Origin of the sequence: Orrella dioscoreae, assembly GCF_900089455.2 — a bacterium.
GTDB lineage: Bacteria > Pseudomonadota > Gammaproteobacteria > Burkholderiales > Burkholderiaceae_B > Orrella > Orrella dioscoreae.
Genome location: NZ_LT907988.1, coordinates 1,982,545 through 2,207,079, shown reverse-complemented (window position 1 = coordinate 2,207,079; position 224,535 = coordinate 1,982,545). Strand labels below are relative to the sequence as shown.

The following is a 224,535-nucleotide window of genomic DNA, read 5'->3' as shown; positions in this document are numbered from 1 at the left end:
GCATGTCGACCCTGCAGGTCAACAATATGGTGGACCGCTACATCACGGACACGCTGCAGGCCCGGCCGGCCAGCAAGGGGCAGTACGGCTATGCCCATGCGCTCAATTCCTCGCGCAACCAGGTCGTCTGCCACGGCGTGCCATCGGCCACCGAGATCCTGCGCGACGGCGACATCGTCAACTTCGACATTACGCTGGAGAAGCACGGCTACATCGCCGATTCCAGCAAGACCTACCTGGTCGGCGAGGTCTCGCCCGCCGCCCGGCGGCTGGTGCAGATCACCTACGAAGCCATGTGGAAAGGCATCCAGGCGGTGCGCCCCGGCGCGCGCCTGGGCGACATCGGCCACGCCATCGAGCAGCATGCCAGGCGCAACGGTTATTCCGTCGTGCAGGAATACTGCGGGCACGGCATCGGCCGCGAGATGCACGAGTCGCCTCAGATCCTGCACTGGGGCAAGCCGCGCACCGGCCAGGCCTTGCGCGAAGGCATGACCTTCACCATCGAGCCCATGATCAACCAGGGCCGCCGCGAGGTCGAGACCGAGGACGATGGCTGGACGGTGGTCACCCGCGACGGCAAACTCTCGGCCCAGTTCGAGCACACGGTGGCCGTCACGGCGGACGGGGTCCGGGTGCTGACGCTGCGGCCGGGGGAAAAGCCCTTGCGCTGAAGGGCGGCGCGGACGCGCGCCGGCGCATGGAACATTGGCGGGCATGACGCGTCTGAACCAGAACACCGTCACAGAGCGACCCGCCATGCCCGTCCCAGCCCTCCTCCGCCCGTGCCGTGCCCGCGCACCGCTGATGCGCAAGGCCCTGGCGCTCGTTGCCACGGCCACCCTGCTGACATCGGGCGCATCCTCCGCGCGTGCCGCCGACGCCGTATCCGCCACGCCCCTGGGCACCGTGCTGGCGCAGGCCTGCGCGCTGGCGCCGCTGGAAACGGTCATCGTCGCCCGCGAGGGGCAGGTGCTTGCGGAACGCGGCTGCCGCAAGCATCGCACCACCGAACCCACCAACATCAAGTCTGCCTCCAAGTTGGTCATGTCCGCGCTGGTGGGCATCGCCATCGACAAGGGCGTGCTGACGGGCACCGAGCAGCGCGTGGCGCCGCTGCTGGCTTCCGCGCTGCCACCCGACCCCGACCCGCGCCTGCAGGCGCTGACGATCGGCCACCTGCTGTCCATGCAGGCCGGGCTGGGCTCGACATCCGGCGCGAACTATGGCGCCTGGGTCGCCAGCCGCAACTGGGTGCGCGCGGCGCTGGCGCGTCCCTTCGAGGGCGAGCCGGGCGGCCGGATGATCTACTCCACCGGTTCGACGCACCTGCTGTCGGCCATCCTGACGCGCCAGAGCGGGCGCTCGTCCTTGCAACTGGCGCGCGACTGGCTGGGACCGCTGGAGGGCTTCGAGATCACCAGTTGGACCCGCGATCCGCAAGGCATTCCGCTGGGCGGCAATGAAATGGCCATGAGCCCGCGCTCGCTGCTGGCCTTCGGCGAACTGTATCGCCGCGGCGGGGTCAACGCCTCCGGCGAGCGCCTGCTCTCGCAGGCCTGGATCGACGCCTCGTGGCAACCACGCACGCAATCGCCCTGGACCGGCGACGGCCATGGCTATGCCTGGTTCCTGACGCGTATCGCGGGCGAAGACGTGCGCTACGGCTGGGGCTATGGCGGGCAGATGCTCTATGTCGTGCCCAGGCTGGGCATGACCGCCGTCATGACCTCGGACGCGCGCAGCGCCTCGGCCCGCAACGGCCACCGCGGCGACCTGCACCGGTTGCTGGGCCAGATCATCGCGTCGGTCGACGACGCGCCGCCGACGCGATCGACGCATCGTCGGCCTTGAACGAAAAAAAACGCCAGCGGCGCAACGCGCCGAGGCGGCCAGGCGGGAGCATGAGCCTTCCCCCCAATCCCGCGCCCGCCATCGGACGGGCACGGTCCATGCCAGGCAATGCTCAGAAGCGGTAGCCGACGGCGATCGTGGGCACCCACGGATCGATCTTGGCGGTGCCGATCTTCTGGCCGTTGAGCTTCACGTCGGTCGAGATGTCGATGTAGCGCAGGCTGGCGTTGAAGAACCAGTTCTTGTCGATCATCACGTCGGCGCCGATCTGGGCGGCGAAGCCCCAGGAATCGGACAGGCTGACCTTGCTGCCTTGCAGCGCGCCCACGGCCTTGGTGTCGAAGAAGTTCGTGTAGTTCAGGCCGATGCCCACGTAAGGCTGCACGCGCGACTCAGGCAGGAAGTGCCACTGCACCGTCAGGGTGGGCGGCAGTTGCTTGCTTTCGACGATCTTGCCGTTCACGGCGCCCGAGCCGTGCACATCGTGCTTGAAGGGAACGGCGGCCAGCAATTCGATCCCGACGTTGCGCGTGGCCATGTAGGTCAGGCTCAGGCTGGGACGCGTGGAGCTGTCCGCATCCAGATTGATCGCGCCGTTCAGCGCGCTGCCGTTGTCCGACTTCGGACGCACCTGCGTGACGCCAGCCTTGAGCAGCCAATCGCCTGCCTCGTGCGCCTGAACGGGCGCCATGGTCAGGCCGGTGGCCAGCAGACTGGCGGCAATCAGGCCAGCGCGTACGGAGGAATTCATGGTCTTCTCCAAAGGGAATATGTCGAAGCCATACTGTCTCAGCCGCCCCGCGGTCCCGCCTTGCGGCATATCAAGCCGCGCCGGTTTGCCCCGCCGGGCGCACGCCGCCTAGAATGCCGGGTTGCGCCAGCACCACAGCGCCCCTGTTTTGCGCGGCATTCATCATCCCCCGCAGTCCTGCCTTGCGCGCCCCCGCGCCGGAGATCACCGTGTCCAAAGACGTCGACGCCATGAAGAACTTCCTTGCCAGCCTGGGCCTGCCCTGGACGCCCGGCAAGACGCAACGCGCCGAGCTGAAGGCCAGCTATCGCATCGGCAACACGCGCCCGCTGACGGTGGAACGCACCACCGTCGAATTCAACTGCGACGAGAACCGTCCCCGCATCTGGGTGCCCGAGTTCGCGCGCACCAGCTTCCACGTCTGGTTCGAAGCGCCGCAGCAGTCGTTCGACTTCGCCCCGAACGGCACCATGCTGAAGATCCGCAACACCGCCCACGGCAATGCCGGCGCGTACACCGTGGGCCTGAAGCCGCTGTAACGCACGCACGCGGTCACGCCGCACGCCGGGCGCGGCGGGAAAAGCGCCCAGCGCCGTGGCCCTGCCCCACAAAGCAAAACCCCCGGCGGTTTCCCGTCGGGGGTCTGGCGCCGTCAACGAGGACGGCGATCATCCGGCGAGGCGGCAGAGCCGCCTGGGGTTCTTACAGAACCTGGATGTTGGTCGCGGTCGGGCCCTTGGCGCCTTGACCCACTTCGTAGCTGACGCGCTGGTTTTCTTCCAGGGTCTTGAAGCCGTTGGTCTGGATTTCCGAGAAGTGCGCGAACAGGTCCTTGCCGCCTTCATCGGGGGTGATGAAACCATAACCCTTTTCGGCGTTGAACCACTTGACGATACCGTTAGCCATCTTAATTCCTTAAATGTTGTGAAAAACCGGGCTGAATGCCCAATACGCCAGACGATCAAGGAAGAGATTGGCCACAGCAATTACACCAGTGACGGCGACAACCTGAACTAACCGCGTCGCTTGAAAGATCTTTGCAGCGCGCAGTGTATGCGCGGCTTGGGGCACTGGTCAAACACCCCCAGCCAGGGTGGTCTAAAATCCCGTGACCGAAGGGCCGAAACTCGCACCGCCCCCTTCTTTTTATCCCCGGACATTCCCCTACTACACACCCCAATGGCCGTATTCACCGCTGTTTCCGACGACGACGCCCGCGCACTGCTAAACCGTTACAACCTGGGAGAATTGGTTTCTCTTCGCGGCATCACGGCCGGCATCGAAAACACCAACTTCTTCCTGCACACCACGCGCGGCGAATACGTCCTGACCCTGTTCGAGGTGCTGACAGCGGAACAACTGCCGTTCTATATCGAGCTGATGCACCACCTGGCCGAGCGTGGCATTCCCGTGCCGCAGCCCCAGACGCTGAAGGACGGCACCCGCCTGACCAGCCTGAACGGCAAGCCCGCGGCCATCGTCACGCGCCTGCCCGGCGGCTATGAGCCCGCGCCCGGCCCCGACCACTGCGCGCTGGCTGGCGCCACGCTGGCCCGAGCCCACCTGGCCGGCCAGGACTTCGGCATTCGCCAGCCCAACCTGCGCGGCCTTTCCTGGTGGGAAAGCACCACCCCGCAAGTCTTGCCTTTCCTTGATGCTGGTCAAGCCGAGCTGCTCCAGGCCACGCTGGCCGAACAGCGCACGCTGGCGGCCACGCCGGCCTGGCAGGGCCTGCCCCAAGGCCCGGGCCACTGCGACCTGTTCCGCGACAACGTGCTCTTTGCCGGCACCTTCGAATCGCCCCGCATGGGTGGCTTCATCGACTTCTACTTCGCGGGCTGGGACACCTGGCTCTTCGACGTGGCCGTGTCGGTGAACGACTGGTGCATCGTGCGCGAGACCGGCGCCTTCGACCTGCCCTGCCTGCACGCCTGGCTGAAGGCCTATGCCGGGATCCGCCCCTTCACCGACGCCGAGCGCCAGGCCTGGCCCGCGATGCTGCGCGGCGCGGCCCTGCGCTTCTGGCTGTCACGGCTGTTTGACTACCATCGTCCCCGCCCCGCGCAAACGCTCAAGCCGCACGATCCGCGCCACTTCGAGCGCGTGCTGCGCGCGCGCCAGGGCCAGGACCTGCCGCAGCTGCCCTGAGCCTCCAACGCCTCAAAGACGCCTCACCCTGACGACGCCACCACACATGCAAGCACTTTCCCTTCCCGTCTCCGCAGGCTGGTACTGGGTGCGCGCCGGCTACGCGCTCTTCGCCAGCCAGCCCATGCCCTGGTTCACCTGGGCCATGTGCATCAGCCTCTTCCTGATGCTGGCCAGCTTCACGCCGCCCATCGGCCCCATCTTCTTCGTCGGCCTCATGCCCACCGTCACGGTCATGACGCTGTCGGCCGCGCGCTTCGCCGAATCCGGCCAGAAGCTCGTGCCCGCCATGTGGACGCATCCGCTCAAGCGGCCGGGCGTCTTCAAGCGCCTGAGCGGCATCGGTGCGCTGTACGTGGGCCTGAGCCTGCTGGCTGGCCTCATCGCCTTCGTCCCCTTCCTGGGCGAGCTGACGACCGCCATGGAAGCAGTGGTGGCAGCCGACGGCAACGCCGTCGCCGAAGTCACCCTGCTGCTGGATGCGATGCGCACGCCGCTCATCATCTTCGCGGTGCTCTACGTGCTGGTGGCCACGCTCTTCTGGTTCACGCCGCCCCTGGTGGCGCTGAACGACGTGCCGCTGCGCCAGGCCCTGTTCTTCTCCCTCCTGGCCTGCTGGCGCAACAAGTGGGCCTTTGCCATCTATGGCATCGTCTGGGGCGGCGTCTTCCTGGCCATCGACCTGCTGGGCACGCTGCTGGCCGGCATCGGCCTGTCCTCGCAACTGGTGGGCATGCTGCAGGTACCGCTGAACATCATCCTGGGCGCCGTGCTGTATTGCAGCTTCTATGCCAACTACACCACGGTGTTCGGCATCGAACGCGCGCAGGCGCAGGACCCGCTATAGCAGGTCCTCGGCGCGCATCGGGAGCGTCCGCAGCCGGCGCCCCGTGGCGTGGAAGATCGCGTTGGCGATCGCCGCTGCCACGCCCACCATCGCCACCTCGCCGATACCCTTCACGCCGGCCTCGTTCAGCAGCGGGTCCGGCCGGTCGATGAAACCGACGTCGATCTCCCCGATATCGGCATTCACCGGCAGGACATACTCGGCCAGGTCGTTGTTCAGCACACCGCCATGGCGCGGATCGACCTCGGCGGCCTCGCGCAGCGCGGCGCCTATCCCCCACACCACCCCGCCCCGCACCTGGCTGGCGGCCGTGCGAGGACTGACCACCCGGCCACAATCGACCACGCTGACCACCCTGGGCACGCGGATGCGGCGCGTGCCCGGCTCGATACGCACTTCCACGAAGTGCGCGACATGGCTGAAACTCACGAACGCCGGATAGTCCGGGCCGCCCGCGGCGGGCAGCCCCCGCTGCAGGCGCTGGAACACCGCGTCCGGCTGGCCAGGCGCCTGCAGGCGCACTTCGACTTCGATATGCGGACGCCGCCAACGCGCCAGCATCTGGTGCAGATTGCCGTGGACAGGCCGGCCGTCGCGCAGGGCGTCGAAGCGGGCCTGCAAGGCCTGGGCCGCCTGCCTCACCACCGGCACGGTGCTTGCCGTGCCCCACGACCCCGCCGTCAGGTGTTGCGGCACGGCGCCCGGGTCGCCGATGACGATCTCGACCCGGTCCGGGTCGATGGCCAGCCCTTCCGTCAGGGCGGCAAAGATGGCGGTGCGTATGCCTTGCCCCATTTCGTGGCCGCTGACCGACAGGCGTGTGCTGCCGTCGGCGCGCACCCGCAGGCGGGCAATCGACGGCGACATGGCCGCCTTGTAGGCGCCCACCGCGACGCCCCAGCCGATGCGCGTGCCGTCGGCGGCACGCATCGACGCAGGGGCCGTGCCGCGCCGTTCCCAGCCAAAACGCCGCGCGCCCTCTTCCAGGCAGGCCTTCAGGAACCGCGAGGAAAAGGGATGCCCCGTGACCGGGTCACGCACGGCATCGTTCGCCAACCGGAACGCCAAGGGGTCTCGCCCCGCGGCATGGGCCAGTTCATCCATCGCGCTTTCGAAGGCGAACGCCGCCGGCTGCTCGAATGGCGCGCGCATGAAGCCCGGCGTCTGCACATCCGTGCGCACCAGCCTGACGCTGCTTTCATAATTGGGCGTGTCGTAGAGGCGCGCGGTCAGCTCGCTGAAGTTCGCGGCGAAGGTATCCTCGCGGCCGTTCTGCATGTCGGCCTCGTGGCTGGCGGCCACCAGTCGCCCCTCTGCATCCGCGCCCAGGCGGACCCTGTGGCGGCTGGCCGGACGAAAGCTCGAGGTGTGGAAAAGCTGGGCGCGGGGCATGACCAGCTTCACCGGGCGGTCCAGCAACATGGCGGCGCGCGCGACCAGGACCGTCTGGCCCTGCAGGGAATTCTTCTGGCCGAAACCGCCACCAAGATAGGGACTCTTGACCTCGACCCGGGCCGGGTCCAGGCCCAGCGCCGCCGCCACGCCAAATTTCAGCGCGCCGGAGTTCTGCGTGCCCTCGTGCAGGGTCAGCGTGCCATCCTGCCACGCGGCGGTGGTCGAGATGAGCTCCATCGGGTTCTGGCATTGCAGTGGCGACAGGTACTCACCTTCGACACGGAACGCGGCCGTCGCCAGCGCGGCCCTGGTATCGCCACGCGTGTGCGTGGGTGTCGCCTCGAGCGTCTGCGCCAGGGGGGATTCCATCACGGCGCCGAAAGGCATTTCCTCGTACTCGACCCGGACCCGCGCCGCGGCGTCGCTCGCAATGGCGAGACTTTCCGCGACCACCAGCGCTATCGGTTCTCCGCGGTGCACCAGCCTGTCGGACAGCATCGGCTGGTGGCCCTGGAACGCATAACCGCCCCGCATCAAGAAGCCCGGCGATTTGACGCCCTCGAAGTCGTGCCAGGTGAGGACGGCCAGCACGCCCTTGACGGCCCGGGCGGCCGCGAGATCGAACGACACGATGCGCCCGCGCACGATGCGCGAGGGCACCGTCATGGCATGGGCCATGCGCGCCAACGGCACATCCGCGGCAAACCGGGTCTTGCCCAGCACCTTGTCGCGCGCATCGACCCGGGCGCGGTCGGGATACGTGGCCGTCGTCATGCCTGCTCTCCTGCCTGGCTGCCGCGTTCGGCAGCGATCATCAATGCATCGGCGACAACCTCTGCGCCAAGCGCGATCTTGAATCCGTTGTGGCGGCCCGGGCGGGCCTGGGCAAAGGCGATGACGCCAGCCTGCCGCGCCGCCGCGCGATCCAGCGGTTTTCCCGCCAGCGCACGCTCGGCGGCGGGCACGCGCCAGGGACGGGTCGCGACGCCGCCCAGCGCGATACGCGCCTGCGTCACGACGCCGCCGTCCAGTTCCAGCGCCACCGCGGCGGATACCGTCGCAAAGGCATAGGACTCGCGATCACGGATCTTGTGATACGTGGAGGCCCTGCCCAACTGCCCGCGCTGCCCCAGCGGCACCCGGATGCGCAGGATCATCTCGTCAGGCGCCAGCACGGTTTCCAGTTGCGGCGTCTGTTGCGGCAAGCGGTGCAGCCCGGCAACCGGCACGCGACGCACGCCGCCGGGGCCCGCCACGTCCAGGCTGGCATCCAGCGCCACCAGCGCCACGGCCCAGTCGCCCGGATAGACCGCGATGCAGGACGGGCTGCCGCCGAACAGCGCGTGGCCACGATCCAGCCCCTCTTGTGCCGCGCAGCCGCTGCCCGGCGCACGCTTGTTGCAGGGATAGGCCGGCCCATTGCGGAAATAGGCGCAACGGGTACGTTGCAGGAGATTGCCCCCCAGCGTCGCCATGTTGCGCAGTTGCTGGGAAGCCGCCTTCGACAGGGACTCGGCCAACACCGGCGCCCGCTGTTGCACGAGGGGATGCGCGGCCGCGTCGCCCATGGTCGCCAGGGCGTCGAAGACCAGTTCGCCGCCTGCTTCGCCGATCTCGGCCAGGCCTGCCACGCCGGTCACGTCGATCACGTGCGCCGGCGTTTCGAGGCCGAGCTTCATCAGGTCATACAGCGTGGTGCCGCCGGCCAGGATGCGCGCGCCCGTGCGCGCCTGCTCGGCCAGGACATCCTCGTGGGTGGCGGCCCGGGTATAGGCGAATGGCTGCATCAGGTCGCCTCCATGTTGGCCGCGGCATCCTGGATGGCCGTCACGATGCCGGCGTAGGCGCCGCAACGGCACAGGTTGCCGCTCATGGACTCCCGGATGTCCGCCGCACAGCTGGCATGCCCTTCGCGCACGCAGGCGACCGCCGCCATGATCTGCCCCGGCGTGCAATAACCGCACTGAAGCGCGTCATGATCGATGAAGGCCTGCTGCATGGGATGCAACGTGCCAGCCTCGGGCGCGAGCCCTTCTATGGTCAGCACCGAGCGCCCCTGCATCTTGGCCGCCAGCGTCAGGCAAGCCACCACGCGCCGGCCATCGACGTGCACCGTACAGGCGCCGCACTGGCCGTGGTCGCAGCCCTTCTTGGCGCCGGTCAGCCCGAGCTGCTCGCGCAGCACATCCAGCAGCGAACTGCGCGTATCGATCAGCACGTCCACCGGCAGTCCGTTGACCTGCAGCCGCAGGGGAACGTCCTGTCCCGGCCTTGCTTCCGCCTGCGGCGACGCGGCGGCGCCTGATGTGCCGGAGAGGCCGATGCCGGTGACGGATACCCCCGTGACGGCCACGCCGCCCCGCAGGATGTCCCGCCGCGTGAACGACAGTGTCTCGCCTGGGTCCCTGGATGCGCATGCAAGTCTGGTCATGGTTTTCCTTTGTTCGAGTCTTCGCCCCAGCCCTGGATCCGAGTACCGGGAAGCGTCTTGAAAATCTTAGCCAAGGCATCCCTTGTGCAGCCGTCGGATGCGCTAAATTAGGGCCGATCAGCGTGTTAAGCAGAGCTTTGCAATGCCCCCTCCCCTACGCCTGGACAGCCTGGAAATCTTCGGTGACGTCGTACGGCACGGCGGCTTTCGCGCTGCCGCCGCCAGCCGGGGCGTCTCGTCATCGGCCATCAGCCAGTCCATCAACGCGCTGGAAGAAGCGCTGGGCATCCGCCTGCTGCACCGGACCACGCGCAGCGTCGCGCCCACGGAGGCCGGCGAGCACCTGCTGCATTTGCTGACGCCCGCGCTGCAGGACATCCGGGTGGCCGTGGACGGCCTGAACCAATTCCGCGAAAACCCCTCGGGCACGCTGCGCATCAATGCCCCCGGCCCCGCCGTCGATCACGTCCTGTGCCCCCTGGCCTTCCAGTTCATGCAGACGCATCCCGACGTCAACATCGAACTGATCAGCGATGCCGCCATCGTGGACATCGTCGAGCAAGGCTTCGACGCGGGCGTGCGCTTCGGCAACCAGCTGGCGCAGGACATGATCGCCATGCCGCTGGGGCCGCGCCTGCACTACGCCATCGTGGCCTCGCCGGCATACCTGCAAGCGCACGGCACGCCCGAACAGCCCGGCGACCTGCTGGCGCATGAATGCATCCGGCGGCGCTTTCCTGGCGGCACGCTCGTCACCTGGAAATTCGCCAAGGACGGCGAGACGCTGGAAATCGTGCCCAAGGGGCGCCTGACGCTGAGTTCGGCCCAGCAGGAACTGCAGGCCGCGCTGGCGGGTGCCGGCATCGCGCACACCCTCGATGACTACGTCCACGCGCACGTGGCGGCAGGCAGCCTGGTCGAAGTCCTGCTCGACTGGAGGCAGACCCTGCCCAGCTGGTATCTGTATTACCCCAGCCGGCGGCACACCAGCGCCGCCATGCGCGCCTTCCTGGGTTTCATCCGCGACTACCCGTGGCCATGAGCCGTCAGCCCTGGATCCTCAACACCTCGTGCACCGTGCTGGCGTGGTCGCCGCCGACACGCGTGCCGCCGCCGAACACGTGGATGCGATTGCCCAGCGTGGCCGCCCCCAGGCCGTGCCGCGGCGTGGGCAGCGCAGGCAGCGCGGCCCAACTGTCGCGCTTGGGCTCGTAGACCCAGGCCTCGGCGAACACCTTCTGCTCGGGCACCCATTGCTCACCACCGAACGCATACAGACGGCCATCCAGGGCCGCCGCCGCCAGGCCGCCTTGCGCCTGCGGCATGGGTGCGCGCGAGGTCCAGCGGTCCCGGGCCGGGTCATAGACCTCCAGCGCAGGCACATTCACCTGCCGCAGCGAGCCATCGGCCTGCTTGATGGCCTGGCGTCCGCCCACCACATACAGGCGCCCATCGATCACCGCCGCCGCCGCGCTGTTGCGGGCGGTGGGCGCGGGGGCAATGGCGGACCAGCGGCCCTGGGCCGGGTCGAACACCACGCCTTGCGTCGTATCCGCGTGTGCGTTGAAGTGGCGCGCGCCGTCATGCTCGCGGATGCGTCCGCCCACCAGATACACCCGGCTGCCGATGGCGGCGCACACGCCCTCGGCCGACGGATACGGCAGCGGCACACCGTCGGTCCAACGGTCGGCGTCCGGCTCGTAGACATAGGTCGAGGCCTCGGCGCGCCAATTGGGAAAGCCGCCGCTGAAGCCCCCCACGCCGTAGATCAGCCCACCGGCGGTGGCCAGCGCGATGTGGTGGCGGGCCGCTGGCAAGGTGGCCAGGCGGGTCCAGCGGTCCGCGGCGGGGTCATAGGACTCGAAATGCGCCGAGTAGCCCGTGTTGGGGTTCAGCAAGCCCCCGGCCACGTAGATGCGGCTGTTCAGCACCGTGGGGTAAAGCTCCTGGCGGGCCAGGGAGGCCGCGGCGGCGGTGGTCCATTGCGGCGCGCTGGCCTGGGCCTGGGCGTGGCGGGCGAAAGGCAGCGCGGCCAGGGCGGCGGTGATCCGCAGGATGTCGCGTCGTTGCATGGGGGTCTCTCTGACAGTTGCTTGAACGAATGTTAGGGAGCGCCTGGGGCGGCGACTAGCCAGGCAGGGCTGATCAGGCTGGTTAGCCTGCTTAAGCAATGGGTGGGATGGCACGCCGGATGGCAGCCTGCAGGCGGGCGATGCCGCCCTGCGCGTGGTCGAGCGCCCCCACCCGCAGCTCGACCACGCTGGCGGCGCGCAGGCACGCGGCGAACCGCCAGGGTTTCAAAGCGGGAATGACACGCAGCACCCGCCCTTCCCGATCCACGAACGCCACGCAGATGGCATCACGCAGCCCCAGCGTGTGGATGGCACGGCAGGGGCGGATCCACAGCCCATGATGCTGGTCGGGCGGCGGCTGGCCGAACCAGCCCGCCAGCCGCTGGGGGAAGGAGACGGCCCGGATGAGGCGCAAGGGGGGTGGCGCACGCATCAGAACGATGCCTGCAGCAGGCGATAGCCGATCGGAAACCCCAACACCAGGAAGGTGCAGGGGAAGATGCACAGGATGAGCGGCGCCAGCATTTTCACTGGCGCCTCCAGCGCCTGCTGCTCCGCCCGCAGCAGACGCTCGGCGCGCAGCCGCTCGGCCTGTGCCCGCAACACCGGCCCCAGGTTCATGCCCAGGCTGTCGGCTTGCGCGATGGCGGAGGCCAAGGCATGCAGCGACGGCAAGCCGCTGCGCTGTGCCAGGGCCCGCAAGGCGGCCACGCGCGACATGCCCGCACGGACGTCTGCCAGCACGTCGCCCAGGCCATCACGCAAGGGGCCCGCCGCGCCACGCTCCACCGCTTGCTGCAAGGCGCCTTGCACGTTGAGCCCGGCCTCCATGCACAAGGTCATCATGTCCAGCAGGAACGGCAACTCCCGCCCCATGCGTCGCGCGCGTTCCCGCCGGCGAGCGCCCAGCCAGACGCCCGGCACAAGCGCCGCCACGATGCCCAGTCCCAGCGCCAGCCAGGCCATGCGCGACGACACGGCGTCCAGCCAGATCGCGATCAGCGACACGACGCCTGCGCCGACACAGGCTGACAACACCTGCGCCGCCGCCACGTGGCCAGGACGCAGCGCGCCGCCGTAGCCTGCACGCGCGATCGCCTCGGCCAGGATGGCACGGCGGCGCCAGCCCACCAGGCCGTGCAGCGCCGGCTCGGCAGCCTGCAACCAGGGCCAGGCCCAGCGCCATGGCCAGGGCAGCCGCGCTTCGCCCGCAGGCAGCGACAGGCTGCGCGTCCAGGGCCGCAAGACCAGCAGCACCACGCAGCCCACGGCGCACGCCGCCGCTCCCATGCTCAGCCACGTCAGCATCCCGCGCCCTCGATCGCAACATCTGGCGCCATGTCATACCTCGATGCGCATCACGCGCCGGATCATCCACACGCCCACCACTTCGAGCAGCACGATCAGCGCCAGGACACCCCAGCCTGCCGGTGTTTGCCACATGGCCTGCATCGCCTCGGGCTCCAGGCGCTGCAAGGCCAGGCCGATGACCAGCGGCAAGGCCCCCACCACCCAGGCCTGCAGGCGTCCCTGTGCCGTCAATGCATGGATGCGGCGGTGGATGAGCAGGCGGGCACGCAGGTTGGCGGCAATGCGTTCCAGCGCATCGGCCAGGTTGCCGCCCGTGCGCGTCGCGATGCGCAAGGCGGCGCACATGAGCCCCGCCGACTCGGTCGGCATGCGGCTGTGCAGGTTGCTCAGGCAGGCGTCCAGCGACACGCCCATGCGCTGCTCGCGCATCAGCAAGGCGAACTCCTGGGAAAGCGGCGCCTGGCTCTCTTCCATGAGCGAGCGCAAGGCCACCGGCAGGCTGGCGCCCGCGCGCAAGGACCAGGCAAGCGCCAGCAGGGCATCGGGCAACTGCGTGTCGAAACGCGCCAGGCGCTGATGGCGCGCACGCCCGGCCAGCCAGCGCGGCAACAGCAAGCCCAGCCCGCCGCACGACAAGGCCACCGTCACACTGCCGCTCAGCAGATACGCCGCTGCCACCGCCGCCGCGCAAAGCGCAACGGTCAATAGCCAAAGCTGGCCCGGGTCGACGAACACGAAGAACTCATCCAGCCGCCAGCGGGCCTCTTCGGTGAACGCGTCGCGATACCCCTCCCATCCGTGCTTGAGCCAGCGCGAGGCCCACCAGGCCAGCAGTCCCGCCGCCAGCCCGGCGCTGAGCAGGGCGAGGGTCAGCATGCCGCAGCCTCCACATGCCCCGGACCCGCATACGCAAGGGAGCCGCCGTCCATCGCCGCGGTCTCGGCCGAGAACAGGCGAGCGTCGCAGGCCAGGCCTTGTTCGCGCCATTCGTCGAAGAACGACGGCACCAGGCCGCAAGCCTGGAAGGCCTGCGACCTGCGGTCATAACGGAACAGTTCCTGCAGCTGGATGCGGCCGCTTTCGATGCCGGTGACCTCGACGATGGCACTGACCAGGCGCCTGCCCGACGGCAGGCGCGTCTGCTGCACCACGACGTCGATGCTGGCCGCGATGTGCTCGCGCACCGCCTGCAAGGGCAAGGCCATGCCCGCCATCAGGATCATGGTCTCCAGCCGGGCCAGCGCGTCACGCGGGCTGTTGGCGTGCAGGGTCGTCAACGAGCCTTCATGGCCGGTGTTCATGGCTGCCAGCATGTCGAAGGCCTCGGCGCCACGGCACTCGCCCACGATGATGCGGTCGGGGCGCATGCGCAGCGCGTTGCGCACCAGGTCCCGGATCGTGACCGCGCCCTTGCCCTCGAGGTTGGGAGGCCGGGCTTCCAGGGAAACCAGGTGCCCGTGCAGCAACTTCAGCTCCGCGGCATCCTCGATGGTGACGATCCGCTCGCCTTCCGGCACGCAATGCGACAGTACGTTCAGCAACGTGGTCTTGCCCGACCCCGTGCCGCCCGCCACGACCAGGTTCTTGCGGCGGGCCACGCACAAGGACAGGAAGCTCGCCATCCGGGCATCGAGCGCGCCACCGGCCAGCAGGTCCTGCAAGCCCGGCCGGCGGACGGGAAACTTGCGCAGCGTCAGCGCGGCGCCTTTCAGCGCGACCGGCGGGATCACCGCATGCACGCGGGAGCCATCCGGCAGCCGGGCATCGACCAGCGGGGAGCTCTCATCGATCCGGCGTCCCAAGGGAGCCACGATTTTCTCTATGACGCCCAGCAAGGACTGCTCGCTGCTGAAGAAAGCCTCGTGCGGCTGCAAGGTGCCCGCGCGCTCGACGAAGATCTCGTCGTAGCGGTTCACCATGACTTCCGTGATGGCGGGATCGCCCAGCAGGGGCTCCAGCGGCCCCAGGCCTATGGTTTCATCCAGCACCTCGCCAGGCACGCCCGGCGCAATCAGGGCGCCCGCCGCCACCCGCTGGGCGACGATCTGCGCCAGCAGCTGGCTGGCCTCGGTGCGCAGCATGGCATCGGACATGTTTGCGACGTCCCGCCGCCGCAGGTCGAGCGCGTGCAGCAGCGCCGCGCGCAACTCCTGCCTCAAGGCCGCGTGCAAGGCGCGAGTGCCGGCCGCGGCATCGGCCATGCTGGCGCTTCCTTGAGGCAACTCGGGGGCTTGCGGCAGGATACCCGGCACGACGGCGTCAGTCCCCCACACAGCGCCCCCATCCACGTCCCCGTTCTGCTCGGTCGCCGCCAGCCCCCCCTCGTTTCCCTGCGGCATCACCGACAACGCGTGCGGCACGGTTTCCCTGGCCGGGGCAGCGGACTCCCCCTGCTCCACGACCTCCACCTCGAACAGGCAGGATCCGATCAGTACCTGATCGCGGCGCGCAATCGGCGCGAACTGGGCCACCCGGCGTCCATTGACGTGGGTGCCCGCCAGCGACCCGAGGTCCTCCAGCACGACGCCCGCCTCGCTTCGGCTCAGCCGGGCGTGCAGGCGCGCCACGCGCCAGTGACGCAGGCGGATCGCGCAGGAGGGATCGCGCCCGATCGTGGCGGGAGACGCGACGCACAGGGTGTGCCGGCTACCGTCCTGGAAGTGCTGGTGAATCCTCAACATGGCATGACTCCTAGCGCAAGCGCGCGTCCTGGCCGGACCATTGGGTCCCCGGCCCTGTATAGGGATTCCAGCCTGGACGGTCTTCGGCCGGGCGCAGCTCGGTATTGAGCCTGGCGGGCCCGGGAAACGCGTCTTGCAGCGCCTCCCGTCCCAACCTGACGCGTTCGGCGAGATCCGGATGCGAGGCCGACACGACGATCGGCGTGACGAAGATCGCCAGTTCGGTTTCGCGGCGCTGGAAGCGCTCTGAACGAAAGAGCGCGCCCAGGATGGGCAGGCTGCCCAGCCCCGGCACGGCATGCCGCTCGCGGGACTGCTCCCGCGAAAGGAAACCTCCCAGCACCAGCGTCTGCCCCGATCGCACGTTGAATTCCGTGGCCGCGCGGCGCGTGGTCAAGGCGGGACCGGAAGGCGTCGTCATGGCGGCATCGACCGCGCTGACCTCGACATCGATGCGCGAGCGGACCGTGCCGCTGCGATCCACCTGCGGCGTGATCTGCAAGGACACGCCATAAGGCTTGAAAACGGTATTGCTGCGCCCGTCCTGGTCGGTGCTGACATAAGGCACCTCGCCACCCGCCAGGAAGCTGGCCGTGGCGCCGCTGCGCGCCAGCAACTGGGGCTGCGCCAGGATGACCGCTTCGCCGCTTTGGGCAAGCGCGTGCAGACGCGCCGGCAACATGGCATCGACCCCGAAGTAGCCCCGCGCCGATGACGCGGGGAAAGGCGCGGGCAACACGACCTCTCCGGGCCGTTCGAGCAAGCGCGATCCGCCCGCCTCCCAGGCCACGCCCGCCTGGATGCCGCCCAGGCTGGCCGCATCCCAACGCAGGCCCAGCTCCTGCAGGCGCGCGGTGGGGATCTCGATGACCTGCACGTCCAGCATCACCATGCGATCCCAGCCGACCCGGCTGGTGAAGTCGACGATCTCGGGATAACGCTGCGCCAGCGCGGCGATGCGTGCCTGATCGGAATCGGAAAGATCCTCGCCCTCGATGACGATCTTTTCCCCCACCGTCTTGCTGCGCGCGCCGGGCACGCGGGCCAGCAGGGCATCGAGCTCACGCTGCACGCGCCGCATGCCGGCGGGCGCGACCTCCACCGTATAGGCCTGCCTGCTGCCCTGGCCGCTCCAGATGTGCAGGGACGTCGTGCCTGACTGGCGCCCGAACACCACCACTTCGCGGCCGTCGGCGGTGACCGCGCTCAGCACGTCGCCTTGTCCGACCGTCACGCGGCGCACGCCAGGCACATCCAGCACGCGGGTTTCACCCACCTGCAGCGACAGGGCCTGCGTGTCCGCGGCGGGCCCACCCTGGGCGGCCGCTCCCTGCATGCTCCACAGCGCAAGCAGGCTCGCCACGCATCCCTGCCACGCATGCCTGGGCAATCGGCGCATCATGGCCTGCCCGTCCCGGACGACGGCATTTCCCCGGGCCAGTCCGCAAGCGGCAAGGCCGCGTCCAGCGCCCCCATGGCGTCGCCATAGATCACCACGGGCACGGGCGGCGGCGCGGGCGGCCGGGGCATCCCCAGCACGCGGGCCAGGCCGCCCCGCGCGCCCGCCGCGGCGGGCGCGGCGTCCCTGGCATGCCGCAACAGGGCGGTCAGCTCACCTTCCTGGCGGGCCGCCAGCACACGGACGGCGTCGTCCGGGCTCAGGTCCAGTGTCAGCGTGCCGCTCTCGCTGCCAGGACCTGGCATATCGGAAAGCAGCCAATCCCCCACCGCCAGCACGCGCGCGGCCTGCAGCAGGGGCATGGTGACGCGCCGGTCATCGTGGTCGAAGGCCACGTAGATATCGAGCGCATCGCCCGGCGCCAGCAAGCCGCCCGGCAGCCGAAGATCGTCACGCGTCAGCGTCAGGGCGCGGCGGCCCGGTGCCAGCATCGCAGACAGGGCATTGGGCGTTTCATCCGCCAGATGCGCCCACAGCACGGCATCGCCACCCGGCACGCCGTGTGCCAGGGTCCGTCCTTCCAAGGCACCCAGGGCTTGCGCCGGCAACGCCGCCGCCGGCACCGCGTCCGCGGGAAAATCCCGCAATGCCAGATGCGAGGCATCCAGCCGCAAGCCTGGCATCAGGTCCTGGTCTGCCACGATGCGCGCGACCCACTCGCGCCGGTTCTGCGCCTCGATCCGGGCAACCGTGCCCTGGATGTGGGCACGAGCCGCCCAGGCTGCCACGCCCGCGGCAGCGATCGCCAGCAACAACAGGACGACGCTGCGCGCATGCCGCGGGGCGGTGACTGGCCAGCGCATCATGGCGCCCCCTCCGCCGGGGCCATGACCGCCACATAGCCGCTGCCCCCCTCATGGGCCACGGCCACGACGGTCAGGGCCATGCCGGACCGCCGCCAATGATCGACCTCGGCGGAAGACACGCCCGTGCCCCCCTGCAGCGGCATCCATCCCGCGCCTGCCATCGATTCGCGCACGTCGGCCAGGCTGCCTGGCAAGGGCCGGGGGTCGCGATACACGAATGCCACGCGTTCGCCTTCCTCTTGCCGCTGCAACAGGGCCAACCGTCCCGGCATGCCTGCTATCCCCAGGCTGCTGTCGCACTGGCCCGTCAGGCTCATGCCGGACACCTGTCCGACGGCGTGCTTGCCCCGCCCCGACAACTGGACCATCCAGTGCATGGGCGCGGCATACCAGGCCAGCGTGGCCAGGCCAGGCGTGATGAAGAGGTCGGCCCCCGCCGGCGCCTGCGCCCGCCACGCGGAAAGCAAGCCATCCACGGAGCGGCGTGCCAGGAAGGCTTGGCGCCACAGGGACTTTCCCTGCCAACATTGCGTCATGGCTGGCTGGACCTCGCTATCCGCCGGCAAGGCCAGGCGCGTCGCCCCCGCTTGCAGCACCGGCGCGGCGGCAGCGATGCCGGGAAGCGCCGCCGCCAGGCAAAGCAGCCCTGTCGAAGCCAGCCCTTTCCGGCCCGATGCGCGTGCATGACGGCTGGACGTTTTCCTGCTCAGGCCCCTCATCCTCCGCTCCCTCCGCCGCGTCGCAGCACCGCCTGTGGCACCGCGCCACGCCAAGGTTGCAGCCAATCGAAATCGGGTTGCGGCCGCCCCCACGGACGATCCACGCGCCGCATGACGTCGGCCACGCGCCGACCCTGCTGCGCCGTCAGATTGGCGGCAAAGCCCCACCCCAGCGCGGAATCCGCGATTCTTGCCTGCGCCAAGGCATCGGAGCCGCTGTGCGCGGCGCCCGTCAGCAGCCAGGTCTCTCGCCGCAAGGTCGTGGCAGCCTGGGGCAGGAATCCGCCTCGCGCGCCCAGCAAGGGCTGGAATGTCGCGGTGGCAGCGCTGCGCAGCAGCCCGGCGTCCGCGGCCTGCCATTCCTCACGCAAGCGGCGAGCATGCGGATGGTCCCCGCCAGCCTGGGCGCCATTGCCGAGCGGCGCGAGGCGTGACGCCGCTGCCTGGGTCACGAGCGCCGCTCCCTGCCAGGAGGACGCATCGACGGCGACGGCAGCGGGACGCTGGGTGTCCTGCCTGGCTGCCGCCAGGAAAGCCAGATGCCGCGACGCATCCTGCGCCACGCTGCCGGCCCGCAAGCCCTGGCCTGTCCACGTGACACCCACCCACAGGAGCGCCAGCAGTGGCAGCATGGCCAGGCCCTCTGCAAGGGCTTGCCCTTCCTGGCGCAATGCATGGCCGCTCATGTCGGCTCCCCGCTTTCACGCAGCCTGGCCTGCCAATAAGGGTGAAACAGGTTGGGCAATTCATGACGGCCGTCCGCACGCCGGCCGGGACGCAGGAAGTCGGTCTGGGCCGCGCTGTGAACCGTCACGGCAGACACGCCGCCCGCGCCTTTGCCCGGCACGGACAACACCACCCGCAAGCCGAAGGACAGGCTTTGCGCGCCATCGCCCTGGCGCCGCAGGTCCGTGAAACCCGGCAGCCCCCGCGCCGCCCAGCGGCTGCCGCGCAAGACCGCATAGGAATTCGCCAGGCGGTTGTCGCGGCCATCCAGCAGGCCCCAATCGGTTGCCGCCCTGACCCAGCGCCAGAAATCCTGTTCGGAGAAATCCTGCGGAGGATCATCATGGAACACGAAGCCGGGCGGCTCGCCATCGCGCACCGATACACGCCCCCAGCCCATGGCGTATTCGCGGAAATAGCAACCGATGCGGCGGTTGCTGCGCAAGGCGTGGAACGACAGCGTGTCGTGCGCCTGCCAGCGGCCGTCCAGCCCGAACCGGGTGTCTCCGCGGCGGCGCAACTCATGGCGCAGCCACGGACATTGCCTGGACACCGGCCAGGGGTTGCGGGCGGTGTCATTCCTGGCTTTCAGGAAGCCATAGGGTGACACCGCGAGCTCGACCATCGCCCGCAGGTCGCCACGCGGCGACGCGCCATGGTGCACCAGCTTGCCTGGCAAGGTGTCGTCGTTGACGGTGAATGAAGGCTCGCCTGCCGTCGCGGCATAGTTCGCCGCGAGCACGGCCGCGATGGCGGCGTCTCGCGCGCGCCCCAGGTCATTGGCGACAGCATGGCGTGCCTGCTCCAGGATGACATGCACGGTTTCCTCGTGTCGCGCCTGGGCCTGGGCAAAGCCGCCCCCGGGCTGGCTCAGGCTGCCGAAGGAACGCGCCGCGCGCGCGGCGGAATACCCGGTTGCATGGGACGGCCCGAACAGCATGCCGATCAGCACCGACGGCGGGTTTCCCCTGCCGCCACGTTCCGCCTGCGCCGCGCCGAACTGCGCCCAGCTTGCCAGGGTCGCGAGATGCGCCATGGCGACCTGGTGGGCCACCTGCGCGCGATTCATCGTGGCCAGCAGGTTCAGGCCGCGGGCCTGCACCACCGCGCCGCTGTAGGCCGCCGCATCCGCGGCGTGCGTGAGCTGCGTGCGCGCCGCGGCGGTCGTGCCCACCTCGTGCAGATGACGCCACATGACGGCAATGGCAGCCGCCAGCAACAAGGCCAGCGGCAGGGCCTGGCCAGCCATGCGGTCCATGCGCGCGCGCATGGCGATCACTTGCCGTTGCCGGTGAAGGACTTGAGCGTGCGCTCGCTGGTCTGGCGTGCGGCCGAGCCAGCCGCCTGGGCAGCGGCACGCGATTGGGCCGTGCCGTCTTCCCCCGCCAGTTCACGGGCCATGGCCGCGGTCTGCGAGCGCACGACCTGGCCGAAGAGTTGATAGACCGCGATGGCCGCCACCGCGATGAGGGCGACGACGATGATGTACTCGGTCATCCCCTGGCCGGACTGGCGGCGGCGGGCATGAACAAAAGGATGCAGCTGGACTGAGGTCATGATGGGCTCCCGTTGCACGGTATGTGCAGGAGCCAGTCTGGCCGTGCCAAGCCCGGCGCGCCATGCGCGAAAGCCGTGATGGGTGGGAACGTCCGGCCTTCGCGCCTACCTCGTCCCCCTCGTGCCCGGCGGCATCAATACATCGTCGCCTTCACCCGCCCGGGCAAGGCCGCGTCGTACGCCTTCCCGTCGATCTCCGCCTGGCTCAAGTCCTGCAGGATCGTCCCGGTGCTCGGCAGCGCCGTCCGCGCAATCTGCACTGCCGGATCCCAGAGCCTGGCGCGCAGCACCGCGCGCGAGCACTGGAAGAACACCTTTTCCACGTGCACGACCAGGACCGACAAGGGCAGCTTGCCCGCCACCGCGAAGCGCGCCAGCAAGCCGGGATCCGTGGTAATCACCGCCCGCCCATTCACCCGCAGCGTTTCGCCCACACCGGGAATCAGGAACAGCAGGGCCACGCGCGGGTCGTGCACGATGTTGCGCAGGCTGTCGATGCGGCTGTTGCCGCGGCGGTCGGGCAGCAGCAGCGTCCTGTCGTCGTGGAGGTGCACGAAGCCCGCGGGGTCGCCCCGGGGCGAGACATCCAGGCCGTCAGGGCCCTGGGTCGCCAGGGCCACGAAGGGCGCGGCCTTCACGAAGGCCTGGTAATGCGGATGCAGATAGTCGATCTCTTTCCTGATCGATGCGGCGGCGGGGGTGCCGTACAAGGCCTCCAATGCGGCCAGGTCCGTGACTGGGTGGGCGCTGCCCGGTGGCGGTGGTGTTTCACTCACGATGGCTCATCCTTCCTGAATCCGTCCTGCCTGACGGTGAGCCATCATATCCGGCAGGCACGCCTCCTGGCCCGCGTGGCAGCTTGAGCGAAAAGCCCCGGGCAGGACATACGGGCTATCCTCCCTGCCTGAAGCCAAGCACGCAAAGGAGCCCCATGACACTCGGATTCATCGGCACCGGCACCATCGCCGAAGCCATCATCGACGGGTTGGCCGGCACGGCGCACCCGGTCTCCGCCATCCTCGTCTCGCCGCGCAATGCGGACATCGCGGCGCGGCTGGCCGAACGCCACGCGCACGTGCGCATCGCCGACGGCAATCAGGCCGTCATCGATGGCGCCGACACGGTGTTCCTGGCCGTTCGCCCCCAGATCGCCGCCGAGGTGCTGGGTGCGCTGCGCTTTCGCGCTGGGCAGCAGGTCGTGAGCCTGATCGCGGCGACGTCCGCCGAGACCCTGCGCGGCTGGGTAGGACCGGACGTGACGCTGACGCAGGCCATTCCCCTGCCCTTCGTCGCCCAGCAGCAGGGCGTGACGGCGGTGTTTCCGCCCACGCCGCAGGTCATGGCCCTGTTCGACGCGCTGGGCACGGCGGTCCCCATTTCGACCCAGGCGGAGTACGAACTGGCGGGCGTGGGCAGCGCCTTGATGGGTACGTTCTTCGGCTTGCTGGAGACGGCCTCGGGCTGGCTGGCCGGGCAAGGCATGGCGCCCGAGGCCGCCCGCAGCTATGTCGAATCCCTGGTGGGCAGCGTGACGGACGTGGCGCGCCGGCACCCGGACCGCGAGCTGTCGGTGCTGCGCGCCGACCATTCGACGGCGGGCGGCATCAACGAACAGCTGCACGCGCAGTTCACGGCGCAAGGCGGATCGACAGCGCTGGCACATGCCATGCAATCGGTCCTGGCCCGCATCAGCGGACAGGGGACGAGCCCGGAACGCTAAACGGGATCTACACAACCGCGATGGCGCGGCCCATCAGGCAGGCTGCGACAAACCATCGCCAGCAGGCCTGGCGAACCGGAGGCGACTGCTCCCTGGTCTGCTCGGCAGCAACACGGTTCGCCAACGCAAACGCCGCCCGAAGGCGGCGTTTCCACGAACGAAGAGACCGTGCCGCTCAGACGATCTGCACGCGCAGTTCGCCCAGGCCATCGACCTTGCCGACCAGCACGTCGCCCTGCACCACGGCGCCCACGCCTTCCGGCGTGCCCGTGAAGATCAGGTCGCCAGGCGCCAGTTCGAACAGGCCCGACAGATAGGCGATGGTCTCGGGAATGTTCCAGATCAGCTGGTCGATATCGCTGACCTGGCGGCGCGTGCCGTTGACGTCCAGCGTGATGGCCGCCTTGTCGATGACACCGGTGGCCGAGACCGGATGGATGGGGCCGATGGGGCCGCTCAGGTCGAAACCCTTGGCGGTTTCCCACGGACGGCCCTGCTTCTTGGCATCGGCCTGCAGGTCGCGACGGGTCATGTCCAGGCCCAGTGCGTAGCCCCAGACGTGCGCTTGCGCCTGGTCGACGGGAATGTCCTTGCCGCCCTTGCCGATCGCGACCACCAGCTCCATTTCGTAGTGCAGGTTGGACGTCTTGGGGGGGTAAGGCATCTTGCCCGTCTCGCCTTGCGGCACGGCCAGGATCGCATCGGCCGGCTTCGAGAAGAAGAACGGGTCTTCACGGCCGGTGAAGCCCATTTCCTTCGCGTGCTCGGCATAGTTGCGGCCCACGCAGTACACGCGGCGCACCGGGAAACGCTTGTCGCTGCCCGCGACGGGCACCGACACCTGCTGAACTGAATCAATGACGAAAGCCATGCTGCCTGTCTCCTCCGGGTCTTCTATCGCTGGATGCTGTCGATTACTTGTTGGCGGCCTGGTAGGCCGCGACGCTTTTCTGGACTTCGGCACGGGCTTCATCGAGGCCGCCCCAGCCCTTGACCTTCACCCACTTGCCCTTCTCGAGATCCTTGTAGTGCTCGAAGAAGTGCTGGATGCGGGCCAGGTCTTCGGCCGGCAGGTCTTCCGGACGCTTGATGTCGCGGTACACCGGGTAGAGCTTGTCGACCGGCAGGGCGATCAGCTTGGCGTCGCCGCCGCCTTCGTCGTCCATGTGCAGGATGCCCAGCGGACGGCAGCGGATGACCGCGCCGATGGCGACCGGGAACGGGGTGATGACCAGCACGTCGGCGGGGTCGCCATCGTCGGACAGGGTCTGCGGGATGTAGCCGTAGTTGCACGGATAGTGCATGGCGGTCAGCATGAAGCGGTCAACGAAAACGGCGCCCGTTTCCTTGTCCACTTCGTATTTCACCGGATTCGCATTGGCGGGAATTTCGATGATGACGTTGAATTCGTCGGGCAGGTTCTTGCCAGCGGCGACACGATCAAGACTCATTGTTCGACCTTGTATATATCAGGGTAAGGGGATTCAGTTCTTGGGCGAGGACCAGGACGCGCCGGACGCGCCACCCTGCCCCGGCTTGCCCTCCGCGGGCGCGTGGTCGTCGCCATCGTCGAAGTTCACACCCGGGATGGGCGCGCTGTCGAAGTACTCGTCCAGGTCGTCGTCCAGGCGGCGCACCGGCGCCGTGGCGGGCGCGGCCGCGCCGGCCTCGCCATGCGTGCGCGCATCGGGATCGAGCACGTAGTCGGCCGCGCTCGCGGCCTCCAGGGGCTCGGGCTCTGGCAGCGCTTCGGGCAACTCCGACGGCACGGGCTCGGCCAGGTAGTAGTCCATGCCTTCGGCGTCCAGGCCCAGCGGGTCGGCGCCCGTGTCGGCGGCCGGCAGCGAGCCGTCGGAAGCCAGCACCGGCAGCGGCATGCCGGCGACAGTCGCCAGGCGCCAGTGACGCGTGGCATCCGAGGGACGATCCAGGCGGTCGTACAGGATGCCCAGCAAGGCATGGCTGCGCGGATCGTTACGGTACTTCAGGCTGCGCAGCAGGTAGCGCTCGGCCGGACCCCAGATCTGGCCGGCCAGGCACAGCATGCCCAGCGCACACAGCAGGTCGGGATCATTCGGGTTGCGCGCCAGCCATTCCTCGGCCTTGGCCAGGCGGCGCTTGACCTGGGCGGGCTCGCAGCGCGCATAGGCCAGCACCAGGCGCGTGTCCTGCTTCTCGGCAATGGCGGCTTCCAGCGCGCGGGCGGCTTCGTCGGGCTGTTCATCGGCCTCGAAACGCACGGCGGCGGCCAGCGCCACTTCGGGCAATGCGCGCTCGTCGCTCTTCAGGTCCTTCCAGACGGCACGCCAGGCGTCGCCAGGGCCGGCGGCCCGCAAGCGCGCCGCGGCCGCGCCTTCGAGCAGCACGCGGCCCTCGGCGGCGGGCAGCACGCCACGGCGCAACAGGCTGCGCGACAGCGAGAAGGTCTGTTCGTCATGGCCCAGCGCACTGTGGGCGCGCAGCAGCAGGCGTTGCGTGTGCAGGTGGCGGGCGCCGCCGTCCTGCAGCGGCGTCAAGAGCTCCAGCGCCTCTTCGGCCTTGCCCTGCTCCAGCAGCATGTCGGCGGCGACGGTGGCCACGGCTTCGTTCAGGCCCGCATCGACATCGGCGTGGTCACGCGCCTGGGCCAGCAGTTCGTCGCGGCGGCTGAACTCGGCCAGCGCATGCGCGGCGCGCGCGGCCGACAACGCCGCCACCACCTTGCGGTTCTGCGCGCGCGTCTGGCCCAGCAGGCGGGTCAGGTCTTTCTCGGCATGGGCGTAACGGCCTTCCAGGAAACCGATCCAGCCGCGCTCCAGCAGCTCATGGTCGCGCACCTGGGCACGGCGGCCACGCCAGGCACGCACCCGGCTGGGAATGGACAGCAGCCAGGCCAGCAGCCGCAGGCCGATGTACAGCGCCAGGAAGACGCCGACGATCAGCAGGACGGCGAAGGTCAGCGACACCTGGATGCGCCAGGGCTGAACCAGGATGAGTACATTGCCTTCGTGTTCGCGCAGGAACACGGCCAGCGCGACGGCCACGGCGGCCAGCAACAGCGTCCAGAACCACGTACGCATGCTTATTCTCCGCGGGCCGCGCCGTTGCCGGCGGCTCGCACGGCTTCGAGTGCGCTCAGGCTGTCGGCGAGGTCAGGCACGCTGACCGCGATGCGGGTGGCCGCCAGTTCGCGCGCCAGGCGCTGTGCCTGCTGGGTATCGGCCGAATGGGTGTCGAACTGGCCAGCCAGCGCGCGCTCCACGGTGTCCAGTTCGCTCGTCCAGACATCGGACTGGCGCATCAGCAGCGACAGTTGCGCGGTCAGGAGACGCATGCGCAGGTTGCCGCGTAGTTGCGCGCCCTGGTCGGGCGACAGCAGCAGCGCATCGGGATTGCCCACGCGCTGGATGCTGATGAGATCGCCGAACTCGCCGCCCAGCGTGCGCAGGGCCTGGCCCCACCACAGGCCCATTTCGGCACGGGTGCGCTGCCACCACGGCGCATCGGCCGCGATGTCGGGCTCGCTGCGGCCCGCCACGGGCGGACCGGGCTCACGCGAGGAAATCGGCGCGCTGGTGACCTCGGGCGCGGCGGCGTCGGGCACCAGCAGCGGGGCCCGGCCAACCAGGTCGATCAGCCGGTCGATGCGGCCCGACACGGCGGGCACGTCGACCAGCGGCACGGCGCGCAGGCGATCGAGGTCGCCATTCACGGCCTGCTGCAGGGAAGCCAGGCGCGGACGGTCGGCACGCGCCAGGCGGGCCTGCACCGTTTCCATCGCGACGATGGCATTGCTGACGTTGCCGGCAAGACGCAGTTGCTGGCTGGCCAGCGCCAGCATGCGTTCCACGTCGTTCAGCAGCACGGCGTCGCCGGCGGAGCTGTCGCTGAAGCTTTGCCAGGTCTGCTCCAGCGAGTCGAACTGGGTCTGCGCGTCCTGCACGGCCGTTTCCAGGCCGGCCAGGCGCGAGCCTTGCGTCTGCGCCAGCGTGATGGCCTGGCGCGCATCGTTGCGGGCCTGGTTCAACTGGCTGGTGAGGGTATCGAGGCGCGCGGCGATTTCACGCGTGGTGCGCTCGGACTGCTGGCGTTGATACCAGAGCGCGGCGGCCATGGCGACCACCAGCACGCCCAGGATCAGCAGCATGAAGACCAGTCCGGACGAGGACTTGCGCACGGGCGCGGGCTTCTTGCCGGCAGGCGGTGAAGCAGGCGCGGCAGGCGGCGGGGGCGGCGGCACGGGGGCCGTGCTGGCTGGCGTAGGGCTCGGCACGGACGGCTTGGCGCCCGGAGTCGTATCTGGAGTCTTGTCAGTCATGTCGCGATTGTAGTCGTTGCGGCCATCCAACGGCGCACGGCCAGACGCCATGCGCCCCGCGCATCAGGCCCACCTTCAGTTCTGCTGGGGAAACGCCCGGGCAAGCGCTTCGTCGGCAGGCATGCTGATTTGTACCATCGCCCGCGAGGCCTCGTCATGTCCGATGGTATCAGCGGCGTATCGCCGCCACAGATCGGCCAGGCGCGGGTGCACGGTGACGCCGGGGCAGGCCGCGAACCAGGCCTGCAGGCCCGCCTGTTCGAGCTGCCGGGTGACGGCTTGCAGGCTCTCGGCACTGGTGATGAGCCAGTGCGCGGCCTGGCCGTCGCGGGCAGCCTCGTGCAGGCGCGCCAGGGCCCCGGGGGACCAGGTTTCCGGCTGTCGCGCATAGACGGCGCAGATGTCCACCTGCACGCCCTGCCCGGCCAACTGCTCGGCCAGCCAGTCCCGCCCTTCGGTGCCGCGCACGATCAGCACGCGGCGCGAGGCCGGGCGGGCGCGCAAGACCTCCCACAAGGCCTCGGAATCCTGGGAGGCGCCCTCGGCGGGCTGCAGCAGCACCGCGCCGGCCGGCCAGCGCGGCACGGCGCGCAGCGCGGCTGCGCTGGCCTCTCCCACGACGGCGGCCGCCGTGGCGGCAGGCCACACGGGTGTGCCGGGTGTCTGTGCAAGGGAAGAGAAGTAATGCCTTACGGCATTGCCGCTGACGAAAACGACCACGTCGTAATCGGCGGGCCGCGGCAAGGGCTGGGGCACCAGCGGCACGATGCGCAGCGCGGGCAGCGCCAGCGTCTCCCAGCCTTGCGCGCGCAGGCGCTCGGCCAGCGCCTCGTTGCGCCCTGCCGGACGGGTCAGCACGGCCAGGCGCGACGCCTGCATGCTCAGGCGTCCGGCGACGAGGGTTCGATCAGGCCGGCAAGCAGGCGGTCGGCGCCCTGCTCGACCAGGGTGCGGGCCGCCGCCTCGCCCAGGGCCTGCGCCTGGGCCACGGGGCCATTCCCCTCGGCGCGCAGGATGGCCCGGCCATCGGGCGATGCCACCAGGGCTCGCAGGTGCAACTGCCCGGCCTCGCATTCCGCGTAGGCCGCCAGCGGCACCTGGCAGGAACCGCCCAGGGCCCGAGACACCGCGCGCTCGGCAAGCGCGCAGGCGGTCGTCTCGGCGCAGGCCAGCGGCGCCAGCCAGGCGCGCAGGTCATCGCGGGTCTCCAGGACTTCGATGCCCAGCGCGCCCTGCCCCGCGGCCGGCAGGCTGTCTTCGGGAGAAAGACGGCCAGCGATGCGATGGCCCAGGCCCAGGCGCTCCAGGCCCGCTGCGGCCAGCACGATGGCGTCGTACTCGCCCGCGTCGAGCTTGCCCAGCCGGGTGTCGAGATTGCCGCGCAGCGGCCGCACGACCAGGCCAGGATGGCGGGCGCGCAGTTGCGCCTCGCGGCGCAGGCTGGACGTGCCGACAACGGCCCCATCGTGCAGCTCGGCCAGCGAGACATGGCGCGGGGACACCAGCGCGTCGCGCGGGTCGGCGCGCTGCAGCACGGCGGTCAGGGAGAAAGGAGAATGCAGATCGACCGGCACGTCCTTCAGGGAGTGCACGGCGAGATCCGCGCGGCCGTCCAGCAGGGCTGTTTCCAGCTCCTTGATGAAGAGGCCTTTGCCGCCCACCTTGGACAGGGTGCGGTCGAGAATCTGGTCACCACGGGTCGTGAGCTTGAGCAGCTCGACCTCGCAGTTCGGATACAGCTTCAGCAGGCGATCCCGCACGTGCTCGGCTTGCCACAGGGCAAGCCGGCTCGCGCGGGTCGCAATAACCAAGCGTGACGGGTCTGGCAATGCTGGCACGGACACGGCTTCTGTTCTGGCGATCAGATCAGGAACTGGGCCGCGACGGCGACGGCGATGCCGATCACCGCCAGCACGAGCAAGCCTCCCAACAGGCTAAGACCAGTTTCGGCTTGGTGGGGCTGGGAGGACTTGCGCAGACTCATGACTCAGGCTTCCGTGACGGCGGTTTTCTTGCGGCTAGCCAGGTAGCGGCCCAGGAGGACCACCAGCACGGCGCCGATGACTTCAGCCGTCAATTTGACCACAAGCGGCTGAACGCCGAAGTTGCGCTCGATCATGATATCGGTGATCAGCATGCCGCCGGCGATCCAGCCCAACAGTGCAGCGCCGAAAGTCACGACCAGCGGGAAGCGGTCGATCAGCTTCAGGACCAGCGTGCTGCCCCAGATGATGATGGGCACGCTCACGACCAGACCGAAGATCACCAGGCCCAGCTGGTGGTCGGCGTGGGCGTTCTGCGCCGCGCCGGCGATGGCGATGACGTTGTCCAGGCTCATCACGAAGTCGGCCACGATGATGGTCTTGATGGCCGCAAGGATGGAAGACCCGCCCTTGATGTTGTCGTGATGGTCATCTTCCGGAATCAGCAGCTTCACGCCGATCCACACCAGCAGCAATGCGCCGACGATCTTCAGGAACGGGATGGTCAGCAGCGTCAGCGCGAAGAAGATCAGGATGACGCGCAGGATGATGGCGCCCGCCGTCCCCCACAGAATGCCCTGCATGCGCTGCTTGGGCGCCAGGTTGCGGCACGCCAGCGCGATCACGACGGCGTTGTCGCCCCCCAGCAGGATGTCGATCAGGATGATCTGGAACACTGCTGCCCAGCTCAGGGTCTGGAAAAACTCTAGCACTTTGAACTCCCCCTACGGCTTTGAAAAAAAACGGCGGCGCCGGGAATTTGGCGCCTCTCGCTATGTCGAGGCCGAGGATTGTAGTTCAGCTTTCATTCAGCCTTCGACTTTCTGCTTATTTTTAAGGAAAACCCTAGCAAGCCCCAGCACCAATAGCGCACCCACCACACCCGAAGCCAGCGACAGCGTGTGATGCGAGATGCCCAGCATGGCATCGAAGCGATGCAGCGGCGCGTCCAGCGCGGGGTCGCCGACGAACATCTCGCCCGCCACGAAGCCCAGTAGCGCGGCGCCGACCCAGACGATGAGCGGGAAGCGATCGATGATCTTGAGCAGCAGCGAGCTGCCGAAGATGACCAGCGGGATGCTGATGGCCAGGCCCACCACCAGCAGTGTCGTGTCGCCCATGGCGGCGGCGGCCACGGCCACCACGTTGTCCAGGCTCATCACCAGGTCCGCCACCATGATGGTGCGGATCGCCGTCCACAGCGTGCCCTGCTTGGCGCCGCCGCCCTCTTCCTCGCCTTCGGGCATGAGCAGACTCACGCCGATATAGACCAGCAGGATGGCACCCACGACCTTCAGCCACGGCAGCAGCAGCAACTGGGCGGCCACCAGCGTCAGCACGATCCGCATGATGATGGCGGCGGCCGAGCCCGCCACGATGGCGGTGCGTTGCTGGTGTTGTGGCAATGCGCGCGCGGCCAACGCGATGACGACGGCGTTGTCGCCGGACAGCAGGATGTTGACCCAGATGATCTGGATCAGGGCGATCCAGAAAGCGGTGGAAGACAGTTCCATTTTCCCTCGGTTCCAATATATAGGTATGGGCAGACGCAAAGGCGCGTGGTTGCCGGACGTCCATCGCCTTGCGCGAGCCGAGGGTGGCGATTGTTGCGGACGGAATGATTGTGTCGTTCTTGTGTCGACTTTCCTGTCATTGTAGTTTCAGGCAGCTTTCCCCACCTGACGTTTGCTTGAATGCGGAAAACGTGAAAAGGCCCGTGGGGCCTGGGCGGCACGGCATCGGTACCCATGACGACAGGACGTGCGCTGAAAACAAAACACCCCGCCAGACAGGCATGCGCCTGCTTGGCGGGGTGGGGATCGTGCCTGGCGCCGTGACCCGACGCGCCTGCTGGCGCGCCGGTCACGGCAAGCCCGTGCCTGTTACAGCACCGACTTCAGCAGCTTGCCCATTTCGGACGGATCGCGCGTGGTGCGGATGCCGCAAGCTTCCATGGCGGACAGCTTGGCGTCGGCGGTGTCGGCACCACCCGAGATCAGCGCGCCGGCGTGGCCCATGCGCTTTCCGGGAGGCGCGGTGACGCCGGCGATGAAGCCGACCACCGGCTTCTTCATGTTGTCCTTCGCCCACTCGGCGGCGGCCACTTCGTCCGGGCCGCCGATTTCGCCGATCATGATGACGGCGTCGGTGTCGGGATCGTCATTGAAGAGCTTCAGGACGTCGACGTGCTTCAGGCCGTTGATGGGGTCGCCACCGATACCGACGGCGCTGGATTGGCCCAGGCCCAGGTTGGTGACTTGCGCCACGGCTTCGTACGTCAGGGTGCCCGAACGGCTGACGATGCCGATGCGGCCCTTGCGGTGGATGTGGCCGGGCATGATGCCGATCTTGATTTCGTCGGGCGTGATCAGGCCGGGGCAGTTCGGGCCCAGCAGCAGGGTCTTGCTGCCCTTGGCCTTCATGCGGTTCTTCACTTCCAGCATGTCACGGACGGGGATGCCTTCGGTGATGCAGATGACCAGGTCCAGTTCGGCCTCGACGGCTTCCCAGATGGCGGCGGCAGCGCCCGCGGGCGGCACGTAGATCACCGACACGGTGGCGCCGGTGTCGGCCTTGGCGTCCTTGACGGTGGCGAAAATGGGCACGCCTTCGAAGTCCTCGCCGGCCTTCTTGGGGTTCACGCCGGCCACGAACGCGTTCTTGCCGTTCGCGTATTCACGGCACATGCGAGTGTGGAACTGACCCGTCTTACCCGTGATGCCCTGGGTAATGACCTTGGTGTCCTTGTTGATGAGAATCGACATTTACAGTTTCCTTGGCTAATTCTTACTTGGCGGCGGCAACGACTTTGGTGGCGGCTTCGGCCATCGTGTCGGCGCTGATGATCGGCAGGCCGGACTCGGCCAGCATCTTCTTGCCCAGCTCTTCGTTCGTGCCCTTCATGCGCACGACCAGCGGCACGCTCAGGTTCACGGCCTTGCACGCGGTGATCACGCCTTCGGCGATCACGTCGCAGCGCATGATGCCGCCGAAGATGTTGACCAGGATCGCCTTCACGCTTTCGTTCTTCAGCATGATCTTGAAGGCTTCGGTGACCTTCTCGGCCGTGGCGCCACCGCCGACGTCCAGGAAGTTCGCGGGCTCGCCGCCGAACAGCTTGATGGTGTCCATCGTGGCCATGGCCAGGCCGGCGCCGTTCACCAGGCAGCCGATGTTGCCGTCGAGCTGGATGTAGGCCAGGTCGAACTTGCTGGCTTCGATTTCAGCCGGGTCTTCTTCGTCCAGGTCGCGGTAGGCCACGATTTCGGGATGGCGGAACAGCGCGTTCGAGTCGAAGTTGAACTTGGCGTCCAGGGCGATGATGTTGCCCTTGCCGTCACGGTTCAGCGGGTTGATTTCGACCAGCGAGGCGTCGGTGTCCATGTAGCACTTGTAGAGCTTCTGGAACACATCCACGGCCTGGGCGGTCGAGTCGGCGGGCAGGCCGATCGCGTCGGCGATCTTCTTGGCTTGCTCGGCCGACAGGCCGGTCAGCGGATCGACGAATTCGGTGATGATCTTCTCGGGGGTGGCGTGGGCCACTTCCTCGATGTCCATGCCGCCTTCGCTGGAGGCGATGAAGGCGACCTGCTGCGTGCCGCGGTCGGTGACCAGCGAGACGTAGTATTCCTTCTGGATGTCGGCGCCGTCTTCGATGTACAGGCGATTGACCTTCTGGCCTTGCGGGCCGGTCTGGTGCGTGATCAGCTGCATGCCCAGGATTTCCGAGGCCAGCTTGCGCACGTCGTCCAGCGAACGGGCCAGCTTCACGCCGCCGCCCTTGCCGCGGCCACCCGCGTGGATTTGCGCCTTGACGACCCAGACCGGTCCACCCAGCTTTTCAGCGGCAGCCACGGCTTCGTCGACGGAAAATGCGGGGATGCCGCGCGGCACGGGAACGCCGAACTGCTTTAGAAGTTCCTTGCCTTGGTACTCGTGGATTTTCATGTGTTACCTGTCTGTCAGAAGGAGAGTGAAAAGCAAAAGAGCGGCCCCCATCGCCTAGCCCGTGGGCTCGACGTACCAGCGGGGATAGTGTTCCTTGACCATGGGCCCATCCAGGCGCAAGGCATGGCAGCCGCCCAGCTGGAAGGGACGCACGTCCTCGGGTTGGGGTTCTGTCCGGCGCCGATTCGCCATGGTCTGCACCGCCACCGTGGGCAGCACGGCGGCAAGTTCGGTCATGTGCGTACAGCCTGCCTCGCGGCTGAAGCGCTCCTTGACCCGCTGGCGAAAGCCGCGCAGCAGGTTCAGGCCGACCAGGCCGTCATAGGAGGGTTCGATGGCGGAGCAGCCTGTGCCATAGGGCGCCGCATCGTAGGCGGCCTCGGCGGCAAGCACGTTGAAATCGGCGTCGATGGTGATCCGCAGGTGCATGTCGTGCACGGGATCGCCTGCCTTGTGCAGGCCTTTCCTGCCGGGGAAGTCGTACGACTTCACGTCTGTCATCTGGGCTTCCAGATCCCAGAGCCCATCGTCACGGCCAAATGCCTCGACGCGCACGCAACGCGTGTGCAGCGGCTGGCGACTGGCGGTGGAGGGCGAAAGCGGCATGACGAACGCGGGCGGCGGTGGGCGGACCTGTAAGCTGAAACGATGAGTGTTGCGGAGCAACAAAGCACAAAAGTATAGCTCAGCCTAATGAACACCCCATGTCCCGCCAACCCGCGCGCAGCAAGGATTCGGGTTTACCCGAACCCCTGCCCCTGCCGCCCTCAGGCCGCCTGGCGCAGTTGGCGCGCGGCCTCGACCATGCTGGCCAGCGCGGCCTCGGTCTCGGGCCAGGCGCGCGTCTTCAGCCCGCAGTCCGGATTCACCCACAGGCGTTCCTTGGGCAGGCGCGAGGCGGCCTTCTTCATGAGCCCCACCATCCAGTCCACCTCGGGCACGTTCGGCGAGTGGATGTCGTACACCCCGGGTCCGATGTCGTTCGGATAGCTGAAGTCCTCGAAGGCTTCCAGCAGCTCCATGTTCGAGCGCGACGTTTCGATGGTGATCACGTCGGCATCCATCGCCGCGATCGACGCGATGATGTCGTTGAACTCGGAATAGCACATATGGGTGTGGATCTGCGTGTCGTCCCGCACACCCGCCGTCGACAGGCGGAAGCAATCCACCGCCCAGTCGAGATACGCCCGCCAGTCGTCACGGCGCAACGGCAGGCCTTCGCGGAAGGCCGGCTCGTCGATCTGGATGACGCGGATGCCCGCCTGCTCCAGGTCCACCACTTCGTCGCGCAGCGCCAACGCCAGCTGGCGGCAGGTTTCCTGGCGCGGCTGGTCGTCCCGCACGAAGGACCACTGCAGGATGGTGACCGGGCCCGTCAGCATGCCCTTCATCGGCTTGCTGGTCAGCGACTGCGCATAGGCGGACCAGCCCACGGTCATCGGCGCCGGGCGGGCCACGTCGCCGAAGATGATGGGCGGCTTCACGCAACGCGAACCATAGCTCTGCACCCAGCCGTTCTGCGTGAAGGCGAAGCCCGCCAGGAGTTCGCCGAAATACTCGACCATGTCGTTGCGCTCGGGTTCGCCGTGCACCAGCACGTCCAGGCCCGCCTTTTCCTGGAAGCGCACCACGCGCTCGATCTCGGCGCGGATGGCCTCCTCATAGGCCGCGTCGCCCAGGGCGCCCGACTTCCAGTCACGGCGCAGGCCGCGGATCTCGGCCGTCTGCGGGAAGGAACCGATGGTGGTGGTGGGATAGGCCGGCAGCGACAGCGCTGCCTGCTGGGCGGCGATACGCTCGGCGAAGGGTGCCCGGTCACGCGAAACCGCCTGGATCTTTGCCAGCCGGGCCGCCACGGCCGGATTGTGGATGCGCGGCGACTGGCGGCGCGCGGCCAGGGCATCGCGCTGCGCCGCCAGCGCCCGCTGGGCAGCGGGATCCGGCGATCCGCCCAGCGCGCGGGCCAGCAGGCTCAGTTCGTCCAGCTTCTGCGTGGCAAAGGAAAGCCAGCCGCGCAGCTCGGCGTCCAGGCCGCTTTCCTTGGCCAAGTCCACCGGCACGTGCAGCAGCGAGCACGAGGGCGCGACCCACAGCCGCTCGCCCAGGGCTGCGGCGGCAGGCGCCAGCAGCGCTTGCGCCGCATCCAGGTCGGCGCGCCAGATGTTGCGGCCATTGATGACGCCCGCCGACAGGACCTTGTCCTTGCCCAGCGCAGCCAGCACGGGCTGGAGTTGGTCCGGCGCGCGCACCAGGTCCACGTGCAGGCCCGCCACCGGCAGCGCCGCCGCCCATTGCAGGTTGTCGCGCAGGCCGCCGAAATACGTCGCCAGCAGGAGCTTCACCGGGCTGGCGGCCAGGCGGGCATACACCGCCTGGAAAGCCTGCTTCCACGCCGGCGGCAGGTCCAGCACCAGGACGGGCTCGTCGACCTGCACCCAGGCCACGCCCAGCTTGGCCAGGCGGGCCAGCACGTCTTCATAGACAGGCAGCAGCGCCTCCAGCAGCGCCAACTTGCCTTCGTCGCCCGCGCCCGCGCCAAAGCTGTCGCCCTTGCCCAGCCACAGCCAGGTCAGCGGCCCGGGAATGACGGGCTTCACGTCATGGCCCAGGGCCTGCGCCTCGCGCACCTGGTCGAACAGGCTTTCCCGGGCAATGCGGAAGGTCTGGCCCGGCGTCAGTTCGGGGACGATGTAGTGGTAGTTCGTATCGAACCACTTGGTCATCTCGCAAGCCGCTGCCGGGGTGCCCGTGGGCGCGCGGCCCCGGCCCATGCGGAACAAGGTGTCCAGCGACACGGGCGCGCCCTCCGGCTGGCCGAAGCGGGCGGGCACGGCGCCCAGCGTGGTCGTCCACTCCAGGATCTGGTCGTACCAGGCGAAGTCGCCCACCGGCACGTGCGCCACGCCGGCGCTGGCCTGCACCTGCCAATGGCGGGCGCGCAATTCGCGGCCCACGTTTTCCAGCGCAGCAGCATCCTGCTTGCCTGCCCAATAGGCCTCCACCGCATGCTTCAGCTCACGCTGCACGCCGATGCGGGGGAAGCCCAGATTATGAATGGTCGTCATGGTGAGTCCGCCTTTTCGCAAAGAATTTTCAATCAGTGCGATATTGTCAGCGGACCATTCCATGAATCAAAATCAAATTTTGCATGAAATGATTGAGGAAATTTCATAACATATAGACTTCTGACCCCGGCGCATATCGCCAGGGCCCCTCTTCCCTGCCGCCGCGCCCGCCGCCCTTTCCCATGCTTGAAATTCGCCACCTGGAAACTCTGGCCGCCATCCGTGACGGCGGCAGCCTGCTCGAGGCCGCCGAGCGGCTGCACCTGACGCAATCGGCGCTGTCGCATCAATTGCGCGAACTGGAGTCACGCCTGGGCACGCCCTTGCTGAACCGCCGCACGCGTCCCGCGCGCCTGACCACCGCGGGCCTGCGCGTGCTGGCCCTGGCCGATGAGGTGCTGCCCCGCATCCGCGCCACGGAACGGGAACTGCAACGCCTGGCAGCCGGCCGCACGGGCAGGCTGCACCTGGCCATCGAATGCCACTCGTGCTTCCAGTGGCTGATGCCTGCGCTGGATACCTTCCGCGGCCAATGGCCCGAGGTCAGCATGGACCTCTCCGCCGCGTTCTCCTTCGCCCCCCTGCCCGCCCTGGTACGCGGCGATCTGGACCTCGTCATCACCTCCGACCCCCAGCCGCTGGAAGCCGTGGAGTACATCCCGCTTTTTCGCTATGAAGTAGTGCTGGCCGTGGCCCAGGCCAATCCGCTGGCGGGCAGCAAGTTCATTGATCCGGCGCAACTGGCCGACCAGGTGCTCATCACCTATCCGGTGGACAAGCAGCGCCTGGATGTCTTCACGCAGTTCCTGGACCCGGCGGACGTCGAGCCCGCCAGCATCCGCCGTGCGGAACTCACGCCCATCATTGCCCAACTGGTGGCCAGCAACCGCGGCGTTGCGGCGCTGCCCAATTGGGCGTTGACCGAGTATCTGGACCAAGGCTGGATGGACGTGGTGCACCTGGGTCCCCAAGGCGTCTGGTGCACGCTGCATGCCGCCGTGCGGACGGAAGATGCGCAGGCGTCCTATATCCAGGACTTCCTGAACATTGCCCGGGAGGGCTGCTTCAAGACCCTGGCGGGTATCAAGTCGGTGCGGGGATAGCGCTACAGCGCGTCGTCGTCCAGACCGCTGCCTTTCAGGATCTTGCTGATGATGCCCGCGCCAAACCCGCGCGCGGCCAGGAAGCGCGCCTGCCGCGCGTATTCCGTGGGGGTGGTGGCGGGCTTGTCGGCATAACGCTTGGCCCAGACCTGCCGGGCGCGTTCATATTCCGTGGATTGCAGTTCCGCCCGCAAGGTGTCGACCAACTGGGCATCCACGCCATTGCGGCGCAGCTCCTGCACGATGCGCGCGGTGCCCTGGCGCTCGCCGCGCCGCTGCACGATGCTTTGTGCATAACGGGTATCCGACAGCCAGCCTTCCTTGGCCAGGCTGTCGAGCACGCTTTCGATTTCTTCGGGGTCGTCGCTGTGGCGGGCCAGCTTGCGGCCCAGTTCCTGGCGGCCATGCTCACGGCGCGACAGGAAATCGACGGCCCGGGCCTTCAGGGAGGGCCCTCGGCGCGCGGACCCACGCGCCGAGGGATTTTCGCCACTGCCGGAATGCTCGGACTGTTCGTCCGCGATTCCCTGCACTGACGCTTCGTCCTGCGTGCCCGCTCGCCCGGATCGAGCGTGACGGGCACCAGGGCCTGAAGGCTTGCGGGTCCCCCAGGAGGACATCAGTCCTCTTCGGAGCCGGCCGTGGCCGCCACGACACCGGCGGCACGCTCGGCCACGCCCATCTGGGCACGGACCTTGTTCTCGATCTCGAAGGCCAGCGCCGGACGCTCACGCAGGTATTCGCGCACGTTGTCCTTGCCTTGGCCGATGCGGTCGCCGTTGTAGCTGTACCAGGCGCCCGACTTCTCGACCACGCCGGCTTGCACGCCCAGGTCGATGATCTCGCCTTCGCGCGAGATGCCCGCGCCGTACATGATGTCGAACTCGGCTTGCTTGAAAGGCGGTGCCACCTTGTTCTTGACGACCTTCACGCGCGTTTCGTTGCCGACCACTTCCTCGCCACGCTTGATGGAACCGGTGCGGCGGATGTCCAGGCGCACGGACGAGTAGAACTTCAGCGCGTTGCCGCCGGTGGTGGTTTCGGGGTTGCCGAACATGACGCCGATCTTCATGCGGATCTGGTTGATGAAGATGACCATGCAGTTCGTGCGCTTGATGGTGGCCGTGAGCTTGCGCAGCGCCTGGCTCATGAGGCGGGCTTGCAAGCCGGGCAGCGAGTCGCCCATTTCGCCTTCGATTTCAGCCTTGGGCACCAGGGCCGCCACCGAGTCGATGACGATCAGGTCGACCGAGCCCGAGCGCACCAGCGCGTCGGTGATTTCCAGCGCCTGTTCGCCCGTGTCCGGCTGCGAGATCAGCAGCTCGGTGAGCTTCACGCCCAGCTTGGAGGCGTACTGCACGTCGAGCGCGTGCTCGGCGTCGACGAAGGCGCAGGTGCCGCCCACTTTCTGCATTTCCGCGATGACCTGCAGGGTCAACGTGGTCTTGCCCGACGATTCCGGGCCGTAGATTTCGACCACGCGGCCGCGCGGCAGGCCGCCGACGCCCAGGGCGATGTCCAGGCCCAGCGAGCCGGTGGAGACGACCTGAATGTCGTGCTCGACCTCGTTGCCGCCGTACAGCATGATCGAGCCCTTGCCGAACTGCTTTTCGATCTGCGACAGCGCAGCGGCCAGCGCCTTGGATTTTTCCGCCGCGGCGGCCTTGCTCTGTTTGTCGTCCATGTACGAGTCCTTGATGGTGATCGGTCTGCCCGGCGCTGCGCGCTTCGAGCTGTCCCGGAGGGTTCCTGCGGCGGGCCCTGCCGGGCGCCACCGTCTTTCCTTGCGGGGCATTATGGCATCGGATTGTACTGGATAAAAGCACAGTGCGGAGGTTTTTTTCCACCCTCCCGGCCCTTGCCCCATCCCCGCGTTATCCCCTGTGTCCAAGCGGCCCGCCCCTGTGACAGAATCGGTTCCGAGAGACAAGACACTGGCGGTGAGCGGGCCCAGACCCGGCGCCGTCCGGTCCCGGGCGCGCCGCCGCCATGCCGGCCGCCCTCCTAACCGCGGCACTCCGGCCATGCGCATACTCATCGCAGAAGACGACAGCATCCTGGCCGACGGCCTGTCCCGCTCGCTGCGCCGCAACGGCTATGCCGTCGACAGCCTGCACGACGGCCTGGCCACCGACTCCGCGCTGGCCGCGCAAGCCTTCGACCTCCTCATCCTGGACCTCGGCCTGCCGCACCTGCCCGGCCTGGAAGTGCTGCGCCGCCTGCGCGCGCGCAACTCGCACCTGCCCGTCCTGATCCTGACCGCCGCCGACAGCGTCGAGCAGCGCGTCAAGGGCCTGGACCTGGGCGCCGACGACTACATGGCCAAGCCTTTCTCGCTGTCCGAGCTGGAAGCCCGCGTGCGTGCCCTGACCCGCCGTGGCGCGGGCGGCGGCGCCACGGTGCTGCGCCATGGGCGCCTCGTCTTCGACCAGACCGGGCGCGTGGCCCAGGTCGACGGCCACACGCTCGACCTCTCGGCGCGCGAGGTCAGCCTGCTCGAAATCCTGCTCACCCGCGCCGGGCGCATGGTCAGCAAGAACCAGATCGTCGATCACCTCTGCGAATGGGGCGAGGAAGTCAGCTCCAACGCCATCGAGGTCTACATCCATCGCCTGCGCAAGAAGCTCGAGCCCAGCGACGTGAAGATCGCCACCGTGCGCGGGCTGGGCTACTGCCTGGAACGCGACGCCGCCATCGATCGCAACAACGGCGGAGACCTCCGTGGCACGGATCAGCCAGCAACCGCCCACTGAGCCCGCAACCCCCTCCGAAGCCCTGAACCAGGAAGCGCTGGACATCATCCAGCGCGGCAGCGCCGGCCCGAACTTCGCGCCCGCCCACCGGTCGCTGCTGGGCGAGATCCTGGACTGGATGCTCGCCCCCCTCTTCCTGCTGTGGCCCATGAGCGTGGCGATCACCTACGTGGTGGCGCAGAACATCGCCAACGTGCCTTATGACCGCACGCTGGCCAACACCTTGCGCGTGCTGGCGGCGCAGGTCATCGTCGAAAACGGCGAGACACGCCTGGACATGACACCCGCGGCCCGGCGCCTGCTGCGCACCGACGAGGACGACAGCGTCTTCTGGCTGGTGCAGGACGACAGGGGACAGATACTGGGCGGCGACCGTGAACTGCCGCTGCCCGCCTTGGGCACGCCTTCGCGGCCCGGCGAGGTGCTGTACCGCGACGACACGCTGCGCGACTTCGGCATCCGCCAGGCCTACATCTGGATGGAACCCGCCTCGCCCGGGGCGCGGCCCGTGCTGCTGACCGTGGCCGAGACGCTGGAGAAGCGCGAACAGCTGGCCAACGACATCATCAAGGGCGTGATCATTCCGCAGTTCGTGGTCCTGCCGATCGCGGTGCTGCTGGTCTGGTTCGGCCTGTCGCGCGGCATCGCGCCGCTCAACGCGCTGCAGCAACGCCTGCGCGCGCGCCGTCCCGACGACCTGTCGCCCCTGGACGAAAACGCCGCCCCGTCGGAAATCGCGCCCCTGGTGGGCGCGGTCAATGACCTGCTGGCGCGCCTGTCGGCCACCATCCAGGCCCAGCGCCGCTTCGTCGCGGATGCCGCGCACCAGCTGAAGACCCCGCTGGCAGGCCTGCGCACGCAGGCCGAGCTGGCGCTGCGCGACGCCACGCCGGAGGAAATGCAGTTCAGCCTGCGGCAGCTCGTGACCGGCTCCGAACACGCCACGCGGCTGGTCAACCAGTTGCTGTTGCTGGCGAATGCCGAGAATGCCGACGCGCTGCCCATGGCGGAGGTCGACCTGAGCGCGCTGGCGCAGGAGCAGGCCCAGCACTGGGTGCCGCAGGCGATGCTGGCGGGCATCGACCTCGGCTTCGAAGGCCCCGACACGCGCGTGCCGGTCCTGGGCAACGCGCTGCTGCTGGCCGAATTGCTGAACAACCTGATCGACAACGCCTTGCGCTATACCCCGGCAGGCGGCCACGTCACGGTGCGCATCCGCGACGGCCGCAGCCAGGCCGTGCTGGAAGTGGATGACACCGGACCGGGCATCGCCCCCGGCGAGCGGGAACGCGTATTCGACCGCTTCTATCGCGTCCTGGGCACCGGTGTGAACGGCAGCGGCCTGGGCCTGGCCATCGTGCGCGAAATCGCCCAGCGCCACCAGGCCCACGTCGGCATCATCGACAACCCCTACCTGGACGCCGGCGCGACCGGCACCTGCGTGCGCCTGACGCTGGCACGCTTGCGGCCAGCCTCCGCCTATCTGTCCGGTGACGGCGGCCTCCCGGATCGGGACTATCCCTGAGCCCCGAGGGAAAAGACACAAATAATTACACAATTAAGATTCAAGTAAGGGTTCCGTCAGATAGACGTCAGTCTTCGCGCCTACCTTGTAACGGCCCCGATCCCCGGGGTTGCACAGCCCCCACCACAAGGGAACGCTGACCTGCTGCGCCTGAATGTGAGCCGTTCCGTCCCGGGAAGGGCTCACATCCGGAACACAGCAGAGCGGCGATAAAAGCCTCCACGCTGCGCCATCGGCCCGCCACCCCGCAAGGGGCCAAGCATGCCCAGGCCCAGTCAGGCGGCACACCATGCTGGCCAATAACGAGGAGACATCATGAACACTGCCGTTCCCGCAGCCGGCGCCAAGGCGCCAATGACCAGGGAGGAAAAGCGCGTCATTCTCGCGTCTTCCCTGGGCACCGTTTTCGAGTGGTACGACTTCTATCTCTACGGGTCGCTCGCCGCGATCATCGCGGTTCACTTCTTCTCCGGGGTCAACCCCACCGCGGGCTTCATCTTCGCCCTCCTCGCCTTTGCCGCCGGCTTCGCCGTGCGTCCCTTCGGCGCCCTCGTGTTCGGCCGCCTGGGTGACCTGGTCGGCCGCAAGTACACCTTCCTCGTCACCATCGTGCTGATGGGCGCCTCGACCTTCCTGGTCGGCATCCTGCCCACCTACGAATCCATCGGCATGATCGCCCCGATCATCCTCATCATCCTGCGCCTGCTGCAAGGCCTGGCGCTGGGCGGCGAGTACGGCGGCGCCGCCACCTACGTGGCCGAGCACGCGCCGCACGGCCGCCGCGGCTTCTTCACCAGCTGGATCCAGACCACCGCCACGATGGGCCTGTTCCTGTCGCTGCTGGTGATCCTGGGCGTGCGCACCGCGCTGGGCGAGGAAGCCTTCCGCGCCTGGGGCTGGCGCATTCCGTTCCTGATCTCGATCGTCCTGCTGGCGGTCTCGGTCTGGATCCGGATGCAGCTGCACGAGTCGCCCGCCTTCAAGAAGATGAAGGAAGAAGGCAAGGGGTCGAAGTCGCCGCTGAAGGAATCCTTCGGCCAATGGGCCAACCTGAAGCTCGTGCTGCTCGCCCTCTTCGGCCTCGCGGCCGGCCAGGCGGTCGTCTGGTACACGGGGCAGTTCTATGCGCTCTTCTTCCTGACCCAGACGCTCAAGGTGGAAGCCAATTCAGCCAACATCATGATCGCGATCGCGCTGCTGCTGGCGACCCCCTTCTTCGTGTTCTGGGGCTGGCTCTCGGACAAGATCGGCCGCAAGCCGATCATCCTGGCAGGCTGCCTGATCGCCGCGCTGACCTACTTCCCGATCTTCAAGGCCATCACGCACTACGCCAACCCGGCGCTGGAGCGTGCCCAGGCGGAAGCGCCGGTGACGGTGATCGCGGACCCGGCCGCGTGCTCGTTCCAGTTCAATCCGGTGGGCACCTCGTCGTTCACCAGCTCGTGCGACATCGTCAAGTCCTTCCTGGCGCGCAACTCGGTGAACTACGACAACCAGGCGGCGCCCGCGGGCACGGTGGCCAAGGTCCGCATCGGCAAGGACGAGTTCGAGTCGTTCGAAGGCGCCGGCATGGACAAGGCAGCCTTCACCGCCCGCTCGGCCGAGCTGAACAAGTCCCTGACCCAGTCCATCCGTGACCACGGCTATCCCGCTGGCGCGAATCCAGCCGAAGTCAACAAGCCCATGGTCGTATTCTTCCTCTTCATCCTGGTGTTGTACGTTACGATGGTCTACGGCCCCATCGCCGCCATGCTGGTGGAGATGTTCCCGACCCGGATCCGCTACACCTCGATGAGCCTGCCGTATCACATCGGTAATGGCTGGTTCGGCGGCTTCCTGCCTCCGGTGGCCTTTGCAGTCGTGGCGGCAACCGGTAACATCTACGATGGCTTGTGGTACCCGATCATCATCGCCTTGATGACCCTGGTGGTAGGCGCCCTCTTCGTGCGCGAAACCAAGGACAACGACATCAACGCGTAAATCGACGGTCCCCCGCCGGGTGGCACTGCTGCGCCCATCCGGCTTTCAGGCCCCCTTTTCCTGAAAAGGGGGCTTTTTTTGGCCCTGGCGTATTTTGCGGACAAGTTGCATCCAATAGGATTTTCGCCAGGCCGCATATTGGCCTGACCGCCGCGCCGCCGTTCAGGCGGAATTCAGACGCGCGGCAGTAGACTTCGTTCCAGAGACATGCACCGAAACCCCGGTTGCCACGAATGATCCCCAAGGTGGGAACCGGCAGCATCTGTTCTCTGGCACCTTTGTCGCGTCCCCGCGAGCCTTTATATGCGCGGCATCGTGTGTTCCCCCTGACGGCCTGGCTGGATTCAGCCGGGCCGCTTTTTTTTGGTGTGGGATAGGTCCCCCCCGAGGCGCTGCGCGCCCCCCCCCCAGGGGGGCGACGCTGGCGGACCGGCGAAGCCGGCTCCGCTGCGTCCCCGCTTCCTGAGGTACTTGCCTGCTCCTGCATGATCTCGGCTGACCGCTTTGGAGCACCGCTGTCAACGGCTGTTGCGGAAGTGTCCTGGGGTCGGGTTGCCGGCTCGTTATAGAATCTTCCCTTTTGCCCAGCGCCTGCCATGTGGTTCAAGAATCTCAAGACTTATCGCCTTACCTCCGCCTGGAAACTGTCCGCTGAAGAGTTGGAGGCCAAGCTTGCGCCTGCGGCCTTCGTGTCGGGCAACGCCCTGGAAATGCAGACGCTGGGCTGGGTGCCCGTGCGTGAGGACGGTCCCCTGGTGCATTCGGTAAGCGGCCAGATGCTGCTGTCGCTGCGCACGGAAAAGAAGCTGTTGCCCACGACCGTGGTCAACCAGGTTGCCAAGGCGCGCGCCCAGGAACTGGAAGCGCAGCAAGGCTTCAAACCGGGCCGCAAGCAGATGAAGGACCTGAAGGAACAGGTTTTCGATGAGCTGCTGCCGCGCGCCTTCAGCATCACGCGCGACACCCGCGTGTGGATCAATCCCACGGGCCGCTGGCTCGTCATCGATGCGGCGGCTTCGGCCAAGGCCGATGAAGTGCTGGGCCTGCTCGCCAAGTCCGTCGACCCCTTCCCGGTCGAGCCGCTCTACGTCGAGATCTCGCCCGCCGCGGCAATGACGGGCTGGCTGGCCAGCGACGAGGCGCCGTCGAACTTCACCATCGACCAGGACACCGAGCTGAGCGCCGGCGGCGACAGCCGCGCGGCCGTGCGCTACGTGAAGCACACGCCCGAACCCGACGACCTGCGCCGCCACATCGCCTCGGGTAAGCAGTGCACCAAGCTTGCCCTGACCTGGGCTGACCGCGTCTCCTTCGTGCTCACCGAAGGGCTGGACGTCAAGCGCGTCGCACCGCTCGACGTGCTGAAGGAAAACACCGACTCGGCGGGGCTTGCCGAAGACCAGCGCTTCGACACCGACATGGCGCTCATGACCGGGGAGCTCACCCAGATGCTGGACGATCTGGTCGAGGCCCTGGGCGGCGAAAAGAAAGTCTGACGCCGGGCGCCCGTGCACGACAAAAAAAACCGGCGTGAATCGCCGGTTTTTCCATGGGTGCCGGTCAGGCAGGGGGCGGTGAGCCCCCCCCTTTTTGCCTCAGAGCTTTTCCTCGCCCTCGGACTGCAGGCCCTGCCAGGCGCAGCCTTGCCAGCTGCGGCCATCCGCCTGCAGGCGCGCGGCCCACGCATAACGCGCGTCGGCCATCGTGCTCTGGCAACCTTCCTTGTTCAGCACCAACTCGAAATCGGCGCCGCGATACACCAGTTGCTGCCCCACGATCTCGGGCTTGACATAGGCATAGGTGCGCGAAGGCTCACCCTCGGGCTTGAAACGAATGCCGGACGTCGTCACGCCAAAAGCCCAGAACGGCTCCTGGCCGTGGGCCACCCAGACGAAGCCATCCAGGGGCTCTTCGCAACCCGGCCCTTCCGTATGTATGCGCTCGACGCTCACCAGCTCGACGCCCTGCGGGCCACGGCGGCCCCAGCCATCCAGGAAGTAGCTGTCGGTGCCCGGCGCGAATGCATCCAGCTCGCTGCGCAGAGGCGTCTGCAAGGCGGAAGGCGCCGTCTGTCCACACAGCGTCCAGCCCTGTGTCTTGCTGTAGGCGCCACGCAGGCGCTCCACGGGCTCCTGGCTTGCGCTGGGAACCTCTGGCGGCGGAGGCGGGGCCGTGCCCCCTGAAGGCGCCGAGCCGCCAGTGGTGGGCGCCGGCGCGGGCGCCTGGGTGGCGCAGCCAGCCAGCACGAGCACACTGGTGGCGATGAAACTGGCTCGCAGCATGAAGAACTCCCTCTTTCCCATATCTGTAACAGCCCCGATTCTAGCCGCCTCGTTTGACGCGGCAGGTATGGTGTCCTGTCAGCTTGTAACCGCATGCTGGGATGGGGGAAGGCCGCAAGCTACGACCAAGGGGGGCACACCAAAACAAAAACCCGGCCAGAAGCCGGGTTTTTCCTGCTGTGCGCGGCTTGCGCCGCAGCCCGAAGGCTTAGACCAGCTGGATGTTCTTGGCGCTGGGGCCCTTGGGGCCAGCACCGACTTCGTAGCTCACGCGCTGGTTTTCTTCCAGCGACTTGAAACCCTCGACGCGGATTTCCGAGTAGTGAGCGAACAGGTCCTTGCCGCCTTCATCGGGAACGATGAAGCCGAAACCCTTTTCGGGATTGAACCACTTGACGATACCGGTTGCCATGATGTTTTTGCTTCCTTGAATTATGTAGACGCGAGCCTGAAAAGTGCCAGAACGATCAAGGAAGGGAAGGAGAACAACCGACGTACCAACTAGGGCGACTGGTGCACCGAAAACCGCGTCGCTTGACGATCTGCCCGCGAACTATGACGGTGAAAAGCAACAACGTCAACCCCCCGGATAAGATAATTACCCCTGGGTATTGACACCAGCGACGCCCGATGGGTTGGCGGCTGGCAAGGCATCCACCACCTGGCAACCATATTCGACCGCCGCATGGATGGCCTCGCGCGGACTATGCCGACCCTGCCCGTCGGAAAACGCAGGCACTTCGCACTCGATACCAGGCTCATCAGACAAGTCGGCGCGCATGATGCGCAGGCTTGCACGGAACGTCACGCCATCCAGGCCCCCGTCCGACCCGGACAGGACTCGCTCGACGTTCGCCGACAGTCGGTACCCCTTGTAGACATAGTGGTTCGGAAGCATAGGGGCCCCTAGGGAAAAGGACAGCATACCTCCGGAACAAGACAACTGTACGTCCGCACTTCCCCTTGCTTGAGACTAGCGCCGAAAGCTGCTCATTGCTCCATCTGTCAGAACAAAAAGGCGGCAGCACGACGCAATTCGTCTATCTGACGCAACGCTGGCACTGCCAGACAGGCCTCATGCACGCGGCGAACGCCTGCTGTGCCACGGGAAGCGGTCCCCTCCCGCTGGTATAGTCTGCTGCGCAAGCGGACGGGGCGCAGGGCGCCGGACCGCAACTTCTTTCAGGCAGGACACGCATGGACATCGTCAGTACCAAGATCGCCGACGCCCGGGGCGGCGTTGCACTGGAAAGCACCGTGGAAGGCCACGTGATCAGCACCTACGTCGTCATCAGCGAAGCCGACCTCAACGCCCTCGCGGAAATCGTGCCGGCCGAACAATTCGAAAGCGATGCGCAGATCCATGCGGCCGCCGTCAACAACGTGGACCAGGCCTACGACCAGGTGGGCGAGGTGCTGGAGAACATGGATCCGGGCGACGTGGCCGTGTTCCTGTGCTCGGAAGTCGAGACCTACGATGCCGCGCTCGACGTGCTGGGCTACGACGGCGACCGCACGCCGGCCGGCCTGAACTGAGGCATGACAGGCGCGGGCTGCCCGTGGCCCGCCCTTTTCTGCTGCCGGAACCTCAACGCGCGGCGACCCGCGCCCTGAGGTCATCCAGCACGGGCACCATCGCCAATACGCACAGCAGCGCGGCCAGGGGCAGCGTGGCGATGAACCCCGCATGCTTGAACCCCCAGGCGCCGGCCAGCCCTCCCACGAAGAACAGGGCCACCAGCGCGCTCAGCACCCGCAGCTTGCCGCGGTTGGCGCGCACCATCGTCGCTTCGTCTCCTCGCGCAACGTTCCAGTAAAACAACTTGCCCAATTCGATGCCGATGTCCGTGACCATGCCGGTGATGTGCGTGGTGCGGATCTCGGACCGCGACACCTTGGTCACCATCGCGTTCTGCAAACCCATGATGAAGCACAGCAGCAGCACCGTCGCGGGCAGGAACAACTGACGGAAGGTATCCAGGTTGCCGCCCAGCAGGCCGAAGGTCAGCAGCAAGCCCGCCTCCAGCATCAGTGGCAAGGCATACTCACTGTGCAAGCCGGCGCGACGCGCCCAGTTGACGAGCAGGGCGCACACGGCGGCGCCAGCAATGAAGGAAGCCAGCGCCAGGCCCCCCGCCATGAATAGCGTCACCGCGCCCAGCGCCAGGTGATCGGCCATGGCGGACACGATGCCGGACATGTGAGAGGTGTAATGCTGGACCGCCAGGAAGCCGCCCGCGTTGGCCGCGCCGGCCACGAAGGTCAGGTAATAGGCCAGATGCCGATTGGCCTCGGGGCTGCGCTCACTCGCGGTGAGACTGCGCAGATAGGAAAGGGACATAGGGCGAGCCACCTCTTGCCCGGGCCTGACGGCTTGCCGGATGCGGGCATTCTACGCCCAAGGCTGCATGCTATCCTCGCACCACCTTCACGGGCCCGGAACCTGGCAAGCGGACCGCAACGATGAACGCTCCCACGCCCCCCTCCTTCCCTGCGCCTGCCGGCCGCCAGGTTCCTGTGCCACCAGGAAGACACCCGGCTCCATTTCCGGCGCGTGCGCATCGTCCACGCGGACCGCGCATGGCGCGTGCAGGGGTGAAATGACGACCGCCTGGCCACCGCTGGCCCATGCGCTCGTGGTGGCCGCCACCCTGCTGGCCGGCGCCTGCCCCACCCCCGCGCTGGCTGGCGACACCACGCCGCTGGAACGCGCGATCATGGCAAGCGATGTCGACGCCTTGCGGCAGGCGCTTGCCCAGGCCACGCCCTCGGACACCGACACGGCGCGGCCCCGGCCACTGCTGATGCGGGCCATCACCCGGCTGGACGCCGCGCCGCCTGCCGCGCGCGAGCCCGCCCGCGACATCATCCGTGTCTTCGTCGCGCAGGCCAGGGTGCCCCTGGCAGAGCCGTTCCAGAGCGTGTTCGGCGGCCCGATCGGAATGCCCACGACGTGGATCGCCCGCATCGCCGGCGAACGCGACTTCGCGCTTGAATTGGTGGGCATCGCGCCCGTCGAGTCCCGCTGCGCGCTCCTGGTCGACATGGCGAGGGACGGCCACGACGGACAATGGGAAAACGCCACGGCGGGCCTGGCCCTCGTGACTGCGCCGCAACGCGCCTCGCCGGCCTGCCGCGCGCTTTTCGATGTCGCCGTCCCGCACGCGCGGGGCGGCCGCATCGAGCGGCTCGACGTCTTGTTTTCCGCGGGCCTGCGGCCCGCGCCGGCGCAAGCCGTCGCGCTGCTGCAGGCCTTGCCGGCGCAAGACGCTGCCAAGCCCCTGCTCGCGCGGCTGGTGGCGCAAACCCCTCTCGATGCACCGCTGGATCACGCGGCGCATTGGACGCAAACGCCTCAGCCTCCCACACTGTTCGCCTTCCTGCTCAAGGTCTCCTTGCAGCGCATCGGCAGTCCGCTGCAGGCCATGCTGGCCGAGACGCCGGCGTGGCAGGCGGCGCTCTCTGCCCACGCGCCGCACCCACAGGCATGCACCCAGGAGAATGTCAGCGAGGCCGCCGGCGCCTGGCGCGCCACCGTGCCGCCGGACCTGTCCGCGGGCCCGGCAACGCCCGACCCCGTGCGCATCCAGCGGCAGGCAGCCACCCGCTGGCTGGTGACGCACTGCGATGCCACGCGCATCGCAGCACTGCCCTGGCCGCAGATCATCGGCCAGGGCGGCGGCGATCTCGCCACCGTGGCGCTGGCGCGCCACGCCCCGCTGGCCGATCCCGTCGCGGCATTCGAGGCGGCGGCTTGCGTGGGCGATGCCGAGTTGTCCTTGAGGCTGCTGGAACAGGTGGCGCCGGACCAGGCGCTGGCGCGCTACCTGGGCTGCCTGCCGCCCTTGGAGGACGAGGCAAGCCCGGCGGCGCCGCGCGCCGTGCTGTCCGCCGTGCTGGCGCGGGGCGCCGACCCCCAGGCGCCCCTGGCCGGCGCGACGCCACTGGCGATCGCCGCCGCCTTCGACCGAGACGACGTCGCGCGGGACCTGAGGCAAGCTGGCGCGACCGACCAGGCCATGTTCGGCGAGGCGGGCGAATTCTGGCTGGCCCGACGGCTGCTCATGGCCGCCGGACTCGCCACGCCCAGCCTGCCCTACCAGGAAGAGGCAGGCGCTGAGACGTGGCGCTCTCCCACGCAGGCCCTCCACCTGGATGGCAGCGACATGCCGCAATACGCAATCTGGGAATCGTGCGGCGGCGTGAACTGCGACATGGCCGTCCTGCGACGTGCCGGCAAGCGGTGGCAGGTCATCCTACGGGAGGCGGGCGGACTGGAAACGCTTGCCACGCGCCATGAAGGCTGGCTGGACCTGCGCGTTCACGTACGGGCGGCGGCTGGCCTGTACCGGCACACCCGCTATCGGCACGATGGCGCCCTTTACCGGGCAGCGGCTTGCGAGGAGACGGATTATTCGGCGGGCGACGGCGAACCCGTCATCCGCGAGGTGGCGTGCGAAGCGCCCCGGACGGAATGACCCTTCCTGCCATAGGTTGACACATACCTGACGGTATCCGTAGCGGCGCTACGGACTCAACACCCGATGAACCTCATCGGGTGTTTTGCATTGTAGAGACAGGTGCGGGCGTTCGGCGTTGTAGATATCGACAGACTGGCGGACCATCGTTCTGGCTTGTTCGAGATCTGCTGGCCGTTGCAGCAGGAACTCACCCTTGTGGATGCCATTGACCCGCTCGGCCAGCGCATTCTGGTGGCAGTCGTAGCCGTCGGTCATCGAGCATCGGATACCATGGCGCCGATGCAGGCGCTGGTAATGCTCCGAGCAGTATTGGATGCCCCGGTCCGAGTGGTGCACCAGCGGTTGCGTCGATCGGCGCGAGCTACAGCGCCATCTCCAGCGCACGCCGCACGCCCTCTGTCTGCAAGCTGTCGTGCACGTGATAGCCCACGATCTTGCGTGAGTAGGCATCGGTCACCAAGCCCAGATACGTGCAGCGATCCGCCGTGGGCAGATACGTGATGTCGGCCACCCAGACCTGCTCGGGCGCTGTCGGCACCACCGGGCCGGGGGCACAGCTTGCAGAGGCCGCGGCGATGCATTGATGCGCGCGAGGCAGTCCACAATAACCTGTCGCCATTTCCACCAACGAGGTGGCTTTGCTTTATGGCCATTGACGTATGACTCAAACACCCCCCTCCGAACGCACACTGCTAATCGACGGCGCCCGCATCGAGGGAATAGCGGACTTCTATGCTGAAATCAATCGCGTCTTCATGGCGCAGGAAGACTGGGAACTGGGCGCCAGCCTAGATGCCTTGGACGACATGCTCTATGGAGGGTATGGCGCCGCGAAAGGCAATGCGCCGGTAAGGCTGCGCTGGCTGAATGCCGAGCGCAGCCGTGCAAGGCTGGGGATCGGCGCCACACGTGCCCACTACCTCGATAAATTGGCCCGCCCTGACACCTTCAACCACCAGCACTGGCTGGGAGCGCTGCATGCCTTGGAGGCCGGCCACGGTCCCACGTACTTCGAGCAAATCTGTCGGGTCATGGCCAGCCATCCTCGCTTCACGCTTGAACTGGCTTGAGCAGTCGCCACGTGACTCAACAGCACATATAAGCGCTGGCGCTTACACCGCCGTCTCCGCCAACCACTGCCCATCGTCCGCACCAGCGGCCATGCGCAGCGCAGAATCATGGGCGCGTACGGTCATCAACAAGAACGGGACAGTCTGCGCCCGCCAGGCCCAAGGCGAAACCCGCCGCGACCAGCGCATCGCGCCACACCATCTCAGCTACGAGGCCGTCGCCCACTTCGTCGGTCCGAGGCTCGCGCCAATAGCGGCGCGAGGAATCGCCATCCAGTACTTGCCTCAGACCGCGGCGGTGACGATGATCTCGATGAGGATCGCCGGGTCGGCCATGTCGACCTGGCACGTCGCCCGGGCGGGCGCCGCGCCCTCGGGCAGCCAGGCCTCCCAGACGGCATTCATGTCCTTGAAGTCGCGGGAAAGATCCTTCAGCCAGATCTGCGCGCTCAGGATCCGAGATTTGTTCGACCCGACCGTCTGCAGCGTCTGTTCGATATCCGCAAGCGCCTCGGCGGCCTGTTGCCGAAGACCGCCGGCATAGTCTTTCGCCACCGAGCCGGCCAAGTAAGCCACGCCGTTGTGGACGACGACATGCGACATCCGGGCATTCGTATCGATTCGTTGGATATCGGTGTTCATGCTGTTTACCTTGTAAGAGTTGCCGATTCAACGGCGAATTCGTCCGGAACGGACACTGGAGATGGGTGCAGTGGGCTGCTGCGCAGGCTTTGCCTGGTGGCTTGGTCGTAGGCATGCCCCAATTGCAGCACGCCGAAGTCGGCATGATTGCGACCGATGATTTGCAGGCCGGCTGCCTGGCCACGTGCATTGAACCCCGCCGGCACGCTCAGTGCGGGCAACCCCGCCATGGTCGGCCCCACGACGACCTCCATCCATCGATGGTATGTGTCCATCTCGACACCGTCGATGGCGCGGGGCCAATGCGTCTCGGCGTCGAACGCATACACTTGCGTGCTCGGCAGCACGAGGTACTCGTACTGCTCGAACAAGCGAGCCAACGCATTGCACCAACGCGTTCTCGCGATCGACGCCCGCGCCACGTCCATCGCTGTCAAGGCCAAGCCCCGCTCGATCTCCCAGATGGCCTCCGGCTTCAATTGGGCACGTGTCTGCGCGTTTTCATAGAGAGCGCCGTAGGTGGCCGCCACACCGTAGCTGCGCAACACCAGCCAGGCCTGCCACAGGTCGTCCATGGAGAAGTCGATGGCGACGTCCTCGATCTCGCACCCCAGCGCCGTGAATCCGGCCAGCGCGCGGCGACTGTGGTCCATCAAGCCCGGCTCTGTGGCCAGATATCCCTCGTAGTCGCCCAACCAGGCGATTCTGCAACCCCGGAAGTCGCGCGCTAGACCGTCGATCGTTGCCTGCAAGGGCTCCTTGATCGACAGCGGCGCGCGAGCATCGTAGCCCGACTGCACCGCCAGCAACTGCAGCATGTCCGGGATATTGCGCGCCATCGGTCCCTCGGTGCTGAGCTGCTGCGAAAAGCAGTCAGCCGCCGGTCCGAAAGGCACCCGGCCATAGGATGGACGCAGGCCGAAGATGTTGTTGTAGGCGGCGGGAATGCGCAGCGATCCCATCTGGTCGCTGCCATCGGCCACCGGCAGCATGTGCAAGGCCACCGCCACGGCTGCCCCGCCACTGCTGCCCCCTGAGGTCAGGCGCGGATCCAGGGCATTCCTGGTGGCGCCGAACACCGTGTTGTAGGTTTGCGCGCCCAGTCCGAACTCCGGCACATTGCTGCGCCCGACAAAAATCGACCCGACGGCACGCATGCGGGCGTATACGATGGAATCGGCTGTGGGCGTGTGCGCGCGATAGATAGGAGACCCCTTGGTGCTGGCCATGCCTGCCACCGCCCCCAGGTCCTTGGGCGCTTGCGGAAAGCCATGCATCCAGCCGCGATCGATGCCCGCAGCCAGTTCAGCGTCCAAGGCCGCAGCTTCTCGCAGCAGTATTTCCTCGTCGCGCAGGCTGACCAGCGCATTTACCGTGCCGTTATGGCGTTCGATCTGCGCCAGGTAGGCGGACATGACTTCCACGCAAGACACTTTGCGCGCGTGTATCAGACGCGACAGCTCCGTCGCGTCCAGGTTGATGATGTGCGTCAAGACTTGCTCCGTCATTCGATCTTGATGTTCGCGCGCTCGATGACGTTCTTGAGCCGGGCCTGCTGGGCCTCGATCAGCGGGAGCACAGCCTCGCCTTTCATGTAAACGTCTTCGATGCCATTGGCGAGCAGGGCCTGCTTGATCTCGGGCAGCGCCATGACGGCCTCGACTTCCTTGCCCAATCGTTTGACGATTGCGTCCGGCGTGCCTTTGGGCGCTGCGATGGCAAACCAGGTATAGAAATCATAGTCAGCAAAGCCCGCGGACTCGACCGTCGGCGTGCCAGGCAATTGCGCCGACGGCTGGCTGCTGGTCACAGCCAGTGGAACGACCTTGTTCCCTTTGATCATGGGGAGCGCAGCCGTCAGGGTGTCGAAGCTCAGCGGGATTTGATTGCCGATCAGGTCACTCATGCCGGGGGCACTGCCCTTGTAGGGTACGTGTACCAGGGAAATCCCAGCCTGATAGGCCAACGCCTCGCCCGCCAAGTGAGGCATGGACCCGTTGCCGAAAGAGGCATATGCCAAAATGCCGGGTTTACTCTTCGCCTCGGCCACAACGTCCGACAACGTGCTAAAGCCGGTTTTCGGATTGGTCATCAACACCAGCGGCATTTGGCCCGTGTATGCAACGTACTCGAAGTCCTGAGCCTTGTAGGGGAGCGACCGGTAGAGCAGCGGATTGACGTTGAACGTCGAGGCGCCGCTGATGAGCAGCGTGTAGCCATCCGGTTTGGATCTTGCGACGAAAGCCGTGCCGATCGAGGTGTTGGCGCCGGGCTTGTTGTCGACGATCACGCTTTGGCCCAGGCGGCCTTGCAGTTTTTCCGCGATCAGCCGGGCAATCACGCTGTTCGAACCGCCGGCTGCGGCAGGCACGACCAGCGTAATGGGGCGTGCGGGGTAGGATGCCTCTTGCGCCTGTACGGATAGCGCGCAGCAAAGCAAGGGAACGGCCATTGCAAACGACGGGAAGATACGCATGGGATGCCCTTTGATGCGTGAGGTGGGATGGAAAACACGAATGGGCGGCGCGCCAGGGATCGCAGATCCATCACAGCAGGCCGAAACGACACATTTTCAATATCATTTACCGCAATGCAATTCATAATACCGAAAATAATTTGCCCACGCCAAGCCCCGATGCACCGGTGTTTTCCCGCTTGTCAGTTGCGGGGAAGTGGAGTAAATGATGATTGAAGATCACCGCGCGCGCGTCCAGGCTTTGGACAAAGCCCTGGACGTGCTGGAAGCCTTCGATGCACAGACACCAGATCTGCGTGCCAGCGAGATTTCGCGGATCACCGGCATGGGCAAGAGCGGCACGCAGCGCACGGTGCACACGCTGCAGCGTTGCGGCTACCTCAAGCGGGATCCCAAATCCAGCGCCCTCTCGCTGTCCCCTCGATGCGCGATTCTTGCGAACAGCTACCTTCGAGGCAGCCGCCTCATCGACCTCGCGATGGTGCATCTCGTTGCGCTCAGCGCAAAAACCGGCCTCCGGACCGACCTCTGGGCGCCGATCGACGACGACGTCATCAACATTGCGCGGGTGCCTGCGCAGGCCACCACCGCGGCGCTCGCCCCGATCGGGGAGCGCAGGAAAGCGGCCGGCTCCGCCATGGGGCGCGTCATCCAGGCAGGCCTGCAGGCCGAAGCGGCGCTGGACGAGGCGCCAGCGGATTCAAGGCCAGCGGCCGAATTGCATTGCCTGGATCTGGGCGAGACCACGCCCCGCGAGGCCACATTCGCAGCGGCAGTGACCGGTGCCGACGGACGATGCATCGCCGCGGTTTCCGTCTCTGGCCCCACCCGCGGCTTCGCCACGGAGGAACAACGCCAGCGCATCGTCGAGGCGGTCACGGACACGGCGCAGTTACTCTGCGACCTGCGCATCGACACCTGGGCGCGCACCTTTGTCCAGACCGTCCAGCCGCCCATGCCGGAGATGGTCGAAAGCACTGACGACGACCCGCTGTTCATCTCGTCCGTGGCGCGCGGCCTGCGCACGCTGGAAGCGTTTTGTGATGGCCCGATAGAACAGACGCTGACCAGTCTGCGCCGCGCCACCGGGTATCCCACTCCGACCCTGCAGCGATTGCTCGCAACCCTGGCGACACGCGGCTACGTGGACCGGAATACGCGCCACAAGACCTTCCGGCTTTCGGTGCGCACCCTGGACTTGGTCTTCAAGATGCAGATGGGCGATCACGCCCTCAAAAGCATCTGGCCCCGTCTCTTGCGCCTGCGAAACGAGAGCGGCCTGCGATGCACGTATTGCGTCCGGGATGGCGTCAACACCATCCATCTGCTGCACGTTCAGAGCAGTCCCCAGGCCGATTTCCGCACAGCCCACCTGGGCCGTCGATTGCCGGCGGTCAGCAACTCCGGCGGACTCGCCTTGCTCTCTAGCCTGGAGGAGGCGGCGCTCGATCGTTTGCTGGAAGGCTACGTCGTGCAGCCGATCACGGATCACACCACGACCGACATGCGTCTCATCCGGGAAGAGATCCGCAAGACACGCGTGCGCGGCTACGCGTATACCGACGAACAGTCGATCGCCCACGACACCAACATTGCCGCGCCGGTATTCCAGGGCCAACAGGCCGTCGGCGCCTTGGTGGTTTCAGCTCCCAAGGCCGACTGGAGCGTCGAGCGGCTGGAACGGGAGATGGTGCCGCTCCTGCTCAAGTACGCTCGCGACCCCGCGTAGACGGATGCGCCGGCTTTGCGGTCCGCATCGCCGCAAGATCCCGCTAGACGCCGCCTTGCGGGGAGGCAAGGTCGGCGAGCTCCGAACAGACCCAGAGCACCACGGCGTCCTCGTCTCCCGTGGACACCAGGGCATGTCCCATGCCGCTGTCGTAGTAGACGCTGTCGCCGGGCTCGAGCGCCAGCGGCTCATAGAACGCCGAATGAAGGGTCACGCACCCGCTCACGAGGTAGATGAACTCTTCGCCGCGGTGCGTCGGCAGGCCGGCAAACTCCTTGACACTGCGCGCCTTGACGACCGTGATCAGGGGCAGGAAGGCCTTGCCGGAAACGTCCGCGCACAGGGCTCGATAATCGTACTGGGGAGTCGTATGGCGCGGGCCCTCTCCCGCGCGGGTGATCCCTCGGCGGCCGATTGGCGTATCCGCCAGGGACGAAGAAAACAGCGCCGCAGGCTCTACGCCCAGTCCCGACGCCAGGGCGACAATCCGCTCATAGGTCGGGGAGAGCTGGCCGTTCTCGATTTTCGACAAGGCGGACTGGGATATTCCGGTCCGATCCGCCAACTGCTGCAGCGTGAGCGCGCCGCGCTTGCGCAAGGCGCGCACTTTTTGGGCAATCACGCTCAATGGCACTTGCGCGCCCCCCTCGACAGACACGCACGCCACGCGTGCAGCCCTTTGCCGGGGCCGGCCCCCATCTGACGCGGCGGCCAACGACCGGACGCCGCGCCAGCGCAGGCATCTTCGTCAAACTCATCCCGTCGTCGCATAAACCGGCTTTCCGCTCCCGTAGGCAAGGCATTGATTTTCTCATAGGCCGGCGCCGCTTCCCAGGCAGGCAGCGGTTCACGCGCAGGCGGCCTGCCCGGTCAGCCTGCCGGGTAAGCGAGCGAACCGATGGCGACCCGTGCGGCGGCCAGATCCCAGGCAGCCGTGCCCACGCTCTTGAGCACAACGGGCCCGGACTCGGCACCGTTGATCAACGCATCGGCCAGCGGGCGAACACGGCACCAGTCTATGTTCGCCCTAATGAGATCGCCTGCCTCATGGCGAGCGCCGTCCACATCGTCCGCGTAGAGGACGCTTTGCAGTATCGCGGGACCGAGTTCTGCCATGTCGGGTTTGAACGCGCCGACGCCGATCACGAGCCGCTCGCGGGAGGGAGCCTCGTCATACACCACTTCCTTGCTGGTCGTCACCGTGACGACGACTTCCACCGAAGCCGGGATGGCAGCCGGGCACGGAGCGATCCTTGCCTCACCTTGCCGATGGGCGTTGCAAAAATCTAGCTCTTCCTCGCGGCTACGACCCCGCACGAGTATCTCGCAGCCGGGATACAACGCCTGGAAACCCGCCACATGGTAGGACGCTTGCGTGCCTGTACCGATGATCAGAGTTTGGCCAGGGGTTCGTTGGAGGAATGTCTGAACGGCAAGCAGCGAGATCCCTGCCGTGCGTCTTCCGGTCACTTCCGGTCCGTCGAGAAACAGGATCGGTTTGCCGGTCTGGGCGTCGCAGACCGTGACAACGCCCTGGATCGTCGGCATGCCCCTCTGCAGGTTTGCCGGCTGCACGTTCACCAGCTTGTGGATGCTGATGTCCGGGGCGCTTGCCGGCATGCTCAGGGAGATGCCGTCGCCGTGCAGGGGCACCCCGATACGCTCAGGGCTGTGGACCAGGCCTTCGCCATTCTCCCGGACCGTTTTCCCCAGGGACCGGACGAGTTCATCGAAGGGAATCAGGGCTGCCGTTTCTTCGCGGGTAAAGAAACGCGCCGGCCCGTCCAGGATTCCCCGGGGAAGCGGTACAGTCAACATGAGAGATCCAATAGGAATGGAAAACAAGAAACTACAAAACTAGAATTCCATGCATTCTAAGATAAAAATATTCGTATAGGAATAAAAATATCGGGAAATGTTCCAAAAAAGGGCGGCGCATGGCCCTCGCTGCTGGAGCGTGACGGGGCCTGGCCGGTCGGCGACCTCCCTGTACGAGTCCCTCCTGCCCCAAGCAACCCGTCCACGGCATACCCGGCTGCCCGGCTGTTTCATCGGCGTGGACGTCTTCTGCGCGGGCCTGGCTAGCCGTCTTGCCGGCAAGTGGGCTGAGCCTGGCAGCCAAACATTGATGACGCAATGCGTGGATCGCAACCTTGATGAGCAGGAAACAAAAAAGCCGCTTTCAGGTTTCCCTTCGAGCGGCTTTCTTGCAAGGCAACTGGCGTTGCCGAATTTGGTTGCGGGGGCAGGATTTGAACCTACGACCTTCGGGTTATGAGCCCGACGAGCTGCCAGACTGCTCCACCCCGCGTCTGAGAAAAGAAGTATACATCAAATTGAAATACCTTGCTGGGCGACCGGGTGGAACACGCCATCGGCCGGCCCGACGGCTGCGGCATACATCAGGCGGCGCCTGCCAATGGCTGCCCCGCCGGCTGGCGCCAGACCCGCGCCATCCCCGCCACGATCAGCATGGTGAGCAGCACCCTGCCCACCAGCACGATCCAGAAATCGGCGCCCAGCGCGATCATGAGCAGCGTGTCCTCGATGAGCGAATGCGACAGTGACAGCCAGCTCAGGGCCAGCAGGCGCGTGCGCGGCGAATAGCCTTCGCGTGCCGCAGCTTCGATGATGAGTGCGCCGCCGTACGTGAGCCCGAGCAGCACGCCCACGGTCGTCACCGGGGCCACCCGCGCCTCCAGACCCGATACCCGCAGCACCGGCACCATCAGCGCGGTGATGCGCCGGGTCAGGCCGATGCGCTCGAACACGTCCAGCAACACCAGCAAGGCCACGATGATGAGATAGGTGGTGCCCAGCGACACCAGCGTGCCCTGCGCCCAGGCCAGGTGATCCTGGGCGGCGCGCTCGCCCGCCCCCGAGCCTTGCAACCAGGCCAGCGTGGCCGATTGCTGCAGGATATCCAGCGCGGCGCACAGCCAGGACACTGCCGCGCCATACAGGGCCGCCGTCCCGACACGCAGGGCACTGGTGAACCAGAAGCTGGCGCCGGCACGGCGCACGATGGCCTGCTCGACGGGAATCGCATGGGCGAACAGCATCATGGCCGCCAGCGCGCTCAGTTGCGCGACGGTCAGGTCCATGACGGCCGCCAGGCCGATCAGCGCGCCCAGGCCGGCGTAGATGCCCGCCACCAGGCACGCCATCCAGACCAGGCCTGCCTCGGGCGGCAGATTGAACACCTGCATGATGGGCGCCAGGGCCTGCCCCGCCAGTTGCACCAGCCCCAGCGCTTCCCCGACTCGGACCGCGATCAGCACCGGAAGCATGACCTTGAGCAGGGTCAGGAACAGGCGCAAGCTGCGGCGGCACAGGCCGGAGAGATAGGCGGGCATGAAGGGAAAAGGCGCAGGAAAGAGAGGCGGCGCAACAGCGGAAATGGGCGCGCCGGGCAATCGCACACTGTACTCCAGCCCAGCCGGGCTGGCATCCGTGTGCGAGGGATATGTCGCAAGCGTCCGACACAGGGCCTGCCGCAGTCGTATGATAGGAGGCTACGCGCGCCAGTCGACGCGCGTCCCCTTTTCCTAGCGGTGACTTGCGACCATGTTAGACGTATCCGGCAGCCTTTCCGTCCCTTCCGTTCTCGATGCGGACGCGCCCTCCCCGGCTGCCACCTCCCCCTACCTGAGCGCACCGGTGGTGCGCCCGCTGAGCGAGATACTGCCCGACGACCCCCTGCTCATGATGGGCGCCGGCCCCGTGCCCATCCCCGATGCCGTGGCGCGCGCCAACTCGGTGGTCATCAACCACCTGGGCACCACCATGTCCACCATCATCACCCAGGTCAAGGAGATGGCGCGCTACGTCTTCCAGACCCGTTCGAACTGGGTGCTGGGCGTCGCGGGCCCAGGCTCGGCAGCCATGGAAATGGCCATCAGCAACCTGGTGCGTCCGCAAAGCAAGGTGCTGTGCGTGGTCAACGGGTTCTTCAGCGCGCGCATGGCCGAAATGAGCCGGCGCCTGAACGCCGATGTCGCCATCCTGGAAATCGACGGCCACCGCGCCGCCACGCTGGACGAGGTCGAGGCCGCCCTCCTGGCCCACCGGCCCGAGTGCCTGACCATCGTGCAGGGCGAGACCTCCAACACCGTCTTCAACCGCGAGCTGCCCGCCATCGCCAGGCTCGCCAAGCGCCATGGCTGTCTCGTCATCGTCGACGCCGTCTGCACGCTGAGCACCATGCCGCTGGACATGGACACCTGGCAGATCGACGCCGTCATCACCGGCGGCCAGAAAGGCCTGTCCTCGATCCCCGGCGTCTCGCTGATCGCTTTCTCCGACGAAGCCTGGGAGCGCATCGCGCAACGCACCGACAGCAACAGCCACTGGTGCCTGGACGCGCGCCTGGCCACCAACTTCTGGCACAAGGGGTCGTACCACTACACCGCGCCGGTCTCGGGCGTGCTGGCCTTGCACGAGGCCCTGCGCCTGGTCTGCGCCGAAACCCTGCCTGCCCGCTTCGAACGCCATGCCCGCTGCTCGCTGGCCTTGCAGCAGAGCATCGAGGCCATGGGCCTGCAGCTGTTCGCCCCCACGGCTTCGCGCCTGAATTCGGTGGTGGGCATCGAGGTGCCCCGCGCGCTGGACAACGGCCAGGTGTGCGCGCACATCTCCGAGCGCTATCACGTCGAGATTTCTGGCTCTTTCGGCTTGCCCGTGGTGCGCATCGGCCAGATGGGTGAACAATGCCGCTCGCACAACCTCTTCCGCACGGTGCACGCGCTGGGGTCCACCATGCGCGACCTGGGTGTGAAGGTCGACCTGCCCACCAGCATGGCGGCACTGGAAAAAGGCCTGCAGATCCCGGCCCACCGCGGCATCGCGCCCGGCGCGATCTGAGGCACTGCCTGGCCCGGGTTCACCGGGCCGGCGCGCGCCCTGCCTGGACATGCATTCAGGCGGGCGCGCCCTCTTCTTCAGCATCCTCGGCGGGCGCCGCTCGCACCACGATGCGCGTGCCCTCGCAATCCACGATCTGCCCCGCGCGGATCTTAGCGGTCTTGCGCGACTCGATCTCGCCTCCCACCCGCACACGGCCCTCGGCAACCCACTGCTTGCCCTCGCCGCCGCTGGCACACAGGCCGGCCAGCTTGAGCAGTTGATTGACTTCGATGTAATCGCCTTGAAGCGTGAATTCGATGAGGGGCATGCGCAGGACAGGAAAAATGGGAAAGCGCGCGTCAGCGGCGCGCGTGGAGACGGCGCGCCATCAGGGATGCGCAGAAGGCAATGACGAGGGTGAACAGCAGCGCCGCACAGGCCAGCAGCGGCGCATAGGACGCGGCCCCTTGCGGGCCGCTGGCATGGGCCAATCCGTAGGCCCCGGCCGCCGAGACGACGGCCAGCACGGCACAGGCCCGCAGGCTGGCGCCCACCGTGCGTGCGCGCCCGGCCAGGGCGCCGCCAAGCATGGCAGCCACCACCACGGCCACCATGCCAAGAAAGAGGAATTCGAGCGTGTCGGTCGCCATGTGCGGGGAGCATCCGGAAAAGGTCCGGCTATTCTAGTCCGACCCGGCCCCGCCTCCCTTCCCGGCACGACGTCCCGCAAGCGCGGGCGCCGGACCGCGAGATCCGGCGCCCTGCCAGGACGGCTACTGGCTTAGCGCGTTTCGCGCGCGGTCAGCCACTCGGCCGGCGCCAGCGGCCGGGACACCACGCGGATTTCGCTGATGTCGCCCAGGAAGCCATTCGAGGGCGGGCCGGCATCCCAGAAACCCGCGCCCACGTACCAGGGCTCATCCAGCGTCGCCAGGCCGCTGCCATCCACGGCGTTGCGCAACACCGGCGCACCTTCCACGTACATCGTGGTGGCCCGCGTGACGGGGTCGTTGACGATGGCGATGTGCAGCCAGGTATCCAGCATGATCTCGCCAGACCAGTTGGTGCGCGAGGCCTTGTTGTCCTGGGTCGCCACTTCCCATTGCACTTCCCGCAGGTTGGAGATCGCGAACTGCAGGGGCGGCGACTGCGGTCCGCCACTGAAGCCGGGAATGTTCCCGCGCCGCCCGCCTCGGGTCATGATGTTCATCCAGGCATTGGTGTCCGCCGTCCAGCTCTTGTCCAGCTTGACGAAAGCCTCCACCGTATAGCCGTTGTCGAAGGTCTCGGCATTCAAGGGCGCGCCCGCGGCGGTATGGAAATAACTCAGGCGTGGCGCGCCGCTGGCATTGCGGAACGACACGCTGCCGGGGCTGGCGGACAGGAAATGCTTGTCGCCGACCCACTGCAGGTCGCCCAATTGCGCGGTGTTCGCCGGCGGCACGTTCAGCGCGCCGCGCGTCAGGTCGTTGCCGTTGCCGGACAAATCCGCCACCGTGGCGCCGTCGGCCACGGCATTGCCGGCCGCGCCCACGAAGCGCCAATGCGCCAGTGTCTCGGCGATCTTCGGATAGTCGTCGGCATCGGCTGCCGGCGTGCGCACCGGCGGCTCCAGGTCCTGGAAGTTGCCCAGCACCAGGGCCGTGGCCGCTTCGGCCAGCGGCAGGTTGCTGGGCTCGGCCGCGACGAATTCGGGATTGAAGCGCGCGAAACGCTGCGCAAAATTCATCTCGATCTCGAACTGCTCGTTGGGTCCCGTCAGCATCGCCTGGTCGAACTCGTTGAGCTTGTCCGCGGGCTTCTGCGGCACCCAGGGCGAGAAGGACAGCGCCTTGATGCGATTGCCCGTCAGGTCGAACTCATAGAAGCGCATCAGGCCGTTGCCGCCCTGGTACGCCATCTGGAAGTCGACCACCATCTGCTCGACCGCATTGCCGAAATCGTTCAGCTTCGTCAGGTGCGCCGTGCCATGGAAGTGGCCGTTCAGCGTCATGAAGATCTGGTCGTTGTCGCGGATCAGCTTGTCCCACAGCATCAGGCCGTAAGGCGTTTCCAGCGGGCTCACGCCATCGCGGTCGATGTTCAGCAGGTCGTGATTGACCAGGATGGCGGGCAGCGTCGGATGATCGCGCAGCACCTGGCGGGCCCAGGCCAGCGCCGCATCCGAGGCGCGCCACGACATGGACAGCACCAGGAAGCGCTGACCTTCGGCGGTGAAGATGTGGTATTCGTGGAAGCCGCTGCCGTCGCGTTGCCCGAAAGTTGGCTGGGCGGCGGCGCGCGCGGCGCTGAACCACTGCAGATAAGGCTCGGTGGCCAGGTTGCGATCCTCATCGGTGCCGTTGACGGGGTCATCGCCATAGCCGACAGGATGGCTCACGTCATGGTTGCCGGCCAGGATCGAATACGGCACGCCGCCGTCTTCCAGCACCTTCATCGCCGCATCGGCCACTTGCCATTCATCGGCCCTGTCCGCGCGGTCCACGATATCACCCACGTGGATCACGAACGGCACCTTCAGCGCCTGGGCGTTGTCCACGATCCATTGCGTCTGCGCGCGGAACGGTTCGCTGCCATACAGCGCATCGAACTGATTGCCCGTGGCCACCGTGGAATAACGGGAATAGAACTGCGTGTCCGGCAGCACCGCCAGACCGAAACTCGAGATGCGGCCATCCTCAACCGGCGTTTCCGGATCGGGCTGAGGCTCGCCCGGCGTTCCCGTTGGGGGATCGTCGTTATCGCTGCCGCCACACGCGCTCAGCAGCCCGGCCGCCCCCATCGACGGCAGCAGCCACGAACTGGCGCCCAGTTTCAACAGGGCACGGCGCAGGGGATTGACGGTAACGGCGAGCGTCGCAGAGGGCGACGCGGCAGGCGACATGCGTGCGTCTTGCGGGGCATCGGATGCCTGCGGTTCGACGCGAGCAGCTTCGTTTTGATTGACGGGACGGCGGGACACGGAACTCTCCAAACAGGAAAGTCCAGGATTCTGAACGCCGAAGAAGACGCCTTAATTACTGAAAATGCCGCGCTGAAATGAAAAGATCACAGATTATGCCGTTTCAAACAATGGCACGCCATTTGCCTGAAATACGATTGGGCATGAGGGCGACTCCAGCGCTTGTGCCCTCACGCCCACCAGGCTCAGTAGCCGGAACGGCTCCGGGCCGGCATCGGCCGCTGCGGGGTCTTGGACACCATCACGGGCGCAGGCTTGAGCCCACCCGCACGCTGGCGCAACCACTCGGCAACCTGACGGCCGCGGGTAAAGATGTACGCCACCAGCATCAACCAGCAAACCGCGAGCACCGCGAACTCAGTCAAGGGATCCATGATCGTCTCCGGGTCGTAGAGGGGAAAGTCTGACGAGGGAAGCGATCTGACCAAGCAGCTCGCTTGCTACGTAGACTACGGACAAACCCCGGCCAATCGTGGATTTCCGGGGCTTTGTTGCACAAATGGGGATTTTGTCGGGAGGCTGTTGCAGCACGGGATTTTTTCCCAAACCCGCATGAACAGGCGCTTCCCAAGCAGCGGGGCATGAACTTGCCCGGGTCACCGCTTACAGTCGCCGGTCCGGATTTTCTCCATCCGGCCTCGTCAATCCAGCTTGATCTTGTAGCCCAAATGGCTGCCCTCGAAGCCCAATCGCTCATAGAAGCGATGCGCATCCACACGGCGCTTGTCCGTCGTCAGCTGGACCAGCTTGCACCCTCGCGCACGGCAGGTCTCGATGGCCCAGCGCAGGAAGGCAGCCCCCACGCCGCTCCCGCGTCGCGCGGAAGACACATGGACCGCTTCGATCTGGCCACGCCAGGCCCCGCCGCGGGAGAGGCCCGGGATGAAGGTCAGTTGGAGCGTGCCCACGATCTCCCCCTCTTCCTCGGCAACCGCAAGAAGCTGGTTCGGATCCGCATCGATCGCCTGATAGGCCTGCACATAGGCTTCCGGGCCCACCTGGATGCCCGCCTGGCGGGCCGCACTAATCGGATCCTCGCCCAGCAGGGCGACGATGGCGGCCACATCGGCTTGGGCGGCCCGGCGAAAGAGGGTCGTAGGCATTGCAGATCCAGCATCGTCAGGGAACGGGCCCACATTCCACCATAAAAAGGATCGCTGTCGGGGCAGGACGGAAACGAGTTATGATACGTTATATCATCACAATATCTACCCACCCAGACACCCCATGCGCTCCTGTTGATCCCATTCCTGCTCAAGGAGCCTCGCATGAAAGTCCTTTCCTCCCTGAAAGATGCCAAGACACGCCATCGTGATTGCCAGGTGGTGCGCCGACGCGGCCGCATCTACGTGATCTGCAAGAGCAACCCGCGCTTCAAGGCGCGCCAGGGTGGCGCAAAGAACCGCCGCACCGGCTAGGCTGGTCCTCAACCGCTGCCCTCCGATTCCCGCTCGCGCCCATGGCGCCACAGCCGGATTGCCTCGTTCCGGCAGCCAGGCATTGCGGCGGGAGCGACCCAGAACGTCCGAATGCTCGACTTCACCTTACAATCCGCTTGCTGGATTGCAATGAATCGCAATGAATCGGCGACCCCGTATTTCGAGAAACCGCATAGGACAATAATGAACTCGACCAAAACTCTCCTGGCCGCAGGGCTGGCTCTTCTCATGGCTGGCTGCGGAACTGTCGGCAATGCCGTGGTATCCGATGACGAACTTGCACGCAAGGCCGCGTTTGCGTTGGACACCACCGCCGATAAGGTCACCGTGTCGGACCGTACGGCCGAAGTGTCGGGTGCCATCAACTACGTGGCCACGACGCGTGGCCGTAAGCATCAGTGCTACATCACATCGATGATGGGTGCGGTGAATTCGAGTGCCGTTTGTTCCGGTGCCAACTCGGTCAACACCTCAGGCAAGTGCAATGACCTGCAGCGGGCCGCGGGGCAGTGCCGCTGACCCTCGGGAACACCCTGCGCAATGTCCTCTCGCCAGCCCCGTCGCTGGCAGGGTCTGCTGAGGACGCGCAGGCAATCCCCCGAAAAAGCAAACAGCCGCCATTGCTGGCGGCTGTAGGGGCCTGACTTAACAGGCCTTTTTTGGTAGGCCCCCCGAGAGTCGAACTCGGCACCAACGGATTATGAGTCCGCTGCTCTAACCAGGCATGAGCTAGAGGCCCGATGTAGCGGTTTACTGGCCTTCCAGGAAGCTCTTGAGCTTGTCGGCGCGGCTGGGGTGACGCAGCTTGCGCAGTGCCTTGGCTTCTATTTGGCGAATGCGTTCACGCGTGACGTCGAACTGCTTGCCCACTTCTTCCAGGGTCTGGTCGGTGCTCATTTCGATGCCGAAACGCATGCGCAGGACCTTGGCTTCGCGCGGGGTCAGCGAGTCCAGCACTTCCTTGACGACGTCGCGCATGGAGCCGTGCAGCGCCGCATCCGAGGGCGCCAGCGTGGCGGTGTCCTCGATGAAGTCGCCCAGGTGCGAGTCGTCGTCGTCGCCGATGGGCGTTTCCATCGAGATCGGTTCCTTGGCGATCTTCAGGATCTTGCGGATCTTGTCTTCCGGCATGTCCATCTTGGCGGCCAGCGTCGCGGGATCCGGCTCGGCGCCGGTTTCCTGCAGGATCTGGCGGCTGATCCGGTTCATCTTGTTGATCGTTTCGATCATGTGGACCGGGATACGGATGGTGCGCGCCTGGTCGGCGATGGAGCGCGTGATAGCCTGGCGGATCCACCACGTGGCATAGGTCGAGAACTTGTAGCCGCGACGGTATTCGAACTTGTCCACGGCCTTCATCAGGCCGATGTTGCCTTCCTGGATCAGGTCAAGGAACTGCAGGCCGCGGTTGGTGTACTTCTTGGCGATCGAGATCACCAGGCGCAGGTTGGCCTCGGTCATTTCGCGCTTGGCCTTGCGAGCCTTGGCTTCGCCGGTGGCCATGCGCTTGTTGACTTCCTTCAGGTCCTTCAGCGGCAGCACGACGCGCGACTGCAGGTCGATCAGCTTCTGCTGCAGCTCGTGCACGGCAGGCACGTGACGCTCCAGCGTGGCCGAATAGTCGTGGCCGGCGGCAACTTCGCCGTCGACCCAGGCCAGGTCGGTTTCGTGGCCAGGGAAGACCTTGATGAAGTGGCTGCGCGGCATGCCGGCGCGATCCACGCAGGTGTGCAGCACGGCGCGCTCCAGCTGGCGGACTTCCTCCACCTGGCTGCGCAGCGTGTCGGCCAGGCGCTCCACCATCTTGGCGGTGAAGCGGATGCCCATCATTTCGTTCTGGATGGCTTCCTGCGCCTCGATGTAGGTGGCCGACTTGTAGCCATCGCGCTCGTAGGCCTTGCGCATGGTGTCGAACCACTTGCTGACGTCGTCGAACTTCTTCAGGCCCTTGACGCGCAGGTCTTCCAGCTGGCGGCTGCTCATGCCGCCGGCGGGACCGTCGTCATCGCTGTCGTCGCTGACACCGGCGCCGGCGTACTCTTCGCCATCTTCCGGATCCACCAGGCCGTCGACGACTTCGTCGATCTGGGCGGTGCCTTCACGCACGCGGCCGATATGGGTGATGATCTCGTTGATGGTGGTGGGACAAGCCGAAATGGCCATGACCATGTGCTTCAGGCCGTCTTCGATACGCTTGGCGATCTCGATTTCACCTTCGCGTGTCAGCAGCTCGACCGAGCCCATTTCACGCATGTACATGCGCACGGGATCGGTGGTGCGGCCGAAGTCGGAGTCCACGGTGGTCAGCGCGGCCTCGGCCTCGTCCTCGACGTCGTCGTCGGTGGCGGCCACGGGCGCGTTTTCGCTCATCAGCAGCGTTTCGGCATCGGGCGCCTGGTCGTAGACCGAGATGCCCATGTCGCTGAAGGTGCTGATGATGCCGTCGATGGCCTCGGCGTCGACCAGGTCATCGGGCAGGTGATCGTTGATTTCACCATAGGTGAGGTAGCCGCGGTCCTTGCCCAGCTTGATCAGCTGCTTCAGGCGGTTGCGGCGCGCCTCGTATTCCTCGGGCGACACCGGACCGCGCGCGATCAGGTCCTTCGGGTCGGCCTTGCCGCGCTTGCCGCGCTTGGCCGGCTTGAAATCCGGCACGACTTCGCCTTCGCCGTCGTTATCGCCGCCGTCATCGAAATCGCCATCGCCGTTGTTGTTGCCGGCCGAGGCATTCTTCGAGGGGCGGCCAGGGCGACGGCCCGTGCCGGTGGGACGTGCCACCATTTCGGTCAGCTTTTCCTCGGCGCGCGCGGCGTCGGCCGAACCGGCCTTGGCGCGCGTCGTCTTCGCGGCGGCCTTGGCGGGGGCGGCAGTCTTGGCGGCAGCCTTCTTGGCAGGCGCCGCGGTCTTGGCCGCGGCCTTCGCGGCGACCTTCACGGAAGCCTTGACGGCAGGCTTTTCCGCAGCACGCACGACCGGGCGCGCGGCCTTCTTGGGCGCGCCCTGGGACACGTCGGCGGCCACCTGTTCAGGCGCGTTGTTTGCGGGGGAGTTCTTGCCGTTGGACTGGATCATATTCGCTTCCGTGGCCAGGAATATCAGCCACATTACCTATGGAGTGCTGCCCGTGCAACACGGACAGACCTGAAGATGCTCACTGCGCGTTGTCATGCGCGTTGTCTGCGCTTTCCACTGCAGTTGTACTGATGGCTGCCGGGCAAACCGCGACCGGACAGCACTTTGGCTTGCTTCGGAGAAACAAGCGGACAGTTTCCCGTCCGCGAAACCCTTTATTTTACCGCATTTAGCGTGCGGAAGACTTATTTAGCACCGTAATACGCTGTGACAGCTCCAGGTAGTGCGCCTTGGCCGCCGGATCGGCCAGGCCACCGCGCACCAGCTCGGACTGCTCTATCCGCAGCGCATCCAGTTCGATGCGCCGCAACGCGTCTTCCCATTCGACCTGGGGCTCGGGCAGCTCCGCCTGGGCCATCACGTCGGCCAGGGCCTGCTGCAACACCAGCGCCAGGTCGGAATCGGGCTCCGCGGCCTGCAGGAGCGCCCCCAGATGACGCGCCCCGCTTGCCTGCGCCAGCACCACGAGATCCCGCACAAGGTGTAGATGGGGGCCCTTGTCCAGAACTTCAAGCTGCTGCTCCCCCATCTCGTCCACCAGCTCCGGATGCGAAAGCAGCAGGCGCAACAACCGCTTGGCCAGGCTGGTGACGGGCCGGCGTCCGGGGGGCGGCGCCAGGCTGGGCGGACCTTCGTCCCGCCCCCTGCCCTTCCACTCGCCGCGGTCCTTGCGATCGCCGAAATTCCTGCGGCCGCCGCCGCCCTTGCCGTAGCCCTGCCCTTGCTGGGCCTGGCCGCCTCCGTACCCTGAAGACGATCCCGCATCGGGATAGCCGCCGTAATACCCTTCGTCGCCTGCACTGTCGGCAGGCTGCCAGCCCATGTCGGGGTCGTCCGGCACCACCATGCCGCCCTCCCAGGGCGGCGGCAGTTCGCCGTGATCGCCAGCCCCCTGCCCCGCGGGCGGCGCAGGGGCAGCCGGCGCCGACGGCCGGCCGGGCGCAGGCTTGGCCCCAGGCCCCGGGCCGGCAGCAGCGAGAATCCCCGCCAGTTCATCCGACGTCAACAGCACCTGCCTGGCAAGCTCATGCTGCAACTGCAGGCGCAAGGTGCCTTCCGGCACCGCCAGCAGCAGCGGCTTGGCCTCATGCACGCATGCCGCACGGCCCTCCACCTCCGACAGGTCATGCCGCGACGCCAGCTCATCGAGCAGGAAACGCGACAGGGCAACCGCCTCGTCCAGGCAGGCCCGGAACGCTTCCGGCCCGAACGCCCTCACATAGGAATCGGGGTCGTGGTCGTCGGGCAGGAACAGGAAGCGGATCGAAATATCGTCCCGCAACAGCGGCAGGCAAGCCTGCAACGCCCGCCAGGCGGCGCGCCGCCCAGCCTTGTCGCCATCGAAGCTGAACACCACCTTGTCGCTGGCGCGCAGCAGCTTCTGCACGTGCGTGGGCGTGGTGGCCGTGCCCAGCGTGGCCACGGCATTGCCCACGCCCTGCTGGGCCAGGCCCACCACGTCCATGTAGCCCTCGACCACCACGACCTGGCCTTCGCTGCGCACCGCCAGCCGCCCTTCCCAGAGGCCATACAGCTCATTGCCCTTGGAAAAGATGGGCGTTTCGGGCGAATTCAGGTACTTGGGCTCGCCCTTGCCGATCACCCGGCCGCCAAAACCGATGAGGTGCCCCCGCGCATTGCGGATGGGGAACATCACCCGATCACGGAAGCGGTCGTAGCGGCGCCCGTCCTCGGACTCGATGACGAGACCCGCCTCGACCAGCAAGGGGTCGTCATAGCGCGGAAAGACCTTGGCCAGCCCCTGCCGGTCGGCGTCAGCCCACCCCAGCCCGAACTGGGCCGCGATGGTGCCGGTCAAGCCGCGCTCCTGCAGATACCGAATGGCCGCGGCCGACTGCTTGAGCGACTTGCGATAGTGGGCCAGCGCCATTTCCAGCATCTGGCTGTGGCGCGACACTTCCTCGCGCCGGCGCGCGTCTTCCGCCTGCTGGCGAGGGCTGCGGTTTTCCTCGGGAACGGACAGGCCGACCGTCGAGGCCAGCGAACGAACCGCTTCAGGGAAACTGGCCCCCGTGTGCTCCATCAGGAATGTGATGGCGCTACCATGCGCGCCGCAGCCAAAGCAGTGATAAAACTGTTTGACGGGACTGACGGTAAACGACGGGGATTTTTCGTTGTGGAAGGGGCAGAGGCCAAGCAGGTTGGCCCCGCCCTTGCGCAACTGGACGTAGCGCCCGACGACTTCAGCGATGTCGACCCGGGCGAGTAACTCCTGGATGAATGAATCAGGAATCAATCCTGATCACCCAGGAATCAATACAGGCGCGGAGGCAGCTGTTGGCTACGGATACGCTTGTAGTGGCGCTTCACCGCGGCAGCAGCCTTGCGCTTGCGCTCGGCGGTGGGCTTTTCGTAGAACTCGCGCGAACGCAGCTCGGTCAGCAGACCGGTCTTTTCGATCGTGCGCTTGAAGCGACGCAGGGCGGCCTCAAACGGCTCGTTTTCTTTCAGACGGACAATAGGCATGTAAGTGCTTTGCTCTGGGTTTGTGTTCTGAACAGTGTGCAGGGGCCTTCCAGCGGAACCTTGGAATCGCTTGGCTATTTGCTTGGCAAGTCAGCTTTGCAAATCAGTTTCGCAACAGGCGCCAGGCAAAAAACCCGCACACGGGAAAATGTCATGAATGCGGCCGGATGCGACATGCCTCCGACCTTTCCCTGACTAAGATTTCAGGCAATCATGGATTCTAGCACCAAAATGCCGAAAATCAAGCAAAATCAACCGCGAACGCCCTTGCGCATCCAGGCCTCGAGCTGATCCGGACGCAGGCTGTCGTAATCCTCGAAGGGCTGGTGGATCCAGGGATTGGAGTCCAGGCGATCCACGTAATAGTCGGGAATCGCCTGGGAATGGCCTTTCCACCACAGCACGGCGCTCTTCATCTCGGTAATGCCCGGGAATTGGCGGTGCAGGTGCTCACGCACCCGGTTGAAGGTCAGGCCCGTATCCACCATGTCGTCGACCAGCAACACGCGGCCGGACAGCGTGCCGCGCGTGATGGTGATGAACTGCGCAATGTCGAGCTCGCCCTGCTGCGTGCCGGCCGCCTCGCGGTAGCTGCTGGTGGCCAGAATGCCCAGCGGCACGTCGTAGATGCGGGACAGGACGTCCCCCACCCTTACCCCGCCACGCGCCAGGCAGACGATCTGGTCGAAGCGCCAGCCCGACTGGTAGACATTGAGCGCCAGGGTCTCGATGAGGCGGTGCTATTGCTCCCACGATACCCACAGGTCGCGGTCGGTGCTGGGCGGCAGGCTCAAGGGCGATCTCCGTTTGCGTCAGGAACGACTCAGGACTTGAAGGGGTGACGCAGCAGGATCGTTTCGTTGCGATCCGGGCCGGTGGACACCATGTCGATGCCGACACCGCTGACCTCGGCCATGCGCTCCAGATAGCGGCGCGCATTGGCGGGCAGCTTGTCGAACTCGGTGACGCCGACGGTGGACTCCGTCCAGCCGGGCAGCTCCTCGAACACGGGTTCGACGCGGCCGACGGCAGCGGCGCCATACGGCAGCGTGTCATGGAACTGGCCGTCCATGCGATAGCCCACGCCCAGTTGCAGCGTTTCCAGGCCATCGAGCACGTCCAGCTTGGTGATGCACAGGCCGGAGATGCCGTTCAGGCGCACCGAGCGCTTGAGCGCGGCGCCATCGAACCAGCCGCAACGGCGCGGACGGCCGGTGACCGACCCGAATTCCTTGCCCACGGAGGCCAGGTGCGCGCCCACGTCGTTCATCAGTTCGGTGGGGAACGGACCCGAGCCCACGCGCGTGGCATAGGCCTTGGTGATGCCCAGCACGTGGTGCAGGGTCTGCGGACCGACGCCAGCGCCGGCCGCGGCGGCGCCCGCCACGCAGTTGCTGCTGGTGACATAGGGATAGGTGCCGTGGTCGATGTCCAGCAGCGCGCCCTGCGCGCCTTCGAACAGCAGGTTCTGGCCGGCTTGCTGGGCGGCATACAGGTTGTTCGACACATCACGCACCATCGGGGCGATGGCAGGCGCCAGCGCCATGGCCTGGTCGCGCACCTCGTCGGCGGAGACTGCCTTGGCGCCCAGGTATTGGGTCAGCACGAAGTTGTGATAATCCAGCGCCTCGGCGAGCTTCTCATCGAAGGTGGCGGCGTCGAACAGGTCCTGCACGCGCAGCGCGCGGCGAGCCACCTTGTCTTCATAGGCCGGGCCGATGCCACGGCCGGTCGTGCCGATCTTGGCATCGCCACGACGCGACTCGCGCGCCTGGTCCACGGCCACGTGATACGGCAGGATCAGCGGGCAGGCTTCCGAGATCTGCAGGCGCGAACGCACGTCCAGGCCGGCAGCCTCGAGCTCGCCGATTTCCTTCAGCAGCGCCTCGGGCGACAGGACCACACCGTTGCCGATGTAGCAGGTCACGCCCGGGTGCATGATGCCCGAGGGGATCAGGCGCAGAATGGTCTTCTGGCCATTGATCCAGAGGGTGTGGCCGGCATTGTGGCCACCTTGGAAGCGGACCACGCCCTGGGCCGATTCGGCCAGCCAGTCCACGATTTTGCCCTTGCCTTCGTCACCCCACTGGGTGCCGATCACCACAACGTTCTTGCTCATTGTCGCCAACGATGAAAAAGTCCACGGAATTCCGTATTGACCGCCCAGCGCGCGCGCCCGAAGGCACGCCCCGAGGACGGAGCGAGAAACAGCTTGCTTGAAGCGCTACAGCGTCCGCAACGTCCAGGCGCCATCCTTCAGCGCCAATTCGCGATCGCAGACGAATTCGTCTTGATCATGCTCATGGCCGGGCAGGTTCTGCACGACCACTTCTCCCGCGGCCCGCAAGGACCGCAAGGCCTGCACCAAGGCAGGATCCTGTCCCCACGGCGCGCGGATGGCACGCGAAGGCGCCGCCGGCGGCAGGCCGGCTGCCAGCTTGCGCAGGTCCAGACTGAAGCCGGTGGCCGGCCGCGCACGCCCGAAGGCGCGGCTGACGTCGTCATAGCGGCCGCCGCGCACCAGCGCGTCGTGCCAACCTTCCGCGTAGATCGAGAACGTGACGCCGGAGTGGTAGCCATAGCCCCCCACATCGGCCAGGTCCACGCCCACGCTCACGCCATCCAGCGCGGCGATGAGCTGGCCCAGCGCATCCAGCGCGGCCGCCACGCCTGGCAGCAGGGGCAGCTCCTGGCGCGCACGGGCGAGCACGTCGGCGCCGCCATACAGGTCGGGCAGCTTGCGCAAGGCCTGCCAGGTCTCGGCACGCACCCCTTCCACGCGCCCGGACAACTCGACCAGGGCCGGGACATCCTTGTCGCGCAGAATGGCATAGATCGTTTCGGCATGCGCCGCGGCGCCCGCATCGGCATCCAGGATGGCGCGCACCAGGCCCGGATGACAGAGATCCAGGCGGGGCTCGCGCACCCCTGCCAGGCGGGTGCTTTCCAGGGCCAGCTGAAGCACCTCGATGTCGGCCTCGAAGCCGGCATGGCCATAGATTTCCGCGCCGATCTGCAGCAGCTCACGGCTGGACAGCAGGCCCGCCGGACGCGCGTGCAGCACGGTGCCGCAATAGCAAAGGCGCGTGACACCGGCACGGTTCAGCAAGTGGGCGTCGATGCGCGTGACCTGGGTGGTCATGTCCGCGCGCACGCCCAGCGTGCGGCCGGACAACTGGTCCACCAGCTTGCAGGTGCTGAGATTCAGGTCGCCGCCCGTGCCGGAGAGCAACGAATCGATGTATTCGACCAGCGGCGGCGCAACCATCTCGAAACCGTAGGTACGGTAGAGATCAAGCAGCTTGCGTCGCAGTTCCTCGATGCGCCGGGCCTCGGCGGGAAGCGTGTCCGCCAGACCTTCCGGCAGCAGCCAGTTGCCTATCATTGATTGCCTGGAATAAATCAAAAACGCAATAAAAAAGCGGCTTGGGGTGTAAGCCCCAAGCCGCCGCATATTCGGCAAGCCGTAGTGTTCTCTAGCTTACGGGATATTGTACCCGTTTTGACTCATCGCGCCACCCCGGGGCAATACCCTGGTGGCGGCGCGTGGGATCAGCGTTGCGCGCCCGCCTGCGCCGGCGTACCGGGCGCGCCCTGGGCGGACTTCATGAAGCGGAAGAACTCCGACGAGGGGTCCACGACCAGGATGTCGTCCGAGCCCGAGAATGCCGCACGATACCCTTCCAGGCTCTTGTAGAAGCTGTAGAACTGCGGGTCGCGGCCAAAGGCCTCGGCGTACAACTGGCTGGCGCGGGCATCGCCCTGGCCCATGGTGGCCTGTGCCTTGGCGTTGGCTTCGGCGATGATCTCCTCACGCTGGCGGTCGGCCTCGGCGCGGATCTTTTCGCTTTCCGCGGCACCGATGGAGCGCAGCTCGTTGGCCACGCGCGTACGCTCGGCCTCCATGCGGCGATAGACCGATTCGGAGATTTCCGGCGCGAACTCGATGCGCTTCAGGCGCACGTCCACGACCTCGACACCCAGCGGCTCGGCACGGCGAGCCACGTTGGTCAGGATCTCGGACATGATCTTGTCGCGCTCCTTGGACACCACGTCGCTGACGGTACGCACGTTGACCGAGGCGTTCAGCGCGTCGCGGATCTGGGCCTGCAGGCGTTCCTGGGTGGCACGCTCATTGCCGCCGAAGGTGACGTAATACAGGCGCGGATCGACGATACGCCACTTCACGTAGGAGTCGATGAGCAGGTTCTTCTTTTCGGAAGTCTGGATGCGCTCGGCATCGGGCGACTCGATGGTCTGGATGCGCTTGTCCAGCGTCACCACGTTCTGGAACGGGGGCGGCGCCTTGAAGTACAGGCCGGGTTCGCTGATGACCTGGCGGACTTCACCCAGTGCGAACACCAGGGCGTAGTCGCGCTCGCGCACGATGAACATGCAGGAAGACAGCGCTGCCAGGACGATCAGCAGGATGACGGCGATGGGAGTGAAACGTTGCATGGTCAGCCTCCCCTCAGCGTACCGCGCGATCGCGCGTCAAGGTGTTGGCGCCGGCGCCGGTCTGCCCGACGGTGGGGCGCGGCATGGCGGGGACGGCAGGCTGGCTGGCGCCAGGCAGGCTGGAAGGCGCGTTGGTGGTGGGCGCGTTCTTGCCTGCATCCTTGCCCGATTGCTGGACGATCTTGTCCAGAGGCAGGTAGATCATGTTGTTACCGTTCTGCGTGTCGACCATGACCTTGCTGGCATTCTGGAACACCTGCTGCATGGTCTCGAGATACATGCGCTCGCGCATGAGGGAAGGCGCCTTCTGGTATTCGGCCACGATGCTGGTGAAGCGCGCGGCGTCACCGGTTGCATCGCCGACGACCTTGGCGCGGTAACCCTCGGCCTGCTCGAGCATGCGCGAGGCCTGGCCTCGTGCCAGCGGCACGACCTGATTGGCGTAGGCCTGGCCTTCGTTGATCTGGCGCTCGCGATCCTGGCCGGCCTTGACCGCGTCGTCGAAGGCTGCCTGCACCTGCTCGGGCGGCTGCACGTTCTGGATGGCGACCGTGCTGACCTGGATGCCCGTGCGATAGCGGTCGAGGATCTGCTGCATGAGGTTCTGCACCTCGCCCGCGACCTGCGTACGGCCTTCGTACAGGACGAAGTCCATGCGCTGCTTGCCGACGATCTCACGCATGGCGGTTTCGGACGCCTGGCGCACCGACTCGTCGGGGTCGCGCATGTTGAACAGGTAGTCCGGCGCGCCGTCGGCGCGCAGGCGGTACTGCACCACGAACTGCATGTCGACGATGTTCTCGTCGTCGGTCAGCATCAGCGATTCGGGCATGACCTTGTTGCGCGAGCTGCCGCGGAAGCCCACTTCGAACGTGCGCAGTTGCGACACGTTGACGGCTTCATGGCTCTGGATGGGATACGGCAGGCGCCACTGGAAACCCGCGGGCGCCGTGGTCTTGTACTTGCCGAACTGGGTCACGACGGCGACCTGGCCTTCCTGCACGATGAAGAAGCCGCTGGCGAGCCAGACCGCCAGCGCGATGCCGGCGATGAGACCGACGCCGATGCGGGTGCCGCGCGGCGACGGCGAGAAACCGCCGCCACCGGGATTGTTGTTGCGCCCGCCGCCCTTGCGGCCGAACAGGCCGCTGATGCGCTGGTTGAAATCGCGCCAGACTTCGTCGAGGTCAGGCGGGCCGTCCCCTTTCTGGGGGCGGCGCGGCGGCTGCGAGCCGCCATTGTTGCCCCGGCCCCAGCCGGGATCATTCAGATTGAACAGTTTGGTGAATGGACGCATTGTTTCCTGCGGTTGTGCCGACCTGTGCAATTGCCCCGCGCAACGCCTCTAGGCCAGCGCGCTCAACGGCGCTTACGAATACTCGCGCAATCGTACCATGTGCGTCCCTGTCAACCCGGGGCTCCAATCCCGCCGCGTCTATCTTGTTATAGACCAGTATGCGGGGAATATCCGCGGCACCGATTTCGACCAGTACCTTGTCGACTTCGGCGATCTGCTCATCGCGCTGCGGGCTGGAGGCATCGACCACGTGCAGCAGCAGGTCGGCGTGCACGGTTTCCTCCAGCGTGGCGCGGAAGGCGGCGATCAGCGTCGTGGGCAGGTCGCGGATGAAGCCCACGGTGTCCGACAGCGTCACCTGCCCTGCCCCTTCGATCCAGATGCGCCGCGTGGTGGTGTCCAGCGTGGCGAAAAGCTGGTCGGCCGCATAGGCGCCGGCGCGCGTCAGCGCGTTGAAAAGCGTCGATTTTCCCGCGTTGGTGTAGCCCACCAGCGACACCGACAGGTGGCTGCCACGCTCGCGCGCGCGCCGCTGGGTCTGGCGCTGGCGCTGCACCTTGTCCAGGCGCTCGCGCAGGACGCGCACCTTGGCGCCGATCATGCGGCGGTCCATTTCCAGCTGGGACTCGCCGGGCCCGCGCATGCCGATGCCGCCGCGCTGCCGCTCCAAGTGGGACCACAGGCGCGTCAGGCGCGTGGACAAGTGCTGCAGCTGGGCGAGCTCGACCTGCAGCTTGCCTTCATGGCTCTTGGCGCGCAGCGCGAAGATGTCCAGGATCAGCGCCACGCGGTCGACCACGCGCAGGTTCAGCTTGCGTTCGAGGTTGCGCTGCTGCGCCGGCGACAAGGCCTGGTCGAACAGCACGATGTCGGCCTCCTCGGCCTGGCTGATGGCGATGGCCTCTTCCAGCTTGCCGGTGCCGATGAAATAGGCCGCATCGGGCCGGGACCGGCGCACGGTCAGCGTGGCGACGACCTCGGCCCCGGCGCCCTTGGCCAGCATGGCGAATTCCTCGGCGTGGGGCAGGAAGTCCGGATTCCCCAGGTCGACGCTGATAATCAATGCGCGCATGGCGCCCTCCTCATTGCGGCGTCCTTGTCGCGCAAGGCACGGCGCAGGACAGTCTTGTTATGCAAACAATCCCCCCAGAATACTGCGGCCCCATCCGGGTTGCGGTGGAGCCGGCTTTGCCGGTCCACCCGCAACGCCCCCCTTGAGGGGGGGAGGCGCGCAGCGCCTCGGGGGGTGAGAACAACAACGCCCGCCTGCACGAAAACGTGCGGCGGGCGCAAGGCACTGCGGTCAGGGCGGGAGACGGCCGGAACTTACTCAGCAGGCGTATCAACCTGGAAATTGACCGCGCGCGCAGGCACGACGGTGGAAATGGCGTGTTTATAGACCATCTGCGTCACGGTGTTGCGCAGCAGGACGACATATTGGTCGAACGATTCGATCTGGCCTTGCAGCTTGATGCCGTTGACCAGATAGATGGAAACCGGAACGTGTTCCTTACGCAGGGTGTTCAGAAACGGGTCTTGCAGTGTTTGCCCTTTATTGCTCATTGGCCAGGCTCCATGTGTTGTTTTTGGGGGTAAGGCACGGATACCTGCACTCTACAGGGTTTTCCCGCACATCGCCAGTTTGAGCGCGCCACGGGAAGACAGTTCCCGTGAGCCGTCGAACCGGCCGCAAAGCCGCGTCAGGAGAGGATCTGCGCCAGTGCGTCGAGGAGCGTCCGGCACTCGGCGTCGGTACCGACGGTGATCCTCAGGAATTGGTCTATACGGGGACGGGAGAAGTGGCGCACGATGATGCCGCGCTCGCGCAACGCCGCCGACAGGGCCGCGGCATCGCGCCCCGGGTGGCGGGCGAACACGAAATTGGCCGCCGAGGGCAGCACCTCGAAACCCGCCTGCCGCAAGCCGGCAACCAGCGTCTCGCGGCTGTCGATGACGGTCTGGCAGGTCCGTGCCAGATAATCCGTGTCCTCGATGGCCGCCATCGCGCCCGCCAGCGCCAGGCGGTCCAGCGGGTAGGAGTTGAAACTGTTCTTGACCCGGTCGAGCGCCTCGAGCAGCGCCGGCTGGCCAATGGCATAGCCGACCCGCAAGCCGGCCAGGCCGCGCGACTTGGAAAGCGTCTGGACCACGAGCAGGTTCGGGTACTGCGCCACCAGGGGCACGGCGGACTCCGCCCCGAAATCGACGTAGGCCTCGTCGATGACCACGACCGCGTCGGGATTGCCCGCCACGATGCGCTCGACCTCGGCGCGCGTCAGGGCGCGGCCCGTCGGGGCATTGGGATTGGGCAGAATGATGGCGCCGGCCGAGCCCGCCTCGCCCGGCAGGTAGTCCGCCGGGTCGATGCTGAAATCATCGGCCAGCGGCACGCTGCGCGACGTGATGCCGTACAGGCCGCAATACACCGGATAGAAGCTGTAGCTGATGTCCGGAAACCACAGCGGACGCTCGTGGCGCAGCAGGCCCATGAAGGCGTGCGCCAACACTTCGTCGGATCCGTTGCCCACGAAGACGTGGTCGGCCGGCACGCCATAGTGCCTGCCGAGGGTCTCGCGCAGCGCGCTGGCGCCCGGATCGGGATACAGACGCAGGCTGTCATCGGCCGCCGCCTGGATGGCGGCAATGGCGCGCGGCGAGGGGCCATAGGGCAGCTCGTTGGTGTTGAGCTTGACCAGGTTCTGCAGCTTGGGCTGCTCGCCCGGCACATAGGGCGACAGGCCGTGGACCACGGCGCTCCAAAAGCGACTCATGGATCAGTTGTCGACGTAGGGGTTGTGGGAGGACTTGAATTCGATGCGCAGGGGCGTGCCCGCCAGCTTGAAGGCTTCGCGGAAACGCGTTTCCAGGTAGCGGCGGTACGAGTCCGGAATGGCGTCCAGTGCGCTGCCGTGCACGATGATGCGCGGGGGGTTCTGGCCGCCCTGGTGCGCATAGCGCAGCTTTGGGCGGAAGATGCCCTTGCGGGGCGGCTGCTGCTGCTCGACGGCGGCCTGCAGCTCGCGCGTGAGCTTGGGCGTGGACAGTTTGGCGAAGGCCGCGGCGTGCGCGGCGTCGACGGACTTCAGCACGGCATTGACGCCCTGCCCCTTCAACGCCGAGATCGTGTGCATGCGCGCGAACGACAGGAAGCGCAGCTTGCGTTCGAATTCGCGCACGATGCGTTCGCGGCGCTCGTCGTCCAGGCCGTCCCACTTGTTGATGCCCACCACCAGCGCCCTGCCCGTCTCCAGGATGAAGCCGGCGATGTGGGCGTCCTGCTCGGAGACTTCCTGCTGGGCATCCAGCATCAGCAGCACGACGTTGCTGGCCTCGATGGCCTGCAGGGTCTTGATGACCGAGAATTTTTCGACCGCCTCGAAGACCTTGCCGCGCTTGCGCAGGCCCGCGGTATCGATGAGCGTGTAATCCCGTCCGCCACGCTGGAAGTCGATCTCGATGGCGTCGCGGGTGGTGCCGGGCATGTCGAAGGCGATGACACGCTCTTCGCCCAGCAGCGTATTGATGAGCGTGGACTTGCCCACGTTCGGACGTCCGACGATGGCCAGCTTGATGCGGTGCGCCACCGGCGCCTCGGGGACGTCCTCGGCCTGCGGATCCGCATCGGGGTCGAAGCCTGGATCGGCGTCGCCGAAATCATCGTCCTCGTCGGACACCAGCGCGGGCGCTTCGCCCAGGCCTTCCAGCGCCATCTCGATCAGTTCCACGATGCCGTCGCCGTGCGCGGCCGAGATGGCCAGCGGCTGGCCCAAGCCAAGCTCGTGGAATTCGGAGATGGCCGCGTTGTGCGCCATGCCTTCGGCCTTGTTCACCGCCAGCAGCACGCGCTGGCTGTTGCGGCGCAGTTGCCGGGCGATCTCGTGGTCATGGGCATTGACGCCCGCGCGGGCATCGACCAGGAAGATCACCGCGTCGGCCTCGGCAATGGCCTGCTGCGTCTGGCGGGCCATCTGGAGCAGGATGCCGGTTTTTGCCACCGGCTCGAAGCCGCCGGTGTCGATGGCGATGAAGGGCTTTTCGCCCACGCGCCCCTCGCCATAGTGACGATCGCGCGTCAGGCCGGAAAAATCGGCCACCAAGGCGGAGCGCGAGCGCGTCAGGCGGTTGAACAGTGTGGACTTGCCCACGTTGGGGCGGCCCACGAGGGCGACGACGGGTTTCAGGGACACAGCGGTATCGATCAGTTGACGGAAATCATGACCAGGTCGCCGTTGCCGGTTTGCACCAGCACACCTTGCGACGTGGCCTGCAGGGGCGCCTGGATGGCACCGCCGCCCACGGACACGCGGGCGAGCAGGTGGCCATCTTCACGGGCCAGGAAGTGGACGTAGCCATCATAGTCGCCCAGCGCGACGGCGCGGCCAAGGACGGCCGGCGAGCTCAGGCGGCGGTTGCGCAGGGCTTCCTGCTTCCAGATGTTGCCGCCGTTGTCCAGCGCGAAACCATGCACCACGCTGGTGTGGTCGGGCACGTACAGGAAGCGGTCATCCAGCGCCAGGCCGACGCTGCTGGAGAAGTCGCGCGCCCATTGCGGACGGCCGCCGGCGGAAACGTCGAAGCAGACGACACGGCCCTGGTAGGCGACGGCGCACAGCAGCCGGCCGGCCACGCGCGGCACGCCGACCACGTCGGTCACGCGCTCGAGGTCGCTCGAGCCCTTGGGCGTGGCGACCGTGCCTTCCCACTGGACATTGCCCGTGGAAGCCTGGACGGCGAACATCTTGCCGCCGGGCATGCCCGCGATGACCATGCCTTCGGCCAGGATCATCTGCGCGCTGCTGCGCAGGGCCAGCGCGGGGCCGGGACGCTGCACGTTCCAGAGACGCTCGCCGCTGTCGGCGTTGAAGGCCTGGATGCGATAGTCGCCGCTGCGCACGATGACCAGGCCATAGCCCACCACGGGCGGCACGGTCACTTCGCTGGTGGCACGGCTGCGCCACTTTTCCTTGCCGGTGTCGTCGAAGGCGACGACTTCGCCCTTGGGCGTGGCAACCGCGGTGGTGACACCGTCGCTGCCGGCGCCGGCGGTCAGGTCGCCGTCGACGCGGGTGCGCCAGACCTCGCGGCCCGTCAGCAGGTCGTACTTGCCGACATACCCATTGGCCGAGGCCGCGTACACCGCGCTGTCCACCACCGTGGGCGACAGGCCGATGCCGCCGCCGCTGCCGATGGAGGTGCGCCACGCCACCTGCGCGGACGCGCCGGGAGCGTAGTCGGTGAGGTCGGCCGGGTCGTAGCGGCCGTCATCGCTGGCGAACAGGCCGCAACCTGCCAGCGACAGCGCGGCGGTGACGCAGAAAGCGGCGCGCGCGGCGCGCAGGAAGTTCAGGTTCAGCATCTCAAGCTCCGCCCAGGGCGTCGATTTTCAGTTGCAGCGCGGCCGTGAGCGGGCTGCCCGGCTCGAGCGACTTCACGGCGCTGTCCCAGGCGGCGCGGGCTTCCTCGCGCTTGCCTTGCGCGGCCAGCACGTCGCCGCGGCGGTCGGCGTACAGCGCCGCGAAACCCGGGGGCACGTCATTCAGTTGCGCCAGGGCCGCATCGTATTCCTTCTGGTCCAGCAGCAGGCCGGCCAGGCGCAGGCGGGCCACGCCCTGCAGCGTGGTGTCCTTGGCCTGGGCCAGCCATTCCAGCTGCTCACGCGCGCCAGCCACGTCCTTGCGCTCGGCCAGCGCGTGGGCGGCCAGCAGCGCGCCGCGGCCGGCGTAAGGCGTGCCGGGGAAGTCGTCGCGCAGCGTGGCGCTGGCGGCCTTGATGCGCGCAGCGGCGTCATCGCCCTGCTGTCCGGCCGCTTCCTGCAGCGCCTCGAAATAGCCCATGGCCTGGGTGGCGCGGTGCGCCTCGTACCAGCGCCAGCCCTGCCAGCCGGCCAGGCTGGCCATCACCACCAGCAGGGCGGCCGAGACGGCCAGGCCGTAGCGGGCCCACCAGGCCTTGAGGGAGTCGAGTTTTTCCTGTTCGTCCAGATCGTATGCCATGCCACTACACCTTGAATTTCAAAAAAAGCCCCCACGCTGCGCCTTCGGCTTGCTGCCCCCTAGGGGGCGCTTTTTGCCTTGGGGCGGCCCGGCAGCAAAACATTGGCCAACTCCGCGAACGGAACCTGCTGCTGCCCGCTGCCTTCCTGCTGCGTGCTGCGCAACCACTTGACGCTGGCCACCTGGGCGGCCAGCTCGTCGGCGCCAAGAATAACCGCAACCTGGGCGCCGCTTGCGTCGGCGCGCTTGAACTGGGACTTGAAACCGCTGCTGCCGGCATGCACGACGACCCGCAGGCCGGCGTCGCGCAGCTGTTCGCCCAGCCTGGCAGCCTGGCGCTGGCCGGCCTCGTCCTGGTGGACGATGTAGACGTCGCACTCGGGCCGGGCCTCGGGCGCCTCGCCCTGGGACCAGAGGTCCAGCAGGCGTTCCACGCCGATGGCAAAGCCGACGGCAGGCGCGGGCTTGCCGCCCAGCAGTTCGATGAGGCCGTCGTAGCGGCCGCCGCCGCAGACGGTGCCCTGGGCGCCCAGCCTGTCGGTGACCCACTCGAACACGGTGAGGTTGTAGTAGTCCAGGCCGCGGACCAGGCGCGGGTTCATGCGATAGGCGATGCCGGCGTCGTCGAGGCGGTCGCAGACGCCCTGCAGGTGCGCGCGCGAGGCCTCGCCCAGGAAGTCGGACAGGCGCGGCGCGCTGTCGGCCATGGCCTGCATGGCCGGATTCTTGGTATCCAGCACGCGCAGGGGATTGGTGTACATGCGCCGCTGGCCGTCCTCGTCGAGGATGTCGCGGTGCTGCTCCAGGTGCGCGATGAGCGCTTCCCGGTGGCGGGCGCGCTCTTCGGGCTGGCCCAGGGAATTCAATTCCAGCCGGATGTCGGTCAGGCCCAGCTGGCGCCACAGGCGGGCCAGCATGACGATCATCTCGGCATCGACATCGGGACCGGCAAAGCCCAGGGCCTCGACGTCGATCTGGTGGAACTGGCGATAGCGGCCGCGCTGCGGGCGCTCGTGGCGGAACACCGGACCCATGGCATAGACGCGCTGCGGCCGGTCATAGAGCAGGTTGTGCTCGATGGCCGCGCGCACCATGCCGGCGGTGAACTCGGGACGCATGGTGAGCGATTCGCCATTCAGCGAGTCGGTGAAGGAGTACATCTCCTTCTCGACGATGTCGGTCACCTCGCCGATGCCGCGCGTGAAGAGGCGCGTGTGCTCGAGCACCGGCGCGCGCATGTTGCGGTAGCCGTAGGACTGGAGCCAGTCGCGCACGATGGCCTCGAACTGCTCCCAGCGGGCGCCCGCCTCGGGAAGAATGTCGTTCATGCCGCGGATGGCGGCGAGTTTCTGGAAAGCCTGGGTCATTATTTGTTGTCCGTGGCGCTGAGCGTGTCTCGCGCGCGCGGCGGCCAGTTTACTTGCTTCTGACAGATTGCTGCAGGGACGCAGGGGACGAACGCCTCCTGCGTCCAAGGGTCGGACCGGAAAGCCGCCCGCGGGTTCAGTCCTGGACCACGAGAGGGGCGCCATACCGGCGCGCCACGTAGTTCTCGACGATGGCCTGGAATTCCTGGGCGATGTGGTCGCCCTTGAGCGTGACCGTGCGCTCGCCGTCGACGAACACCGGCGCCGAGGGGATCTCGCCGGTGCCGGGCAGGCTGATGCCGATGTCGGCATGGCGGCTTTCGCCGGGACCGTTCACGACACAGCCCATGACCGCGACGTTCATGGACTCGACGCCCGGATACTGCTCGCGCCAGATGGGCATCTGGCGGCGCAGGAAGGACTGGATGTCGTCGGCCAGTTCCTGGAAGAAAGTGCTGCTGGTGCGTCCGCAACCCGGGCACGCCACGACCATGGGCGTGAACGCGCGCAGCCCCATGGTCTGCAGGATTTCCTGTCCGACCACGACTTCGCGGGTGCGGTCGCCGCCCGGCTCGGGGGTGAGCGAGATGCGGATGGTGTCGCCGATGCCTTCCTGCAGCAGCACGCCCAGGGCGGCGGTGGACGCCACGATGCCCTTGCTGCCCATGCCGGCTTCGGTCAGGCCCAGGTGCAGCGGGTAGTCGCAACGGGATGACAGGTCGCGATAGACCGCGATCAGGTCCTGGACATGGCTGACCTTGCAGGACAGCACGATCCTGTCGCCGCCCAGGCCCAGCGCCTCGGCGCGCCGGGCATTGGTGATGGCCGACACCACCAGCGCCTCGCGCATGACGGCCTGGGCCGGCCAGGGCTGCGCGCGGCGACTGTTCTCGTCCATCATGCGCGCCATCAGCTCGTGGTCCAGGCTGCCCCAGTTCACGCCGATACGCACCGGCTTGTCGTAGCGGGCAGCCACTTCGATCATCTGGGCGAAATTGTCGTCGCGCTTCTTGCCCCCGCCCATGTTGCCCGGGTTGATCCGGTACTTGGACAAGGCCTGCGCGCACTCGGGAAACTGCGTGAGCAGCTTGTGGCCGTTGTAGTGGAAATCGCCCACCAGCGGCACCGGCACGCCCATGCGGTCGAGCTGCTCGCGGATGGCCGGCACTTCCTTGGCGGCCTCGGGCGTGTTCACCGTGATGCGCACCAGCTCGGAGCCCGCCAGGGCAAGGTCCTTGACCTGGATGGCCGTATCGATGGCCAGCGCGGTGTCGGTGTTGGTCATCGACTGCACCACCACCGGCGAGGAACCGCCGATGGTGACGACGCGGTCACCCCAGGTGACTGCCACGGCGCGGGTGGCGTGACGGCCCAGCGGACCGACGGGCGCGGGCTGGGGCTCGGCGCAGGGAATCAGGGTGTCTTGCATGATGCGTGGTTCCGGACGAAGACCCGATGGCCGCGGCAAGTGTTCACGCGGCAATCCGGTCGTGGCGGGCTCAGTTGCCGCCGGCGGCGGGCGTCGTGCCCAGGCCGAACGACGACAGCCATTGCGTGGGCAGCCAGCCCTGCCAGAAAGCGTAACCCAGGCCAGCCAGGAGCAGCAGGACGATCAGGCCCAGCCAGAGGCCGGAGCCCGACCCCTGCCGCTCTTCGGCAGGCGTGGCGGTATGGACATGATTGATGGAACGCGCCAGGCCCGCCGCGGTGCCGCCCAGGTAGGGCTCGAGCGCCGCCGTGAGCGCATCGGGGTCGGCGCCCAGCAGGCGGGAATAGTTGCGCACCAGCCCGCGCAGCGACACGCCGCTGGGCAGGTCCTTCCAGCGCTCTTCCTCGAGGGCCGAGATCTGGCGGGCGGAGAATTTCAGGCGGCGGGACACTTCTTCCAGCGACAGGCCCTTGGCCTGGCGCAAGGCGCGCAGCGCGGGCCCCACCGACGCGGAGGCCGCCACGCTGGAAGCCGACGCCGCAGGCTGCCCACTGGCACCCACGGCCTGCGCGCGCGCAGGGGCGGGAACTGCGGCGGTATCCAGCTTCATGCGCGGAGCTCCACGATAGGAATGGCGTTCTTGCGGGTGGACAGGCGTTCGGTGATGCGGGTGCGATCCTTCACATCCCCGGCCAACTGGCCGCAGGCGGCGTCGATGTCGTCGCCGCGCGTCTTGCGCACGGTGGTCAGCACGTCGGCGTCCATCAGGCGCTGCGCGAACTGCTTCACGCGCGCCGCGGGCGAGCGCTTGAGCCCCGACTGCGGGAAGGGGTTGAAAGGGATCAGGTTGAGCTTGCAACGGACCTGGCGCGCGATGCGCACCAGTTCGCGGGCATGCGCGTCGGAGTCATTGACGCCGTCGAGCATGCAGTATTCGAAAGTGATGAAATCACGCGGCGCGTGTTCGAGGTAGCGCTCGCAGGCGGCCAGCAGCTCGGCCAGCGGGTACTTGCGGTTCAGCGGCACGAGATCGTCGCGCAGCGCGTCGTTGGGCGCGTGCAGCGAGACGGCCAGCGCCACCGGGCAATCGCGGCCCAGCTTGTCCATCATGGGCACCACGCCGGACGTGGACACCGTGACGCGGCGGCGCGACAGGCCATAGGCGTTGTCGTCGAGCATGAGGCGCAGCGCCGCCAGCACGGGCTCGTAGTTGAGCAGGGGTTCGCCCATGCCCATCATGACCACGTTGCTGATCAGCTTGGCGGGCGCATCGGCCTGGCCGGCGCCGGCCAGGCGCGCGGAGCCCGAGTCGTCGGACAGGGTCCGGCGGGCATGCCACAGCTGGCCGATGATTTCGGCGGTCGTCAGGTTCCGGTTGAACCCCTGATGGCCGGTGGAACAGAAGCGGCAGGCCACGGTACAGCCGGCCTGGCTGGAAATGCACAATGTGCCCCGGTCGTCCTCGGGGATGAAGACGGTCTCGATGGCATTGCCCTGCCCCACGTCGAACAACCACTTGCGGGTGCCGTCGGTGGAGCGTTGCTCGGTGAGCACGGGCGGGGTGGCGATCTCGGCCTGGCCGGCGAGCTGGGCGCGGAAATCGCGCGCCAAGTCGCTCATGGCGTCGAAGTCGCCCACGCCACGCTGGTGCACCCACCGCATCAACTGCTTGGCGCGAAACGGCTTCCCCCCCCACTGTCCGACGAGGTCGGCAAGCGCGGCGGAATCGAGTCCAAGCAGGTTGACGGAGGGGGCGGCAGTCATGGCGCGGGGGACCGGGTCCGGTGGCTTAGCGGCCGTGGACGTCGATCTGGGGGAAGAAGAAAGCGACTTCGACGGCGGCGGTTTCGGGGGCGTCCGAACCGTGCACGGCGTTGGCGTCGATGCTGTCGGCGAAGTCGGCGCGGATGGTGCCCTTCTCTGCCTTCTTGGGGTCCGTGGCGCCCATCAGGTCACGGTTCTTCAGGATGGCGTTCTCGCCTTCCAGGACTTGCACGAACACGGGGCCCGAGATCATGAAGTCGACCAGGTCCTTGAAGAAAGGACGGGCGCTGTGCACGGCGTAGAAGCGCTCGGCTTCGGCGCGCGACAGTTGGGTCAGGCGGGCAGCCACGACCTTCAGGCCGGCTTGTTCGAAGCGGGACACGATCTGGCCGATGACGTTCTTGGCGACGGCGTCGGGCTTGATGATCGAGAGGGTGCGCTCAATAGTGGACATGCTGGAAAACTCCGGTTTCTTCAATGGTTTGCTCAGCGGGCTGAGCAGCGAACTTGTCGGCGGGTCCGCCGAGTGATTTTTGCTGGACAAAGCTGGCGGGCAACACACGGACAACACCGCGGGCAGCACTTTTCCCGGCAACTTTGTTTGACCTGAATTTGTTGAATGAATTCAGACACTTCGCGAATATTTTCACTAACCCGGAATTCTAGCATGCCAAGGCTTCAATCCATATCTCTTAGAATTGCGGGTTCGCCTCATGGCGCGAGCACCGGGCGCGGCGGCTTTTGCCCCGCATTTCGCCCCGCCCGCCGCCACGCCGGCCCTTATTCGACAGCCCCATCACCCCGGAATTCCCGTTCATGACTGCCCCCGCCTCCGCCGATACGCCCGAACTGTCCAAGAGCTTCGAACCCGCCGAGCTCGAGTCGCGCTGGTACGCCGAGTGGGAGCGCCGGGGTTACTTCAAGGCCGGCCAGCACGTACAACCCGCCGATGGCGGCGTCGCCGCGCCCTACGCCATCCAGTTTCCCCCGCCCAACGTGACGGGCACCCTGCACATGGGCCACGCCTTCAACCAGACCATCATGGACGGGCTGGTGCGCTACCACCGCATGAAGGGTGACGACACGGTCTTCGTGCCCGGCACCGACCATGCCGGCATCGCCACGCAGATCGTGGTCGAGCGCCAGCTGGACGCCCAGAAGGTCTCGCGCCACGACCTGGGCCGCGAGGCCTTCGTCGAGAAGGTCTGGGCGTGGAAGGAACAGTCCGGCAGCACCATCACCAGCCAGGTGCGCCGCCTGGGCGCCTCGGCCGACTGGCCGCGCGAATACTTCACCATGGACGAGCGCATGTCGCGCGGCGTCGTGGAAACCTTCGTGCGCCTGTACCGCGAAGGCCTGATCTATCGCGGCAAGCGCCTGGTGAACTGGGATCCCAAGCTGCTCACCGCCGTGTCCGACCTGGAAGTGGTGTCGGAAGAGACCGACGGCTTCCTGTGGCACATCGAATACCCCTTTGTCGACGGACCGCAGACGATCACCGACAAGGACGGCAACACGGTCACGCTGCGCGGCATGACGATCGCCACCACGCGCCCGGAAACCATGCTGGCCGACGGCGCACTGTGCGTGCATCCCGACGACGAGCGCTATCGCCATCTGGTCGGCAAGCAGGTCGAGCTGCCGCTGTGCGACCGCAACATTCCGATCATTGCCGACGACTTCGTCGACCCGGCCTTCGGCACGGGCTGCGTCAAGATCACCGGCGCGCACGACTTCAACGACTATGCCTGCGCGCAGCGCCACAAGCTGCCGCTCATCGTGATCTTCACGCTGGACGCGCACGTCAACGAGAACGGCCCCGAGGCCTTCCGCGGCCTGGAACGCTACGAGGCCCGCAAGGCCGTGGTGGCGGCGCTGGAAGCCGGCGGCTACCTGGTCAAGATCGAGCCGCACAAGATGATGCAGCCCAAGGGCGACCGCACCGGCGTGGTGCTGGAACCCATGCTGACCGACCAGTGGTTCGTCGGCATGAGCCAGCCCGCGCCCACCGGCACGCGCCACGCCGGCCGCAGCATCACGGAAGTCGCGCTGGAAGTGGTCCGCAACGGCGACGTGACCTTCTATCCCGAGAACTGGACGACCATCTACAACCAGTGGCTGGAAAACATCCAGGACTGGTGCATTTCGCGCCAGCTGTGGTGGGGCCACCAGATCCCGGCCTGGCACGCGGCCGACGGCCAGGTGTTCGTGGCGCACGACGAGGCGGAAGCCATCGCACAGGCCCGCGCCGCCGGCGTGGACGGCCCGCTCACGCGCGATGCCGACGTGCTGGACACCTGGTTCTCGTCCGCGCTGGTGCCCTTCACCACGATGGGCTGGCCCGACGAAACGCCCGACCTGGCGCGCTACCTGCCCTCCAGCGTGCTGGTCACCGGCTTCGACATCATCTTCTTCTGGGTCGCGCGCATGGTCTTCATGAGCACGCACCTGACCGGCCAGGTGCCGTTCCGCCATGTCTACGTGCACGGCCTGATCCGCGACGCCGACGGCCAGAAGATGAGCAAGTCCAAGGGCAACACCCTGGACCCCGTGGACCTGATCGACGGCATCGACCTCGAAAGCCTGGTGGCCAAGCGCACCTACGGCCTGATGAACCCCAAGCAGGCCGGCGACATCGAGAAGAAGACGCGCCGCCAGTTCCCCGACGGCATTCCCGCCTTCGGCACCGACGCGCTGCGCTTCACGATGGCCGCCTATGCCACGCTGGGCCGCAACATCAACTTCGATCTCAAGCGCTGCGAGGGTTACCGCAACTTCTGCAACAAGCTGTGGAACGCCACGCGCTTCGTGCTGATGAACACCGAAGGCCACGCCGATGCGGCCCGGCAGCCGAATCCGGCGGATCTGTCCTTCGCCGACCGCTGGATCGTGAGCCAGCTGCAGCGCCTGGAAATGGAAGTGGCCAAGGGCTTTGACGACTACCGTTTCGACAACATCGCCAACGCCCTGTATCGCTTCGTGTGGGACGAGTATTGCGACTGGTACCTGGAGCTGGCCAAGGTGCAATTGCAGCGCGGCACGCCGGGCCAGCAGCAGGCCACGCGCCGCACGCTGATACGCGTGCTGGAAGTGGTGCTGCGCCTGGCGCACCCGGTCATTCCGTTCATCACGGAAGAACTGTGGCAGAAGGTCTCGGTGGTGGCAGGCGTGCGCGCCGCCGACGCCGCCGGCAGTGTCAGCGTGCAGCCCTATCCGGTGGCCAACCCGGCCGCGCTGGACGAGGTCGCCGAAGCCGACGTCGCGGCGCTCAAGCGCCAAGTCGACGCCGTGCGCGCGCTGCGCAGCGAGATGGGCCTGTCGCCCGCCGAGCGCGTGCCGCTGCTGGCGGAAGGCGATGCGGAAACGCTGACTCGCAACGCCCCTTACCTGGCCGCGCTCGCGCGCCTGGCCAAGGTGGACGTCGTGGCGACGCTGCCCGACCTGGGCGCGCCGGTGCAAGTCGTGGACCAGGCCCGCCTGATGCTGCACGTCGAAATCGACGTGGCGGCGGAAACCGCGCGCCTGGACAAGGAAATCGCACGCCTGGAAGGCGAGATCACCCGAGCCAACGCCAAGCTCTCGAACGCCAGTTTCGTCGAGCGCGCGCCGGCCGCGGTGGTCGAACAGGAAAAGGCGCGCCTGGCGCAGTTCAGCGAAACGCTGGGCATGGTGCGGGCGCAACGGGCCAAGCTGGCTGCCTAGACAGGCGCCTGCCGCGTGGCGCCCGGGCGGGCGCCACGCATGAATGAATGGGAGTGCGGCGTTGCGGATATTGCTGGTCGAGGATGACGCGCTATTGGGCGATGGCCTGCGCGCGGGATTGCTGCAAGGCGGCGCCAACCTGGTGGATTGGGCCAGCGATGCCGCGGCCGCGCGCCTGGCCCTGACCGATCATGCCTACACGGCGGTCCTGCTGGACCTGGGCCTGCCCGACCGCTCGGGCCACAGCGTGCTGGAGTCCATGCGTGCACGGCTGGACCCCACGCCCGTGCTCGTCATCAGCGCGCATGACCACCTGAGCGAGCGGCTGAAGGCCTTGGACGCCGGGGCGGACGACTACCTGGTCAAGCCCTTTCCGCTGGACGAGCTGTTGGCGCGGCTGCGTGCCGTCCTGCGGCGCAGCACCGGCACGGTCCTGCCGCTGCTCAGTTATCGCGACGTCGCCATCGAGACCGCCACGCGCAGCGTGACGCGCGAGGGCACGCCGGTGGCGCTGAGCCTGCACGAATACCTCACCCTGCAGGCCCTGATGCAACGCCAGGGCCACACGCTGACGCGCCACCAGCTGGAGGACGCCGTCTACGGCGATCACGGCACCATCGAAAGCAACACGATCGCCGTCTACATCCATCAGCTGCGGCGCAAGCTGGGCGACGACCTCATCGTCACCGTCCACGGCTACGGCTACCGGCTGGGCGAGGCCACCGCGTGAACTCCCTCGGCAAGCGGCTCTTCCTGACGTTCATGCTGATCCTGGTGGTCTTCAGCGTGATCAGCCGGATCGAGTGGATGCACGAGTACACCCGCGCCGAAACCGGCCTGTGGGACCAGTCGCTGAAGGATGTCGCCAGCCAGATCGTCATGTCCACGCCCAGACGCCTGACACAGACCGCCGCCAGTCCCGGCGGGCCCGAGAACTATCGCCTGGCCGCCGACCCGCCCTATCTCTTCAAGGGCGACGAACTCTCGTTCCAGATCTGGGATCTGCATCGCAATGTGCTGCTGATGCGCTCGCCCGGCTCGCCGCCGTCGGCCTTGCGGCCAGATTTCGGCCTGGGGTTCAGCGACATCCACCTGGGCGAGGAAAACTGGCGGGTCTATTCGATCTCGGATGCCGAAGGCCTGATCCAGGTGCAGGTCGCCAAGAGCCAGACCCAGTTGCGCGCCGAATTCCGCGACCTGCTGAAACGCAGCATGCGCATGACGCTGCTGTTCGTCGTGGCCATGACCGGCGCGGTGTGGTTCGTGCTGCGCCGCACGCTGCGTCCGCTGAACACGCTGCGCCAGGACATCCTGGCCCGGCCTGCGCTGGACCTGACGCCCCTGCCCCACGCCAACCTGCCCGAAGAGCTGCAGCCGCTCATCGATGCGATCAATCGCCTGCTGGCGCGGCTGGACGAAGCCGTGCAGAACGAAAAGCGCTTCGTCGCGGACGCCGCGCACGAGCTGCGCACGCCGCTGGCCGTCCTGGCCAGCCATGCCGAAGTGGCCCGCCAGGCGGACAACCCGGCCGCCACGCGCGAAGCGCTGGACAAGCTGCAGCAAGGCATTGCCCGCAGCGCCCGGCTGGCCGAGCAACTGCTGGACCAGGCGCGCCTGGACGCCCTGCACGATGCCCAGTTGACCGAGACCGTGGCGCTGGACCGCGTGATCCACGTCATGGCGCGGGAGTTCGAAAGCGAGGCACGCGCCAAGCAGTTGCAATTGAAGCTGGACGTGGCGCCCTGCCGCATCCGCGGCGACGTCGACGCGCTGGGGGTGCTGGTGGGCAACCTGCTGGATAACGCCATCCGCCACGGCCACGTGGGCGGGCGCATCGAAGTGCGCTGCCATCCCGCCCCGCTCGGCGGCGTGACGCTGTCGGTGGCCGACAACGGCCCCGGCGTGCCGACCGACGAACACGAGAAGATCTTCGACCGCTTCTATCGGGTGCCGGGCAACCGTGAGCGCGGCAGCGGCATCGGGCTGTCGCTGGTGGCCCGGGTGGCCGCCCTGCACGGCGCCACGCGCCTGTGCGGCAGCGGCCTGGATGGACGGGGCTTCCAGGTGACCATCACCTTCCCTGCCCTGGCCGGGCCCCAGCCCACCCAGGAGACCTGAATTGCGCCCCGTCGATCTCGCCAGACTGCTGTTCCTGGCCGCGCTCTGGGGCAGCAGCTTCATCTTCCTGCGTGCGGCAGCGCCCTACCTGGGCACCGTGCCGTCGGCCTTTTTCCGTGTTTCGCTGGGCATGCTGGGCCTGCTGGCCGTGGTGCTGTCGCTGCGCGTGCCCCTGCGCTTCCACGGCAAGCTGCGCCACGCCCTGCTGCTGGGCGTGCTCAGCTCGGCCGCGCCCTTCCTCATGTACGCCTTCGCCGCCCAGCGCCTGCCGGCAGGCTACAGCGCCATTTTCAATGCCATGACGCCACTCATGGGCGTGCTGATCGGCGCGCTGTGCTTCGGCGAGCGTGCCACGCTGGCGCGCCTGGCCGGGGTCTGCGTGGGATTGATGGGCGTGGCGGTGCTGACGCAGGCCGGCCCCGTGGCGGTGGAGGCCCGCATGCTGGCGGGCGTGGGCGCCTGCCTGGTGGCCACCCTGTGCTATGCGTTGGGCGGCTTCATGACCCGCCGCTGGATCACCGAGCGCGGCGGGCTCGACAACCGCCTGATGGCATTGGGCAGCCAGGTCGGCGCCGTGCTGGCGCTGCTGCCCTTCATGTTGCACGCCAGCCTGGGCGATGCGCCGCCGGGCTGGCTGGACGCGCCGCTGAATGCCTGGCTGGCCATGCTGGGACTCGGCCTGCTGTGCACGTCCTATGCCTACATCGTGTTCTTTCGCCTGCTGGCGGACATCGGGCCGCTGAAGGCCACCACGGTGACCTTCATCATCCCGATATTCGGCGTGCTGTGGGACTGGCTGATCTTCGACGAACCTGTGACGCTGGCCCATCTGGGCAGCACGGGCCTGATCGCCGTGGCCTTGTGGCTGGTCCTGCGAGGCAGCCCGCAAGTGGCCGCGGCGTCGGCCGCCGCGGAAAGGAAGGACTGAAAAGCGCGCGTCTGCGGTGAGCCGGGACGAACGCGCGCGCGTTCAGTGTTCAGGAAGCGGAGGTATCCGCCTGGGCAGACACGTCGCGCAACGCCGCCAGGACGCGCTCGTCTTCCTTGCTCAACTCCCCGCGCTGGCGCGCCTGTTCGATGAGCTCCGGGCGGCGCGCGGCAGTCAACGCCAGGGATTGATCGCGCCGCCAGCGCTGGATGCGAGCGTGATGCCCGGACATCAGGGGCGCCGGCACGGCCAGGGACGCATGGACTTCGGGACGCGTGTAATGCGGGCTGTCGAGCAGGCCCGACACATTGCGGTGGAAGGAATCCTGCAAGGCGGACTCCGCATCGTTCAGCACGCCGGGCAAAAGCCGCACCGTGGCGTCGATCATGGCCATGGCGGCCAGTTCGCCGCCAGACAGCACGAAATCGCCCAAGGACCATTCCTCATCGACGCAGCGGTCGATGAAGCGCTGGTCCACGCCTTCGTAGCGGCCGCAGACCAGGATCAGGCCGCCGCCTTGCGCCAGCTCGCCCGCGGCCGCCTGGTCGAAGCGGCGGCCGGTGGGAGACAGCAAGGCCACGCGGGCGGGCGGCGCGCCCGTGGCGGCACGGTCGGCGCGCACGGCGGCCAGGGTGTCTTCCAAGGGCTGGGCAAGCATGACCATGCCGGGTCCGCCGCCATAGGGACGGTCGTCCACGGTGCGGTGAACGTCATGCGTGTAGTCGCGTGGATTCCAGGCGCGCAAGGCCCAGCGGCCCTGCGCGTGCCCGCGCCCCGTCACGCCGAGGTCGCGGACGACCCCGAACATATCGGGAAACAGCGTAAGCACGTCGAAGCGCATGGCAAAGGCGCGGGCGAAGCCGCGCGTCAGGAGGCCCTAGTCGAGGTCGGCCGGCCAGTTCGTGTCGATGCGGCGTGCGCCGAGGTCGACATTGAGCACGTGAGCGTTCACGAACGGCACGAGAAGCGAGCGTTGGCGCCCCTTGGACGACAACACCGGGGACGGCTCGGCTTCACCCTGGGCTGCCTGCAGGCAGGCGATGTCCAGCAGCGCATGCGCGCCGTTTTCGGTTACCGCATCCACCCGGCCCAGCAGCACGGGCGCATCGGCGTCGTCGACGCCATAGACCATGCAGCCGACCAGGTCGACCCAGTAATACTCGTCATCATCCGGCGCCGGGAAAGCGGACCGCGGCACGAAGACACTGGTGCCGCGCAAGGCTTCGGCCTCATCGCGATCGACCAACCCTTCCAGCGCAGCCACGACCGTGGCGCCCTGGGGACGGGAGGTTTTCACGCCGACGAGCCGCAGATCGGCAGGCACGCTGCCTGGTGCGTCACGCGAGGCGGCAAGCGGAGACTGACGTCCCAGCCACCATTGCCTTGCGGCCAGCAGCACCTCGGCCTGGGCAGAGTGCGGCTGCACCTTGACCATGCCACGGACGCCATAGGCTGACGTAATGCGACCCAGCTCGACGAGATCGTCGGGCTTGGCGTTTTGCGTAGTGCTCATTCAGTCCCGCCCACGATCAGTGCGGCGGTAACCCCCGATCCAGGCCATCGCGGAGCCGGCTTTGCCGGCCCGCCAGTGGCGCCCCCTTGGCAGGGAAGCGCGACAGCGCCCCGGGGGTGGGCCATCACGCTGCAGCCGAAACCTTGGCCGAGTAGTCCTTGACCAGGCGAGCAACGGCCGGCGACAGCTGGGCGCCGGTGTCGGTCCAGTGCTTGACGCGGTCCAGCGCCAGGCGCAGACGTTCTTCGTTTTCGTTGGCGACGGGGTTGTAGAAACCCACGCGCTCGATGAAGCGGCCATCGCGACGGTTGCGCGAATCAGCTGCCACTACGTTGTAAAACGGTCGCTTCTTGGACCCACCGCGGGCCAGGCGAATCACCACCATAGGTAATTCCTTGAAAATGTTGAGAAAAGCCAGTTAGGATAGCACCCAACCAGAAGGATTGGCAACAAAAAGCCTTCGTTGCCGTAAAAATGTTGTAGCCGCAGTGTACTTCAGGGCCTTCCACGCGGGAAAACACCGGACGAAACCCGGAGGTCAGCGCCGCTCCAGGTAATGCAGGACGCGGGCGCCGACCGCCTGCTGCAACAGCAGCGTGTTGCCGGTCTGGCGGGAAAAGGCCTGGAAGTCCTTGACCGCGTTGCGATCCGTGGTCAGCACTTTCAGCACCTGCCCGCTCTCCAGCTGGGCCAGGGCTTTCTTGGCGCGCAGGATGGGCAAGGGGCAGGTCAGGCCGCAGGCATCCACCACCAGGTGGTGCATGGGGGGCTCTACGGCACCGTCAGGCGTTTCGTTTTCACTCATGGGTGTCTTGGGCGCCTCGGGCGCCGGCCCGCGACGGAACAGCCGACGCAGGCCAATGATCATAGCCGTTCCTGAACCCACTGGCGGACGCTGTCGACTGCCGCGGGCAAGGCCGCGAGATCGACGCCCCCTCCCATGGCCATGTCGGGGCGGCCGCCCCCCTTGCCGCCGATCTGGCCGGCGACGTGCCCGACCAGTTCACCGGCCTTGACGCGTCCGACCAGCTCGGGCGTGACGCCACCCACCACGCTGATCTTGCCATCGGGGCCACCGGCAGCCAGCAGCACCACGGCAGGCTTCAGGCGATCCTTGATCTGGTCGACCATGCCGCGCAGGGCCTTGGGATCGACGTCCTTGACCACCGCGGCCAACAGCTTGGCGCCCCCCAGGTCCACGGCGGCGCTGGCGGCCAGGTCGTTGCCGGCGCTGGCGGCGAGCTTGGCACGCGCCTGCTCCAGGTCCTTCTCCAAGGCGCGCACCTGCTCCTGCACCTGGGCGATGCGCTCGGGCAGCTCGGCAGGCTGGGTCTTCAAGGCGCCCGCGGCACGCACCAGCGTGGCGTTCAGGTTCTGGACCCACTTCAGGGCGTTGTCGCCCGTGATGGCCTCGACGCGCCGCACGCCGGCGGCCACGCCGCCTTCGCCCACGATCTTGAAGAGACCGATGTCACCGGTGCGGACCACGTGGGTGCCACCGCACAGTTCACGCGAGCTGCCGATGTCCAGCACGCGCACGCTGTCGCCATATTTTTCGCCGAAGAGCGCCATGGCGCCTTCCTGCACGGCGTCATCGAAGGCCATGACACGGGCCTGCACGGGGGCGTTGGCCAGCACCTCGGCGTTGACGATGCGCTCGACCTCGGCGATCTGATCGGCCGTCATGGGCGCATCGTGCGCGAAGTCGAACCGGGTCTTGTCAGGGTCGACCAGCGAACCGCGCTGCTGCACGTGGCCGCCCAGCACTTCGCGCAAGGCCTTGTGCATCAGGTGGGTGGCCGAGTGATTGCGTACCGTGCGCGCGCGGCGCTCGACGTCGACCTGTGCAGCCAGGCTGTCGCCCACGGACAGCGTGCCGGATTCCAGCACGCCGTGATGGCCGAAAACGCCCGCCTGGATCTTCTGGGTGTCGTTGACGACGAAGCGCACGCCATCGGCCTGCAGCACGCCCGCATCGCCCACCTGGCCGCCGGACTCGGCGTAGAAAGGCGTGGCGTCCAGCACCACGATGGCCTCCTGGCCGGCCTGCACGGTCTGCGCGGCGGTGCCGCCGACGTACAGCGCGACGACGCGCGCGTCGCCCGACAGCGTGTCGTAGCCGTCGAAGCGGGTTTGCACGCCGTCATAGGACAGGCCTTCGGCTGCCTTGAACTTGCCGGCGGCACGGGCCTGCTCGCGCTGGCGGTCCATGGCGGTCTCGAAACCGTCGAGGTCGACCTCCACGCCACGTTCGCGGCAGATGTCGGCCGTGAGGTCGACCGGGAAACCGTAGGTGTCGTAGAGCGTGAAGAGCGTCGTGCCTTCGACACGGCCGCCCTGCTCGACCTTGGAAAGCGCGGCTTCGAGGATCTTCATGCCGTGTTCCAGCGTTTCGCCGAAACGCTCCTCTTCCTGCTTGAGCACCTGCGCGACGCGGCTGGCGGCCTGCTCGAGTTCAGGGTAGGCCGCGCCCATTTCCTGCACTAGGTCGGGCACCAGCCGGTGGAAGAAGGGTTTGGATTGGCCCAGCTTGTAGCCGTGGCGAAGCGCCCGGCGCACGATGCGGCGCAGCACGTAGCCGCGGCCTTCGTTGCTGGGGATGACGCCGTCGACGATCAGGAACGCGCAGGCGCGGATGTGGTCGGCGATGACCTTCAGCGAATTCTCGTGCAGGTCCTGGCAGCCGGTTTCCCGCGAGGCGGCGGCGATGAGCTTCTGGAACAGGTCGATTTCGTAGTTGGAGTGCACGCCCTGCAGCACGGCGGCAATGCGCTCCAGGCCCATGCCGGTGTCGACACAGGGCTTGGGCAGCGGCGTGAGCGTGCCGGAAGCGTCGCGCTCGAACTGCATGAACACCAGGTTCCAGACCTCGATGTAGCGGTCGCCGTCTTCCTCGGGCGATCCGGGCGGGCCGCCCCAGACATCGGGACCGTGATCGAAGAAGATCTCGGTGCAGGGTCCGCAGGGGCCGGTCTCGGCCATCTGCCAGAAATTGTCGGAGGCGTAGCGGGCGCCCTTGTTGTCGCCGATGCGGATGATGCGCTCGGCCGGCACGCCCACTTCCTTGGCCCAGATGTCATAGGCCTCGTCGTCTTCCTGGTAGACGGTGACCCAGAGCTTCTCGGCCGGCAGCTGATAGACCTTGGTCAACAGTTCCCAGGCGTACCGGATGGCATCGTGCTTGAAATAGTCGCCGAAGCTGAAGTTGCCCAGCATCTCGAAGAACGTGTGATGCCGCGCGGTGTAGCCCACGTTTTCCAGGTCGTTGTGCTTGCCGCCGGCGCGCACGCTGCGCTGGGCCGACGTGGCGCGGCGATAGGGACGGCTCTCCTTGCCGGTGAACACGTCCTTGAACTGGACCATGCCGGAGTTGGTGAAGAGCAGCGTCGGGTCGTTGCCGGGCACCAGCGACGACGAGGGCACGATGGTGTGGCCCTGGGACTGGAAGAACTGCAGGAATTTCTGGCGGATTTCGGAAACTTTCATCGCGATGCGGGCCGGGTAGGGGCGAATCTTTGATTATAGAGCCAGTGCCCCCACAGGGGCCCGAACATCAAGGCATGCAGACATAGGTGTGATAGACCTGGAAGTCCTCGTCATGAAAACCGCCCCGGGTCTGGGCCACCGGATAAGGGAGAAAACCCACGGGGCACGAACAGGCGCCGGTCACGGGATTGGGTTTGAACCCGCCCCCTGTCACGCAATGGCCCGACGACGCCATCAGGAACATGCCGCCGAAACCTCCTCCCTGCAGGCGCCAAGTCCCTTGCTGGCACGCCAGCAGCGCGCCAGACACGTCGCGTGCCACCAGGCCCGCCGAAGAACAGGGGGAGCCCGGGACGGCCTGGGCCTCCAGCATCAGGTATTCACCGCTGGAAAGCCGCCCGTGGCTGCGTACCCCTGCACCGGAGATCGCGCCGAGCGCAACGATCTCCCCGCCTTGTACCTGGCCGGCGATCCGCAGGTCGCCCCGGCCGGTCATCCTTCCGTCGACGAGCAGGTCCGCCCCGCCATGGATCGCGCCGGCCACCGTCAGCGGCCCCTGCAGGTCAGGATCACGGGTGTCCCGCCGGCGAACGTAAGGATCGTCCACCAGGGGCGCTCCCCTGGCGTGCAATGCGACCGTGCCCACCGGCAGCGCCGCCAGGCCGGGGGCGGGTGGGTTGGGCAACGCGAAATTCGCACCGCGAAGCTGTCCGGGCGCCTGGGGATGGATGGCGCCAGCCAGCCCCCGCGCAGCCAGCAGGACGCCACCGATGCGCCCGACGTCTTCGGATGCCCGCCCCTCCGCACCCGACACCGGCGTATGCAGCAACAGGTCGATCCGGCACTGCGACCCGGGACAAGCCTGGCTGCGCAACAGCTCCAGCCTGGCAGGCGCCCCCCAGGCCGACCGCTCGGGAAATCCGGCTTCCAGATGGCCCAGGGCCTTGAGCGTGGCCACGGGCAGTTGGGCCAGCCCGGTCAGCGCCGGCGAGAGCGGCTGGCCGGCCTCGCCCCGTTCTGCGCGCTCGATCTCGCGCACGACGGGCGCCGCGGCCGCATGCAGCGCCACCAGCCAGGTGCCCACCGACTCGGCAGCCGCGTCGTCTAGCCTGGCCACCCAGGCGCTGGCCGCCCAGACGGCCACCAATGCCGACAGGGCGGCCGCCACCGCCAGCTCCAGCAAGGAAAAGCCCCGCTGGCGCGCAACCGGGGCAGGCCGCCGCCCGGCGAGCGGAAAGCTAGCGGAAGACAAAGGAAAACGCATTGCTGTCTCCGTCGCTGCAGGCTGCCTGGGCAAGCACCGCGCTGTAGGCGATCCGGGGATTGACGAGGTCGCTCTTGAGCAAGGTCGTGCCCTTGTCGCTGGACACCGAGACCTGCTCGGCCAGCCGTTGCAAAATGGATGCCAGCGCCGGACACGCCGCGTCATTGACCTCGCCCAGCCGAAGGACGAAGGCATCGCCCGCGCCGTTCTCGGGCGCCAGCGTGACGACGCCGTCTCCGCCCCGGCCGCTGCCGCCCAGGCCATGCGCCACCTGGGCGCCATCGCCCTCGCCTGCCACGGACAGCACGCCGGAACGCTGGAAGTTCTGGCCGAGCAGGCGGGTGCCCACGCCCGCGTATGGACCGCTACCGGCGCCCTGCGCGCCGACCTTCAGCCTCAACACGAAACGCTGCAGTTCCTCGGCCACGCGCGGGACGCGGTTCTCGATGACGTAGGCATTGACCGCAGGCACCCCCACCACTGCGATGAGCAGGATGATGGCCGTGACGATGGAGACCTCGATGAGGGAAAAACCGCCTTGGCTGGCTGCCCGGGCGCGCGCGTGGCCTCGGGCGAGAGGCAGGGATGGGTGCGGCAATCGGAAAATGGTGCAAGACATCGGGAAATCTCCAGAAGCACAGGAAAACCAGGGGCAGCGTCGCCGGTCCTCACCGACCGGCGTGGTGGATCATCATGGCGCGGCGCAGGTCGTCGATGACGGCGTAGTGCCACGCTGCCAGGGCCAGCAGGCCGGCCAGCGCGCCCAGCAGCAAGACCCAGCGCCACGCCTGCGCCTGGCCCGACAGGCGCCGCAACGCCTGCGTCCTGAGCCGCTCGGTGGCTCGACGCAGGCCCGTGTCCATGCCGTGCGCATCGATCATGTCCTGCAGGAAACCGCCCAACTGGGGATCGAAGAGTCCGGTATCGAAGACATCCGCGCCGGTCCAACCCGCATCCAGGCGATCGCCCACGCGCTGCGCCTGCCAGGCCGCCCACACCCCGGAACTGCCCGCGACCCGGGCCAGCGCGTCGCGCAAGGCCATGACCCGATGGCCCTGGGGGCGCAGCAGCAGCGCAAGCAGCAACAGGAAACGCATGCCCTGGAAGTCGCGATACAGCGACCACGGCGCGTGGCGGTCGAGCACGGTGCGCAGGTGGCCGGTGTGCCGTGGCAGGCTCAGCACGAAGCCGGCCAACACGACGCACAGGCCGGACAGGCACGCTGGCAGCCACGCTTGCAGCCAAACCGAGAACTGCTGGAACGCCTGCGCAGTGGGGCCGTGGAGGTCCTGCGGCACGCCCTGGAACGTGCGCCACAGGCGTGGCGCCGTGTAGTGCGGCACGGCCGCCAGCATGCCGGCCAGCACGCACAGCGCCACGACGCCTGCGGCCAGCGTCTGGCGCAAGGTGCGGCGGGCGCCCTCGACGAGCCGCGTGGCATCGGCCAGGTCGCGCAGCGCTTGCACCAGCGCCGCCGCCCCCGCTTGCTGGGCCGTGCGCAGCAGGAGCAGGTCTTCCTCGGGGAAGACGCCGGACCAGACCTCGAACAGGTCGCCGCCGCCAGTCTCGCAGCGCCGCGCCCACTCCGCGGAGAGCCGCGCACGCAGGGGATTGCCTCGCCGCGCGGCATCGCCACGGAACAGCGCAAGCAGCGTCTTGCCGCCCACGCCCGCGGCCATGCGTTCGGCCAGGTATTCGTAGTAATCCGCCCGCTCCCGGCGCAACCGCCGGCAGGCATGGAACCAGGCGGCGCGATGCGCCAGCGCCGCGATGGCATGCCGCCAACCCGCCGCGCTCATCGCCCGCGCTCCCAGGCCGGCACGTGATCGAAGGGCCGGAACCGGGCTTCGACGTCGCGCGGATCCACCCAACCTTGCAAGGCCTTGTACAAGCCGCAGGCCATCGCGCTTTTCCCGCTCATGTCGGGACTGTCGAAAGCCGCGCGCCGGCTGGCCGCGACATGCCTCGCCAAGCCCAGGTTGTCGCGGGCACGGATGAGTCGCAGGCACTCCGGATCCGCGTCGGGCTCGACGAACTCGGCAACCACCGTGCGCCCGCGCGTGCCAGCCAGCCCTGGCAGTTGCCCCGGCGCGCATTGGGGGCAGCCCGCGGGATTACGCACCCGCATTCCTGCGCAGTCCACGCCGTAGGCGGACTCGATGCCGCCCACCCAGCCACGCCAGTCCCGCGGGTCGCGCCGATCAGCGCCCAGGCTGTCGAGCGGCAGCGCGCACGCCTGGCACAAGGCGGGCAGGAGGGCCTGGTAGCCCAGCAGCTTGAGCACGCCCGGCGTGGCCAGGAAATCGCGTGCGATGCCGATGAAATCCGATGCCAGGCGTTCGGCGACCAGCACCGCCGAACCCGCGTGCGTGGTGGTGTAGACGCTGACGCCCGAGCCCGCCAGGTCCATGAAGGCGCGTCCGGTCTGCACATCCCGGATTTCCCCGATCATCAGGTCGTTCATGGCGCTGCGCTTCAAGGTGCGCAACTTGGCGTCGAAAACGGTGGCCTCGGTCGTCTCCAGGTCGCGGCCGACCGTGTTCTGCAGCGCGCCCGGGATCAGGTATTCCACCGGGTCTTCCAGGGTAATGACCTTGCGGGTCTCGGGGATGGTGCGCATCATGCCCGCGAGCGTGGTGGATTTGCCGGACCCGACCACGCCCGCCAGCACCACCGCGCCGCCTTCCACCCGGCACGCGCGGGCCAGGATGTCGACCTGGCCGGGCAGATAGCCCAGGCCTGCCAGGTCCGCCGTGGCGACGGTATCGTCCAGGCGCACGATGCGCAGGCACACGGACGGCCCGGCATCCGTGGCAAGAGAGGCCCAGCGCAGCATGACGTGCCGGCCCGCGGCCTGGTGCCAGATCCGGCCCTGCTGTTCGATGGCCGGGTCGAAGACCGAACCGTTGCCGCCCTGCACTTCCATCCACGCGACCGACAGGATTTCCCTGAGCGTCGCGGTTGGCATGCGGGCATAGCAATCGGGCGAGACGTAGCGGCCCGCGACCGTGTAGCGCACCTGCGACTCGGCGTGCCGCGTGCGCACGTTCAGGTGGATGTCGCTGGCATGCGCCCGGACACCCCAGGCCACGATTTCCGCGAACGCGTGCGACAGGGCCGAGCGCTGCGGGTCCGCCAGCACCTGCCGCCGGCTGTTCAGGGTGTCGCTGCGCACGCGGCGGCTGGCCAGCGCCAGCAGGAGCGTCGCGGGCAGGATGACACACACCGGGTCGGCCAGGCGATAGCCGCGCTGCTGCAACTGCCGCGCCAGCTCCCAGGCGGCATCCGAGCGCGCCTCGTCCTGCACCGCGAAGATCACCGCGCTGCCATCCTCGCGCCGCGCCGGACAGAGCTTGCCCGCCAGGCCGGCAAGATCGAAGTCGTCGCAGAGCACCCGGTCGAGCGGCGGCGTCATGCGCGCCAGATCGTCCTGCCCCGACAGCGCGATACAACGCGGGGGCGCCACGGCTGGCGGCACAGGCATCAGCATGCGCGCGCGGCTCATGAGGCCTCCGCACGTGCCAGGCACAGGGCATGGACCACGTCATCGCGTGCCCGCACACGCACGCACTCTCCGTCGATGGAGAGCAGGCGCAACCCTTGCGGCGCTGCGCCGCCACCGCCCGCTCGCAGGACGACCCGCCGCCCCTCGCTGAGCAGCTCTGCCTGCAATTGCCTGCCCACGCCGTAGATGGCAGCCAGGCGCAAGGCCGGCGTGTCGGGCTTTCCGCCGGCGGACGCCATGCCCCCACGGGGTGGCTCGCCTGACGCCTGCCACTGGCCGCGCCGTTGCGCCAGCGCGGCCTCCAGGTCCAGGCGAACCAGGTCCTGGACGGTTGGCGCCTGCGACCAGACCCGCTGGCCGTCCGGCGGCGCCGGCGCATCCTGGACGGCTGTGCCGGCCGGCATCGCCCTTGCGGCGCCGGCCGGCGGGGATGCCAGGGGCTCGTCCGCCCATGCCTGCGGCAAGGCCAGCACGCCTGCCAGCAATACGACCGGCCATGCCGGCGACGGTCCTCGCGGATCAATGCTTTTCATACAAGACTCCTTGCAAGCGCACGGTGGCGCGGCGCGCGGCCAGGGCCGCGTCGGAGGGGTGCTGCACCTGCAGTTGCAGGCTCTGCCAGGCGGCCGCCACCTCCCAGTCCTGCAGCAAGGCATAGGCGTACAGCGGCCCCTCGACCGTCAATTGACGCGTGCCGACGGCGGGCCAGTCCTCCGGCCAGGTCAACGCCGCCCCCTGCGCATCCGCGGGTGGCGCCAGCGGCAAGACCTGCCAGGCATCCAGGCGGATGGCGGAAAACAGCCTTGCGTGGCGCTGCAGGCGGCTGGCCAGCACCAGCTCGGTGTCGCGGGCGCTGCCCAGGCGCCGCCAGGGCACGCCGGCGCCGTCATGCGCCACGACCCAGGTGAGCCTTGCACCATCGAGCAGGTCGAAATGCACGGCCCAGCCTGGCGGCGCCACCGCCACCAGATCGAGATTGCGGCCCAGCGTCCCCCGCGCATAGCGCGCCTGGCAATGCCAGCCATCGTGCCTTGGCAGGCATTGCGCATCGCGCAGGAACCACCCCGTCACCGAGGCAGGCAAGGCGCGCAAGGCGCCCAGGGCTCGCGCCAACGCCGCAGGTCCATGCCAGGGCACGCCGGCCGCGTGCCTGTCCAGCGCATCGGCCCAGGCTTGCGCCGGCTCCACCGCCATCGTGCCGACCCGCGCTGGCTCGGCGGACCGCAAGGCGCGCCACCCGAACGCCAGGGCAAGCGACGTTCCCGCCAGCCCTGCCAGCGCGCGGCGCCGCGGCGACGCCACGGGCAGGAGACGCGCCCCGTCTCCTGCCGCGGCAAGCACCTGGGCGGCTTCCAGCGGTTGCCATCCCCCCTCCATCGGCACATTGCCGAAGCGCGCCAGCCCCGGATACCGGGCCTCCAGTGCGTCGAGCGCGGCATCCGCCGACGCGCGCGAGTCATGGACACGGTCACTGTCCGCCAGGACAGCGCCGGCATGCCACGCCGACAGCCAGACGCACCCTGCATCCAGCGCCAGCAGCACCATCCCGGACGGCGTTCCCGCTGCCAGGCGCGCGGCCACGGCCGCCGACAACCAGGCTTCCCGTCGGCGCGCACGCGGGCGCCGCAGCCGGGCGCAGCCCACGCTCGCGCCCTGCCCTGCCGACCAGACGTAATGACTGGCACGCAAGCCGCGGGCACGCGCCAGGGCCAGCCGGGGCACGTCCCGCCCCAGCAGCGGCTGCCAATCCAGCCCGAAGACCAGGACACGACCCTGGGCGCGAGCGGTCCGCAACGGACTGCCGGCCTCGGCCGATTCGAGTTGCCACGGCATGGCTAGAACCCCTCCTCGACCTCGGCGCTCACCATCACCAGCGTGGTGGCGCGCTGCCCCGACAGGCGATCACGCCCCCCTGCCAGCAGGGGCCAGCCCTCCAGGGGCCGGCTGCGCTGGGCATCGTCCTGGCTACGGTCAAAGCCTGCGATGATCATGGCCTGCCCGGGCCGCAGGGCCACCTGCTGCACGGTGCCCGAGCCATCGACGGTCAGTTGCTGGATGCGCACCTGGTTTTCCTCGGCGCCCAGGGTGACCGTCTGCAGCGGCTGCGCCACCGTGCTGTCGTAAGACACCGACAACAGGATCTGCCCGTCCGCCTGCGCGTCAGGCAGCAGGGTCAGGAACGTGCCGGTGGTCTCCTGTTTCTGCGTGACGGACACCGACGGCAAGGCGCTGCCCAGCGGCGCGCCGACGATGGCCCCGCCCGAGGCGGTCTGCGCCTGGTCGATATAGGAAAAGGTGGTGCGCACCGCGTGCGTGACCGGCCGGCGATTCAGCGTATAGACCGGCACCCTGGTATGGCGCAGCACCGTGCCCATCCTGGCCAGCGCGCTGACCAGGGCTTGCGAGCCTTCCGCGCCACCGCCCACCAGGGCGGCTCCCAGGCTCGCCCCCTCCGTGACCGAGCCGCTGGCGGCGCCCGCCAGCGAGGCCGCCGCGCGGCCGCTGCGATGCAGCACCTGCCAGTCGATGCCGCCTTCGTTCTGCCGATCCGCGATGAGCGTGACCTCTTCGAACACGAGCCGCACGCGGCGCGTCAGGTTGCGGTTCTCGGTTTCGAGAAACCGCGCGACCCGATCCAGCGCATCGCGGGTATCGGTGACGATGACGGACCCTGCGCCACCGGCAGGCGCGGCGATCACGCCGGCGCGCGACAGGAACGGTTCTATGCGACGCGTGAGCGCGGCCAGTCCGTCGGGCTCACCCGCGGTCAATGCGGTGCTGGATGCGCTTTCGAAACCGCCCGGCTCGTCCTGCCCCCGCCGTCCCAGCCGCGCGTCGGCCCGCGCATCCAGGCTCAACAAACGCACGTCGAACACTCGCGTTTCCACGCGAAAGAATTCGACTACGCCCTCGCGATAGCGCCAGTGCACGCCCAGCCGCCACGACAGGGCGTCCAGCACGTCGGGCAGCGGACGCGGTCCATCGCCGAAGCTGGCCTGTGTCGGCAAGGCCACCATGGGCGCCCCGGTTGCGCCTGCCGCCAGCCTTGGCAGGAACTGCTCCTGCGGCAGCAAGGCATCCGGCTGGACGCGCACCGGGAGGCCCGTTGCGCGTGAAATCCGCTCGGCCAGCACGAGCAGGTTGGCCTGTCCGTCGGCAAACAGCAGCGTGGTATTGACGTCACGGCGCAACGCGGCAGGCAGGGTCACCTCGCGCGCCAGCGGCTGGGCGCGGCCGGCCAGCCAGGCGCGCGCCACGTGCTGCCCGCCGCGCCGCAACGCGGTGTCGGTCACGCTGCGCGCGAAGGCATCGTGACCGGCGCGCAGCGTTTCCTGGCGCCGTTCGCCGTCGAGCAAACGTTCGTCCAGGCGCTGCACCAATGCGCACGCCGACAGGCCTTGCCATGCGCCCAGCAACAGCAGGCCGCGGCACACGCGCGACACGCTTGCCGTGCTCATGCCGCGCCCTCCCCGACAGGCGCCGTCCGGTCGCAGGCCTCGCGCAGGCTGACGACCCGCAACACGCGATTGGCATAAAAGCAGGGCTGCAAGGGCTGGTCGCCCAGCTCGGTGGCGCGCAGCAATTCGCTGACGGCGGCTTCGTAGCCCTCGGAAAACGAGGCCGTGCCCGCCAGCGGGATATCGACCGCCACCGTCCAGTGCTCGGGCTCGAACGTCCATCCCGCCTGGCGGGACCAGTCGCGCAACACCGCACGCATCGTGCCCTGCGCGGGAGAAGCGTCGTAGCGCAAGGAAGACGGCGCGATGGGAGGGGTTTGCGCGGGCAGGCCAGACGCGGCGGCAGGCGGCGCATCGACAGGCAACAGTTCAACAGGCACGGCCTGCGGCGCCTGCGCCACGGGCAAGACATCCCGCTCCACACCACGCGCCGGCGCCCGCCCGCCTTCCTGTCCCGCCCCCAGGTACTGCGCGCGCGCCACCGCCGAGCCGCCGCGCATCAGCAGCGCAGGCCACACCCCGCGCACCACCACATAGGGATCGCGGGACTGGTAGGGCAAGGCACGTTCACCCTGCGCGCTTTGCGCGAACAAGGCCGGCACGGCCTGCCCGGGCGCGAATTGCAGCCAGGTGTCCTGGCCATCGTGAAAGACCTGCTGCGGCGCCAGCGCGCGCTCGCCCGACAGGCGCCAGTTGAAGTCGTAGCGTGCCGCCGCGGGCGGTGTCCAGGCAGGCCCCGTGGGCGTGGCCAGGCACCCTGCCAGCAATGGCGGCAGACAGAGCAGGAAGACGGATCGCGTCATGGTTCACCTTGCAGCGGAAATCGAATCACGGCTGCATGGTGGCCCGGCGCACCGCCTCCGAAAAGCGTGGCTAGTCCCGACGGATCTCGCGAACACAGGGGCCGGGGCGGCCCGGCGGCAAAAAAGCCCCCACGCCGCGCCTTCGGCTTGCTGCCCCCCAAGGGGGCCGCTTTTTGCCTTGGGGCGGCCCGGCGGCAAAAAAAAACCGGCCCCGAAGGGCCGGCTGGATCAGGCGCGATACCTTGCAGGCATCAGCGGCGCATCGCCGCTTCCGCCTTTTCGGATGCCACGTTCAGCGCGCGCATCGGCGGCACGTCGCCGGACAGCGCGGTCTGCAGTTCGGCGTTGAAGATCTGCTCGACCTGCGGATAGTTGGCCAGGCGGAAGCCGCGCGCCGACGCCGCCGGCGTGGCACGGACCGATTCGACCACGGCTTGCGCTCCGGGAACGCGGTTGTAGAACGAGACGTCGGCCGCGCGGAAGGCAGCGTCGGTCAAGGGCAGGAAGCCCGTGTTCTGATGCCACTGCGCCGCCACGACCGGCTTGGCGAGGTAGGCCAGGAAGGCCATCGTGGCCTTGTCCTCGTCGCGGGGATGGCCTGCCACGGCCCACAGCGCCGACCCGCTGACGAAGGGTCGGCCGGGCTGCTTGGCGACTTGCGAGTAGTAAGGCAGAGGCGTCACGCCGAAAGGCACCTTGCCCGCCAGGATGCTGCCCAGCGCGCCCGAGCCCGCCGTCAGCACGCCGCACTGGCCCTTGGCGAACAGCGCATCGGCGCGGTCGTCGTCGGTGTGCTCGGTCAGCAGCAGCGAACGCTTCCAGCTCACCATCAGCGACAGGTGGCGCATGTACAGCGAGTCGAAGTTGAACTTGGGCGTGCCCTTGTCCAGGCCGTTGTTCGCGCTCGTGTACAGGCGGTTGTTCATGGGCGCCAGGTTTTCCAGGTGCACCGAGACTTGCTGGCTGGTCGCGTACGGGCAGTTGAGATCCGTGTTGTCGCGCAGTTTCAGCAGGTCGGCCTGCAGGTCGTTCCAGGTGCGCGAAGGCGCCTTCGGGTCCAGGCCCGCCTTCTTGTAGGCATCCAGGTTGTAGAACATGACCGGGATCTCGGCCATCCAGGGGAAGGCGAGCAGTCGGCCACGGTTGTCGCGCACGAAGCTCGAGGTCTGCGGCAGGAACCAACCCAGGTCCTTGATGGGATAGTCGTCCAGCAGGCGGTACAGCGGCAGGATGGACTTGTGCTCGGCGATGACGTCGGGCGAGTGGTTGTCCTCGATCTGCACCAGGTGCGGGCCCTTCTTGGCGGCGACGGCACGGGTGGCCGCGTCGCGCAGATTCGCCTGGCTGTCGAAGCCCTTCAGCACCACGCGCACATCCTTCTGGTCGCGGTTGAATTGCTTGACGATCTTTTCCAGCTGGTCCTTGTTGGCCGGACTCAGGGTGTGCCAGACCTGCACGTCGGTGGCGGCCATGGCCTGCGCCGACACACCGGCCAGGCCGAGGACCAGCGCGTGCCCGGCGGCGCGCACGATGCGGGGAACGCCCGCGCTTTGCATCATGTTCATAGCGTCTGTCTACAAGCCAATAAAGGGAAACTCGGGTTCGGGCCGGCGTCCATCCACGATGTCCGCCAAGGCCTTCCCCGAGCCGACGCCCATGGTCCAGCCTAGCGTCCCATGCCCGGTGTTCAGGTACAGGTTGGGAACGCGGGTGCGGCCGATCAGGGGCACGTTGGAAGGCGTGGCCGGGCGCAGGCCCGACCAGTAAGCGGCGCGCCCGATGTCGAGCGCGCCGGGAAACAGCTCGCCGGCCAGTTGCGCGAGCATCTGGCAGCGAGCGGGATTGAGGGCCCGGGAATAACCCGCGAACTCGGCCGTGCCGGCCATGCGCAAGCGGTCGCCCAGGCGGCTGATGACGACCTTGTTGCCGCTGTCGGTCAGGCTGACCGAGGGCGCCGCATCGGGGTCCAGCACCGGGAAGGTGGCGGAATAGCCCTTGGCCGGATAGACCGGGCAGGACACGCCCAGCGGGCGCACCAGGGCCGGCGTGAAGCTGCCCGCCGCGGCCACGTAGGCATCCGCCTTCAGCAGGCCGTAGCGGCCGTCGGCGCCGATGAACTCGACCCCGCTGACCCGGCCGCCTTCGGTATGCAGGCGGGTGGCCTGGGTGGAGAACAGGAACTCGACGCCTGCGTCGGCGGCACGTTCGGCCAGGGCCACGGTGAAGCGGTGCACGTCGCCGCTTTCGTCCTCGGGCGTGTAGTCCGCGCCGACCAGGCGATGGCGGTATGCCGCCAGCGCGGGCTCGATGCGCACGGCCTCGTCGGCGCTGATGGCGCGCCGGTCCACGCCGAATTCGCGCATCATGCCGGCGGCGCGTTGCGAGGCTTCGAACTGGGCAGGGTCGCGATAGATGTTCAGGATGCCGCGCGAGAGCTGGTCGTAGTCGATGTCCAGCGCGGCGCGCATCTGGCGCAGGATGCCGCGGCTGTATTCCGCCATGGACACCAGCGCACGGATATTGGGGGCCAGCCGCGAAGGCAGGCATTCACGCAGGAAGGCCAGGCCCCACTGCCATTGGCGCCAGTCCGCCTGGGGGCGGAACAGCAGCGGCGCGTCGTCGCGCAGCATCCAGCGCAGCAGCTTCAGGGGCGCCTGGGGATTGGCCCAGGGCTCGGCATAGGAAACGGAAATCTGGCCGCCGTTGGCCAGGCTGGTTTCCTGGGCAGGGCCGGCGGCCCGGTCGAGCACGACCACGTCGTGGCCAGCCTGCCGCAGCCACCAGGCACTGGATGTGCCGAGGATGCCGCTGCCCAAAACCGCGATTTTCATTCCAGATTGGCTCCAGGCCCGGGCCTGCCGGGGCGCGCCTGCCCGGCACGATGCCTGGCTTGGCGGCCGCGCGGGCGCGGGCGATCACGCAGTTTAACGCGGCCTGCGCACCCGCCCAAAGCACTCCGTGCGCGGCGGGCGCCGCCCGGGGGCGGCCGCGCAACAATCCACCGGCATCCCCCTGGAGGTCAGCCCTTCAGGGCAGCCACGTCGGCTTCGGAGGTAAAGGCATCGGCGAAGAACGCCTCTTCGGGCAACTGGCAGCGCGCGCCGAAATCGCGGCGGGCCGCATCGACCATGAGCGGCGTCCCGCAGGCATAAACCTGCCAGCCCGACAGGTCGGGCAGGTCCTGCATGACCGCTTCGTGCACGAAGCCCGTGCGGCCCGTCCAATTGTCCTCGGGCAGGGCCTGGGACACCACCGGGATGTACTGGAAGTCGGGGATCTGGGCGGCCCAGCCTTCGGCCAGCGCGTGCATGTAGAGATCCTGGGGACGGCGGCCGCCCCAGTACAGGCGCACCGGGCGGCGGATGCCGGCCAGCTGCATGTGCTCGACGATCGCCTTGACCGGCGCGAAGCCCGTGCCGCTGGCCAGCAGGACGATGGGCGCGTCGCTGTCCTCGCGCAGGAAGAACGAGCCCAGCGGCCCTTCCAGGCGCATGATCTCGCGCTCCTTCATCTGCGTGGCGCCGGCGCCGAACACGTGGTCGGTGAACACCCCCCCAGGCAGGTGGCGGATGTGCAGTTCCAGCGGGCCGCCCGTGCCCGGGGGGCTGGCCATGGAATAGCTGCGGCGGCGGCCATCCTTCAGGATGACCTCGATGTACTGGCCGGCGTAATAGCGGAACGGCTCGGTCGCGGGCAATTGCAGCGTCAGCACCGTCACGTCGGGCGCGGCGCGCTCGAGCGTCATGACGCGGGCGGGCAGCTTGCGGATCTGGATGTCGCTGGCGAGCCGCACTTCCTTGGATTCCAGCACCATGTCCGAACGCGCATGCGCCTGGCAGAAAAGCGTGTAGCCCTGCGCGATTTCCTCCGTCGAGAGGATCTGGGCGGGCGTGCCGCCGGCCTCGAAATCGCCCGACACCACCCTGCCCTTGCAGGTGGAACATGCGCCATTGCGGCAGCTGTAGGGCAGGACGATGCCCGCGGCAAGCGCGGCGTCCAGCAGCGTCTGGCCGGCGTCGGCGGTGAAGGTGTGCTGGCTGGGAAGGACGGTAACCTGGAAGCTCATGGCAGTGACGGGGGGCTGGTCAGTCGAAGTCCCCGCGCACCGCGCGGGGCATGAAGGGCGACAGCCAGGCGGGCCGCCACCCGAGCCGAGGTCAGTCCTCGAACTTGCGGATTTCCTTGATGCGGTTCTGCTCGTCCACCAGGATCACCCGGGGCTTGTGCGTGGCCACCTGCGCTTCGGACATGGGACCGTAGGTGCAGATGATCATCAGGTCGCCCACCTGGGCGCGCCGGGCGGCGGCGCCATTCAGCGAAATCTTGCCGCTGCCGCGTTCGGCCTTGATGATATAGGTGTCGAAGCGCTCGCCGTTGGTCACGTTATACAGCTCGATGCGCTCGAACTCGCGCATGTCGGCGGCGTCCAGCAGGTCGGGATCGATGCCGCAGGAACCTTCGTAGTGCAGGTCGGCTTCCGTGACGGTAACGCGGTGCAGCTTCGCACGCAGCATAATGCGTTGCATGATATGGAATTTCGCTCGTTTCAGGTGAGAAGGCCGACATTCTATAGTTTTTGGCTTGCGCCCATGGCCGCGATGCCTATGCGCGCCGCCGGGCCCAGGGGGCGGACGGCCCAGCCAGGCCGGCGCCAAAAACGAAACCGGCCCCACGAGGGGGCCGGCCGCGGCATCGCCCATGGGCGATGCCGGGTCATGCAGGCATCAGCGCACCGACTTCAGCGTGTCCAGCGGCGTCAGCGCCGAAAAGCTCGACCGCGTGGCGATGTGCTCGGGACGCGGCGCCAGCCCATACTTGGGTGAATTCAACGTGTTCTCCATGCTGTTGTAGACCATGAAGACGTTGGCGCGCGGCCACGGCGAAATGTTGCTGTTCGAGCCATGCATGGTGTTGCAGTCGAAAAACACCACCGAGCCCGCCTTGGCGGTCATGGGCTTGATGCCGCCCTGCTCCACCAGCAGTTGCAGGCTCACCGGATCCGGCACGCCATACTCCTGCTTCTTCAGCGAGTCCTTGTAGTGGTTCTCCGGCGTCTCGCCCACGCAGGAGATGAACTGGTGGTGCGAACCCGGCACCAGCATCAGCGGGCCGTTGCAGGCATTGTTGTCGGTCAGCAGCACCGAGCAACTCAGCGCGCGCATGTTGGGCATGCCGTCTTCCACGTGCCAGGTCTCGAAGTCCGAGTGCCAGTAGAACTCCTTGCCCTTGAACCCTGGCTTCAGGTTCACGCGGGACTGGTGCATGTACACCTCGGAGCCCAGGATCTGGCGCGCCACGTGGATGAGACGCGGGTCGCGCGCCAGCTTCAGGATGACGGGGCTGAGCACGTGCACCATGAAGATGGACCGCACCACGTCGCTGTTGCGCTCGGTGATCGACTCCTCGCGGCGGATGATGGCGGGGTCGCGCGTCATGCGCTCGGCCTCGGCCAGCAACGCCGCCACTTCCTTTTCCGAGAAGACGTCTTCCAGCAACAGGAAACCGTCACGCTCATAGGCATCCAGCTGGTCGCGCTTCAGGGCATCGGCATAGTCGCCGTTGCCATGCACCACCGGATCCTGCCGGGCGATGATGGCCGAACCGCGGTCGGTCCGTGACGCGTAGGGATCTTTCGCAGGACTAATCATGAATCCTCCTTCGAATCAGGCGGCCTGGTCTTCGACGATCGGGTACACACCCTTTTCGTCGTGCACCTCCAGGCCGGTAAGCGGGGGGTTGAACACGCAGATCACGCGCAAGGGTTCCTTGCCGCCGCGCAGCCAGTGCTCATCGTTCTTGTCCAGCGCGTAGACCACGCCAGGTTCCAGCTTGTATTTCTTGCCATCGGCAATCGTCTCGATCTCGCCGTCGCCCTCGACGACCCACACGGCTTCCAGGTGGTTCTGGTAGTGGATGTGGGTCTGGCCGCCCGGGAAGATCGTCGTCTCGTGGAAAGAGAAGCCCATGCCGTCCTTCTTCAACAGCACGCGGCGGCTCATCCACGTATCGGTCTTGACTTCGTTTTCCGTGCCGATCACATCTTTCACGTTACGTACGATCATCGTGCCTTACCTCCGAATTTCAGGACGCGGGCGCCTTGTTGCCCGCTCTCGGCCAGCGCCTCGCCGACGCTGCGCTCGATCACTTCCAGGCCGCGCGTGAGCAGCTCGTCCTCGATGGTGAGGGCCGGCAGCAGCTTCAGCACTTCGTCCTGCGCGCCCGAGGTCTCGATCACCAGGCCCTGCTCGAAAGCCTTGCTGGCGATGCGGCCGGCGAGCGAGGGATCGCCGTTGGTCACCAGGCCCTGGATCAGGCCGCGGCCACGCACGGCCAGGCCGGCGTTGGGATAGCTGTGCACCACGTTTTCCAGCCAGTCGCGCACCATGCGCTCCTTGCGCTGGATTTCGGTGGAGAACGCATCGCTGGTCCAGTAGGTGTCGAGCGCGGCGGTGGCCGTCACGAAGGCCAGGTTGTTGCCGCGGAAGGTGCCGCTGTGCGCGCCGGGCTTCCAGATGTCGAGCTCGGGCTTCATCAGCACCAGCGACATCGGCAGGCCATAGCCCGACAGCGACTTCGACAGCGTGATGATGTCGGGACGGATGCCGGCCGACTCGAAGCTGAAGAAGCTGCCGGTACGGCCGCAACCGACCTGGATGTCATCGACGATCAGCAGCATGTCGTGACGGCGGCAGAGCTTTTCCAGTTCCTTGATCCAGCGCAGCGTGGCGACGTTCACGCCACCTTCGCCCTGGACGGTCTCGACGATCACGGCAGCGGGCTTGTCCAACCCGCTGCTGGGATCCTCGAGCATGCGCTCGATGCACGCAATGCTGTCGACATCGGGACCGAAGTAGCCGTCATAGGGCATGAAGCTGGTGTTGGCCAGCGCCACGCCGGCGGCATTGCGGAACTTGGCGTTCGCGGTCACGGCCAGCGAACCGCCGCTCACGCCGTGGAAACCGTGCGTGAACGAAATGATGTTCTGGCGGCCCTTGACCTGGCGCGCGATCTTCAGCGCGGCTTCCACGGCGTTGGTGCCGGTGGGGCCGGTGAACTGCAGCGTGTATTGCCAGTTGCGCGGCTTGAGCAGCACGCGCTCGACCGTTTCCAGGAACTGCTTCTTGGCGCTGGTGGCCATGTCCAGGCCATGCACCACGCCATCGGACTCGACGTACTCGACCAGCTTTTCCTTGAAGACAGGATTGTTGTGGCCGTAATTCAGGGTGCCAGCCCCGCTGAAGAAGTCGATATATTCGTTGCGGTTCTCGTCGATCAGCACCGAGCCCCTGGCCTGGTTGAAGATCACCGGGAAGGATCGGATGTAGCCGCGCACTTCGGACTCCATGCGATCAAAAATTTTCAAATCCATATCTTTCTCCCTCTTAGAGTTTGGGTACCTGCGTACGTACTTCGAGGCATGGCGTCTCTGCCTGCCCCGGGGTGATGGCTAACCCCGATCTCTCCTCCCAGCCTCGCTGGAAACGTCGAACGGACCTATCCGCAACAGCTCTTCATCTTCATGCCCTTGCCCGCCGAAGAGGCTTGCGGGAAAGAGTGGCGATTCGGCGACCGAAGTGCCGAGACGCCGGGCCAGGCCCGCGAACATGCGCCGCGAAGCCTGGTTGTCGGGACCGACCGTGGTCTCGACATGACGGATACCGGCCAACGCGGGCCGGGCCAGCAGATGCGAGAGCATCTGGCCGCCCAGGCCGTGGCCGCGGGCCCGCTCGTGCACCGCCACCTGCCAGACGAACAAGGTGTCGTCGCGGCCGGGCGGCACATAGGCGGAAATGAACCCATCGAGCGCGCCATCGCGCTCGGCCATCACGCACGTGCCGGCATGGTGTTCACACAGCAGCAGGTAGGCGTAGACGGAATTCAGGTCCAGCGGCGGGCTGGCCTGGATCAATGCGTGGATAGCCGCGCCATCCTCACGCCGCGGCGGTCGCAGCGCGTGGGCCGCCACCGGCGCCAGCGTCATGGCTTCGCTCATACGACCAGCCCCGATTCGGGCGGCGCGCCATGCGTGGGCACGTCCAGGATGGGCGAGCCGTGGTCGGCCTGCGCCTCGCCCGCGGGCGACTCGGCTTCCATGAGGTCGACGATGCGCTCGAGCGACAGCGTGATCGTGGCCTGCTCCAGTTCCGGCAGCGCGTTGAGCGAATCCGCCAGACGCTTCTGCAACGGCGAAGGCGCCTCGCGAGCCAGGGCGTCGCCCGCGGCCGTGGCACGCACGAAGACGATGCGGCGGTCTTCGCGGCCCCGCTCGCGGGTGATCAGGCCCTTGTCCTCCAGGCGATCCAGGATGCCGACCACCGTGCTCGGGCTCAGGTGCATTTCGCGGCTGAGCGCCGTCGCGGTGAGCGGCCCCCCGGCGGCCAGGATGGCGCGCAGGCAGATGAGCTGCGGCGCCGTGATCTGGCTGCATGCGGCCAGCTGGCGCGAGTGCAGCGCAACAGAACGCGTGATGCGGCGCAGCGCGCGCAGGATCCGCAGGTCGTATTGCTGCGGCGACGGCGTGGGTGCCGACTGCTGTGTTGTGACAGAATCATTCATAACCAAACCAATTCAATAAGATTAATTAGTACACGAATAATTTGAGGCCCATGCTACCGGTGCCACTCTAGGCTGTCAACCTTCCACCCGGACGCAAATCCCTTGTAAATACAGTGGCCTGGCGGGTTTTCCCCTAAGCAGGAAAACGTATGTTTTTTTTATTTAGTTCCATGTACCATCTGTTTCAAAACATCAATGCAAGGGGAAAGCGCCATGGCCGCCATGTCGGCACAGGAGCGCCTGCAACAAGGCTACGCGGGCTATACGCCCGAGTTGCAACGTGCCGCTCGCTGGATCATTTCGCACCCGGCCGAAGCCGGGCTGTGGTCCATGCGCAGGCAGGCCGAGGCCGTCAATGTCTCGCCCGCGACCATGCTGCGGCTGGCGCGTGCCGCCGGCTACGACGGCTATGACGCACTGCGGCAAGCCTGCCAGCAGGCGCTGGCCCGCAAGGCGAACACCACCTTGCGCGAACGCGCGGCCGCCCTGCAGGCCGGACCTGAACTGGACGGCCACGCCGCCCTGACCGGCTTGCAGGTCGACGCCCTGCGCTCGGTGCAACAGGCCAATTCGCTGGCGCAACTGGACGCCGCCGCCCAGACGATGCTGCAGTCGCGGCTGGTGGGCTTCCTGGGCACGCGCTCCAGCTTCGGCATCGCCTTCCAGATGCGCTACGCCTATCAGCTCGTGCGCAGCAACGGCATTCTCATCGACGGGCTGGGCGCCATGCAGGCCGAGGCGGCCGACGTGCTGCAGGCCGGCGACGCGCTGGTCGTGATCTCGCAAGCCCCCTACCCCGCGCTGACGGTCCAGCTGGCCACCGAACTCAGCGCGCGCGGCGTGGCCCTCATCGCACTCACCGACAGTCCGCTTGCGCCCTACACCGCCCAGGCACGCCACACCCTGGTCTTCACGCCGCCCGACACCGGCCAGGCGCAAGGACGGCCCGGCTCCTTCTTCCACACCACGGCGGGCCTGCTGGGGCTGGCCGAACACCTGGTGGCGCGCCTGGCCGCGCGTGGCGGCCCCGAGGTGCTGACGCGCCTGTCCGCCGTCGAGACCCGCCTGCGCGCGCGCCGCGCCTACTGGCGCGCCACGCCGGAGGCCGGCGAACGCCAGCACACGAACGCGGCGCATGCCGCCTCCCCCTCCCTTTCCTCCGACGCGCCCTTTTCCGACACGCCATGACCGACACCCGAGTCTTCCACCGCTCCTTACGCCACACCCCGTCCACCGCCGTGCGCGGTGACGGCGTCTGGCTCTTCGACAGCAACGGCCGCGCCTATCTGGACGGCTCGGGCGGCGCCGCGGTGTCGTGCCTGGGCCACAATCATCCCGAAGTGCGCGCCGCGATGCATGCGCAGATCGATGCGCTGGCCTATGCGCACACGGGCTTCTTCACGACGGAAGTCGCGGAACGGCTGGCCGAGCGCCTGGTGGCCGAGGCGCCCGCGGGCACCAGCCACGCCTATTTCGTGTCGGGCGGCTCCGAAGCCATCGAGGCCGCGCTGAAAATGGCGCGCCAATACGCCGTCGAGACCGGCCAGCCCCAGCGCCAATACCTGGTCGCGCGGCGCCAGAGCTATCACGGCAACACGCTGGGCGCCCTGGCCGTGGGCGGCAATGCCTGGCGGCGCGCGCAATTCGCGCCGCTGCTGGTCGATGTGACGCATGTCTCGCCCTGCTATGAATATCGCGACCGCCACGAAGGCGAGTCCGTCGCGCAGTACGTGGACCGGCTGGGCCAGGAACTGGAGGACACCTTCCAGCGCCTGGGCTCGGACAAGGTGCTCGCCTTCGTCGCCGAGCCCGTGGTGGGCGCGACGCTGGGCGCGGTGCCTGCCGTGCAGGGCTATTTCCGCCGCATGCGGGAAATCTGCGACCGTCACGGCGTACTGCTCATCGCCGACGAGGTCATGTGCGGCATGGGCCGCAGCGGCACGCGCTATGCCATCGAGCAGGAGGGCATCACGCCCGATCTCATCACCATCGCCAAGGGCCTGGGCGGCGGCTACCAGCCCATCGGCGCGGTCATGGCGCAAGGACACATCGTCGACGCCATGGCCCGGGGCAGCGGTTTCTTCCAGCATGGCCACACTTATCTCGGCCACGCCACGGCCTGCGCCGCCGCGCTGGCGGTACAGGAAATCATTGCGCGCGACGACCTGCTGGCGCGCGTGCGCCGCCAGGGCGAAGGCCTGATGGCGCGCCTGCAGGCCAGGCTGGGCGAGCATCCGAACGTGGGCGACCTGCGCGGACGTGGCCTTTTCCAGGGCGTGGAGCTGGTGGCGGACCGCGCCACGCGCGCCCCCTTCGATCCGGCCCGCCAGCTGCATGCGCGCGTCAAGCGCGCGGCCATGGCGCGCGGCCTCATGTGCTACCCGATGGGCGGAACGATCGACGGACGACAGGGCGACCACATCCTGCTCGCGCCGCCTTTCATCATCAGCGACGATGAGCTGGATCAACTGGTGGATCGCCTCGCCGGCGCCATCGACGACGCCCTGCAGGCGCAATGACACCGACAGGTTTGCAGGCCAGCCGTTCATGCGTGCAAACGCGGGGTCGCGCGCGCACGCCGACACGGCTTATCATCTCGACCGCCGGCCCGGGGCCGGCACACAACGGGGAAAACCCATAAAAGGAGTTAGTCATGCGTCACTTCGCAACCAAACACCTGGGCAATAAAGGGCTCATGCTCGGCACCGCCGCCGCGCTCGCCGCGGCGCTGGCCGCACCGCTGCCGGCCGCCGCGCAGCAGAAATTCGTCAGCATCGGCACGGGCGGCGTCACCGGCGTCTACTACGCCGCGGGCGGCGCCATCTGCCGCCTGGTCAACAAGGACCGCGCGCAACATGGCCTGCGCTGCTCGGTGGAGTCCACCGGAGGCTCGGTGTTCAACGTGAACACGATCAAGGCGGGCGAGCTCGACCTGGGCGTGGTGCAATCCGACGTGGGCTACAACGCCTATGAAGGCCAGGGCCAGTTCAAGGACGGCGGCGCCTACAAGAAGCTGCGCTCCGTGTTCTCCATCCACCCCGAGCCCTTCACCGTGGTGGTGCGCAAGGAAGCGGGCGTGAAGACCTTCGACGACCTCAAGGGCAAGCGCTTCAACGTCGGCAACCCCGGTTCGGGCACCCGCGCCTCGCTGGAACAGCTGATCGCCGCCAAGGGCTGGACGCTGAAGGACTTCGCGCTGGCCGGTGAACTGCGCCCCGACGAGCACGGCGCCGCGCTGTGCGACGGCAAGATCGACGGCTTCTTCTATGGCGTGGGCCATCCCTCGGCCAACATCCAGGACCCGACCACCAGCTGCGGCGCGCAACTCGCGTCCATCACCGGTCCGGCCGTGGAAGAGCTGCTGAAGAAGTACAGCTACTACGCCAAGGCCATCATTCCGGGCGGCCTGTACCCGAACAATCCCAACGACGTCGAAACCTACGGCGTGACGGCTACCTTCGTGACCTCGGAAGACGTGCCCGCCGAGTCGGTCTACGTGATCGTGAAGGCCGTGTTCGAGAACTTCAACGACTTCAAGAAGCTGCACCCCGCCTTCGGCAACCTCAAGCCCGAAGACATGGTGAAGAACGGCCTGTCGGCGCCGCTGCATCCTGGCGCCGAGAAGTACTTCAAGGAAAAGGGCCTGCTGTAAGCCGGGCGGCCGGATCGCCGGCCCCTTGCTTACCCTGCCGCCGGCCCGCGCCGGCGGCGTCCTGCCCTGCTGCCTGTCACGACGGCGGCGCGACGTGCGCCGCCGCCAGGCGCGCACGTGTTCGCTGCACCCTTGCGGCCCCGTGCCCGTCCCCTGCTTTCCGGAAGTGTTCATCATGAGTCAACCCGTCACACCCAGCGCGGAACTCGAGCAACTGGTGGCCGATGTCGACCGCGGCGGCCGCAAGGCCGGCGGCCTGGCCGGCGCCGTGCTCGCCCTCGGCGCCCTGTTCTGGTCGTTGTTCCAGCTCTGGTACGCCTCGCCCCTGCCCTTCTCGCTGGGCCTGGGCATCTTCAACGACACCGAGGCGCGTGCCCTTCACCTGGGCATCGCGATGTTCCTGGGCTACCTGGCCTATCCCATCACGAAGTCCTCGCCGCGCGACCGCATGCCGCTCTATGACTGGCTGCTGGCCATCGCCGCCGGTTTCTGCGGCGCCTATCTTTTCCTCTTCTACAACGACCTCGCGCAACGTCCGGGCCAACCCACCGCCATGGACGTGGCGATGGCCGCCGTGGGCCTGACGCTGCTGCTGGAAGTCACGCGCCGCGCGCTGGGCCTGCCCATGACGATCCTGGGCGCCATCTTCATCCTGTACGTCTTCGCCGGCCCCTGGCTGCCCGACGTGCTGGCGCACCGCGGCGCCTCGCTGGAACGCCTCGTCTCGCACATGTGGCTGACCACGGAAGGCGTCTATGGCGTGGCCCTGGGCGTGTCGGTGTCCTACATCTTCATCTTCGTGCTGCTGGGCTCGCTGCTGGACAAGAGCGGCGCCGGCAACTACATGATGCAGGTGTCGTTCGCCCTGCTGGGCCACCTGCGCGGCGGTCCCGCCAAGGTGGCCGTGGTGTCCTCGGCCGTCAACGGGCTGGTCTCGGCCTCGTCGGTGGCCAACGTGGTCACGGGCGGCATCTTCACCATCCCCCTGATGAAGAAGGCGGGCTACGGCGGCATACGCGCCGGCGCCATCGAGACCGCCTCTTCGGTGAACGGCCAGATCATGCCGCCCGTCATGGGCGCGGCCGCCTTCCTGATGATCGAGTACGTCGGCATTCCCTACACCGACATCATCCGCCACGCCATCCTGCCGGCCAGCATCTCGTACATCGCGCTCTTCTACATCGTGCACCTGGAAGCGCTCAAGCTCGGCATCCAGCCGATGATGAGCGCGGGCAAGCCGCGCACCCTGCTGCAGAAGCTGGCAGGCTGGGGCATGGGCATCTCGGGCACGCTCATCGTCATGGGCGGGGTCTACTGGGTCGGCGTGGGCGTGCAGCAGATCGCGGGCCCCGCGGCCATGTGGATCCTGCTGGCCATGCTGGCGGCCTTGAACGTGTGGCTGCTGCGCATGGCGGCGCGCCATCCCGACCTGCCCACCGACATCAGCATCACCAATCCGCAACGGCCCGAGACCTGGCCGACGGTGCGGGCGGGCCTGCACTTCCTGATCCCCATCGGCGTGCTGGTGTGGTGCCTGAGCGTCGAAGAGCTGTCGGCCGGCCTGTCCGCCTTCTGGGCGGTCGTCGCCATGCTGGTGCAGATGGTCACGCAACGTCCCCTGATCGCCTGGTTCCGCAAGCAGGACTCGGCCCCGGCCTGGCGCCAGGGCGCGACCGACGCGATGCTGGGCCTGGAGGACGGCGCACGCAACATGATCGGCATCGCCATCGCCTGCGGCACTGCCGGCCTCATCGTGGGCGGCATCACGCTGACCGGCCTGGGCCTGCGCATGACGGCCTTCGTGGAACTGGTCTCCATGGGCAACGTCCTGCTCATGCTGATCTTCACGGCCGCGGTCTGCCTGGTCCTGGGCCTGGGCATGCCCACCACCGCGAACTACATCCTGATGGCCACGCTGATGGCGCCTGTCATCGTGGAGCTGGGCGCGCAGAGCGGGCTCATCATCCCGCTCATCGCCGTGCACATGTTCGTCTTCTACTACGGGATCATGGCGGACATCACGCCTCCCGTGGGCCTGGCGACCTTCGCCGCGGCGGCGATTTCGGGGGAGGACCCCATCAAGACCGGCATCCAGGGCGTGACCTACGCCATGCGCACGGCGGTGCTGCCCTTCATGTTCGTCTTCAACCCGCTGCTGCTGTTGATCGACGTGGAAGGCTGGTGGGAGCTGACCCTGGTGGTGACGGGCGCCACGCTGGCCTCGCTCGCCTTCTCGGCCGCCACCATGCGCTGGATGCGCATCCGCTGCACCCTCGTGGAAATGCTGCTGCTCTTCCTCGTGACGTTCATGCTGTTCCGCCCGGACTGGTTCATGAGCCACCTGGCGCCCAAGCACGCGCCGCGGCCCGCGGCGGAAATCCTCGCCACGGCGGCGGCCTTGCCTGAAAACGCGCGCCTGGTCGCCGTCATCGAAGGCATGAACCTGGAAGGCGACGACCTGCGCAAGACCGTCGCCTTGCGGTTGCCAGCCTTGCCCGAAGGCGACACCGCGCAAGGCGATGCCGCGGGCATGAAGCGGCTTGCCCTGGCAGGCGTCGGCGTCATGTCGTTGGGCGACATGGTCCAGGTGTCGAACGTGCGCTTCGGCAGCGCGGCCGCCAAGGCCAGTTGGGAACAGGGCTGGGACGTGGTGGAAGTGAAGATACCCAACCCCGACCGCCCGTCGGAGTTCTGGGTCTTCGTGCCCGCCCTGCTGATCCTGGCAGGCATCTGGGCGGCGCAAGGACGACGGATGAAAACCGTCTGAGCCGCCTTGCCTGATTGACCACGCTTGGGGCGCCTTCGGGCGCCCCACGTGCATGGCCAGGCCATCAGAACCGCGTGCGCAAGGTCAACGCGACGCTGCGCGGCTCTCCGTAGAAGTTGTAGTTGCTCAGGGTGCCCACCCGCGCGTAATAGCGCCGGTCCAGCAGGTTGTTCACCGACAGCGCCAGCATCGTGTCGGCGTCGACGCGATAGCCCAGTTGCGTGTTGACGATGGCATAGCCATGTCCTTCACGCACGCCGCTGACGCCCGTGCCCTGCACGGCGCTGCTCACCTGCAGGCCCAGGCTGGCCTGCCAGGGCGTGCCGGCGAAACGCTGCGTGCCATACAGCTTGACCGCATGGCGCGGCTCGAACAACGAGAACGTCGCGCCGGCCTGGTTCCGGTCCACCACATAGCTGCTGGTCAGATAGGCGTAGCCCGCCGTCAGTTGCAGACCGTCCAGCGGGCTGCCGCTGACCTCGACCTCCCCGCCCTTGACCTCGACCTCCCCCGCTTGCAGGAAGAACCCGGGATTGGCCGGATCGGCGAACGAGCGATTGACATCGCGCGTGCGGAAGACAGCCGCGCTGAACTGCAGACGTCCGCCGTTCAGATCGCCTTTCACGCCCAGCTCCACCTGCTTGCCCTCACGCGGATCCAGCGCCTTGCCGCTGAGGTCCCGCTGCGATTGCGGCATGAAGATTTCCGAATAGCTGGCATAGGCCGACAAGCGTGGGCTCAAGCGGTACACGATGCCTGCATGCGGCGTGACCTGGCCGCTTTCCCGTGTGTTCTCGACCCAGTCCGTGCGTACCGACGGCGCCACGGAACGGCTGCGCGTGGCATAGCGGCTGACGCGCGCGCCCAGCACGACGGTCATCGGGTCGGTGACGGACAGGCGCAATTGGCCATACATGCCACTTTGGCGGGTTTCGTACCCCGAGCCGCGCACATGGGGTTCGACGCTGCTCGCGGGTACGCTGCCCGGATCCCCGATGGGCACGTTGTAGATATCCGAGCTTGCGCCGTACAAAGTCTCGCCACGATAGCGCTCGCTGTTGTAGCCCAGCGTCGCCTCGTGGCGCCTGCCCAGCAAGGCGAACGGGCCGGTGGCATAGGCATCGACCGCCACGCGGCTGGATTCGTCGTCCCAACCTCGGCGGGAATACCGCGCGATAGTGCCGGTGGCTGGGTTCACGCCTGCCGAGGGAGTACCGTCCAGCAGACGCCAATCCCGTTCAGCACGGCTTGCCTGCAACACCATGCGCCAGCCGTTGGCCAGACGATGCTCGGCCTGCGCGCCCAGCATGCGGGTGCGCGTGTCGTATCGGCTCCAGGGCGCCATGGGATTGGTCGAGCGCCGTACGTCCAGCTGGCGCCCGTCCGTATAGGCCGGCAGCCCCAGGAACGGATCGGTCTTGTCGTCCTGGTCTGCCACATAGAGGGAGAAAGAGGTGGCCGGGCTCAGGTCGTAGTCCAGGGTGGCGTAGACGAAGCGCTTCCTGTTGTTCGCGCCCGCGTAATGGAAATTCCGCTCCTGCAAGGAAGCCGCGACGCGCCCGCGCAACGAACCGCTGGCGTTCAGCGGCGCGCCCAGGTCGACCTCGCCACGGCGGTTGGCCCACGAGCCGTAGCTGACGGCGGCCGACCCGCCGAACTCGGCGGGCGCGCGCTTGCGCACGAAGTTCACCGTGCCGCCCGGCTGACCCGACCCCAGGAACAGGCCGGCCGGCCCTCTCAGCACCTCGATGCGATCGAACATGGCCAGGTCGAACTGCTGGGTGGCGTTCAGGCTGCCGTTCGCCGGCACGCCATCCAGGCTCGGCTCCAGGAAGTAGCCGCGCGACCGGATCTGATACGTGGCGCCATCCCAGGGCGTCACCGTCACGCCCGTGACCTGGACCAACGCGTCTTCGGCGCGAACCAGGTTCTGGTCATCCATGCGCTGGCGCGTGATCACGCTGACGGAATTCGGTATCTCGCGCACGGGCACGGCCGCCTTGCCACCCACCGTTGCCAGCGGCGCGTCATACCTGCCCGTGCCTTCGCTCGTCGCATCGGCAGGCCGGGTCCCGGTGACGGTCACCGGCCGCAAGGTGGCCGCAGCGCCTTGCGTGGCGCGGTCCGCGACCTCCTCAGCCAGGGACACGGGGGCATACGGCGCGGTACTGGCCACCAGGCTGGCGGCAAGCCAGTGACGCAAGGAGCCTGGGGCGGCGCGGCGGTGCACGCGCCTTGTCGTGCCGGCGCGAAAAGTCGGGGGCATGGAAAGTCCGGAAAGAGAGGAAAAGCCCAGGACAGCGCGGCCTGGGAGCAGGAAAAAATCGTGCAAACTTCAATTTTTTATTATGTTATATCATTTCATTGTTGTTGATGCGCCACCCGGCAGCCCAAGCCCTGCTTGCCTCTTTTCCTTTTCCCAGGACTGCCATGATCCGCAAGAATCCCCGGGGCGACCTGCCTCGGATCCACCCCAGCGCCTTCGTCGACCCCACCGCCATCCTGTGCGGACTGGTCATCGTCGAGGAGAACGTCTTCATCGGCCCCTATGCCGTGATCCGGGCCGATGAAATGGACGCCGAAAACCGCATCGAGCCCATCGTCATCGGCGCGCATTCGAACATCCAGGACGGCGTCGTCATCCACTCGAAGTCCGGCGCCAGGGTCCTCATCGGCCAGCGCACCTCCATCGCCCACCGGGCGATCGTCCACGGCCCCTGCACGGTCGGCAGCGGCGTCTTCGTCGGCTTCAACAGCGTGCTGTTCAACTGCACCGTCGGCGACCGCTGCGTCGTGCGCTACAACGCCGTCGTCGACGGCGTGTGCCTGCCGCCGGGCTTCCATGTCCGCTCCACCGAACGCATCGGCCCCGACACCGACCTGCTGGCGCTGCCGCAGGTGTCGGCCGACGCCAGCGAGTTCTCCGAGGATGTCGCCCGCACCAACAACGAACTGGTGCTGGGCTACAAGCGCATCCAGAACGAGTTCTAGGCCGGCGTAAGGAGAGCATCGCCATGGCACGCAACACCCTGGACGCAGCCAGGCGCCTGGCCCTGCGCCACGCGGACCTGCTGGTGCAAGGCGGCACGGTCATCACGCCCAACGGGCCCGAACACATCGACATCGCCTGCGTGGGCGGCCGCATCGTCGCGCTGGGCCCACTGCGCGGCGCCTGGCGTGCGGACGACACGCTGGATGCCACGGGCCTGCACGTCCTGCCCGGCGTCATCGACAGCCAGGTGCATTTCCGCGAACCCGGCCTCACCCACAAGGAAACCCTGGAGGCCGGCACGCGTGGCGCGGTGCTGGGCGGCGTCACCGCCATCTTCGAAATGCCCAACACCCATCCGCTGACCTTGTCCGCGGAGGACCTGCAGGCCAAGCTGGCTATCGCCAGGGACCGCGCCTGGTGCGACCACGCCTTCTATATCGGCGGGTCGGCCGCGAACGCCGAACGGCTTGCCGACCTGGAGAACCTGCCGGGTTGCGCGGGCGTGAAGGTCTTCATGGGCAGCTCCTTCGGCGACCTGCTTGCCGATGACGTCACGGTCCTGCGCCGCATCCTGCGTCACGGCGGCAGGCGGCTGGCCGTGCACGCCGAGGACGAGGCCCGCCTGCGCGAACGCAGGCCCATCGTCGAACGCAGCCGCGATGTGCGTCAGCACCCCCACTGGCGCGACGAGATCAGCGCGCTGCGTGCAACCGAGCGCATCGTGGCATTGGCGGCCCAGGCGGGACGCCGCCTGCATGTGCTGCACGTGTCCACGGCAGAGGAAATGCGCTTCCTGGCCGCGCACAGGCAGCGCGTCACCGTCGAGGTGACGCCGCAGCACCTGACCTTGCGCGCGCCTGACTGCTATGAACGCCTGGGCACCCTCGCCCAGATGAATCCGCCGATCCGCGAGCCGCGACACCAGGAAGCGCTGTGGCGAGGCATCCGTGACGGCACGGTGGACGTCATCGGCAGCGACCATGCGCCGCACACGCGCGAGGAAAAAGCCAGGCCCTATCCGCAATCCCCCAGCGGCATGACCGGCGTGCAGACCCTGCTGCCCCTCATGCTGGATCACGTCCACTACGGCCGCCTGAGCCTGCAACGCCTGGTGGACCTGACCAGCGCCGGCCCCGCGCGCGTCTTCGGCATCGAAGGCAAGGGCCGTATCGCGCTGGGTTTCGATGCAGACCTGAGCATCGTCGACCTGGCCGCCCGCCGCGACATCCACGACGCCTGGATTGCCAGCGTCAGCGGCTGGACGCCGTATGACGGCATGGCCGTCATGGGCTGGCCCATCCATACCGTCGTGCGGGGCCGCGCGGTGGTGCGCGACGAGGCGCTGGCAAGCGCCCGGGCGACGGGCGAGCCGATCCGCTTCCTGGAAACCCGGCCCGCCGTGCCGGGCTGAGCGGGATCACGTCGGCCCGGTCAGCCCGCCCGCAAGGGCTTACTGCGCGGCCGGCAGCACCGGCGACAGCACCGCCTGCTTGACCCGCACATCCAGCTGCCTGCCCTTGCGCGCCCGCTTGCCCACATAGGTCTCCAGCGTGGCGCCCGCCAGCACGTCCTCGGTTTCCTTGTTGCGGTAGATGCCCGAGGCGCGCAGGCCGAGCGTGCCGATGGGCACGACCTGCGACAAGGTGTCCGGCGCATCCACGCCGATCAGCACGGTGCCGCGGCCGCCGCCCGACAGGCGCTTGACCTCGTCCAGACCGAACACCAGCAGGCGTCCCTTGGCGGTGAGCAGCGCCAGCTGCCGGGCGCCCTCGAAGCAGGGCGACGGACGCAGCAGCGCGTCGCCCTCTTCCAGCGACACGAACTGCTTGCCCGCGCGCTGGCGCGTGGCCATGTCCGACAGCTTCGCCGCAAAGCCATAACCGCCCTGCGTGGCCATGAGCCACAGGCTGTCCGGCGCCGCCGCGATCATGTGCACGATGCGCGCGCCCGCCTCCAGCTCGATCATGCTGGTGATCGGCGCGCCATCGCCGCGCGCGGACGGCAGCGTGGACACCGCCACCGAATACACGCGCCCACGGTCCGAGATGGCGATCAGCGTGTCGGTGGTGCGGCACGGGAAGGCGCCATACAGGTCGTCGCCCGACTTGAAGCCGAACTGCGAGGGATCATGGCCGTGGCCCTGGCGGGCGCGCAGCCAGCCCTTCTGCGACACGATGACCGTGACGGGCTCGTCGACCACCTTGGTTTCCATGACGGCGCGCTCGGCCGTCTCGATGAGCGTGCGGCGCTCGTCGCCGTATTGCTTGGCGTCGGCCTCGATCTCCTTGACCATCGTGCGCTTCAAGGCATTCGGATCGTCCAGCAGCACCTGCAGCTTCTCGCGCTCGGCGCGCTTGTCGGCCAGTTCCTGCTCGATCTTGAAGCCTTCCAGGCGCGCCAGCTGGCGCAGGCGCATTTCCAGGATGTCCTCGGCCTGGCGCTCGGTCAGCGAGAAACGCGTCATCAGCGCGGCGCGCGGCTCGTCCGACTCGCGGATGGTCTGGATGACCTCGTCCACGTTCAGGTAGACCACCATGCGGCCTTCCAGCACGTGGATGCGGTCCAGCACCTTGTCCAGGCGATGGCGCGTGCGGCGCACCACGGTTTCCGTGCGGAACGCCAGCCACTCGGTCAGGATCTCGCGCAGGCCCTTCTGGCGCGGGCGGCCATCGGTGCCGATGCACACCAGGTTGACCGGCGCGCTGCTTTCCATGCTGGTCTGCGCCAGCAGGGCATTGACGAATTCGTCGCGGTCCACGCGCGAGGTCTTGGGCTCGAACACCAGGCGCACGGCAGCGTCCTTGCCCGACTCGTCGCGCACGGCGTCCAGCAGGCCCAGCATCAAGGCCTTGGCCTGCTGCTGCTCGGGCGTCAGCACCTTCTTGCCGGTCTTGATCTTGGGGTTGGTGATTTCCTCGATCTCTTCCAGCACCTTCTGGCACGAGGCGCCAGGCGGCAACTCGTGCACCACCAGTTGCCACTGGCCGCGCGCCATTTCCTCGAACTGCCAGCGCGCGCGCGCCTTCAGCGACCCACGGCCGGAAGCATAGATCTGCGCGATATCCGCGGGCGCCGTGATGATCTGCCCGCCGCCCGCGAAATCGGGCCCCGGCACCAGCGCATGCAGCTCGCTGTCGGGCAGCTTGGGATTGCGCAGCAGCGCCACGCAGGCCTGGGCGACCTCGCGCAGGTTGTGCGCGGGAATCTCGGTGGCCATGCCGACCGCGATGCCCGAGGCGCCGTTCAGCAGCATGACCGGCAGGCGCGCGGGCAGCATGTGGGGCTCCTGCTGGCTGCCGTCGTAGTTCGGGCCGAAATCGACCGTGCCTTCGTCCAGCTCGTCCAGCAACAGGCGGGCGAACGGCGTCAGGCGCGCTTCCGTGTATCGCATGGCGGCGGCGTTGTCGCCGTCGCGCGAACCGAAGTTGCCGTGGCCGTCGATGAGCGGATAGCGCAGGCTGAAGTCCTGCGCCATGCGCACCAACGCGTCATAGGCGGCCTGGTCGCCGTGCGGATGGTACTTGCCCAGCACGTCACCGACCACGCGCGCGGCCTTCACCGGCTTGGCGCCCGAGGCCAGCCCCATGGACTGCATGGCGTACAGGATGCGGCGCTGCACCGGCTTCTGGCCGTCGCCCACGTCCGGCAGCGCGCGTCCGCGCACCACCGATACGGCGTAATCCAGGTAGGCCTGTTCGGCGTACCGGCCCAGCGTGATGGCCGCTTCGCCGCCGTCGGCGTCGAAGAGACCGGCTTGGTTGTCTTCACTCATATGCGTCAGATATCCAGTTCAGCGAGGTTGCCTTTCTCTTCGATCCAGCTGCGGCGCTGGGCCGACTCGCCCTTGCCCATCAGCATGTCGAACATGCGCGTCGTTTCCAGCGCGTCCATCTCGCCATAGCCCACCGGCAGCAGGCGCCGGGTGTCGGGATTCATGGTGGTTTCCCACAGCTGCACGGGGCTCATTTCCCCCAGGCCCTTGAAGCGGCTGATGCTCCAGGCGCCTTCGCGCACGCCTTCCTTGCGCAGCTTGTCCTGCACGGCCTCGAGCTCGCCCTGGTCCAGGCAGTAGAGCTTGCGCGCCGGACGCTTGCCCTGCGCCGGCACGTCCACGCGGAACAGCGGCGGACGCGCCACATAGACATGGCCGCGTTCGACCAGGCGCGGGAAATGGCGGTAGAACAGCGTGAGCAACAGCACCTGGATGTGCGAGCCGTCGACGTCCGCGTCCGACAGGATGCAGATGCGGCCATAGCGCAGGCCCGAGAGATCCACCTCCTGGTCGGGACCGTGCGGATCGACGCCGATGGCCACCGAGATGTCGTGGATCTCGTTGTTGGCGAAGAGCCGGTCGCGGTCGACTTCCCAGGCATTGAGCACCTTGCCGCGCAGCGGCAGGATGGCCTGGAATTCCTTGTCGCGGCCCATCTTGGCGGAACCGCCTGCCGAGTCGCCCTCCACCAGGAACACTTCGGTGCGCGTGGCGTCGCTGGACTCGCAATCGGTCAGCTTGCCCGGCAGCACGGCCACGCCCGAACTCTTCTTCTTTTCCACCTTCTGGGCAGAGCGCGCGCGCGCCTGGGCCTGGCGGATGGCGAGCTCGGCCAGCTTGCGGCCGTACTCCACGTTCGAGTTCAGCCACAGGTCCAGGGCCGTCTTGGCAAAGCCGCTGACCAGGCGCACCGCGTCGCGGCTGTTCAGCTTTTCCTTGATCTGGCCCTGGAACTGCGGATCCAGCACCTTGGCCGACAGCACGAAGCTGGCGCGGGCGAACACGTCCTCGGGCAGCAGCTTCACGCCCTTGGGCAGCAGGCTGTGCAGCTCGGCGAAGCCTTTCACGGCGGCGAACAGCCCTTCGCGCAAGCCCGCCTCGTGGGTGCCGCCAGCAGGCGTCGGGATGAGGTTCACGTAGGACTCGCGCACGGCGTTGCCGTCCTCGGTCCAGGCCACCACCCACTGCGCGCCCTCGCCCTCGGCGAAGGTCTCGTGGTCGCGTCCGGCATATTCACCGCCCTCGAAGAACGGCACCATCAACTCGGCGCCGGCCAGGGCTTCGGCGAGGTAGCCGTGCAGGCCCTTTTCGTAGAACCAGGTCTTGGTGTCCTGGGTCTTCTCGTTGCGCAGCACCACCTTCACGCCCGGCAACAGCACGGCCTTGCTGCGCAGCAGGTGGGTGAGCTCGGCCAGCGGGATGGCAGGGCTGTCGAAATACTTGGCGTCGGGCCAGACCCGCACGCGGGTGCCCGATTTCTTGCGGCCGCCCTCGGGGAACGGCGCGATGGGCTCGATGACGTCGCCATTGGCGAAGACCAGGCGGTGCACGCCCCCGTCGCGCCAGACGACGACTTCCAGGCGCGTGGCCAGGGCGTTGGTCACCGACACGCCCACGCCGTGCAGGCCGCCCGAGAAGGCATAGGCGCCGCCGCCCTGCTTGTCGAACTTGCCCCCGGCGTGCAGGCGCGTGAAGACCAGTTCGACGACGGGCGCATTTTCCTCGGGATGCAGGCCGACCGGGATGCCCCGGCCGTCGTCCTCGACCGAGATGCTGCCGTCGGCATGCAGGGTGACCTGCACCTGCCTGCCGTGGCCGGCCAGCGCCTCGTCGGCGGCGTTGTCGATGACCTCCTGCACGATGTGCAGCGGGTTTTCGGTGCGGGTGTACATCCCCGGGCGCTGGCGCACGGGCTCCAGCCCTTTCAGGACCCGGATCGAGGATTCGGTGTATCGCGGTGTGGTGGCCAAGAAGTTATCCCCAACTGCTGTGGAAAAAAACCGACATTTTACGGATAGCGCGAGGATTGTCGCGGTCCGAGCTGGAACGGGCATGAAGTGAGCAGGGTCGTTTGGGTCCGCCCCGCCTGCCGGTGGTATTCTCGATGGTATGCTTTCCTGCGTTACAGTTCCCGTCCCGCACTGCTGGCGCGGAACCACGCGGGACCCAGGCGTTCAACTTTCCGAACCATCTTCGTACCCAGCTCCCCGGGCCCAGGCCCCCGTGCCAGCGCGGCCCGATATCCGCGAGACAATCACCATGAGCGAAAACATCAAGACCGTCAGCGACGCCAGCTTCGAAGCCGACGTCATCCAATCCGGCCAACCCGTCCTGGTCGACTACTGGGCCGCCTGGTGTGGTCCCTGCAAGATGATCGCCCCGATCCTCGAAGAGGTCGCCGGCGAATACGCAGGCCGCCTGACGGTTGCCAAGCTCAACGTCGACGAAAACCAGGACATCGCCGCCAAGTACGGCATCCGTGGCATCCCCACGCTGATGCTGTTCAAGGACGGCCAGGTTGCCGCGACCAAGGTCGGTGCCCTGTCGAAGTCCCAACTCGCGGCATTCCTGGACAGTTCGTTGTAAACTGCGCCAATATTGTTTTTCTTCGCGCGGGCCCGTCTGTGGCCCGCCGGCATTCCCTCCTCCCTATCCCTTTCCCCCTCAAGCAATGCATCTCAATGAACTGAAGGCGCAGCACGTCTCGCAGCTGCTGGAAATGGCCGCAGGCCTGGAAATCGAGAACGCCAATCGCCTGCGCAAGCAGGAGTTGATGTTCGCCATCATGAAGCGCCGCGCCAAGCAGGGCGAGCAGATCTTTGGCGATGGCGTCCTGGAAGTGCTGCCCGATGGTTTCGGTTTCCTGCGGTCGCCGGATACCTCGTACCTGGCCAGCACCGACGACATCTACATCTCGCCTTCGCAGATCCGCCGCTTCAACCTGCACACCGGCGACTCGATCGAGGGGGAAGTCCGCACGCCCAAGGACGGCGAGCGCTATTTCGCGCTGGTCAAGGTGGACAAGGTCAACGGCGTGCCGCCCGAGTCCATCAAGCACCGGATCATGTTCGAGAACCTGACGCCGCTGCATCCCAACCAGCCGATGAAGCTCGAACGCGACATCAAGAGCGAAGAGAACTTCACCGGCCGGATCCTGGACATCTTCGCCCCGCTGGGCAAGGGTCAGCGCGGCCTGATCGTCGCCAGCCCCAAGTCGGGCAAGACGGTCATGATGCAGCACATCGCGCATGCCATCACGACCAACTTCCCCGACGCGGTCATGATCGTCCTGCTGGTGGACGAGCGTCCCGAGGAAGTGACGGAAATGCAGCGCACGGTGCGCGGCGAAGTGGTGGCGTCGACCTTCGACGAGCCCGCCACCCGCCATGTGCAGGTCGCTGAAATGGTGATCGAGAAGGCCAAGCGCCTGGTCGAGATGAAGAAGGACGTGGTGATCCTGCTGGACTCCATCACCCGCCTGGCGCGCGCCTACAACACCGTGGTGCCCGCATCGGGCAAGGTGCTGACGGGCGGCGTGGATGCCAACGCCCTGCAACGCCCCAAGCGCTTCTTCGGCGCCGCGCGCAACCTCGAGGAAGGCGGTTCGCTGACCATCCTCGGCACCGCGCTGATCGAGACCGGCAGCCGCATGGACGAAGTGATCTACGAAGAATTCAAGGGCACCGGCAACTCCGAAGTGCACCTGGAGCGCCGCCTGGCCGAGAAGCGCATCTATCCGGCCATGAACCTGAACAAGTCGGGCACGCGCCGCGAAGAACTGCTGATCAAGCCCGACCTGCTGCAGAAGGTCTGGGTGCTGCGCAAGTTCATCCACGACATGGACGAGATCGAATCCATGGAGTTCATCATGGACAAGATGCGCGCCACCAAGAACAACGCCGAATTCTTCGACATGATGAAGAAGTAGGACCGGCACAGGCCGGAGGGCTCCTCGCGGCCCTTGCGCCCGCGCAGACGCCAGGCTCGCGCCCCCAGGGGACGGCCTGGCGTCGTCGTTTGCGGCGCGGGAATCGATCCGGCCCGGCCCTCGCGGCCCGGTCTCAGTTGCCCACCGGCTCCGGCAGGCGGTCGGTCGAACGCTCGACCTTCAGGCCGGTGGCCGAGGTATCGATGGGCTCGACCTTGGGGTCCTCCCAGTTGCCGTGCACGCTGTACTCGGCCGTCATGGCGCGCGCCAACGGCGCCTTCAGCAGCCATTGCGTCAGGAACGCGCCGATCCCGATGATCGGATTGACCGCGATGCCCGCGGCAATCGCCGCGCCGCTGGCGTCCAGGTTGGGAATCACCACGGCGTGCAGGTCCAGTTGCTCATTGATGAGATCGGTGGAGCCCGCCAGCACGATGGTCGCGGCCGGGCCCGTCACCTTGAAGCCCTCGGTGCTGACCCGGCCATTGGCAAAGCGCTGCTGCGTGCGCAACGTATCGAAGGGGAAGCCTTCGCGCAGCGCCGACGCCGGATTCAAGTCCAGCCGTGCCAGCCGTTGCGCCGATTGCAAGGAGAGCAGCTCCAGCAGGCGCGCGCTGCGTGACTTCAGGTGCACGAAACGGCCGTTGTCCAGGCTGGCATCCAGCGTGCCCGTGAGATCGGCATAATCGTGCCGCCACGGCAGGTTGCGCCAGGTCAATTCCCCCTTGATCTCGCCATGTCCGCCGCTCACCCGATCGGGGAATCCCAGGCGGCCCAGCAGCTTGCCCAGGTCCGACACCTCCAGCCGCGCATCCGTGGTCAAGCCGCGATCCAGGCCGCTGGTGCGCCAGGTGCCCGTCGCGCTCAGCGTCCCTTCGGGCGTTTTCAGGGTCAGGCGATCCAGCTGCCAGCGGCGGCCACGCTCCTGGTTCCTGCCCTCCAGGTCCAGCTCGCCCAGCTCGCGCCCATACAGCGCCAGGCTATCCACCCGCAAGTCCACGCCTGGCAGATCGGACAGCGCATCCTCGCTGAAATTGGGTTCCTCGTCGCCCTCGGCCTTGGCCGCCGGCGGGTCTTGCGCGCCCGGCTCGGGGGCCGTGCCCAGCGCGAGCCGCTTGAAGCGCGCCGTCACCTGGCCGGCAATCGCCCCCGACGCCTCGCGCCAGGACACCGCCCCCTCGGCCTGTTTGGACGCCAACTCGACCCGCCACTGGTCGGCGGCGGGACGCGTGGCATACAGGTTCGCATCATCGAAGGCATGGCCGCCCATCTGCAATGTTCCCGCCTGCAGCGAGATCCGCTGCAACCCCGGGAACAGGGTTTCGTCGCTGGACGCAGCCGCCTGCGCCGGTTTTGCCGTCCCCGGCCTGGCGGCAGCGCTTGCCGCAGCCCCCGGCACGACGGCGGGCGCCACGGCGCCCTTGCCGGAAAACTCCTCGTCCACGACCTGCCACGCGCCCACGTCGAAGACGGGCACCCGGGCACTGACGCTCATGCCTGCCTCGGGCAGGCTGGCAGCCCGTTCCACGCCCAAGGCGCCGCGCTGGAAGTACGCGCCGCCCTGCTGGCCCATGTGGCGCTCGAACAGCATGTTGATGTTCTCGCCGGCCGTCACGGTCAACCAGCGGCGATTGCCGGGACCGGCATCCTGCGCGGCGGTCCATTCGGCCTGCACGGGCAGCGGCGCAGCGGCCGCCTTGCCGAAAGGCGCGGGGAAATCCAGGGCCAGCCCGCGCAGGTCCGAGGCCACGGAGACATCCACCTGTTTGGCCGCGTTCATCACCAGCTTGCCCGTGTAGGGCGCCTGACCGCTCAGGCGCTTGAGCCCGGCGGAAGGACTCAATTGCTGGATGCCCGCGGCGCTGACGGTGCCCGTGAACGCCAGGCCCGGCTTGTCGCTGGCCAGCTCGCCATTCAGGCGGAAGCCGCCGCCCAGGAACTGGCCGGTGATGTCATGCGCGGACATGCCCTTCTCGGTGAAGCCCAGCCTGCCGCGCACCTGGCGGAACGGCGGGATATCCGCCCATTGACGCACCTCGCCGCCATCGAACACGACGCTGCCCGCCACCGTCGTGTCGTCCATGTCCAGCAAGGGAATGTCCAGCTTGATGGGCACCTGCCACTGGCCCGTGGCCCGCGTGTCGTCCAGCAGGCCATCGAGCAAGGTGCCCAGCGGCGATGCGCCGGACAGCGCCAGGTAAGCGGCCGCGTCGCCCTGCGACGTGCCTTCGACCTTCACGTGCACGCCCTGCCGGTTCATGTTCGGAATGACGGCCTCGACCGTCTGCAGCGCCACGGCGTGCCGCGGCGTCACGCGCACGAGGCCGCCCTGCGTGCGCAGGCTGAGCGTATCGCGGAGCATCTCGAAGGTCCCGTCCAGGCCCTCCAGACGAGGCCAGCCCTTGCGCGTGGGCCGGGGCGGCGCATAGTCGACGATGGCCCCCGCCACGCTGCCCACCACGCGGAAATTGCCGGGATCCCCTTCGCCGTCGAAGGGGAATTGCGCCAGGTCGCCCCGCACGGTGAAAGTCGCCCCGCTGACCTGCCCCGCCACCAGCCCCTGCGACAACCATTGCCTGGCATCGCCGGACACCTCGCTGGGCAGGTAGCGCCACAGCATCGGCAGCGAGACGCGCTCCAGCTGTCCGCCGAGGTCGGCGGTGCCCGCGGAGGAACTGCCTTCGTCGCGCCATTCGCCCTGCAGCGTCGCCCGCAGGTCGTCGTTCTCGATCAAGGCCTGGCGCACGCGCAGCACCAGGGGGCCGTCATCGGGACGGTTCAAGGACAGGTCCGCGCTGACCTCGCGCAGGTCCGGCAGGCCGGGATCGAACACGGCGCCCGCCCGCAACGACATATCGCGCGCGGTGAATTGCAGCGCCAGGCCCTCACGTTCGTGCGTGCGCAGCATCTCGGGCTCCAGTGCGCCCGCCAGCACATCGCCGGGCGCTCCCTGCAGGCGGGCCTGGAAGGCGCCCAGGCGCAAGCCGATGTCCAGCTCATCGCTTTCCATGCGCAGGTCGCGCAGCGCCAGGTCCAGCGTCACCTGCGCCAGCTTGCCTTCCTGCAACTGGCCCCAGGCCCGGAAGGCGGCGCGCCCATGCGCGCCCGTCGGCACGTCGGCCCACGGACGCCAGGCCACCGGTTCGGCATCCTCCAGTTCGGCGTAGACCTGCCCGCGCCATTGGCGCGCGGTGTCACGCAGGTCGCTCAGCGTGGCCAGCGAGAAGAAACTGCGATCGATCGCGGCACGCACGGAAATGCCGCGTGCCAGGGCCGGCGGGGGCGCGGCATCGAGCACCAGCGCATGGCTGAAAGGACCGTTGCGCAAGCGCAGGTGCACCTGCGCCAGCGTCAGCGGCGGCGCCGCGCGCAGGTCATCCTGCCAGACCAGGGTCGCGCCGCGCAGCACGACCTCCTTCTGCGCCGCGATCCATTTCAGCGCGGGATCGTCCAGCGACATGCCCTCCCCGTCGCCTTCCAGCGAGAAGGACCGGCCCGCCGCCCACAGCCGGTTTTCCGCGTCGCGCCGCAGGCGCAAGGCCACGCCATCGATCTGCAGGGAAAGGAAACGCGGCGTCAGTTGCAGCACGCTGCGCCACGACAGCACCCCCGTGGCGGAGGGGATGTCCAGCACCGGCGACGACACCCCCATGTCATGCACGTGCACATCGTGGAAGGCCAGGCGCGGATTGAGCCCGCGCCAGTCGGCCTCGACACGGCCGATGCGCACCTCGCCGCCCAGCGCCTGGCTGGCGGCCTGCTCGATCTGGGGACGCCAGCTGTCGACGCGCGGCAACACGCCATAGCGCAGCACCAGCAGCGTGACCGCAATGGCGAAATAGACGGCCATGGCGACCCAGAACAGCGTGCGGAAGAACGTTTTGGACAAGATGGGAGGCGCGTGGACGGGTTCGGGCAATGCGGGCAGGCTGCCACGCCGCCGATGGCGGCATCGGGGCGAAAAAATTGGGGGCAGTTCAACCTTCCGTTTATACCTGATGGAGAGGCCGCGCGGGCGTTTGTTCCACGGTCCTGACAGCTGGTTACAGGCCGCGTGGCGCCCCCTTGCGGCCATTCTCCATGTCTAATAGCGGCACCGCCACACTTGCCCCCCTCTTTCCGCCCCCCACCATGTCCCTGCCCCAGAGTGCCCTGAACTGGTCCGGCCACCTGCGCCGCCGCCTCGCCGCCCGCCCCGCGCTGCAAGACTGGCTTGCCCAGGCTTGCGCGCAACCCGTCACGCCCGCCTCGCTGGAAAGCTGGTTCGCCGAACTGGCCGGCCAGTCCCTGGACGCGCCCGCCCTGGCGGTGGAAGACTGCCGGCGCGTGCTGCGGCAGTTGCGCGAGCGGGTGTTCTGCGGCCTGATCGTGCGCGACCTGGATGGCCGCGCGCCGCTGGAGGAAGTGGTCGGCGCCATGACCACGCTTGCCGACATTGCCGTCGCGCAAGCCTATCGCAGCGTGGCAAGCGATCTGGCCGCCACCCACGGCGTACCGCGCGACCCGCAGGGCGCGCCGCAGGAAATGCTGATCCTCGGCATGGGCAAGCTTGGCGGGCGCGAGCTCAATGTCTCGTCCGACATCGATCTCATCATGCTCTATGGCGAGGAAGGCGAGACCGACGGCCGGCGCCGCCTGTCCCACCACGAGTTCTATGGCCGCCTCACGCAACGCATGATGCCGGTGATCTCCGAGGTCGATGCCCACGGCCACGTCTTCCGCACGGACCTGCGCCTGCGGCCCGACGGCGACGCCGGGCCCCTGGCCTGGAGCCTGGACGCGCTGGAGCTGTACCTGGTGGCCCAGGGTCGCGAATGGGAACGCTATGCGTGGCTGAAAGCCCGCATCATGCCCGGCCTCGCCTTCGAAGGCAGCAATCCCGCTACGCAGCGCCAGCAATTGGAAAGCCTGCGCGTGCCCTTCGTCTATCGCAAATACCTGGACTTCGACGCGCTTTCGGCGCTGCGCGGCCTGCGCGAACGCATCCGCCAGGACTGGCAGCGCCGCGCGCTGGCGCGCACGGGCGTGGACACCATCAACAACGTGAAGCTGGGCGAAGGCGGGATCCGCGAAATCGAATTCGTGGTGCAACTCGCCCAGCTCATCCGCGGCGGGCGCATGCCGGCGCTGCAGCAGCGCGGCCTGCTCGATGCCTTGCGCGTGGAAACGCAGGCTGGCCTCATCCCCGCGGCTGACGCGCAGCAGCTCGAAGCCGCCTATCGCTTCCTGCGCCGCACCGAACACGCTTTGCAGTACCGCGAAGACGAGCAGACCCATCTGCTGCCCAGCGACCCGGAACGCCGCGCCCAACTGGCCGACGCGCTGGGCATGGCAAGCCCGGCCTTCGAAAAGGCGCTGTCGGACCATCGCGAATTCGTGGCGGGCATCTTCCGCAACGCCTTCCGCATCGCCGGCCTGGGCGATGGCGACGAACGCGCACGCGGCCAGGGCACCGCCGGCCAGCCGGCGTCCGGCAACGGCGGCCGCGGCGACGAGGACCGCAGCGGCGGCGACGTCGAGGCCGAACTGGCCGACCGCATCCAGGAATCCTTCGGCGACGATGCCGCCCCGGTGCTGCAGCGCGCCGAGTCGCTGCTGGCCAGCCATCGCGTGCGCACCCTGCCCGAGACCAGCCGCAAGCGCCTGCACGCCCTGCTGCCTGCCGCGGTCGCGGCGGCGCGCCAGACCACCGCGCCGCGCGAGGCCGCCATCCGCCTCTTCGACCTGATCGAACAGATCGCGCAACGCAGCGCCTACCTGGCCCTGCTGGCCGAATACCCCGACACGCTGGCGCGCGTGGCGCGCATCGTGGCGGCCAGCCCCTGGGCCGCGCAATACCTCACCCAGCACCCGCTGCTGCTCGACGGCCTGATCGACTGGCGTACCCTGTTCGAGCCGCTGGACTTCCCGCAGATCGCCCGCCAGTTGCAGGCGGACCTGAACGCCTGCCGCCTGCCCGATGGCCAGCCCGACATCGAGCGCCAGATGAACCTGATGCGCGACGTGCAGCGCCAGGCCAGCTTCCAGCTGCTGGCGCAGGACCTGGAAGGCGAGCTCAGCGTGGAGAAGCTGGCCGACCAGCTTTCCGCCCTGGCCGACCTGCTGCTCGAGGAGACCATCCGCCGCATCTGGCCGCTGGTGCGTGGCGCCCAGGGCGGCGAGTCGGCCCGCTTCGCCGTCATCGCCTACGGCAAGCTGGGCGGCAAGGAACTGGGCTACGCGTCCGACCTCGACCTGGTGTTCCTCTTCGACGATCCGGCCGAGGATGCCGCCGAACGCTACGCCAAGCTGGGCCGGCGCATGACCTCCTGGTTGTCGACCATGACCTCCTCGGGCCGGCTCTATGAAGTGGACCTGCGCCTGCGCCCCGACGGCGACGCGGGCTTGCTGGCCGTGTCGATGGAAGCCTTCGAGCAATACCAGCAACGCCACGCCTGGCTGTGGGAGCACCAGGCGCTGACCCGCGCGCGCTTTGCCGCCGGCGACGGCGAGGTGGGCGCCCAGTTCGAAGCCGTGCGCCGCGCGGTGCTGCTCACCCCGCGCGAGCCCGAGGCGCTGGCCGCCGAAGTGCGCGCCATGCGCGAACGCATCGCGTCGGGCCACCCCAATCCCGGCCCGGACTTCGATCTCAAGCATGACCGCGGCGGCATGGTCGACGTGGAATTCGTCACGCAATACCTGGTGCTGCGCCATGCGCACGAACACCCGAAGCTGGTCGACAACCTGGGCAACATCACCCTGTTGCGCCTGGCCAGCGCGGCCGGCCTGGTGGACGAGGCGGTCGCCCAGGCCGCCGGCGACGCCTACCGCAGCCTGCGCAAGCGCCAGCACGCGCTGCGGCTGCTGGGCGCGGAGAAGGCCCGCGTGCCGCCCGAGGATGTCGCGTCCGAACGACAGGCCGTATGCGCCCTGTGGGACGCGGTCATGGGCGAACGCGGCGCCCCGGGCGACGCCACCGGCCTGGGACGCGAGCGTGGCACGGGCCTGGGCCAACCTGGCCCGAAACCGCCCGGCGGCTGATCCGGATCAAGCCCAAGCGGGGCCGCCCGGCTGGCCGGGCGGCGCGCATGGCAGGTAAAATGCGGGATTGGCGCCCAGTTTTTCAATTCCCGCCGCGCCAAGACTCGTTGCCCAGACGCCCCAGACGCCCCATGAGCACTCAAGACCGCAACCCCGCCGCCGACGCCCAACAGGCCAGCCCCGCAAGGGCCGAGGCCCCCGCCCCCACGCGCAAGGCGCTCGCGCTGCCGAAAGGCCGCGACAAGGTGCTGCTGCACTCCTGTTGCGCCCCATGCTCGGGCGAGGTCATGGAGGCCATGCTGGCGTCCGGTATCCAGTACGAACTCTTCTTCTACAACCCGAACATCCATCCGGTCCGGGAATACGAGATCCGCAAGAACGAAAACATCCGTTTCTGCGAAGACAACGGCATCAATTTCATCGACGCCGACTACGACGTCGACAACTGGTTCGAACGCGTCAAGGGCATGGAGAACGAGCCCGAGCGCGGCCCGCGCTGCACGGCCTGCTTCGACATGCGCTTCGAGCGCACCGCACTCTATGCCTTCGAACACGGCTATGACACCTTCACCAGCTCGCTGGGCATCTCGCGCTGGAAGGACATGAACCAGATCAACGGCTGCGGCGAGCGCGCCGCGGCACGCTATCCGAACATGCTGTACTGGACGTACAACTGGCGCAAAGGCGGCGGCGCCGCGCGCATGATCGAGATCAGCAAGCGCGAAGCGTTCTACCAGCAGGAATATTGCGGCTGCGTCTATTCGCTGCGCGACACCAACCGCCATCGCCGCAGCCAGGGCCGCGACCGCATCGTCATCGGCGTGAAGTACTACGGCCAGGAAGAAGACCTGCAGGACGTGCAGGGCTGATCCGCGCGGCCGGCACCTGAGGCCGGCCCGCTTTCCTACCCGCGAGTCGGGTAGCTCACCTCAAGGATATCCAGCTCATCCACCCCGGCGGGCGTGCGCAGCACCACCGTCTCGCCTTCGCGCGCCTTGGTCAACGCCCGCGCCACGGGGGAAATCCAACTGATCTTGCCCACCAGCGGCTCGGCCTCGTCCACGCCGACGATGGTCACCGTGTGCGACTCGCCCGCGCGGTCTTCGTAATTGACCGTGGCGCCGAAGAACACCTGGTCGCGGTTGGGCTGCAAGGAGGCATCCACCACTTCCGCGATATCCAGCCGCTTGGTCAGGAAGCGCATGCGGCGGTCGATCTCGCGCAGGCGCTTCTTGCCGTACAGGTAGTCGCCGTTCTCGGAGCGGTCGCCGTTGGACGCCGCCCACGACACGATCTGCACCACGGCCGGACGCTCTTCATTCATCAGCTGCGACAGTTCGGCGCGCAAGCGCTCGTAGCCTTCCGGCGTGATGTAGTTGCGCGTGCCGGCGGGCAGCGACTGCGCTTCGGGGATGTCGTCCTCGTCGTCGCGGTCGGATTCCTTGACGAAAGCCTTGTTCATATCGGGTTGGAGCAGAGTGGGCCTGACGGGAATGTTAGCCCAGCCCGGGCGCGGCCCGCGCCGGCAAGCGGTGTTTCACAGGCAAGCATATGCAAGTGAAAACTGCGTATTACACCCGGCGGCGCCGGCTACCTAGAATTCCTGCTCCGCAACACTCTCCTGGCTCACCATGTCCCTCGCGTCCCCGCTGCGCACGCTGTTCCGCGCCACCCTTCCCCTCATCCTTGGCCTGGGCGCCACCTGCGCCAGCGCCGAAGGCACCCTGCGCATCGCCTATCAATTCGACGTCGGCGACATCGTGTTGCACGTGGTGCGCGACCAGAAGCTGATCGAGAAACACGGCAAGGCCGATGGCCTGAACATCGCGGTGGACTGGCGGCAGCTGTCCGGCGGCAGCGCCATCAACGACGCCATCCTTTCGGACAGCATCGACGTCGCGTCCACCGGCCTGCCGCCGCTGCTCACGATCTGGGATCGGACACGGAACAGGCAGGGCATCAAGGCCATCGCCGCCCTGGGTTCCTTGCCTGTCTACCTCCTGTCGCGCAATCCCGCCGTCAAGAGCCTGGACGATCTCGGCCCGTCCGACAAGATCGCGCTGCCCGCCACGACCGTGTCGCTGCATGCGCGCCTGTTGCAGATCGCCGCGGCACAGAAACACGGCAAGGCGCAGTTCGCCCGTTATGACGCCTACACCGTCAGCCTGCCGCACGGCGAGGCCACCGCGGCGCTGCTTTCTGGCAAGACCGAGATCAACAACCATTTTTCCAGCCCGCCTTTCTGGTTCAAGGCCCTGAAGGATCCCGCCATCCACAAGGTGACGGGCTCCTATGACATCCTGGGCGGACCGAGCACGCTGAACATCCTGTGGACCACGGGTACCTTCCACGACAAGAACCCGCGTACCGTCGCGGCCTTGCGCAAGGCGCTGGAGGAAGGCCTGCAACGCGTATTGCGCGACAAGAAACGCGCCGCGCAGATCTATGCCAGCCTGGAAGGGTCGAACCTGCCGGTCGAGGAAATCGAAGCGATCATCAGCCATCCGGACGTGCGCTATACGCTGCAGCCGCAGAACACCTTCAAGCTCGCCGAATTCCTGCATGACGTCGGCGCCATCAAGACCAGGCCCACGTCATGGCGGGACTATTTCTTCGAAAGCGCGCTGGTGACGGAGGGAAGCTGAGGCCCCGCGGACACGATCCCGAACAAAAGGCGGCCCGGCCGCCCTTTCCTCATTCAAGCCCAGTCGTGCCAGACGGGTTTCAGGCCGGCGGGCAGCGGCGGCAGGCTGCCCAGGTCATGGCGGCTTTCGCCGGGCCCGTGGAAGTCCGAGCCGCAAGAGGCCAGGAAGCCATAGTGCCGCGCGACGTCCGCGTATTCGCGGTATTGATCGGGACGGTGGCTGCCGGTCACCACTTCGATGCCCTCCCCGCCCAGGTCCCGGAACTCATCGAACAGCGCGCCGAACTGCACGGGGGAATATTTATAGCGGCCCGGATGGGCGATCACGGCCCGTCCGCCCGCGCCGTGGATCCACGCCACCGCCTGGGCCAGCGTGGCCCACTGCATGGGCACGTGCCCGGGGCAGTCGTCGCCCAGGATCTTGTTGAAGACGGTCTGCACGTCGGGGCAATACCCCGCGTCGACCAGGTAGCGCGCAAAGTGCGTGCGGCTGATCAGCTCCGGATTGCCGGCGAAGGGCAAGGCGCCTTCATAGGCGCCCGGCATGCCCATCGCAGCCAGGCGCTCGCCCATCTGCTTCGCCCGGCGCGCACGGCCGGCGCGCGTATCGGCCAGGCCGGCCGCCATCGCGGCATCGGCAGGATCGAAGGCCAGGCCCACGATGTGCACGGTCTGGCTGGCCCAGGTCACGGAAATTTCCACCCCGGTCACGAACCGCATGCCCACCGCCCGCGCGGCATCGCCCGCGCGCGCCAGCCCGCCGATTTCATCGTGGTCGGTCAACGCCCACACGTTCACGCCATTCGCATAGGCGCGTTCCGCCACCGCTTCCGGGGCGAGCAGCCCGTCGGAGACGGTGGAATGGCAATGCAGGTCGTAGATGAGGGGGACAGCGGTGCGCATGGCTTGATTGTAGGCCTAGGCCCGCCCCGACAGGAACGCAGCCACCGCCTCCACCTGGTCCGGCGCCATCAGCGTCGGCGCATGCCCCACGCCCGCCACCTCATGCAGGCTTGCCCGGGTGTTGCGCGCCAGCATCTGCTCGGCAGTGCTGGCAGACAACAGGTCGGACTCGCTGCCGCGCAGCACCAGCAGCGGGCAATCCAGCGCCTCGTAGAGCTGCCACAGCAATTCCTCGCCCGCGGCCGCGGATGCCGGGTCCTGCTGGGCGAAGGGCTGGGCCAATCCGAGGTCGTAATGTTTCACCCAGCGGCCGGCCTGGGGCACATAGACGTGGCGGGCAAGATCCTGCCACTGGGCGTCGCTGTGGGGGCCGAAACCGGCGGAGACAGTGCGCGCGTAAGCCACCGCCTCCTCGAAGCTGTCGAATTCCACCGGCTGCCCCACGAACTGGCCGATGCGCGCCAGCGCGGCGGTCTCCAGGGTCGGGCCGACGTCGTTGATGACCATGCGGCCCACGGCAATCCCCGTGCCCGGCAACTCGCCGAGTCCCGCCGGCGCCGCCGCCGGCGCCAGGCGCGACAGGGCGGCCGAGCCGCCCAGCGCCATGCCGATCAGCCCGCCCATCGAGGTCCCCACCCAGTCCAGCGTGCGCGCATCCAGCCGCGCCAGCAGGGTCACCATGTCGGAAACATACTGCGGCACGGTATAGAACAGCGGATTGCGCAGGCGGTCTGAACGTCCGCGGCCGGCGACATCGGGGCAGACCACCCGGTATTCGGCGGCCATGCGCCGCGCCAGCACGTCGAAATCGCGGCCGGTGCGCGTCAGGCCGTGCACGCACACCAGCACACGGTCGTTGTCGGGATCGCCCCACTCCCAATAGGCCATGCGGTGCAGGCCGGCGGGGCTGGCGCAGGTAACGTAATCAAGACGGGGATCGGACATGGCAAGACTCGGCGGTTGGCTGGGCACGCCGCCCGGCTGACCCAACCTACAGGCTGCGGCCTTCGCGGCGGCGCGGTAAAATACGCAGTTACGCCAAGAATACGCCAAAGGAATGTGCATGGAAGCCGAACGCCAGAACCAGATCGCCGCCCGCCTGTCGGACTACGCCGACCGCGAGCTGCAACTGCGGAGGTATCTTTGACTACGATGCCAAGACTGAACGCCTGCAAGTCGTAAACGCCGAACTCGAAGACCCGGCGGTCTGGAACGATCCCAAGCACGCCCAGGATCTCGGCCGCGAGAAGAAAAGCCTGGAAGACGTCGTCGAGACGCTCTCGGCCCTGGGCACGGGCATCGCCGACGCCCAGGAACTGTTCGAGCTGGCGGCAAGCGACGCCGATGACGACACCCTGCTCGCCATCGAGACGGACGCCGACGGGTTCCAGGAAAAGCTGGAAGCGCTGGAATTCCGCCGCATGTTCGCCAACCCGGCCGATCCGCTGAACTGCTTCCTGGACATCCAGGCCGGCGCGGGCGGCACCGAAGCCCAGGACTGGGCATCCATGCTGCTGCGCCAATACCTGAAGTATGCCGAGCGCAAGGGCTTCAAGGCCGAGGTGCTGGAAGAGTCGGAAGGTGAAATCGCCGGCATCAAGTCGGCCACGATCAAGATCGAAGGCGAATACGCCTTCGGCTACCTGCGCACCGAAACCGGCGTGCACCGCCTGGTGCGCAAGAGCCCCTTCGACTCCTCGGGCGGGCGCCACACGTCGTTCGCCAGCGTCTTCGCCTACCCGGAAGTGGACGACTCCTTCGAGGTCGAGGTGAACCCGGCCGACCTGCGCGTGGACACCTATCGCGCCAGCGGCGCGGGCGGCCAGCACATCAACAAGACCGATTCGGCCGTGCGCCTGACGCACATGCCCACCGGGATCGTCGTGCAGTGCCAGAACGACCGTTCGCAGCACCGCAACCGCGCCGAAGCCATGCAGATGCTGAAGTCCAAGCTCTACGAGCTGGAAATGCGCAACCGCATGGCCGAGCAGCAGAAGCTGGAAGACTCGAAGACCGACGTGGGCTGGGGCCACCAGATCCGCTCCTATGTGCTGGACCAGAGCCGCATCAAGGACCTGCGCACCAACGTCGAAATCTCGAACACCCAGAAGGTGCTCGACGGCGACCTGGACCCCTTCATCCAGGCCAGCCTGAAGCAAGGCGTCTGACCCTCGCGCGCCACGGCCCCGGCCGTGGCGTGTCCTGTTCAAGGAGCGTAGCGGCATGTCCATCACCACCATCGCCATCCTCACCGGCGCGTCGCGCGGCCTCGGCGCCGCGCTGGCGCGCGGACTCGTGCATCCCGGCACGCGGCTCGTGACGCTGTCGCGCAGCGCCGACCCGGCGCTGGACGAGCTCGCCCGCGCCCAGGGCGCCGAGCTGGAACAGGTGCAGGTCGACCTGTCCGACGCCGCCAGCGCGACCCGGGCCGCGCGCCAGGTGTGTGACGCCCTGCCGCGCGACGCCGGGCTGCGCTACCGCCTGGTCAACAATGCGGGCACGCTCGCGCCCGTGGCGCGCGCCGACCAGCTGGACGACGGCGCCGCCATCGCCACCGCCTTCAACCTGAACGTGAATGCGGCGCTGCTGCTGTCCTCGGCCTTCCTCGCCCGGCTCAAGGGCCTGAACGCCGACCGCCGCGTGCTCAACATCTCGTCCGGCGCCGGCCGCAACCCGAACCCGGGCTGGACCGTGTACTGCGCCACCAAGGCCGCGCTGGACATGGCTTCGCGCGTGACCGCCCAGGAACAGGGCACCGCTGGCGCCCGCATCGTGTCGCTGGCGCCCGGCGTGATCGACACCAGCATGCAGGCCGCCATCCGCGCCAGCGACCCCGCCAGCTTCCCCGCGCTGGAACGCTTCCAGCAGATGCACGACAGCGGTGCGCTCAGCAGCCCCGAGCAGACCGCCCAGCGCATCCTCGCCTATCTCGAACGCGACGATTTCGGCACGACCGTCATCGACGACATCCGCCACTACGACTGACCCACTGACGCACCCATCATGACCGACACGACGCCCGCCGCCCCGACCGCCCAGGACGAAAACCGCCTGATCACCGAGCGGCGCGCCAAACTCTCGAAACTGCGCGAAGCCGGCGTGGCCTTCCCCAACGACTTCACGCCGGACGCGCACGCCGCCGACCTGCACGCGCGTTTCGACGAGCAGGAGCAGGAGGCACTGGTGGCGCAGGCCGTCACGGTCAAGGTCGCCGGCCGCATGATGCTCAAACGCGTCATGGGCAAGGCTAGCTTCGCCACCCTGCAGGACGGCAGCGGCCGCATCCAGATCTACCTGGAACGCGGCACGCTGGGCGAAGCGCCCTACGCCGCCTTCAAGCAATGGGACATGGGCGACATCATCGCCATCGAAGGCACGATCTTCAAGACCAACAAGGGCGAGCTGTCGATCCACGCCACGCAGGCCCGCCTGCTGGCCAAGTCGCTGCGTCCGCTGCCCGACAAGTTCCACGGCGTGGCCGACCAGGAACTGCGCTACCGCCAGCGTTACGTCGATCTCATCATGACCGACGCCACGCGCCGCACCTTCGAGGCGCGCAGCAAGGCCATCGGCGGCATCCGCCAGCAGATGCTGGAGGCCGGCTTCCTGGAAGTGGAAACCCCCATGCTGCACCCCATCCCGGGCGGCGCGGCGGCCAAGCCCTTCATCACGCACCACAATGCGCTGGACATGGAGATGTTCCTGCGCATCGCGCCCGAGCTGTACCTGAAGCGTCTCATCGTCGGCGGCTTCGAGCGCGTCTTCGAGGTGAACCGCAACTTCCGCAACGAAGGCGTGAGCCCGCGTCACAACCCCGAATTCACGATGATGGAGTTCTACGCGGCCTATGCGGACTACCGCTGGCTGATGGACTTCACCGAGACGCTGATCCGACGCGCCGCCATCGCCGCGGCCGGCACGGCCAAGCTCGAATACCAGGGCCGTGAACTGGACCTGGGCGCGCCCTTCGACCGCCTGACCATCACCGGCGCCATCCTGAAGTACGCCCCGCGCTACACGCAGGCCCAGCTCGACGACGTTGCGTTCGTGCGCGCCGAACTGAAGACACTGGGTGCGGACGTCGATGGCCCCGTGCTGTCGCGCGCCGGCCTGGGCGCCCTGCAACTCGCCCTCTTCGAGGAAACCGCCGAGTCGCAACTGTGGCACCCCACCTTCATCATCGACTATCCGGTGGAAGTCTCGCCGCTGGCCCGCGCATCGGACACGCAGCCGGGCATCACCGAGCGCTTCGAGCTCTTCATCACCGGCCGTGAAATCGCCAACGGCTTCTCCGAGCTGAACGACCCCGAAGACCAGGCCGAGCGCTTCCGCGCCCAGGTGCAGGCCAAGGACGCCGGCGACGAGGAAGCCATGTTCTACGACGCGGACTACATCCGCGCGCTGGAATACGGCATGCCGCCCACCGGCGGTTGCGGCATCGGCATCGACCGCCTGGTCATGCTGCTGACCGACAGCGCCAGCATCCGCGACGTGATCCTGTTCCCGCACCTGCGCCGCGAAGACTGAGGACGTGGCCCGGCGATGCTGGTGAAACTCGTCATCTTCGCCATCCTGCTCGCGGGGCTTTCCTATCTGCTGTTCCCCGGGCTGCGCGGCGCCGCGCGCCGGCGCCTGCCCGGACGCATGCGTTTCGTCGTGGCGTGCGTCGCCTGCGCCCTCTTCCTGCTGTCGGCGGGCGCCTCGTTCATCCTGTGGATGGGCAGCGTGTCGGCCACCGCGGGAGGCGGCCACACCGACGGCGCCGGCTACCTCCTGCCGCTGGCAGGCGTGTCGCTGCTGTTGTCGCTGGGCTGTGGCGTGGCTGCGTACCGCTGCCGCTGACAGCCAAGGGCGCTCCCCCGCATGCAAAAAGGCCGCTCACGCGGCCTTTTTGCATTGCCAACGCTGGCACGCGGGCAAGCCGCCTGCGTCCTGCGCCGTGCCGGGTTCAGACGCCCGAACGCTCCACCGCCTGCGCCCAGCGCCGCGCCACCGTGGGCGAGGTCGCGCAGCTGGCGATATCCGTGACCACGCGCACCGCGCGCTCCAGCAGCTGGATATCGGCCTCGTGCTGGCGGGCAACGTGCGGGTCCTCGAAGAAGATGACGCGCTGGCATTGCCGTTCCAGCACGATCTCGGCGATCTGCGCGTCGCCGCCCAGCGGGCCGCTCAGGTAACGCTGCACCCAGGCACGCTCGCGCGGCCAGCCGCGCGACCAGGCCAGCTCGTTCAGCAGGCCGCCCGTGGTGCCCGTGGCCACGCGCTTGGAAAAGCGCGACAACAGGTCGAAGTGGTCGGCGGCGAACGCCACCATCTGTTCCTTCAGGGCATCGTGGGAGATCAGCGCCAGCGTCTGGCTGGAGAAATCGAAGCTGCGCTGCTGCGCGGCATCCAGCGACAGGCCTGCATGGATGCGCTCGACCGACATCCACTCGATGGCGCCCGCCAGCGTGGAAATGAAGGGACGGCCATGCGTGATGCACTGGCGCTTCAGGGCCAGCGCCTCGGGGAAGATGGACGAGGGGTCCACCGGGTCGATCAGGTAGATGGCGCCATCGAACGGGGCGACGTCATCGCGCCCTTCGGTCACGCGGGCCACCAGCTTCATCAGGCCACCTTCGCGGCCATAGGGATAGCGGATGAGGCCGGAATAACCGGGCAGCATGCCTTCGCGCTCGATGGCGTCATGCGTGCGGCCCACCGTGTGCAGTTGCACGCCCAACTGGCGGATCGTGTCGGAGCAGGCGCGCAGCCATTTGAACAACGCCGCGTCGGGCGTCTCGTGGTGGAGGCGGTTGGCGGCCAGGCCGAAGCGCAGGGGGGTGGCGATCATGGACGGAAACACACGGACGGATGACGGGGTATCGATGATACCTCGCCCGCGCGACCGGGCTGCCATAAGGGCTTACCGCGGGGGCTTGCCGCGGGGGCTTGCCGCGGGCGCGCCCTGTCCGCCCTCGCAGACCGCGACGGGGCTTATTCCGCCTCGTCGATCCAGGCCATCTGGATGGCTTCCAGGATCTTCTCGCCGCTGCGCTCGGGATCGTCGTTGAAACCGGGCAACGCCAACACCCAGGCGTGCAGATCGGTGAAGCGCACGGTCCTGGGGTCCACCTCGGGATGGGCGTCAGCCAGCCCCTCCGCGATCGCGTAGGTATCGGTCCACTTCATCAGTGATTTTCCTTGGCGTGGTTGATCGTGTACTTGGGAATCTCCACGGTCAGGTCGGCGTCGGCGATGCGGGCCTGGCAGGACAGGCGCGAGGTCGAGGACAGACCCCAGGCACGGTCCAGCATGTCTTCTTCGCTGTCGGAAGCCTCTTCCAGCGTGTCGAAGCCTTCCCGCACCACCACGTGACAGGTGGTGCAGGCGCAGGACAGCTCGCAGGCGTGTTCCAGCTCGATGTGGTTATCCAGCAGCACACGGCAGATGGACTCGCCGCGCGGCGCGTTCTCGATGACGGCGCCTTCGGGGCAGAGTTGGGGGTGCGGCAATACGGTCAGTTTCGGCATGGTGGTTCAGGCAAGTTCATCCAGCTTGCGGCCCGACAGCGCGGCGCGGATATTGCGATCCATGCGGCGGGCAGCGAATTCGTCGGTGGCGTCGGACAGCGCCTGGACCCGGGCGCGCACGGCATCGGCGTCTTCCAGCGACTGGGCGCCGGCGGCGTCGGCCAGCGCGGCGTCCACGCGGGCGCGCTCTTCCGCGGACAGCAGGTCGCCGTCGGCGGCCAGCGCGGCCTGCACGGACTCGACCAGCTGGCGGGCATCGACCTGCTGCTCGCGCAGCATGCGGGCCTGCGCATCGGCATCGGCCTGCGAAATGCTGTCGGCCAGCATGCGCGCGACCTCCTCGTCGCTCAGGCCATAGGACGGCTTGACCGTTACCGAGGCCTCGATGCCGGTGGTCAGCTCGCGCGCCGACACGCCCAGCAGGCCGTCCGCATCGACCTGGAAGGTCACCCGGATGCGCGCCGCCCCCGCCACCATGGGCGGGATGCCCCGCAGCTCGAAGCGCGCCAGCGAGCGGCAATCGGCCACCAGGTCGCGCTCGCCCTGCACCACGTGGATGCTCATGGCCGACTGGCCATCCTTGAAGGTCGTGAACTCCTGCGCGCGCGCCACCGGGATGGTGCTGTTGCGCGGCACGATGTGTTCGACCAGGCCACCCATGGTTTCCAGGCCCAGCGACAGCGGCAGCACGTCCAGCAGCAACCAGTCCTCGCCCGGTGCGCGGTTGCCCGCCAGCAGGTTGGCCTGCGACGCGGCGCCCAGCGCCACCACCTGGTCGGGATCGAGGTCGGTCAGCGGCTCGGCACCGAACAGTTCGCCCACCACGCGGCGCACCACCGGCATGCGCGTGGCGCCGCCCACCATCACCACGCCGCGCACGTCCGCAGGCGCCAGGCGCGCATCGCGCAGCGTGCGGGACACGCATTCCAGCGTGCGGGACAGCAAGGGTTGCGCCAGCGTCTCGAAATGCGCGCGCGTCAGCGTGCCCGCCAGGCATTGGCCATCAGGCAGCTCGACGGTGTAATCGGCGCTTTCCTGCGCCGACAGCGCTTCGCGGGCGGCCCGCGCGGCCACCAGCAAGGCGCGGTAGGCGCGCGGCTCGCGCAGCGCCTGTTGCGCGGCGGCGGGATCGTCCTTCACCCACTCGTCCACGATCAGCGCGTCGAAATCATCGCCGCCCAGGGCCGTGTCGCCGGCCGTGGCCACCACTTCGAACACCCCCTGCGTCAGGCGCAGGATGGAAATGTCGAACGTGCCGCCCCCCAGGTCATACACCGCATAGACGCCTTCGGCATCATGGTCCAGGCCATAGGCCAGCGCGGCCGCGGTCGGCTCGTTCAGCAGGCGCAGCACGTTCAGGCCGGCCAGCTTGGCCGCGTCGCGCGTCGCCTGGCGCTGTGCGTCGTCGAAATAGGCCGGCACGGTGATCACCGCGCCCACCAGCGTATCGCCCAGTGTCGCCTCGGCCCGTTCGCGCAGCGCCGAGAGAATGGCCGCCGACACCTCGACGGGACTCTTGTCGCCCTGCACGGTGCGCAGCCGCACCATGCCCGGCGCGTCGACGAACTCGTAGGGCGCGCGCGAGGCTTGCGCCTCGGCGAGCGAACGCCCCATGAAGCGCTTCACCGACACGATGGTATTCAGGGGATCGCTGGCCTGCAGCGGCAACACCTCGGCGCCGACGGCCACCTCGCCATCCGGCGTGTAGCGCACGGCCGAAGGCAGCAGCGCCCTGCCCTGCGCGTCGCGCAGGACCTCGGCAACGCTGCTGCGCACCGCGGCCACCAGCGAATGCGTGGTGCCCAGGTCGATGCCCACGGCGAGCTTGCGCTGATGCGGCGCGGGCGACTCACCCGGCTCGGAAATCTGCAGAAAAGCCATATGTATCCTGTCCTGCGCGGCACGCCTGGCAACGGCGGCCACGGTGGGCACCCTTGCCGGGCGCCGCAATTCTTCTTCCGGGCAGACGATGCGCGCGATCAGCGCGGCGACGTCGCGCCCGCCTCCGCGCGCAGCGCCTCGGCCAGGCGATCCAGGAACATCCATTCCCGCACGCGCAAGCCAGCCTGGGCCACATCCTGTTTTTCGTCGAGCAACGCCCCCACCGTCGCCCCGAGCTCACGCTCGGCATCGCGCAGTTCCTCGGCCAACGCCGCGAACTGCTGCGGATCGCCGGACTCGCGCGCATCGTCCAGCGCTTCGCGCCAGGCCATCTGCTGCATCAGGAAATCCGGCGACATCGCCGTATTGCTTTCGGTCTGCAGGTCCACGCCGTCCGTCTCGCACAGATAGCGCGCGCGCTGCAGCGGATCGCGCAAGGTGCGATACGCCTCGTTGGCGCGGGCCGACCATTGCATGGCCACCCGCTTTTCGGCAGCCGAGGCCGTGGCATAGCGATCAGGGTGCACGCGCGCGGCGACGTCGCGCCAGGCGCGCTCGAGCGCGTCGGCGTCCAGCGCGAACGCGCGCGGCAAGCCGAACAGGCTGAAGTGATCGTCAGCCAAGGCCTACACCGTGAAAGATTCGCCGCAACCGCAACTGGCTTTCTCGTTGGGATTGCTGAACTTGAAGCCTTCGTTCAGGCCTTCACGGGCGTAGTCGAGTTCGGTGCCGTCCAGATAGGCCAGGCTCTTCGGGTCGATGAACACCTTGACGCCGAAGCTCTCGAAGACCTGGTCTTCGGCAGCCGGCGCGTCCACGTATTCCAGCTTGTAGGCCAGGCCCGAGCAGCCGGTGGTCCGTACGCCCAGGCGCAGGCCGACGCCCTTGCCGCGCTTTTGCAGGTAGCGGCCGACGTGATCGGCGGCCTGTTGGGTCAGCGTAACGGCCATGATCAGCTCGCGTGCTTGTCCTGGTAGTCCTTGACGGCCGCCTTGATGGCGTCCTCGGCCAGGATGGAGCAGTGGATTTTCACGGGCGGCAGTGCCAGCTCTTCGGCGATCTGCGTGTTGCGGATGGCCATGGCCTGGTCCAGCGTCTTGCCCTTGACCCATTCCGTCACCAGCGAGCTGGAAGCGATGGCCGACCCACAGCCGTAGGTCTTGAAGCGCGCGTCTTCGATCACGCCTTCGTCATTGACGCGGATCTGCAGCTTCATGACGTCGCCACAGGCCGGCGCGCCAACCATGCCGGTGCCGATGTTGGTGTCGCCCTTGTCGAAGGAACCCACGTTGCGGGGGTTTTCGTAGTGGTCCAGAACTTTGTCGCTGTATGCCATGATGATTGCTCCTTACTTTTGAATACCGTCACTACTGCCAGCCGGGGCATTGCGGAGCCGGCTTCGCCGGTCCGCCGATGCCGCCCCCTTGAGGGGGAGGCGCGCAAGCGCCTCGGCGGTGGGACTTGTCAGTGGGCAGCCCACTGGACGGTGTTGAGGTCAACGCCGTCCTTGGCCATTTCCCACAGCGGCGACATGTCGCGCAGCTTGCCCACGCGGCTCTTCAGGAGCTGCACGGCAAAGTCGACTTCCTGCTCGGTCGTGAAACGGCCGATGGTGAAACGGATCGAGCTGTGCGCCAGTTCGTCGTTGCGGCCCAGGGCGCGCAGCACGTAGGAAGGCTCCAGGCTGGCCGAGGTGCAGGCCGACCCACTGGACACGGCCAGTTCCTTGATCGCCATGATCAGCGACTCGCCTTCGACGTAGTTGAAGCTGACGTTCAGGTTGTGCGGCACGCGGCGCTCGATGTGACCGTTCAGGTACACCTCTTCCACGTCCGACAGGCCTTGCCACAGACGGTCGCGCAGCATGCGCACGCGGTCGTTTTCCACGGCCATTTCTTCACGCGCCAGGCGGAAGGCTTCGCCCATGCCGACGATCTGGTGCGTGGCCAGCGTGCCCGAACGGAAACCGCGCTCATGGCCGCCCCCATGGATCTGCGCCTCGATACGCACACGCGGCTTGCGGCGCACGTACAGGGCGCCGATGCCCTTGGGGCCATACGTCTTGTGGGCCGAGAACGACATCAGGTCGACCTTCAGCTTCTGCAGGTCGATCACGACCTTGCCGGTGGCCTGGGCGGCATCGACGTGGAAGATGATGCCGCGCGCGCGCAGCAGTTCGCCAATGGCCTCGATGTCCTGGATGACGCCGATTTCGTTGTTGACCATCATGACCGACACCACGCTGGTGTCGGGACGCAGGGCGGCTTCCAGCGCGGCCAGGTCGATCAGGCCGTCTTCCTGCACGTCCAGGTAGGTCACTTCGAAACCCTGGCGCTCCAGTTCTCGACAGGTGTCCAGCACGGCCTTGTGCTCGGTCTTGACCGTGATGAGGTGCTTGCCGCGCTCGGCATAGAAGTGCGCGGCGCCTTTCAGGGCCAGGTTGTTCGACTCGGTGGCGCCGGAGGTCCAGATGATTTCGCGCGGATCGGCATTCACCAGGGCGGCGACATCGGCGCGCGCCTGCTCGACGGCCTCTTCGGCGGCCCAGCCCATTGCATGGCTGCGGGAGGCCGGATTGCCGTAGTTCTCGTAAAGCCAGGGCACCATCTTGTCGACCACGCGGGGGTCGACGGGCGTGGTAGCCGAGTAATCGAAATAGATGGGACGGGTGGTCATGGGAAAGGCTCCTGAATTCAAGCCGCGGCGCGCGCGGGGCGGGGGCGTTCGGCCGTATTGGCGGTTGCGGTGCCAACAGGCGAGGCGCCACCCAGACGGTCCACGCGCACGGCGGAACACGCTTTTTCCTGGTTGGCTTCCTGAAGCTGGCGCACGCGCTGCTGATCCACGAGGTCCTGCAGCGACACGGAGTCCAGGTAATCGACCATCTTGCGGTTGAGGGTGGCCCACAGCTCATGCGTCATGCACTTGCCGGACTTGCCGTCATTGCCACTCGTACAGTCCCGCTTGCCGCCACAACTCGTGGCGTCCAGCGGTTCGTCCACCGCGAAGATGATGTCGGCGACGGTCACGTTGCGCGCCAGGCGGGCCAGCGAATAGCCGCCACCCGGGCCGCGCACGCTCTCGACGAGCTCGTGCCGGCGCAACTTGCCGAAAAGCTGTTCCAGATAGGACAGCGAGATGTTCTGGCGCTGGCTGATCGCCGCCAGCGTCACGGGGCCACTGTGCTGGCGCAAGGCCAAGTCGATCATCGCCGTCACGGCGAAGCGCCCTTTCGTGGTCAGCCGCATGATGTCTTTCCTTTAGGCCGGGAATGGCAAGGGGGAGTCCCCGCGCCCTTCACCAATACCTGAGCAATTAACTCAAGCATACCAAATTCCCGACTATTTTGCTTGGGTACCTCACGTAAAAAAACGCGCCGAAGCGCGTTTTTTCTGGGAATTCCCGGTCTGGTGGGAATCAGGCAGCCTGATACTGGGTGGCACGCTTGCGCACCAGCTCCAGCACGCCCTGACAGGCGTCCTCGATGTAATCCAGGACCTTGCCGAAGCCTTCCGGGCCGCCGTAGTACGGATCGGGCACAGTGGCCTCTTCGAATTCGTTGGCGAAACGCATCAGGAGCATCAGCTTGTGCTGATACTGCTTGGGGCATTGCTGCTGCATGGCGGACAGGTTTTCCCAGTCCATGGCCAGGATCAGGTCGAAATCACGGAAGTCTTCCGCCGTGACCTGGCGCGCTTCGCGATGGGCCATGTCGTAGCCGCGCTTGCGCGCTGCGGCCTGAGCGCGCGCGTCCGGCGCCTCGCCCACGTGGAAACCATGGGTGCCAGCCGAATCGACGCCGACCACGTCGGACAAACCGGCGTCGGCGACCAAATGGCGAAACACGCCTTCTGCGCTGGGCGAGCGACAGATATTACCCATGCAAACGAAAAGAACCTTGGTCATCATGTCCATAAGTGTGCGGGAAAACCCGCAACAAGGCAAGTTTTTTTTGCACGTGCGCAAGGGCGGTGCAAAAAACATGAAACAAGAATAGTTTCTTTTAAAACAACCGCTTAGCAAGCACCTTTCACGTCCCTGACGAGGCAGGAATCCCCACTTCGGGGCCCAGTTGTCCACAGCTGTGCGCAGTGCAAAAAAGGCCATGCACCGGGGCCTGCCATCAACGTCTGATATGCACCACATTCATGCATATCGGACGTTTCCATTACATGGATCCCTGCCCCAGCAAGGCCTGGTCCTTCAGCTTCTGCAGCGTGTCGCGGGTGGCGGCGGCCTGCTCGAACTCCAGGTTGCGGGCATGATCCAGCATCTGCTTTTCCAGGCGGCGGATTTCTCGCGCCAGGGCCTTCTCGTCGCCCAGCAGGGCCAAGGGCACGTCGTCCGCCTTGGGCTTGAGGGATTCGGCCCCCACGACGCCGTCGATGAGTTCGCGCACGGCCTTGTTCACGCCACGGGCCACGATGCCATGCTCGGCATTGAATGCCTGCTGGCGCTCCCGCCGGCGCGAGGTCTCGTCCATGGCGCGCCGCATGGAATCGGTGATCCTGTCTGCATAGAGTATGGCGTGGCCATTTAGGTTCCGCGCCGCCCGGCCGATCGTCTGGATCAGGCTGCGCTCGGAGCGCAGGAAGCCTTCCTTGTCGGCATCCAGGATGGCCACCAGGGAGACCTCGGGGATATCCAGGCCCTCGCGCAGCAGGTTGATGCCCACCAGCACGTCGAAGGTGCCCAGGCGCAAGTCGCGCAGGATCTCCACCCGCTCCACCGTATCGATGTCGGAATGCAGGTAGCGGACCTTCACGCCGTGCTCGGACAGGAAGTCGGTCAGGTCCTCGGCCATGCGCTTGGTCAGCGTGGTCACCAGCACCCGCTCGCCGGCGCCCACGCGCAGGCGGATTTCGCCCAGCAGGTCGTCGACCTGGGTCCGCGCCGAGCGGACCTCGACCATGGGGTCGACCAGGCCGGTGGGCCGCACCAACTGCTCGACCACGTTGTCGGTGTGCTCGTTCTCGTAGGCCGACGGCGTCGCCGAGACGAAGATGCACTGGCGCATGCGCGCCTCGAACTCTTCCAGCTTGAGCGGCCGGTTGTCCAGCGCCGAGGGCAGCCGGAACCCGTACTGCACCAGGGTTTCCTTGCGCGCCCGGTCGCCGCGGTACATGCCGCCCAGCTGGCCGATGGTGACGTGGCTCTCGTCGATGAACATGAGCGCATCGGTCGGCAGGTAGTCGATGAGCGTGGGCGGCGGCTCGCCGGCCGCGGCGCCCGAGAGGTGGCGCGAGTAGTTCTCGATGCCCTTGCAGAAGCCCAGCTCCTGCAGCATTTCGAGGTCGAAGCGGGTGCGCTGCTCGAGCCGCTGCGCTTCCACCAGCTTGCCGTCCTTGACGTAGAAATCCAGCCGCTCGCGCAATTCGGCCTTGATGGTCTCGATGGCGCGCAGCACGGTGTCGCGCGGCGTCACGTAATGCGAACCGGGATAGACGGTGTAGCGCGGCACCTTCTGGCGCACGCGGCCGGTCAGCGGATCGAACAGCTCCAGCGACTCGACCTCGTCGTCGAACAGGGTCAGGCGCAGCGCCAGCTCGGGGCTTTCCGCCGGGAAGATGTCGACGGTTTCGCCGCGCACCCGGAAGGTGCCGCGCGTGAAGTCGGCGTCGTTGCGGGTGTATTGCATGGCCACCAGGCGCGCCAGGATCTCGCGGCGGCCGATCCGGTCGCCAGCGCGCAGGATCAGCACCATGGCGTGGTAGTCGCCAGGGTTGCCGATACCGTAGATGCACGAGACCGTCCCCACGATCACCGTGTCGCGGCGCTCGAGCAGGCTCTTGGTCGCCGACAGGCGCATCTGCTCGATGTGCTCGTTGATGGACGAGTCCTTCTCGATGAAGAGGTCGCGGGTCGGGACGTAGGCTTCGGGCTGGTAGTAGTCGTAGTACGAGACGAAGTACTCGACCGCATTGCGCGGAAAGAACTCCCGCATTTCCGCATAGAGCTGCGCGGCCAGCGTCTTGTTGGGCGCCAGCACCAGGGCCGGGCGGCCCAGCTGCGCGATGGTGTTTGCCATCGTGTAGGTCTTGCCCGAGCCCGTCACGCCCAGCAGGGTCTGGAACATCAGCCCGTCGCGCGCGCCCTCCACCAGCTGGCCGATCGCGCGGGGCTGGTCGCCCGCCGGCGGATAAGGCTGGTAGAGGTGGAAAGGACTGTCCGGGTAGTCGACGAAACCGCTATCGCTCATGCTAGACTGGTGTGGGGTAAACAGAACATTATCCCCCCCGATCCTGCCAGCGTCCACCCTGCCCTTCCGGCGCATTCCTGCCGCCGCCCCGGGCCCGCGCCGACGCCCGGCCCGATCCAGCCCCTAGAGACACCCCGCCGCGCCGGCCCACGCCGACGGGCAACCGAGATTGAACGACAGCTTTGTCCTCCATCCGTCACGCTTTCCTAACCTCCCCTCCTTTGCGGCCCTAGCGCCCATTCCGCCCTCATGATCTCTCCCTTTGCTTCCGTCGAACTCGCCCCGCGCGACCCGATCCTCGGCCTGACCGAGCAGTACAACGCCGACACCCGCCCCGGCAAGGTGAACCTGGGCGTGGGCGTCTATTACGACGACGAAGGCCGCATCCCGCTGCTGCAAAGCGTGCGCCGCGCCGAACAGGCCCGCCTGGAAGCCGCCGCGGCCCGCGGCTACCTGCCCATCGACGGCATCGCCAACTACAACCAGGGCGCACAGAAGCTGCTGCTGGGCGAAGGCTCGCCGCTGGTCGCCGAAGGCCGCGTGCTGACCGTGCAGACCCTGGGCGGCACCGGCGCCCTGAAGGTCGGCGCCGACTTCCTGCGCGCGTTCCTGCCCGACGCCAAGGTCGCCATCAGCGACCCCAGTTGGGAAAACCACCGCGCGCTGTTCGAACGCGCCGGTTTCGACGTCGTCACCTACGCCTATTACGACGCGGCCACCCGTGGCCTGAACTTCGCCGGCATGACCGACAGCCTGCGCGCGCTGCCCGAAGGCAGCATCGTCGTGCTGCACGCGTGCTGCCACAACCCGACCGGCGTGGACCCCACCGCCGAGCAGTGGGCTGAAATCCTGGAAATCGTGAAGGCGCGCAAGCTGGTGCCCTTCATGGACATCGCCTATCAAGGCTTCGGCGACGGCCTGGAGCAGGACGCCCAGGTGGTGCGCCGCTTCGCCGACGCCGGCCTGACCATGCTGATCAGCTCGTCGTTCTCGAAGTCGTTCTCGCTGTACGGCGAGCGCGTGGGCGCCCTGACCGTCGTGGCCGGCAACAAGGAAGAAACCGGCCGCGTGCTGAGCCAGGTCAAGCGCACCATCCGCACGAACTATTCCAACCCACCCACTCACGGCGCCAGCGTCGTGGCCGCCGTGCTGAACTCGCCCGAGCTGTTCAAGCTGTGGGACGAGGAACTGGCCGGCATGCGCGACCGCATCCGCCTGATGCGCCAGGAACTGGTGAACAAGGTGAAGGCACATGGCGCCACGCAAGACCTGAGCTTCGTCGTGAAGCAACGCGGCATGTTCTCGTACTCGGGGCTGTCGGCGGCGCAGGTCGAGACGCTGCGTGAAGAATCGGGGATTTATGCGCTGTCGACGGGCCGTATCTGCGTCGCTGCGTTGAACAGCCGCAATATCGACGTCGTGGCGGCCGCGATTGCCAAGGCATTGAAGTAATCCCGCCGTCTCCGGCAGGACAGGCAAAAAGGCCCCGAGGGGCCTTTTTGCTTTTTGGGCGGGGCGCCGCCGTCGGCACGAGGGCGCCCGCCCCGGCTCAGACGTCGACGCGATAGCGTTCGATCACCTCGGGCCGCAGGCGGATCCCCAGGCCCGGGGCTTGCGGCACGGCCATGTAGCCATCGCGGATGTCCGGAAAACCCTCGGGCAGCTCCCACAACAAGGGGTCGCGCTGGCGATTCGCGAAAATCTCCACGAACAGTGCGTGCGGGTTGGCTGCCATCAGGTGGATGGCGACCTGGGGCTCTTCATGGTGCGCCATCTCCACATTCATGAACCGCGCCATGTCGGCCACGCGCTGCCACTCGGTGATGCCGCCGCACAGCGTCACGTCCAGGTTCAGGATGGAGACACCTCCCTTGGTAATGAGATCCCGGCAGGCCCGCCCGGTGATTTCCCCCTGACCCACGTTGATCGGTATGGACGTCTTGGTCGCCAGCAGCATCAGCCCGTCGGTCTGGTCATACCATTTGACCGGCTCCTCCATCCACCGTACGCCCAGATCAGCCTTTTCCATGGCCACGCAGAACTTCACCGCGTCCAGCGGATGCCAACCCTGGTTGGCATCCACGGTGATGACGAAATCCTTGCCCCCCGCCTTGCGAGCCGCCCGCACCCGCTCGAAATCCTCCTCCAGGGTGGCACGCCCGACCTTCATCTTGATGCCGATGCAGCCGGCCTGGCGCACGCTTTCGACTTCCTTCGCGATGGCCACCGCCGGATCGCTGCCGTCCTTGGGGTAGTAGCCACCGATGGAGATGACTGGCACCCGGTCGCGCACACCCCCCAGCAGCTTGTAGACCGGCACGTCGTACAGCTTGCCGCGCGCATCCCACATCGCGTTATCCAGGCAGCTGATGGCCTGCAGCAGGATGCCACGCGGGTGCATGTCCAACTGATGCAGGCCACGATTGCCCAGGTCCAGGTCGATGTTAAACATCGCCTCCCACAGGCGCTGGAAGTCGCGCACGTCCTGTCCCTGGAGCAGCGGCCCCAGATGATCGCGAATGACCTGGACGATCTGCGCCTGGGTGTGGAATTCATCGCCGCCGTAGGTTTCCCCCACCAAGCCGTTTTCCAGATGGACGCGGGTGATGATGGTGGGGCGGGTGGCAACCTGATAGGTGCCGCCCTTGAATACCTCCTGGAGCTGCATGTCCAGCGCAATGGCCTCGACGTGTTCGATCTTCACTGTGTCTCCTTGTTTCCGATGAGAGATGGGCGCGGTATCACTGCGGGTCGATACCGGCTTCGCGCACGACGCGCTGCCACTTTTCCTGCTCGCTGCGCATGAAGCGCCCCAGCGCGTCGGCACTGACCGACTCGGCGGGCAGTACTTCAATGCCCTGCTTCTCCAGCGATTGCACGTATTCCTTGTCGGCCAGGGCTTCGGCGTAGGCCTTTTGCAGGACGTCGATCACGTGCGCCGGCGTGTCGGCAGGCGCATATAGCCCGTACCAGGTCGAGGCGAGAAAACCGGGCACTTCCTTTTCCGCCAGCGTCGGGACGCCGGGAAACAGCGCCATCCGTGCCTGCGAGGTCAGGGCCAGCGCGCGCAGGCGCCCGCCCTGGGTCTGCGGCAGCGAGACATTGGTCTGGTCCAGCATGGCGTCGATCTGGCCGCCCATGAGGTCGGCCATGGCCGGGCCCGTGCCCTTGTAGGGCACGAAGGTGTATTGCACCTTGACCACCGACGCGAGATGTTCGGCAGCCAGGTGGGAAGACGAGCCCACGCCCGCCGTGCCGAAGGTGAGCTTGCCCGGATCCTTGCGGGCCGCCTCGAACAGGTCGGTGGCCGTGCGGTAAGGCGAATTGGCGCCCACGAGCAAGGCCATGGGCGTGTCGGGGAAACGGAACACGGGAACGAAATCCTGGTTGGGGTCGTAGCGCAGCGACTTGAAGAGAGACGGCGCGGCCGCCATGGTCCCGATATGGCCCACGAACAGGGAGTAACCGTCAGCCCTGGCGCGCGCGACCTTTGCCGCGCCGATCGTGCCGCCGGCGCCGCCCAGGTTCTCCACCACGATCGATTGCCCCAGCGCGGCGGAAACCCGTTGCGCGACGTTCCTGGAGACTGCGTCGGTGGGGCCGCCTGCCGCAAAGGGCACGAGCCAGGTAATGGCCTTGGCGGGATAGGTTTCCTGCGCGGCAGCGGTGCCGATGCCGCATGCGGCCAGCGCGGCCAGGAGCAGGCGCTGGACGGTGGTGGTGGACGATGTCATGGTGTCTCTCCCGATATTGTTATGGCCTTGCTCGAAAAGGTGACCAAGGCATGTCCGCATATCGTATCGGCCACGAAACCTTTTAGAATCCCCGAATCCGGAACTTCTCAATACACGATTCGTGGCCGATCACCAGCCCTCGCTCGTCGACCTGCACCTGTTCACCGAAGTCATCCGCCTGGGCAGCTTCGCCCGCACGGCCGACGAATGGGGCATGTCGCCCTCCTACGTCAGCAAACGCATCGGCATCCTGGAACAGGATCTGGGCGTGCGGCTGCTGCATCGCACCTCGCGGCGCCTGAGCGCCACCGCGCAGGGCGAGCAGACCTACGAATGGGCCCGGGAAATCCTGGGAAATGTGCGCCAGTTACGCGACGCGCTGGCGGACGAAGTGTCGGAGCCCCGGGGCCGCTTGCGCGTCAGCTCCAGCTTCCGGCTGGGACGCAATCACGTCGCCCCCGCCATTTCGCTGCTGGCGAAGCGCTATCCCAAACTGGAGGTATCGCTGACGGTGCTGGACCGGCCGGTGGATCTGCTGGAAGAGGGGCTGGACCTGGACATTCGTATCGGCGGCGTGCCCGAGCCGCATCTGATTGCCCACCGTATCGCGCATAGCCACCGCCTGCTGTGCGCCGCGCCGTCCTACCTGGAAGCGCGCGGCATGCCGCAACAATTGGACGAACTGTGCCGCCATAGCTGCCTGGTCTTCCGCGAGCGTGACCAGCCCTTCGGGAATTGGCGGCTGGTCGGCCCCAAGGGCCTGGAGACGGTGAAGGTGACGGGCACGCTTTCCTCGAACAACAACGACATCATTCGCCAATGGGCGCTGGATGGCCACGGCATCGTGCGGCTGGCGGATTGGGATTGCGCGCTGAGCGTGCAGAAGGGAGAACTGGTTCCCGTGCTTCCCGCGTATCGCTGGCCTGCCGATATCTGGGCAGTCACGCCGGGCAGGCTGTCGGAGTCGGCCAAGATCGGCGTGTGCGTGCGCTTTCTGCGCGAACAGCTGGCCAACGGCCCTTACGCGCTGCGGCCGGCAGGCATCCCCATGCCCGGCCAGGCAGCCTCCGACAGCGCCCTGTGAGGGCGCGACGGGCTTGGCGCCAGCCGCTCCCGGCGGCCATCGCTTGCAATCCCCCTGCGCATGCCCCACAATCGAGCCTGTATACATATACAGTACGAGAAACATGGCCGCCAAGCTCACCGCCCGTCAGCAGGAAATCCTGGATCTCATCCGCCGCACGCTCGCGCAGACGGGCTTCCCGCCCACGCGCGCCGAGATTGCCCAGGCGCTGGGCTTTCGGTCGCCGAATGCCGCGGAAGACCATCTGAAGGCCTTGGCGCGCAAGGGGGCCATCGAGCTGACCGCCGGCGCCTCGCGCGGCATCCGGCTGCTCAACCAGGCGCCCGAGCCGGTGCAGGCCCTGCTGCCCCACCCGGCCCTGGCACAGATGCTGCTGCCGCTGGTTGGGCGCGTCGCGGCAGGCAGTCCCATCCTCGCCACCGAGCACGTCGAACGCGAGGTGGGCGTGGATCCCGGACTCTTCACGCAGACGCCGGACTACCTCCTCAAGGTGCGCGGGCTCAGCATGCGGGACGCCGGCATTCTGGATGGCGACCTGCTGGCGGTGAAGCGCACCCCGGAAGCGCGCAATGGCCAGATCGTGGTGGCGCGTCTCGATGACGACGTCACCGTCAAGCGCCTGCAGCGCAGCGGCTCGCGGATTGCGCTGCTGCCGGAAAATCCCGACTTCGCCCCCATCGAGATCCAGCCCGGGCAGGATTTCGTGCTCGAAGGCATTGCGGTCGGCCTGATCCGCACGCAACCGCTGCACTAGGCAACACACGCCGCGCACGCCGCCACGGCAGCCTAGTCGCGGTGACGATAACGGTCCAGGTCACGCCGTTCCCGCTTGGTGGGACGGCCGTGGCGGTCTTCCTCAGGCTCCGGCTGCCAGCGGCGCGCCTCTTCCCGCAACAGCCTTGCGGCAATGCTCTCGGTCGTTTCGTCGTACAGCAGGCGCGCCAGCGTGGCCGAGCCGCGCTTTTCCGCCAATCCCCGCACGATCACCACCCACTGCTGCTGGGCCTGCCCGGTGATGTCGATGCGGTCATCCCGCCGAACGATGCGCGCAGGCTTGGCCCTTGCGCCATTGACCAGCACCCTGCCCGCTTCGACCGCGGCGCTGGCCAGCGACCGGGTCTTGTAGAAACGCGCCGCCCATAACCACTTGTCGATACGCACGCCGTGGCGTTCGTCCTCCTGCACCATCCCGGCTCCTCGCCTGCTCTCAAATGAAAATCCCCGCCTTCCTCGCAAGAAGAAGGCAGGGATCGAATCGCCAGCCTTGGGCCGACGCCCAGGCCGGGATCAGTGCTTGATGACGGGGTCGGCGTCGGCCGGCTTGCCGGCAGCCACCACCGACTCGGCCTTGGCGGGCTCTTCCTCGGGCAGCGGCGTGGGCAGGCGTTCCAGCGCCTTTTCCAGCACCTTGTCGATCCAGCGCACCGGCACGATCTCGAGGTGGTTCTTGACGTTGTCCGGGATCTCGGCCAAGTCCTTCACGTTTTCCTCGGGGATCAGCACCGTCTTGATGCCGCCACGGTGGGCTGCCAGCAGCTTTTCCTTCAGGCCGCCGATGGCCAGCACCTCGCCACGGAGCGTGATTTCGCCGGTCATGGCGACGTCGGCGCGCACGGGGATCCTGGACAGCGCCGAGACGATGGCCGTCGTGATGGCGATACCCGCGGACGGACCGTCCTTGGGCGTGGCGCCTTCCGGCACGTGCACGTGCATGTCGTGCTTCTCGAACACGCTGTCGGCAAAACCCAGGCGGCGGGCGCGGGCCCGCACGACGCTGCGCGCAGCCTCGACCGACTCCTTCATGACGTCGCCCAGCGAACCCGTGCGCTGGATGACGCCCTTGCCGGGCATGTCGGCGACTTCGATGGTCAGCAGATCGCCGCCCACTTCCGTCCATGCCAGACCGGTGACCTGGCCGACCTGGTTTTCCTTTTCGGCCATGCCGAAGGAATAGCGGCGCACGCCCAGGTAGTCGTTCAGGTTGTCGGCGTTGACCTTGACCTGCACGACGGGCTCGGAGGCCTTCGCGCCGTCGGCCTGCGACTGCGTGAGCAGCTGCTTGACCACCTTGCGGCAGACCTTGCCGATTTCTCGCTCGAGCGCGCGCACGCCGGCTTCCCGGGTGTAGTAACGCACGATGTCGCGGATGGCCGATTCGTCGACAGCCAGTTCCTCGGGCTTCACGCCGTTGTTCTTCATCAGCTTGGGCAGCAGATGCTCGCGGGCGATGTGCACCTTCTCGTCCTCGGTGTAACCCGACAGACGGATGACTTCCATGCGGTCCAGCAGCGCCGGCGGAATGTTCAGCGTGTTGCTCGTTGCCACGAACATCACATCCGACAGGTCGAAGTCGACCTCGATGTAGTGGTCCTGGAAGGTGTGGTTCTGTTCCGGATCCAGCACCTCGAGCAGCGCCGACGCGGGATCGCCGCGGAAGTCCATGCCCAGCTTGTCGATCTCATCGAGCAGGAACAGCGGGTTGCGCACGGCCACCTTGGACATGTTCTGCAGGATCTTGCCGGGCATCGAACCGATGTAGGTGCGGCGATGGCCACGGATCTCGGCTTCGTCGCGCACGCCGCCCAGGGCCATGCGCACGAACTTGCGGTTCGTGGCCTTGGCGATGGACTGGCCGAGCGAGGTCTTGCCCACGCCGGGCGGGCCGACCAGGCACAGGATGGGCGCCTTGACCTTGTCCACGCGCTGCTGCACCGCGAGATACTCGAGGATGCGTTCCTTGACCTTCTCGAGGCCGTAGTGGTCGTCGTCCAGCACCTTCTCGGCGTTGGAGAGCGAGTTGTTGACCTTGCTCTTCTTCTTCCAGGGAAGATTGATGAGCGTGTCGATGTAGTTGCGCACGACGGTGGCTTCAGCCGACATGGGCGACATGAGCTTCAGCTTCTTGAGCTCGCCATCGGCCTTCTTCTTGGCCTCCTTGGGCAGGTGCGCGGCCAGGATCTTCTTTTCCAGTTCCTCGATGTCGGCGCCTTCCTCGCCTTCGCCCAGTTCCTTCTGGATGGCCTTGACCTGCTCGTTCAGGTAGTAGTCGCGCTGGCTCTTCTCCATCTGCTTCTTCACGCGGCCGCGGATGCGCTTCTCCACCTGGAGAATGTCGATCTCGGTTTCCAGCTGCGTGAGGAGCGCTTCCAGGCGGTCGGACGTGCCGAACACCTCGAGCATCTTCTGCTTTTCCTCGAGCTTGAGCGGCAGGTGCGCGGCGATGGTGTCAGCCAGGCGGCCAGCCTCGTCGATGCCGGCCAGCGAGGTCAGGATCTCGGGCGGGATCTTCTTGTTGAGCTTCACGTATTGCTCGAACTGGGCGACGATGGCGCGGCGCAGGGCCTCGGTCTCGGCGCCGAGCTGGGCTTCGGGCGCGATGGGCACGACTTCGCTGGTGAAGTGCGACTCGGCGTCGTCGATGCGGGTGATGCGGGCGCGTTGCGAACCCTCGACCAGCACCTTCACGGTGCCGTCGGGCAGCTTCAGCATCTGCAGGATGCCGGCCACGCAGCCGATTTCATAGACGTCTTCAGGCGTCGGGTCATCCTTGCCAGCCGACTTCTGGGCCACCAGCATGATGCTCTTGCCCGCCTCCATGGCGGCTTCAAGGGCGCGGATGGACCTGGGACGGCCAACGAACAAAGGAATGACCATGTGCGGGAACACGACGACGTCGCGCAGCGGCAGCAGCGGAAGCTCGATCGGTTCGGAGGGCAAGGTCTGGCTGGCAGACATATGGGCTTCCTTCAAGAGTTACGGCGTTTCGGCTGCGGACGGCTGAAAGATCTTTGACAGTTCAAGGGCCGCGAGCCGCTCATAGGTCCGATATGAAGACAATAGCCGAAAAATCAATAGTGGATCGGGATCCCTTCGACGCGCGGTGCCTCGAAAAGCGCCCGCGCCCCTCGGGAGAGGCTTTCCTCGGCAGTCCGTCTGGCCATTGTCCTTGGACGAGGGCCGCAAAAAACGAGCAACCCTGCGTGGCGCAGGGTTGCTCGTGTCTTGCTGGCGTCAAGTCCAGGGGAAGCCGCCGCGGGCAATCGGTGGATTACCCGGGTGGAAACCACCGGCAGATCAGGCCGCGGCGTCGCGGATTGCGCCGCGGTCGGGCTTGGCGGGGGCTTCCTTGGCTTCGTCCGCATAGATCAGCAGCGGCTTGCCGCTGCCTTCGATGGCGGTTTCGTCCACGACCACGCGCGAGATGTTGCCCTGCGAGGGCAGCTCGTACATGGTGTCCAGCAGCGAGGATTCCAGGATGGAGCGCAGGCCGCGGGCGCCGGTCTTGCGCTTGAGCGCCTTGCGGGCGATGGCGCGCAGGGCGGCGGGCCGCACGTCAAGCTCGGCGCCTTCCATGGCGAAGAGCTTCTGGAACTGCTTGAGCAGGGCGTTCTTGGGCTCGGTGAGGATGCTGACCAGCGCGTCCTCGTCCAGCTCGGCCAGCGTGGCGACCACCGGCAGGCGGCCGACCAGTTCGGGAATCAGGCCGAACTTGACCAGATCCTCGGGCTCGACTTCGGAGAACATCTGGCCCACCGAACGCTCGGACTTGGCGTTGACCGAGGCCGAGAAGCCGATGCCGGAACGCTCGGTGCGGTTGCGGATGACCTTTTCCAGTCCGTCGAAGGCGCCGCCCACGATGAACAGGATATTGGTGGTGTCGACCTGGACGAAATCCTGGTTCGGATGCTTGCGGCCGCCCTGGGGCGGCACGGAGGCAACCGTGCCTTCGATGAGCTTCAGGAGCGCCTGCTGCACGCCCTCGCCCGACACGTCGCGGGTGATCGAGGGGTTGTCGGCCTTGCGCGAGATCTTGTCGATCTCGTCGATGTAGACGATGGCGCGCTGCGCCTTCTCGACATCGTAATTGCAGTTCTGCAGCAGCTTCTGGATGATGTTCTCGACATCCTCGCCCACGTAGCCGGCTTCGGTCAGCGTGGTGGCATCGGCCATGACGAAGGGCACGTCGAGCTGGCGGGCCAGCGTCTGGGCCAGCAGCGTCTTGCCCGAGCCGGTGGGGCCGATCAGCAGGATATTGCTTTTCGAGAGCTCGACCTCGTCACCCTTGATCTCGCCGTGGCGGATGCGCTTGTAGTGGTTGTAGACAGCCACTGCCAGCATGCGCTTGGGCGAGTCCTGGCCAATGACGTATTGGTCGAGGAAGCGCTTGATCTCGGCGGGGGTGGGCAGATCGGAACGAATCGCGGCGCGCGCGTTGGCCTGCGCCTCTTCGCGGATGATGTCGTTGCAAAGATCTATGCACTCGTCGCAAATGAATACCGACGGGCCGGCGATCAGCTTGCGGACCTCGTGCTGGCTCTTGTTGCAGAAAGAGCAATGCAGCACTTTGGCGTCGGCTGATCCTTTCTTTTCGGGCATATGCGTCTAGTGTCTCGGTGAGCGGCACAGGCCGGTGCTGGGACTGCGCCGCAGGAACAGGGCTGCGGGAGAGGGACTGGCCCCGACGCCCGAAGGCATCGAGGACCAGGCCACCAAATCAGGCTTCCTCGGCCCGGTTCGTCATCACCCGGTCGATCAGTCCATACGATACCGCATCTTCAGCGGACATGAAGTTGTCGCGCTCGGTGTCGATTTCGATGCGCTCGATCGGCTGGCCGGTGCGATCGGCCAGGATGCGGTTCAGGCGCGAACGCAGGTCCAGGATCTCGCGAGCCTGGATCTGGATGTCGGTTGCCTGGCCTTGAGCGCCACCCGAGGGCTGGTGGATCATGATGCGCGAATTGGGCAGCGCGAAACGCTTGCCCTTGGCGCCGGCTGCCAGCAGGAATGCACCCATGCTGGCGGCCAGGCCCGCGCACAAGGTCGAGACCTCGGGCTTGACGAACTGCATCGTGTCGTAGATGGCCATGCCCGCATACACCGACCCGCCGGGCGAGTTGATGTAGAACGAGATGTCCTTGTCCGGATTCTCGGACTCGAGGAACAGCAGCTGCGCAACCAGCAGGTTGGCCGATGCATCGTGCACCGGGCCGACCAGGAACATGATGCGTTCCTTCAACAGGCGCGAGTAGATGTCATAGGCGCGTTCACCGCGCCCAGACTGCTCGATGACCATGGGGATGTAGCCCAGGCCGGTAGGCGTCACCGACTCGCCACCGTACATGGACGCATAGAAATCGGTGAAGCGTTGCATCAGGCAGTTCCCATCAGTTGTTCGAAAGGCACGGACTCGTCGGTGACCTTGGCATTGGCCAGGACGTATTCGACGACATTGTCTTCCAGCACGACGGCTTCGATTTCACCGCGGCGCTGGCGGTCGGACAGGTAGTAGCTGACGACCTGGGCGGGCTGTTCGTAGTTCTGCGCGAACTCTTCGATGCGGGCGCGCACCTGCTCGGGCTTGGCTTGCAGTTGGGCCGACTTGACCAGCTCGCCGACCACCAGGCCCAGGCGCACGCGGCGCTCGGACTCGGCGGAGAAGGCTTCCAGCGGGATCGGCACCGACTCGGCGTTGGGCACGCCGCGCGACTTCAGGTCTTCGCGGGCAGCAGCCACGCGGCCTTGGGCGTCGTTCTCGATCAGGGATTGCGGCACGTCGAACTTGGCGGCGGCGGCCAGGGCGTCCATCACGCTGCTCTTGGTGCGGCCCAGGGCGCGCTGCTTCACTTCGCGCTGCAGGTTGGCGGTGATGTCGGCACGCAGCTTTTCCACGTCGCCTTCGGCCTGGCCGAGCGACTTGGCGAACTCGCTGTCGACTTCCGGCAGCACGGGTTCGGCCACTTCCTTGATGGTGATGGCGAACTCGGCCGTCTTGCCGGCGACTTCCGCGCCACCGTAATCAGCGGGGAAAGCCAGCGGGAAGGTCTTGGTGTCGCCAGCCTTCAGGCCGGTCACGGCGGTTTCGAACTCGGGCAGCATGCGGCCCTGGCCCAGCACGAAGGGGAAGTCCTCGGCCTTGCCGCCGTCGAAGGGCACGCCGTCGATCGAGCCGGCGAAGTCCAGGGTGACGCGGTCGTCGTCCTGGGCGGCGCGGTCGGCGCGGGCTTCGTACGACGCGCGTTGCTTGCGCAGGATGTCCAGGGTGCGCTGGACTTCGGCCTCGCCCACTTCAGCGGTGGCGCGGGTCACTTCCAGCGTCGACAGCTCGGGGAGCTGGACTTCCGGATAGACCTCGAAGCTGGCCGTGAAGGCCAGCGTGCCTTCGGGCACGCCTTCCGTCTTGGGCTCGAGCTTGGGGGCGCCCGCCACGCGCAGCTTGGCGGCGCCGACGGCGTCGTCGAACGCGCGGCCAACCTGGCTGTTGATGACGTCGTAGCGGATGCCGGGACCGTGGCTGCGCTCGATGATCGACAGCGGCGCCTTGCCCGGGCGGAAGCCCTGGACCTTGGCGGTGCTTGCCACACGCTTGAGCTGCGCCTGGACTTCCTTTTCGACATCGGCCAGGGCAACGGCCAGATCAACGCGGCGCTGGAGGCCGGAGAGAGTTTCAACCACAGGCTGCATGAAAAACCTATTTCCCGAAAATGAATGTGTCATGGAGGGATCGGCCAGGCCAGGAAGCCTGATCGATGCCACGAAGTGCCGTCCCGGAGCGTCATCCGCCGTGTGGCGAAGACCAGCCGGCGCCGCGGCGCCAGGCCGGGAAAACCGCAAGCCTGAGGGCCTGCGCGCACGACCAACGGGACATTTTACCGGAAAGTGGGCGGGGTCCGTTCCAGCCCCCTGCATGGGCCGTCCAAGCCCGCCGGGCAGCATGCGGGAAAACGCCATGATGCGTTGCTAGAATGCCGCCCCACCCAGTTTGCCCTTCCCTCGAATCTCCCTCTTGCCGGATGACCGCTCCATCATGAAACCCTCTTCTTCCACGCCCCGGCCGCTGCGCCCGCTGGCATCCATCATCTTCAGCTCACGGTGGCTGCAGCTGCCGCTGTACCTGGGCCTGATCGTGGCCCAGGGCGTCTACGTGCTGCTGTTCCTGAAGGAACTGTGGCACTTGGTGACCCACGCCTCCAGCTTCGGCGAGATGGACATCATGCTGCTCGTGCTGGGCCTGATCGACGTGGTGATGATTTCCAACCTGCTGGTCATGGTGATCGTGGGCGGCTACGAGACCTTCGTCTCCCGCCTGGGGCTGGAGGGCCACCCAGACAGCCCCGAGTGGCTGAGCCACGTGAACGCCAGCGTGCTGAAGGTGAAGCTGGCCATGGCGATCATCGGGATCTCGTCGATCCACCTGCTGCGCACCTTCATCGAGGCGGGCAACATCGGCTCGCCGAACTCGCGCTTCACGGAGACAGGCGTCATGTGGCAGACGATCATCCACATCACCTTCATCCTGTCGGCCATCGGCATCGCCTATGTCGACAAGCTGAGCAGCGCCTCGATGCAGGCCGCCGGCCACGGGCCGCAAGCCGAGAGGCACTGACGCTCACTCGCCGCGCGGGTCTGCCTCGGACTCCGCGGCCATCTCGCCCAGCCATTGCGCGAACGCCGCCAGCACGGGCGGCTGGGGCTGGGCGGGCATGATCAGGTAGTAACCCCGCTCCCGGCGCAAGGGCCTGTCGCAGGCCACCACCAGCTCGCCACGCGCCAGCTCCGCCTCGATCAGCATCGGCGGCATGAGCGCCACGCCCAGGCCGTGCGCGGCCGCGCCCGCCGTCATGGAAAACAGCTCATAGCGCGGACCGTCCAGCACCCGCGGCGCGTCCTGCATGCCCATGGCGTCGAACCACTGCCGCCACCCTTGCGGCCGGGTGCTCTGCTGCAGGAGCGGCAGCTCGGCCAGCTGGCGCGGCGACAGGGTCTGCGCGCCCTCTTCCCGCCCCTTTCCGGCGCGCGCCAGCGCCGTGGCCAGCAGGACCGGGCTGCAGACCGGCACGACCGTTTCCCACATCAGCCGCCGGGCCTGCACGCCGGGCCAGTTGGCGACCTGTTCGGGCGTGCCGGCATAGAGCGCGGCATCGAAAGGCGTATCGCCAAACAGGAAAGGCCGGGTCTGGGTCTCGATGTGCACCACGATGTCGGGATGCCGCCGCGCCAGCCGCGACAGGCGCGGCAGCAGCCAGCGCGTGGCGAAGGTGGGCACCGCCGCCAGCGAGACCGCGCCGCCATGCCCCTGGTGCGCCATCACGTCCAGCGTGTCGCGCTCCAGGCCCTGCAACCAGCGCGCCACCTGCCGGCCGTACTGCCGGCCGGCGGGCGTCAGCGTCACGCCATGGCGCGTGCGGCGAAAGAGCAGCACGCCCAGCTGGGCCTCCAGCGCCAGGATCTGGCGCGACACCGCGCTTTGCGTCAGCGACAGTTCCTGCGCGGCACGGGTATAGCTTTCGTGCCGCGCGGCGGACTCGAAGCAGGACAGGGCCTGGACGGAAGGAAGGTTGCGGCGCATGGCAGGCACTCTACTCCATGTATTCCCAAATCGCATTCCTGGATGCGAACTCCTCGCTTGCCGCCGGGCAGCGCGTGGCACTACGCTGAAGAAGACTTCCAACCTCGTACCAATCACGCATAGATCGGGACGCCTTGCCGGCCCCACCCCGACCCGCCGCACTGGAGACACCATGGCCCACGCCCGCTTTCAATGGGACGACCCTTTCCTCATCGACCAGCAACTGAGCGACGACGAGCGCGCCATCCGCGACGCCGCCGCGGCCTACTGCCAGGACAAGCTGGCGCCGCGCGTGCTGGAACAGTTCCGCCACGAGAAGGCCGATACCGCCATCTTCCGCGAGATGGGCGAACTGGGCCTGCTGGGGCCCACCATTCCTGAACAATATGGCGGCCCCGGCCTGAGCTACGTGGCCTATGGCCTGATCGCCCGCGAAGTGGAACGCGTGGACTCGGGCTACCGCTCGATGGCCAGCGTGCAAAGCTCGCTGGTGATGGTGCCGATCTTCGAATTCGGCACCGACGCGCAGAAGGCCAAATACCTGCCCAGGCTGGCCAGCGGCGAATGGATCGGCTGCTTCGGCCTGACCGAACCCGACCACGGCTCCGACCCCGCCGGCATGACGACCCGCGCGCAGAAGGTGGACGGCGGCTATCGCCTGCACGGCGCCAAGACCTGGATCACCAACAGCCCCATCGCCGACGTGTTCGTCGTGTGGGCCAAGGAAGTCTCGGCCGGCGGCGCGGTGGGCCCCATCCGCGGCTTCGTGCTGGACAAGGGCATGGCCGGGCTGTCCGCCCCCGCCATCCACGGCAAGGTGGGCCTGCGCGCCTCCATCACCGGTGAGGTCGTGATGGACGACGTGTTCGTGCCCGAGGAAAACGCCTTCCCCGAGATCCAGGGCCTGAAGGGTCCGTTCACCTGCCTGAACAGCGCCCGCTACGGCATCGCCTGGGGCGCCATGGGCGCGGCCGAATTCTGCTGGCACACCGCGCGCCAGTACACGCTGGACCGCAAGCAGTTCGGCCGTCCGCTGGCCGCCAACCAGCTCATCCAGAAGAAACTGGCCGACATGCAGACCGAGATCGCGCTGGGCCTGCAGGTTGCGCTGCGCTTCGGCCGCATGAAGGACGAAGGCACCGCCTCGGTCGAGGCCACCTCGCTCATCAAGCGCAACAACTGCGGCAAGGCCCTGGACATCGCGCGGCTGGCCCGCGACATGATGGGCGGCAACGGCATCAGCGACGAGTTCGGCGTGGCGCGCCACCTGGTGAACCTGGAAGTGGTCAACACCTACGAAGGCACCCACGACGTGCACGCGCTCATCCTGGGCCGCGCCCAGACGGGCCTGGCGGCCTTCGCCAACTGATGGGCGCCGCACTGGCCGGCATCAAGGTGCTGGATCTTTCCCGCGTGCTGGCCGGCCCCTGGTGCACGCAGGTGCTGGCCGACCTGGGCGCGGATGTCATCAAGGTGGAACGCCCCGGCGCGGGCGACGACACCCGCCACTGGGGCCCGCCCTTCCTGCGCGACACGCAGGGCCAGGACACGCGCGAGGCGAGCTACTTCACGGCCTGCAACCGCAACAAGCGCTCCATCACCGTGGACATGGCGCACCCCGAAGGCCAGGCGCTGCTGCGCCGGATGGCGGCCGAAGCCGACGTGGTGGTGGAGAACTTCAAGGTGGGCGGGCTGCGCCAGTACGGCCTCGATTACGACAGCCTGTCCGCGCTGAATCCGCGCCTGGTCTATTGCTCCATCACGGGCTTCGGCCAGGACGGCCCCTATGCGGAACGCGCCGGCTACGACCTGATGGTGCAGGCCATGTGCGGGCTGATGAGCGTGACCGGCCAGGCCGACGACGAGCCCGGCGGCGGCCCGCTGAAAGTGGGCGTGGCCGTGGTCGACGTCTTCACCGGGCTCTATGCCAGCAACGCCATCCTGGCGGCGTTGCATGCGCGCCAGGCCAGCGGACGCGGCCAGTACATCGACATGGCGCTGCTGGACGTGGGCGTGGCCGTGCTGGCCAACCAGGCCGCCGGCTTCCTCGCCACGGGCAACGCGCCCGCGCGCGCCGGCAACATCCACCCCAGCCTGGCGCCGTACCAGGACTTCCCCACGCGCGACGGCAACGTGCTGCTGGCCATCGGCAACGACGGCCAGTTCGCGCGCTTCTGCGCGGCCATCGGGAGCCCGGCGTGGGCGCAGGATGCGCGCTTCGCCACCAACACCGCGCGCGTGCGCCATCGCGACGCGCTGCTGGCGCTGATGGGTCCGGTCATGCTGCTGCGCACCACCGCCGAGTGGATCGCGCTGCTGGAAGACCGCGCCGTGCCTTGCGGCCCGATCAACACCATCGCGCAGGCCTTCGACGACCCGCAGGTCCAGGCGCGCGGCTTACGCGTGGACCTGCCGCGCGATGCCGGCGACGGCATTGCCGGCATCGCCACGGTGGCCAGCCCCATGCGTCTTTCCGAGACCCCGGTGGATTACCGCCGCGCCCCGCCCGCCCTGGGCCAGCACACCGACGAGGTGCTGCGCGACCTGGGCCTGGACGCGGCCGCCATTGCAGCGCTGAGGGAGAGCAAGGCCATCTAGTCTTTCGCCATCGTGGCGTTCACGCGTATCCATAACAACACCGAGGAGACACCCGCATGATTCGTCGCAATTTCCTGGGCCTGGCCATCGGCGCAGGCCTGCTGGCCGCGCTGGGCAGCCCTGCCCTGGCGCAGTCCGGCTATCCCGCCAAACCCATCCGCCTGCTGGTGCCCTTTGCCGCGGGCGGCACCACCGACCTGATCGCCCGCATCGTGGCCGAGCCGCTGGGCCGCGAACTGGGCCAGACCGTCGTCGTCGAAAACAAGGGCGGCGGCGGCGGCAGCATCGGCGCGGCCGACACCGCCCGCGCCACGCCCGACGGCTACCAGCTGGGCGTGGCCACGGTGTCCACCACGGCCACCAATCCGGCCATCAATCCCGACATCCCGTACGACGTCGCGCGCGACTTCACGCCCATCATCAACATCGCGGCCACGCCCAACGTGATCGCGGCGCACCCGGGCCAGCCCTTCAAGGACTACAAGGGCTTCCTGGAGGCCGTGAAGAAATCGCCCGGCAAGTACGCCTATGCGTCTCCCGGCAACGGCAGCATCACGCACCTGATGATGGAAATGTTCAAGCTCTCGACGGGCACGGACATGATGCACATCCCCTATCGCGGCAGCGGCCCCGCGCTGAATGACGCGGTGGCGGGCCAGGTGCCCATCATCTTCGACAACCTGCCCTCGGCCTTCCCCTTCATCCAGGACAGGCGGCTGACGCCGCTGGTCGTGGCGGCGCCGCAGCGCGTGCCCGCGCTGCCCGACGTGCCGACCTTCAAGGAAGTGGGGCTGGAACCGGTCAACCGCATGGCCTATTACGGCATCGTCGGACCGAAGGATCTGCCGCGCGAGATCGTCGACAAGATCAACGCGGCCACGCGCAAGGTGCTGCAGGACCCGGGCATCCGGCAGCGCATCGAGGCCACGGGCTCGATCATCCAGGCCGGCACGCCCGAGGCATTCGCCGCGCAGATGAAGGAGGAGCTGGCGGTCTACAAGGATGTGGTGGTCAAGCAGAAGCTGACCTTGCAGCAGTAAGGGCAACGCCGGCGAGCCCGCCGGGCGCCCTGCGCGCCGCAATAAAAAACGCCCTCCGTCCGGAGGGCGTTTCGACGTGTGCCGGCGTCTGGCCGGGTCACACGCCAACGCGGTGTCGCCACCGCGATGCTTGCCGGGCTTAGCGGTTGCGGTCCGCCGCGCCCTGGATCTTTTCGCCACCGCGCTCGATGTCCTTGCCGGCACCGTCGACGGTATTGCAGCCGGCGGAGATCGCCGACATGGCCAGCAGCACGGCCAGCACGGGCTTGTTCCAGACCTTGCGCGAGCTGTCGCGCTGGGCATTCATCGCGTTCTTTTGCATGATTTCCCTCCGTTTCCATCATCGAGCGCCGGGATTCGGCTTGGGATCAAAGATAGCCAAGCGCACCGCGGCTGGATGTAAACAAGGGTGTCGGGTATTGAGGAAGTCCCTCGCAATGTGGCGGTTTGCCCGTGGCCCTGCTCGCAACGGTTACAGCTGTCACGCGGCGGCCATACTCGCCGCCGCGTGCCGCGCCGGAATCAGCTGCGTTCGGCGTTCTCGTTCATGCTGGTGAAGAGATCCCACACCGCGATGAACAGCGCGGCAATCAGGGGACCGACCACGAAACCCGTCAGCCCGAAGATCGACATGCCGCCCAGGGTGGAGATCAGCACCAGGTAGTCGGGCATCTGCGTGTCCTTGCCCACCAGGATCGGGCGCAGCACGTTGTCCACCATGCCGATCACCAGCACGCCGAAGGCGGTCAACACCACGCCCTGCCAGATCAGGCCCGTGGCCAGGAAATAGATGGCCACCGGCCCCCAGATCAGCCCCGCGCCCACGGCGGGCAGCAGCGACAGGAAAGCCATCAGCACCGCCCACAGCAGCGCGCCCTGGATGCCCAGCACCCAGAAGATGATGCCGCCCAAGGCGCCCTGGGTGATGGCCACCACCACGTTGCCCTTCACAGTGGCCCGCACCACGGTGATGAACTTGCGCAGCAGGTGGCGCTTGTGCTCTTCGCCCAGCGGAATGGCTTCACGCAGGCGGCGCGACAGCGAGGCGCCGTCACGCAACAGGAAGAACAGCAGGTACAGCATGACCCCGAAGCTCACCAGGAATTGCGCGGTGTTCTGGCCGATGTTGATGGCCTGGCCCGCCACGAACTGGCTGGCCTGCACCGCCACGCTGGAGAGCTTGGCCTGCAGGCTGGAGAAATCGCTGACGCCGAAACGCTGCAGCAGCGACAGGATGGGGGCCGGCAAGGCGTCCACCGTCTGCTGGAAATAGGCGCCGAAATTGAGCTGGCCCGAGCGGATGCGCTCGTAGACCGCGGCGGCTTCCTGGACGATGGCGCCGGTGATGAAGGCCAGCGGCAGGATCACGATCAGCAGGCACAGCCCCAGGCTGAGCAGCGCGGCCAGGTTCTGGCGATGCCCGGTGCGCGCCAGGATGCGGCGGTGCAGCGGAATGAAGATGATGGCGAGGATGCAGCCCCAGAAGACCGCGCCGACCAGGGGCCAGAGCACCCAGCCGAAAGCAAGCGACACCAGGACCAGCAGGCAGATGAAGGCGCGGTAATGGAGGGTGGAGTGGCTCATGGTGGTGATTCGTCGAGTGTCCGGCGGGACGGGGGAAGCTTGGGACGGGGCCGTGCTGTCCCAATGTACAGGGCGCCCGGGCGGCGCAATTGTAAGGGGGGTTGGGCGCGAAAAACCGCGGGAGGCGGGCGGCGCGGCAACAGAATGTACGGAGAGGCCCGGGACCGGAAAAGTGCGGGTTTCCGGGAAAGATCCGGGAAAACCTGAAGAGAGGCGATCAGGCGGGCGAATTTCCGGCCAGGAGGACTGGGGGAAATGGTGCGAAGGGGGGGACGACGAGAACCAGCATTGGCGCGGTGTACCCCGGGCTTGGCGTAGTACTGGCGGACTAGGGTGCGCGGCCTACCCTAACGCCATACACTGTTCGCCCATCCAGTGAATTGCCATGTCCAAATCGATCAACATGAACATTATGATGGGCGCCCCACCACCGGAGCGCCCGGGCGGATGCTTCACGTGCCAGCACTACGGTGGCCCGTTCGGATGGGGTGCCGTCCGGTGTCTGGACTCGGGCATGGTCCGGCCAATGCCAGAACGAGGATGCTGCTCCTGGACCCGTGAGCCAGGAACGGACGACGAGGCCTATTGGGAAGGCGTCGACAATTGAACAGCGGCACCCTGCCGGCCCATCTGCGTCTTTCTGCTGAGGATGCCATAGGCTATCCCCCACGCCAGCGCTGGCATCGGCCAGGAAATGGATCGTGAAATAGCCACCCCGATCAGGGAAGTGATTGACAGATACAAAAGACATTCGGCAATGCCAGTCCGCCTGCCAGAGAAGACCTCGGCCATTCCGACCGCGAGGGCAGAAAAGATCAAGGCCACATAGAGCGCCATCGCGAACAGGCCATAGTCTGCCCACATAGACAACCCATTATGGATGTAGGCGCCTGAGGATCCGAACTCCCTCAGGTAATACATGAAATCCCCTTGCACGGGGTTGGCTAGGATGTTTTCCAGCCCTGAAGACAAGAACAGGGAGCGCTCCCCCAGGGACGCAGACGCACCACCCATGCTGTAGCGCCCACCGCCTTCCAGGCCGTATGCCAAAGCCAGGAGCGTCAAACCAGCAACCGCAGCCGCCCCAAGCATCACAGTCTTCACTGGCCCGTAATTGATATACGCGAAGACTGGAACAAGTAAGACCATTAGTGCTGCGTCGGTCCTGGATCCAGACATGACCAAAAGCCCGCAATAGAAAATGAAAACCGCGGACTTAACGAGGCGTGATTTGATGAATGGGACGAACAGCAACCCGGTATACATGATGGACCTGGCGATCCCTTGATAGTTCGCAGTCAGGGCGTAGGCCGTATGCTGATCTTCCACCGAGCCTGGAGGTATCTCAATGTACCCGAGAGAGGGGACGTAATAATAGATGCACGCCCACAGGAAGAAGCCGGACCAGGTGACGAATAGAACACCGCCTCTTGGCTTCGTAAATCCAACCCCCAGGCAAAACATCCCGGCCATCGCCACTACAAACTGCAGACTCGCCACCGCATCAACAGGAGCAACGTTACCTGCTCCAGTGTTGATGAGGATGATGCACGCCATCCAGATCATCAGGGCCCAGTGAAGACCAGCAACTGGCAGAGCCGCCGTGTTGAGCACAGGCTTCCCTGCAATGCCGCGGTACAACCAACTCGACACCGACGCCGCAGCCGCGATGAGCAATGTGATGGTGAACAGGCCGATGCCCGTGTTGGGCAAAAAGTGGGGGCGCAATACGTGGTAGATCGCATACCCAGGGAATGCGAACCATAGGAGCAGGGCGTTTGTTCTCATTCTGCTGCCGCCATAGATAGCAATTATGAAGTGGCGGCAGTTTAACAAATAGCCTCGCTCAGCCGAGCGGTGTCAAGGTGACCGCGCTGATAGTCATGCCGCTGCCCGTCCCGATCCGGCGCAGGGCGTAGTACCAGCCGGCGGGCAGGGGCGTGCACAATTGCTGACGGGCCCCACTGGCTATACCAACTGTCGCGAGAATTCCAGTCAAGCTCTGGCGTGCTGACGCTACCCTCGTGCCGCCTCCGGTAGCGACCGTGGCGTCCGAACCAATGCGAAGTTCCAGTTCATCCGAGACCGTCCCCGCCACCGTGATGCTCAACGCGGTTTGCAGTGATACAGATAGAAAATGAGATTTGGACGTATCACTGGCGCGAGCCGCAACACCCACGGCGGGCGGGCTGGAAACAACGATAGGAGCGCCTGGGGTCATAGGCGGGCCAGGCGGTCCTTGGTCGCCATCAATTCCGTCAGTGCCGTCTTGACCATCAGTTCCGTTCTCTCCGCGAAGTCCTCGAGGGCCAGGTAAAGCAGGGATCATTTCATTCGGCAGAATCATTTTCCCACTCCTGAATCAGAACTCGACCGGGAGGCAGTCCGGCCCCTGACCGTGATAAAGCCCAGCATCCACCGGAACCCGGAGAAATCCGTACCGTTTTATAAGACTCAAGCGGGAATCCGTCCGTGACGTGATTGGCTGGAGGCGTAGCACCCTCCCAAACAAAGACCACATGCGAAGCAGTTTTGTTGGTAACCAGCAAAGGAGTGCCCACTGGCTTTGCTGATAGGGCATACAGATCAACCCAGCTTCCAGCTGGGAAGTTGATGTCAGGGATCATGGGGCCTCCTTAGTTACCGACGTCGCTTCCAACCGCAGCGCCTTGCTCCTGTCTCGTTGTGAGCGAGAATGGCTTTGGCTGTCTCTTCCGACAACAAGTCCTGCGCTCCTACGAATATCGGGCGAACCCAATTGCAAGACGTGTCTACCGGCACCATCTGCACACGCTCAGTCTCTCGACCAATCGTCGTGCAGCCGCTGGCGAGCGTCACCAGCAGGCCGGCCAGCAATGTCATTTTCCACATCTGCTCTCTCCTGGCCGGCCTGGATCGTCTCATCCCGAGCGGCGATGTCGCGGCGCGCGTTGTCGGCCTGCGCCTGTGCCTGGGCATGCTCACGCCCCTCACGGCGCCCCTTGAGAAAGACCGCGCCCACGGCGGCCAGCAGCGCCAGCGCGACGATGGCCCAGCCTTGCACCTTGCCCCAGGCTCTGCCCAGCCAGAGGGCCAGTGCGGCCATCATTGCTGCACAGCCTTGGCGCGCTTGCTCTTTTGCACGAGCACCACGCCGGCGGCGACAACGGCCGCCACGGTCAGCAACACGATGACGGCGCGCAGCCATCCGGGCAGGCCGGCCGTGGCCGTGCTCACGCCCTGCACCTGGGTGACGGCCGGGGCCAGTTGCGCGACCACCTCGGTAATTGCCGCGGCGCCGCCGGCTGCCACCGCAGTGCCTGCCGCCGCGCCCTCGACGGTGGCCAGAGCGGGCTTGGGCTGCACCACGCCGGCCAACCGCAGTCCTTCATCGATCGTGGTGGCGTCGTACCAAGTGTTGAGCGTGCGCAGCGGGCCGGCCCCGTTCTCGTGCCGGATGATGGCCTCGACCAGCGGGCGCAGGATGTCGTGGTCGTGGAAATTCACAGGCGCCACCGGAGACACGCCCACGGCGTTGGCCACGGCTCGCACGTAGCTGCCGGTGTCGTTCTCGACCGGCGGCGCCCAGCGGCGAATCGCGGCGTCGATGGTCCTGATGCCGTACTTGTCCTGGTAGGTGATGAGGGTCCGAGCCAGCGCCCGGATGCCCCAGGCCGGCGCCGTGAACACGGCAAACCGACTGTCCTGGCCCTTGCCTGCGGCGTCCAAGCCCTGCCAGGGGTCGCCCCATTCCAGATTTCCGGGATTTTTATTGCGGATTCCCCGCGGCGTGGTCTTGCTCATCGCGTCCATTCCTTCATGTTGGCCTGCCCACCCAGGCGGAACATCAACTGGTCGAGCTTCTGGTTAACGTCGCGCAGGTCGGCGCGAATCTCGGTGCGCAGCGCGCTGGTCTGCGTGCTCGCCGCCGTGGATTGGGCCACCTGCGCGGCCTTCACTTCCTGCACCTGGCGCAGCGCTTCGTCGGCTTTGCTGTTGGCGTTGATCGCAAAGCCGACCACGGAAATGAACATGGCCAGGACGGTCGCAATGGTGGGGATGTTCAGCGTGCGGTCGAAGCGCCAACCGCTTGAACGATGGCCCTGCGCCCCAGAATGATCTGCAATCGGTGGCGTCATGGCTTCTCCATATCTACGAGGGTAGGCTTCAAGAAATGATGCATATACTAGGCCGCCAAATTCCCCATTGATTTCCACACTCCAGGCGTGCCGCCCGTGGTGCAGCGGTAGCCCCATGGCTGGCCCGGTGCCGGGTCAAGGACCCGCAATTCATCGCCGCCTCGCCAAGTGCCCGTAGTGGGGACGCCAGTGCCGTAGTACTGGTTGCCAGGATTCCCCTGGTAGAACGCTGGGCCATTTGCGGTCCCGTTGTTCGTGGATTGACCTCGCGCAGAGTTGTCCCCGAGATACCCTACAGACGTTGTGCCAGCGGGTAAGGAAACACCGGCGTTCGTGCGGTTACCGTAGATGTGATTGTTGTGACAGATGATGGTCGCGGACCCCGCAACAGTCGATGCAATTTGAACGCCAAAGCCCATTACCAGCGTGGTACTGATGACGCGGTTGTCATACACGGAAGCGAAGACCGAACCGGCAATAAAAATGCCGCTGCCTCGTTCATTCAGTGACGTTGGGTAGATCGAGCCGCAATCCACGACCTGATTTCCGTTCACTGTGATCTGACTCCCACCTGCATCCGATCCGAAATGGGCAATGCCGTTTTCGTAAGCTTCGACTACGGTATTCCCGCTCACGGTCGCGCGCGACAAATTTGTCATGGCGATCCCGTAACGCCCTGACAGCCGGGTCACGTTTCCGCTGATCGTCACGTCGTCCGCATACCGAACGTTGATCAGATCCTGGGAAACTTGGCGGACTGTGTTCCCCGTAATGGTGATCCCGGATGCTCGCACTGGCAGCGCAAGCGTAGGTTGACTGTTCAAAACCTGGATCCCATCTTCTTCGCAAATCTCGATGGTGTTCCCGCTGATGGTGACGTTCTTCGGAACCGGAGTGCCGGGACTCGAATTGTCATACCACTGAAATTTCATCCCGTTATGGGCGCAGCGGGAAATGACGTTGCCCGTGACGGCAACGTTCTGAATCCCGGTATCCATGTAGATGCCATGCTCCACGGGAATGTCGGTAATAACGTTTGAAGCGATCGAGACATTGGACGCTCGCTCAACCACAATCAGCCCCTGCGATGTGTTGGTGATCCGGCACCCGTGAATCTGAATGCCATCACCGCCAATCACAAACCCTGAGTTGTTCCGGTCGGTAGTCCCCAACTCGTCGGCGAATCCCCGCACCCGACACTGAGCGATAGAAATGCCCTCCCCGCCTAGGAACGAACGAACTGCGGCATAGCCGAAGTCCTCGAAATGACACCCCGTGATGTTGAGCATGGCGGCACGCTCGGCTTTGATACCGATGTCGAGGGCGGACGGGCTGTTGATGAAATCCTTGGCGCCCCGGAATCGTCCTCCGAAGATGGACACAAACTCGGTATCGTCTCCATCGAAGATGGGCGTTTGGCTGGCGGTCTGCACGACGGTAGCGCCACGGAAGTCCAGCCGCTGCCCATTGCGAAGGCGGATCGCATCGCTGATGACGTAGACCTGTTCAGGGCCGACCATATGCCCGAAGAGGTGAGAGTCAACAAGCGCCTGTAGCGCGGCCGTATCATCAACGTCGTTGGCCAGCTTGTAGTCGAGGATACTGGCGGTCTCCCGAAGTGGATCGATGACACGGCGCGTCCGCGCGCGCGGGCCAGTCTGCCTGTAACCTACCATTGATGCGCCGTTCTCTGGAGCGACAGTATCCGCCAGGCGCTCGACTACGAATTGCCCGGAGTCGTCCGTGGCTAGGTCGGCAAGGCGGGTGATGATGTCCTGCAGTCGCGCGGCGTCCGTGGTTTCGAGGGGCTCGCCCAAATCCTGGATGCGGTTGCCACGCGCACGATAGGCGCCCTGCCCGTCAATGTCAGCCGCCCCGAGTAGAAGCGCTCGGACTTCGGCTCCAGGCGTAATACCGAAAACTGCCGCGATCATCTGGCAGATCATTGTCAGTTTGTCTAGCGCTTGCTCGTGTGCTCGCTCAGGGAAAGGGTCATTTCGCTGATAAGCGGTCTCCTGGGTAATGGGGACTATGCGCTCAATGGCCAGCCCTTGCCCCAGAGCCAGAACCAATGAGGTAGTAACGGTTCCCCCAGATTGCTGGCCCGCCCCCGATACTGAGTAATCCGTGCCAAGGGTAAGTACGGTCTCCACTCCGCCATCAGATAGCGTCACCCGAAGATGATCATTCTCCAGAAAACGAAACGGGACCGTAAAAGACTGGGAGACACCATCGGTGTCATATCGAACACGGGAGATTTCGGACGAAACGGTCATGGCGCGCAACCTGGGACGGATTGCGCCCTACTTTCGTCGCGCGCGCGCGCAGAGTTCTGCGAAGATGGCTATTCGCCGACAGCCGCTCCTAGATCCGGCGCGCGAATGCGGCGCCCGTCAGGTGATGCCCAATACCCCTGCTTGAACTCCTTGCGCGCCCGCTGTTCCATACGACGGGTGTAGCCGGGAGACGCCAGTTCCTGAAGCTGGTTAAAGATCAGCCGGTCCGTCGCCGCCTTTGTGTACCAGAGGTTGGCGAGCGGAACCTTGCCCTTGAGAAGCTGGACAGCGGCCACGCCCGAGCCTTCCTTGCCTTCGCTGGCACGCTGGACGTTGCCCATCGTCGCCCGGAACAGGGTTTCAACGTCCCCCAGGATCGGGCCGCCCACTACGCCAGCAAGACTGCCGCCCTGCCGTGTGTAGTCCGCAAACAGGAAATCTCCGTAGATCCCGAGCGCCCCACCCTTCATGAAGGCAGCGCCCACGAAACGCGGGTCGGTCATGTCGCGCGGGTCTCGGCCGCTGGCGACCTCGTTCAGTTGAAGGGCGATCCCGCCCATCACGGTCGTCAGCCCAACGAGGCCGGCCACATAGCCGGCCTTTCCCCACCCAGTCTGCTGACCCATCGCCCGGGCACCGTGCCGCATCATCATGGCGATGGGGAAGCTCTTGAACTGAAGCGCCGAGCGGTACAGCTCGCTGGGTAGATTGCCGCGGCGCTGGTTGAAGCTGCCGTAGATCGCCGCCCTCTCCCGAGCGCCCGGCTCGATCACAGCCATGCTCGTCTCGGCCTCCACCACGGCCATCAGGCGGGTTGCCGCGCGCTCGCGCAAGGCGGTAGGAGTGGTGCGCTGCTGCGCGGCCAGTGGCGCCAGTGCCGCATCCGGCAGGCGATAAATGCTCTCCGCCGTCAGGACGGTATCCCCAAGCCCCCTCCAGTCCTCTGGATTGGCCAGCTTCCAAACGTCGAAATCGGAATCGCTGATTCCGTAGGATTGGAGCCGACGGGCTAGTCGACCATCACCGCCACCCGCCTTTGCAAGGTCGTCCAGCATTCCGGCCCCGCGCGTTAGGCTGCCCAGGCTATCCATCATCACCGTGCCAAAAGCCTGCTGGCCGGCCCCGGTCAACGCGTTCATGCCAGACAGCTTCATGACTCCAGCCGCCATGCCTTGGGCGTAGCGGGCAATTCGCCCCGACACCTGAGCATCCTGCGCCAGACCATCCACACCCCACCGGTTCACCGCGCCGATGAACTGCTGAACGCCCAGACCAGCCCGCAGCGCTTGCCGCCGGTCGACGGCCGAAGCCGGGTTAAGCGAGCGCAACTCGTTCATGAATACCTGAGTGACCGGCATCCCGTTGTAGATGGACGTGAGCGCCTGCGTCCCGATGTCCGTCACCGCAGTGATCGCCGCAGAGCCAAGTCGTGATGCCACATTCAGGGAGCGATAGGTGTCGAAACCCTCGGCCACGCGCACGCTGCCCACCGTTTTCTGCGCCCCTGACACTTCGTTGTAGAGCGTCTCCAGCTTCGACGTCTCGGCCTCGATTGCATCTGCCCGGCCAGGTGCCGCCTCCGTCATCTGCCGGCGCGCGGCGTCTGTCCAGTAGCGCATCATCAGGTTGGGGTTTGGCCCCAGGGACTCCACCAGCGCGACGTCCCGCGCCATGCGGTCGACGTGGCTCAGCAGCGTCTGGAGCATGGGCGTGTCGCTGTACTTCTGCTGGTAGGCCAAGTACGCCTCGGCATCCCGGAAATGGATCTGGCGCTCGGCGCTGCCACGGTTGGCGCGCATTCCATTGCCCGCCGGTCGGCCAGGCTCCAGCTTGTTCGCCCCATTCGTAGCGACGGTCGTCCAGGCATTCCCCAGGAACTCCGTCAGCTCCGCGTCCGTCATGAGGGAACCGTCCGGATTGGTGTAGCGATCCCTGTCCACCGAACCCAGCACGTCATTCGTCCAGGTTTCTCTGCCTGCGCGGGCCACCAGTTGCTGACTATGGGACTGCGGCATGCCCCAGTCTTCCAGGCGCCCGACGTCGCCGCCGGCCCGGTTGAAGCGCTGGCGCAGTCGCTCGGCCACGTCCTGGAACGAGCGCGCCGCGGCCTTCGCTTCCGGGCTGCCGGAATCCTGGCCGCGCAGCTCGCGGACCAGGTTCGCAACCCCCTCCTGATTGGTGAAGAGTCCCAGCACCTTGCCGCGAGTTACGTCGAACACATCCACCATCTGGCCGATGGCTTCGTTGCGGATGGCGGACGCCGTGCTTTCAATTGAGATCGTGCCGCTGCGTCCGTCGCTGTAGAAGGCCAGCATGCGGCGCAACGCCTCGATCTGGCCACCCTTCAGGCTCTGTGCCTGCGGGCTATCGAGGTAGCTTTTCACGGCGTCATGACGAAGCGCTGTCAACGCCACCCGGCGGCGCTTGAGAGCAGCATCGGCAGCCACATCCTGCGCTGCCTTCTCGGCTGCCGCAGTGAACCGGTCGCCCTGAGACATAGCCAGCCAGTTCTGCCGATCTTCGGCGGCCAGCCGGCGCATAGCCTGGGTAATCCGGTTCTCGATGTTCTGGGCCTCGGCCTGCGTAATCGACCGGCCCAGCGCCTGGGAGACTGCCTCAATACATTCCGCGCGCATTACGCACCCCTCGTCATAGCGCAGACCACGGCGGCATTGAATGCCTCAGGTCGGCCGTATTGCAGTTCCGCATCCGCATCGGCCAGAGCCTGGCGCAGGGACACGTTGATGGTTTCGCCGTCAGCACCCTGAACCGGCACGACGATATCGCCCTGTTCATCCAGCAACGACAAGCCAGCCTGGGTTTCCGGGTCATCGAAAGGCTGCGCATTGGACCGAGCCTCGCCCCCATCCCCCTCTTGGCGGGCCGGCGAACCGGCAGCCTCACCCTCAGCGCGAGCGGGCCTCGCCACCGCCTGTCGGGGCGGCGCCGGGGCGCGCGCCATCGGATTCGACCCCGCCGGACGCCCAGCATCGATGGGAGCCGTCTGCGGGTCGGACAAGCCGAGTTCACCCAAAGCGCTGCGCACCGACACATTGGTCATGGTCGGCAAGGCCGCCGGTTCCTGTACGGCCGCACGGTTGGCCTGCAGGTTTCCAATCTCGTCATCCAGAACGGCCAGTCGTTGGGCGGCCTGGGCTGCTGTGCGGTTCTGCGACAGCGCCCCTTCCAGCCTCTCGATCCGGCCATCCAAGGCCTGGATCTCAGCCGAGCGCTGCCGACGTGCCTGGCTCAGCGCTTCTTTGTAGCTTGTGCGCGGCGTGGCCTGAATTTTCTTGGCTAGTTCTCGCAGCGATGCGTCCGATCCGATATCCGCGCGCTGGGCTTGCAGCTCCACCAACTCCGCGCGGATTTCCGTCACTTGGCCAATCTCGGCTTCCCCGCCAGCCTTTGCGATTAGGTCTGCGCGCTCGCCTTCGGCTGCGGCCAGTTCCCGCTCGATGGAGGACGCTACCCGGGCGCGCTCGGCGGGGATAGCGGGGATCTCGGCCACGTCGCCAGCAGCGGCGCGGGCCACGGGCAGCGCCTGCCCGGCCTCGGGCATATCTCGCCCGAGCCATTGCCGGACCCGCGCCAGGTACTCGCGCGTCTCGCGCGCCTTGGGCTGCCGGCCGGCCAGCACCTCGCGGGCCTGGCGCGGGCCGCCGTTGTAGTCCGCGATCACCGCATCCACATCGCCGCCATACTGGCGCATGGTGTCACGCAGATACCGCCCTGCGGCGTCGATCATCTGCACGGGGTCGCTGGCATCCGTCACGCCGTACTTGCGCAGGTTCTCCGGCATGAACTGCATAACACCGCTGGCGCCGGCCGGGCTGACCTGATTGCTGTTGCTGCGCTCCCCGGCGTTCTTCAGGCCGTTGATGAGTCCTGCTGGCAGTCCGTATTGCTGCTCGACCTGGGCTGCGTACTCGTTCAGTTCCGGGGCGTCATAGCGCAGCGCGGTCCGCTGGGAGGACGGGAGATCAGCCAGTCTGGTGCTGGGCGTATAGCGAGCAGACGCCGGAATATCCAGGCCGTACTCGTCTCGCGCAGCATCAATGACTGCCTGGCTGCGACGGCCCATGATGTACTGACCATCGACCGCCCCCGTCTGGGATACGTCCACGGGACGGCCATCGAGCAGCGCACGGATGGCACTGTCGAGCGCACGTCCATGCGCCCCTGCCGTTTCCTGGTCTGCCGGCACGCCAGGCGACGTATCGACAGCCGAATGCTTGGCGTCGCGTGCCGCCAGGGCTGCGTCCACGGTCGGGCCGGCGCGCATCGGCAGGCCTGCCCTGGCGCCAATGGCGCTGAACACCCCACCCAGCACACCCTCGGCGGTGATTGCCGCGGCATCGAGCGGCGCATACTGCTTCGCCATCGCCGTGTACCCGCCAGATTCCAGCAGGTCATGGGTAGCGCCGCGCTGCGCCACGCCCAAAGCGACGTTCGCGCCAACACCATAGGCAACGTTGGCGCCGTAGTAGGCGCCACGGCTCAGCCCCGCCCCTGTCGCTGCCAGCGGGGCCGCAAGGCTTTGATAACCGATGGCGCCAGGCAGCAGCACGCCGCCGCCCACGGTGAGCGCATCAATGAATCCGGCGTTCACCGCCGTGGATACGTCCGCGCCGCGCTCCTGCATTTCCAGCGCGGTGGCGCGGCCTGTGGAGCCGCCGGCGACAACCGCCCCGCCCAGAAGCGCCGAACCGCCGGCGCCGCCCGTCGCCGCTGTCGCTGCCGCGCCGACGCCAACCTGAGTCAGCACCCTGCCGACGTCGAACATGACCTGTCCCGCCATGCCGGTTGAGAGTGGATCGGGGCGGTATTGCTGTGCCCACACATCAGCCTGGTCGCGCAGGGAGGCGAAGGGATTCCAGGGTGTCACGCCCGTAGCCGTCTCAAGGGCGTCGTATACCGGTTGAATGGTGGCCGCTGCCGCGCCAGCCAATACACCTTCCACCTGGGCAACGCCCGTGACGACGCCCTGCGGGATCGCTGAAAGCGACCCGGACAGAGCGCCGGGCTCTGCATCACCGAATATCTGCCCTGGCGTGCGCGCGGCCTCTCTGGCTGCCTGTAGGCGGCGAGGATCTACGGCCATCATTGACGACCCCCGTACTGGCGCTCCTGGTCTCGGTGAAGTTGTTCCGCATACCGAGTCGCCGCCTCCGGCGATGAGAAGCGGCCAAGGTGGCGGCCAGTGCGCCGATACTGCGACACTGCCGAGTCGTCGTCCAGCACCTTGCCATCTTCGCTCACGGTCGGAATCAGAACCTCTTGGCCGTCTTCTTCGATCGACATGCTGCGCACCGTGCTGATGCTCCCATCCGGGTTTCGAACCACGGGCCTGGCATTCAGGTCAATGTTTCCCGATTCCAGCATTCCATCGCTACCACTCGCCCCCGGGATCTGGTCGGCCAGCCTGCCACCGAAGGCGTCGCGCCCTTGATCTGCATCCGGCGTCATGGTGATGATGACCGGCTCACCAGTCCGCGGATCTCGCACAGGCGTCCCGCCCAGCGTCACGGCATAGGTTCCGGCACCAACGCCAAACAGACCCACATTTCCCATGGATCGGCCCATTTGATCCTGGAGCCCGCGCGCTTCGAACTCTTGGAAGATCGCCCGATTGGCACGGGATCTGAAGTCCGCTTCATTCAACCCCCAAGGCGCCAGCACCTGACCGTTACCGTGGAAATTCACAGGCTGCCCGAGCACAGCAATAATAGCCTGATCGAGCCGGTCTGTATTGACATCCGCTGCCAGGTCACCTTCCTGTGCCGCCTTGCCAACGTAATAGGCCTTGACCGCATATGCGTCCTGCATGAATTCCTGGGCACCACTGTCGCCCGGCGCTGCGCCTCGGTACAGACTGCCTACCCGATCCTGTATGGCCTGGGTGAATTCCGTGTCCTTGGGCACTGGGTAGCTTATCGTGCCGTCCTTGCCGCCGTTGCGCAGGATCTCGTCGCCGTGGATGGCGAGAGCGGCGGCATCACCAGCAGACTGGACGACATCGGCGCTGAACCAGTTATTGGTCAGCTTCGCGGACTCGTAGCTGCCAGCCAGGCGGCCCAGCCTGCCCATGAAGGGCGACAGCCCCTCAACCTGATCGATAACTCCCTGGTACAGATCGGGCCCATCCGATGCCCAGAACAGATTCCCGAGCAATTCTCGCTTCTGTCGCGCGCCGCCCTGCTGGAATGTGTTGGAGATTTGCTGCGCCTCGTCAGCAAAGAGCGGCCGCATTTGCACCAAACCATCAGGGTTGGCGCGACGCAGGCCGCGAATCACGTCACCGCGGCCTCGCAACACCTGGCCGATGACAGCCGAGCCGCCCGGCTCAGAGAGTGCAGCAGGTTGCAGCCGGGGTATTTCTTGGGCGGCGCGATTTTCCACCCAAGCAAGCGGCGACTCACGCAGCATCTTGGTGTTGGATTCGACGGCACGGGACAGCCGGTCCAGGTTCGCCACGTCGGTCGTGCTAGCACCGGCACGCTGTTGATCCTGCCGGCGGCGCTGGATGAATGCGGCCTGCTCAGGAATCGGCATGCGCAGAACCTGCTGCACCTCCTCCTGACCCTTCATCATGTCGCGATACGCACCTTCGTACTCGGTGCCTGCCACCATGCCAGCCCAGCGCAGCATGTCGTCGGTTCGGGCAGGGACGCCAGTGGCCACCTGCTTATCCAGTTCACCGATAGCGCGCTGCGCCCGTGCCAACGAACGGTCCTGTTCCACCCTCGCACGGTTGTCGATGCGGTCGGCTTGGGTATGAGCGCGCGTGCGCAGTTGCAGCAGGCGGTCGGCGTCCAGCCGACCAACCCATTCATAGCCAGTCGTCACTTGTCCCTGGGCCGCTGCATTGATTGCCGAGACGGCGCCATGCGGATCACGGTCGATGGTGGCGGCGCCAGCGGCAAAGGCCATAGCGGCCTCGGATTCCGTGGTCAGCTTCGCCCGGACCTGCGACGGCAGGGAGGATTCCCCAAGAGCTGCCAAGCGAAAGGCGCGGCGCTCACCATAAAGGCTGGGGTCCAGCGCAATCGCCGCGGCGTCCGACTCCAGTCCGCCCTGGTACTGCGACACCGTGTGCTCTCGCTCCCGTGTCGCCTGGAACGTCACGGCGTTCTGGCCGAAGTAGGTCCGCTGGCGGGTCAGCGACTCTCGGTATGCATTGCGAGCCTCGGGCGGGGCGTTCTGCACAGCCTCGGACGCGTAGGTATCGAATTCCTCCAGGAACTTGGGAGTGAAGTCCGGTGCGCCTGGCTGGGCCGTGTCCTGCAACTCAGTCATCCGCTGCAGCCACTTTATCTGGTCATCGCTCGACGCCTTCGATACCCAGGCAATGGACTGCTCGCGCTGGACGCGCTGAGCCGCATCACCGATCTGCCCTAGGGTGTTGCCGGCCGATGCCAGCGCCCGGCCAGTCGGATCATCAACCGCCACCATAGGCGTTCGCGCCACAGGCATGCCGATAGGAGTCTGCTGGCGCTGCTGAAATTGAGGGATGGGAATGCGGGTCGCCATATCAGGATCCCCAATACTGCGAGACAGGGCCAACGCGTAGACCCAATCCGCCGCCAGCCCGCACGCCAGAGCCCGCGGCGGTAGCTGCGCCGCGGGCAGCCGAGCCGATGCCATAGGAGGCGGCCGAGCCCAGTATGCTGGTGGCCGCGCCAATCATGCCAGCGCGGCGTGCCCCCCTGGCAGAACTGCGCAGAGTTCTTGCAGCGTACCGATCCATCTGCGCCTGCTGCTCGTAGGCGCCACCTTGGAGCAATGTCTGGTATCGCGTCTGCAAGGCATCCAGCTCCATGTCCCGCGCGGACTGGGATTGCAGTGCCAGGGCCGTGCCGCTATTGGCGTCGAACCCAGACTCAGCCACCGCGGCGCGAACGTCGGACTGCTGCTGGCCGGCCGTGCGTCGCTGGCTCAGTTCGTTCTGCAGGCCAGCGTCATACGCCTGGCGGGCCTGGATGTTTGCCAACTGGGCGTTTCGCTCAGCAGCGTCAGCCTGTTGCCGATAACTGGCTGCCTGCTGGTCGCCTCCTGTGATCGCCCCCAGGGCACCGATACCGCCTGAGGCCAACGCGATAGGGCCGGCATTCGCCACCAGGAAAGCTGAGATCGGATCCATTACTTCACCCTTGCATAGAGAAAACAATCCCGCCCGTCTGCGGTATATGCCTGCATGTGGCCTTCACGCTTGAAGCCCAATCTCTCAGCCCACGCGCACGCAGTGGCGTGTCGAGCATCAACCGCCATTTCAACCCGACGCCATGGCGCGGCATCCACCACCTGCGACACAACGCGGTGGATGGTCTTGAATTGCCTCAGTGCCCGCTCACTGAGCATGGCCCAAGCCATGCCACGCTCAGCATGCAGTTCCAGGATTCCGGCGCAAGCGATTACCTCGCCGCCCTCCACTGCGGACCACGCTACACCAGGTGAGTCCGCAAGATCCTGCGCATTCTTTAGATCGACCAATGCGTGGGCGAAGGCCTGAGCCGGCTGCAGCTGGACGGCCAGGATATGTTCCGGGGTCAGGCGGACGATCTTCATCGGTCGTCGTTGGTGGAGACCACCGGCATGAATGCCAAAATCGTGGCTGGCAGGGGCTGATTGTTCGTGTACCAAATCTTGGCAATGCCCTCGTACCCGCCGCGCCAGGAGACGGAATAATCACCCGAGAACAAAGGAGGGGCCGCGCCCATGGGCTGACTTGGCCGGCGGAAATCCATCGTCTCAGTTTCGTCGCGCTCCGGTCCGAGATTTCCCCCCAAGCTGCGATGCATGCGAACCGAGACATTCGTCAGGCGCTTCTTCTTGGCCTGGGCGGTGCCATTGGACGCGCCCGCCTCGATGCTCATGGTGGCCATAGCGCATGGAGCAGGCAGCCCGGCGTGAACCACGGACGCCTCGATCTGCAGCGTAATCTGTCCACCCTCCACAACCCTGTCAGGATGAGCAGCGCCATCCGTCAGTATCTGGACCGTTTGCCCCTCCAAGTGGCCTAGCCCACTGATACTCATCGTGGGTGCGCCACGGTAGGTCAAGCCGGAATCGACGTAGAACGCCTCGGCCTGATCCTCTTGGTCGCCGAGCGGCGCGCGGAGCAGTTCGACGTAGCGCACAGTCTCGCCATTGATTTCCCGACGCACGACCACCCACAACTCATCGGATCCGCCATCAGGTGCAGGCATTGTCTCGACCGCCTCGACAAATCCATTGGTCATCGGATGCGGATGCCATGCGTAGACGTCGCTGCGGCCGGGCTCCTGGTCATAGGTGCACCCGACCAGCATGCCGTCCGCCCTTGCTGCCCAGATAATCGAGTCCGGTTCCTGCTGGTAGGTCAGGTCAACCGCGCCTTGCACCAGAATATGATCTGCCAACTTAGTGGTGTCGGCAGAGGCATAGTTGTTCGTGTTGTAGTCGTACTGGTAGTCGCGCATGCGCTGGCCAGATGCCTGGACAAACAATACTCGCCCCCCTACCTCGGCAGGCTGGATGGAGCGCGAGCCATAGAACGTCCGACGCTCGGCGCGGACGTTGGCCGGCCCGACAGCCTGGTTGGGCTGAATCGGGCCAATCAGCCACTCGTCGCCATCGGTACCAAGGATCAGTTCGTCAGACTCCACCACCCAGACAACTCGATTGATCTGGCGCGCATTCAAGGTCTGCACGATGGCAGAGTCGGTAGTCACCTCGCCGCCGATCTTACCGGCGAAGTTCTCAAAGTCCCCAGTGACGGAGAGGGCCACCTTTCGGCCCGACACCAAAGACAACCGCTGGCGCCAGAAGGCACCATGCTCCGGCCATCCGTTCACGCTGGAAAACAGGGAGAACGCCCATTTCCAGGACGGCGTGTGCGACGGATACACCACAGAGATCGTGCGCCGCGCGCTACCGCTCGCTGCCGGGTCATACGCATAGGGACTTGCCGGCGGCGCTACCGTGACATCGTATGTGTTGGCCGTCGTCGCCATCACGACGAAAGAACCATTGCGCTGAACGTTCGGCTGACCAGAAGCGGTGAAATTCGTGCCGGTGATCACTACAGGATCGCCCACAATAAAAGGGTGACCCGGCGCGCTCACACGCATCCAGTTCGGCGCGGAAGATGCGGACATTGATGCAATGGGGAAATCTGTCACCGTTGTGGACGACCCGCCGCCCGGCATCACCTCCGTGGGCAAAGTCAGCACGACCGTGCCAGTAGCCACCGACCCGCTGGACACAGCGTCGATCCGAACGATTCCATAACCAGCATGGATGTACTGCCATTCAACGCCGATAGGCCCTCGCTGGTCATTGTCGATATCTACGCCGTCGCCGTCCCATGCTTTACCGTCAGTGTGGATCGGGGTCTGGTTACCTGTGACAGCGTTGGCACCACCTACTGCGGTGCACTGGTAAACGCGGTTGTCCACCCGGCGGCGATCTCCCAACCCTACCTCCTGGTAGACGGCCCAGGGCCGCACGGCAGACAAATCCGCCGTCTCCAGGTAGAACAACGTACCCACATGCCCGGCCTGGAAAATGCTCTGGCTTGCGGTGAGCGCGACCGCACCAGAGACACCACTGGACGTCACGGTGATGGCCTTGTTGGGGTTCACATCATCGAACGGGCCTTCAGTGAATGACGCCGCCACCAGAGAGAACGACTCGGCTCCGGTGCGCAGGAGCTTCCTTGGCTGGTGGCCGCGGTGGAAGATGTACATGGTGTCGGCACTCTGCGCCACGCGGATAGCGCAAGTCCCATCGATAGAGGTCAGATCGGCCGAGGTGTACGGCGACACCACCTCGACAGGGACGCCCCCCACCACCAGTTGCCCACGATTGACATAGAAGCGGATGTAAAGATGCCCGAACTCCAGCATGTAAGATATCCGCTCAGACACCTGGAACCTGACCAACCAAACCCGCCCGCCACCCGGCTTCGCTCTGGCGATGTACTGCGTACCGCCCCTGCGGACGGCCGGACCCTGTACCGTCGGCAGGAAGTTCTCCAAGACACTGCAGCCATTGAAATACTTGGCCAGGTCCGTACGCCCGCCAAGGCGTGGAGAAAGCTCCCCGCCGTCGAACGTCTGCAGGATCGGGGCTTCCTTAGCCATCAGCGACGCGCCTCAAGCCAAGTGTCATCCGCTGTGGTCACCACCGGGCGCTCAATGGCATTCATGCGACGAGCCTGGGCCATGGCCTGCTGGTACTCCCCTTGGGCCAATTGCCGCTTCGTGCCGGAATTCGTCAGCGTCTCCGCGGACTCCATCGCCAGCCGACACGCAAACGCCTCGACAAAGAGCGCGTCGAAAAGCGTCACATCCTCCACTCGCTTCACATAGCGGATTCTCAGCGGACCATCTTGGCTGATGAGGATTCGCCCCTCTTCCAAGCTATACCAGCCATCCACCTCCGGGCGAGGATTGCAACGACGGCCACCGATCTGGATCAGGCGCAGGAAGTCGGCAGGCAGTTGAAACTGGCGCGAGAATCCGAACAGCGGCTTGTCCGCCAATGCCGGCAGTACGGCACGAGCCTTGGAAAAGTGCCAGATGTTCGCGCGCAACTCGGCATCTCGAAGGATGTCGAACATAGACGAGATCGTGTTGGACTTCTGGTTGTCGTCGTCCAAAGCGATCACGCGCCCTGCACCAAGCTTGGTGAGGGCGCGATTGGCGATGTCTACTCGCGAGACGGCCATGGGTCAGTCCATTATTGAGAATCGCGGCCGGGCTTTTCGTCTGGCGACGTTTGCCCCTGCGAACCATCCTGACCCGTCTGGCCGCTCTGGGTCCTGCCACCCTGGCGGCCCGTCGACTCCCCCGGGCCACCCTTACCCGTCTGTCCGCCCTTCACGGGCTCCATCCACTTCCCGGGCTTCCCGTGGAAGTTGAACACCTCGCCTTTCTCAACGATACGCGTCACCTTGCGGCCGGGCGAGGAATCGGCACGCTTGCTGGGCTGGACGTCATCGGCGGGGATCTGGCCCCGCTCCTTGGCGATGTACTGGGCCATGGCTTACAGCACCTGGTAGCCGGAAGCGTAGGCCTTGTTGGCTTGAGCATCCTTGACGATGAAGGCCGAGAACGAGCCCGCCGTCAGCGGGCCAGTGGCGACCGTGTAGCGCACGCCCAGATAACGCAGGTAATCGCCGCCCGGCAGACGGAAACGAGCGATCTCGCTGCCGGCCGTCAGGGCGCCGAGGGCCAGAGCGCCAGTGGTGATGTGCGTGCGTGCGGACGTCAGACCGGGCGCGGCACTGGACTCCAGCGACACGGCAACGGTTGCGGCGCCAGCGGCGGTGGCGGTCTGGTCAACCTGTACCACCAGCCACACAGGTTCACCGGCGCCGATGTCCTGCTCCAGATTGGAGGCCGAGGGGTTCAGGTCGATGACGTTGGTGGAGATCGCGGTGGCGGTGACAACCTGGCCGTCCGAGAACTCGTTGGTCTTATCGAGGATCATGCTTTCTCTCCTGAGATTCGGTAGTAGTGCCGCCCCGAAGGGCGGCTGCCAGGTTTAGGTCAGGCGCGCTTCGGTGTTCAGAAGCTGGTCGACCGTACGGATGGGGATGCCCAGGAAATCGGACTGGAACTGGCCGGCCGATTCCCGGATCGAGAGGGCGTTGCTCGACTTGTTCAGGGCCATCTTTTCCAGCGCCGAGCGGATCGTGCGGTTGGCGTAGACGCGCGGCTGAATGTTGCCGGTAAGACGCGGCATGCGGTTCTTGGCATCGATCAGCAGTTCGATCAGCCGCTGGTTTGCCATGGTCCCCGTACCCGAGCTGGCATCCGAGACGTCCACGTTGGCGATGCGGACAACATAGCGCCAGTCCTTGACCACCAGGCCGCAGTCCCATTCGAACAGGTCGGCATAGGCACGATAGCGGTCGTTGTTGACGTCGAAGGCGTCGATTTCGCCCAGGTCTCGGTGGACCAGGCCAGCGCGGGAGTTCTTCGGGTAGATGCCGAACGCAGTGGTACGACCCCAGCCGATCAGGTAGATCGAGGTGTTGTCCGACCCCGTGCCGCCGGCATCGATGACGTTGGCAGCCGAAGGCGATGCTCCGACGCCCGGCAGTTCGTTGTAGCGCGGCTGGAGGCCATAGAAGCGCTCGGGGTTGATCGAGGTGTCGCCATACAGAAGCGTGGTGCAGAAGTCCTGCCCCATGGCCTCGATAAACGAACTGGCCTCATCCAGTCGGAATCGAGCCGGATCGTTCGCCATGGCAACCGACTTGACGTCGGGCTCGCTACGGGCGGTCAGCATGCCCGTGGTATCGTCCACCTGGGCGGTGGTGCTCTTGGAGACGGGCACGCCGCCATACAGCTTGCGCCAGACGGTATTCGGCAGGCCAGTGCGAATGGTCGTGCGATTGCCGGTGGGCAGGTTGCCTTCGACCCAGGGGATGTCCTGGACGATTTCGTTGGTCTGCGCCAGCAATTCGGCCACGTCGGCGGTGGAGCCGTTCGGGTCGAGCCGCTTGGCGACGTCGATGATGCTGAGCGATTCGTTACCGATGGTGGCCATCGATCTCTCCTAGTGAGTTCACTTCTTCATGCTCGGGAACATCCGAGCGGCTCGTGCGGCTTCAGGGTCGGCCGGTTGGGCATTGCCGCGTTCACCGCCCGCCGGTATCAAGGTGCCCTCGCCGAGGTGCTTGCCGATGCGGTGGAAGAACCGCAGCGTTTCACCGTCGCCCAGGGCCTGGGAAATTTTCTCGAGCGTCTGCTCGTCTGCACCGAAGGTCCGCACAGCACGGCGGGCCAGCTCGGTATTTGCGTCGTACTCGCCACCCCACTCCTTCTTGAGGCCCGACACGTCGCGCTCGCCTTGCTGCTGGCGGGCCAAGTCCGCGGCTTGCTGCTGCTCTGCCTGGTGCTGGTTCCAGGCCGCAGCCAGTGTTTGCGCCTGTGCGACCGGGATTCCCGCCTTATGCATCCACCCGGCAGCGACCTGGGAAAACGCCTTGTCCTGGCCTTCCGGCACCGGTAGCTGGTAGGCATCCACAGAATCCGGAACGGCCGTTTTCCCTTCCAGATCCTGCAGAGCCTTCGCAGCGTCACCAGCACCCTTGAACCCTTTGCCTTCGATGAACTTGCGCAGCCCTTCGTCCTCGATACTTTCGTGCCACGCAGGCGCAGTCGTCTGCGAATTCGCGGGGGGCGTCACTGCGGGAGGCGTTTCGGCTGGCGGCGTTGCGCCATTGCCACCTTGGCCGCCATCGGACGGGGCTTCGTTGCGAAGCATTCGGGCGAAGAGCGCCCGCTTATTCAGAGTTCCGTGCATTCTCACGCTCCATCATTTGGTAGATCTGGGCTTCAGTCAGGTTGAGGTAGTAGGTCAAGCGGTTGAAGACTTCGCGCCGGCCTTCGGCTTGCATCGAGGCGTGCGTATCCACGGTGCGCGTCACGGGAGACACGACCGTCGTGGATTCATAGGCCCGACAGAATCGCGCCAGATCGGCGAGGATTGCGGCCCCTGCCTGGGTGGGCTGGCCAGCGGGATCGAGAAACGCTGACCGGTAGGACGCCCGGCGGCGCAGCATCATCTGGAACTTCTGGCGGATGTTCATATGCGGGCGTTGGTGGCGTTGACGGCAGCAGCCGTGAGGTCTTTGGCGGCACCAGCGGCGACCGGCGCGGCTTCGAGGATCTGAGCGGTTTCGACTTGCTGCGCTGCGGCAGCATCCATGTCCGCCACCTCTTCATCGGTGTGCATGTACTTCTGAGGGACACTGAACACGTCTCCCAGGCCGCGCACGATGGCGCCTGCGTTCATGACGCGGGCAGCCTGCGGATCAGCCTGGATGAATGGCGCAGATGCTTCGGCCCAACGCAAGACGTTGGCGCCCTCTTCCGCGCGCATTGCTTGGTTCAGAGGACTGTCGTACTCGATCTCGACCGCGCCGCCAGCCTCCACCAGTTCAGGCGGCATTTCCGGCAGGACGCCGGCATGGGAAAGGATGTCGATCTCGCGCGTGATGAGCGAGCCGAGCATTTCAGACTGAACCCGGCCCATGGTCGGGCCAAGCAGAACGCCCTTTTCTTGGGCACGCTGCAGCACTTCGGTCGCGGTCATCTGGTGGTTGTCCACCAGGATCTGGAACAGCGTCACGTAGAAGCCCAGATTCACTGCCTCGCGCTTCTGATTGGCATAGTCGATACCGAGCGGGACGTTCGTGCCCAGATTGAGCGGCGCCGCCAGCGGCCTGCCGTCATCGGTCATCATCCCGTAGTTCATGGCGCCTGCCCGCAGGTCGAACGCCTCCAGGGCGCCATCATCGGGAAGCATCAGCGGCGGGTTGACTGCTTTCTCCGCGGCCTTGATGTTGGTCTTCTCCATGGAGTTCAGCATGCGCACGTCCGGCAGCGAGTCCATGGCAGGCGAGTACCCATAGGGAGAGTCGTCCGTGGCGTAGAAGCGCCCGATGGCAGCCGGGAATGTGCGATAACCGCTGTGCTGGACGACGTGGTTGCCGGCATCCAGGCACAGCCACACTGACTGAATCGGCATGTTTCGGCTGTCCACCCGGCTGTCATCACGTTCGCGGCGCGGTCGGATGGCGTGCAGGAACTGATAGACCGTCTCGGGGTTCTTTTCTAGCGCCAGCTGCATCGACGGCGTAAGCGCGTCCCGCCCAAAACGTTGGGCCGCCTGGCGCAGGGTGAGCCCCCACTGAAGGCAGCATTTGTCGACCATGCCGAACGCGTCTTCGCTGAACCAGGTGCGGCTCATGCTCAGCGTCCGATAACGAATGCCCTCGCCCAGGACGTCATCGATCATGATCCCGCCGGACCCGAAAGCGCCGTGGCTAACATACGCCTCGCCGATCTGGGCGGCGAAATTCGCGCGCCAACGGTATCGATGGGCGAACAGGGTATTGGTGACCTGCTCCAGGTACTGACGGATGGCCGGCGAATCCTTCAGCTCTTCCACGGACACCGCAAGCCGGTGCCACTTCTGCACCCGGGGCGTGATCAAGGAATCTTCCGCCGCAGCAAAGTGGCGCAGCGCCAGCATGGGCGTCGCGTCATAGATCTGGCTGGTGCGCTTCTCGCCCGGCTGATTGGTCCGGGCCTCGTTGAATTTGCGATAGCGCGGCAGGACCTGCTCGATCACCTCGTTCCACTGCCCGTGAAACGACTCGCGCGCCGCCTTCATGGCCGACCAATCGGCCATGATCTCTCGCACCAGATCGACGTCCTGGTTCTGCATCAGGATCCCAGCAGGGTCTTCGTGGCGACGGAGCCAGGAGCTGCGGTCGCTTCCCCGGCCAGAATCGTGCTGGCCGCACCGCGGCGACGGCGCAAACGCTCCGCTTCAGCGTCGCCTGCCGCTGCCGCGTCGGTGGCGCTGGGCGGGGCGGCGGGGGCAGGCGGGTCAGGCAGCTTCGGCGTTTTCGGGCCGGAGATCAGGGAGGTCATAGCGGCTCACTGGAAATTCAGATTGCCGCTAGATTGTTTGCGCGTGCGCGCAGAGAACTGCGTTTCTAATCCATGATTGCCCGAGTTGGTCGGCCAGCCCTGGCCTTCGCAGTGGAAACCGGAAACGCAAAGGACAGGCACAGCGCGTCCGCTCGGTTTGGGGATGGCAGCCCGCGAGCCTTCATGTCCTTCTTGCTCTCGATCTGGATCTTGCCGTCCAGCCTCGCGACGGTCTCGGGCGCGATCAGGTCATCGGCCAGCACCTGGTCATCCGGCGGCAGCGCGCCCCCCTCCTTCAGCCAGTCGCGAGTCAGCTTCCACATTTCGGCACGCTTGTTCAGGCAGCCAGGGTCAGCGGACTCCCCAGAGAACCAGACGATTCGCCAACGGCGTCGGCCCATGGTCTTGCCGGCTGAGTGAATGCCAGTGCCGTAGCCGCCATCGATAAACACTGCGTCGGCCTGGTGCTGATCCTCCAGTCCGGCCAGGATGGCAGCCACTTCCACATCGTTGTCGTTCTTGGCTATGGTGCGCAGAACCTTGAAGTGCAGCCCCTGCCGCTTGGCAATGACCAGCTCGTCGTCCCCTTCCCAGGCTGGATCGCAGGTCAGGATTACAGGGGCGAAGTTGTACTGCTCCGGGCGCAGGTGTCGGGCTTGAGCCGCCTCCACATCAGCCGTGGAAATGAACTGCTTGGCCGACGCGGCCGGGAACTGGCCACGAATCCGAACGCGCACGATATCGCTGTCCTCCCCGTGGGCCTGGACCATCTCGTCCAGATAGGCTTTGTTGGTGCCTTCGACCGTGCGGCTGTCGATCTGGAATGTCTTCCATAGGTGGCGGAATTTGCGGAAGCACTCACGGAACCTGCCCGTGTTGCGGGTCGGGTTGCCGAATGCCAGCCAAATGATCTCCGTGTCTTCGTCGGTCAAAGCGCCTTCGGCCACTTCCCAAACCTTATCGGCAATGCTTGACGCCTCATCGAAGATCAGGACGATCCGCTTGCCCTTGTTGTGCAGACCCGCGAACGCTTCTGTGTTGTTCTCGCTCCATGGCGTGGCGTCCGCCCGCCAGGACTTTTCCCGCCCCGGCTCCACGCTGTACATGGACATGGCTGGCACCGACCACCACGAACGATTTCGGGCCAGCCTGGCCCACTTCCCTACTTCCGGCCAGGTCTTGGTTCGCAACTGCGTCTCGGTGTTGGCGGTCACCACAACACGGCAGTCGTCGCAGGTTGACATGGCCCAACTCAGGATCTGAGACACCAGGGCGGACTTTCCAATCCCGTGCCCCGAAGCCACGGCCACCCTGAGCGGCGTGTGCCTGGTCGACGGTTCGCGCAGATGGCTGCCGATGGAGTCCAGCACGTCAGCCTGCCACTGCCGCGGCCCCGTATGCTCCACCAACTCGCCCTCTCCCCAGGGGAACATGTCATGGGCGAACCCCAGAGGGTCGTGCTCGTACTCGGCTATCGCAGTAACGTCTTCAGCCCGCATCGGTGCCTTCCCCTTGCTGGCGTCGCAGTTTGGCCTCTCGCAGGGCGTCGGCGATGCTCAGCGAGCCACTATGCTCGATCTGCTGCTTGTCGCCGTACTTCTTGGGATGCCACTTCGCCAGCAATTTCAGACGCTGCTCTGCCCGGTTCTTCTGCCACTGCACAAACCCCGGGTCGATCTTGTCGCCCTGCTCTGTCAGCGTCCGCTCCGGCTTCTCGTCCAGGATCTCCAGCGTCTGTTCGGCGATGGCATCACAGCCTAGGTCACGCGCGCGCGCGAAGCGTGCGGCAAACTCGGGGTGGGCATCCAGCCAATCGTAGACTGTTCGCCACGCCGGCATGCCCTCGGATCGGCAGATGTCACGCAGGGTTTCCCCTTCGGCGAGTCTCCAGACGATTTGGTCAGCCACTTCCTCTCGGTAGGTGCTGGCGCGACCGCGCGGCGCCTTCGCTGGCTTTTCGGTCTTGGTCATTCAAACCCCGGCAGGGAAAGTGTTTCGGATACCCGTGCGGGCTGTGTTTGGCGCTTGGTCAGCATCTGGATCAGGTTGGGGACGGTCATGCCGTAGGCCCTGGCCACTGCGGGCAGGTGTTCAGACGGCATCAGGTTGGATTGGGCTGTGCGTGGGCGTCGCTCGGCAGCGCGGCGGATTTCGGCGGGACGCCGTGGGGCTTGCTGGCGAGTCTTGTCGGTTTTCTCTTCCCACAGGCTGAGCAGGATTTCTCCGCGCCAGTGTGCCGGAGTGGCGCCGGCCAGGTATTGGCGCACCATGGACTCTCCGACCGCCTGGCCCATGGCCTTGGCGATCTCGTGCTGGCCCATTCCGGACCGGCGTAGATCCAGGATGATTTCGGGCCAATCGAAGTCCGTGAGGCGCATGGTTACACCTCAGATGCAGCGGTTATATCGACCCGCACGAATCCCCGCCGGGCGGTATCCAGGCCGTCATCCAGCGTGATCGGGCGGAACTGACTGTCGTCCACCCCAAGGGCGATGGCGATCCCGTCCATCTGCGACTTCATGCAGGCCAGCAGGTTGTCGATGTCGCGCCGGCGGCGGTCCGGTGCCACGAACGTCAGGGTGACCTTCATCCGGCCCTGTGACGGAATGGCGTTTCGCCCCAGTGCTTGGCGAGCAGCCAGCGCCGCCATGTCCCTAGCGGCTGCCATCTTCCCGTGCGTGGCGGTCCAGTGCCGACCGTTCTTCCGGTTGGGCATGAGCCCCATGTCCGGCCAGGGCAATTCGATGGTGAGGCGGTCGAGGTTCATGGTCAGTCCCTCAATGCGCTGTAGCGGACGCGCTTGCCTTCCGCCTCGGGTTGGTTGAACTGTCTCCCCATTTCCAGGCTCTTGAAACAAGTCCGCTCGGCTTCGTAGACCAGACCAACTACCCCTGGCTCTCCCTGGCGGATCAGTCCCACATTCACCTCGCAGATGCCCTTGTCCCGGCTGTCGGGGTTGTATACCTCGTCCCGGTAGAGGAAAAGAGCGATGTCGCAATCCTGCTCGATGGCGCCCGAGTCCCGGAGATCGGCCGGCATAGGCCGCTTGTTCGGGCGCCGCTCCAGGTCTCGATTCAGCTGCGAAAGCAGAACAATTCCGATACCCATTTCCTTGGCGAGCGCCTTCAGGCCACGGGTGATCTGCTCGATTTGAGCGTTTCGGTTGTCGCCCTCCCCCTCCATCAGTTGGAGGTAGTCGATCACCAGCAAGTCGAGACCATGCTTGCGGCGCGTCTGGCGTGCCTTGGCTCGCACATCCATGAGGCGCAGACCTCCTTGGTCATCCAGGCTGAGATTGCGGCTCCTGAGTCGCTCTACGGCGGATGTGAGTTCCGTCCAGTCGGACTGATCGAACTTGCTCGGGTTCAACAGCTTGCTGAGCGGGATCTTCGTCAGAACCGACACGTTCCGGTCATGGATCTGCTTGCGGGGCATTTCCATCGACAGGATCAGCACCGAATGGTCGACGCTCGCGTTCAGCGCGATGTTGAATGCGAGTGCCGATTTGCCCATCTTCGGGCGGGCAGCCACTACCATCAGCTCGCCGCGGCGAATCCCGCCATTGAGGCGCTTGTCCAGATCAGGGAATCCCGTGGGGATGGCCAGCGCCACCTTTCCCTCTGCCCTTTCCTCCAACTCGGTCAGGTACGGGATCAGGTCATCGTCCACCCGTACCGGCTCGTTCTGGGAACGGGATTCTGCCAGGCGCTCCAGCTCCCCCTGCAGCCCGTCGATCAGGCTGGCCGCATCCCGGCTCATGTCGTTCTCGGCTAGGTCGGCGGCCACGGCAGAAGCGCGCGCCAGTTCGCGGCGCTGGGCCTTCTCCTTGACGATGCTGGCATAGCGGGCAATGTTCGCCGCGCTGGGCGTGTTTGCCGCCAGGGTGTGCAGATACACCGGGTCGGATGCTTCGGTCCCTTCCAGGCGGTCCATCAGGGTCAGCACATCGACTGACTGCCCCCTCAGAATCGAGGACGACACCTCGCGGAAGATGGCGCGATGATCAGCTCGGAAGAAGTGCTCCGCCTCCAGATGGCCCATTCGGTCGAAAGCGCCGTTGTCCAGCAGCAGCGCGCCGATGACGGCCTGCTCGGCGTCCAGGTTGGCAATCATGCCGCCTCCTTGCGGGCATGCGCCCTCTGGGCCTGTACCCCTTGCGTGGTCAACACGTAGCTGTTGTTCGCAGCATCCGCGTACCACAGGCGGTAGTAGCCCTTCGTGACGTAGTTGAGGAAATGACGGCGCCAGTCGGATTGCAGCCGGCGCTCGTTCGTGCCGTTCGGCAGGTGTTCAGCCTTGAAAACGTCCCAGGCAAGCTGGACGAATTCCTGGGGCAAGCCAACCGTGTCCACGTACTCCAGCAAGGGCTTGTAGCCACTGACTGCCGTCTCTCCCGCTGCCTTGCAACGTTCGAGAAAGGTTTTCAGGGACTGGCGCTCCTTGCGTTCCCGCTTGGGTTTGGCAGCCGGAGGCTGTTCGGACTCTCCTCCCCCCTGGCAAGGGGGGTTGGGGGGTAGTTCTTCTTTATTCTTCTCTTCTCTTTCTCTAGCTAACGCACCCGTAACGCTGGGTGCGTTACCCGATTCATCCTTCGTCGTTTCATCAGCGTTACCGATCCTGTGATTGGCAACGCGTTTCGCTGTCTGAGCGCGTTTCTTGGCTGAGGCGCCGTTGTGATCTTCAAAGTTGACGATGCGCACGCCGTCCTCGTGGTCGATCAGCCAGCCAATATCAACCAAGGCCTGACCCAACCCCTTCACCCCCGTCTTGCGGTCGATCTGTCGCGTGGATAGGCCGGGCATCAGCCCGTCAGCTGTGTGCTGGTCTGCGGTCGCCCATAACCAGTACAGGCCACCAATCACGGCGGCTTCGCTGCTATCGGTCAGGTCCACCAGTCTGGCAACCCTGGGGTCATCCCACAGGTTGCCGCGCATCTTGATCCAGTCGCCGGCCATCACTCGTCTCCTTTGACCAGACGGCGCAGAGGCTCGATGGCGCGCTGGTAGTGCAATTCGATCTCTGCCGACCACTGGCCGCGCTGCATGAGCATTGCGCGGGTTTGGTCGACGTACTCCCACTCGCGGCGGCGGCGCTCGGCCTTGGGGATACCACCTTGGTCGTGTTCACGGTGCAATGCCGGGCTCAACGGGAAGCACAGGCTGTCGCAGACCTTCATGGCGCCGCCCTTGTCGAAATTGACATGGCAGGCCTGGGCCGGCTGACCGGTCACCAGGCAGCCCAGCGCAGCCACGTTGCGGCGGTGCTGTTCGCTGCGCAGGCGCGCCGGCAGCTTGTGACCCAAGGGTCGATAGAAGCCCATGACGACCTCAACCTTGTGCCCCAGGCCTTCCTGGCGGTCAGGGTTGGATCTGCGCATGGGCGTCTTGCGCTGGAGGGTGGAGTTCCACATCACTTCAACCATCCGGCGCCAAAGCCCAAGAGCCATGAGGCAAGGAACACCAGGAATGTTTGCGTGGCCCCAGAACCGGTGTAGGTGGTGCTGCGACCAATTTGCCAGAACAGGCAAGAAACAATCAGGACCAGGAACCCAAGAGAGGCGATCAGGAAAGCTGTTTTCATGCCCTCCCCTCCTTCCATGCAAGGAAAGGCTTGCGGATCACCTCATGAAACTGCTGCGCGGCGATGGCGTTGTGATCCAGCTCCGAGCGGGACGTTATGCCGCAACAATCCCTGATGTGGTCCGCCGCCACGGCCTCGGAGTCCATCTGCAAGAAGGCGAGAAAATCTGGGTTCTGGCACAACTGCGCCGCTAGGCGCGAGAGATCGCCACCCTTTGGCTTGTCGCTCACTTCGGCCTGCTTATGAGCGTCAACGCCCTTTGCATGCTCAAAATTGGAGACAAGCGGCGCCAGCGCCACAGGCATGTCGATGTTTGGGAACAGAGTTAGGAAGGCGCCACGACAAGTCGGGTCGATGTCCACCTGCACGCGGATCGTTCCGTCAGCCATTTCCTTCATGGCGCGCCGGGTTCCGGAAATGGCGTTCATCTCAGTGCGCTCCGCACGTACCCTGGCTAAGCCGGGCACGACAGCAGTTCGCGCCGATGGTGTTGCCGCGGGCAAGGTAGTCCATGTACCACTGCTCGACGAGTGCAAGGCCGAACACGTCCAGGATCGCGTCCAGCTGCTCAAGCTTCACGCCGGCATTGCCGTTCAGGACCTGGTTGATCGACGACTCATCCTTCCAGCCAGCGGCCTGCATGACCTTGGCGCGCTGCGCTTTCGTCATGGAGGTCAGCGCCTTGCGGATGAGGGTCTCGCCTTGAGGCTGCGAGCCCGTGGCGATAGGGATTACGTTTGCGTTCATGCTGCTTCAACGCTATTCAAGTGAAAGTGAATGCCGCTGAACGCGGCCTTTGACACACTGGAAGCCTCAACACAACGAGGTTCGCAGTGACGACGACTGAAAAACTTCTGACCGAGGCGAGAGAGATCGCCTTTCGCGCTTCCCTGGATGCCAGCGAAGCGCTGATCCGCGATGTGTTCCACCGCCTCTGCGTCGAGTACGACGAGCGGGAGCCCGTGCGCCGAGAGACGTACGACGGGGAGACGCTGCATTGAGGCCCTACACATCGCCGGGGCCTATGGGCGTGAGGGATTCCAGATCTGCGGCACTCGGGCACTGGAAGCAGTACGCCATGTGGACATGAAGCGGCACCTCGTATTCCGTGACGGTCATGCGCATGCCGTTGCCGAGCGCCGAGGTCACTTCACGAAGCACAACCAAGCCGCGCTCAATCAGCTTCTTGACGGTGCGTTTCGACGGCTGGGGCCAAATCGACCCGTCGGGATACTTGCTCCCGATCCGCCAGCCTTGTAGGCAGATCAGACATTCCTGCGCTGGCGTGAGATTGGAAAAATCGAGGGCGCCGTGGCTATGCATGCTCGACCTCCACGGCTGGGCCGGAAGGAGCACGGGTTCGGCGCTTGTGAAGCGCGGTGAGCTTCTTCCCTGCCTCGTAGCGAAAGCCGCGCTGACCGTCGCTATTCAAGACCTGAGAGATCGCCCCCTGGGTGACGCCGATGCTGTCGGCAATGCTGCTCTGGGTCATCCCTTGGGAGACCAGATCCTTGAGCATGTCTTGGAAAGTGGGTTTCATAACCCCGATTATTAGCTTCCTAATCTTGAATGTCAATAGCACCCTAATTTAGATAGCTAATAACCTTCGGGATCTGCAATGTTGGTGGTAAAAGAAATGTCGATCGGCGAACGCCTCCGAGAGAAGCGCAAGGAAAAGCACCTGACCCAGGGAGGACTGGCCAGGTTGTCCGGCGTTTCGCAAGGCCTTATCGGTCAGATCGAAAACGGCATAAACCAAGGCAGCACGCGGCTTACGGATATAGCTCGGGCGCTCGGAGTGTCGGCGGAATGGCTCGCAACCGGACAAGGGGAGTCATCCCGGATCCCGAGAGGCGCGAAGATGGTCGTGCCCGAGGAACTGGCGCCGAGTGATGTGGGCAAAATTCCCTATTGGGAAGCACGGGGTTCGTGTGGTGGCGGCTTTGATAACAACGAACACATGCCCACTGGACACCTGGTAAAAGAATACAGCTTCTTCCAAAAGTACAAGCTGAACCCCGATAACGCGATAGCCGTCTACGCCGATGGCGACAGCATGGCCGACTTCATCGTAGAAGGAGACATTGTGATCTTCGACACATCCAAAACCGAGCCTCGCAGCGGGAAAATTTTCCTGATCGACCACCCGGACGGCCTACGCATCAAGGAACTGCGCCGAGAGATTGACGGCTCCTGGGTGCTGGGCAGCCGCAACGCCGACAAGCGTCGGTACCCCGACGAGCGGGTCGACCCCGAGCATGCGAGTCGGCTCAAGATTCATGGGGAATTCGTCTACCGCCAGGGCGGATGAAACGACAGATTGCTGAAGGCCACCTATTAGCCCGGTCCTGCCGGGCTACTTTTTTTCTTACGTTATTAGTTTCCTATTGACACCCGGTGATTAGCGTTCTAATATTCTTCCAACGCAGCAGAGAACGCCTAGGCGAAAGCCAGCCAAGTAGGGCGCGGAGTTAACGGAGAGGCGTCATGACGAGGGAAGAACTGGTTGCAGCACTGATCTATGAGCCAGAAACCGGGAAGCTCTTCCGCCGCTTGAAAGACGGCTCTACAGGGAAGCAAGTTGGGCAAAGGAAGGATCGGTTCGGCCGTCTGTGTTTCAGGTTGCGCGGGGAAGAGGTTCGAGTTCATCGAGCCGCGTTCCTGCACTTCCACGGATGGCTCCCGAAATTGATCGACCACATCAACGGAGACGCCAGCGACAACCGCATAGCGAATCTGAGGGCGGCGTCGATCAGTCAGAACGCCATGAACCGCGTCCGTCGATCTGATAACGGCGGCCGTTTCAAGGGTGTTTACAGGGACTCCAGGCGAGGGAAGTTCTTCGCGAGGATCACTGTGCAGGGAAGGCGACGAGTTATCGGAGGTTTCGATAGCGATGTTGAAGCCGCCTTCCGATACGACGTAGAGAGCCTTGAATTGCACGGGCCTTACGGCAGGCGAAATTTCCTGCCGCTAGTGCAGTAGGGCTGCAGCAAGGAAGCAGTACCGCAGTACCCCGGCATGGCCGGACAGCAGTAGGTAGGTGGCGCTGCCTGACCAAACGCCCGCAAGCCCAAAGCGTGAACGCAGCAGGGAATGCCCAGCCAGAGCTGAAATCTGGTGGACGCGAAGATGGGGTAGTTAGCGGAGAGCCCCCGAGCCGACAGAGCCGCGTGGGCAGTGCACGACCTGGAGCCGTCAAAGACGGTAGTAGCCAGGCGTGCCCTGCCCCAGATTCATCTGAATGCCGACCCATTAGGTCCGGGCATTTTCATGAACCTGGAGAAAGACATGGATTGCAAGCACACGCCTGGGCCTTGGCGGATTGGCAAGCCGAGCGACTCCGTTGTCGCTGATGTACCCGCTGCATACGCCGATGACGAGAACCACAAGCACTACGGCGGCTACCTCATCGCCGAATCGGTGTCTCGCCAGAACCTCGTCCTGATCGCCGCCGCGCCGGAGCTGCTGGAGGCGCTGGAGGAAGTCTTGGCAAAGAAGGGCGCCTGCTGGCACCCCACTGACGCAGTGGCGCAGAAAGCCCGCGCCGCCATCTCCAAGGCCACCGGCCAAACCGCCTGACCCCCACCCACAACCGCCCCGGTTGTCGGGGCCAGGAGCAGTCATGAAACACCAGATCAAAAACCGCTTCACCGGCGCTGTACTGTTCGAAGCGGACGTGCCCGAGGGCACCGAAAGCGGGATCATTGCCCGCGTGGCGCTGGAGCAGTCCGTGGCCGCTGGTGCCAACCTGCGCGATGCCAACCTGGGCGGTGCCGACCTGCGCGATGCCAACCTGGGCGGTGCCGACCTGCGCGGTGCCAACCTGCGCGGTGCCAACCTGGGCGGTGCCGACCTGCGCGATGCCAACCTGGGCGGTGCCGACCTGCGCGGTGCCAACCTGCGCGGTGCCAACCTGGGCGGTGCCGACCTGCGCGATGCCAACCTGGGCGGTGCCGACCTGCGCGGTGCCAACCTGCGCGGTGCCAACCTGGGCGGTGCCGACCTGCGCGATGCCAACCTGGGCGGTGCCGACCTGGGCGGTGCCGACCTGGGCGGTGCCAACCTGGGCGAACTGGGGTCCATCTGGGACACGGCCGGCAACCGCGCCGAGATCAAGAGCCTGCAACTGGAAACCTGGGGCGTCACCTACACCGCCACCCACATGCAGATCGGCTGCCAGCACCACACGCTGGAACGCTGGTGGGGATTCAGCGACGACTGCATCCGCCGTATGGACGAGCGCGCGCTGGAATGGTGGCGCAAGTGGAAGCCGGTCATCCAGCAGATCGTCGCCATGTCGCCGGCCGTGCCGGGTGGCGCCAAGCCTGCTGAGCCCGTCGAGCAGCCGGCCGAGTCCGAAGAGGCCTGACATGCTGAGCCTTAACGACTACCGCGACGACGCGGCGCGCACGGCGGACCACGGGCACTTTGCTCACGAGGGCACGGGCCCGAACCATGCTGAGCTGGTGGAAGAGGCCAAGCAGGAGATTCTCATCGCTCTGGCCCGCGATCTGTGCCTGATATGGATTCACGGCGGCACGCCGGGGCGCGCATGGCCGGTTGCCGACCAGCTGTACGACACCACCGGCGCGCACCTGGAAAAGCTATTCGCCGATGCCTGCGCCATCACCCGGCCTGGTTCAACGTTCGGCCAGATCGGTGAGGCGTGGTGGCGCTGGCAGCAGGCTTCCATAGCCGCTCTGGCCGAGAGCATCGCCGACCACCGCATGGATGGCGGCCGCGCTGTGTGGGTGAAGCGTGAGGTGTCGCGATGATCCCAGCCCTGCCCCTATCCGTCATCGAATCCTGGCTGCTGGCCTCTGCCGCCGTGTTCGTGGTCTGCGCGCTGGTGGTCTTCGCCATGGCGCTGATGCTGCCCGACGTCGAAGCCCCAGAACTGGACCCGCCCGAGCCGCGCGCGTCGCGCTGGTCGTCCAAGGAGCGCATCGAGACCACGCTCTGGGCCGTCGCGCTGGCCGCGGCCATCGCCATCGCGTGCGGAGCCATCGGGCCGACGCTGGACCGGTACGACGAGCAGCGGATCAACAGCGCTTCCCACTGACCCTTCTCCATCACACCCCACCATGAACAATATCGCCGTCATCCAGCAGGACATCTACGGCACCCGCGAAGAATTCGCCGCGGTGCTGACCGACCAAAGTCTGAACTTCGACAAGGAGGCCGGTTTCGCCATCCAGGTGCTGCAGGGCAGCGACTACGCCCTGGGCATCGCGATGCAAAACCGGCAGTCGGTCATCAACGCGGTGACCAATGTTGCCGCCATCGGCATCAGCTTGAATCCTGCAAAGAAGCAAGCGTACTTGGTGCCGCGCGACGGCCGCATCTGCCTGGACATCAGCTATATGGGCCTGATGGATCTGGCTATCGCGACCGGCTCAATCCGCTGGGGACAAGCCCGTGTCGTGCACGAACACGACCACTTCGAACTCGATGGCTTCGACAAACAGCCGGTGCATCGCTACGCGCCGTTCTCCAAGCAACGCGGCGAGATCGTTGGGGTCTATGTGGTGGTGAAGACGGCCGACGGCGACTATCTGACCGACACCATGTCTGTCGACGATGTGAACGCCATTCGCGATCGCAGCAGCGCGTGGAAGGCATGGGTATCCAAGAAAAAATCGTGCCCTTGGGTCACGGACTGGTCCGAAATGGCCAAGAAAACCGTGGTCAAGCGTGCATCCAAATACTGGCCGAAAAACGACCGCCTGAGGCAAGCCATCCACCACCTCGACACCGAAGGCGGTGAAGGTCTGGCAACCACGGCCCAGCACCAGGCCGATCCGGATCTGCTGCCGCGCCTGCTGAAGGCGGTGGAAGCCGCGCCGGACGCCGACGCCCTGGCCAAGGTCTGGAAGGACGGTCTGGCCGAGGTGAGGCCGACCAATGACCAGGGCCTCTACAACGCCTTCAAGGCGGCAGTGAGCCAGCGCGGCGCCGTGCTGCGCGATGAGGCCACCCGCACCGAGACGCCGCCCGACGACGGCAAGACCATCGACGAGGGTGTCAGCCAGTTCGCTCAGGAAATGGACAACGCGGGAGACGGCCATGCAGATCATTAATTGCGAGCAGGGCAGCCCCGAATGGCACGCCGCGCGCGCTGGCGCCATCACGGCCAGCATGTTCAAGACGGCGCGCACCAGGGTCAACGAGTTGGACGAGCGGCAGGCCTTGTATGTGGCCTACGTCAAGGCCGGCATGACTGAAAAGGAAGCCGCCACGAAGGCCGGCTACAAGGCCGCGCCCAGCGCCGAGGCGGTCAAGCGTGCGCTGGCAGGCGAGAAGGTCGGCGACTGGTCGGACACGGCGAAGAACTACGCGTTCCGGCTGGCGGTCGAGCGCATCGCCGGCGCGCCGCTGGATGAAGGATTCGAGACCTGGCAGATGGCGCGAGGCCACGAGTTGGAGCCCGAGGCCCGAATGGAGCACGAGATGGCCACCGGCCTGGTGGTCGACCGCGCTGGGTTCGTGCTCACCGATGACGGCCTGTTCGGCGCAAGCGCTGACGGCCTCTTCGGCGAGGACGGCGGCTCTGAATACAAGTGCTTCGTGGCGCCCGATCGCCTGCGCGCCTTCCACATCGACGGCGACGCCAGCGAGGTCATGGACCAAGTGCAAGGCTGCATGTGGATCACGGGCCGCAAGCGCTGGCACCTGGGCCTGTACTGCCCTGCCCTGGCGCCCATCGGTAAACAGCTCTGGCTGCGCGAGTTCGCGCGCGACGACGACTACATCGAATCGATGGTCGATGACCTGCTGGCCTTCGCCGGCCTGGTCGACAGCTACGAGCAGACCCTGCGGCAGAAAGCCGCCTGATCTCCCCGGCCGGCGCCGCAACCGAGGCCCCCTGGCGCCGGCCACCCTATTCCCAGCCTCCCAACCACCTGGAGCATCCCGCATGTTCAGCCTGCAAGAGCAAACCGCCACCCTGGCACACAGCGTGACGCCCGCCGCCGAGAAGCAGGGCAACCTGCTGGACGCCTGACGCCATGCCCGCCTCCCGCAAACCGCGCCACAGGCAGCGCCAGACCATCGTGCGAGTGCCGATGATGCGCCCGCTCAAGCAGCAGATCAGCGATGACATGCATCTCGCGCTGTTTGTGCTGCGCACGGCACCGCACGACGACGCACGCACCGACCTGGCCGCGACGTTCAACACGGTGTCGGTCGCCATCGAGAACGACGCGCGGTTTGCGGAAGAGCGGGCCCACCTGCTGGCGGGCGCGCTGTGCCTTCAGGACTACACGGCGCCCGCCGCACTCACCGATCAACAACTGGCGACGCTCGCCCACACCTGCAGCGTCATCGACACCATCCTGGGCCTGTTCGACGTGGCAACGCTTTGGGCGGCTGAGAAGACCGCCGTGGCGCTGGCGCGGCAGGCCCGGGCCGCTTCGACCAAAGGGGCAGACACATGCGCTCCCCGTTAACCGCGGTCGACTGGCTAGCATCCGCGCGCCACTGGCGTGAGTGCGCAATGGCAATGGAAGGCCGGGCAACGCCCGCCGGCTATTCGACAGCCGCTGTGCTGGGCAGCATCCCCTACACCCGCGCCGAGTGCATTCGCCGCGCTCGGCTCTGCATCTACCTTGCGCGGCGGTCGAACCGCGCTACCACTCAAGGAGCCTGACATGGGCGAGAACATCAAGAAGATGAGCCGCAAGGAATGGAACCACGACGAGATTTCCTTGGAGGCTATCAACGCCGGGAGCCTGCAGCGCATCGCAGACGCCACGGAGAAGATGGCGCAGCGTCACACCGAACTGATCCGTCAGCGCGACGATTTCGAACGGTCCGCCAACTACTGGCGCGGCCAGTTCGAACAGAAAGACTTCAACATCCGCTCGCTCAAGGGCCAGATCACCAAGCTTCGCAACAAGCTCGCCGCCGCCACCGCCCGCCATACGGAGGGAGCAAGCGATGCGTAGCCGCTGCACGCTGCACAAGACCCGTCTGGCCGCGTTCCAGACGTTTTGCGAGGGTCGCGGCTGGACGGCAGAGCCGACCAAGGGCGACTACGAGGTTCTGCGAATGCGCCACCCCGACCGAAGATTCCCGCTGATCGTGCATGACCGCCACGATGCACCAGAACACTACACGACGTGGGGCGAGAGCGCGCGGATGCTCGGTCCGTTTCTCCGCGCCCGCACCCAGGAGTCAAGCCATGACCGTTGATACAGCCAAGCTGCGCGAGCTGATCGCGAAGGCAACGCCGGGGCCGTGGGTCGCCAAAGACTCGCGCGGCGCAGGCCTGGAAATCTACGCCGATGTCGGCACCCAAATGCGTGGCGAGAAACGCGAATGGCCGTTCTTCAGCACTGGTAACGCCGATGTCAAGCAGGGCTTGATCGCCTACGAACAATGGGTGCAGTTCCCCACCGAGAAGCTGAACAACATCCAGGCCTGGAATGCGGCATACATCGCGGCCTCCAACCCCGTCACCCTGACCGCCCTGCTCGACGCCCTGGAGCGCAAGGACGCGGAGGTGGCGCGGCTGAGGGAGGCGCTGGAGGAAATCGCGTCCCCAGAATGGCCTGCGGGCACTCGTGTCATCGAACTCATGGAGATCGCCCGCGCCGCCCTCTCCACCCAAACCGAACAGAGGGAAGCGTGAGCACGGTCGCGGTTCTCTTCGCGCGCCAGGACAGCATCTACAAGACTCTGCCCGACTGCGACGTGTACGACATCGACCGCGACGCCAGGACGTTCCCCGGCGGCATGCCGGTGGTGGCGCATCCCCCGTGCAGGCTGTGGGCGAAGCTGCGACAGTTCGCCAAGGCTGCCGATCCAGTGGCCGAGCGGCAGTTGGCGGTCGATGCAGTCGGCCATGTGCGCCAGCTCGGAGGCGTTCTGGAACACCCTGCCGAGTCGACGCTGTGGGCTCACATGGGCCTGCCCCTGCCCGGTCGTTCGCCTGATGCGTTCGGCGGCTGGACGGCGCAGATCCGGCAGTGCGACTGGGGTCACAAGGCCGAAAAGCTCACATGGCTGTACATCGTCGGCGTCCACCCGGACGACCTGCCCGGCATGCCGCCCCGCGGCGAACCCACCGGCGTCATCAAGCCGCAGCGCGGCGTGCCCCGCACCCTCCCCATCGTGACCAAGGCCGAGCGCGAGCATACCCCCCCCGATCTGGCCCGCTGGCTCGTTGAGCTGGCTCGCCGCTGCACCACTGAGAAAAGGAAAGCAGCATGACCACCCCCACCCCTGAATCCCAATCCTCCCTCCAGGCCCAGGCCAGCGCACCGGCAACGGACGGCCTGCAAGCAGTGGCGTGGAGGCACCTCAACGAAGAATCGAATTCCTGGACCATAACGACGAGCGCTGATATCGCCGCCATCATGCGCGAGCATGGCCGAAGGGTGGAACCGCTTGGCGTCATCTCCCCCACTCCCCCGGCAGCGCTCGACCAGCAGGCAGTGCGGGATGCTGCGCTGGAAGAGGCGGCGCAGGCGGCCTATCTGCGTCTGCATCCGAACAACGAACGCAGCGACTGGACGGAATTCGCTCACGATCAAGCGAAAGACGCCAAAGCAGCAGCCGACGCCATCCGCGCCCTCAAATCTACCAATGGAGGCGATGCCAAATGAGCAACCCCTACACCGACGCAGCAGCCAGCCGCGATGCACTGATGCACGCCATCGTCAAAGCCGGCCAGAACTCCGGCATCATCCGCAAGGATTTGGAGTCCGTCAGCGAGTCGCAATGCCTGCACATCTTGGAGTGCTTGACGCAACACAGTGACGACCTGACCGTGGCGTATCTGGGCGGCGCGCAAGCTGAGCGGGAGCGGCAGGAGCAGGCCGCGCCGAGCGATGACGTAGTTGCCTGGATGACCGAAGACGGTCGCACCTGCAACGCGAAATCCCGCGAGGGCATGCACGACATCACGAAAGCCTCGTTTTGCATCCCGCTGGCCCGCCACGGTGCGCAGCCTGCCGCTGGCAGTCGTGAACAGATCGAGGCCGAGCAACGCGCTCGCATGGCCGAGAAGTTCGCAGGGCGCAACGGCCCCGCTACGGCGGATTTTGATCTGCCCGCCCCCAATGACGAAATGGCGCAGCCTGCCGCGAGCGCGGAGCCGTTGGCCGTGCTGCGCTACGAGCGTGCCACGCCCGGACGCGAGAACGAGATGCCGCGTGTGCTGTCCTGCAACAGGCTTCCGGACGGCGAATACCGTGTCTATCTCTCCCCCGTTGCCGCCCAGGCCCGGCCCACCGAGAAATGTGGAGTTCTGCCGCCACTTCCTCCGTATTCCGATGCGCTGCTTGCGAAAGCGCCTACCGCCATCGAGAAATTCGTGGCCGACCACGAGCCCGCAGGTGATGACGACGAGCCTTTTCGGACCCAACTGGAGGCGGCATTGCAACAGGCATTTGACCTGGGACTCGCCGCCCAGGCCAGCGGGCAGGCGCAGGACGCAGTGGCGCACCAATTCAGTATCGAGGGCGTGGTGCATTTCAAGCGCTCCGACCCTGCGGAACAGGTTTGCGTCTGCTGCCCGCAGGGTGGAGGGCACATTTTCAGCCGTGGCGTGCATTGGGACGCCTGGGAAACCGGGTATCCCGAGCACTTCGGCAACGGCGCGAATGTGCTGGTGATGCGCCATGCCACAGACCTAAACGCGAACGAAGGGAAGCGCGTCCGTCTCACGGTGGAAGTGCTCGACGCCGCGCGCCAGGAGAGCAAGGGAGGCGAAGCATGAGCAGCCCTTGCATTGAATGGACCGGGCGCCGAGACGACTGCGGCTATGGGCGCGTTCAGGCGGGCGGCCGCTCCGTCGGTGCTCACCGGCTGGCATATGTCAGAGCAAACGGGCTTTTCCTTGATGACATCAAGGGCCTCGTCGTCATGCACAAGTGCGACAACCCGTGCTGCCACAACCCGGACCATTTGCTGCTAGGCACGAAAGGCGACAACAACCGAGACCGGGCTGCCAAGGGGCGCAACGCGATATCGGAACGGCGGAAGCTCAGCAACCAAGAAGCAGAGGCCATCCGAGCCGCCTACATCCCCAACAACAGGGACCACAGCCAGAGAGCGCTAGCAAAGAGATATGGCGTCACCCAACGCGTCGTCCTGCGGATCGTAAAGGGAGTGAACTACAAATGATCAAAGACATTCAACTGCCCGAAAGCGACTTGTGGGCTGTGTTCCACGGCGCGGCTCTGTATGGGATTTACTCCAGCCCCGCCGATGCCCAGACAGCCATCGACGTGGTGCCCAAGACCCGGGGGCCATCGGCGCTGTATACCGCCGATCAGGTGCGCGCCGCCGTTCTCGCTGATCGGGAGGGGCGGCAGCAGTGGCAGCCTATCGAGACGGCGCCGAGGGATGGCAGCACAATCCTGTTGCGCGGCAAAGGGGATCACCGGATCGCCGATGGCTACTGGTTGCAGGCAGCCTATAACGGGAATGGCGCATGGGTATGGCCCTACGTCCATAGCGAGCCCGTGACGTGGATGCTTGTGCCCGCCGACGCCCAGCGCGCCAAGGAGGAATGATGCGGCCAATCCAGGAATTCATGCTCCGCCACACCGTGCGCATCCTGGGCGACCAGACGGCAGCCGCCCGTGCGCTGGAAGAAGCCGAGCGCCGGCGCGCTGCTGGCGAGGATGTCGCCTTCTACTGCGATGGGAACACCATCATCGTTGGCCCACGCCAGAAGCAGGAGGGAGAGAGCAATGTCAATCGCTGACCGAATCGCCGGCATCCCGCGAGGCCTGCCGGGCATCCAGCGCAGTGCCATCGACGCCTACCGGTGCGGGCATCAGGAGGCTATCCAGGCCGCTGTCCGCATCGGGGTGGATGCTGACGAGGCCATTCGCGAGCTGCGCGAGGAGCGGGACCGCCTGGCCGCCCGCGTGGCTGAGCTGGAGGCCCGCAATGGCTGAAATCCTCGCCAAGCGCCTGCTCTTGCAGGCCGTCCACGACCTGACCCAGCGCAGCTGCCCCACCGTCGACTCGTTCGCCGCGATCATCGACGCGCTGGAACGGGTCATGTCCGCCGAACTCGGCACCACCATCCACCTGCGGGTCATGGCGAAAGTGGCCGACCTGCCGAAGGGGAAAGCATGAAGAAATTTGCAATGACGCTGAATTTCTCCTGCTTGATCGTTCGCTTGATCCCGGCAGGATTTGGCATCGGGGCCTTATCCCACATGCTCACCGGATCCGCGAATGGCTGGCAGTACTTTGCTGCCTCCGGCGTTCTCGCAGCGCTCTATTTCTTTGCGGCGATCCTGGAGGTTGCGACCGACCAGATTCTAAGGAAAGAAAAAGAGTCCCAGTCATCAACCAAACCCGCAGCATGACCCACACCCAACGCATCATCGAGACAACCAGGAAAGCATGGAGGCCCGGCATGGAAGGCCAATTCATTACCCACCAAGACATCGCCCGCAAGCTGAACCTGAACGCCGATCACGTTCGGGACCGGCTCACCCACCGGCCCGGATTCCCTGCCGCGTACACATTCGGCGGCGCACGGCGCTGGAAGGAAGACGACATCGAGGAATGGATCGAGCAGCAGCGCCAAGCCAAGCCCGCGCGCCGGGCCTAGTCCAGCTTCTTGGCGATGTCTGCCGCGCTCTCGCGGTAATAGATCATCAGGCTGCGCGGGTCCCGGTGCCCCACCATCCTCGCCAGCTCCAGCACCGACAGTTTCTTCGATAGTCTGGTCAGCGCCGTGGCGCGCGCGTCGTGGAACGTGGCGCCCTCAACCTGGGCCAAGGTTCGGCCTGAACGGAAATAGGCGTCCCGCAGGCCATCGGTCAGGGTGAAGACGCGCACCGGGTCCAGCCCCTTCATATCCTCGAACAGCCTGACAGCCGCCGTCGACAGCGGCACCTCGCGTCGGTCGCCGTTCTTGGTGTCATGCAGGCGGGCCACCCGGGCCTTCAGGTCAACGTCCGCCCACTCCAGCCCGATCAGTTCCCCGGATCGCATGGCCGTCTCGATGGCCAGCAGGAACGCCACGCCGGTCTGCGCCCGCTTGTCGCGAGGCGGCTGGCCAGGCACATAGCCCAGGGCCAGAACAATCCGGCCTATCTCGTCTTGGGTGTAGATGCGCTCTCGGTTCTTGCCCTTGGGCGGGATGTGAATCTGGGCCCAGGGGTCTTCCTTCACGTTGCGCCATTCCTTGCGCGCGTAGCGCCACGCCGTGCGCAGCAGCGCAATGTCGCGCCGGACGCTGGCCTGCTTCACCTCGGTGCCGCGGCGGTCGCGCCACTCGGCCAACTCGTCCGGGGTGATCTGGTGGATGTGCTTGGCGCACAGGGTCAGTTCGTCCCGCAGGAACTTGTTGAGGCGAACCTCTTCCCAGCGGCTGCCCTTGTGGCTGACAGCCACCTCGTCGCGGTAGCGCTCCAAAACAGCCTGCAGCGTCTTGGGAATGAGCCCGGCCACCGACACGCCGGCTATCTCCGATTCGCGCCTGGCCGCCCACTCCTGGGCCTCGCGCTTGGTGCCAAAGGTCTTGCTTTCGCGGATGCCGGACTTGCTGACCTCTGCCCGCCAGACATCGCCCCGCTTTCTGAATGTGCCCATCCCCTACCCCGTGCCGGACGCCTTGGCGTAATCCTTGGCGTATTCCTGGCGTAGCAAAGTAGGCGATTTAGTGGGGAATCGTCAAAACGGTAGGACGTTGACGGAATCCGGGGGACTCGAAACCGCCTATGATGTTGGCTGTTGTTGGCGTAACGCCAAGGCTGTGGCATCAGAGAGGTGGTGCGAAGGGGGGGACTCGAACCCCCACACCTGTTACGGCGTCAGGACCTAAACCTGGTGCGTCTACCAATTTCGCCACCTTCGCTTGGGAACCTGCCTGATGCGTTGCGCGATGGACAAAGAGACAAAGCTGTCCATGGGCAATCCGCGATTGTAGCTTGCTTGTTAGAATTCTGCCCCATGAACCCACGTCTCGACGCTCTGCAACCCTATCCCTTCGAAAAGCTGCGTGCCCTCATGGCCGAAGCGGGCACACCGCCGGAGGGCTTGCGCCCCATCGGCCTGCAGATCGGCGAGCCCAAGCACGCTGCCCCGCAGCGGGTGAAGGACGCCCTGTCCGCCTCGCTGGACGGGCTGTCGGTGTATCCGCCCACCAAAGGCGACCCTGCCCTGCGCACGGCCATTTCGCAGTGGATCTCGCGCCGCTACGACCTGCCCGCGCCCGACGCGGAAACGCAGGTGCTGCCGGTGCTGGGCTCGCGCGAGGCCCTGTTCGCCTTCGCGCAGGTGGTCATCGACCCCAGCCGTCCGGCGCGCGTGGTCTGCCCCAATCCGTTCTACCAGATCTATGAAGGCGCGGCGCTGCTGGCCGGCGCCCAGCCCTACTTCGTGAATGCCGACCCGGCGCGCGACTTCGGCTGCAACTGGGACCGCGTGCCCGCCGAGGTGTGGGCGCAGACCCAACTGCTGTTCGTGTGCTCGCCCGGCAACCCGGCCGGCAACGTGATGTCGCTGGACGAGTGGCGCACGCTGTTCGAACTGGCCGACCGCCACGGTTTCGTGATCGCCGCCGACGAGTGCTATTCCGAGATTTACCTGGACGAGGACGCCCCTCCCCTGGGCGCGCTGCAGGCGGCACGCCGCCTGGGCCGCAACGATTATCGCGGCCTGGTGTGCTTCTCAAGCCTGTCCAAGCGCTCGAACGTGCCTGGCCTGCGCTCGGGTTTCGTGGCGGGCGACGCCGCGCTGATCGCGCGCTTCCTGCTGTACCGCACCTATCACGGCAGCGCGATGAGCCCCATCGTGACGGCCGCCAGCATCGCGGCCTGGAACGACGAGGGCCACGTCGAGGACAATCGCGCCCAGTACCGCGCGAAGTTCGATGCCGTGCTGCCGGTGCTGGAACCGGTGCTGGACGTGCGCCGGCCGCAGGCCTCCTTCTATTTGTGGGCGGGCACCCATGGCTCGGATACGATCTTCACGCGCGACCTGTACGCGCAGACGGGCGTGACCGTGCTGCCCGGCAGCCTGCTGGCGCGCGAGGCGCACGGCGCCAATCCGGGCGCGGGCCGCATCCGCATCGCGCTGGTCGCGCCGCTGGCCGACTGCCTGGAAGCCGCCCACCGCATCGCTGATTTCGCGCGGCGGCGGCGCTAGGCGCCAGGGCGGCCCTGCCGCCCGCGCCGGCATCCCGCCACGCATCGCTCTTTTCCCGCGCCTGCTGTTCCGCGCACTCCCATTCCGCATTTCCCTCCGATTACCCATCTGAAGACGCCAGAGCCATCATGACCCTAGACCTGCAATCCACCATCGAACAAGCCTGGGAAAACCGCGCCGACCTGTCGGCCGCCGCCTGCGACGCCGCCGTGCGCGAAGCCGTCGAGTACACGCTGCACGCCCTGGACGAAGGCCGCCTGCGCGTGGCCGACAAGAGCACCGGTGACTGGGTGGTCCATCAGTGGATCAAGAAGGCCGTGCTGCTGTCGTTCCGCCTGCAGGACAACCACGTGGTCGGCCAGGCGCCGCTGCAGTTCTACGACAAGGTGCCGCTCAAGTTCGCCGAGTACGGCGAAAGCGCGTTCAAGACCGGCGGCTACCGCGTGGTGCCGCCCGCCGTCGCCCGCCACGGCGCCTTCATCGGCCGCAACGTCGTGCTGATGCCTTCCTACGTGAACATCGGCGCCTACGTCGACGAAGGCACGATGGTCGACACCTGGGCCACCGTCGGTTCGTGCGCCCAGATCGGCAAGAACGTCCACCTGTCGGGTGGCGTGGGCATCGGCGGCGTGCTGGAGCCGCTGCAGGCCAACCCCACCATCATCGAAGACAACTGCTTCATCGGCGCGCGCTCGGAAGTGGTCGAAGGCGTGATCGTGGAAGAGAACTCGGTGCTGGCCATGGGCGTGTACCTGTCGCAAAGCACGAAGATCTATGACCGCGCCAGCGGCACGATCACCTATGGCCGCGTGCCCTCGGGCTCGGTCGTGGTGCCTGGCTCGCTGCCCTCCAAGGACGGCAGCCACAGCCTGGCGTGCGCCGTCATCGTCAAGCGCGTGGACGCGCAGACCCGCGCCAAGACCAGCATCAACGATCTGCTGAGGGCCTGATGACGCAATCCGCCGTGCTGGCGCTGGTCAAGGACCTGATCGCCCGACCTTCCGTGACACCCGAGGATGCCGGCTGCCAGACGGCGCTGGCCGAGCGCCTCGCGGCCTCGGGTTTCGTTGCCGACACGCTGGCCGAAGGCGGCGTCACCAATCTCTGGCTGCGCCGCGGCACGGCGCAGCCGGTGCTGGTTTTCGCGGGCCACACCGACGTGGTGCCGACCGGCCCGCTGGAAAAGTGGACGAGCCCGCCCTTCACGCCCACGGAACGCGACGGTCGCCTGTACGGACGCGGCGCGGCGGACATGAAAAGCTCGATCGCCGCCTTCACGATCGCGGCCGAGGAGTTCGTGGCCCGGCATCCGGACCACGCGGGCTCCATCGCGATGCTCATCACCTCGGACGAGGAAGGCCCGGCCGTGCACGGCACCGTGAAGGTGTGCGAAGCGCTGCTCGCGCGAGGTGAAAAGCTGGACTACTGCATCGTGGGCGAGCCGACCTCGGGCAAGGCCCTGGGCGACGTGATCAAGAATGGCCGCCGCGGTTCGCTGTCGGGCAAGCTGACGGTGCGCGGCATCCAGGGCCACGTGGCCTATCCGCAACTGGCGCGCAACCCGGTGCACCAGGTGGTGCCCGCGCTGGCCGAGCTGACCGTGCGCGAGTGGGACGCGGGCAACGAGTATTTCCCGCCGACGACCTTCCAGATCTCGAACTTCCACGCCGGCACCGGCGCGACCAACGTCGTGCCGGGCGAAGCGGTCATCGACTTCAATTTCCGTTTTTCCACCGCCAGCACGCCGGAAGGCCTGAAGGACGCCGTCACGCAGACGCTGGACCGCCACGGCCTGGAATACGACATCGCCTGGACGCTGGGCGGCGAACCGTTCCTGACGCCGCGCGGCTCGCTGAGCGAAGCGCTGTCTTCGGCCATCCAGGACGAGACGGGCGTGACGACCGAGCTGTCCACCACGGGCGGCACCTCGGACGGCCGCTTCATCGCCAGGATCTGTCCGCAGGTGGTGGAGTTCGGTCCGTGCAACGCGACCATCCACCAGGTCAACGAGAACATCGAGGTGGCCGACCTGGAACCCCTGAAGAACATCTACCGCCGCACGCTGGAAAACCTCCTGCTGCCGCGCTGATCCTTCCGTACCCTGCCCTGACGCCCTTACCCATGCCCGCTACCGAACGCAAAGAACTGCTGACCCTGCGCGACCTGCTGCGCTATGCCGTGACGCGCTTCAGCGCCGCCAAGCTGGCTTTCGGCCACGGCACCGACAACGCCTGGGACGAGGCCGTCTACCTGACGCTGCACACCCTGCACCTGCCCCCCGACACGCTGGAACCGTTCCTGGATGCCCGCATCCTGCCGTCCGAGCGGGAGCGCGTGCTGAGCGTCATCGACCGCCGCGTCCAGGAACGCGTGCCGGCCGCCTACCTGACGCAGGAAGCCTGGCTGCGCGGCCATCGTTTCTACGTGGACAAGCGGGTCATCGTGCCGCGTTCTCCCATTGCCGAGCTGCTGGAAAGCGGCCTGTCGCCGTGGGTCGATCATCCGGACGACGTATCGCGTGCGCTGGACATGTGCACGGGCTCGGGCTGCCTGGCCATCCTGGCCGCGCTGGCCTTTCCCTATGCGCAGGTCGACGCCGTGGACACGTCCGAAGACGCACTGGCCGTCGCGCGCTGCAACGTGGAAGACTACGGCCTGCAGGAGCGCCTGACGCTGCATCGCAGCGACCTGTTCTCGGCGCTGCCCAAGGCGGCCTACGACGTGATCGTGTGCAATCCGCCCTATGTGAACGCCACCTCCATGGACGCCCTGCCGGCCGAGTTCCGTCACGAGCCGTCGCTGGCGCTGGCCGGCGGCACCGACGGCATGGACCTGGTGCGGCGCATCCTGGCCGCCGCGCCCGACTATCTGTCCGAGCGCGGCGTGCTGGTGCTGGAAATCGGCCACGAACACGCGCACTTCGCCGCGGCCTTTCCCGGGCTGGAGCCCGTGTGGCTGGAAACCGAGGCGCAAGGCGACCCGATCCTGCTCCTGACCCGCGAGCAACTGCTGTCGTGATCCGTG

The 224,535-nt window shown here is 66.6% G+C and carries 218 protein-coding genes, 3 tRNA genes and 3 pseudogenes (2 of these 224 cut by a window edge); 73 read left to right on the top strand and 151 right to left on the bottom strand.

Annotation, left to right across the window (positions count from 1 at the left end; translation table 11 throughout):
* A protein-coding gene (gene map, locus ODI_RS10320) for a type I methionyl aminopeptidase (protein ID WP_067759881.1) crosses the window boundary here: on the top strand, positions 1–674 show its 3' portion. The gene continues 94 nt to the left of window position 1, outside the view; 674 of the gene's 768 nt are visible here — the last part of the coding sequence; its start codon lies off the left edge, out of view; the stop codon is at positions 672–674.
* A gap of 133 nt (positions 675–807) precedes the next feature.
* Complete coding sequence (locus tag ODI_RS10315; protein WP_067759883.1) at positions 808–1,854, top strand: serine hydrolase domain-containing protein; 1,047 nt, start codon at positions 808–810, stop codon at positions 1,852–1,854.
* A 112-nt stretch (positions 1,855–1,966) separates the two neighbouring features.
* On the opposite strand, the gene ODI_RS10310 is transcribed toward ODI_RS10315, so the two are convergent.
* Positions 1,967–2,605, bottom strand: coding sequence for an OmpW/AlkL family protein (locus ODI_RS10310; protein ID WP_067759886.1), 639 nt, complete (start codon positions 2,603–2,605; stop codon positions 1,967–1,969).
* A 209-nt stretch (positions 2,606–2,814) separates the two neighbouring features.
* On the opposite strand from ODI_RS10310, the gene ODI_RS10305 reads away from it, so the two are divergent.
* Positions 2,815–3,144 carry a hypothetical protein gene (locus tag ODI_RS10305; protein ID WP_067760158.1) on the top strand — a complete coding sequence of 110 codons (330 nt, stop codon included), beginning with the start codon at positions 2,815–2,817 and terminating at the stop codon, positions 3,142–3,144.
* Between the two features lie 163 nt (positions 3,145–3,307).
* Here the strand turns inward: ODI_RS10305 and ODI_RS10300 are convergent, their stop codons facing one another.
* On the bottom strand, positions 3,308–3,511 hold the full coding sequence (locus ODI_RS10300) for a cold-shock protein (RefSeq protein ID WP_067759888.1): 204 nt from the start codon (positions 3,509–3,511) through the stop codon (positions 3,308–3,310).
* Positions 3,512–3,784: 273 nt separating this feature from the next.
* Here ODI_RS10300 and ODI_RS10295 point away from each other — a divergent pair, with 273 nt between their 5' ends.
* Together ODI_RS10295 and ODI_RS10290 are read left to right on the top strand one after the other, a co-directional pair.
* Entirely contained in the window at positions 3,785–4,753 is a 969-nt protein-coding gene (locus ODI_RS10295; protein ID WP_067759891.1) for a homoserine kinase, read from the top strand.
* A 46-nt stretch (positions 4,754–4,799) separates the two neighbouring features.
* Positions 4,800–5,600, top strand: coding sequence for a BPSS1780 family membrane protein (locus ODI_RS10290; RefSeq protein ID WP_067759893.1), 801 nt, complete (start codon positions 4,800–4,802; stop codon positions 5,598–5,600).
* Here the strand turns inward: ODI_RS10290 and ODI_RS10285 are convergent.
* From ODI_RS10285 to ODI_RS10275, 3 genes are read right to left on the bottom strand one after another with little or no spacing between them, the layout of a single operon-like run.
* The gene (locus ODI_RS10285; protein ID WP_067759896.1) at positions 5,595–7,769 is read right to left on the bottom strand and encodes a xanthine dehydrogenase family protein molybdopterin-binding subunit; all 2,175 of its coding nucleotides are present in this window, start codon (positions 7,767–7,769) and stop codon (positions 5,595–5,597) included. The two genes, ODI_RS10290 and ODI_RS10285, sit on opposite strands and share 6 nt — an antisense overlap.
* Positions 7,766–8,782, bottom strand: a complete 1,017-nt coding sequence (locus ODI_RS10280) for an FAD binding domain-containing protein (protein ID WP_067759898.1) — start codon at positions 8,780–8,782, stop codon at positions 7,766–7,768. Before ODI_RS10280 ends, ODI_RS10285 begins: the two co-directional genes overlap by 4 nt.
* Positions 8,782–9,426, bottom strand: coding sequence for a (2Fe-2S)-binding protein (locus tag ODI_RS10275; RefSeq protein ID WP_067759901.1), 645 nt, complete (start codon positions 9,424–9,426; stop codon positions 8,782–8,784). Before ODI_RS10275 ends, ODI_RS10280 begins: the two co-directional genes overlap by 1 nt.
* Positions 9,427–9,568: 142 nt before the next feature.
* Between ODI_RS10275 and ODI_RS10270 the strand changes: the two genes are divergently transcribed.
* Positions 9,569–10,468, top strand: a complete 900-nt coding sequence (locus ODI_RS10270) for a LysR family transcriptional regulator (RefSeq protein ID WP_067759904.1) — start codon at positions 9,569–9,571, stop codon at positions 10,466–10,468.
* Between the two features lie 4 nt (positions 10,469–10,472).
* Here the strand turns inward: ODI_RS10270 and ODI_RS10265 are convergent, their stop codons facing one another.
* From ODI_RS10265 to ODI_RS10210, 12 genes are all read right to left on the bottom strand, one after another.
* Positions 10,473–11,498 carry a Kelch repeat-containing protein gene (locus ODI_RS10265; protein ID WP_067759907.1) on the bottom strand — a complete coding sequence of 342 codons (1,026 nt, stop codon included), beginning with the start codon at positions 11,496–11,498 and terminating at the stop codon, positions 10,473–10,475.
* A 91-nt stretch (positions 11,499–11,589) separates the two neighbouring features.
* Complete coding sequence (locus ODI_RS10260) at positions 11,590–11,931, bottom strand: DUF192 domain-containing protein (RefSeq protein ID WP_067759909.1); 342 nt, start codon at positions 11,929–11,931, stop codon at positions 11,590–11,592.
* Complete coding sequence (locus tag ODI_RS10255; protein ID WP_067759912.1) at positions 11,931–12,806, bottom strand: type II secretion system F family protein; 876 nt, start codon at positions 12,804–12,806, stop codon at positions 11,931–11,933. Before ODI_RS10255 ends, ODI_RS10260 begins: the two co-directional genes overlap by 1 nt.
* Positions 12,807–12,839: 33 nt before the next feature.
* Positions 12,840–13,685, bottom strand: coding sequence for a type II secretion system F family protein (locus ODI_RS10250; RefSeq protein WP_067759915.1), 846 nt, complete (start codon positions 13,683–13,685; stop codon positions 12,840–12,842).
* Positions 13,679–15,490, bottom strand: coding sequence for an ATPase, T2SS/T4P/T4SS family (locus ODI_RS10245; RefSeq protein ID WP_074046866.1), 1,812 nt, complete (start codon positions 15,488–15,490; stop codon positions 13,679–13,681). Before ODI_RS10245 ends, ODI_RS10250 begins: the two co-directional genes overlap by 7 nt.
* 10 nt (positions 15,491–15,500) lie before the next feature.
* Positions 15,501–16,892 carry a type II and III secretion system protein family protein gene (locus ODI_RS10240; protein ID WP_162292298.1) on the bottom strand — a complete coding sequence of 464 codons (1,392 nt, stop codon included), beginning with the start codon at positions 16,890–16,892 and terminating at the stop codon, positions 15,501–15,503.
* A complete protein-coding gene (gene cpaB / locus ODI_RS10235) occupies positions 16,889–17,755 on the bottom strand; it encodes a Flp pilus assembly protein CpaB (protein ID WP_067759918.1) in 867 nt (288 codons plus the stop codon). The genes ODI_RS10240 and cpaB overlap by 4 nt, the downstream gene beginning before the upstream one ends.
* Positions 17,752–18,291 carry a hypothetical protein gene (locus tag ODI_RS10230; protein ID WP_067759921.1) on the bottom strand — a complete coding sequence of 180 codons (540 nt, stop codon included), beginning with the start codon at positions 18,289–18,291 and terminating at the stop codon, positions 17,752–17,754. Before ODI_RS10230 ends, cpaB begins: the two co-directional genes overlap by 4 nt.
* A gap of 179 nt (positions 18,292–18,470) precedes the next feature.
* Entirely contained in the window at positions 18,471–19,160 is a 690-nt protein-coding gene (locus ODI_RS10225) for a hypothetical protein (RefSeq protein ID WP_067759924.1), read from the bottom strand.
* A complete protein-coding gene (locus ODI_RS10220) occupies positions 19,157–20,470 on the bottom strand; it encodes a hypothetical protein (protein WP_067760167.1) in 1,314 nt (437 codons plus the stop codon). Before ODI_RS10220 ends, ODI_RS10225 begins: the two co-directional genes overlap by 4 nt.
* A gap of 5 nt (positions 20,471–20,475) precedes the next feature.
* Complete coding sequence (locus tag ODI_RS10215) at positions 20,476–20,757, bottom strand: hypothetical protein (RefSeq protein ID WP_067759926.1); 282 nt, start codon at positions 20,755–20,757, stop codon at positions 20,476–20,478.
* A 134-nt stretch (positions 20,758–20,891) separates the two neighbouring features.
* Positions 20,892–21,533 (bottom strand): pyridoxamine 5'-phosphate oxidase family protein, encoded by a 642-nt coding sequence (locus tag ODI_RS10210; protein WP_067759929.1) that lies wholly within the window; start codon positions 21,531–21,533, stop codon positions 20,892–20,894.
* Positions 21,534–21,688: 155 nt separating this feature from the next.
* Here ODI_RS10210 and ODI_RS10205 point away from each other — a divergent pair, with 155 nt between their 5' ends.
* Complete coding sequence (locus tag ODI_RS10205) at positions 21,689–22,477, top strand: pyrroline-5-carboxylate reductase (RefSeq protein ID WP_067759931.1); 789 nt, start codon at positions 21,689–21,691, stop codon at positions 22,475–22,477.
* A 175-nt stretch (positions 22,478–22,652) separates the two neighbouring features.
* On the opposite strand, the gene ODI_RS10200 is transcribed toward ODI_RS10205, so the two are convergent.
* The 13 genes from ODI_RS10200 to metE form a co-directional block, all read right to left on the bottom strand.
* The gene (locus tag ODI_RS10200) at positions 22,653–23,348 is read right to left on the bottom strand and encodes a fumarylacetoacetate hydrolase family protein (RefSeq protein WP_067759933.1); all 696 of its coding nucleotides are present in this window, start codon (positions 23,346–23,348) and stop codon (positions 22,653–22,655) included.
* A gap of 43 nt (positions 23,349–23,391) precedes the next feature.
* The gene (gene ppa, locus ODI_RS10195) at positions 23,392–23,928 is read right to left on the bottom strand and encodes an inorganic diphosphatase (RefSeq protein ID WP_067759936.1); all 537 of its coding nucleotides are present in this window, start codon (positions 23,926–23,928) and stop codon (positions 23,392–23,394) included.
* 33 nt (positions 23,929–23,961) lie between these two features.
* On the bottom strand, positions 23,962–25,536 hold the full coding sequence (locus ODI_RS10190) for a heme biosynthesis HemY N-terminal domain-containing protein (protein WP_074046867.1): 1,575 nt from the start codon (positions 25,534–25,536) through the stop codon (positions 23,962–23,964).
* A 2-nt stretch (positions 25,537–25,538) separates the two neighbouring features.
* Positions 25,539–26,774 (bottom strand): uroporphyrinogen-III C-methyltransferase, encoded by a 1,236-nt coding sequence (locus ODI_RS10185; protein ID WP_067760169.1) that lies wholly within the window; start codon positions 26,772–26,774, stop codon positions 25,539–25,541.
* A 75-nt stretch (positions 26,775–26,849) separates the two neighbouring features.
* Entirely contained in the window at positions 26,850–27,653 is an 804-nt protein-coding gene (locus tag ODI_RS10180) for a uroporphyrinogen-III synthase (protein WP_067759939.1), read from the bottom strand.
* Positions 27,654–27,655: 2 nt separating this feature from the next.
* Positions 27,656–28,603, bottom strand: a complete 948-nt coding sequence (hemC, locus tag ODI_RS10175; RefSeq protein WP_067759942.1) for a hydroxymethylbilane synthase — start codon at positions 28,601–28,603, stop codon at positions 27,656–27,658.
* 32 nt (positions 28,604–28,635) lie between these two features.
* Positions 28,636–28,758, bottom strand: coding sequence for a hypothetical protein (locus ODI_RS22620; protein WP_269460532.1), 123 nt, complete (start codon positions 28,756–28,758; stop codon positions 28,636–28,638).
* A 3-nt stretch (positions 28,759–28,761) separates the two neighbouring features.
* A complete protein-coding gene (locus ODI_RS10170) occupies positions 28,762–29,469 on the bottom strand; it encodes a TerC family protein (protein WP_067759945.1) in 708 nt (235 codons plus the stop codon).
* A gap of 96 nt (positions 29,470–29,565) precedes the next feature.
* Positions 29,566–30,270 (bottom strand): TerC family protein, encoded by a 705-nt coding sequence (locus ODI_RS10165; RefSeq protein ID WP_067759948.1) that lies wholly within the window; start codon positions 30,268–30,270, stop codon positions 29,566–29,568.
* 369 nt (positions 30,271–30,639) lie between these two features.
* Positions 30,640–31,521, bottom strand: coding sequence for a succinate--CoA ligase subunit alpha (gene sucD, locus ODI_RS10160; RefSeq protein WP_067759951.1), 882 nt, complete (start codon positions 31,519–31,521; stop codon positions 30,640–30,642).
* 22 nt (positions 31,522–31,543) lie between these two features.
* Complete coding sequence (gene sucC / locus ODI_RS10155) at positions 31,544–32,704, bottom strand: ADP-forming succinate--CoA ligase subunit beta (RefSeq protein ID WP_067759953.1); 1,161 nt, start codon at positions 32,702–32,704, stop codon at positions 31,544–31,546.
* 54 nt (positions 32,705–32,758) lie between these two features.
* The gene (locus tag ODI_RS10150; protein ID WP_067759956.1) at positions 32,759–33,310 is read right to left on the bottom strand and encodes a DUF2889 domain-containing protein; all 552 of its coding nucleotides are present in this window, start codon (positions 33,308–33,310) and stop codon (positions 32,759–32,761) included.
* A 161-nt stretch (positions 33,311–33,471) separates the two neighbouring features.
* The gene (gene metE / locus ODI_RS10145; RefSeq protein WP_067759959.1) at positions 33,472–35,769 is read right to left on the bottom strand and encodes a 5-methyltetrahydropteroyltriglutamate--homocysteine S-methyltransferase; all 2,298 of its coding nucleotides are present in this window, start codon (positions 35,767–35,769) and stop codon (positions 33,472–33,474) included.
* Positions 35,770–35,951: 182 nt separating this feature from the next.
* On the opposite strand from metE, the gene ODI_RS10140 reads away from it, so the two are divergent.
* Positions 35,952–36,872, top strand: a complete 921-nt coding sequence (locus ODI_RS10140; RefSeq protein WP_067759962.1) for a LysR family transcriptional regulator — start codon at positions 35,952–35,954, stop codon at positions 36,870–36,872.
* 2 nt (positions 36,873–36,874) lie between these two features.
* Here the strand turns inward: ODI_RS10140 and recX are convergent, their stop codons facing one another.
* Both recX and recA read right to left on the bottom strand, forming a co-directional pair.
* Positions 36,875–37,405 carry a recombination regulator RecX gene (recX, locus tag ODI_RS10135; protein ID WP_067759964.1) on the bottom strand — a complete coding sequence of 177 codons (531 nt, stop codon included), beginning with the start codon at positions 37,403–37,405 and terminating at the stop codon, positions 36,875–36,877.
* Positions 37,406–37,491: 86 nt separating this feature from the next.
* A complete protein-coding gene (gene recA, locus ODI_RS10130) occupies positions 37,492–38,556 on the bottom strand; it encodes a recombinase RecA (protein ID WP_067759966.1) in 1,065 nt (354 codons plus the stop codon).
* 340 nt (positions 38,557–38,896) lie between these two features.
* Here recA and ODI_RS10125 point away from each other — a divergent pair, with 340 nt between their 5' ends.
* From ODI_RS10125 to ODI_RS10110, 4 genes are all read left to right on the top strand, one after another.
* Positions 38,897–39,625 carry a response regulator transcription factor gene (locus ODI_RS10125; RefSeq protein WP_067759969.1) on the top strand — a complete coding sequence of 243 codons (729 nt, stop codon included), beginning with the start codon at positions 38,897–38,899 and terminating at the stop codon, positions 39,623–39,625.
* A 118-nt stretch (positions 39,626–39,743) separates the two neighbouring features.
* Positions 39,744–41,150, top strand: coding sequence for a sensor histidine kinase (locus ODI_RS10120; protein ID WP_098021000.1), 1,407 nt, complete (start codon positions 39,744–39,746; stop codon positions 41,148–41,150).
* Positions 41,151–41,504: 354 nt separating this feature from the next.
* Positions 41,505–43,130: an MFS transporter gene (locus ODI_RS10115; protein ID WP_408635943.1), complete on the top strand. Its 1,626-nt coding sequence runs from the start codon at positions 41,505–41,507 to the stop codon at positions 43,128–43,130.
* 596 nt (positions 43,131–43,726) lie between these two features.
* The gene (locus tag ODI_RS10110) at positions 43,727–44,626 is read left to right on the top strand and encodes a recombination-associated protein RdgC (RefSeq protein ID WP_067759975.1); all 900 of its coding nucleotides are present in this window, start codon (positions 43,727–43,729) and stop codon (positions 44,624–44,626) included.
* Positions 44,627–44,725: 99 nt separating this feature from the next.
* Here ODI_RS10110 and ODI_RS10105 read toward each other — a convergent pair whose 3' ends face one another.
* The 3 genes from ODI_RS10105 to ODI_RS10095 form a co-directional block, all read right to left on the bottom strand.
* Entirely contained in the window at positions 44,726–45,412 is a 687-nt protein-coding gene (locus tag ODI_RS10105; protein WP_067759977.1) for a COG3650 family protein, read from the bottom strand.
* A 208-nt stretch (positions 45,413–45,620) separates the two neighbouring features.
* Positions 45,621–45,824 carry a cold-shock protein gene (locus tag ODI_RS10100; RefSeq protein ID WP_067759980.1) on the bottom strand — a complete coding sequence of 68 codons (204 nt, stop codon included), beginning with the start codon at positions 45,822–45,824 and terminating at the stop codon, positions 45,621–45,623.
* 186 nt (positions 45,825–46,010) lie between these two features.
* The gene (locus tag ODI_RS10095) at positions 46,011–46,310 is read right to left on the bottom strand and encodes a hypothetical protein (protein WP_157929747.1); all 300 of its coding nucleotides are present in this window, start codon (positions 46,308–46,310) and stop codon (positions 46,011–46,013) included.
* Positions 46,311–46,609: 299 nt separating this feature from the next.
* On the opposite strand from ODI_RS10095, the gene ODI_RS10090 reads away from it, so the two are divergent.
* Positions 46,610–46,948, top strand: a complete 339-nt coding sequence (locus tag ODI_RS10090) for a hypothetical protein (protein ID WP_067759986.1) — start codon at positions 46,610–46,612, stop codon at positions 46,946–46,948.
* A 64-nt stretch (positions 46,949–47,012) separates the two neighbouring features.
* Here ODI_RS10090 and ODI_RS10085 read toward each other — a convergent pair.
* A pseudogene (locus ODI_RS10085) lies at positions 47,013–47,753 on the bottom strand (YoaK family protein); the annotation flags it as partial.
* A 259-nt stretch (positions 47,754–48,012) separates the two neighbouring features.
* Between ODI_RS10085 and ODI_RS10080 the strand changes: the two are divergent.
* Positions 48,013–49,890: a hypothetical protein gene (locus ODI_RS10080; RefSeq protein ID WP_067759990.1), complete on the top strand. Its 1,878-nt coding sequence runs from the start codon at positions 48,013–48,015 to the stop codon at positions 49,888–49,890.
* 48 nt (positions 49,891–49,938) lie between these two features.
* On the opposite strand, the pseudogene ODI_RS10075 reads toward ODI_RS10080, so the two are convergent.
* Positions 49,939–50,443: pseudogene (locus ODI_RS10075) on the bottom strand (IS3 family transposase); the annotation flags it as partial.
* 109 nt (positions 50,444–50,552) lie between these two features.
* Between ODI_RS10075 and ODI_RS10070 the strand changes: the two are divergent.
* Positions 50,553–50,963 (top strand): barstar family protein, encoded by a 411-nt coding sequence (locus ODI_RS10070; protein WP_067759993.1) that lies wholly within the window; start codon positions 50,553–50,555, stop codon positions 50,961–50,963.
* 285 nt (positions 50,964–51,248) lie between these two features.
* Here the strand turns inward: ODI_RS10070 and ODI_RS10065 are convergent, their stop codons facing one another.
* From ODI_RS10065 to ODI_RS10055, 3 genes are read right to left on the bottom strand one after another with little or no spacing between them, the layout of a single operon-like run.
* The gene (locus ODI_RS10065) at positions 51,249–51,605 is read right to left on the bottom strand and encodes a RidA family protein (RefSeq protein WP_067759996.1); all 357 of its coding nucleotides are present in this window, start codon (positions 51,603–51,605) and stop codon (positions 51,249–51,251) included.
* A gap of 5 nt (positions 51,606–51,610) precedes the next feature.
* Complete coding sequence (locus ODI_RS10060) at positions 51,611–53,113, bottom strand: amidase (RefSeq protein ID WP_067760000.1); 1,503 nt, start codon at positions 53,111–53,113, stop codon at positions 51,611–51,613.
* Positions 53,110–54,081 (bottom strand): Bug family tripartite tricarboxylate transporter substrate binding protein, encoded by a 972-nt coding sequence (locus tag ODI_RS10055; RefSeq protein WP_067760006.1) that lies wholly within the window; start codon positions 54,079–54,081, stop codon positions 53,110–53,112. Before ODI_RS10055 ends, ODI_RS10060 begins: the two co-directional genes overlap by 4 nt.
* Positions 54,082–54,286: 205 nt before the next feature.
* On the opposite strand from ODI_RS10055, the gene ODI_RS10050 reads away from it, so the two are divergent.
* Positions 54,287–55,810, top strand: a complete 1,524-nt coding sequence (locus ODI_RS10050; protein ID WP_082985534.1) for an IclR family transcriptional regulator — start codon at positions 54,287–54,289, stop codon at positions 55,808–55,810.
* 43 nt (positions 55,811–55,853) lie between these two features.
* Here ODI_RS10050 and ODI_RS10045 read toward each other — a convergent pair whose 3' ends face one another.
* The 4 genes from ODI_RS10045 to ODI_RS10030 form a co-directional block, all read right to left on the bottom strand.
* Entirely contained in the window at positions 55,854–56,432 is a 579-nt protein-coding gene (locus tag ODI_RS10045; RefSeq protein WP_231968250.1) for a helix-turn-helix domain-containing protein, read from the bottom strand.
* A gap of 248 nt (positions 56,433–56,680) precedes the next feature.
* Positions 56,681–57,628, bottom strand: coding sequence for a bifunctional Delta(1)-pyrroline-2-carboxylate/Delta(1)-piperideine-2-carboxylate reductase (lhpI, locus tag ODI_RS10040; RefSeq protein WP_067760012.1), 948 nt, complete (start codon positions 57,626–57,628; stop codon positions 56,681–56,683).
* A gap of 416 nt (positions 57,629–58,044) precedes the next feature.
* Positions 58,045–58,121, bottom strand: a tRNA-Met gene (locus tag ODI_RS10035).
* A 91-nt stretch (positions 58,122–58,212) separates the two neighbouring features.
* Positions 58,213–59,166, bottom strand: coding sequence for a nucleoside recognition domain-containing protein (locus tag ODI_RS10030; protein WP_067760015.1), 954 nt, complete (start codon positions 59,164–59,166; stop codon positions 58,213–58,215).
* A 349-nt stretch (positions 59,167–59,515) separates the two neighbouring features.
* Between ODI_RS10030 and ODI_RS10025 the strand changes: the two genes are divergently transcribed.
* The gene (locus ODI_RS10025; RefSeq protein WP_231968249.1) at positions 59,516–60,673 is read left to right on the top strand and encodes a pyridoxal-phosphate-dependent aminotransferase family protein; all 1,158 of its coding nucleotides are present in this window, start codon (positions 59,516–59,518) and stop codon (positions 60,671–60,673) included.
* A gap of 55 nt (positions 60,674–60,728) precedes the next feature.
* On the opposite strand, the gene ODI_RS10020 is transcribed toward ODI_RS10025, so the two are convergent.
* The 5 genes from ODI_RS10020 to ODI_RS10000 form a co-directional block, all read right to left on the bottom strand.
* The gene (locus tag ODI_RS10020) at positions 60,729–60,983 is read right to left on the bottom strand and encodes an RNA-binding S4 domain-containing protein (protein ID WP_067760018.1); all 255 of its coding nucleotides are present in this window, start codon (positions 60,981–60,983) and stop codon (positions 60,729–60,731) included.
* A gap of 31 nt (positions 60,984–61,014) precedes the next feature.
* Positions 61,015–61,305, bottom strand: coding sequence for a hypothetical protein (locus ODI_RS10015; RefSeq protein ID WP_067760021.1), 291 nt, complete (start codon positions 61,303–61,305; stop codon positions 61,015–61,017).
* A gap of 131 nt (positions 61,306–61,436) precedes the next feature.
* A complete protein-coding gene (locus ODI_RS10010) occupies positions 61,437–63,617 on the bottom strand; it encodes a LamG-like jellyroll fold domain-containing protein (RefSeq protein ID WP_331716317.1) in 2,181 nt (726 codons plus the stop codon).
* Between the two features lie 185 nt (positions 63,618–63,802).
* Positions 63,803–63,991 (bottom strand): hypothetical protein, encoded by a 189-nt coding sequence (locus ODI_RS10005; protein WP_067760024.1) that lies wholly within the window; start codon positions 63,989–63,991, stop codon positions 63,803–63,805.
* A gap of 267 nt (positions 63,992–64,258) precedes the next feature.
* A complete protein-coding gene (locus ODI_RS10000; protein WP_067760026.1) occupies positions 64,259–64,720 on the bottom strand; it encodes a GNAT family N-acetyltransferase in 462 nt (153 codons plus the stop codon).
* Positions 64,721–64,885: 165 nt separating this feature from the next.
* On the opposite strand from ODI_RS10000, the gene ykgO reads away from it, so the two are divergent.
* Together ykgO and ODI_RS22275 are read left to right on the top strand one after the other, a co-directional pair.
* Positions 64,886–65,035 carry a type B 50S ribosomal protein L36 gene (ykgO, locus tag ODI_RS09995; protein WP_067760027.1) on the top strand — a complete coding sequence of 50 codons (150 nt, stop codon included), beginning with the start codon at positions 64,886–64,888 and terminating at the stop codon, positions 65,033–65,035.
* 111 nt (positions 65,036–65,146) lie between these two features.
* Complete coding sequence (locus ODI_RS22275) at positions 65,147–65,575, top strand: hypothetical protein (RefSeq protein WP_157929746.1); 429 nt, start codon at positions 65,147–65,149, stop codon at positions 65,573–65,575.
* A gap of 141 nt (positions 65,576–65,716) precedes the next feature.
* Here ODI_RS22275 and ODI_RS09980 read toward each other — a convergent pair.
* From ODI_RS09980 to ndk, 20 genes and pseudogenes are all read right to left on the bottom strand, one after another.
* Positions 65,717–65,795, bottom strand: a tRNA-Ile gene (locus ODI_RS09980).
* 11 nt (positions 65,796–65,806) lie between these two features.
* Positions 65,807–68,128 carry an RNA polymerase sigma factor RpoD gene (rpoD, locus tag ODI_RS09975; RefSeq protein WP_067760189.1) on the bottom strand — a complete coding sequence of 774 codons (2,322 nt, stop codon included), beginning with the start codon at positions 68,126–68,128 and terminating at the stop codon, positions 65,807–65,809.
* Between the two features lie 229 nt (positions 68,129–68,357).
* Positions 68,358–70,445, bottom strand: a complete 2,088-nt coding sequence (gene dnaG / locus ODI_RS09970) for a DNA primase (RefSeq protein WP_067760028.1) — start codon at positions 70,443–70,445, stop codon at positions 68,358–68,360.
* A gap of 17 nt (positions 70,446–70,462) precedes the next feature.
* Positions 70,463–70,675: a 30S ribosomal protein S21 gene (rpsU, locus tag ODI_RS09965; protein WP_066452846.1), complete on the bottom strand. Its 213-nt coding sequence runs from the start codon at positions 70,673–70,675 to the stop codon at positions 70,463–70,465.
* Positions 70,676–70,926: 251 nt separating this feature from the next.
* Positions 70,927–71,469 (bottom strand): annotated as a pseudogene (locus tag ODI_RS09960) (phosphoribosyltransferase).
* Positions 71,470–71,498: 29 nt separating this feature from the next.
* Positions 71,499–72,794: an adenylosuccinate synthase gene (locus ODI_RS09955; RefSeq protein WP_067760030.1), complete on the bottom strand. Its 1,296-nt coding sequence runs from the start codon at positions 72,792–72,794 to the stop codon at positions 71,499–71,501.
* 105 nt (positions 72,795–72,899) lie between these two features.
* Entirely contained in the window at positions 72,900–74,057 is a 1,158-nt protein-coding gene (locus tag ODI_RS09950) for an ATP phosphoribosyltransferase regulatory subunit (protein ID WP_067760192.1), read from the bottom strand.
* 170 nt (positions 74,058–74,227) lie between these two features.
* Positions 74,228–75,133, bottom strand: coding sequence for a protease modulator HflC (gene hflC / locus ODI_RS09945; RefSeq protein WP_067760035.1), 906 nt, complete (start codon positions 75,131–75,133; stop codon positions 74,228–74,230).
* A gap of 13 nt (positions 75,134–75,146) precedes the next feature.
* The gene (hflK, locus tag ODI_RS09940) at positions 75,147–76,430 is read right to left on the bottom strand and encodes an FtsH protease activity modulator HflK (RefSeq protein WP_067760037.1); all 1,284 of its coding nucleotides are present in this window, start codon (positions 76,428–76,430) and stop codon (positions 75,147–75,149) included.
* Positions 76,396–77,502 carry a GTPase HflX gene (gene hflX / locus ODI_RS09935; RefSeq protein ID WP_067760039.1) on the bottom strand — a complete coding sequence of 369 codons (1,107 nt, stop codon included), beginning with the start codon at positions 77,500–77,502 and terminating at the stop codon, positions 76,396–76,398. The genes hflK and hflX overlap by 35 nt, the downstream gene beginning before the upstream one ends.
* Positions 77,503–77,756: 254 nt before the next feature.
* Entirely contained in the window at positions 77,757–77,993 is a 237-nt protein-coding gene (gene hfq / locus ODI_RS09930; RefSeq protein ID WP_067760041.1) for an RNA chaperone Hfq, read from the bottom strand.
* Positions 77,994–78,130: 137 nt separating this feature from the next.
* Positions 78,131–79,201 carry a histidinol-phosphate transaminase gene (gene hisC, locus ODI_RS09925; protein ID WP_067760044.1) on the bottom strand — a complete coding sequence of 357 codons (1,071 nt, stop codon included), beginning with the start codon at positions 79,199–79,201 and terminating at the stop codon, positions 78,131–78,133.
* A 3-nt stretch (positions 79,202–79,204) separates the two neighbouring features.
* Entirely contained in the window at positions 79,205–80,617 is a 1,413-nt protein-coding gene (gene der, locus ODI_RS09920; RefSeq protein WP_067760047.1) for a ribosome biogenesis GTPase Der, read from the bottom strand.
* Positions 80,618–80,628: 11 nt separating this feature from the next.
* The gene (bamB, locus tag ODI_RS09915) at positions 80,629–81,786 is read right to left on the bottom strand and encodes an outer membrane protein assembly factor BamB (protein WP_067760051.1); all 1,158 of its coding nucleotides are present in this window, start codon (positions 81,784–81,786) and stop codon (positions 80,629–80,631) included.
* Position 81,787: 1 nt separating this feature from the next.
* Complete coding sequence (locus ODI_RS09910; protein ID WP_067760054.1) at positions 81,788–82,423, bottom strand: YfgM family protein; 636 nt, start codon at positions 82,421–82,423, stop codon at positions 81,788–81,790.
* A gap of 59 nt (positions 82,424–82,482) precedes the next feature.
* Entirely contained in the window at positions 82,483–83,790 is a 1,308-nt protein-coding gene (gene hisS / locus ODI_RS09905) for a histidine--tRNA ligase (protein WP_067760057.1), read from the bottom strand.
* Positions 83,791–83,926: 136 nt separating this feature from the next.
* Complete coding sequence (ispG, locus tag ODI_RS09900) at positions 83,927–85,219, bottom strand: flavodoxin-dependent (E)-4-hydroxy-3-methylbut-2-enyl-diphosphate synthase (RefSeq protein WP_067760059.1); 1,293 nt, start codon at positions 85,217–85,219, stop codon at positions 83,927–83,929.
* Positions 85,220–85,289: 70 nt separating this feature from the next.
* Positions 85,290–85,829, bottom strand: a complete 540-nt coding sequence (locus ODI_RS09895; RefSeq protein ID WP_067760061.1) for a helix-turn-helix domain-containing protein — start codon at positions 85,827–85,829, stop codon at positions 85,290–85,292.
* On the bottom strand, positions 85,826–86,983 hold the full coding sequence (gene rlmN, locus ODI_RS09890) for a 23S rRNA (adenine(2503)-C(2))-methyltransferase RlmN (protein ID WP_067760063.1): 1,158 nt from the start codon (positions 86,981–86,983) through the stop codon (positions 85,826–85,828). The genes ODI_RS09895 and rlmN overlap by 4 nt, the downstream gene beginning before the upstream one ends.
* A gap of 25 nt (positions 86,984–87,008) precedes the next feature.
* Complete coding sequence (gene ndk, locus ODI_RS09885; RefSeq protein ID WP_067760065.1) at positions 87,009–87,437, bottom strand: nucleoside-diphosphate kinase; 429 nt, start codon at positions 87,435–87,437, stop codon at positions 87,009–87,011.
* Between the two features lie 362 nt (positions 87,438–87,799).
* On the opposite strand from ndk, the gene ODI_RS09880 reads away from it, so the two are divergent.
* The 4 genes from ODI_RS09880 to ODI_RS09865 all read left to right on the top strand — a co-directional run bounded on the left by ODI_RS09880 (position 87,800) and on the right by ODI_RS09865 (position 93,731).
* Positions 87,800–90,685, top strand: coding sequence for a valine--tRNA ligase (locus ODI_RS09880; protein ID WP_067760068.1), 2,886 nt, complete (start codon positions 87,800–87,802; stop codon positions 90,683–90,685).
* Positions 90,686–90,746: 61 nt separating this feature from the next.
* A complete protein-coding gene (locus ODI_RS09875) occupies positions 90,747–91,415 on the top strand; it encodes a response regulator transcription factor (protein ID WP_067760071.1) in 669 nt (222 codons plus the stop codon).
* On the top strand, positions 91,412–92,803 hold the full coding sequence (locus tag ODI_RS09870) for an ATP-binding protein (RefSeq protein WP_067760075.1): 1,392 nt from the start codon (positions 91,412–91,414) through the stop codon (positions 92,801–92,803). Before ODI_RS09875 ends, ODI_RS09870 begins: the two co-directional genes overlap by 4 nt.
* Before the next feature lies 1 nt (position 92,804).
* Positions 92,805–93,731, top strand: coding sequence for a DMT family transporter (locus ODI_RS09865; protein WP_067760077.1), 927 nt, complete (start codon positions 92,805–92,807; stop codon positions 93,729–93,731).
* Positions 93,732–93,780: 49 nt separating this feature from the next.
* Here ODI_RS09865 and trmD read toward each other — a convergent pair whose 3' ends face one another.
* The 22 genes from trmD to ODI_RS09755 all read right to left on the bottom strand — a co-directional run bounded on the left by trmD (position 93,781) and on the right by ODI_RS09755 (position 116,316).
* Complete coding sequence (gene trmD, locus ODI_RS09860; protein WP_067760080.1) at positions 93,781–94,572, bottom strand: tRNA (guanosine(37)-N1)-methyltransferase TrmD; 792 nt, start codon at positions 94,570–94,572, stop codon at positions 93,781–93,783.
* Positions 94,573–94,608: 36 nt separating this feature from the next.
* Positions 94,609–95,244: a ribosome maturation factor RimM gene (gene rimM, locus ODI_RS09855; protein WP_067760083.1), complete on the bottom strand. Its 636-nt coding sequence runs from the start codon at positions 95,242–95,244 to the stop codon at positions 94,609–94,611.
* A 124-nt stretch (positions 95,245–95,368) separates the two neighbouring features.
* Positions 95,369–95,629 carry a 30S ribosomal protein S16 gene (gene rpsP / locus ODI_RS09850; protein ID WP_067760086.1) on the bottom strand — a complete coding sequence of 87 codons (261 nt, stop codon included), beginning with the start codon at positions 95,627–95,629 and terminating at the stop codon, positions 95,369–95,371.
* 153 nt (positions 95,630–95,782) lie between these two features.
* Positions 95,783–96,049 (bottom strand): sulfurtransferase TusA family protein, encoded by a 267-nt coding sequence (locus ODI_RS09845; RefSeq protein ID WP_067760194.1) that lies wholly within the window; start codon positions 96,047–96,049, stop codon positions 95,783–95,785.
* Between the two features lie 59 nt (positions 96,050–96,108).
* The gene (gene alaS / locus ODI_RS09840) at positions 96,109–98,730 is read right to left on the bottom strand and encodes an alanine--tRNA ligase (RefSeq protein ID WP_067760089.1); all 2,622 of its coding nucleotides are present in this window, start codon (positions 98,728–98,730) and stop codon (positions 96,109–96,111) included.
* 67 nt (positions 98,731–98,797) lie between these two features.
* Positions 98,798–99,994 (bottom strand): shufflon system plasmid conjugative transfer pilus tip adhesin PilV, encoded by a 1,197-nt coding sequence (pilV, locus tag ODI_RS09835; RefSeq protein WP_082985538.1) that lies wholly within the window; start codon positions 99,992–99,994, stop codon positions 98,798–98,800.
* Entirely contained in the window at positions 99,969–100,613 is a 645-nt protein-coding gene (locus tag ODI_RS09830; RefSeq protein WP_067760094.1) for a pilin, read from the bottom strand. Before ODI_RS09830 ends, pilV begins: the two co-directional genes overlap by 26 nt.
* Before the next feature lie 49 nt (positions 100,614–100,662).
* Positions 100,663–101,793: a type II secretion system F family protein gene (locus tag ODI_RS09825; RefSeq protein ID WP_082985539.1), complete on the bottom strand. Its 1,131-nt coding sequence runs from the start codon at positions 101,791–101,793 to the stop codon at positions 100,663–100,665.
* Entirely contained in the window at positions 101,790–103,499 is a 1,710-nt protein-coding gene (locus ODI_RS09820; RefSeq protein WP_082985540.1) for a GspE/PulE family protein, read from the bottom strand. The genes ODI_RS09825 and ODI_RS09820 overlap by 4 nt, the downstream gene beginning before the upstream one ends.
* A complete protein-coding gene (locus tag ODI_RS09815; protein ID WP_157929745.1) occupies positions 103,496–104,032 on the bottom strand; it encodes a hypothetical protein in 537 nt (178 codons plus the stop codon). Before ODI_RS09815 ends, ODI_RS09820 begins: the two co-directional genes overlap by 4 nt.
* Positions 104,019–105,332 carry a type 4b pilus protein PilO2 gene (locus ODI_RS09810; RefSeq protein WP_067760100.1) on the bottom strand — a complete coding sequence of 438 codons (1,314 nt, stop codon included), beginning with the start codon at positions 105,330–105,332 and terminating at the stop codon, positions 104,019–104,021. Before ODI_RS09810 ends, ODI_RS09815 begins: the two co-directional genes overlap by 14 nt.
* A 2-nt stretch (positions 105,333–105,334) precedes the next feature.
* Positions 105,335–106,957, bottom strand: a complete 1,623-nt coding sequence (locus tag ODI_RS09805; RefSeq protein WP_098020889.1) for a hypothetical protein — start codon at positions 106,955–106,957, stop codon at positions 105,335–105,337.
* Positions 106,954–107,760, bottom strand: coding sequence for a TcpQ domain-containing protein (locus tag ODI_RS09800; RefSeq protein ID WP_067760102.1), 807 nt, complete (start codon positions 107,758–107,760; stop codon positions 106,954–106,956). The genes ODI_RS09805 and ODI_RS09800 overlap by 4 nt, the downstream gene beginning before the upstream one ends.
* Before the next feature lie 251 nt (positions 107,761–108,011).
* On the bottom strand, positions 108,012–109,325 hold the full coding sequence (locus ODI_RS09795; RefSeq protein WP_067760106.1) for an extracellular solute-binding protein: 1,314 nt from the start codon (positions 109,323–109,325) through the stop codon (positions 108,012–108,014).
* Between the two features lie 9 nt (positions 109,326–109,334).
* Positions 109,335–110,591 (bottom strand): D-amino acid dehydrogenase, encoded by a 1,257-nt coding sequence (locus tag ODI_RS09790; protein WP_067760108.1) that lies wholly within the window; start codon positions 110,589–110,591, stop codon positions 109,335–109,337.
* A gap of 188 nt (positions 110,592–110,779) precedes the next feature.
* On the bottom strand, positions 110,780–111,826 hold the full coding sequence (locus ODI_RS09785; protein ID WP_067760111.1) for a CDP-6-deoxy-delta-3,4-glucoseen reductase: 1,047 nt from the start codon (positions 111,824–111,826) through the stop codon (positions 110,780–110,782).
* Positions 111,827–111,917: 91 nt separating this feature from the next.
* Positions 111,918–112,286: an aspartate 1-decarboxylase gene (gene panD / locus ODI_RS09780; protein WP_067760113.1), complete on the bottom strand. Its 369-nt coding sequence runs from the start codon at positions 112,284–112,286 to the stop codon at positions 111,918–111,920.
* Between the two features lie 198 nt (positions 112,287–112,484).
* The gene (thpD, locus tag ODI_RS09775) at positions 112,485–113,408 is read right to left on the bottom strand and encodes an ectoine hydroxylase (RefSeq protein WP_067760116.1); all 924 of its coding nucleotides are present in this window, start codon (positions 113,406–113,408) and stop codon (positions 112,485–112,487) included.
* Positions 113,409–113,423: 15 nt separating this feature from the next.
* Positions 113,424–113,822, bottom strand: a complete 399-nt coding sequence (locus ODI_RS09770) for an ectoine synthase (protein WP_067760118.1) — start codon at positions 113,820–113,822, stop codon at positions 113,424–113,426.
* Positions 113,819–115,129: a diaminobutyrate--2-oxoglutarate transaminase gene (gene ectB / locus ODI_RS09765; protein WP_067760121.1), complete on the bottom strand. Its 1,311-nt coding sequence runs from the start codon at positions 115,127–115,129 to the stop codon at positions 113,819–113,821. Before ectB ends, ODI_RS09770 begins: the two co-directional genes overlap by 4 nt.
* A gap of 78 nt (positions 115,130–115,207) precedes the next feature.
* Complete coding sequence (gene ectA, locus ODI_RS09760; RefSeq protein WP_067760124.1) at positions 115,208–115,753, bottom strand: diaminobutyrate acetyltransferase; 546 nt, start codon at positions 115,751–115,753, stop codon at positions 115,208–115,210.
* Positions 115,750–116,316, bottom strand: a complete 567-nt coding sequence (locus tag ODI_RS09755; RefSeq protein WP_067760127.1) for a MarR family winged helix-turn-helix transcriptional regulator — start codon at positions 116,314–116,316, stop codon at positions 115,750–115,752. The genes ectA and ODI_RS09755 overlap by 4 nt, the downstream gene beginning before the upstream one ends.
* A gap of 213 nt (positions 116,317–116,529) precedes the next feature.
* On the opposite strand from ODI_RS09755, the gene ODI_RS09750 reads away from it, so the two are divergent.
* The 4 genes from ODI_RS09750 to ODI_RS09735 all read left to right on the top strand — a co-directional run bounded on the left by ODI_RS09750 (position 116,530) and on the right by ODI_RS09735 (position 122,735).
* On the top strand, positions 116,530–117,504 hold the full coding sequence (locus ODI_RS09750; RefSeq protein WP_067760131.1) for a MurR/RpiR family transcriptional regulator: 975 nt from the start codon (positions 116,530–116,532) through the stop codon (positions 117,502–117,504).
* On the top strand, positions 117,501–118,835 hold the full coding sequence (locus tag ODI_RS09745) for an aspartate aminotransferase family protein (protein ID WP_067760134.1): 1,335 nt from the start codon (positions 117,501–117,503) through the stop codon (positions 118,833–118,835). The genes ODI_RS09750 and ODI_RS09745 overlap by 4 nt, the downstream gene beginning before the upstream one ends.
* A gap of 134 nt (positions 118,836–118,969) precedes the next feature.
* Complete coding sequence (locus ODI_RS09740) at positions 118,970–119,968, top strand: TAXI family TRAP transporter solute-binding subunit (RefSeq protein WP_067760136.1); 999 nt, start codon at positions 118,970–118,972, stop codon at positions 119,966–119,968.
* Between the two features lie 175 nt (positions 119,969–120,143).
* On the top strand, positions 120,144–122,735 hold the full coding sequence (locus ODI_RS09735; protein ID WP_408635920.1) for a TRAP transporter permease: 2,592 nt from the start codon (positions 120,144–120,146) through the stop codon (positions 122,733–122,735).
* 64 nt (positions 122,736–122,799) lie between these two features.
* On the opposite strand, the gene ODI_RS09730 is transcribed toward ODI_RS09735, so the two are convergent.
* Positions 122,800–125,001, bottom strand: a complete 2,202-nt coding sequence (locus tag ODI_RS09730) for a TonB-dependent siderophore receptor (protein ID WP_082985542.1) — start codon at positions 124,999–125,001, stop codon at positions 122,800–122,802.
* A 164-nt stretch (positions 125,002–125,165) separates the two neighbouring features.
* Here ODI_RS09730 and ODI_RS09725 point away from each other — a divergent pair, with 164 nt between their 5' ends.
* Complete coding sequence (locus tag ODI_RS09725) at positions 125,166–125,726, top strand: gamma carbonic anhydrase family protein (protein ID WP_067760139.1); 561 nt, start codon at positions 125,166–125,168, stop codon at positions 125,724–125,726.
* Positions 125,727–125,749: 23 nt separating this feature from the next.
* Positions 125,750–127,138, top strand: a complete 1,389-nt coding sequence (locus tag ODI_RS09720) for a dihydroorotase (protein WP_067760142.1) — start codon at positions 125,750–125,752, stop codon at positions 127,136–127,138.
* 39 nt (positions 127,139–127,177) lie between these two features.
* Here the strand turns inward: ODI_RS09720 and parC are convergent, their stop codons facing one another.
* Positions 127,178–129,499 carry a DNA topoisomerase IV subunit A gene (gene parC / locus ODI_RS09715; protein ID WP_067760144.1) on the bottom strand — a complete coding sequence of 774 codons (2,322 nt, stop codon included), beginning with the start codon at positions 129,497–129,499 and terminating at the stop codon, positions 127,178–127,180.
* Between the two features lie 5 nt (positions 129,500–129,504).
* Positions 129,505–131,553, bottom strand: coding sequence for a DNA topoisomerase IV subunit B (gene parE, locus ODI_RS09710; RefSeq protein WP_098020888.1), 2,049 nt, complete (start codon positions 131,551–131,553; stop codon positions 129,505–129,507).
* Positions 131,554–131,758: 205 nt separating this feature from the next.
* On the opposite strand from parE, the gene trxA reads away from it, so the two are divergent.
* Both trxA and rho read left to right on the top strand, forming a co-directional pair.
* The gene (trxA, locus tag ODI_RS09705; protein WP_067760149.1) at positions 131,759–132,085 is read left to right on the top strand and encodes a thioredoxin TrxA; all 327 of its coding nucleotides are present in this window, start codon (positions 131,759–131,761) and stop codon (positions 132,083–132,085) included.
* Between the two features lie 85 nt (positions 132,086–132,170).
* Positions 132,171–133,427 (top strand): transcription termination factor Rho, encoded by a 1,257-nt coding sequence (gene rho, locus ODI_RS09700; protein WP_067760151.1) that lies wholly within the window; start codon positions 132,171–132,173, stop codon positions 133,425–133,427.
* Between the two features lie 133 nt (positions 133,428–133,560).
* Here the strand turns inward: rho and ODI_RS09695 are convergent, their stop codons facing one another.
* The gene (locus ODI_RS09695; RefSeq protein WP_157929744.1) at positions 133,561–137,316 is read right to left on the bottom strand and encodes a YhdP family protein; all 3,756 of its coding nucleotides are present in this window, start codon (positions 137,314–137,316) and stop codon (positions 133,561–133,563) included.
* Positions 137,317–137,558: 242 nt separating this feature from the next.
* On the opposite strand from ODI_RS09695, the gene glnE reads away from it, so the two are divergent.
* Positions 137,559–140,447, top strand: coding sequence for a bifunctional [glutamate--ammonia ligase]-adenylyl-L-tyrosine phosphorylase/[glutamate--ammonia-ligase] adenylyltransferase (glnE, locus tag ODI_RS09690; protein WP_082985284.1), 2,889 nt, complete (start codon positions 137,559–137,561; stop codon positions 140,445–140,447).
* Positions 140,448–140,578: 131 nt separating this feature from the next.
* Positions 140,579–141,316, top strand: a complete 738-nt coding sequence (locus ODI_RS09685) for an epoxyqueuosine reductase QueH (RefSeq protein WP_082985283.1) — start codon at positions 140,579–140,581, stop codon at positions 141,314–141,316.
* Between the two features lie 35 nt (positions 141,317–141,351).
* Here the strand turns inward: ODI_RS09685 and greB are convergent, their stop codons facing one another.
* Complete coding sequence (gene greB / locus ODI_RS09680; RefSeq protein WP_067753219.1) at positions 141,352–141,909, bottom strand: transcription elongation factor GreB; 558 nt, start codon at positions 141,907–141,909, stop codon at positions 141,352–141,354.
* A gap of 169 nt (positions 141,910–142,078) precedes the next feature.
* Here greB and ODI_RS09675 point away from each other — a divergent pair, with 169 nt between their 5' ends.
* Positions 142,079–143,092, top strand: a complete 1,014-nt coding sequence (locus ODI_RS09675; protein WP_067753216.1) for an ABC transporter substrate-binding protein — start codon at positions 142,079–142,081, stop codon at positions 143,090–143,092.
* Between the two features lie 53 nt (positions 143,093–143,145).
* Here ODI_RS09675 and ODI_RS09670 read toward each other — a convergent pair whose 3' ends face one another.
* Positions 143,146–143,994, bottom strand: a complete 849-nt coding sequence (locus tag ODI_RS09670) for a 3',5'-nucleoside bisphosphate phosphatase (RefSeq protein WP_067753213.1) — start codon at positions 143,992–143,994, stop codon at positions 143,146–143,148.
* Between the two features lie 15 nt (positions 143,995–144,009).
* Complete coding sequence (locus ODI_RS09665) at positions 144,010–144,939, bottom strand: alpha/beta fold hydrolase (protein WP_067753210.1); 930 nt, start codon at positions 144,937–144,939, stop codon at positions 144,010–144,012.
* Between the two features lie 118 nt (positions 144,940–145,057).
* Here ODI_RS09665 and prfB point away from each other — a divergent pair.
* The 4 genes from prfB (at position 145,058) to ODI_RS09645 (ending at position 148,836) form a co-directional block, all read left to right on the top strand.
* A protein-coding gene (prfB, locus tag ODI_RS09660; protein WP_098020886.1) for a peptide chain release factor 2 occupies positions 145,058–146,162 on the top strand; the annotation gives its coding sequence in 2 pieces (ribosomal slippage) (positions 145,058–145,138 and positions 145,140–146,162; 1,104 coding nt in all).
* A gap of 55 nt (positions 146,163–146,217) precedes the next feature.
* On the top strand, positions 146,218–146,979 hold the full coding sequence (locus tag ODI_RS09655) for an SDR family oxidoreductase (RefSeq protein WP_067753206.1): 762 nt from the start codon (positions 146,218–146,220) through the stop codon (positions 146,977–146,979).
* Positions 146,980–146,997: 18 nt separating this feature from the next.
* Positions 146,998–148,521, top strand: coding sequence for a lysine--tRNA ligase (lysS, locus tag ODI_RS09650; RefSeq protein WP_067753203.1), 1,524 nt, complete (start codon positions 146,998–147,000; stop codon positions 148,519–148,521).
* Positions 148,522–148,542: 21 nt separating this feature from the next.
* On the top strand, positions 148,543–148,836 hold the full coding sequence (locus ODI_RS09645) for a hypothetical protein (protein WP_157929743.1): 294 nt from the start codon (positions 148,543–148,545) through the stop codon (positions 148,834–148,836).
* Between the two features lie 106 nt (positions 148,837–148,942).
* Here the strand turns inward: ODI_RS09645 and ODI_RS09640 are convergent, their stop codons facing one another.
* The 11 genes from ODI_RS09640 to uvrB form a co-directional block, all read right to left on the bottom strand.
* Complete coding sequence (locus tag ODI_RS09640; protein WP_067753198.1) at positions 148,943–149,827, bottom strand: methylglyoxal synthase; 885 nt, start codon at positions 149,825–149,827, stop codon at positions 148,943–148,945.
* Positions 149,828–149,970: 143 nt separating this feature from the next.
* Positions 149,971–150,165: a Fe-S cluster assembly protein IscX gene (gene iscX, locus ODI_RS09635; protein WP_067753196.1), complete on the bottom strand. Its 195-nt coding sequence runs from the start codon at positions 150,163–150,165 to the stop codon at positions 149,971–149,973.
* On the bottom strand, positions 150,165–150,506 hold the full coding sequence (gene fdx / locus ODI_RS09630; RefSeq protein ID WP_067753194.1) for an ISC system 2Fe-2S type ferredoxin: 342 nt from the start codon (positions 150,504–150,506) through the stop codon (positions 150,165–150,167). The genes iscX and fdx overlap by 1 nt, the downstream gene beginning before the upstream one ends.
* A 6-nt stretch (positions 150,507–150,512) precedes the next feature.
* Entirely contained in the window at positions 150,513–152,387 is a 1,875-nt protein-coding gene (hscA, locus tag ODI_RS09625) for a Fe-S protein assembly chaperone HscA (RefSeq protein ID WP_067753192.1), read from the bottom strand.
* A 98-nt stretch (positions 152,388–152,485) separates the two neighbouring features.
* Positions 152,486–153,010, bottom strand: a complete 525-nt coding sequence (gene hscB, locus ODI_RS09620; RefSeq protein WP_067753190.1) for a Fe-S protein assembly co-chaperone HscB — start codon at positions 153,008–153,010, stop codon at positions 152,486–152,488.
* A gap of 3 nt (positions 153,011–153,013) precedes the next feature.
* A complete protein-coding gene (gene iscA / locus ODI_RS09615) occupies positions 153,014–153,337 on the bottom strand; it encodes an iron-sulfur cluster assembly protein IscA (RefSeq protein ID WP_067753187.1) in 324 nt (107 codons plus the stop codon).
* 2 nt (positions 153,338–153,339) lie between these two features.
* Positions 153,340–153,723 carry a Fe-S cluster assembly scaffold IscU gene (gene iscU, locus ODI_RS09610; protein WP_067753185.1) on the bottom strand — a complete coding sequence of 128 codons (384 nt, stop codon included), beginning with the start codon at positions 153,721–153,723 and terminating at the stop codon, positions 153,340–153,342.
* Positions 153,724–153,851: 128 nt separating this feature from the next.
* Positions 153,852–155,063: an IscS subfamily cysteine desulfurase gene (locus ODI_RS09605; protein WP_067753182.1), complete on the bottom strand. Its 1,212-nt coding sequence runs from the start codon at positions 155,061–155,063 to the stop codon at positions 153,852–153,854.
* A 17-nt stretch (positions 155,064–155,080) separates the two neighbouring features.
* Positions 155,081–155,635 carry a Fe-S cluster assembly transcriptional regulator IscR gene (iscR, locus tag ODI_RS09600; protein WP_067753179.1) on the bottom strand — a complete coding sequence of 185 codons (555 nt, stop codon included), beginning with the start codon at positions 155,633–155,635 and terminating at the stop codon, positions 155,081–155,083.
* Positions 155,636–155,804: 169 nt separating this feature from the next.
* Complete coding sequence (locus ODI_RS09595; RefSeq protein ID WP_067753235.1) at positions 155,805–156,296, bottom strand: low molecular weight protein-tyrosine-phosphatase; 492 nt, start codon at positions 156,294–156,296, stop codon at positions 155,805–155,807.
* Positions 156,297–156,555: 259 nt separating this feature from the next.
* Positions 156,556–158,586 (bottom strand): excinuclease ABC subunit UvrB, encoded by a 2,031-nt coding sequence (gene uvrB / locus ODI_RS09590; protein WP_067753176.1) that lies wholly within the window; start codon positions 158,584–158,586, stop codon positions 156,556–156,558.
* A gap of 249 nt (positions 158,587–158,835) precedes the next feature.
* Between uvrB and ODI_RS09585 the strand changes: the two genes are divergently transcribed.
* A complete protein-coding gene (locus ODI_RS09585) occupies positions 158,836–160,038 on the top strand; it encodes an amino acid aminotransferase (protein ID WP_067753173.1) in 1,203 nt (400 codons plus the stop codon).
* A gap of 97 nt (positions 160,039–160,135) precedes the next feature.
* Here ODI_RS09585 and ODI_RS09580 read toward each other — a convergent pair whose 3' ends face one another.
* Together ODI_RS09580 and ODI_RS09575 are read right to left on the bottom strand one after the other, a co-directional pair.
* Positions 160,136–161,290, bottom strand: coding sequence for a mandelate racemase/muconate lactonizing enzyme family protein (locus ODI_RS09580; RefSeq protein ID WP_067753170.1), 1,155 nt, complete (start codon positions 161,288–161,290; stop codon positions 160,136–160,138).
* Between the two features lie 37 nt (positions 161,291–161,327).
* The gene (locus ODI_RS09575; RefSeq protein WP_067753168.1) at positions 161,328–162,320 is read right to left on the bottom strand and encodes a Bug family tripartite tricarboxylate transporter substrate binding protein; all 993 of its coding nucleotides are present in this window, start codon (positions 162,318–162,320) and stop codon (positions 161,328–161,330) included.
* A 121-nt stretch (positions 162,321–162,441) separates the two neighbouring features.
* Here ODI_RS09575 and ODI_RS09570 point away from each other — a divergent pair, with 121 nt between their 5' ends.
* The gene (locus tag ODI_RS09570; protein WP_067753166.1) at positions 162,442–163,404 is read left to right on the top strand and encodes a LysR substrate-binding domain-containing protein; all 963 of its coding nucleotides are present in this window, start codon (positions 162,442–162,444) and stop codon (positions 163,402–163,404) included.
* A 103-nt stretch (positions 163,405–163,507) separates the two neighbouring features.
* Positions 163,508–164,158, top strand: a complete 651-nt coding sequence (gene lexA / locus ODI_RS09565) for a transcriptional repressor LexA (protein ID WP_067753163.1) — start codon at positions 163,508–163,510, stop codon at positions 164,156–164,158.
* 32 nt (positions 164,159–164,190) lie between these two features.
* On the opposite strand, the gene ODI_RS09560 is transcribed toward lexA, so the two are convergent.
* From ODI_RS09560 to tig, 5 genes are all read right to left on the bottom strand, one after another.
* Positions 164,191–164,592, bottom strand: a complete 402-nt coding sequence (locus ODI_RS09560) for an RNA-binding S4 domain-containing protein (RefSeq protein ID WP_067753159.1) — start codon at positions 164,590–164,592, stop codon at positions 164,191–164,193.
* A gap of 99 nt (positions 164,593–164,691) precedes the next feature.
* Positions 164,692–167,139 carry an endopeptidase La gene (lon, locus tag ODI_RS09555; protein ID WP_067753156.1) on the bottom strand — a complete coding sequence of 816 codons (2,448 nt, stop codon included), beginning with the start codon at positions 167,137–167,139 and terminating at the stop codon, positions 164,692–164,694.
* A 339-nt stretch (positions 167,140–167,478) separates the two neighbouring features.
* Positions 167,479–168,780 (bottom strand): ATP-dependent Clp protease ATP-binding subunit ClpX, encoded by a 1,302-nt coding sequence (clpX, locus tag ODI_RS09550; RefSeq protein WP_067753153.1) that lies wholly within the window; start codon positions 168,778–168,780, stop codon positions 167,479–167,481.
* A 118-nt stretch (positions 168,781–168,898) separates the two neighbouring features.
* Entirely contained in the window at positions 168,899–169,555 is a 657-nt protein-coding gene (gene clpP / locus ODI_RS09545; protein ID WP_067753150.1) for an ATP-dependent Clp endopeptidase proteolytic subunit ClpP, read from the bottom strand.
* Positions 169,555–170,865 (bottom strand): trigger factor, encoded by a 1,311-nt coding sequence (gene tig / locus ODI_RS09540; protein ID WP_067753147.1) that lies wholly within the window; start codon positions 170,863–170,865, stop codon positions 169,555–169,557. The genes clpP and tig overlap by 1 nt, the downstream gene beginning before the upstream one ends.
* 343 nt (positions 170,866–171,208) lie before the next feature.
* On the opposite strand from tig, the gene ODI_RS09535 reads away from it, so the two are divergent.
* Positions 171,209–171,787 carry a TIGR00645 family protein gene (locus ODI_RS09535; RefSeq protein ID WP_067753232.1) on the top strand — a complete coding sequence of 193 codons (579 nt, stop codon included), beginning with the start codon at positions 171,209–171,211 and terminating at the stop codon, positions 171,785–171,787.
* A gap of 3 nt (positions 171,788–171,790) precedes the next feature.
* On the opposite strand, the gene ODI_RS09530 is transcribed toward ODI_RS09535, so the two are convergent.
* Positions 171,791–172,750 carry a LysR substrate-binding domain-containing protein gene (locus ODI_RS09530; RefSeq protein ID WP_067753144.1) on the bottom strand — a complete coding sequence of 320 codons (960 nt, stop codon included), beginning with the start codon at positions 172,748–172,750 and terminating at the stop codon, positions 171,791–171,793.
* Positions 172,751–172,922: 172 nt separating this feature from the next.
* Here ODI_RS09530 and ODI_RS09525 point away from each other — a divergent pair, with 172 nt between their 5' ends.
* From ODI_RS09525 to ODI_RS09515, 3 genes are read left to right on the top strand one after another with little or no spacing between them, the layout of a single operon-like run.
* A complete protein-coding gene (locus ODI_RS09525) occupies positions 172,923–174,119 on the top strand; it encodes an acyl-CoA dehydrogenase (protein ID WP_067753141.1) in 1,197 nt (398 codons plus the stop codon).
* Positions 174,119–175,348 carry a CaiB/BaiF CoA transferase family protein gene (locus tag ODI_RS09520; protein WP_067753138.1) on the top strand — a complete coding sequence of 410 codons (1,230 nt, stop codon included), beginning with the start codon at positions 174,119–174,121 and terminating at the stop codon, positions 175,346–175,348. Before ODI_RS09525 ends, ODI_RS09520 begins: the two co-directional genes overlap by 1 nt.
* 56 nt (positions 175,349–175,404) lie before the next feature.
* Entirely contained in the window at positions 175,405–176,388 is a 984-nt protein-coding gene (locus tag ODI_RS09515; protein WP_067753135.1) for a tripartite tricarboxylate transporter substrate binding protein BugE, read from the top strand.
* 139 nt (positions 176,389–176,527) lie between these two features.
* Here the strand turns inward: ODI_RS09515 and ODI_RS22510 are convergent, their stop codons facing one another.
* The 30 genes from ODI_RS22510 to ODI_RS09365 form a co-directional block, all read right to left on the bottom strand.
* A complete protein-coding gene (locus ODI_RS22510) occupies positions 176,528–176,629 on the bottom strand; it encodes an entericidin A/B family lipoprotein (RefSeq protein WP_231968248.1) in 102 nt (33 codons plus the stop codon).
* A gap of 281 nt (positions 176,630–176,910) precedes the next feature.
* Entirely contained in the window at positions 176,911–177,972 is a 1,062-nt protein-coding gene (locus tag ODI_RS09505) for an AI-2E family transporter (RefSeq protein WP_067753132.1), read from the bottom strand.
* Positions 177,973–178,554: 582 nt separating this feature from the next.
* Positions 178,555–179,760 (bottom strand): hypothetical protein, encoded by a 1,206-nt coding sequence (locus ODI_RS09500; protein ID WP_067753129.1) that lies wholly within the window; start codon positions 179,758–179,760, stop codon positions 178,555–178,557.
* Positions 179,761–180,766: 1,006 nt separating this feature from the next.
* Positions 180,767–181,060: a hypothetical protein gene (locus ODI_RS09490; protein ID WP_067753123.1), complete on the bottom strand. Its 294-nt coding sequence runs from the start codon at positions 181,058–181,060 to the stop codon at positions 180,767–180,769.
* Entirely contained in the window at positions 181,057–181,755 is a 699-nt protein-coding gene (locus ODI_RS09485; RefSeq protein WP_067753120.1) for a hypothetical protein, read from the bottom strand. The genes ODI_RS09490 and ODI_RS09485 overlap by 4 nt, the downstream gene beginning before the upstream one ends.
* Positions 181,752–182,090, bottom strand: coding sequence for a hypothetical protein (locus ODI_RS09480; protein ID WP_067753117.1), 339 nt, complete (start codon positions 182,088–182,090; stop codon positions 181,752–181,754). The genes ODI_RS09485 and ODI_RS09480 overlap by 4 nt, the downstream gene beginning before the upstream one ends.
* Before the next feature lie 47 nt (positions 182,091–182,137).
* On the bottom strand, positions 182,138–184,366 hold the full coding sequence (locus ODI_RS09475; protein WP_082985282.1) for a right-handed parallel beta-helix repeat-containing protein: 2,229 nt from the start codon (positions 184,364–184,366) through the stop codon (positions 182,138–182,140).
* 68 nt (positions 184,367–184,434) lie between these two features.
* Positions 184,435–187,002 (bottom strand): hypothetical protein, encoded by a 2,568-nt coding sequence (locus tag ODI_RS09470; protein ID WP_067753110.1) that lies wholly within the window; start codon positions 187,000–187,002, stop codon positions 184,435–184,437.
* Complete coding sequence (locus ODI_RS09465) at positions 187,002–189,473, bottom strand: lytic transglycosylase domain-containing protein (RefSeq protein ID WP_067753107.1); 2,472 nt, start codon at positions 189,471–189,473, stop codon at positions 187,002–187,004. The genes ODI_RS09470 and ODI_RS09465 overlap by 1 nt, the downstream gene beginning before the upstream one ends.
* Positions 189,470–191,899, bottom strand: a complete 2,430-nt coding sequence (locus ODI_RS22450) for a hypothetical protein (protein WP_067753104.1) — start codon at positions 191,897–191,899, stop codon at positions 189,470–189,472. The genes ODI_RS09465 and ODI_RS22450 overlap by 4 nt, the downstream gene beginning before the upstream one ends.
* A 1-nt stretch (position 191,900) precedes the next feature.
* Entirely contained in the window at positions 191,901–192,509 is a 609-nt protein-coding gene (locus ODI_RS09455) for a virion core protein, T7 gp14 family (RefSeq protein WP_067753101.1), read from the bottom strand.
* On the bottom strand, positions 192,509–192,934 hold the full coding sequence (locus ODI_RS09450; protein WP_067753098.1) for a hypothetical protein: 426 nt from the start codon (positions 192,932–192,934) through the stop codon (positions 192,509–192,511). Before ODI_RS09450 ends, ODI_RS09455 begins: the two co-directional genes overlap by 1 nt.
* Positions 192,931–195,492 (bottom strand): hypothetical protein, encoded by a 2,562-nt coding sequence (locus ODI_RS09445; RefSeq protein ID WP_067753095.1) that lies wholly within the window; start codon positions 195,490–195,492, stop codon positions 192,931–192,933. Before ODI_RS09445 ends, ODI_RS09450 begins: the two co-directional genes overlap by 4 nt.
* Positions 195,492–196,079, bottom strand: coding sequence for a hypothetical protein (locus ODI_RS09440; RefSeq protein WP_067753092.1), 588 nt, complete (start codon positions 196,077–196,079; stop codon positions 195,492–195,494). The genes ODI_RS09445 and ODI_RS09440 overlap by 1 nt, the downstream gene beginning before the upstream one ends.
* A gap of 11 nt (positions 196,080–196,090) precedes the next feature.
* Positions 196,091–196,393, bottom strand: coding sequence for a hypothetical protein (locus ODI_RS09435; RefSeq protein WP_067753089.1), 303 nt, complete (start codon positions 196,391–196,393; stop codon positions 196,091–196,093).
* Between the two features lie 3 nt (positions 196,394–196,396).
* Complete coding sequence (locus ODI_RS09430) at positions 196,397–196,843, bottom strand: Bbp16 family capsid cement protein (protein ID WP_067753086.1); 447 nt, start codon at positions 196,841–196,843, stop codon at positions 196,397–196,399.
* 54 nt (positions 196,844–196,897) lie between these two features.
* Positions 196,898–197,908, bottom strand: coding sequence for a major capsid protein (locus ODI_RS09425; protein ID WP_067753084.1), 1,011 nt, complete (start codon positions 197,906–197,908; stop codon positions 196,898–196,900).
* Positions 197,909–197,926: 18 nt separating this feature from the next.
* Positions 197,927–198,667: a hypothetical protein gene (locus tag ODI_RS09420; RefSeq protein WP_157929742.1), complete on the bottom strand. Its 741-nt coding sequence runs from the start codon at positions 198,665–198,667 to the stop codon at positions 197,927–197,929.
* Positions 198,648–198,953: a Bbp19 family protein gene (locus ODI_RS09415; protein ID WP_098020885.1), complete on the bottom strand. Its 306-nt coding sequence runs from the start codon at positions 198,951–198,953 to the stop codon at positions 198,648–198,650. The genes ODI_RS09420 and ODI_RS09415 overlap by 20 nt, the downstream gene beginning before the upstream one ends.
* A complete protein-coding gene (locus ODI_RS09410; protein ID WP_067753077.1) occupies positions 198,950–200,596 on the bottom strand; it encodes a portal protein in 1,647 nt (548 codons plus the stop codon). The genes ODI_RS09415 and ODI_RS09410 overlap by 4 nt, the downstream gene beginning before the upstream one ends.
* A 274-nt stretch (positions 200,597–200,870) precedes the next feature.
* On the bottom strand, positions 200,871–202,304 hold the full coding sequence (locus ODI_RS09405; protein WP_067753074.1) for a terminase: 1,434 nt from the start codon (positions 202,302–202,304) through the stop codon (positions 200,871–200,873).
* On the bottom strand, positions 202,294–202,776 hold the full coding sequence (locus tag ODI_RS09400; protein WP_067753071.1) for a terminase small subunit-like protein: 483 nt from the start codon (positions 202,774–202,776) through the stop codon (positions 202,294–202,296). The genes ODI_RS09405 and ODI_RS09400 overlap by 11 nt, the downstream gene beginning before the upstream one ends.
* Positions 202,773–203,183 carry a hypothetical protein gene (locus ODI_RS09395; RefSeq protein ID WP_067753068.1) on the bottom strand — a complete coding sequence of 137 codons (411 nt, stop codon included), beginning with the start codon at positions 203,181–203,183 and terminating at the stop codon, positions 202,773–202,775. The genes ODI_RS09400 and ODI_RS09395 overlap by 4 nt, the downstream gene beginning before the upstream one ends.
* 2 nt (positions 203,184–203,185) lie before the next feature.
* A complete protein-coding gene (locus tag ODI_RS09390) occupies positions 203,186–203,572 on the bottom strand; it encodes a RusA family crossover junction endodeoxyribonuclease (RefSeq protein ID WP_067753065.1) in 387 nt (128 codons plus the stop codon).
* 2 nt (positions 203,573–203,574) lie between these two features.
* Entirely contained in the window at positions 203,575–204,918 is a 1,344-nt protein-coding gene (gene dnaB / locus ODI_RS09385; RefSeq protein ID WP_067753063.1) for a replicative DNA helicase, read from the bottom strand.
* Positions 204,915–205,760 (bottom strand): hypothetical protein, encoded by an 846-nt coding sequence (locus ODI_RS09380; protein WP_067753061.1) that lies wholly within the window; start codon positions 205,758–205,760, stop codon positions 204,915–204,917. Before ODI_RS09380 ends, dnaB begins: the two co-directional genes overlap by 4 nt.
* Positions 205,760–206,182 carry a hypothetical protein gene (locus ODI_RS09375; RefSeq protein ID WP_074046794.1) on the bottom strand — a complete coding sequence of 141 codons (423 nt, stop codon included), beginning with the start codon at positions 206,180–206,182 and terminating at the stop codon, positions 205,760–205,762. Before ODI_RS09375 ends, ODI_RS09380 begins: the two co-directional genes overlap by 1 nt.
* Before the next feature lie 32 nt (positions 206,183–206,214).
* On the bottom strand, positions 206,215–206,385 hold the full coding sequence (locus ODI_RS22270; RefSeq protein ID WP_157929741.1) for a hypothetical protein: 171 nt from the start codon (positions 206,383–206,385) through the stop codon (positions 206,215–206,217).
* Complete coding sequence (locus tag ODI_RS09370) at positions 206,382–206,813, bottom strand: hypothetical protein (RefSeq protein ID WP_067753056.1); 432 nt, start codon at positions 206,811–206,813, stop codon at positions 206,382–206,384. The genes ODI_RS22270 and ODI_RS09370 overlap by 4 nt, the downstream gene beginning before the upstream one ends.
* A 1-nt stretch (position 206,814) precedes the next feature.
* On the bottom strand, positions 206,815–207,132 hold the full coding sequence (locus tag ODI_RS09365; RefSeq protein WP_067753053.1) for a hypothetical protein: 318 nt from the start codon (positions 207,130–207,132) through the stop codon (positions 206,815–206,817).
* A gap of 86 nt (positions 207,133–207,218) precedes the next feature.
* Between ODI_RS09365 and ODI_RS22420 the strand changes: the two genes are divergently transcribed.
* The gene (locus ODI_RS22420) at positions 207,219–207,386 is read left to right on the top strand and encodes a hypothetical protein (protein WP_173719650.1); all 168 of its coding nucleotides are present in this window, start codon (positions 207,219–207,221) and stop codon (positions 207,384–207,386) included.
* 4 nt (positions 207,387–207,390) lie between these two features.
* Here the strand turns inward: ODI_RS22420 and ODI_RS09360 are convergent, their stop codons facing one another.
* Positions 207,391–207,708, bottom strand: a complete 318-nt coding sequence (locus tag ODI_RS09360; RefSeq protein ID WP_067753050.1) for a hypothetical protein — start codon at positions 207,706–207,708, stop codon at positions 207,391–207,393.
* Complete coding sequence (locus ODI_RS09355; protein ID WP_067753047.1) at positions 207,701–207,925, bottom strand: hypothetical protein; 225 nt, start codon at positions 207,923–207,925, stop codon at positions 207,701–207,703. Before ODI_RS09355 ends, ODI_RS09360 begins: the two co-directional genes overlap by 8 nt.
* 78 nt (positions 207,926–208,003) lie before the next feature.
* Here ODI_RS09355 and ODI_RS09350 point away from each other — a divergent pair, with 78 nt between their 5' ends.
* From ODI_RS09350 to ODI_RS09250, 22 genes are all read left to right on the top strand, one after another.
* Positions 208,004–208,696, top strand: coding sequence for an XRE family transcriptional regulator (locus ODI_RS09350; protein ID WP_067753044.1), 693 nt, complete (start codon positions 208,004–208,006; stop codon positions 208,694–208,696).
* Between the two features lie 176 nt (positions 208,697–208,872).
* Positions 208,873–209,370 carry an HNH endonuclease gene (locus ODI_RS09345; RefSeq protein ID WP_067753041.1) on the top strand — a complete coding sequence of 166 codons (498 nt, stop codon included), beginning with the start codon at positions 208,873–208,875 and terminating at the stop codon, positions 209,368–209,370.
* A gap of 288 nt (positions 209,371–209,658) precedes the next feature.
* Complete coding sequence (locus tag ODI_RS09340) at positions 209,659–209,967, top strand: hypothetical protein (RefSeq protein WP_067753038.1); 309 nt, start codon at positions 209,659–209,661, stop codon at positions 209,965–209,967.
* 43 nt (positions 209,968–210,010) lie between these two features.
* The gene (locus tag ODI_RS09335; RefSeq protein WP_067753035.1) at positions 210,011–210,757 is read left to right on the top strand and encodes a pentapeptide repeat-containing protein; all 747 of its coding nucleotides are present in this window, start codon (positions 210,011–210,013) and stop codon (positions 210,755–210,757) included.
* 1 nt (position 210,758) lies between these two features.
* Positions 210,759–211,163 carry a hypothetical protein gene (locus ODI_RS09330; RefSeq protein ID WP_067753032.1) on the top strand — a complete coding sequence of 135 codons (405 nt, stop codon included), beginning with the start codon at positions 210,759–210,761 and terminating at the stop codon, positions 211,161–211,163.
* Positions 211,160–211,450: a hypothetical protein gene (locus ODI_RS09325; RefSeq protein WP_067753029.1), complete on the top strand. Its 291-nt coding sequence runs from the start codon at positions 211,160–211,162 to the stop codon at positions 211,448–211,450. The genes ODI_RS09330 and ODI_RS09325 overlap by 4 nt, the downstream gene beginning before the upstream one ends.
* 22 nt (positions 211,451–211,472) lie before the next feature.
* Positions 211,473–212,468 (top strand): recombinase RecT, encoded by a 996-nt coding sequence (locus ODI_RS09320; protein ID WP_067753027.1) that lies wholly within the window; start codon positions 211,473–211,475, stop codon positions 212,466–212,468.
* Positions 212,455–213,222, top strand: a complete 768-nt coding sequence (locus ODI_RS09315; protein WP_067753026.1) for a lambda exonuclease family protein — start codon at positions 212,455–212,457, stop codon at positions 213,220–213,222. Before ODI_RS09320 ends, ODI_RS09315 begins: the two co-directional genes overlap by 14 nt.
* Positions 213,223–213,395: 173 nt before the next feature.
* A complete protein-coding gene (locus tag ODI_RS09310) occupies positions 213,396–213,836 on the top strand; it encodes a hypothetical protein (RefSeq protein ID WP_067753024.1) in 441 nt (146 codons plus the stop codon).
* Positions 213,837–214,037: 201 nt separating this feature from the next.
* Positions 214,038–214,334: a hypothetical protein gene (locus ODI_RS09305; protein ID WP_067753022.1), complete on the top strand. Its 297-nt coding sequence runs from the start codon at positions 214,038–214,040 to the stop codon at positions 214,332–214,334.
* A complete protein-coding gene (locus ODI_RS22265; protein WP_067753019.1) occupies positions 214,327–214,581 on the top strand; it encodes a hypothetical protein in 255 nt (84 codons plus the stop codon). The genes ODI_RS09305 and ODI_RS22265 overlap by 8 nt, the downstream gene beginning before the upstream one ends.
* On the top strand, positions 214,571–215,020 hold the full coding sequence (locus ODI_RS09300) for an ead/Ea22-like family protein (protein ID WP_067753016.1): 450 nt from the start codon (positions 214,571–214,573) through the stop codon (positions 215,018–215,020). The genes ODI_RS22265 and ODI_RS09300 overlap by 11 nt, the downstream gene beginning before the upstream one ends.
* Entirely contained in the window at positions 215,017–215,601 is a 585-nt protein-coding gene (locus ODI_RS09295) for a hypothetical protein (RefSeq protein ID WP_197707140.1), read from the top strand. Before ODI_RS09300 ends, ODI_RS09295 begins: the two co-directional genes overlap by 4 nt.
* Entirely contained in the window at positions 215,598–215,996 is a 399-nt protein-coding gene (locus ODI_RS09290; RefSeq protein ID WP_067753013.1) for a hypothetical protein, read from the top strand. Before ODI_RS09295 ends, ODI_RS09290 begins: the two co-directional genes overlap by 4 nt.
* A complete protein-coding gene (locus ODI_RS09285) occupies positions 215,993–217,111 on the top strand; it encodes a hypothetical protein (RefSeq protein WP_098020884.1) in 1,119 nt (372 codons plus the stop codon). Before ODI_RS09290 ends, ODI_RS09285 begins: the two co-directional genes overlap by 4 nt.
* Positions 217,108–217,518: an HNH endonuclease signature motif containing protein gene (locus tag ODI_RS09280; RefSeq protein ID WP_098020854.1), complete on the top strand. Its 411-nt coding sequence runs from the start codon at positions 217,108–217,110 to the stop codon at positions 217,516–217,518. The genes ODI_RS09285 and ODI_RS09280 overlap by 4 nt, the downstream gene beginning before the upstream one ends.
* Positions 217,515–217,910, top strand: a complete 396-nt coding sequence (locus tag ODI_RS09275; RefSeq protein ID WP_098020853.1) for a hypothetical protein — start codon at positions 217,515–217,517, stop codon at positions 217,908–217,910. The genes ODI_RS09280 and ODI_RS09275 overlap by 4 nt, the downstream gene beginning before the upstream one ends.
* Before the next feature lie 20 nt (positions 217,911–217,930).
* The gene (locus ODI_RS09270; protein ID WP_157929740.1) at positions 217,931–218,104 is read left to right on the top strand and encodes a hypothetical protein; all 174 of its coding nucleotides are present in this window, start codon (positions 217,931–217,933) and stop codon (positions 218,102–218,104) included.
* Complete coding sequence (locus ODI_RS09265; protein WP_067752978.1) at positions 218,091–218,300, top strand: hypothetical protein; 210 nt, start codon at positions 218,091–218,093, stop codon at positions 218,298–218,300. The genes ODI_RS09270 and ODI_RS09265 overlap by 14 nt, the downstream gene beginning before the upstream one ends.
* A complete protein-coding gene (locus ODI_RS09260; RefSeq protein WP_067752975.1) occupies positions 218,293–218,484 on the top strand; it encodes a hypothetical protein in 192 nt (63 codons plus the stop codon). Before ODI_RS09265 ends, ODI_RS09260 begins: the two co-directional genes overlap by 8 nt.
* Entirely contained in the window at positions 218,481–218,720 is a 240-nt protein-coding gene (locus ODI_RS09255) for a hypothetical protein (RefSeq protein ID WP_067752972.1), read from the top strand. Before ODI_RS09260 ends, ODI_RS09255 begins: the two co-directional genes overlap by 4 nt.
* A complete protein-coding gene (locus tag ODI_RS09250; protein ID WP_231968225.1) occupies positions 218,717–218,968 on the top strand; it encodes a helix-turn-helix transcriptional regulator in 252 nt (83 codons plus the stop codon). Before ODI_RS09255 ends, ODI_RS09250 begins: the two co-directional genes overlap by 4 nt.
* Here ODI_RS09250 and ODI_RS09245 read toward each other — a convergent pair.
* Both ODI_RS09245 and ODI_RS09240 read right to left on the bottom strand, forming a co-directional pair.
* Positions 218,965–219,954 carry a tyrosine-type recombinase/integrase gene (locus ODI_RS09245; RefSeq protein WP_067752966.1) on the bottom strand — a complete coding sequence of 330 codons (990 nt, stop codon included), beginning with the start codon at positions 219,952–219,954 and terminating at the stop codon, positions 218,965–218,967. The genes ODI_RS09250 and ODI_RS09245 overlap by 4 nt on opposite strands.
* 178 nt (positions 219,955–220,132) lie before the next feature.
* Positions 220,133–220,219 (bottom strand) — tRNA-Leu (locus ODI_RS09240).
* A gap of 95 nt (positions 220,220–220,314) precedes the next feature.
* Between ODI_RS09240 and dapC the strand changes: the two genes are divergently transcribed.
* From dapC to ODI_RS09215, 5 genes are all read left to right on the top strand, one after another.
* Entirely contained in the window at positions 220,315–221,511 is a 1,197-nt protein-coding gene (gene dapC / locus ODI_RS09235; RefSeq protein WP_067752963.1) for a succinyldiaminopimelate transaminase, read from the top strand.
* A 128-nt stretch (positions 221,512–221,639) separates the two neighbouring features.
* Complete coding sequence (dapD, locus tag ODI_RS09230; RefSeq protein ID WP_067752960.1) at positions 221,640–222,461, top strand: 2,3,4,5-tetrahydropyridine-2,6-dicarboxylate N-succinyltransferase; 822 nt, start codon at positions 221,640–221,642, stop codon at positions 222,459–222,461.
* On the top strand, positions 222,461–223,600 hold the full coding sequence (gene dapE / locus ODI_RS09225) for a succinyl-diaminopimelate desuccinylase (protein WP_067752958.1): 1,140 nt from the start codon (positions 222,461–222,463) through the stop codon (positions 223,598–223,600). Before dapD ends, dapE begins: the two co-directional genes overlap by 1 nt.
* 32 nt (positions 223,601–223,632) lie before the next feature.
* Positions 223,633–224,529, top strand: coding sequence for a 50S ribosomal protein L3 N(5)-glutamine methyltransferase (gene prmB, locus ODI_RS09220; protein ID WP_067752956.1), 897 nt, complete (start codon positions 223,633–223,635; stop codon positions 224,527–224,529).
* A protein-coding gene (locus tag ODI_RS09215) for an ATP-binding cassette domain-containing protein (protein ID WP_098020882.1) crosses the window boundary here: on the top strand, positions 224,526–224,535 show its beginning. 1,925 nt of this gene lie beyond the right edge of the window; 10 of the gene's 1,935 nt are visible here — the first part of the coding sequence; the start codon lies at positions 224,526–224,528; the stop codon falls past the right edge of the window. The genes prmB and ODI_RS09215 overlap by 4 nt, the downstream gene beginning before the upstream one ends.

What these genes read in the sequence shown, in the direction of transcription:
- ODI_RS10315 (WP_067759883.1), top strand. Translation starts at nt 808, where the DNA reads ATGCGCAAGGCCCTGGCGCTCGTTGCCACGGCCACCCTGCTGACATCG.
- ODI_RS10310 (WP_067759886.1), bottom strand. Translation starts at nt 2,605, where the DNA reads ATGAATTCCTCCGTACGCGCTGGCCTGATTGCCGCCAGTCTGCTGGCC.
- ODI_RS10300 (WP_067759888.1), bottom strand. Translation starts at nt 3,511, where the DNA reads ATGGCTAACGGTATCGTCAAGTGGTTCAACGCCGAAAAGGGTTATGGT.
- ODI_RS10295 (WP_067759891.1), top strand. Translation starts at nt 3,785, where the DNA reads ATGGCCGTATTCACCGCTGTTTCCGACGACGACGCCCGCGCACTGCTA.
- ODI_RS10290 (WP_067759893.1), top strand. Translation starts at nt 4,800, where the DNA reads ATGCAAGCACTTTCCCTTCCCGTCTCCGCAGGCTGGTACTGGGTGCGC.
- ODI_RS10285 (WP_067759896.1), bottom strand. Translation starts at nt 7,769, where the DNA reads ATGACGACGGCCACGTATCCCGACCGCGCCCGGGTCGATGCGCGCGAC.
- ODI_RS10280 (WP_067759898.1), bottom strand. Translation starts at nt 8,782, where the DNA reads ATGCAGCCATTCGCCTATACCCGGGCCGCCACCCACGAGGATGTCCTG.
- ODI_RS10275 (WP_067759901.1), bottom strand. Translation starts at nt 9,426, where the DNA reads ATGACCAGACTTGCATGCGCATCCAGGGACCCAGGCGAGACACTGTCG.
- ODI_RS10270 (WP_067759904.1), top strand. Translation starts at nt 9,569, where the DNA reads ATGCCCCCTCCCCTACGCCTGGACAGCCTGGAAATCTTCGGTGACGTC.
- ODI_RS10265 (WP_067759907.1), bottom strand. Translation starts at nt 11,498, where the DNA reads ATGCAACGACGCGACATCCTGCGGATCACCGCCGCCCTGGCCGCGCTG.
- ODI_RS10260 (WP_067759909.1), bottom strand. Translation starts at nt 11,931, where the DNA reads ATGCGTGCGCCACCCCCCTTGCGCCTCATCCGGGCCGTCTCCTTCCCC.
- ODI_RS10255 (WP_067759912.1), bottom strand. Translation starts at nt 12,806, where the DNA reads ATGCTGACGTGGCTGAGCATGGGAGCGGCGGCGTGCGCCGTGGGCTGC.
- ODI_RS10250 (WP_067759915.1), bottom strand. Translation starts at nt 13,685, where the DNA reads ATGCTGACCCTCGCCCTGCTCAGCGCCGGGCTGGCGGCGGGACTGCTG.
- ODI_RS10245 (WP_074046866.1), bottom strand. Translation starts at nt 15,490, where the DNA reads ATGTTGAGGATTCACCAGCACTTCCAGGACGGTAGCCGGCACACCCTG.
- ODI_RS10240 (WP_162292298.1), bottom strand. Translation starts at nt 16,892, where the DNA reads ATGATGCGCCGATTGCCCAGGCATGCGTGGCAGGGATGCGTGGCGAGC.
- cpaB (WP_067759918.1), bottom strand. Translation starts at nt 17,755, where the DNA reads ATGATGCGCTGGCCAGTCACCGCCCCGCGGCATGCGCGCAGCGTCGTC.
- ODI_RS10230 (WP_067759921.1), bottom strand. Translation starts at nt 18,291, where the DNA reads ATGACGCAATGTTGGCAGGGAAAGTCCCTGTGGCGCCAAGCCTTCCTG.
- ODI_RS10225 (WP_067759924.1), bottom strand. Translation starts at nt 19,160, where the DNA reads ATGAGCGGCCATGCATTGCGCCAGGAAGGGCAAGCCCTTGCAGAGGGC.
- ODI_RS10220 (WP_067760167.1), bottom strand. Translation starts at nt 20,470, where the DNA reads ATGCGCGCGCGCATGGACCGCATGGCTGGCCAGGCCCTGCCGCTGGCC.
- ODI_RS10215 (WP_067759926.1), bottom strand. Translation starts at nt 20,757, where the DNA reads ATGACCTCAGTCCAGCTGCATCCTTTTGTTCATGCCCGCCGCCGCCAG.
- ODI_RS10205 (WP_067759931.1), top strand. Translation starts at nt 21,689, where the DNA reads ATGACACTCGGATTCATCGGCACCGGCACCATCGCCGAAGCCATCATC.
- ODI_RS10200 (WP_067759933.1), bottom strand. Translation starts at nt 23,348, where the DNA reads ATGGCTTTCGTCATTGATTCAGTTCAGCAGGTGTCGGTGCCCGTCGCG.
- ppa (WP_067759936.1), bottom strand. Translation starts at nt 23,928, where the DNA reads ATGAGTCTTGATCGTGTCGCCGCTGGCAAGAACCTGCCCGACGAATTC.
- ODI_RS10190 (WP_074046867.1), bottom strand. Translation starts at nt 25,536, where the DNA reads ATGCGTACGTGGTTCTGGACGCTGTTGCTGGCCGCCGTGGCCGTCGCG.
- ODI_RS10185 (WP_067760169.1), bottom strand. Translation starts at nt 26,774, where the DNA reads ATGACTGACAAGACTCCAGATACGACTCCGGGCGCCAAGCCGTCCGTG.
- ODI_RS10180 (WP_067759939.1), bottom strand. Translation starts at nt 27,653, where the DNA reads ATGCAGGCGTCGCGCCTGGCCGTGCTGACCCGTCCGGCAGGGCGCAAC.
- ODI_RS22620 (WP_269460532.1), bottom strand. Translation starts at nt 28,758, where the DNA reads ATGAGTCTGCGCAAGTCCTCCCAGCCCCACCAAGCCGAAACTGGTCTT.
- ODI_RS10165 (WP_067759948.1), bottom strand. Translation starts at nt 30,270, where the DNA reads ATGGAACTGTCTTCCACCGCTTTCTGGATCGCCCTGATCCAGATCATC.
- sucD (WP_067759951.1), bottom strand. Translation starts at nt 31,521, where the DNA reads ATGTCGATTCTCATCAACAAGGACACCAAGGTCATTACCCAGGGCATC.
- sucC (WP_067759953.1), bottom strand. Translation starts at nt 32,704, where the DNA reads ATGAAAATCCACGAGTACCAAGGCAAGGAACTTCTAAAGCAGTTCGGC.
- ODI_RS10150 (WP_067759956.1), bottom strand. Translation starts at nt 33,310, where the DNA reads ATGCCGCTTTCGCCCTCCACCGCCAGTCGCCAGCCGCTGCACACGCGT.
- metE (WP_067759959.1), bottom strand. Translation starts at nt 35,769, where the DNA reads ATGACGACCATTCATAATCTGGGCTTCCCCCGCATCGGCGTGCAGCGT.
- ODI_RS10140 (WP_067759962.1), top strand. Translation starts at nt 35,952, where the DNA reads ATGCTTGAAATTCGCCACCTGGAAACTCTGGCCGCCATCCGTGACGGC.
- recA (WP_067759966.1), bottom strand. Translation starts at nt 38,556, where the DNA reads ATGGACGACAAACAGAGCAAGGCCGCCGCGGCGGAAAAATCCAAGGCG.
- ODI_RS10125 (WP_067759969.1), top strand. Translation starts at nt 38,897, where the DNA reads ATGCGCATACTCATCGCAGAAGACGACAGCATCCTGGCCGACGGCCTG.
- ODI_RS10120 (WP_098021000.1), top strand. Translation starts at nt 39,744, where the DNA reads ATGCTCGCCCCCCTCTTCCTGCTGTGGCCCATGAGCGTGGCGATCACC.
- ODI_RS10115 (WP_408635943.1), top strand. Translation starts at nt 41,505, where the DNA reads ATGACCAGGGAGGAAAAGCGCGTCATTCTCGCGTCTTCCCTGGGCACC.
- ODI_RS10110 (WP_067759975.1), top strand. Translation starts at nt 43,727, where the DNA reads ATGTGGTTCAAGAATCTCAAGACTTATCGCCTTACCTCCGCCTGGAAA.
- ODI_RS10105 (WP_067759977.1), bottom strand. Translation starts at nt 45,412, where the DNA reads ATGCTGCGAGCCAGTTTCATCGCCACCAGTGTGCTCGTGCTGGCTGGC.
- ODI_RS10100 (WP_067759980.1), bottom strand. Translation starts at nt 45,824, where the DNA reads ATGGCAACCGGTATCGTCAAGTGGTTCAATCCCGAAAAGGGTTTCGGC.
- ODI_RS10095 (WP_157929747.1), bottom strand. Translation starts at nt 46,310, where the DNA reads ATGCTTCCGAACCACTATGTCTACAAGGGGTACCGACTGTCGGCGAAC.
- ODI_RS10090 (WP_067759986.1), top strand. Translation starts at nt 46,610, where the DNA reads ATGGACATCGTCAGTACCAAGATCGCCGACGCCCGGGGCGGCGTTGCA.
- ODI_RS10080 (WP_067759990.1), top strand. Translation starts at nt 48,013, where the DNA reads ATGACGACCGCCTGGCCACCGCTGGCCCATGCGCTCGTGGTGGCCGCC.
- ODI_RS10070 (WP_067759993.1), top strand. Translation starts at nt 50,553, where the DNA reads ATGACTCAAACACCCCCCTCCGAACGCACACTGCTAATCGACGGCGCC.
- ODI_RS10065 (WP_067759996.1), bottom strand. Translation starts at nt 51,605, where the DNA reads ATGAACACCGATATCCAACGAATCGATACGAATGCCCGGATGTCGCAT.
- ODI_RS10060 (WP_067760000.1), bottom strand. Translation starts at nt 53,113, where the DNA reads ATGACGGAGCAAGTCTTGACGCACATCATCAACCTGGACGCGACGGAG.
- ODI_RS10055 (WP_067760006.1), bottom strand. Translation starts at nt 54,081, where the DNA reads ATGCGTATCTTCCCGTCGTTTGCAATGGCCGTTCCCTTGCTTTGCTGC.
- ODI_RS10050 (WP_082985534.1), top strand. Translation starts at nt 54,287, where the DNA reads ATGATGATTGAAGATCACCGCGCGCGCGTCCAGGCTTTGGACAAAGCC.
- lhpI (WP_067760012.1), bottom strand. Translation starts at nt 57,628, where the DNA reads ATGTTGACTGTACCGCTTCCCCGGGGAATCCTGGACGGGCCGGCGCGT.
- ODI_RS10030 (WP_067760015.1), bottom strand. Translation starts at nt 59,166, where the DNA reads ATGCCCGCCTATCTCTCCGGCCTGTGCCGCCGCAGCTTGCGCCTGTTC.
- ODI_RS10025 (WP_231968249.1), top strand. Translation starts at nt 59,516, where the DNA reads ATGATGGGCGCCGGCCCCGTGCCCATCCCCGATGCCGTGGCGCGCGCC.
- ODI_RS10020 (WP_067760018.1), bottom strand. Translation starts at nt 60,983, where the DNA reads ATGCCCCTCATCGAATTCACGCTTCAAGGCGATTACATCGAAGTCAAT.
- ODI_RS10015 (WP_067760021.1), bottom strand. Translation starts at nt 61,305, where the DNA reads ATGGCGACCGACACGCTCGAATTCCTCTTTCTTGGCATGGTGGCCGTG.
- ODI_RS10005 (WP_067760024.1), bottom strand. Translation starts at nt 63,991, where the DNA reads ATGGATCCCTTGACTGAGTTCGCGGTGCTCGCGGTTTGCTGGTTGATG.
- ODI_RS10000 (WP_067760026.1), bottom strand. Translation starts at nt 64,720, where the DNA reads ATGCCTACGACCCTCTTTCGCCGGGCCGCCCAAGCCGATGTGGCCGCC.
- ykgO (WP_067760027.1), top strand. Translation starts at nt 64,886, where the DNA reads ATGAAAGTCCTTTCCTCCCTGAAAGATGCCAAGACACGCCATCGTGAT.
- ODI_RS22275 (WP_157929746.1), top strand. Translation starts at nt 65,147, where the DNA reads ATGCTCGACTTCACCTTACAATCCGCTTGCTGGATTGCAATGAATCGC.
- rpoD (WP_067760189.1), bottom strand. Translation starts at nt 68,128, where the DNA reads ATGATCCAGTCCAACGGCAAGAACTCCCCCGCAAACAACGCGCCTGAA.
- rpsU (WP_066452846.1), bottom strand. Translation starts at nt 70,675, where the DNA reads ATGCCTATTGTCCGTCTGAAAGAAAACGAGCCGTTTGAGGCCGCCCTG.
- ODI_RS09955 (WP_067760030.1), bottom strand. Translation starts at nt 72,794, where the DNA reads ATGAGCAAGAACGTTGTGGTGATCGGCACCCAGTGGGGTGACGAAGGC.
- hflC (WP_067760035.1), bottom strand. Translation starts at nt 75,133, where the DNA reads ATGCAACGTTTCACTCCCATCGCCGTCATCCTGCTGATCGTCCTGGCA.
- hflK (WP_067760037.1), bottom strand. Translation starts at nt 76,430, where the DNA reads ATGCGTCCATTCACCAAACTGTTCAATCTGAATGATCCCGGCTGGGGC.
- hflX (WP_067760039.1), bottom strand. Translation starts at nt 77,502, where the DNA reads ATGCGCGCATTGATTATCAGCGTCGACCTGGGGAATCCGGACTTCCTG.
- hfq (WP_067760041.1), bottom strand. Translation starts at nt 77,993, where the DNA reads ATGAGCAATAAAGGGCAAACACTGCAAGACCCGTTTCTGAACACCCTG.
- hisC (WP_067760044.1), bottom strand. Translation starts at nt 79,201, where the DNA reads ATGAGTCGCTTTTGGAGCGCCGTGGTCCACGGCCTGTCGCCCTATGTG.
- bamB (WP_067760051.1), bottom strand. Translation starts at nt 81,786, where the DNA reads ATGCTGAACCTGAACTTCCTGCGCGCCGCGCGCGCCGCTTTCTGCGTC.
- ODI_RS09910 (WP_067760054.1), bottom strand. Translation starts at nt 82,423, where the DNA reads ATGGCATACGATCTGGACGAACAGGAAAAACTCGACTCCCTCAAGGCC.
- hisS (WP_067760057.1), bottom strand. Translation starts at nt 83,790, where the DNA reads ATGACCCAGGCTTTCCAGAAACTCGCCGCCATCCGCGGCATGAACGAC.
- ispG (WP_067760059.1), bottom strand. Translation starts at nt 85,219, where the DNA reads ATGCAAGACACCCTGATTCCCTGCGCCGAGCCCCAGCCCGCGCCCGTC.
- ODI_RS09895 (WP_067760061.1), bottom strand. Translation starts at nt 85,829, where the DNA reads ATGAAGCTGGATACCGCCGCAGTTCCCGCCCCTGCGCGCGCGCAGGCC.
- rlmN (WP_067760063.1), bottom strand. Translation starts at nt 86,983, where the DNA reads ATGACTGCCGCCCCCTCCGTCAACCTGCTTGGACTCGATTCCGCCGCG.
- ndk (WP_067760065.1), bottom strand. Translation starts at nt 87,437, where the DNA reads ATGTCCACTATTGAGCGCACCCTCTCGATCATCAAGCCCGACGCCGTC.
- ODI_RS09880 (WP_067760068.1), top strand. Translation starts at nt 87,800, where the DNA reads ATGACTGCCCCCGCCTCCGCCGATACGCCCGAACTGTCCAAGAGCTTC.
- trmD (WP_067760080.1), bottom strand. Translation starts at nt 94,572, where the DNA reads ATGCGCTTCGACGTGCTTACGCTGTTTCCCGATATGTTCGGGGTCGTC.
- rimM (WP_067760083.1), bottom strand. Translation starts at nt 95,244, where the DNA reads ATGAGCACTACGCAAAACGCCAAGCCCGACGATCTCGTCGAGCTGGGT.
- rpsP (WP_067760086.1), bottom strand. Translation starts at nt 95,629, where the DNA reads ATGGTGGTGATTCGCCTGGCCCGCGGTGGGTCCAAGAAGCGACCGTTT.
- ODI_RS09845 (WP_067760194.1), bottom strand. Translation starts at nt 96,049, where the DNA reads ATGAGTGAAAACGAAACGCCTGACGGTGCCGTAGAGCCCCCCATGCAC.
- alaS (WP_067760089.1), bottom strand. Translation starts at nt 98,730, where the DNA reads ATGAAAGTTTCCGAAATCCGCCAGAAATTCCTGCAGTTCTTCCAGTCC.
- pilV (WP_082985538.1), bottom strand. Translation starts at nt 99,994, where the DNA reads ATGCGTTTTCCTTTGTCTTCCGCTAGCTTTCCGCTCGCCGGGCGGCGG.
- ODI_RS09830 (WP_067760094.1), bottom strand. Translation starts at nt 100,613, where the DNA reads ATGTCTTGCACCATTTTCCGATTGCCGCACCCATCCCTGCCTCTCGCC.
- ODI_RS09825 (WP_082985539.1), bottom strand. Translation starts at nt 101,793, where the DNA reads ATGAGCGCGGCGGGTTGGCGGCATGCCATCGCGGCGCTGGCGCATCGC.
- ODI_RS09820 (WP_082985540.1), bottom strand. Translation starts at nt 103,499, where the DNA reads ATGAGCCGCGCGCGCATGCTGATGCCTGTGCCGCCAGCCGTGGCGCCC.
- ODI_RS09815 (WP_157929745.1), bottom strand. Translation starts at nt 104,032, where the DNA reads ATGAAAAGCATTGATCCGCGAGGACCGTCGCCGGCATGGCCGGTCGTA.
- ODI_RS09810 (WP_067760100.1), bottom strand. Translation starts at nt 105,332, where the DNA reads ATGCCGTGGCAACTCGAATCGGCCGAGGCCGGCAGTCCGTTGCGGACC.
- ODI_RS09805 (WP_098020889.1), bottom strand. Translation starts at nt 106,957, where the DNA reads ATGAGCACGGCAAGCGTGTCGCGCGTGTGCCGCGGCCTGCTGTTGCTG.
- ODI_RS09800 (WP_067760102.1), bottom strand. Translation starts at nt 107,760, where the DNA reads ATGACGCGATCCGTCTTCCTGCTCTGTCTGCCGCCATTGCTGGCAGGG.
- ODI_RS09795 (WP_067760106.1), bottom strand. Translation starts at nt 109,325, where the DNA reads ATGAACATGATGCAAAGCGCGGGCGTTCCCCGCATCGTGCGCGCCGCC.
- ODI_RS09790 (WP_067760108.1), bottom strand. Translation starts at nt 110,591, where the DNA reads ATGAAAATCGCGGTTTTGGGCAGCGGCATCCTCGGCACATCCAGTGCC.
- ODI_RS09785 (WP_067760111.1), bottom strand. Translation starts at nt 111,826, where the DNA reads ATGAGCTTCCAGGTTACCGTCCTTCCCAGCCAGCACACCTTCACCGCC.
- panD (WP_067760113.1), bottom strand. Translation starts at nt 112,286, where the DNA reads ATGCAACGCATTATGCTGCGTGCGAAGCTGCACCGCGTTACCGTCACG.
- thpD (WP_067760116.1), bottom strand. Translation starts at nt 113,408, where the DNA reads ATGATTAGTCCTGCGAAAGATCCCTACGCGTCACGGACCGACCGCGGT.
- ODI_RS09770 (WP_067760118.1), bottom strand. Translation starts at nt 113,822, where the DNA reads ATGATCGTACGTAACGTGAAAGATGTGATCGGCACGGAAAACGAAGTC.
- ectB (WP_067760121.1), bottom strand. Translation starts at nt 115,129, where the DNA reads ATGGATTTGAAAATTTTTGATCGCATGGAGTCCGAAGTGCGCGGCTAC.
- ectA (WP_067760124.1), bottom strand. Translation starts at nt 115,753, where the DNA reads ATGAGCGAAGCCATGACGCTGGCGCCGGTGGCGGCCCACGCGCTGCGA.
- ODI_RS09755 (WP_067760127.1), bottom strand. Translation starts at nt 116,316, where the DNA reads ATGAATGATTCTGTCACAACACAGCAGTCGGCACCCACGCCGTCGCCG.
- ODI_RS09750 (WP_067760131.1), top strand. Translation starts at nt 116,530, where the DNA reads ATGGCCGCCATGTCGGCACAGGAGCGCCTGCAACAAGGCTACGCGGGC.
- ODI_RS09745 (WP_067760134.1), top strand. Translation starts at nt 117,501, where the DNA reads ATGACCGACACCCGAGTCTTCCACCGCTCCTTACGCCACACCCCGTCC.
- ODI_RS09740 (WP_067760136.1), top strand. Translation starts at nt 118,970, where the DNA reads ATGCGTCACTTCGCAACCAAACACCTGGGCAATAAAGGGCTCATGCTC.
- ODI_RS09735 (WP_408635920.1), top strand. Translation starts at nt 120,144, where the DNA reads ATGAGTCAACCCGTCACACCCAGCGCGGAACTCGAGCAACTGGTGGCC.
- ODI_RS09730 (WP_082985542.1), bottom strand. Translation starts at nt 125,001, where the DNA reads ATGCCCCCGACTTTTCGCGCCGGCACGACAAGGCGCGTGCACCGCCGC.
- ODI_RS09725 (WP_067760139.1), top strand. Translation starts at nt 125,166, where the DNA reads ATGATCCGCAAGAATCCCCGGGGCGACCTGCCTCGGATCCACCCCAGC.
- ODI_RS09720 (WP_067760142.1), top strand. Translation starts at nt 125,750, where the DNA reads ATGGCACGCAACACCCTGGACGCAGCCAGGCGCCTGGCCCTGCGCCAC.
- parC (WP_067760144.1), bottom strand. Translation starts at nt 129,499, where the DNA reads ATGAGTGAAGACAACCAAGCCGGTCTCTTCGACGCCGACGGCGGCGAA.
- parE (WP_098020888.1), bottom strand. Translation starts at nt 131,553, where the DNA reads ATGCCCGTTCCAGCTCGGACCGCGACAATCCTCGCGCTATCCGTAAAA.
- trxA (WP_067760149.1), top strand. Translation starts at nt 131,759, where the DNA reads ATGAGCGAAAACATCAAGACCGTCAGCGACGCCAGCTTCGAAGCCGAC.
- rho (WP_067760151.1), top strand. Translation starts at nt 132,171, where the DNA reads ATGCATCTCAATGAACTGAAGGCGCAGCACGTCTCGCAGCTGCTGGAA.
- glnE (WP_082985284.1), top strand. Translation starts at nt 137,559, where the DNA reads ATGTCCCTGCCCCAGAGTGCCCTGAACTGGTCCGGCCACCTGCGCCGC.
- ODI_RS09685 (WP_082985283.1), top strand. Translation starts at nt 140,579, where the DNA reads ATGAGCACTCAAGACCGCAACCCCGCCGCCGACGCCCAACAGGCCAGC.
- greB (WP_067753219.1), bottom strand. Translation starts at nt 141,909, where the DNA reads ATGAACAAGGCTTTCGTCAAGGAATCCGACCGCGACGACGAGGACGAC.
- ODI_RS09675 (WP_067753216.1), top strand. Translation starts at nt 142,079, where the DNA reads ATGTCCCTCGCGTCCCCGCTGCGCACGCTGTTCCGCGCCACCCTTCCC.
- ODI_RS09670 (WP_067753213.1), bottom strand. Translation starts at nt 143,994, where the DNA reads ATGCGCACCGCTGTCCCCCTCATCTACGACCTGCATTGCCATTCCACC.
- ODI_RS09665 (WP_067753210.1), bottom strand. Translation starts at nt 144,939, where the DNA reads ATGTCCGATCCCCGTCTTGATTACGTTACCTGCGCCAGCCCCGCCGGC.
- ODI_RS09655 (WP_067753206.1), top strand. Translation starts at nt 146,218, where the DNA reads ATGTCCATCACCACCATCGCCATCCTCACCGGCGCGTCGCGCGGCCTC.
- lysS (WP_067753203.1), top strand. Translation starts at nt 146,998, where the DNA reads ATGACCGACACGACGCCCGCCGCCCCGACCGCCCAGGACGAAAACCGC.
- ODI_RS09640 (WP_067753198.1), bottom strand. Translation starts at nt 149,827, where the DNA reads ATGATCGCCACCCCCCTGCGCTTCGGCCTGGCCGCCAACCGCCTCCAC.
- iscX (WP_067753196.1), bottom strand. Translation starts at nt 150,165, where the DNA reads ATGAAGTGGACCGATACCTACGCGATCGCGGAGGGGCTGGCTGACGCC.
- fdx (WP_067753194.1), bottom strand. Translation starts at nt 150,506, where the DNA reads ATGCCGAAACTGACCGTATTGCCGCACCCCCAACTCTGCCCCGAAGGC.
- hscA (WP_067753192.1), bottom strand. Translation starts at nt 152,387, where the DNA reads ATGGCTTTTCTGCAGATTTCCGAGCCGGGTGAGTCGCCCGCGCCGCAT.
- iscA (WP_067753187.1), bottom strand. Translation starts at nt 153,337, where the DNA reads ATGGCCGTTACGCTGACCCAACAGGCCGCCGATCACGTCGGCCGCTAC.
- iscU (WP_067753185.1), bottom strand. Translation starts at nt 153,723, where the DNA reads ATGGCATACAGCGACAAAGTTCTGGACCACTACGAAAACCCCCGCAAC.
- ODI_RS09605 (WP_067753182.1), bottom strand. Translation starts at nt 155,063, where the DNA reads ATGACCACCCGTCCCATCTATTTCGATTACTCGGCTACCACGCCCGTC.
- iscR (WP_067753179.1), bottom strand. Translation starts at nt 155,635, where the DNA reads ATGCGGCTGACCACGAAAGGGCGCTTCGCCGTGACGGCGATGATCGAC.
- ODI_RS09595 (WP_067753235.1), bottom strand. Translation starts at nt 156,296, where the DNA reads ATGATGACCAAGGTTCTTTTCGTTTGCATGGGTAATATCTGTCGCTCG.
- uvrB (WP_067753176.1), bottom strand. Translation starts at nt 158,586, where the DNA reads ATGAGCGATAGCGGTTTCGTCGACTACCCGGACAGTCCTTTCCACCTC.
- ODI_RS09585 (WP_067753173.1), top strand. Translation starts at nt 158,836, where the DNA reads ATGATCTCTCCCTTTGCTTCCGTCGAACTCGCCCCGCGCGACCCGATC.
- ODI_RS09575 (WP_067753168.1), bottom strand. Translation starts at nt 162,320, where the DNA reads ATGACATCGTCCACCACCACCGTCCAGCGCCTGCTCCTGGCCGCGCTG.
- lexA (WP_067753163.1), top strand. Translation starts at nt 163,508, where the DNA reads ATGGCCGCCAAGCTCACCGCCCGTCAGCAGGAAATCCTGGATCTCATC.
- ODI_RS09560 (WP_067753159.1), bottom strand. Translation starts at nt 164,592, where the DNA reads ATGGTGCAGGAGGACGAACGCCACGGCGTGCGTATCGACAAGTGGTTA.
- lon (WP_067753156.1), bottom strand. Translation starts at nt 167,139, where the DNA reads ATGTCTGCCAGCCAGACCTTGCCCTCCGAACCGATCGAGCTTCCGCTG.
- clpX (WP_067753153.1), bottom strand. Translation starts at nt 168,780, where the DNA reads ATGCCCGAAAAGAAAGGATCAGCCGACGCCAAAGTGCTGCATTGCTCT.
- clpP (WP_067753150.1), bottom strand. Translation starts at nt 169,555, where the DNA reads ATGCAACGCTTCACCGATTTCTATGCGTCCATGTACGGTGGCGAGTCG.
- tig (WP_067753147.1), bottom strand. Translation starts at nt 170,865, where the DNA reads ATGCAGCCTGTGGTTGAAACTCTCTCCGGCCTCCAGCGCCGCGTTGAT.
- ODI_RS09535 (WP_067753232.1), top strand. Translation starts at nt 171,209, where the DNA reads ATGAAACCCTCTTCTTCCACGCCCCGGCCGCTGCGCCCGCTGGCATCC.
- ODI_RS09530 (WP_067753144.1), bottom strand. Translation starts at nt 172,750, where the DNA reads ATGCGCCGCAACCTTCCTTCCGTCCAGGCCCTGTCCTGCTTCGAGTCC.
- ODI_RS09525 (WP_067753141.1), top strand. Translation starts at nt 172,923, where the DNA reads ATGGCCCACGCCCGCTTTCAATGGGACGACCCTTTCCTCATCGACCAG.
- ODI_RS09520 (WP_067753138.1), top strand. Translation starts at nt 174,119, where the DNA reads ATGGGCGCCGCACTGGCCGGCATCAAGGTGCTGGATCTTTCCCGCGTG.
- ODI_RS09515 (WP_067753135.1), top strand. Translation starts at nt 175,405, where the DNA reads ATGATTCGTCGCAATTTCCTGGGCCTGGCCATCGGCGCAGGCCTGCTG.
- ODI_RS22510 (WP_231968248.1), bottom strand. Translation starts at nt 176,629, where the DNA reads ATGTCGGCGATCTCCGCCGGCTGCAATACCGTCGACGGTGCCGGCAAG.
- ODI_RS09505 (WP_067753132.1), bottom strand. Translation starts at nt 177,972, where the DNA reads ATGAGCCACTCCACCCTCCATTACCGCGCCTTCATCTGCCTGCTGGTC.
- ODI_RS09500 (WP_067753129.1), bottom strand. Translation starts at nt 179,760, where the DNA reads ATGAGAACAAACGCCCTGCTCCTATGGTTCGCATTCCCTGGGTATGCG.
- ODI_RS09490 (WP_067753123.1), bottom strand. Translation starts at nt 181,060, where the DNA reads ATGATGGCCGCACTGGCCCTCTGGCTGGGCAGAGCCTGGGGCAAGGTG.
- ODI_RS09485 (WP_067753120.1), bottom strand. Translation starts at nt 181,755, where the DNA reads ATGAGCAAGACCACGCCGCGGGGAATCCGCAATAAAAATCCCGGAAAT.
- ODI_RS09480 (WP_067753117.1), bottom strand. Translation starts at nt 182,090, where the DNA reads ATGACGCCACCGATTGCAGATCATTCTGGGGCGCAGGGCCATCGTTCA.
- ODI_RS09475 (WP_082985282.1), bottom strand. Translation starts at nt 184,366, where the DNA reads ATGACCGTTTCGTCCGAAATCTCCCGTGTTCGATATGACACCGATGGT.
- ODI_RS09470 (WP_067753110.1), bottom strand. Translation starts at nt 187,002, where the DNA reads ATGCGCGCGGAATGTATTGAGGCAGTCTCCCAGGCGCTGGGCCGGTCG.
- ODI_RS09465 (WP_067753107.1), bottom strand. Translation starts at nt 189,473, where the DNA reads ATGATGGCCGTAGATCCTCGCCGCCTACAGGCAGCCAGAGAGGCCGCG.
- ODI_RS22450 (WP_067753104.1), bottom strand. Translation starts at nt 191,899, where the DNA reads ATGGCGACCCGCATTCCCATCCCTCAATTTCAGCAGCGCCAGCAGACT.
- ODI_RS09455 (WP_067753101.1), bottom strand. Translation starts at nt 192,509, where the DNA reads ATGGATCCGATCTCAGCTTTCCTGGTGGCGAATGCCGGCCCTATCGCG.
- ODI_RS09450 (WP_067753098.1), bottom strand. Translation starts at nt 192,934, where the DNA reads ATGAAGATCGTCCGCCTGACCCCGGAACATATCCTGGCCGTCCAGCTG.
- ODI_RS09445 (WP_067753095.1), bottom strand. Translation starts at nt 195,492, where the DNA reads ATGGCTAAGGAAGCCCCGATCCTGCAGACGTTCGACGGCGGGGAGCTT.
- ODI_RS09440 (WP_067753092.1), bottom strand. Translation starts at nt 196,079, where the DNA reads ATGGCCGTCTCGCGAGTAGACATCGCCAATCGCGCCCTCACCAAGCTT.
- ODI_RS09435 (WP_067753089.1), bottom strand. Translation starts at nt 196,393, where the DNA reads ATGGCCCAGTACATCGCCAAGGAGCGGGGCCAGATCCCCGCCGATGAC.
- ODI_RS09430 (WP_067753086.1), bottom strand. Translation starts at nt 196,843, where the DNA reads ATGATCCTCGATAAGACCAACGAGTTCTCGGACGGCCAGGTTGTCACC.
- ODI_RS09425 (WP_067753084.1), bottom strand. Translation starts at nt 197,908, where the DNA reads ATGGCCACCATCGGTAACGAATCGCTCAGCATCATCGACGTCGCCAAG.
- ODI_RS09420 (WP_157929742.1), bottom strand. Translation starts at nt 198,667, where the DNA reads ATGCACGGAACTCTGAATAAGCGGGCGCTCTTCGCCCGAATGCTTCGC.
- ODI_RS09415 (WP_098020885.1), bottom strand. Translation starts at nt 198,953, where the DNA reads ATGAACATCCGCCAGAAGTTCCAGATGATGCTGCGCCGCCGGGCGTCC.
- ODI_RS09410 (WP_067753077.1), bottom strand. Translation starts at nt 200,596, where the DNA reads ATGCAGAACCAGGACGTCGATCTGGTGCGAGAGATCATGGCCGATTGG.
- ODI_RS09405 (WP_067753074.1), bottom strand. Translation starts at nt 202,304, where the DNA reads ATGCGGGCTGAAGACGTTACTGCGATAGCCGAGTACGAGCACGACCCT.
- ODI_RS09400 (WP_067753071.1), bottom strand. Translation starts at nt 202,776, where the DNA reads ATGACCAAGACCGAAAAGCCAGCGAAGGCGCCGCGCGGTCGCGCCAGC.
- ODI_RS09395 (WP_067753068.1), bottom strand. Translation starts at nt 203,183, where the DNA reads ATGCGCCTCACGGACTTCGATTGGCCCGAAATCATCCTGGATCTACGC.
- ODI_RS09390 (WP_067753065.1), bottom strand. Translation starts at nt 203,572, where the DNA reads ATGAACCTCGACCGCCTCACCATCGAATTGCCCTGGCCGGACATGGGG.
- dnaB (WP_067753063.1), bottom strand. Translation starts at nt 204,918, where the DNA reads ATGATTGCCAACCTGGACGCCGAGCAGGCCGTCATCGGCGCGCTGCTG.
- ODI_RS09380 (WP_067753061.1), bottom strand. Translation starts at nt 205,760, where the DNA reads ATGGCCGGCGACTGGATCAAGATGCGCGGCAACCTGTGGGATGACCCC.
- ODI_RS09375 (WP_074046794.1), bottom strand. Translation starts at nt 206,182, where the DNA reads ATGCGCAGATCCAACCCTGACCGCCAGGAAGGCCTGGGGCACAAGGTT.
- ODI_RS22270 (WP_157929741.1), bottom strand. Translation starts at nt 206,385, where the DNA reads ATGAAAACAGCTTTCCTGATCGCCTCTCTTGGGTTCCTGGTCCTGATT.
- ODI_RS09370 (WP_067753056.1), bottom strand. Translation starts at nt 206,813, where the DNA reads ATGAACGCCATTTCCGGAACCCGGCGCGCCATGAAGGAAATGGCTGAC.
- ODI_RS09365 (WP_067753053.1), bottom strand. Translation starts at nt 207,132, where the DNA reads ATGAACGCAAACGTAATCCCTATCGCCACGGGCTCGCAGCCTCAAGGC.
- ODI_RS09360 (WP_067753050.1), bottom strand. Translation starts at nt 207,708, where the DNA reads ATGCATAGCCACGGCGCCCTCGATTTTTCCAATCTCACGCCAGCGCAG.
- ODI_RS09355 (WP_067753047.1), bottom strand. Translation starts at nt 207,925, where the DNA reads ATGAAACCCACTTTCCAAGACATGCTCAAGGATCTGGTCTCCCAAGGG.
- ODI_RS09350 (WP_067753044.1), top strand. Translation starts at nt 208,004, where the DNA reads ATGTTGGTGGTAAAAGAAATGTCGATCGGCGAACGCCTCCGAGAGAAG.
- ODI_RS09345 (WP_067753041.1), top strand. Translation starts at nt 208,873, where the DNA reads ATGACGAGGGAAGAACTGGTTGCAGCACTGATCTATGAGCCAGAAACC.
- ODI_RS09340 (WP_067753038.1), top strand. Translation starts at nt 209,659, where the DNA reads ATGAACCTGGAGAAAGACATGGATTGCAAGCACACGCCTGGGCCTTGG.
- ODI_RS09335 (WP_067753035.1), top strand. Translation starts at nt 210,011, where the DNA reads ATGAAACACCAGATCAAAAACCGCTTCACCGGCGCTGTACTGTTCGAA.
- ODI_RS09330 (WP_067753032.1), top strand. Translation starts at nt 210,759, where the DNA reads ATGCTGAGCCTTAACGACTACCGCGACGACGCGGCGCGCACGGCGGAC.
- ODI_RS09325 (WP_067753029.1), top strand. Translation starts at nt 211,160, where the DNA reads ATGATCCCAGCCCTGCCCCTATCCGTCATCGAATCCTGGCTGCTGGCC.
- ODI_RS09320 (WP_067753027.1), top strand. Translation starts at nt 211,473, where the DNA reads ATGAACAATATCGCCGTCATCCAGCAGGACATCTACGGCACCCGCGAA.
- ODI_RS09315 (WP_067753026.1), top strand. Translation starts at nt 212,455, where the DNA reads ATGCAGATCATTAATTGCGAGCAGGGCAGCCCCGAATGGCACGCCGCG.
- ODI_RS09310 (WP_067753024.1), top strand. Translation starts at nt 213,396, where the DNA reads ATGCCCGCCTCCCGCAAACCGCGCCACAGGCAGCGCCAGACCATCGTG.
- ODI_RS09305 (WP_067753022.1), top strand. Translation starts at nt 214,038, where the DNA reads ATGGGCGAGAACATCAAGAAGATGAGCCGCAAGGAATGGAACCACGAC.
- ODI_RS22265 (WP_067753019.1), top strand. Translation starts at nt 214,327, where the DNA reads ATGCGTAGCCGCTGCACGCTGCACAAGACCCGTCTGGCCGCGTTCCAG.
- ODI_RS09300 (WP_067753016.1), top strand. Translation starts at nt 214,571, where the DNA reads ATGACCGTTGATACAGCCAAGCTGCGCGAGCTGATCGCGAAGGCAACG.
- ODI_RS09290 (WP_067753013.1), top strand. Translation starts at nt 215,598, where the DNA reads ATGACCACCCCCACCCCTGAATCCCAATCCTCCCTCCAGGCCCAGGCC.
- ODI_RS09285 (WP_098020884.1), top strand. Translation starts at nt 215,993, where the DNA reads ATGAGCAACCCCTACACCGACGCAGCAGCCAGCCGCGATGCACTGATG.
- ODI_RS09280 (WP_098020854.1), top strand. Translation starts at nt 217,108, where the DNA reads ATGAGCAGCCCTTGCATTGAATGGACCGGGCGCCGAGACGACTGCGGC.
- ODI_RS09275 (WP_098020853.1), top strand. Translation starts at nt 217,515, where the DNA reads ATGATCAAAGACATTCAACTGCCCGAAAGCGACTTGTGGGCTGTGTTC.
- ODI_RS09270 (WP_157929740.1), top strand. Translation starts at nt 217,931, where the DNA reads ATGCTCCGCCACACCGTGCGCATCCTGGGCGACCAGACGGCAGCCGCC.
- ODI_RS09265 (WP_067752978.1), top strand. Translation starts at nt 218,091, where the DNA reads ATGTCAATCGCTGACCGAATCGCCGGCATCCCGCGAGGCCTGCCGGGC.
- ODI_RS09260 (WP_067752975.1), top strand. Translation starts at nt 218,293, where the DNA reads ATGGCTGAAATCCTCGCCAAGCGCCTGCTCTTGCAGGCCGTCCACGAC.
- ODI_RS09255 (WP_067752972.1), top strand. Translation starts at nt 218,481, where the DNA reads ATGAAGAAATTTGCAATGACGCTGAATTTCTCCTGCTTGATCGTTCGC.
- ODI_RS09250 (WP_231968225.1), top strand. Translation starts at nt 218,717, where the DNA reads ATGACCCACACCCAACGCATCATCGAGACAACCAGGAAAGCATGGAGG.
- ODI_RS09245 (WP_067752966.1), bottom strand. Translation starts at nt 219,954, where the DNA reads ATGGGCACATTCAGAAAGCGGGGCGATGTCTGGCGGGCAGAGGTCAGC.
- dapC (WP_067752963.1), top strand. Translation starts at nt 220,315, where the DNA reads ATGAACCCACGTCTCGACGCTCTGCAACCCTATCCCTTCGAAAAGCTG.
- dapD (WP_067752960.1), top strand. Translation starts at nt 221,640, where the DNA reads ATGACCCTAGACCTGCAATCCACCATCGAACAAGCCTGGGAAAACCGC.
- dapE (WP_067752958.1), top strand. Translation starts at nt 222,461, where the DNA reads ATGACGCAATCCGCCGTGCTGGCGCTGGTCAAGGACCTGATCGCCCGA.
- prmB (WP_067752956.1), top strand. Translation starts at nt 223,633, where the DNA reads ATGCCCGCTACCGAACGCAAAGAACTGCTGACCCTGCGCGACCTGCTG.